Here is a 230686-nt window from a genome sequence, read left to right as displayed (position 1 = left end):
AGTTACAACTTATATAATGTAATCATTATAGTTACAACTAACTGCGAATGTCAAGTTATTTATTCAAAAAATCTACTTCTAATAACTTTTCCGTTACTCACAAACTTTATAAAAACAACAAAAAAACCAACCAGAATTTTCTGATTGGCCCCCATTTAACTTCCCCTAACCCTGCAGTACGCTTTATTCCAAAGATTCAGACTCTTCGTGTCCAATACTCATTTTAATTCAATCCCGACTGCGCCTTCGTCAACAGCTTCCCACCTTGAAAAGCAATAACCGCATTGGCACCATTGCCGGCTGTACCTTTATAGTTGTAAACCACCATATTCTCCGCTTCACTCAGCGCTTCACCTTCGCCGCCAAGGATCTCGATGACATCTTCTACCGACATGCCAACCTCAAGCTTCTCATACTGGGCAAATGTAATCAGCACCCCGTCGCCTTTCCCAGCCGATCCGTTGTTTCCCGATGTTACAGGCGTTTGACCACCAGCTTCACCCACCGCAATCACATTTGTACTCAGCTCATTCAACTTGGTCTCAAGTGCTGCGATCTTTTGCTCCTGCTCAACGCTCTTGGCTCCCTGCTCCACCAGTTTCTTCTCAAGCCCTGCAATCTTCTCTTGCAGAGCACTTGTATCTACAGAGGCTCCTGTCGTAGCTACCTCAGATCCACAGGCGGACAACATAAACAGGGACAGAGCCAAACTCGTTCCCCCAAGCATCTTTTTCTTCAATTGTTTCATCAAAAATACCCCTTCCATCCTGAAATAAAATTAGATCGACAAACAGATGTTATTGCATCAGCGACCGTCTCCAACATATTGACAACAGTTTACCACAGCCCTAGTCTTATGTATCTGCTCCTTTGGCTCCGGGTCTAACTGATCATGGGAAGATATAAATGGTTAAACTACTCATTTACTGTCGAACGAACACGCCCACCCATAGCATAATGCTCATCCAACAACTAAAAAAGAGTGGTCAGTTGATCTGATCACTCTTCTAGCATTCCCTATTTCAATCCACGCAACAGTATAGGCTCGCTCGCTGAACTTCCCTTACTCCGGTTTATCAGTCAGCTTCACCGATACTTTCTCAGCTTTGCCATCCCGGTAGAAGGTCACTTCAATCGTATCCCCAATCTTCTTCTGATCGTACAGATACTTCCGCAGATCCAGCGTGGAGGTAATTTTTTGCCCATCAAATTCCGTAATGACATCATTCAGCTTCATGCCCGCATCAGATGCCGGACCGGATGCTTCCAGCACAACCACACCGCTGTCCACGTGAGATGGCAGCTTAAGATCCTTGCGCTGCTCGTCATCCAGTGGTGCATAAGGGTTGCTCAGATCGACCGTGTACACGCCCAGGTATGGACGAGATACTTTGCCGTTCAGTAGCAGGGAATCTACCGTTTTCATCACTTCGTTCATCGGAATCGCGAAACCAAGACCTTCAACGCCCGTATCCGAGATCTTCATCGTGTTGATGCCGACCACTTTGCCGTTCAGATCGACCAAAGCACCCCCGCTATTACCTTCATTAATCGCCGCATCCGTCTGGATCACGTTTTGCTCCCAGTCGTACACCCCGTCCTGATTAATCGATACAGGTAGAATACGATCCGTGTAACTGACAATACCGGATGTCAGCGTACCGCCCAGACCGAGCGGGTTCCCGATCGCCAGCACCGTTTGACCGCGCTGAAGTTTGCTGGAATCACCGATCTCCGCGACTGCACCCAGCCCTTTATCTTCTGCGGATAGTACAGCAATATCGCTCACACGGTCCTTACCGACCAGCTTCGCTTTGTGTGTCTCCCCGTCTACGGTCACAATCTCCAGATCACTCGCACCCTCCACGACGTGGTGGTTGGTCATGATATAGGCCTTGCCATCTTCCTTCTTGAAAATGACCCCTGAGCCCAGCGCCGAATCTTCCATCGACAGACTGCTACCCGTTTTATGGTTCACAATGCTCACCACGGAAGGACGAACGTGTGCTGCTGCCTGAATAATCCGATCGTATGGATCAGCTGCCTGCGCTGTCTGTGCACCGCCTCCACCACCGTTACCCGTAGCATTAGCCAGCGGTAACGAAGCGGGCTGGGTGATGAAGCTAAACAGCATGACGGTCACGATGGAGCTGATCACCGAGCTAATCACAGCTACCTTCACTGTGGAACTTATTCCCGTACGCGATCTGCGCGGATTGCTCCAGCGGTCACGTCCACGTGCTCTGCCTCCAGGGCGGATGATCTGAAGTTTGCCTTTCTGTTCAGGTTCGGCGCGTCTTGATACTTTGGTTGAATAAAAATCGTCTCCAAACAATCCCATCGTGATCCTCTCCCCTTCGTTGTCACGCATCAAGACCCTGACTGCCGCCTAAGTTGTCGCATGGTTCAACGATGGAGTTCTCACTTACACCACTCCGCCAACAGACGAACCTTCCGATCGCTGTTACTCACAAATTTTTTTGATCCCCTCTTCCAAGGTGAAAATTTGTTCCTAAAGGCGAACACTCTGTTTCTTCAGGTTTCTTCTGTCGTCTTCGTTACGTGAAGACTCCACCGGTTTCCCATGCTTTTTTGCATTTTTATAAAATGGTCTTGCATATCGCCGCATCCCGGCATCAAATCAAGATACAGCGTCTATGTACAACAGAACGGACACGCCATTCTGTCAGTGACTCTATCAATCATGCTCTCGCATTCTATGACATGCCATTTCACACGCAAAACAGCCAAAATCACAATGCTCCTCATATACTAAACACGTCAAATCACAAAAAGTTGCATATTTACGAAAATTAAAGCAAATTTCCGCTATAACGCGCTTAACAATAAAGGTCCATAGTATCTATCACCACAAAATCCGGTCCGCTAAGCGCCATTTTGGCAAATTTGAAGAACTTTTTCACCCCTGCATAGTCACAGGTTCAGCATACACGTCTCATCACACAAATGTTAGCGGCAAAAAGAGGAATGTTTTCCATCAAGCCTGACTACAATAATAGTAAAAGACAATTCGAAGCTTCATAGAGGAGGATATATATGGATCGCACGCGTACACTCACAGCCATGGATGAAGTTCATATGGCGGCCAAGCTGGCCGATCTCAAGGAAGAACACTATCGCAATACCCTTGCACTCAGCACCATCATTGAACTGCTTATTGATAAAGGCATCCTAACCCGCGAGGAAGTCGAGCGCAAAGCCGCCGAACTGGACAGCTTTATGGCTCACCCACCCTATCCCATGGCGTAGGACGGTCGTAATACGTATCACAGAGTTTGAACTCATGATCCCGATAAAAACATCCACGGCTCTCCATCGCGTCGCGCACCGACATTTTTGCCAAGTCCATCATATTATGATCTCGGCTAAGATGTGCCAGATACGTGCGCTTGATGCGTCCGTTCATCAGTTCACTAAGCGCTGCCCCTGCCGCTTCATTCGACAAATGCCCAATGTCACTCAGAATCCGGCGCTTGGTGTTCCATGGATAACGCCCCATACGCAGCAATTCGACATCATGATTCGCCTCCAGCACCAGCACGTCAGAATCGGAGATTGCATCGCGAACCTTGTCGCTCATGTACCCGAGATCCGTTGCAACAGATAGCTTCTCCGTACCATCATCAAATGTGTACCCTACCGGCTCAGCTGCATCATGCGAGATCCCGAAGGATTCCACGCGCAGTGACCCAAAATCATGTTTTTCACCTGTCTCAAATACCCTCCGGTTTTCCTCTGGAATCGCCCCAACCGACTTCTCCAGTGCCGCCCACGTATTCAGATTCGCGTAGATTGGTAAATTATATTTCCGAGACATCGCGCCTAGTCCTTTAATGTGATCGGAATGTTCATGTGTAACCAGAATCCCGTCCAGTTCTGCCCCAGAAATCTCCCTTTCCTGAAACAGTGCATCCAATCGCTTCGCACTAAGACCCGCGTCAATCATGAGAGAGGTCCCCCCATGCTGTATGACTGTGGCATTACCTGTCGAACCGCTGGATAACACGGTAAAATATATCCCCATAACGCATTACTCCCCTGGTTTGTCTGTCTTGGGACTGAAAACATCCCCACTGATGCCCTGCACGTACAACACTTCGCCACTTTCCAGCACGAACCGCCATGCCGGCATCGCTACCTGTATATCTGAATTGAACAACTGGCCGTAATAGCCCAGCTGAATATCTTTGACAATTGCATCATTTGGCAAAAAGTTCTCGATCAGCGTTCCCAGCGCCTTCGACGCCGGAAGTACCTGCTGATCGCTCTCCTCTGCGGTCGTAATCCGCACTGGAGTTTGACGGTAACCCGTTATTTTCTGGTCGCTGTAGAATAGCTCCAGACTCACATTAAAGAGCGGCCATTTGCCATCCACCAGTGGGTGAAGCACAAAAGCCCCATCCTCGGCCATCAGCTGATCCAGCCGGTATGTCCCGATCTGTGGAATCTCACGCTCTAATGCATCTTCCAGCTCACTCTGCGAGAAGATCAACTTGCTATCTACAGGCTGTTCCAGTTCCATATCCACGCCAGCCTTGTCCTCTTCAATGAACTCATAGGACAACTTCGGCAGCTTTGGCGTTTCATTTGGAATCGGAGCCAGCACCTGAATGCCCTTCTCTTCCATCGCCTGCTGTGTATTATCTGCCAGTGAGGTGAAGTCCAGATTGGCTCCGGCCGTCTCTCGCGCATCCATCCAGATCTGGTATCCCAGCACCAGATTGAGCAGCAGAAAGGCATAGATCAACACATTTTTCGCCCGTCCCCAATCCAAAACATTCCCCCCCTAACTTAGCTGCTTGCAATACTTTCTCAAGTTGCCTACACCTTCCACCGTAACTGGCCGTTTATAGCCTTTGAACTTAAAGCTATACGATAACGGAGAGGGCAGAAATAACCTGAAGAAGCGGAGCGTTCGCCTTTACCACCAGATTTCTCCCGTGTTAAAAGGGAATTCAAGAAATCTGGGGGTAACAGCGATCGGAAGGTTATTCTGCACGCGTAGTGATAAAGTACAGCTACTCTTTGGTTCAAAGACTATAACCTATCAAGATACGGTAGTTTCCTCACCATTTCCGAATCGAATCACCCAGACCGGGATCAGCTTCAGTCCATCCTCGATCGAAGAAGGACGATAAGCCGGATATACATCCACGACCTGACGATTCTCACCTGCGACCTTTTTAATAAGAGCCTTCAGCTTGTCTCCGCCAGGCAACTTGACCGATTTCTTCGTCTCTGCACCTTCGTTCAGGTATTCCAGCGATCGTTCATAGCTGGATACCGTCTCTTGCTGCATCTCCATGCTGATTGTGCCAAAGCGGAACTGCATGGAATCCATAATCGGGTAGCTGCCGTAATACTGCTGGAATTCAAGCCGTGTCTTGCTGTCGGCGGTCCCCAGCATCATGCGTGACCGGCCTTTCCAGCCACCATGCTGATTCACAAAATCAACCGCAGACAACGCATCCTTCGCGGGATCAATCTGCCCCGCAGGCGGTGCGGCCGGGTCGGTGTAGCTGATCCAGCGTTGTTCCTGTTTCACCTGCAGACTACGTTTACTGTCCGTGTAGATCTCCGATCCATCTTTTTCCCGGATGTTCCGGGTCATGCTTGGATCAAAGAACAGACTACGCTGCATCTGCTCAACCGTGAACTGACCTGTCGGCACATCGGCTTCAATCGTCTCCAGAGCTTCCGCCGGGATATAATACCCGCCGTCCATCAACGTATATGGCGTCCAGTTCGTACCGAAGTCAACATGCTGTTGCACGTCTTGTACTGTCAGGTCCGCCTGCGTTGCTTCGTACACCACGTCTCCCTTGGCGCTGAAGAACAGCGCATGGGCCTTCGTTTCATTTTTGGACGTATAGATCGAAATGCGGTTAATCGTCTCCCCTTGGAATAAGGAATCCGTCCCAAGCCTCATCACCCGCTGTAATAAAGCTACGGGAATACCTTCTTTGAACGATAACTCAAACCCGGGGTTCTCCTTGCGAATCTGATCCCAGTTCACCGATTGCACACTGCGGCGCTGAAAATCATCGAACGCCCGCCCCTGTAACCTTGAATAGATCAACTGATAGAACGTATTGCCAGGGTAAAACACCGTATGTTTATCCTCACCCAGATGAATAATCATCTGATCGGGGAAGATCAATTCTTCAATATTGCGTTCCTGACCCATATTTTCCGTCTTCACATAATTCGTCTCTGACGTCACGATGGAATCCCCGCCTCCGGGCAAACGGTAGATCAGGAAATAACTCTGAACCAGACTGGCTACAACAAGGGCAGCAAGCACCAAGGATTTAATCCGTTCCTTCACGGTGCTCACCCCCTTTCTCACGCATCGGCAGTGTGAACGTTACTGTCGTGCCCACGTCTACCTCAGACTCCAGAGAGATGCTACCATCATGCGCCTTCACAATTTCCCGGGCAATGGACAGTCCTAATCCTGTGCCTCCCATACTGCGGGAACGAGCCTTGTCCACCCGATAAAATCGCTCAAAAATGCGATCCAGATCGCGCTGTGGGATACCCATTCCGGTATCCGATACCGAGATGGCAAGTGCATGTTCATCACTGCGTCTAGCTGCAATCGTAATGGTGCCGCCTTCCAATGTATATTTCAGCGCATTAGACACGACATTATCCAGCACCTGATCAATCTGATCGCGATCCAGCGGAACAGCCGGAATATCATTCTCTACAGACAGCACAGGCTGAATATCCTTCTGATGCATCTGGAACGAGAATCGATCCGTCACTTCCTCCAGCATTTCCAGGATGTCTGTTGGCTGTTTACGTAGCAAAGCCTCTTTGGAATCAAGCCGCGATAAATGCAGCAGATCCGTAACAAGTCGTATCATTCGCTCCGTCTCGTTCTGAATAACACCCACGAAACGACCGGCAAGCTGCGGATCTTCCAGTGCACCGTCATCCAGTGCTTCCGCGTAACTCTTGATCGTAGTCAGTGGTGTGCGCAGTTCATGGGATACATTGGCCACGAATTCACGCCGGGATGCCTCAAGCTCTTCCTGCTCGGTAACATCCTGAAGTACGGCAATCGTTCCCGTGATTCCCCGTTCACGCCGATGAACCGGTGTGAACGTCATTCGAATGACCACAGGCTCTTCTTGTCCTGCGGGTGCAATCTGCAGCAACGTTGAACCTGTGAAACCACTCGCGAGAGCTTCCGCATCCTCCGGATCAATGCCGAGTAATATGGCAAAGTGTCTTCCTTCAATATCCGCAGGATGCATACCCAGAATGCTGCTGGCACGACGGTTTACGAGAATGACTTTACCATACTCATCCGTAGCTACCACACCATCACTCATATTCGTCAGAATGGAAGTCAACTTCTCCTTCTCCTCTTCATTCAGTGAAAGTGCATCCCGAAGCCTGCTGGTCATATAGTTAAAAGCCCGACTGAGCTGACCAATCTCATCCGTGCCAAATACAGGTGTCTGCTGATCAAAGTTACCTTCTGCGACCGCTGTCGCTCTCCGAGTCACTTCCTTAATCGGCTGCGTTATCGTATGGGACAAGATCACGCCAAGTACCGCCGTTAACACCAAGGCAATCAAAATGCCGGAGATAAAGATTTTGTTGATTCCCTCCATCGTGGAATACAGCTCGTTCATGGACGCCGCGATGTAGACCGCGCCAATGATCTTGCCGCCGGATAGCACCGGCTTGGCGACGACCTTTTTGCGAACATTATCCTCGTCCACGATATATTCCTCATTGTCACGAATGCCTTGCAGCGCACGGCTGACCACGGTTTGGGTGTTTTTGCGCCCCACATAATCCGAATGTGAACTTAGCGAGGTCGTGAGTACCTTGCCGCTGGCATCCAACACCTGAATCTCGGCACCGTTAATGTTGAACAGGTTGTTCACCAGTACACGCAGATTTTCCGTTTTGTCCTCGCCGGCCTCTGCTTCTCCACCCGCCATCGTCTCCCCCACGAGAACCGACAGCATTTCCGCACGCGCCTGCAAGTCTTCCGTAAAGTTGCTCGTTAGTGAGTTCTTCATCGCGCTCACAAAATAAACCCCGATCAATTGCATCGCAATCAGAATCAGCAGTACATAGATAATGATCAATTTCGCCTGAATCGTTCGGAAGAACGAGAATCGCGCGAATCGGCCCATTATATCCCCACGCTTTTGGCACTGCGCACGAGATAACCGAGCCCGCGGCGTGTCAGAATCGTTTCCGGTTTGCTCGGATTCTCCTCAATCTTCTCACGCAGACGACGAATCGTAACATCCACGGTACGTACATCGCCGAAATATTCATATCCCCACACCGCTTGCAGCAGATGTTCCCGTGTCATAACCTTGCCGGAATGCTTCGCCATATAATAGAGAAGTTCGTACTCACGGTGGGTCAGATCGAGCGGTTCCCCGCCTTTGTAAGCCGTATACATGTCCATATCAAAAGCCAGATCAAACAGCCGCATGACCTGCTTCTCTTCGTCTTCGTGCGCTTCTGCCGTAATCGCAAGTTTTTGCCGTCTGCGCATCTGTGCCTTCACCCGTGCAAGCAGCTCACGCGTACTAAATGGCTTCGTCACGTAATCATCCGCACCCAATTCGAGCCCGAGCACCTTGTCGATCTCGCCATCTTTGGCGGTAAGCATGATGATCGGCATCTCCAGATGAGCGCGCACCTCACGACATACATCCATACCATCCTTGCCCGGGAGCATCAGATCCAGCAGCATCAGATCCGGTTTCTCGGATAACGCCAGTTCAACCGCACGAATGCCATCAAATGCACAGATGACCTCGTACCCCTCTTTTTCCAAATTAAACTTCAGAATGTCCGCGATGGGCTGTTCATCGTCCACCACCAAAATCTTCCCCTGCATCGGCTAAGTTCACCCCTATATCCTGCTTAATCCGCGTTAGCGTTTATATCTCTCTTCTATGTTTAGCTTGTACCAAGCCTGCTTGATTGGTTTCTCTAATATAAGTTGAACTAAAGAATATTTACTCTCATACTACGATGACAGAACAACCTTCCAATCGCTGTTATCCCCAGATTTTTTCGATTCCCTTTTCTCAAGGGAAAATCCGGGGATAAAGGCGAACGCTTCGCTTTTTCAGGTTTTTTCTGTCCTCTCCGTTATCGTAAAAATAATTAGTTCAACTTATATAGCTTGTTGTTTATATTCTCTAGTTTAACATACCTGAAGCACCGTCACATCCCGATCAGGGGCTTGGAAGGTCTTTCATCTGAAAATTTTTTACAGCAGCAAAAAACAAGGCCAGCATTATAGCCAACCTTGCTCTATTTAAGCTCTATATTAGTTCAGATACGTTAACGGATTTTCTACCGTTCCATTCTTAATAATCTCAAAATGCAGATGTGTTCCAGTCGAACGACCCGTGTTGCCCATAACGCCGATACTCTCGCCTTTTTCAACCACTTGTCCAACCTTAACGCCAATGCTGTTCAAATGCCCATACAGTGTTTCGTATCCGTTACGGTGGTTAATAATGATGACATTACCATAACCGCTTTTCTGTCCTGCAAAAGTAATTACACCCTCATCAGACGCTTTCACATCGCGGTTACCTACCAGATCGACACCTTTGTGTTGACGACCCCAGCGTTGTCCAAAGCTGCTGCTCATCGTTGCATTTGATACCGGCCAAGCAAATTCACCTGTGCCCTCACCAACCACTTTTGTTCCGCTAAGGACTACTTCAGTTACAGCTGCTTTAATCACTTCCTGACCAAGCCACTCTTCCTGAACCACTTCACCATTTTCTTTCGTTATACGGTACTGCATGCTTTTTAAGCCACTTTGTCCTGGGCGCACGACTTTAGTTGTACCAGCTTTCAACTCGGCACTTTTGCGCACTTCCACTTGTGGTTTGATCTCAATCTGTTCAACAACCTGCTCAACCGATTTAACGGTTACCGCCGGTTTCGGAACGGTCAAGGTCAGTTCGTCTCCGATTTGAAGCGACGTTTCCTTGATGCCCGGATTATGCTGGCGAATCTCGCTTTGTGTAATTTCATACTTGGCAGCGATCGAAGAGATCGTATCTCCTTCACGAACCACATAAGTTACAGGCGCGTCTTTACCAACGGTTAAAGCTTTAACCGCCTCGGACACATCCCATATTTTGTTTGGATCAGCCTTCACCACATCTGTCGCTACATCTTCCTTGATGCCTACCGACTTCAGGGTTGTGCTAGGTCCCTCATCTTTCTTCGAGGAGTTAGCCGATACCGACTTCGTCTTAAGCGAACTTCGCACAGCCGATGCCGATATGTATTTGCTCTGCACTTGTTCCAGGATTGCATCCGCTGTTGCCTGATCCTTCACAATACCAATGACTTCACCGTCTACCTTGAGCTCCACACCTTTGGCGTAGGCTGTCAGCATGTCACCCAGTTTGTCCAGCGTTTCGTCACTGTTCACTTCAGGTTTGTACGCTCTTACCGTTTCGGTTGTGATACCATCCGTGTTCAGCACCATCTCTGCATCCGGATATTTATGTTGATATTCCTCAGTTTTGTCTGTAAATAGTTGTTGTAATTGTGCCTCATCTGCAATGGTACCAATCTCGCTACCTTTAACCATGACTTTATAGTACGGTACGGTGTTTGCAGTAACGTATTGTTTGCCTGCGAACCCAAGCGATGCTGCGATGAATACACCACATGCTGCTGTAATGATCCATTTGCGCGAGGCCAGAACGCGCTTCTTATTCACACTGAAGGTGGACATGCTCATGTTGTTTTTGTCTTCGGCCGTCCGGTGTTCCCCGGATTGTTCGTGTACCCGGTCTTTGCCCGGTTGGCGTATGCCTCTGAAACCTTTCATGATTCTCTCCTTTTCAGCACTTCTCAGTTCGCATTTCTGTCAAGACATCACCCATCGTGTCTGTCCCATGCTCGTTGATACTTGTATTGGGTGTCCGCAAAATCAGGACTTTAGCTGCGCTCGTAAAAGTGTCAAAATTTTAACCTTTTATCACACCCGTATACTTTAACACAGGTTTTACACTCATTTCAACTCTATACGTCACACCGCAAAGCCACGCCCCGCTTGGTTTCCCTGAATTATCCATAAGATAGCACGGCTGGTCCATCACCCATTATGCCTCAACATCCGCTGTACTATGTACTTTTGTTCGCAAATTAAGACTAGGTTCTAAGACCCAGTGAAATATGCTTTATTTTTCATAAAAATACAAATAAAATCCCTCATCAGATCAACTCTGATAAGGGATTACGTAAACAACCTGATTGTGGTTTATCTTAAACTGGATTTCATCCCATGCCACAATAGAAATTAACTTTTATGTCTCTATTCTTTGACTGCAAGAATTACAAATCGCTTCTGCTGTACTTCCCAGAATCCATTGTGCTCCATCTCCGTATGAATATACATTAATGGCTCACGGAACTGTTCTACCTTGAAATCAGGTACTTGCCACGGGATGGTCTTTAGATAATAGACCAGTGCCCCTATATCATAGAAACGCTGCGCGGGAGTTGCTTCCCGTTGCTCCAGAATACGGAATCCACACTGTTCCAGCTGAAGAACAGCACGATCCAGCTCCCATCCAGCGTAATCCACGGGCATAGGAATGCCGAGCCGATCATTGATCTCCCTGCAATCTGACCAACCTACCTGTTGAGTCAGAAACAGTCCACCTACCGATAGAATCCGCCTAACTTCCTGCTCATCATACGACTCATGCCGATTAAGAATCAGATCGAATTCCCCGTCTACAAAAGGAAGTTGCGAATCATCAGTCACCGGAAGCACCTTCACACCGAGCGGCTGTAATCGTTCCTCTGCAATCGGTATATTCGGAAGATAACCTTCGGTCGCACATGTGTATGGAGGAAGCGGAAAGAGTCTGGACAGCATTTCTCCTCCACCCGTCCCCATGTCGAGCATTCGCTCTGTCTGATTCATCAATCGGCGCGCCATCGTTCCATAGGACCAAGGCAACATTCCGCTCTGAAGTCGCTCACTCCCTGTTACATAGCTAAAATCCCAGCCACTAAACGGCTGATCCGCCTCTTGCAACCCTTGCTCGTATCGCTCATTCGTCGCCTCGGTAAACTTTTTTACTGATGGTTCTGAATTAGAATGATATAAGTTCATGTCCAATACAACCTCCAATTCGTGTATTCATAAACAAAATCCATCGGATCTCTTGAATGCACCTATGAAAGGAGGTCCACGAATTGGATTGGAGGTTTCTGCAATGTTGCCTGAACGTTTTTATATGTTGTGCTCTTTACCTTTATATTTCATACACTGTTCCCTCCTACAGGCATTTCCAGTATTTATTTAAATAAATTATATTCAATCACCATCGACAAGTCCATTACATTATGAATCAGGCGATACCCGTCTATGAGTACGCCTGCTTTACCTACCAATCTTATTCTGTTTGCAGTACTTCCATCAGGTTGTCGTACTCTTCACTGGTCAGGTACTTCGAGATCACCTGTTCAATCTCACGCAGTTCCTGTTCCGTTAGGCCACCTTCCATGGCGCCTGAGATCTGTTGCATTTCTTTCTGTGGCAGCTTGTTCATGAGCAGGCTGAAGATTTTTTCTTTCTCCTCTGCTGGCAGCTTGTCCTTCGCTCCTGTGATGTCATCCGGCGATACTACAATGGCGTCACTGCCTGAAGAAGCACCGCCGCTGGTCGATCCGGTTCCGTTCCCCGAAGCTGAACCACTACCCTGATCTGTTCCTGATTCATTACCCGTGCCCGTATCCGTCCCATTGCCTGCACTTGTGCCTGAGTTTGATCCTACGGTCGTATCTGTACCTGAACCTTCCCCTGTGCCCTCGTTTGAACCACTCCCTTGGGACGCATTGTTGCCTGCATCTACGTCAGATTGACCGCTCTCTGTCCCGTTCCCCATAACTGAAACAGCATCTTCCGGAACCTGCTCTTCGTCCGCTCCTGTCGGCTGATCTGTCTTCCCATTTCCCGATTTATTCCCCTCGCTGGTTTTACCGCCCAAGGCACCTTGGAACATGGCGGTTAACCCCATGGGTTGACCTTCCCACTGAATATTGAAACTCGCGAGTAGCGACTTCGCATATGACTGTACAATTAATCCGGTCGTGAGCAGTGTTAATGAACTGACCAGCACCACGGTTAGCAAGATTTTAACAAACCACACAAGCAACTTCATTCCGTTCTCTCCCTCCGATTATCCCACCCGTCTAACATGCGCATGTCGGGGTCTGTGACTCTACTGTTAACCAGTATTGACGGAAATCTCGGGATTATATCCGATAAACATACAAAAAACCTCCAGTCATCGCTATAAAAGCAACAACTGGAGGCTTAACATGCCTAAGTCAGCAGAGGATTCTATTTTATAATTCTAGAAACAATCTCTCTATTTCTTCGATTACTCGTAGATTGGAAGTACTTGATTCGTTTGCTCACGGTTACGACCAACGGAGAAGATGGCAATTGGAATGCCTGTCAGTTCGGAAACACGTTTTACATAATTCTGTGTGTTCACTGGCAGGTCTTCAAGTTTCTTCGCTCCAGTGATATCTTCGCTCCAACCTGGCATCTCTTCGTATACCGCTTCACATTCTGCCAGCATTTTGAGGCTTGCCGGATAGTGTGTGATAACCTCGCCGCGGAATTTGTATCCTGTGCAGATTTTTACCGTTTCCAGACCTGTCATTACGTCCAGAGAGTTCAGGGATAGACCTGTGATTCCACTGACACGACGCGCGTGGCGAACAACAACACTATCGAACCAACCTACACGACGTGGACGTCCAGTTACCGTACCGTACTCATGTCCAGTCTCACGGATTTGGTCACCGATTGCATCATGCAATTCCGTAGGGAATGGGCCATCTCCTACACGGGTTGTGTAAGCTTTCGCTACCCCAATGACTTGCTGAATACGAGCCGGGCCTACGCCAGAACCGATACATACGCCACCTGCGGACGGATTGGATGATGTAACAAATGGATAAGTTCCTTGATCAAGGTCCAACATAACGCCTTGTGCGCCTTCAAACAATACCTTTTTGTCCTCATCAATATATTCGTTCAGAACAACGGATGTATCACGTACGTAAGGACGCAGAATTTCAGCATATCCGAGGTAATCTTGCAGAATCTCTTCAACATCAACAGGCTGGCCGCCGTAGACTTGCTCGATGACGCGGTTCTTTTCTTTAACCAGATGACGCAGTTTCAGTTCGAAATCTTCAGCATCCAGCAGGTCAACCATCCGAATACCAATACGGGCTGATTTGTCCATGTAACATGGGCCAATTCCTTTGCCAGTCGTACCGATTTTGTTCGGACCTTTGCTCTCTTCTTCGAGTGCATCCAGTACCATGTGATATGGCAGGATGATATGTGCACGCTCACTGATGGACAGGTTCTTCGTTGTGAAATCATTGTCATGAATATAGTTAATTTCTTCGATGAGTGCCTTCGGGTTGATAACCATTCCGTTACCAATAACACACGCTTTATCCGTGTAGAAAATCCCTGATGGAATCATCGTCAGTTTATATTTTTTGTTATCAATCAGAATTGTATGACCCGCATTGTTACCACCTTGATAACGAGCCACCACATCAGCGCTCTCCGCCAAATAATCCGTGATTTTGCCTTTTCCTTCGTCTCCCCATTGCGTTCCCACTACAACTACCGTTGACATAGTTAACATTCCTCCGTGGGTGCCTTGCGCACCTTTGTATTGGTCTGTCCGTCCTCTATCCCGGCAGGCATGTTACGCAATAAACCGACTGAGAAGCGTGCTAACGGACAGTAAAAATGTCCTTCCGTTACATTCAAGGGAAGGTTTGCGCTGCTTTAACGCAGCAGTATTAGTGTACCAGTACCCTTTTTCAAAGTCAAATCAAATGGCGAACAATTAGATATAGTACAACTGTAATGTTCGGGATTTACCCACTATTTCGACACAAAAAACCGGAGACATCAGTCCAAGCTTGCTTGACTGCTATCACCGGTTCAAGGATACCCATTTCAATGTGAATCTATATCTGGTATTTATAAGAGATGTTTGAGTTTAGTGGCTCTAATGGTTGATCTTCGGGACAGACGATTTTGCTTCATGACCAAAGCCGTCAGCACCTGCCCGTTACATCGCGAAGGCGTCATTGTGCGCCCTCTCGTAATTGACGAATTTATTAAAGTTTTTCAGGAAGACCAGTTCCACCGTACCTACCGGACCGTTACGCTGTTTAGCGATAATGATCTCGATAATATTTTTCTTCTCGGTCTCTTGGTTGTAGTAGTCATCCCGGTACAGGAACGCTACGATGTCGGCATCTTGCTCGATCGAACCCGATTCCCGCAAGTCACTCATCATCGGACGTTTGTCCTGACGTTGCTCTACACCCCGGCTCAGCTGGGACAAGGCAATAACCGGAACTTCCAGTTCCCGGCCAATCTGTTTCAGTGTACGTGAAATCTCGGATACCTCTTGTTGACGGTTCTCCCCTGCTTTACCACGTCCACTAATCAGTTGAAGATAGTCGATCAGGATCATGCCAAGGCCTTTCTCTTTCTTCAGGCGACGGCATTTGGCACGAATATCCGCTACGGTAATCCCTGGCGTATCATCTATGAAGATGTTGGCTTCTGACAAAGCTGCAATACCCATCGTCAGCTTCTGCCAGTCTTCATCACCCTTGAAATCACCCATACGCATCACGCTGGCATCCAGGTTGGCTTCCGCACAGATCATACGTTGCACCAGCTGGGCGGCTGACATCTCCAGACTGAAGATGGCTACCGTCTCCTGTGCCCGAATGGCAACGTTCTGAGCGATATTCAGGGCAAAGGCCGTCTTACCTACGGAAGGACGGGCCGCTACAATGATCAAGTCACTGCGCTGGAATCCGGCAGTCATTTTGTCCAGATCGATGAACCCGGACGGAATACCTGTCGTTGTACCCTTATTCTGATGAAGTGTTTCCACACGATCAAATACTTCCATCAGTACATCCTGAATGGCTATAAAACCACTACTGGAGCGACGGTTGGAGATCTCCAGAATGCGACGTTCAGCTTCTCCAAGCATCGCTGCAACATCTTCGCCGCCTGTATATCCTTCACTCACGATCTGTGTTGCCGTACGAATCAGGCGACGCAGCATCGATTTCTCTTCGATAATCTGAGCGTAATAGTCTACGTTCGCGGCTGTAGGTACACCATGGGCTAGCTTAGCCAGATAACTAACGCCCCCGATGTCCTCCAGCTCACCTTTATCCTTCAGAAGCGAAGTCAGTGTCACGAGGTCAATCGGTTGATTTCCCTCACCAAGCTGGATCATCGCTTCAAAGATTAATTGATGGGGCTTATCATAGAAATCCTCGGTTTGCACCCGTTCCATCGCTGTAATCAGGGCCTCGCCCTGCAACAGGATTGCACCCAGCACGGCCTGTTCGGCTTCCAGGTTCTGCGGGGGAATCCGGTCGAATAACATTTCTCCGCCCATCTTACTCTTCCGTTACCTGTACCTTCAAGGTTGCCTTCACTTCAGGGTGAACCTTGACAGTTACTTGTGTTACGCCGAGTGTACGAATAGGCTCGTCCAGCTCAATTTTGCGTTTGTCTACTTTCAGACCCTTTTTAGACAAAGCTTCTGCGATCTGTTTGCTGGTAATGGCGCCGAACAGACGACCACCTTCGCCGGACTTGGCTTTCAGTTCAGTCACTTCTGCTTCCAGCTTTTTCGCAAGTGCTTCCGCTTCCGTTTTCTCTTCCTGCTTGATTCTTTCTTCAGCTGCCTTCTGGTTATCCAGTGTCTTCATGTTGCCGTCCGTTGCCAGACGTGCGATTCCCCGTGGCAATAGGAAGTTCTGTGCGTAACCCTCAGATACTTCTTTCACTTGCCCTTTCTTGCCTTGACCCTTCATATCTTTTATAAAAATGACTTTCATTCGAACAGCCCCTCTTCCTTTTCGATTTCAGCCAGTACGTTCGTCAGCCGTTTTTCTGCCTCTCCAAGCGTTCCTTCAAGCTGCACGGCAGCATTCGTCAAATGTCCGCCACCGCCCAGTCGTTCCATGACAACCTGAACATTCATGCGCCCCAGCGATCTCGCGCTGATGCCAATCAGTCCATCCGGACGCTCACTAATCACAAATGAAGCGACCACGTCAGTCATGTTCAGCAATGTGTCCGCCACCTGGGCGATCATCATCTGTGAAATCTTGCTGCCAGGGTCTGTGACCGCCAGCGCAATGTTCCCGTATACCATTTTAGCATGCTTTATGATTTCTGCCTTAGCAATATATTCTGACAGATCCTCTTTCATCAACCGCTGGATCATAATGGTGTCCGCACCGCTACGGCGCAAGAAGCCTGCCGCTTCGAACGTTCTGGACCCCGTGTGCAGTGCAAAATGCTTCGTATCCACCGTAATCCCGGCAAGTAGAGCCGTAGCTTCTAGCGGAGTGAATTGTACCTTGTCATGAATGTATTGCAAGAGTTCGGTTACCAATTCGGCAGCAGAAGACGCATAAGGTTCCAGATAGATCAACACTGCGTCATTGATGAACTCTTCGCCCCGGCGATGGTGATCCACAACTACGACACGGGTAGCAGACTGTACCAGTTTCGGTTCCATGGTCATGGAGGCCTTATGGGTATCCACTACCACCAGCAACGTGTGCTCGGTCATCATCTGGGTTGCCTGTTCCGGTGATACAAATGCTTTGGACAACTTCTCATCCTTGTTCACTTGCTCCATCATGCGTTCAATCGATGGATTAATTCCATCCAAAACAATCCGTGCTTCCACATTGTACAGACTGGCCGCTTTCCACACTCCGATGGATGCGCCGATCGCGTCCATATCCGGAATTTTGTGCCCCATGATGAGCACCCGATCGCTCTCCTGCATGAGATCACGCAGCGCGTGCGCAATAACGCGGGCTCTTACCCGTGTCCGTTTCTCCACTGCGTTAGACTTACCGCCATAGAAAGACAGGCGTTGTCCGGACTTCACGGCAGCCTGATCACCACCACGTCCAAGCGCCATGTCCAGACTGGACTGTGCCAGTTCTCCCATCTCGCTGATGCTATCCGATCCAAACGCCAGTCCGACACTGAGTGTCATTGGCACTTTGAGGTCAGCAGTCATCTCCCTAACTTCATCCAAAATGACAAATCGGCTCTGCTCCAGTTCCTGCAAAGACTTATGATTCAGCATCAACAGATAACGATCAGAAGACAGACGGCGCAGGTACACTTCGTACCGCTTGGCCCATGACGTAATCTCGCTAGTCACACGGGCAATCAGCGCTGTACGCTGTTGATCGTCCATGCCTTGGGCAGCCTCGTCCAGATTATCAAGAACGAGAATTCCCAATGCAAGGCGTTCATTTTCATATTTATCACGAAGAATGGCTAGCTCTGTAATCTCGTATACATATACATACCGCTCCTGCGGGTTATGAATAACTCCATAATGCCGATCATCCAACTGGAATTCGTCATGCAACTCCTTGGATGAATGTTCCTTCGTCCCATCCTTCTTCTCTTTAGGCTGAGGAAGTTTGGGAAACAAATTAAGTAGCGGATTACCCACCATTGTCTTCTCCTGGAACATCTCCGCGACAAAGCGGTTATGCCACTCTACCGTACGATCTTCGCTGTACAGCACAATTCCGAATGGAAGCATGCTGACCGCTTCCCCCTCCATCCGTTTGATCCGAATAGATAGGCCATTAATGTAGTCGTTAAGCTCACGGCGGAACGCGAGCTCCGCCTTAATCATGACGATTCCCAGCGCCGAAGCCAGTATCAGACTAATCAAACCAAGCGTCCAGTTATAAATGGTAACGAACATAACGAGCAACAGCAGCAGTATGAACGCCCATACGGTATAGTAGCCGTGCCAGCGTTTCTTCAGAAATTTAGGCATGACTCATCACCCTATCGTTTTGATTTCGATATTGCCTCACGAAGCGGGAATGCCAGATCGATAATTCCGATAATCCGAAGCGGACCAATGAAGAAGACCGCAGCCGCCAGGAAATATGGTATAACCGGATTCCATTTCTTTGTATGTGAGAGAAAGAAGAAGAAACCGATCGCTTGAATCATGAAGCCCAGATTAATTAACGGGGACAGATTCATGGCAATCATGGTCCAGTATGTTCCATCACTTTGTCTGGAGATCACTTCAATCAACAGTGCGAGGAAATAATACCAGATCAACGCACGCGGCATACGCCATTCTCTCGCTGGTGGAAGTTTCGATACCACCACACCCATCACGTTCAGAATCGGACGAGCAATGGCGTGTGTAATGAAGGCCATTACCATCGATGTAACAACGAGAGCAAACGGAATCATAAGCTGTGTTTGTTTGGCAACATCCTCGGTCATCTCAGGTGTCCATGCAAACCCGTTGATCATCTGATTCGATGTATTGGTTAACGGTTCAATGGTCAATTTGACCACATCTTCAATATAACTGGACAGGTCGAATTGGAAAATGACACTGCCGACCAAGAGCAACAACAAGTATTCTGCCAACATCATTCCACTTCCCGCCATCAGGGCGAACAGGGCCGATTTGCGTGTTTTATACGCGTGACCCATAACGATCGCAGGCAGGGTAAAGATGAGTAATAGTAACAGATAGATGGGGTGGAATACGACCAAAATAACGGCTACGGGCACGAGATGCCATATAAATGATTTTAAAGATAATGAAGCATACAAAATAACTCCCGGAATCATCATAAAAAATATGGCAAGTACCGATAAAGGAGTTAACAGCGAAAGTAGCAAGAGCAGATAAACTGCGCTCCAAACAGCTGATTTAAAGCTAAATTTCAACAAATTCACCTCTTACGCATATGATCTTCTAGCGAGGAAATATCCTGGTACCAGTCTTCAAGCTGGTGACCTTCCTGTTTATGCTTTTTCAACTTCTCAACTAGCAGTGCATCCAGATCCTTGAAAGGAATACCGAGCCTGCGGCCCAATATGTAACTACTCATAATCAAACTGGCAAGACTGTCCCCGATTCGAGTTGTACTGCCTTCCCATAACGCCTTGAATAATCGGGATACCTGATCAAGCACTTCGGTTTTCAGCCATTCAATCACTTTAGCGCGTTTGGCTACATCCAGTTCTTTAGGCATTTGGCGAAAGTCACTCTCCCCCGAAAAAGCTTTATTCTCGATTATAGCATAAAAAGAGGGCCCGCAAAATTACCCCAAAAAGCGGAGAAGTTCTCCGAAACTGATGTCAGGTACTTATGCGGAGTCCTCCGTACATCCTATCGACCTATATAAATGTAAAAAACTTCGAATGCGCCCTTGGTTCAGGACTTCTTAAGTTTAACATGATACCGGACGGCTGTGATTATCCCTAATGACACAATAATGTTTAAATTCGTAACATCCTTACTTAGCCTTGATCGATTCTTTGGCTACAATGCCCTCGCAGTACTCAATAATCTGACTCCGTCTGACAATACCAATGAACCGATCCATATCATCGACCACAGGAACAAAGTTCTGAACTTTAGCCAGATTAATCAGGTCCTCCATGTTGGCATCAATGGATACGGGTTTAATATCCAAGCGAAGGGGAACGTCCTTGAGCAAGAACTTTGAAGCGTTTTCAAATGAAATCTTTCCCTCGGCATTCTTCATATACCACAGTAAGTCGCCTTCGGTAACCGTACCAATATATTTGCCCTCTTTATTCAAAATGGGTACCGCTGTAAAACGATGATATTCCATCCGTTCCAACGTTTGCCGCAGCGTAGAATCCGACGTCACGCACGTAACCTCTTGTTTGGGTAGCAAAAAAAATGCGATGTTCATACCCTTGTGTATCCTCCTTGTGAATTTCTTCGTTCAACTTATCTCGCTCAACTTATATTATACGGATCAGAACGCAGGATGTTCCAAAAGGATAATAGTTCTCACTACAAAGAAAAAAAACAGCAGCCCGCGAATAAACGTACTGCTGATTGTGGTCTACAACACATCATTGGTATGGAATTGGTTATTCAATCTTTTGCCGGTCAGGGATCATTACTTCACCGGCTGGGGTCGATTGATCCATCCAGTTGTTAATCAGCTCTTTGGCATATTGGACATCTTTCTCGTCAGCCTGACCATAATAGATACCGTCTTTTTTCATCCCCTCACCCAGAATGGTGAAGCTTGAAATCTGCGGTTTCTCCTGAGTAAGCACTTGTTTAGCCAGATCAATAATGAAAGAAGCTCGCATATCCGTCTGGAAGCTGTCTCCCATGATCTGAATCAATTCCGGGATTTTGGCGATTTGATTCAAATTCAGCATCTCATTCGCCATCGCGTTCAAGAAAATCTGCTGCCGCTTGGTACGATTAAAATCACTATCCTCACGGTATCTTACATAATACAATGCTTCCTGCCCGTCATAGATCGGCTTACCGCCTTCAATTGTGAATTGTACATGATCCGGATTCTTGTTCACAATGTCCTCATCGATTGGCAGTTTTACACCACCAAGCGCATCAACCACTTTTTTGATTCCGTCAAAGTTGATCGTTGCATAGTAACCCACATCAGCATCAAGAAATTTCTCCACGGTATTGATGGACATATTCTCCCCACCAAAAGCATAGGCATGCGCCAGCTTATCATAATCATCTTCGCCGTCCTTGTTAGCATCCCGTCCCACAATCTGCACATACGTATCACGTGGAATGGATACCAGAAGCACGCGGGATTCCTTGGGACGTACTACAGCATAGATAACCGTATCCGAACGTCCGCGCGTCTTCTCATAGGCTCGTTTGTCCGAACCCAGCAGTAACACGGAGAAAGGTTCCTTACGATATACCGTTGGATCAGGCGTATTGTTGCCTTCTTGCGGTACATAAGAACGGGATAACTGATCTTCTACCGAACCGGCGAGAAACAGATCAAATGCCGCTACAGCCAGTTGCTGACGGAACAAATAACCTCCGATTAACAAAACAACAAGTGAAACGAGCGTTATATATAGGCCTTTTCTTCTTTTCTTCTTCTTATCTTTAGTTCTGCTTTTCATCCATTGATTCCTTCTTCACTGTCAAAATGATAATCCATAATACCAATTAAACGTCTGGGATGCCTTGTGACTCGGTGTTCTCTGAAGTTTTCTCTCTCTGGAATCAAGACACCGCTTACGCTCGTTCTATTGTAATCATTGCAGGAGCAAGAAAAGTTACAATCCGGTTAAATTGAAAAGAACAGCGACTCCTTTTTAGTTTCAAAAGGTACACTGTTCTCTTCATTTTCACATGCGATCCTATCCGTTCGTGGACACACTTTCCACATGATGGCTCTTCTCTTTTTGACGCAGACGTCCCGTTATAAGCGCAGCTACCAGCGTAAGCACACTGAATACCACCGCAGACCAGAAAAGGCCATTGTAACCCTGTCCTGTCGTTTGATGCACTGCCTGGAGCAACACATCACGGATACCTTCATCAGGAATCTGGGACAGGCCCTCTGTCAGACTGGATACATCACTCCCTGAAGCTCCACCTGACGCATATTGCTCCAGCATCTCGGGCGGCACCTGAATTCCTTTGTCAGCGAATCCTGCCTGAATGTTGGACCCCAGATTAATGAAAGACCGTGCCAGGAATCCGGCAAAAATGGTAGGTGCAATAGCCATCGCCATCTGGCGGAATAACGAGCTGGTCGCTACCGCGATGCCTTTGTTGTTCTCCCCCGCCTGTTCTGTGACAAGTACGTTAACTGGCGCACCAAGCATCATACCGAATCCAATACCTACGAGCGTACTCGCGATGACAAATTGCCAGATATGCTCCACCCATAGCGGGAACAGCAGGAATCCAATCGCAGATAGCAGCCCCGCAACCGATAACGTCCAGATCGGCCCTTTGCGGTCAACCAGGTATCCACCTCCACCTGCCCCGATGCCGGATGCCAGCGCGAGTGGAGTAAACCAGTACCCGGAAGCTGTATTGGATACGCCGAGATATTGCTCAACAAATCCGGGAATAAAGATCACCGAGGCCAGAATGGCTCCGGAGAAAAAGGCAATTAACAGCGTCCAGCGAAAGGACGCAATGCCCAGAAGCTGTGTCGATACAACAGGTTCACGTTCAGATCCTTCCAGCCTTTTTTCCATGAAGTAAAAGAGCACCAGAATGATCACACCTGCCAAGAAAAAGCCGTAGAACATCGGTGACCCCAGGCTTTGAAGCATGTTCACACCGTCCAGATTGCTGAAGCTATACATTAAACTGAGTACACCCAACGTTAGGACAGCAATGCCGCTCCAGTCCACTGCTGCACGATTCAGTTCCTGCTCTTCCTGAATAAATCGAATACCTGCAAGGAATAGCAGAATGGCGATAGGTACATTGATCAGGAATAACCAATGCCAGTTGCCAGTCAGATCCAGTATAAAAGCACCAACATTGGGCCCCAAAATAGCGGCAACACCATTCATCCCTCCGAGCAGACCCAAGGCTGTACCTTGTCGCTCCGCCGGGAACTTGCTTAATACGTATGAGCTGGCAATGATAAATATCCCCCCGCCGCCCAAAGCTTGAATGACACGAGCAATCAGGAAAAAGGTAAACGATGTGCTCAGCGCGACGAGCAGGGACCCGATCCCAAACAACGCCACTTCAATCAGAAATAGTTTCTTGCGACCATAACGGTCCGACAGTTTGCCCGCAATAGGTACACTCACCGCAAGCCCAAGCGTGTAAAGCGTAATCGTCCAAGCTCCCCATGTTGGCGACACACCAAATGATGCATTTAAGGTGGTCAGTGAAGAGGTGATGATCCCGTTATCCAGCGCAGCCATAAATACCCCTATGGCAAACAGGATTAGCGGCCATTTCATTTGTTTTTGCATCACATATTACCTCCCGATCAGATCGTAAATTCAGTATCGTACAGTTGGTTTGGTACATATATATTAAACCGAGTTGAATAATAATGACTCACTGGTCATTTTAAAACAAAAGAAAACCATATGTCAATTTAATAATATGGTTATATGGATCAATTTACCTCTGATTCGATAAAATAGAGCTGCCACATGTTCAGTCGCACCTGCGGACAGCCCTCATATCTTATCTAATGTACTAACGCTTGCGTAATACTTCAATAATCTGGTCTGACTCGGTTTGTTTGACAGGTGGATCATTGGCGTCCTGAAGGTCTCTTTGATGATGCCTATGTACGCCCTCTCATTTTGAGCCCGAAAACCCATAGTTGAACAACTTCCGAGTCTCCACAAAACGCCCTTCACGAGTATCTGTTCCAAATACAACTGATATCAGTCTTTTGCCATCACGTTCAGCTGTCCCCACAAAATGATATCCGGAATCTTCATCATACCCGGTCTTCAATCCGTCATTCCCATCGTAAGCATACGGCCCACCAATGGAGGACAACATCCAGTTCGTGTTGCTCATGTACATCCCTTTTTGGTGCATTGATACTTGCATTTGACTGGAAATTCTTAAAATCTCGGGATGGTTATTCAGCAGATATCGCGCAAGCTTGCATGCATCTATAGCCGTCATTAAGGTTTGCCCTTGTATATCCATCGGACGGTTAGGACCAAGCAGCTTTTCACTGAGGCCCGTTGAATTCGTGAATTGTGTATCCTCAGACAGCCCAATCTGAGTTGCTTTCTGATTCATCTGTTGCACAAACTTCTGCTCTGTACCACTGATATGTTCAGCCAGAGCAACTGTTGCATCATTGGCTGAATAGACAGCTACGATCTCGAACAACTCCTGAACTGTGAATTGCTCTCCCTGTTTCAGGGTCAATTGACTGCCCCCAACGGAGCTAGCATATAGACTCACATTCACAAGATCATTCCAGCTTATATCACCATTGATCACGGCCTCCATCACTAACAGTTCTGTCATCAACTTACTGACGCCTGCCGGAGCAATTTCTTCGGAGCCGTTAAAATCCATTAAGATCTGTTCAGAGTTCATATCCATTAATACTGCAGATTCAGCTTTAATTCCCGGTTTGCCTACCAGCATGTCCGGTTTCACACCCAAATATATAATGAGCAGCAGAGCCAGCAGCATACCTGCCCGTTTCCACCATTTTTTCATAAAATGATCACCTCTTACCTATATAGACGAAGTGAAGAGGCATTTTGTCTGCACTTTTTTGAAAAAAAGTTAAATTTTTTTTATTTTTTGGTTACAAAAAAAACATGAACTCCGTACACCCATGCCAGAGTGTACAGAATCCATGTTTTGAAAGACACATTAGTTCAATCTCCCAGGAGAAATCTTCATTATAATCTAGCAACCGACTTCTTAAAGGACCCCAATCCTTACAGCTGCTAATTTAAGAATGTGTTACTCAGCTACAACCGCTTTGTCTGCATTAACTTGCAGGTCGCTCAGGTAAACGCCTGTTCCATCACCAATCGCGTAGTTCATTACACGTTTGTTAACTGGTGCTACAACTGCACGATACAGTGTAGGGAATACAGGAACTTCATCTACCATGTATTGCTGCCATTGATTGTAGATTTCTTTACGCTTGTCTACATCAAATGCTTCAGCAGAGATACCTTGTGCCAGCAATTTGTCATTCTCTTCGCTGGAGAATCTGGAGAAGTTGTAGAGTGCATCGCGGCCATACAGACCAGATGGATCTACGTCAATACCAACGCCCCATGCGGCTTGATACACATCAATGTTCGGATCATCTTTACCTGTGTTACCTACACGGTCATAGAAGTTGTTGAATTCAACCATTTCCAGGTTTACTTTCAAACCAATAGCTGCCCATGATTGAACGTAATAACGTGCCAATGGTTCAGCTGTGTCGCCACCAGTCATGGATACAAAGTTGATTTCGAGTGGTGTTCCATCCGGATTGGTACGGAATTCACCATCCAGTTTGTAACCAGCTTCGTCGAGCAATGCTTTCGCTGCTTCTGGATCATACGTTACACCCGGATTGCTGGCATCATGGAATTCTGGATGAGACGGTGGAATCAGGGTTGTTGCGTTCCAACGCAGACCATTATAGAAACGTTTACCCACTTGATCGTTATCTACAGCCATCCACATTGCTTTACGCAAGTTTTTATCTCCCATTTTTGCTTCAGCATTGCTTTTAACTTTTCCGTTCTCTTCATCCCACGTACCCAGTTTGAAACCGATGTACGTATAAGCACGATCGATTGCACCCAGGAATTCTACGTTAGACAGGTTAGCATTGTCTTTATATTGATCTGTCGGGAATGCATCCACGAGATCTACCCCGCCAGATTTCAGTTCTTGAACAACCGTTGTCGGGTTGATAACTTTCAGAGTTACACCATCCAGTTTTGGAGCCCCACGCCAGTAGTCATCGTTTTTAACAAAAGTTACAGACTCACCTGGAGTGATAACATCCACTTTAAATGGACCAAAACCAATTGGTTTTTCACGTACTTCTTTGGAAGAAGACATTTTTGCTACATCCATATCTCCGAAGATATGTTTAGCCAGTGGATACGTCCATACGCCACCTGTCAGCAGGGACGGAGTAGATTCTTTATACGTAATGCTGATTTGTTTGTCGCTCAGCACTTTAATACCAGAGATTGTTTTTGCTTTTCCAGCATGATACTCGTCCATACCTACTACACTAGTGAAGTTGGAGTCGTAACGTGGACCATCATACGCTTTGTTACCAATAACTTCATAAGCAAACTGCAGATCTTCAGCCGTTACCGGCTTGCCATCATGCCAGTTTACATTGTCACGAATGGTCAGTGTGAACGTTTTGCCATCTTCGGAAGTCTCATATGTTGCAGCACCATCATTGGTGTATACATAGTCTTTATCCCAAGTCAGCAAGCCTTCATCGAACCATTGAAGAACCTGAGCATCCGGGTTACCGGAATAGAAGTTAAAGTTCAGTGTACCTTCAAAAGCAGTATCCGATACAAGTCCGAATGTAATCGATCCACCCTCGATCGCAGTACCCTCATTCGTTTTGACATTGTTGAAGTCTTCAATGGAGTAAACGCCCTCTTCATTAGCAGGTTTTTCCTCCGTTTTTCCCTCTTCTGTGTTGGAAGCTGGAGCTGGAGTAGCTGCTTCTTTCTCAGAGCACGCTGCGAGCACCAATACAAAGACCAACATCATCGTGAAAAATAGTCCCCGTGAAAATAATCCCTTTTTCATGAACCTTTCCTCCCTTTTTTTAACCTCTTCTTTGTCTTGCATCAGTCGCACGCTTTAGGGCTTGACCGACATTATTTATACTCAACATCAATACCAGAATCAGTACCGATGCGGGTAGCCATATCCACCATCTGGACTCCAGGGTTTGCGGATTACGTGCATAACTTACGAGTGTTCCAAGACTGGGTGTACTTTCCGGAAAACCAAATCCCAGAAAAGACAACCCGGATTCAAGGCCGATATTGGAAGCGAGATTCAATGTCATCGTTACGATAATGATTGAACTCAAGTTCGGAAGAACCTGCGAGACAACAATTTTAAAGTGGGAAGAACCGAGTGTTTTGGACGCTTTGACATACTCGAGTTCACTCTCTTGCAATGCCTTTGAGCGAATCAATCTGGCTATTCCCATCCATAAGAAGGCTGTCATGATCAATGAAAATGAAACAATGTTGTACTTAGGTACGGCTGTGACAAATGCGATAACCATCATCAGGAACGGAAGAATCATGAAAAAGTCTACGATCCGCATAAACAGGTTATCAATCATTCCACCGAAATAACCAGACAGAACCCCAACAAGGATACCGATAATTCCCGTCATAACAGTTACTAGGATACCAATGCTTAACGAGTTACGTGTCCCAATGACTAGTTGGCCAAATACATCCCGGCCTCCGTAATCCGTGCCTAGCCAGTATTGTGCAGAAGGTGGTTCATATAAGGCAAACAAGTCTACCTTAACGATTTCATCCTGATCTAAGATTATGGAAGTCCCATATACAAGGAGGATAACAAGCCCCAAGAATATGAGGGAAACCAAGGCAACCTTATCTCTAACCAGCTCTCTCCACAATATATTCAAGCTAGAGGGGCTTTTATCAACCTTCTGTGAAGTTACAACAACATCATTGGTCTTGCTCATCTTGTTTTCACCCCGAAATCTTCAAGTTCTTACTTAATGCGAATACGCGGATCGACTAATCCTAGAATGATATCAGACAGCAATGATCCCAGAATGGTAGCTATCCCGTATAAGAGTACAAGTGCGGTAACCACACTGAAATCCCTTAAAGAGATGGAATTCAGGAACAACTGTCCCATACCCGGATAGCTGAATATACTCTCAATAAATATAGTACCGCCGATCAATCCGGTAATCTCATATCCGAAAAATGCAGCAATTGGCAACAAGGAGTTCCTAAGGATATGTCTGTTGTATATGCGGGACTCCGAAGCGCCTTTGGCTCTCGCGGTAAGAACGAATTCTTTATGCTTGATGTCGATAATCTCGCTACGCAGGTACTGTACCGTCGAAACGGTGGAAATCAACGCCATTGATAGTGCTGGCAGTAGCAAATGGTGTATCTTGCTTACGACATAATCGAATGTTCCAGGAGTAAGACCCGGTGCCACGCTTCCTCCTGTTGGGAACCATCCAAAATGGAATCCGAAGACCCAAACCATCACCAGTGCGAATATGAACAGCGGTGCTGCAAATCCCAAGTACGTGTATCCTGTAATCAGTCGGTCAGACCAAGTGTCGTTGTAACGACCACTGATAATTCCGAGTGGGATAGCAATGAGATACGTTAAGACGAGTGTGGCCAAAGCGAGCCAGAATGTATTGGCAATCCGCTGGCCAATCAGATCCGTAACCGGCATTTTGAAGCGGAAGGATTGTCCAAAATCTCCGACAGCTGCATTCCTAATCCAGTCCCAATATTGCACATACCATGGATTGTTTAGTCCGAGTCGCTCACGTTGTTCATCCAGTGCTTTCGGATCGATACTTGGATCAAGCAGTCCGGTAAGTGCATCCCCCGGCATAGCCTTGGCCATCAGAAAGACCAAGAGACTGAGCAAAAAAACCTGAGGAATCATTATGATAATTCTGCGTACTATTGTTTTCCACATATGACCTTCAACCTTTCTGAGGTAGAGCTACTCGGTGAGTATTGGAAATGGATTGGAGCGAGTAAGCAAGTCCTTCCTCATCAAAGAAATTACGGTATGAATGTTCATACTCGGACTTAATCTGCTGACGGAAAGCTATCATTTCCTCACGCTTGGTTGGGTCCATATCCGGTATGGCTGCAATAAGACGTTTGGTATAGATGTGTTGTGGATTTTCAAAAATATCATTCGTCGTGCCCTGTTCCACATATCTACCTTTATACATAATTCCAATCTCATCACACATATGGCGGATGATGCCCAGATCGTGACTGATGAACAGATACGTCAGATTCAGTTCTTTTTGAATTTCCTGCATGAAGTTGAGTACCTGAGCCTGTACGGATACATCCAGTGCAGATACAGGTTCATCAGCGATAATTAGCTTCGGCTTCAGTGCAATAGCCCGTGCAATGCCAATCCGTTGACGCTGCCCGCCTGAGAATTCATGCGGATATTTGTAGATTGATTCCGGACTCAGGCCAACCTTTTCAAGTAATTCTCTTACTTGTCTTTTCTCCTCGGTGGCTGTCAGACGCTCATAGTTACGAAACGGCTCAGCGATAATATCGATAACCCGCTTCTTTGGATTCAGTGATGAATATGGGTCTTGAAAAATCATTTGTACATCCCGCTGGAGCTGCCTGTTCTTACGTCGCTCCGTAGCCAGATTTTTGCCGTTAAACAGAATCTTTCCGTCAGTGACATGGTTTAGCCCAATAATGGCTCTGCCTGTTGTTGTTTTACCTGAACCTGATTCGCCAACCAGACCATAGGTCTGTCCTTGTTCAATGGAGAAGCTAACATCATCAACAGCCTTTACACTGCCAATTTCCCGTTTAAGCAATCCACCGCGAATCGGAAAGTGTATCTTAAGCCCTTCTACTTCGAGTAATGCCATTATGTTATTCCTCCTCAGCTTTGGTCAGGGAAATGAAAGTGCTGGTAACAGGTACACCGTACAAAGTGACCTGGTGCAATTTCATGCATCTGTGGGTTCTCTTCATGAGCCGATTCACTAATCCATGGAATTCGGGCTTTGAATCTGCACCCTTTGCGAGGAAGATTTTTGAGTGATGGTACGATACCTTGTATGACATGTAATTTGGATCTTTCTTCAGACAGGGTGGGAATAGAATTCAACAGTGAGCGGGTATATGGATGCTTCGCATCGTTCATCAATGTGAAGATATCTGCGATCTCAACAATTTCGCCTGCATACATAACTGCAACGCGATCAGCCATCTCAGCTACGACACCCAGATCATGTGTAATCAGAATAATGCCTGCGTTAATTTCATTCTTCAGATCACGGATTAGCTCCAGAATCTGTAGTTGAATCGTAACGTCAAGCGCCGTCGTTGGTTCATCGGCTATGAGTAGTTCCGGTTTGTTGGCAATCGCAATGGCAATAACAATTCTCTGTCTCATACCACCAGATAGTTCGTGGGGATACTGCTTGTATATTTGTTCGGGACGTGGAATCCCTACCTGATTCAATAAGTGAATGACCTTTTCTCTCTTCTCTCTGGAAGACAGCTTGGACTGATGAAGTGTGAGAATCTCTTCAATCTGTTCACCAATAATCATTAGAGGATTTAGTGCGGACAATGGGTCCTGAAAAATCATACCCATTTCTTTGCCGCGTAGCTTGTTCAACTTGCTTGGGGAGATGTTGGCAATATCTTGTCCTTTATAGAGAATCTGGCCTTCGATTTTTGCTTTGTTATGCAAACCCATAAGAGAGAATGCAAAAGCACTTTTACCTGACCCGGATTCACCTACAATCGCCAACACTTCATTTTTCTTCACCGTAAGGTTAACGTGATCCACTGCTGCATAATAGTCATCTTCAATTCTGAATGATGTTGTTAGATTTCTGACTTCCAATAGCTCTGTATTCAAATCAATCACCCTAACCCCATAATTTCCGTAGATTGTATTCGTGTGTAGAGGAATGCATCCACTGTATATTTCCAAGTTCTTGAAGATAACGAACAATAGCTTATACAAAATACCAAATTGTTAGGAGAAACAAGTTTAAGAGACTTATATTTAGACCATTGGTCAATTAATGTTGATAATTCCTAGCGGAATTATATATCAAAATAATTAATGTAATCATACGTGTAATTTTAGCTAACGTCAATGCTTATTTTGAGATTTTTGGTATAAATGTTTTTTATACTACAGATTTGGATATTAGTAATACTATAAAGGCATATAGTAGGAATTTTGAGAGGTATTATCTTGTTTTTGGCTGGGAGGTGGACATAGGCAATTGGTCAAAATAACATATACATAACATAATGGTTACATCTAGTGTATGTGTATGTTTTAATTTAAGTAGACATTCTTAATTTTGCGTGAGGTAAATGTTACATATATGAGTAGTGATTATATCTCGATCTATAGCTGAATTTTATTTAATGGAAACCGTTATGCTTACAAATGAAAGAATCTGTGCGATCAAAGTAAAAAATCTAGTTAATCTAGTATAGTTTTATTTATTTGCTAATGTAAAGACCAAATTGTCATCTTTTATCATTTATTTTACAAAAGAAAGAAAAAAGCCCTGCAAAATGCAGAGCTTATCTAATAATTATTCATTTAAATGTATATAAAATACTCTTTACTGAGAATCAGGAGGTCTTTTACCACGTTTTAACTCATTGATACTCAAGCCAAAATCCATCTGCAAGTGAGGATAGTCCGGAAAGTTGGCCCAGTCTCCACCCCAAGTGAAACCTAACTCTTTGGCGAGATCCACAACTTCCATCCAATCTGCCTTGCCATTCCCGTTATCATCACGTTCCATATCCCACACCACATCACCGTCAGGCGTCCTCAGTGCAAAATCAATTGCTAATCCGTAGTTATGATATGACTCACCACCACGTGCATTAGTAACGATATTGCCTGCGCTTGAGCGTCCTTGGTTGAATAGTGCGTCTTGTTCCTCGGAACTTCGGTAGCCGTGGGTGATGATAATCTCTATTCCACGTCTGGCTGCCTTACGTACCAATAAACTCTCATTCTCTGCTACCACTGGATGTAGGCCGGTAATTGGCAGAGCTTCTTGGATTGTTGTCCCAGGCCATATATTATCTATATCACCTTTTTGCTGTAACCATACATATATAATGGAAAGTAAAAGAGTAGCTATAATCCAGGTTTTCAGACTGCTCTTTTTTCTCTGTTTGCCTTTACGTTTTGATGTATTCATATCCACTCCTGGTGTTTATTCTGAAATAAACAGCTATTCCTGCTGCCTGAACCTTTTCAGTAGATTAGACTCTATTATAATTCATTTGAGCCTTGAATGCTTCTATCACCATAGTATTGAATTCTTCCATTTGTTAGAGTGGATCTATTATTTCTATTACTTCTATTGATATATACAAAAAAGCAGCCGGCTATAAGCCGACTGCTTCGTATGCAAGCTGAGTAAAAACTACTCAGTTGTGTATGGCAATAATGCGATTTGACGGGAGCGTTTGATTGCAATCGTCAGCATGCGTTGATATTTAGCGCTAGTACCTGTTACACGGCGTGGCAAAATTTTTCCACGTTCGCTGATAAATTTACGAAGCAAGTCCGTATCTTTATAATCGATGTGAGTAATTTTGTTAGCTGTGAAGAAGCACACTTTACGACGTTTATTACGGCCGCCACGACGTGCCGGTCTTTTATCGTTGTCTCCGCCTTCTCTTTGCTTGAAGCCCATGCTTTTCAGTCCTTTCCTATCATGTAACCCATATCTCCTAAGAGTATCAGTTCATGTTAAAATGGCAAATCATCATCCGATATATCAATCGGTTTTCCGTCATCAGAAAAAGGATCCTGATTGTTGCTACGCGAATTATTGTTATTGTTCGCGCGTCCGCCGCCTCCATAAGAAGGCTCTTCACGCATTGGTTGCCCACCGCCGCCACCGCTATTATCACGGTTAGCTGACTCCAAGAAACGGACATTATCGGCAATGACTTCGGTCACGTATACACGTTTTCCTTCGTTATTCTCGTAGTTCCGTACTTGAATGCGTCCTTCGACTGCAGCCAGGCGTCCTTTGCGCAAGTAGTTCGCACAGGTCTCGGCAAGCTGTCTCCAGGTTACGACCGGAATGAAATCGGCTTCCTTTTCTCCCCCTTGGCTTGTAAACGGTCTGTCCACTGCCAAAGTAAATTGCGTAACTGCCACTCCTGCTGGAGTGTAACGCAACTCAGGATCCCGGGTTAACCGGCCGATCAGAATGACACGGTTCAACAATGTAATCCCCTCCTTCAGAGCGTATTGGTGCGTTAATCACGAGTAGTCTTAAGCAGACTTAACGTCGTTGGTAATGAGATAACGAATTACTTCGTCAGAAATCTTCATGAGACGCTCAAGTTCAGTTACAACTGCTGGTTCAGCAGTGAAATGTACCAGAACATAAAAACCATCACGGAATTTCTTGATCTCATACGCAAGACGGCGTTTACCCATAACGTCGTGAGCTGTAACTTCACCACCGCCGTTGGAGATGATGCCTTGGAATTTATCGACTGTAGCTTGAACAACTTCTTGCTCAATGTCAGGACGAATAATGTACATCACTTCATATTTGCGCATAATTTTCACCTCCTTATGGACTCTGGCCCTCAATCTAGGTTGAGAGCAAGGAACGAGCACAAACTCGAACTATATTAATATAACAAATACCGAGTCAAAGTGCAAGCAAACGTTCCCTGTACATATTGGCACATGATCAGCCCGGCTATGGAGCACACTACAGAAGCAACAAAGTAACATAATCTGCAGAGGAGGTTTTATCATGGGTGAAAAAACCGAGTTTGAACCAGGAGACAAAGCCCCAAACGATGGAGAGTACACGGAAGTTGGGGAAAAAAGCTTTGTCACGGAAATTCAGAATCCTAAGCGGGTAACGCTGCAAAAAGGTGAAGCATTTCCCGAAACAAGCAATCATAATCGCAAGTGGAAGAAGCTGACCAAAGCCCGCGTCCATTAATCGCAATACTTTTTTACGATCCATGTATATAAAACGGAATAAAGCACATAATACAATCAGGCGGTGCACGAGAGAGGTGTGGTTCCGTTGGACAACGAAGCCGATCATTCGCTGTTGGAGATTCATCACGTAATCTAAGAAGCAAGTGGTTATGTGTTGTAAGGCCCTTCGTCTGAAGCACGCGTATTGCTACGTGCAGTACACCAAGTTTCTGATTGTTACGACCGATTGTTTCCTAACAAACAAATGCACCGCCGGATAAAGAGCCCTTCGGGGCTCTTTATTTTTTGTTTTGGTCATTAACGATGCCTTTGATATGGCTACATGTTCAATACATGTTCAATAAAACGTTATACAAAAAAAGAGACTTTCCTAATGGAAAGTCTTCTTATCGATCTTTTTATTAAACTCAATGTGTATTGAGTAAGTTACAATTGAAGTGGCGGAAAGGGTGGGATTCGAACCCACGCACGCTGTGACACGCCTAACTGATTTCGAGTCAGCCCCCTTGGGCCTCTTGGGTACCTTTCCGCAGCAATATTGATTATAGCATGATCATTTACAGAACGCAATACTCGTACGGAGCCTGCATGTAAACGTTATTACGCGTACTGCATACCGAATTATTGCAAGATCAGGATTCAGTGGAATCTTCGGCTGAACGCAATACCTTCTTCATGTTTTTCTCAAATTTCGCTCTTGGAATCAACACGCTATGTTTACATCCGACACACTTGATCCGAATATCCATACCCATACGAATGATCTCCATCTCATTGCTGCCACAGGGATGCTGCTTCTTCATCTGCACGATATCCCCAAGCTGGAAACTTTTACGCTCCACCTGTGCCATCCCCCTCATCTTTCTCCAAAGCTACTGCCTGTTCCAATGCTGCTTGATGACTCATCTCATGATACTCCAGCGTTTTCTTCACATCGCCCTGAATCTGACGTTCCACAGACGCACGAGAGTTAGGCATACATTCGGCTACAATTCGAACCACATACTCTGACGTAGACATCGACTGTATACCGAGTACATCCGGTACCTTCACAATATTTAGATCACGCTCTTCAATCCCAACCAAAGACTTCTTCACCAGGTGTACAGACTCATCGAGACTCAAGTCCGCCTTCATCGGAATATCCACTACAGCTAGCGAATTTGACATGGAGTAGTTCGTTACACTTGCAATCGCCCCGTTCGGGATAATGTGCACCTCGCCTTGCCAGCTGACCAGTTTGGTAGTTCTAAGTCCGATCACCTCAACCGTTCCCTTGTAGGTTCCCGTCTGAATAACATCCCCCACAGCGAATTGATCCTCCAATATAATGAAGAAACCCGTAATAACATCCTTGACCAAACCCTGTGCACCGAAACCAATGGCAAGCCCGAGCACACCGGCACTCGCGAGTAGCGGCCCAACTTGGATATTGATCTCAGATAACAGTAGCAGAATCATAATAAAATTACATGTTATGGAGGTCGCATTTTTCAACAGTTCCCCTACGGTTACGAATCTGCGCGGATTCACGCGAATCTTGCCTTCCTGCTTGCGTTCCATGGAACGATCTATAATTCGATATACGACCTTAATGACAATACGGGTGATGATAAAAATAATGATGATCCGGATTGAGCTGAACATAATGTTAAGCCACATATCAGGATCTGCAATTTTGTTCCAGACTTTATCCGTCCAACGAAGGGCTTCATTTACAGCACCAGCAGCACCGGTCTCATCCCCTTGAGCAAACTGAAATGACAACATTCATCATGCCTCCTCTACATCGGTATGTTATCATAGCTGTCTTCTGTTTTGAAATAGAGGCCTCGGATCTCTACGAACTCGTTACGAATGATCTTCTGCACTCGCTCCAGATCCTCTTTTGGAAACTGGATACATAACGCACAACCTGCTGTAATTTCTTTTGGCGTAGGGAACAAATCAATTTCTATCTCGGCAAACTCCAGCAGCATTTCAGCACGCAGTGCCTGCTGGGTTGAATCAAATGCAATCAGCATCCAATCGTTAATCCATTCGTCCATGTTCGGCTCCTTTCGCCATACGTCCAACCCTGGAGAAAAAGCTTGTCCTCGTGAAGTATAAAACGCTCTACCTTTCCATATACTGTTACTACTATTCCAAGGGAAAGGATAGATCCTATGAATCCTACTTCGCGTTCCTTTTCATCACAAGACATGACCAGTTTGAAAATCCCCCATACCGATCCAGGTATTCACTCGGCCATTACCCATCGTTTAATGTTCCATCTCTATAAAGCCCATTCTCTGCAAAATGTAGTGATTGTGTGCATCGGCACAGATCGCTCAACAGGCGACTGCCTTGGTCCTCTGGTCGGATCAGCCCTTTCCAAGTGGGACAGCCCTTTATTCCATCTATATGGTACCTTGGATGAACCAGTCCATGCGATGAACCTGCAAGATACACTCCACAACATACAGAAAACACACCATAACCCTTATGTGATTGGCATTGACGCCTGTCTCGGACAATCATCCAGTGTGGGATGCATTCAAGTTGTCAATGGTCCACTCAAGCCGGGTGCGGGGGTAAATAAAGAATTACCGCCGGTCGGCGATATCCATCTGACAGGTATCGTTAACGTCGGCGGCTTTATGGAATACTTTGTTCTACAGAACACACGGCTCAGTCTTGTTATGCGCATGTCCGAGATTATATCCAGCAGTCTGTACTCGGCCATTCGGGAATGGCATACACGTTCTACTCTGCTTGCTGTGCCAGAGTAATAGCTTCCTTTTCCTCTGGGGACAGAGTATACGTGGACTCTCCCCCTTTAAGAGGTTTGGCATATACGTAAGAACCGTCACGGTTATATATCCCCGTAAGGATCATGCCATCCTGGCTATCATTAATCATGGCCATTGAGAAGCTCAGATCACTGCCACGCTCTCCATAAGCATTGTATCTTTTCACGCCAACTTTACCTTGAATGCGGGTCAGCTTTTGCATGACAACTTGCAGCTGATTCGTTTGCAGTTTGTGTTCATCCTCAATGCTGTCCATCTGAATTTTCAGATTAATCAGCAACGATTCCAGGTCCTCTACTCCACTGCCAGCCATCATGGCTTCATATTTACGTTTAAACTTTCGTAACTTTGCCCCTTGAACAATACTCACAATCAGCAAGATCACCGTAAGTAATGCCATTCCGCCAATAATCCATAACAGCTGTTCCAGAATCAGCTCGTTTAATTCAGCCATGTAATTGCAACTACCCCTCTATATTTTTGATCAGATTAACGTCTGTCCTGTAATATTATCATTCATTATAAATCAACCCGATATCCATAAGCTTAATCAAGCAACCCAGTATCAAATGAGTTCATCATTTCAACTCTAATCTAGTCTGCCCCAGTCAATTCCAACACTGCCTTAACGAGTGCTTCCACATGTTCTCTAGTTGAATTGTATCCCACACTGGCCCTTACTGCTCCGGTAGCAGTTGTACCAGCAGATTCGTGTGCAAGCGGTGTGCAATGAAAACCGGAGCGAACCGCAATCCCATAATTCCGATCCAATCGGAAGGCGAGTTGTGCCGAATCATACCCATCCACAGTAAAAGATACTAATCCGGTGCGTGGCTGTCCAATCTCTGGACCAAGCATTCGAATGCCTTTAACGGAGGACAGCCCATCCATTATATGTTGGGTCAGTTCCCACTCATGTTGGTAGATGACCGCTGGTGTCATCTCAAGTACATGTTTCACACCCGCATTCAGCCCTGCGATCCCGACAGTATTCGGCGTCCCCGCTTCATACCGATCAGGACGGACCTTTGGCTGCTCCAAAGCTTCTGACTGACTTCCTGTTCCTCCATGAAGTAAAGGCTCTATATCGAGCTCTGGAGCAATGTACAAGCCCCCTGTACCCTGAGGACCAAGCAGTCCTTTATGCCCTGGAAAAGCCAACATATCAATGCCCAATTGTTGTACATTCACAGGCATAACCCCAGCACTCTGAGCCGCATCTACCAATAAGATCGCCCGATGTTTACGACACAGGAGCGAAATTTCTCCAATAGGAAGAATACTGCCAAGCAGATTGGAACTATGTGTACATACCACCAATCTGGTATTCGAACGAAACATACGTTCCATTTGCATCAGATCAATGGCTCCCGCAGCATTAACAGGTACATAATCAATCTCTACATTTCGGAGTCTTCGCATGTACTCCAGTGGTCGTCTGACTGAGTTATGTTCAGCCATGGTGGCAATCACATGGTCGCCCTCTCTAAGCGAGCCTTGAATAGCTAGATTTAGCGCTTCTGTCGTATTTGATCCGAATGCAATATCATTCGCATTTTTGATTCCAAAGATATTGGATATGGATTTTCTCGCCTCGAACAATACACGACTTGCCTGAACAGCCATGCGGTGACTTCCTCTGCCAGGATTGGCTCCGGCAATCTCCAATGCACTCAACATCGCATCACCGACAGCAGGTGGTTTGGGCCAAGATGTTGCTGCATGATCTAGATAGATAACTCCCTCCACCTCACAACCACCTCTGTCCCATAAATTAATAATTCGCCTGCACATATTGCACATATAACCCTATAAACAAAGAATGACATATCGTTTCTCCATGGTACAGAGGCGATATGTCATGACATGAGTAAGCCCCGCATGTTGTTAATGAATCATAGACCCGACTGTTATTGTAACAATTCCAATAGCCGTTCCAGATCCTGTTGACTGTAGTAGTTGAGCTCAATTTTACCTTTATCTTTATTGTGCTTGATTTTCACTGTTGTTTTGAAACGTTCACGAAGAGATTCTTCCAATGTATCAATGAATGGATCTTTCTTTTTTAACTTCGATTTGGCTTTAGCCTCACCTGTTTTGGATCGATCCAATTGTTGAACAGCTTCCTCCAACTCACGTACACTCCATTGCTGATCAATGGTTTGTTTGGCAAGTTGCTTCACCATAACCTCGTCCTTCACACCCACGATCGCACGTGCATGTCCCATAGATAATGTTCCACGTGAAACATGGTCTTTTACTTCTTCGGGTAATGATAACAGACGCAAGAAGTTAGCAATGTGAGAACGTGATTTACCTACTTTTACAGACAACTCTTCCTGAGTCAACGCGAATTGATCCATTAACCCCTGATAAGCAACTGCAACTTCCATGGCGTTCAGATTCTCCCGTTGCAGGTTCTCGATCAACGCAATCTCCATTACCTGCTGATCACTGAAGTTACGGACTACAGCCGGTACCGTGGCATTACCACAATATTGCGAAGCTCTGAACCTTCGTTCTCCAGCGATAATCTCATAACCTCGTAATACAGGACGAACAATAATGGGTTGTATGACACCATGCTGACGAATGGACTCAGCCAGTTCATGTATTGCGCCCTCATCAAATACTTTACGTGGTTGATAGGGGTTAGCCCGCAGTTGACTAATCGGGATTTCTACGACTTTATCATCGTCATTAATTGAAAGCGAAGGAATGAGGGCATCAAGACCTTTTCCAAGCCGCTTACTCATAAGAAATCACTTCCTTTGCGAGCTCTAAATACACTTCCGCCCCTCTTGAACGAGGGTCATACGTAATAATGGATTGACCATGAGATGGTGCTTCACTAAGCCGTACATTACGCGGAATAATTGTTTGATATACTTTTTGTTGAAAATACTTTTTCACTTCTTCAATAACCTGAATTCCCAGATTGGTCCGCGCATCAAACATCGTCAGCAATACCCCTTCAATCTGCAGGGATGTATTCAGATGTTTCTGTACCAGACGAACCGTATTAAGCAACTGGCTTAATCCTTCAAGTGCATAATACTCACACTGAATCGGAATGATCACCGAATCGGAAGCAGTCAACGAATTGATCGTTAACATACCAAGGGATGGTGGACAATCGATCAGTATGTAATCATAGTTTTTTTTCACCATGGCGAGTGATTTTTTCAGGCGAACTTCCCGTGATATCGTGGACACCAATTCGATCTCGGCTCCGGCAAGCTGAATCGTTGCAGGTATGATATGAAGGCCTTCAATCTGAGTCTCCACAATCGCTTCTTGAGGAGGAACCTCATTGATAATGACATCATATATACAATTAGCCACATCTGCTTTATTGATTCCAACTCCGCTGGTTGTATTCCCCTGAGGGTCAATATCGACAAGCAATACTCTTTTCCCGAGTGAAGCCAGTCCTGCACCCAAGTTAACAGATGTCGTCGTTTTCCCCACACCGCCCTTTTGATTTGCTACGGCCATAATCTTAGACAATTACTTCACCTCAAATAAAATAGGAGTCTTTTCTTGTAGGTTGTGAGATATTGTTAACAAAAAGCAGGCGGCTATCGTCCACACAAACAACAACTACCGTTCCATCAATATACCGACCGTTCTTTAAAAATGTCAGACCTAGCTTGCTTTATAGACATAAAAAGCGGCCCATTGCCGCCATAAGCTTCAATTATTTGCGTTTTGGAATATGGATAACGATCTCATAATGATCCTCATGGTCTGCTTCTTTGGTTTTAATGTCCAGACCTGAGCCAGTTACCATATCAATGGATTGGCGAATCGTATTAAGTGCAAGTCTTACATCCTTGGTAAAGGAAACACGTCTAGATTTTTTAATCTTGGAAGATTCCTTGTAGAAGGCAACACGTGCCTCTGTCTGTTTCACATTCAATTCTTTTTCGATAATCTCACCGAGCAACTTCATCTGCAGTTCTTCCGTATCGAGAGAAAGTAATGCTCTTGCATGCCGTTCAGAAATTTTGCGTTCCATCAATGCGGCCTTAATGCCTTCTGGGAGCTGCAACAACCGAATCTTGTTAGCGATGGTTGACTGGCTTTTGCCGAGTCGTTGTGCCAGACTTTCCTGTGTCAGTTGATGCAAGTCGATCAGCTTCTGATAAGCGACAGCTTCTTCAATTGAAGTCAATCCTTCACGTTGCAAGTTCTCAATCAGTGCAATGGATGCGGCCTGAGAATCGTTGAACTCACGTACAATAGCCGGAATCGTATCCAAACCCAGTTTTCGAACTGCACGCCAGCGACGTTCCCCGGCAATAATCTCATATGATCCATTTCGCACGCGAACGACAATAGGCTGAATTACGCCATGTGTTTTGATCGTCTGCAACAACTCATCAATTTTATCATCATCAAAAATAGTACGGGGTTGATATGGGCTGCTCACAATTTCATTGACCGGAATCTGTTTGATCTCATCTCCGTTATTGCGCTCCGCCAAACCAAACAACTTCGAAAATTGTTCTTTCATTCCGCAGATTACCACCTAGTTTCGTAATAGCTCCCACAGTCTTTGCAGGTGCTTCTTATTCAATAAGCGACCTTTCACATGCATCGTTCTTGGAATAAGTTTTGCCTTTCATAACGCTTTCTGTCATGCAACATCGAACGCATATCCATCTATCTATACATATAATCTATGATCGCTGTGACCCAGGATCGGATACTTCTATTCTATCATCTTTTCTATCATAATCCTATGCTTACCTATTCTTTAAACTCTGCTAATTTTCCTGCTTTTTCTTTGTGAATATTGGAAATATGACGACTTGTACACATTCAATTAATGAATTTGTTCATGAGCTACTGTGCATGAAATTCATCATTACAGGTTCTTTAAGAGATATGTAATACGGAGTATCCGCAATGTTGATCGAGTCCTCCATTTCAGAAAACAAAAAAAAGAGAATGTTTCACGTGAAACATCCTCTTTATCTATGTCTAAAATTCTATTTTGTTTTGACTGAATTCAAAACCATCACGTAACTATATCAGCGGAGTCTTCATTGGAGTACCTGGTTTGCGCGGATACTTATATGGTGTTTTATCAAATTTCTGAATCAGAATGATATGACGCTCTGATTCTTCAACCGGCAGCTGGAATGGATGAACGGCCTTAACCCGTCCTTTCAGCTGATTGAAGCTGAACTCCGCTTCCTTCATTTCTTCACGCGGGTCTCCGCCCTTCATCGCAGCGAATATTCCACTTTTACGAACAAACGGAAGACAGAATTCATTCAGCACAGCCAGCTTGGCTACTGCACGCGCCGTAACGAGATCGTAGCTGTCTCGATACCCTTCTTTGCGTCCAATCTCTTCAGCACGACCATGAACCAACTCGACATCTGTCAGCCCAAGAATATCTACCACATGCTGTAAAAAGCCAATCCGTTTATTCAATGAATCAATGATCGTAAGCTTAATATGCGGGAAACAGATCTTCAGTGGCAATCCCGGAAAACCGGCTCCTGATCCAATGTCAGCAAGCTTATTCACTTTGGTCATGTCAGTATAAAAAGCTAGTGATACCGAATCATAGAAATGTTTTGTATACACTTGCTCCCGATCCGTTATGCCCGTCAGATTCATCTTTTCATTCCAGGATACCAGCTCCTGATAATACAGTTCGAATTGCTCCAACTGGAGTTCGCCCAGTTCTAATCCATGTTTCTTTAAGCGCCGCTGCAGTTGCTGTTGAATATCGTCCATTATTGTCCCCTTGCTGCGGTTACACGGTTATAATGCTCCAGGTAGACCAGCAGAATGGAGATGTCGGCAGGAGTAACTCCAGCAATACGAGAGGCCTGACCAATCGAGATTGGACGAATCGTAGCGAGCTTCTGTTTGGCTTCCATAGCAAGACCATGAATCTCATCATATACGATGGTGTCCGGAATTTTCTTTTTCTCCATCTTTTGCAAACGTTCCACGTGGATCAATTGTTTCTCAATATAACCCGCATATTTAATTTGTATTTCCACTTGTTCTTTCATATCTGCTGTCAGTTCTACCTCAGATGGTGAGAGCTGTTCAATCAGTTCATACCCCAGCTCCGGGCGACGCAGCAAGGTAAGCAACGTACTGCCATCCTGAATAGGTGTAGATCCGTACTCTTCCAGCTTGGCATTCACTTCAACCGGGCGAGCTTTAGCCACTTTCAGACGTGCAACTTCCTGCTCGACTTTCGCCTTTTTATCCAGGAATTTCGCATAACGCTCTTCAGGGATCAGACCAATGTCATGTCCGATTTCCGTCAAACGCATATCTGCATTATCATGGCGAAGCAACAGACGATATTCAGCGCGTGAAGTCAACAGACGATATGGTTCATTTGTACCCTTCGTTACCAGATCATCAATCAGCACGCCAATATAACCTTGGGAGCGATCAAGCACAATCGGCTCTTTACCTTGTACTTTGCGTGCTGCATTAATGCCGGCCATAACGCCTTGTCCAGCCGCTTCTTCATAACCGGAAGTACCATTAATCTGACCTGCTGTGAACAGACCTGGCAGACGTTTGGTTTCAAGTGATGGCCACAATTGTGTAGGTACCATCGCATCGTATTCAATCGCATAACCGTTACGCATCATTTCCACTTTTTCCATACCCGGAATGGAGCGCAGAACCGCAAGTTGAACATCTTCTGGCAGACTTGTAGATAATCCCTGCACATAATACTCCGATGTATTTTTACCTTCCGGCTCGAGGAAAATCTGATGTTTAGGTTTGTCGCTAAACCGGACAATTTTATCTTCAATGGATGGACAATAACGTGGCCCAGTCCCTTCAATTACACCCGAAAACATCGGTGCACGATGCAGATTATCATTAATAATCTGATGTGTTTCCACAGATGTATACGTCAACCAGCAAGGCAGCTGCTCATTATCAGAAGATTCTGTTTCATAGGAAAAGAACTTCGGCTCATCATCACCAGGCTGAATTTCGGTTTTGCTAAAATCAATCGTATCCTTGTGCACACGTGGTGGTGTACCTGTTTTGAAACGTACCAGATCAAAGCCCAGTTCACGCAGATGCTCTGACAATTTAAGAGATGGTTGTTGATTGTTCGGTCCACTCTCATACATCAACTCACCCATGATCACTTTGCCGCGCAAGTATGTGCCTGTTGTCAGAACGACCGCTTTAGCCCGATACTCTGTTCCGGTCTGAGTCACAACGCCTACACATTTTCCGTCTTCAACGATCAGTCGATCAACCATACCCTGACGCATCGTCAGATTACGTTCATTCTCCATCGTTTCCTTCATTTTATGCTGGTAGGAGAATTTATCTGCCTGAGCACGAAGCGCGTGAACAGCAGGCCCTTTACCCGTGTTAAGCATCCGCATCTGAATAAAGGTTTTATCGATATTCCGTCCCATTTCTCCACCAAGTGCATCAATCTCGCGCACAACATGTCCTTTGGCCGGTCCCCCAATAGATGGGTTACAAGGCATAAAGGCCACCATATCCAGATTGATCGTAATCATTAGTGTTTTGGACCCCATACGAGCTGCGGCCAGCGCGGATTCCACACCAGCATGTCCTGCACCAACGACGATTACATCATAACTGCCGCCATCAAAAGCCATTCCCGTTTACCTCCTTATTCCGCTGCATTTGGTGTAAATCACACAGACGGATCATGTTCTACAATAATGAAACTACTTCTAACCGTTCATCGGAACTTGCATTCCTATCTATATGAAACCAACACGTAATGGCTACAACATCATTCCATCCTTTGACAACAGGCAGAAATTGTACCTTTCCATCATACACTACGATTCAAGTCAATCCGCAGTATATTTTTTTTACTTTCCTAGACAGAACTGGGAGAAAATCTGATCAATTAATGCATCATGTGCCGTATCTCCAACAATCTCGCCCAAATGCTCCCACGCCAAACGAACATCAATCTGAATCATATCGATCGGAATGAACTGCTCTGCTGCTTCATAGGCATCTACGAGGGACTGCTTCGCTTTTTTGAGCAAAGCAATATGACGCACATTGCTGACATAGGTCAGATCTGCGGACTCCAGTTTACCACTGAAGAATAGCGTAGAGATGGCATCTTCCAGTCGATCCACACCCAGATCATCTTTCACCGACATCGGTACAAGCCGTTCTTCCGGAATGTAACGAAGCAGCACGTCACGTTCTACCTGTGGTGTTAAGTCCATTTTATTCATAATGATTATCGATTGTCTACCGCGGATTTGTTCCAATAATTCAATCTCATCGGGATGAAGTGGCTCCGCAGCATTCACAACCATTAAGATCAGATCGGCTTCACTTACCGCAGAACGAGAGCGTTCTACCCCAATCTTCTCTACAACGTCCATCGTTTCCCGGATTCCTGCCGTATCCAGCAATTTCAGCGGGATATTATTGATCGTAATGAACTCTTCAATTACATCACGAGTTGTTCCTGGAATGTCCGTGACGATAGCTCGATTGTCTTGCGCAAGTGTATTCATCAATGAGGATTTACCCACGTTAGGTCGTCCAACGATTGCCGTCGTGATACCTTCTCGCAGGATCTTTCCTTGTTCTGCTGTAGTCAGCAATTTATCAATTTCAGTCATAACCTGACTGGACTTTTCTTTGATAAAATCAGACGTTAACGACTCCACATCATGCTCTGGATAATCGATATTTACTTCAATATGAGCCAGTGTTTCCACCAGTGTATATCGTAGATCACGCAGTTTGGAGGACAGCTTGCCTTCAACCTGTTTTAATGCAACCGAGAAAGCTCGGTCCGATTTGGAACGAATAAGATCCATGACACCTTCCGCCTGAGACAGGTCAATCCGCCCATTAAGGAAAGCACGTTTCGTGAACTCACCGGGTTCAGCCAGACGAATATCAAGCTGCAACAACAGGTCCATGACCCGTTTTACAGACACTACACCACCATGCGCACTGATCTCCACCACATCTTCTGTTGTGAACGACCGAGGTGCTCGCATGACTGTTACCAGCACTTCCTCGATCTTCTCGCCGCTCGCCGGATCTATGATATGACCATAATGAACCGTATGGGATGCTGCCTGAGTTAAAGGGGTTTTGCTGCGAAAAATCTTTTCCGTCTCCGACACTGCATCCGGGCCGCTGACCCGGATCACGGCGATACCCGCCTCTCCAACAGCCGTTGATATCGCTGTGATCGTATCACTGATCATGGTTATCTCTCCTTGCTCTATTTTAAAATTGCCGCCCCTCAGGGGACGCCATATCCATTTTCAAATCTATTAATGATATAACATATGACATGCCAGTTATCGTATTAAGTTCACTCTTTACTTGTTCTACGCACCTTATCAAATTACTTCTGTACGAAAAAAGCAATGGCTTCTGCACCGGGCAGGAAGCCATTGCGTCTTCAATTTCGTGTTATTTCGTCGTAATAACCACACGCCGATTAGGCTCCTCGCCCTTACTTAACGTCTTAATCTGCGGATGATTTTGCAGTTTTGCATGGATGACTTTCCGTTCGAGCGGAGGCATTGGTTCCAGTACAACTTCCTTACCAGTACGAATTGCTTGTCCAGCCAACCGTTCAGCCAGATCCTCCAGTGTCTTCCGCCGACGTTGACGGAAATTCTCCGCGTCGAGCACAATTCGAACGAAGCTTTCCGAATATCGGTTCGCTACAATGTTCGTTAGATACTGAAGCGCATCCAGCGTCTGTCCACGTCTGCCAATAATCATGCCCAGATCTTCGCCGGCAATATTGAAGATATGTCCATCCCGCTGTTTTTTGATATGCACTTCAACATCCAGTCCCATACCTGCTGCGACCTCTTTCAAGAAAGCAGCCGCTTCTTCATAGGGATTTTTAGCTGCAACATCCTCAAGTAATGCATCTACTTCAGGTTTGTATGCAGCTGGCTTGATCGGCTGTGGAACAACTTCCGGCACAGGCAATAATTTCACTTCAACTTTGGCCGCCCTCACCCCGAACAAACCCAGGAATCCTTTTGACGGCTGCTCTAACACTTGTATCTCGACCTTGTCCCGACTTACGCCAAGCTCGGTCAATCCTTGGTTTACAGCATCTTCAACGGTTTTTCCTGACGTAATGACTTTGGTCATTTCGATTTTTTGGCCCCTTTCGACCCTTTTCCAGAGACGGTCGCTTTGCCACCGTTTTTGCGTTTAGCTCCATTTTTGGAAGAGCTATTCTGCTTCACGTTGACCTCAGCCACGATTTTATCATTATTCCGGTAAAGGAAATAGTTTTGCACGATCGTGTAGATGTTACTGTAGAACCAGTACAGCGGAAGTGCTGACGGGAACTGGTAGGACATCACGAAGATCAAAATTGGATATACCCAAAGCATAAACTGCATCGGACCAACTTGCTGTGCAGGGTTCATACGCATCATCATCCATGTTTGAATGAATGTTGTAATGGCAGCCAGCACTGGCAAAATAAACAGGTGATCCGGTTCCCCGAGCTGAAGCCACAAGAAATCATGTGTTCTCAGACTGGAGTTTCCGTAAATTGAGTTATAAAGTGCGATGTAAATCGGCATCTGAATGATAAGCGGCAGACAACCCGCCATCGGATTAACTTTATTCTCCTGAAACAACTTCATTGTTTCTTGCTGAACTTTCTCAGGTGTATCTTTAAACTTGGCTTGAATCTCCTTCAGCTGCGGCTGAATCGCCTGCATAGCTTTGGAGCTACGGACTTGTTTCATTGTTAATGGTAAAATCAATGTCCGCACAATAAGCACCATCACGAGGACGGCCAGTCCATATTCACCGTTAAACCAGTTGGCGAATGTATCCAGCGCCAGTGAGAACCAGTACACAACATTGCTTTGCCAGAATGAGCCACTATTCTTCAGATCTTCCGTAGTAACCCCGGCTCCTTGTGGAGTACATCCGGCGAGTACAGTGACCATTGCAATGACTGCAATGAGGAGAATCCACTTCCCCTTTGATGTCTTCAATCGCGACACTTCATAACCCCTCTCTTAACCATTCCATTCCACCGTAAATCATACCATAATTAGGAGGACAAATAAACCGAAGCTTACCGCTTGCTCGACTTCAAAAGAGAGCCCTTTCGCATCGCATGTAGCAGGCTTTTTTCCATTTCCTTATAGGGCATGTCCAGTGCACCTTTTCTGACGATAAAAATCAGATCCATCTGCGTGACGATCTCATGCTCATGATGACGAACAATTTCCTTGATCATGCGTCTCATCCGGTTGCGTACGACAGCGTTTCCGATTTTCTTGCTGCATGATACGCCGACCCGAAATTGTTCCGTATCTTTACGGCGACAGCCATACACCACGAATTGATGATTGGCAAACGATTTCCCATACCGGTATACGCGGCTAAAGTCCGCCCGGTTTCGTAGACGCAGTCTTTTATACACGGCGCTTCTCCTTGCTGTTCTCCACCATTGTTATTGACGGAGGCCTCATTACTGATTTAGTATAGGCTTTCTTGAATGACGGTAAACCGTCTTGGCGACAACTTCATTTGGGATGACTGTTTATCAGCTACTTGAACTGATCAGCATTCATCCGGGATGATTGTTGATTGGCCATTTAACCAAGCAAACATTCATCATTATATAAGGTAAGTTTTCGAAAAATGGAAAACTCACTCAACATACTTCATATGTGTTCAGCACTTTTTAGCAGACCATTCAGACCTGATCTGTAGCAGCATCCAGTCTGATTTGAGCTAATTAAGAAAAAAAAGACCACCTCGGTGGTCTTCAATGCATTAAGCACTCAGGTTTTTACGGCCTTTAAGGCGACGTGCGGCCAAAATTTTACGGCCGTTGCTCGTGCTCATTCTTTTCCGGAAACCATGAACTTTTTTACGTTTGCTAACGTTCGGTTTGAATGTAGGTCTCAATGTATTGCACCTCCTCACAAGGAAATACTTATGTGATGAATCACTTTCATCTTCACAGAAAACACCTTTATATATTTAACCATGACCACCTGGAAAAGTCAACTGCAAGGCGTAAGGCTTCTCCCTCTTTTATATACACTCTTCATCCCACCCAAAGTAATGGCCACAATCCGTTCACTTCCATTCCATGACCAAGCCCCGAAGAGAGTCCTGAAAGTTATCCCCAGACCCCGATCAGATCACCCTATTTCAGCATTTATAGTTATCCACACCCTCCAATACCCGCTATCTCCTTCATTACATCCTGTTTAAAGTTATTCACATGTGGATAATGATTATAGGCTATAAATATCGTCGAATTCTAATCAGGTTGTATCCGCTTCAATTAAGGTTTACAAGCTTTTGAGAAAGGTGTAGGATAAAAATCACATCTTGTATACAAGTATATGGATGAAGCTGATTTACTTATCCGCCTTTAGTAGTCCTTTGAAAAAAACATTAGCCGTTAGCTTGTAGCTACAGACTATGGATTGAACTGAACTGTCCAGTCCGCAAAATAGTTATGCTATGATCAGTAATGAACTGATTACTTATTAATAGGAGCGTTAGCCATATGTTATTTCCTTCTTCCTGGCTTCAAGGGGCATCCCGTGGTGAAGCCATTGCCTGCGAATTAAGGCTGCGGATCATCAGTGGTACCCTTCGACCTGGAGAGATTTTGTCGGAAAATCGTATTGCGGCTGATTTTGACAGCAGTCGCTCACCTGTCCGTGAAGCCTTACGTACATTGTCCAATGAAGGACTTATTCGACTTGAACGTATGGGTGTCGTTGTCATTGGACTACGAATCAAGGATGTCGAAGAATTGTATGATGTACGTTTCCTGATTGAAAGTTTTGTGCAGCAGCGACTCGCAGGTGATATTCCAGACTCATTAATCACCCAGTTGCGTAACGTGATCGACAAAATGCAACTTGCTGGACGGCATCAGGACGCTGTCGAATTCGCCTACCAGGATCTCGTTTTCCATGAAACGATTATTGAAGCCGCCCAGCATTCCCGTATCTCACATCTATGGAAGAGTATTCGATATGTTGTGATGACCGTTATGCTGCTCACGACGCGCAGAGTATTCGTTCAAGGCGAACAGAAAGTAAGCGCTGTAATTGAGAAACACCGTTTGCTCGTTGAAGCACTGGAGTCTGGTGACAAAGTGCTCATTCAGGCTGGAGTCCGCACGTATTTCCAAGATTCCGGTAAAACCCTGCACGAAAGCTTTGATTCCTAAAAGGAGCAAGGCGTTTGCAATCATATCCGCTGTGAGTGATTGCGGTTCAACTTGTCGACAAGTATACAAAACGCGATTTTGTTTTCATTTTGGGCATGATAAAACTACATTTCTCGCCAACACCTCTTCTAATTAGTACCGGCACGAAAAAATTGTTGACGATAATCTCACTTGTAAGCGTTCTATATCAGAAATAAAGGAGCACATAACATCATGAGCACTCTTTTTGGACTATCCCACAACGCAACATTATTGGTTTGGACGTTAATTGCGATCATTTTTCTGATCGTCTTGATTTCCAAGTATAAATGGAATCCCTTTATCACCCTGCTGTTGTCCGCATTAATGCTCGGTTTGCTTACAGGCATGAAACCTGCCGATGTGATCTCTTCCATTACCGGGGGACTTGGCGGCACACTTGGAACCATTGCAATTGTTATTGCTCTCGGTACGATGCTTGGTAAGATGATGGCCGAATCTGGCGGTGCCGAGCGCATTGCAACTACATTGGTTGATCGGTTCGGTGTGAAACGTGTGCACTGGGCCATGATGATTGTTGGATTTATCGTTGGTATTCCCGTTTTCTTCGAAGTCGGCGTGATTTTGATGATTCCCATCATTTTCACCGTTGCACGTAAAACCAATATGTCTCTGCTGCAGATTGGTATTCCCATTTTGGCCGGTTTATCGACTGTACACGGTTTGGTCCCACCCCACCCAGCGCCAATGATAGCGATTGAAGCCTACAGCGCGGATCTGGGTAAAACCATTTTGTACTCCCTTATTGTTGGTATTCCTACAGCGATTATTGCAGGTCCTTTGTTTGGTAAATTTATTGGCAAAAGAATACACACCGAACCGCCAGCTGAACTGGCTGAACAATTCGCAACCAAAACAAACAGCAACATGCCTGGGTTTGGTATCACCCTGTTTACCATATTGCTGCCGGTTATTTTGATGCTGATTGGTTCCATAGCCAGCATCATTGACCCAAATGCCACAAGCGGCTTCACCGTTTTCAGTGAATTTATCGGTCATGAGATCATTGCTCTGCTGATTTCAGTTGTATTTGCCCTCTTTTCACTCGGCTTTGCACGTGGATTCACCAAACACGATATTTCTCGCTTCACCAGTGAATGTCTGGCGCCTACGGCAACCATCATTCTCATTATTGGCGGAGGCGGTGCCTTCAAACAGGTATTGATCAATAGTGGTGTGGGCAACGCCATTGCGGATGTCGCTACCCATGCCAACATCAACGTGATCCTGTTTGCCTGGCTTGTCGCTGCGCTCATTCGTGTAGCTACCGGTTCAGCAACCGTAGCTATGACAACTGCTGCCGGCATTGTCGCTCCAGTGCTTGCACTCACACCAGGTACCAATATTGAGCTGGTTGTACTCGCCACAGGTGCAGGGTCACTCATCTTGTCCCATGTGAACGATGCGGGATTCTGGATGATCAAAGAATTCTTTAATATGAGCGTCTCCCAGACATTGAAAACGTGGACCGTTATGGAAACACTATTATCCGTGGTCGGACTGATCTTTATATTGCTGCTAAGTACAGTGGTATAAATGGAGTCTCTATAGTAGAAAAAAATTAAATCTCATCGCTTTCTGAAGAAAGAAGGATTAAATATATGAACAACTACATGATTGGGATCGATATTGGTACAACCAGTACCAAATCCGTGTTATTTACCGAGCAAGGGTCCGTCATCAGTACCTCAACACAGGAATACCCTTTGTATACCCCTGCACCCGATGTAGCCGAGCAGGACCCTGAAGAGATTGTACAAGCGGCCCTCCGCTCTGTCCGAGGAGTTATGGATCAGAGCGGCGTTGCTGCCGAGCAGATCCTGTTTGTATCCTGCAGCTCAGCTATGCATAGTGTCATTGCCATGGGACAGGACAACACCCCCTTAACCCGTTGCATCACCTGGGCGGATAATCGAAGTGCAGCTTGGTCTGCCCAGCTGCAAGAGAATGGTCTGGGCCATCGCATCTATCTGCGCACGGGTACACCGATCCATCCCATGTCACCGCTGACCAAATTAATGTGGCTGCGCCACGATGAACCTGAACTTTTTGAGCGCACAGCCAAATTCATTTCGATTAAAGAATATCTATTCTTCCGTCTATTCGGACAATATGTCGTCGACCATTCCATCGCTTCCTGCACGGGCTTGCTCAATCTGGAACAACTGGACTGGGACGCAGAAGCCCTTGAGATTGCAGGCATTACACCCGACCATCTCTCGAAGCTCGTACCTACAACACATATATTAGAAGGAATGAATCACGAATCGGCTGAAAAAATGGCTCTCTCCCCCTCTACGCCCTTTGTTATTGGCGCAAGTGACGGGGTTTTGTCCAATCTCGGCGTGAACGCTATTGAACCTGGTGTTGTCGCAGCAACCATCGGAACCAGTGGTGCTATTCGCACTGTCGTGGACCGTCCGGTTACCGACCCCAAAGGTCGGACCTTCTGTTACGCCCTCACAGAGAATCTTTGGGTCATTGGCGGACCTGTGAATAACGGTGGCATGTTATTTCGCTGGGTGCGGGATGAATTTGCAGCGTCTGAAGTGGAGACAGCGAAGCGACTTGGCATCAATTCCTATGATGTTCTAACCAAAATTGCCGAACGTGTCCGGCCAGGATCGGAAGGGCTTCTGTTCCATCCGTACCTATCGGGCGAACGTGCACCATTGTGGAATCCGGATGCCCGTGGTTCCTTTTTTGGCTTAACACTCCATCATCAGAAAGAGCATATGATCCGTGCTGTCCTGGAAGGCGTTATTTTCAACCTATACACAGTACTGCTTGCCATGGAAGAACAGATTGGGCATCCTACCTCCATTCAAGCCACCGGTGGGTTTGCTCGTTCCCCTCTCTGGCGCCAAATGATGTCCGATATCTTCAATCAGGAGGTCGTTGTACCCGAGAGCTTTGAAAGTTCCTGTCTGGGTGCCGTCGTGCTTGGTTTGTACGCTACTGGGCGGATCAAGTCGCTTCATGCCGTTTCTTCCATGGTGGGTACAACGCATCGACATACCCCTGTCAAAGAGAATGCTGTACTTTACCAGGAGCTGCTGCCCATCTTTATTCGGATCTCTCGCAAACTGGAGGAGGAATACGCAGATATCGCTGAATTCCAGCGTAAGATGTCCCTTCCCCGTCTCTAAATCATCAATCCATACCTCGTTTCTGCACCAAAAAAAGAGGGTGTGCCCTAAAACCAAAAATCGGTTTTAGGGCACACCCTCTTTTGCTATAAATTCATAAAATATCGTTTGGATTCATATCATACATTCATACACTTCTACCTCAATATTTGAGTTTCGGCTTAGCTCTTCATTCAGGATAATTCATATACTACTTGTCTTAAAATGAATTCCTCTTTGTTCATTATCCATCTATATCGATGATCACAGATCGCCATCTCCTCAGAAATCAAATAACATTTCTTGTTTAACGATACGCCAATTTGGGTCTTTTCCGCCTTCCAGCCTTACGCTAAATGCATGGATTTTATCCTCTACCCTTTGGCCAAAAAACACGAGGGTGAGAGGTAACTCATTTCCGATCTCGATTACGCTCCATTTTCACTTCACGGTTATCCACAGACAGGTTATTCACAAACGAAGAATACTTTTACACACAATTTGGCATCATTTGACGGATAACCTGTGTATAAAACATTTTTGGTTTTTGGGTCTTTCTGTCGAAAATTAAACAGTTTATAAACAATATATTGTGTTGTGACTAAAAATTATACACAAGTTATTGAATTTGTGGATAAAATCACGCGATACGTTGAAATGCGGGGTTTCTTTTGCTATGATTGTATTACTTTTGGATGTGAATATGTGATCTGACCCATAATATTATCAACAGCCTGTGGATAAAGTTGTGAACAATTTTCCGTTGTTCATACTTTTTTTGTTTTCGACCTGCGGGGGTTTGGGGATAAATTCAACAATATATCTCGTATTTCGACACTGCATCATGGCTTAAGCCACACTTGGAACATGTAAAAGGAGTGACAGTCTGTGGACAGCCATACTTCTGATTTATGGCAGCAAATTTTATCAATCATACAAAACAAACTCAGCAAACCCAGCTTTGACACCTGGTTCAAAGCAACCAAAGCCACCAAGCTAAATGACCGTTCAATCGTCATTTCCGCACCAACCACGTTTGCCGTCGAATGGCTGGAGAGCCGTTACACCAAATTGGTTGGCTCGACGGTATACGAGCTGCTTGGCAAGCAAGTCGATGTGAAATTTGTCATTGAAGAGAACAAGCCTGCTGAACCGGACCCGCAATTGCCGGCGCCAACGCCTACAGTTGTACAGGAAGAAGCGGTACTCAGCATGCTGAATCCGAAATATACGTTCGATACATTTGTCATCGGGCCGGGCAACCGTTTTGCCCATGCCGCATCGCTGGCGGTCGCTGAAGCGCCCGCCAAAGCTTACAATCCTCTCTTCCTGTATGGAGGAGTAGGACTCGGTAAAACACACTTGATGCATGCGATCGGACATTATGTTCTGGAGCATGATCCGGGCAGCAAAGTCGTTTATTTGTCGTCTGAGAAATTCACGAACGAATTCATTAACTCGATCCGTGACAACCGCGGGGAGAGCTTCCGTAACAAATACCGGAGCGTCGACATTTTGCTCATTGATGATATTCAGTTCTTGGCGGGAAAAGAATCAACACAAGAGGAATTTTTCCATACGTTTAATGCGCTGCATGAGGAACGGAAGCAGATCATCATCTCCAGCGACAGACCACCGAAGGAAATTCCGACACTGGAAGAACGACTTCGTTCTCGCTTTGAATGGGGGTTAATCACGGATATCCAGCCTCCAGATTTGGAGACAAGGATCGCAATTTTGCGTAAAAAGGCACGTGCGGAAAACTTGGATATTCCGAATGAAGCGATGATGTACATTGCCAACCAGATTGACACCAACATCCGTGAACTGGAAGGCGCCCTGATTCGGGTCGTTGCTTATTCTTCACTGACTAATCAAGATGTAACCACTCATCTGGCAGCTGAAGCACTGAAGGATATTATTCCTTCCAGTCGTCCCAAAATGATCACTATTCATGACATCCAACAAAAGGTCGGCGAGTATTATAGCCTTAAGCTTGAAGATTTCAAAGCACGGAAACGGACCAAGGCAGTTGCTTTCCCAAGACAGATTGCCATGTATCTCTCTCGTGAACTGACAGACTTTTCTCTGCCCAAAATTGGGGAAGCATTCGGAGGACGAGATCATACCACTGTCATACATGCTCACGAAAAAATCTCCCAAGCGATTAAAAACGATCAGGATCTCTATAAAGTTATCAACAACTTAACCGAAAAAATTAAGAATCCAACCTGAACAAGTCCCAAGCCTATGCACAACGTATACACATGTGGATAGGCTTGGGTGTACGGGTTTATACCCACTTATCCACATATTCAGTGCCCCTATTACTATTATTACTAAAAAGATCTTAAAGATATCATCTCCAAAATAGCCATTTCGGAGCTTAGCCTTCGGCCTTTGAAAAACACCTTTCAACACCCCAACACCCAAAAAATCAGCTAGGAGTGAAACCATGAAAATCAGCATAATGAAAAACTACTTAAACGATTCCATACAGCAAGTATCCAAAGCGATCTCGAGCCGTACGACGATTCCGATTCTGAGCGGTATCAAATTCGACGTGAATCATCAAGGTGTAACGTTGACAGCAAGTGACACCGATATATCCATTCAATCCTTCATTCCGCTTGAAGATGGAGATAAAAGCGTAGTTCAGGTAGATCAACCCGGCAGTGTAGTTTTACCAGCCAAATTTTTCGTGGAGATCATCAAGAAGCTGCCATCACAGGAAGTACACATGGAAGTCAAAGAGAACTTCAACACCTTTATCTCCGCAGGTGCTACCGAGATTCAACTGGTAGGTCTTGATCCGGAAGAATTCCCGGTACTGCCAAGCATCGAAGAAAACCAAACGGTCTCCATTCCAGGAGATTTGCTGAAAAATATGATTAAACAAACGGTCTTCTCCATTTCCACACATGAGACTACTCCAATCCTGACAGGTGTACTCTGGAGTTTGGGTGACAACGAATTGAAATTTGTGGCAACAGACCGTCACCGTCTTGCTACTCGATCAGCAATGCTGGATAATGCAGAAGGTATCCGCTTCAACAACGTAGTCATTTCCGGTAAAACGCTGAACGAGCTCAGTAAAATTGTTCCGGATCAAAATACGCTTGTGGATATCGTTGTTGCAGATAACCAGGTCCTGTTCAAAATCGACCGTGTATTGTTCTACTCCCGTATTCTGGACGGAACATATCCCGATACTTCTAGAATTATTCCAACGTCATACAAAACAGAACTTGTTTTAGATACAAAAAAATTAAGTGAATCCATTGACCGGGCTTATTTGCTGTCGCGTGAAGAGAAAACAAACATCGTGCGTATGCAAACGATGGATTCGGGATCCGTTGAAATTTCTTCAAGCTCTTCCGAGCTAGGTAAAGTAAGAGAAGAAATCGAACCTGCCGAGTTTACAGGAGATCCGTTAAAAATCTCGTTCAACTCCAAATACATGCTGGATGTGCTGAAAGTTGTTGAAAGTGAGCAGCTGATGATCGCTTTTACAGGAGTCATGAGTCCAATTATCTTGAAACCGCTGGATGACAGTCACAGCCTTTACGTGATATTGCCATATCGGACGACCAACTAACGAAAGGAAGATCACAGTGAACCAAGTTACGATTCGAACGGAATATATCAAGCTTGATCAATTTTTGAAACTGGCTGATTGCATCCCAACTGGAGGTATGGCCAAAGCTTTGCTTCAGGAAGGTCTTGTACGTGTGAATAAAGAGCCTGAGGAACGCCGGGGACGTAAGTTATACCCTGGGGATATCGTTGAAGTGGACGGAGAAGGCACATTCGAAGTTGCTGCAGAATAAGAAGACCAGTTCGATCCTGCTGCCTCCTGACGGACGGGATAAAAGGGAGGTTACCGCGTGTTTGTGAACAGCATTGATCTGCAGAATTTCCGCAATTATGAACATCTCAGACTGGACTCTTTTGGTCCCGTAAACTTGTTGATCGGGCAAAATGCCCAAGGCAAGACCAATCTTGCAGAGGCGATTTTTGTACTCGCACTCACCAAGAGCCATCGTACATCCCGTGACAAGGAGTTAATCCGTTTCGGTGAGGAACGTGCCAGACTTGCAGCAGAGGTCGACAAAAAGTACGGATCGGTCAAGCTTGAACTATCTTTGTCGCAACAAGGCAAAAAAGCAAAAATTAACGGCTTGGAGCAGCGCAAGTTAAGTGATTTTGTCGGAGCGCTCAATGTTGTGATGTTTGCACCGGAGGATCTGGAGATTGTAAAAGGCACACCGGGGGTCCGCCGCCGGTTTCTTGACATGGAGATCGGGCAGGTAGCACCTGGCTACCTGTATCACCTACAGCAATACCAAAAAGTGCTCGTCCAACGAAACAATTTGCTTAAGCAGTTATGGGGACAAGGGGCATCAGCCCAGACCATGCTTGAGGTGTGGAACGAACAACTGGTTGAGCATGGTGTTAAAATCGTCAAAAAAAGGAAACAATTCATAAAGAAACTGCAAAAGTGGGCAGAAACGATTCATCAGGGGATCACCGGAGGCGGAGAAGTCTTGCGGCTGGCCTACCTTCCTTCCTTCAGCGAAGCCGCTGAGGAAGATGAAGCTGTCTTAATGGACCAATTTATGATAAAATTATCACAAATGAAAGAGCAGGAGATTCGCCGAGGCACAACCCTTAGTGGGCCGCATCGGGATGACCTGTCCTTTTTCATTAACGATCGGGAAGTACAAACATATGGCTCGCAGGGGCAGCAGCGCACAACAGCGTTGTCCCTTAAACTTGCGGAAATTGAACTGATTCATGAAGAAATCGGAGAATATCCAGTTCTGTTGCTGGATGATGTTCTGTCCGAGCTGGATCCTTTTCGCCAGACGCAGCTGATCGAAACGTTCCAGAGCAAGGTGCAAACCTTTATTACGGCTACGGGGATCGAGAGCCTGAACGTTGACAAGCTCAAAGATGCCAGTATTTATCACGTTCATGCCGGACAGGTTGAACGCTAAGGAGTGAGGGGCTTATGTACATTCATCTGGGCGGTGAGAAGATCATCCGTTCTTCCGAATTGGTCGCTATTTTTGATATATCGATTGAAAAATCCTCAAAGATCTCCAAGCAGTATGTCACGCATGCCGAGCAGGAAAAGACAGTGGAACACATCGGTGAAGAGGAAGCGAAGTCCATTGTGGTGACCAAAAACATTGTGTACTACTCGCCTATTTCCTCAGCCACGCTGAAGAAGCGGGCTCACATTTTTCCTGATCTCTAGCGTTTGTGTCGCATAAGGTATGTCTTTTTCTGCTTGTTTTTATGTGGACATCTGGCTGAAATGAAGGACGTTGCCTATTTCAGCAAACATTATTAGTTAACGCATATTTACGATATTGAATCTATAGAAGTAGGTGAAAGGCATGTCTATGAATCAACCGTCATATGATGCGAATGAAATTCAGGTCCTTGAAGGATTGGAAGCCGTACGGAAGCGTCCGGGGATGTATATCGGTTCCACCAGTTCCAAGGGCCTGCATCATCTGGTCTGGGAAGTAGTGGACAACAGTATTGACGAAGCGCTTGCAGGTTACTGTGACCACATTGAGGTCAGTATCCATGAAGACAATAGCGTGACTGTAGTCGATAACGGACGGGGTATTCCTGTCGGCGAACATACCAAAATGAAACGTCCTGCACTTGAGGTAGTTATGACTGTCCTCCATGCAGGGGGGAAATTTGGCGGCGGCGGATATAAAGTATCCGGTGGTTTGCATGGTGTTGGTGTGTCCGTTGTGAATGCACTCTCTGAAAAAGTGGTTGTAACGGTTAAACGTGAGGGACATATCTATCAACAGGAATATCGCCGTGGAGCTCCACAGTACGACCTGAAAGTGATCGGTACAACCGACGAAACAGGAACAACGGTTAGATTCCATCCGGACCCTGAAATTTTCACGGAAACAAGAGTTTATGAATATGACATCTTGCTGGCCCGTATTCGTGAGCTGGCGTTCCTGAACAAGGGTATTGGTCTTACACTGACGGATGAGCGTACAGGTGCAACCAACTCATTCCTGTATGAAGGCGGCATTATCGAATACGTCTCCTTCCTCAACCAGAAGCGCGAAGTACTGCATGAGAATCCAATTTACGTTGAAGGTTCCAGAGATAACATCCAGGTGGAAGTTGCCCTGCAATACAATGACAACTACACCGAGAATATCTATTCCTTCGCGAACAATATCAACACGCATGAGGGCGGAACGCATGAATCAGGTTTCAAGAGTGCCCTTACGCGGATTATCAATGACTACGCCCGTAAGGCGGGGGTAATCAAGGACAGCACGGGGAACCTTTCCGGGGATGACGTGCGTGAAGGCTTGACAGCTATTATTTCGGTCAAGATTCCGGAGCCGCAATTTGAAGGACAGACCAAGACCAAGCTGGGCAACAGCGAAGTGCGTGGGATTGTAGAATCCTTGTTTGCCGAGAAGCTGCAGGAGTTCCTGGAAGAGAACCCTTCCGTATCCCGTCGCATTTTGGAAAAAGGACTGCAAGCAGCACGTGCGCGTGAAGCTGCCCGTAAAGCCCGTGAACTGACACGTCGTAAAGGTGCACTCGAAGTAAGCTCACTTCCAGGTAAACTGGCAGACTGTTCATCCAAGGATGCTTCAATCAGCGAATTGTACATCGTCGAAGGTGACTCTGCAGGCGGATCAGCGAAGCAAGGTCGGGATCGTCATTTCCAAGCGATTTTGCCGCTGCGTGGTAAGATTCTAAACGTGGAAAAAGCTCGTCTCGACCGCATCTTGGGTAATGCGGAGATTAGAGCAATTATTACGGCAATGGGTACAGGTATTGGTGATGACTTCGATATTGCCAAAGCCCGCTATCACAAAATTATTTTGATGACCGATGCCGACGTCGATGGTGCTCATATTCGGACACTATTGCTGACATTCCTGTATCGGTACATGCGTAAAATCATTGAGGCAGGTTATGTGTATATTGCACAACCGCCATTGTTCAAGATTGAGCGTAACAAAGTAATTCGTTATGCCGGTTCCGAGAAAGAGCGCGATGAAATTATTGCAACGCTCGGGGAAAATGCGAAATTCAACGTTCAGCGTTACAAAGGTCTTGGCGAGATGAATGCCGGACAATTGTGGGAAACGACGATGGATCCGGAGAGCCGGACCATGATGCAAGTATCGATTAATGATGCCATCCTTGCTGATACCATGTTTGACACCCTGATGGGGGATAATGTTGAACCGCGTCGTGACTTTATCCAGGAAAATGCGAAATACGTGAAAAACCTCGACATTTAACACATTCGAAGAGGCGCCTGAGAGGGCGCCTTTTTTTATATTAGAGAAGGTATGGAACAGGGAAGGCGTAACTTAGACTTCCGTACCCTTTGTTATCTACGTACACGTTTTTTGGCAGACGAGGCCTGTGCTTTGGGGGATGGACGGGAGCTCTTACTCTTTTTGGAGGGCAAACGACCGTACGCAATCGCATAACGTTTGATCTTCCGGTAAGCCTCCTTGTCCGGTAATAAGCCAAAGGCATAAATGCCTGGCAGTGTGTTGACTTCAAGAATCCAGGGACGCCCTGCTTCGTCTAGCGCAATATCAATACCAATCTCTTTGAGTCTTGGAAATGATGTTTGCAATTGTACAGCGGTATGAATACCTAAGCGGTACAGCTCAGTACGGAGTTTCTTGAAGCCATCCTGTTGAAGATTGGGGAGTACGAGTTCTTCAAACGTGGCCAATCGCCCACCACCATGAATGTTGGTGATGATTTTGCCCGGCGCAGCAACACGTCCCAGAATACCTGTTGTTTCCCAGTTGTGTTGCAGATTTTTCTGAGTTAACACACGCAAGTCAAAAGGCAAATCTTCATGCTTCATCAGCGATATTCCCTGTTGAATGATATATTCACGTTCCTGAATGCGATCATTCAGTGCTCGTTCGAGTTCGTCCAAGGAATGAAATGATCTCTCCTCTGTACCGTATTGGAGTTGATATGTTGTTGTGAGATAGGTAGCTCTGGAGGTAACAGCACTTGCTTCGGGTTCATCAGGCAGGTTCCGATCATTGGTTTCTTCCGAAACCTCTGTATCTGTGGTGGAATCTTCGGAACTAACGACAGGTTCGTATAAACGGGTTGTTTTCACCCGCATAACGCCATTACCGTAAGTACCACGGTCCGGTTTGATATAGTTGGACTCAAATAATTCAGTCATTCGTTCCAGAGTTTGACGGCTATATTTTCGGGTCACTGGGATATATTCATTCACAATGCGACTGCGTTGTAATACAGCTGTTTTGGCCCATTTGCTGGAGACGCGTTGGATACCCAAGATTCATCAGTCCTTTCATGTTTTGCTCAGTTCTAAAGAGGGACAGACACGGAGAAATCAAAGGACAAGAGACGATTTCAGTGGTATAATAGAGAAATATGGCGTTTTGTGCGATGAGCTGCACAATTTGCAGTTTGATCGTAGGACGGGAATGGCTTTAGCCTCGGTAGGCACAGTACATATGCCGTTTTTCTAGCATTGTATGTGCAATTGGGGAGGAAGGCAGGGCGTATCCCTAGACACGCAGAAGTTCCCGGAAGAAAGGCTATTGCCCAGCGGACGTTTAATTGTGTAACTTTTGTGAAAGTAATATAATAAAGAGTAGCGTTCTTGCGCGGTTTTAGCCTTGTTAGGCTTTTCACATATAATCAACTTTTTTTGCATGACGGAATGGAACGTTTGTTGAAGGACAAGAAGGAGGTCCAGCATGGCGGAAGAAATGAACTCTCAGATTACAGATCGGGATATAGGCGTCGAGATGCGTGAATCGTTTATGGATTATGCGATGAGCATCATCGTTAGCCGTGCCTTACCTGACGTGCGTGATGGATTGAAGCCGGTTCACCGGCGTATTCTGTACGCGATGTCAGAGCTCGGCATGACACCCGATAAACCACATAAAAAATCAGCCAGAATCGTCGGCGAAGTTATCGGTAAGTATCACCCACACGGTGACTCTGCTGTTTACGAGACGATGGTACGGATGGCACAGGATTTCTCCCTGCGTTATATGCATGTAGATGGACATGGTAACTTTGGATCGGTCGATGGTGATATGGCAGCAGCCATGCGTTATACCGAAGCACGTTTGTCCAAGATTGCTATGGAAATGCTCAGAGATATCAACAAGGATACGATTGATTTCCAGCCGAACTATGACGGTGAAGAACATGAGCCAATCGTTCTGCCTGCTCGTTTTCCTAACTTGCTTGTCAATGGGGTCGGCGGGATCGCGGTAGGTATGGCTACCAATATTCCTCCTCATAACCTGGGCGAGGTCATTGATGGTGTACAAGCCATGATTCAAAATCCGGACATTACATCCATGGAACTCATGGATTACATTCAAGGACCAGACTTCCCTACGTCCGGCTACATTTTGGGCCGCTCAGGCATTCGCCAGGCGTATCAGACCGGACGTGGTTCAGTAACGATGCGGGCCAAAACCAACATCGAAGAGAACAACAACAAGGCGCGAATTATCGTTACGGAGCTGCCTTATCAGGTAAACAAGGCGAGACTCGTTGAGAAAATCGCCGAGTTGGTACGTGATAAAAAGATTGATGGTATTACTGACCTTCGTGATGAGTCTGACCGTAATGGTATGCGGGTTGTCATTGAGCTTCGCAGAGACGTGAATCCGGGGGTTGTCCTGAACAACCTGTACAAACATACATCGATGCAATCCACTTTCGGGATTAACATGCTTGCGATTGTTAATAAAGAACCTAAAATTCTGAACTTGCGTGAAGTGTTGTATCACTACCTGCAGCATCAGATTGAGGTTATTCGCAGACGTACGCAGTTTGAACTGAAAAAGGCTGAAGCTCGTGCACACATTCTAGAAGGTTTACGTATTGCGCTGGATCATATCGACGAGATTATTACGTTGATTCGTTCATCCAGTAATGCGGATGCAGCAAGAGAAGGTTTGATTGAGCGCTTCTCACTCAGTCATGATCAGGCTCAAGCTATTCTCGATATGCGTTTGCAACGACTCACAGGTCTGGAACGCGAACGTATTGAAAATGAATATAACGAACTGATGGTCAAAATCAGAGAGTATCGCGAAATTCTGGCCAATGAGCATCTGGTACTTGAGATTATCAGTACGGAGCTGCAAGAGATCCGCGACCGCTTCAGCGATGATCGTCGTACAGAGATTACTGTAGGTGAAGAGAGTATTCTGGATGAGGACCTGATTCCACGTGAAGAGGTTATCATTACGATTACTCATACAGGCTACGTGAAACGTCTGCCGGTATCCACTTACCGCAGCCAGAAACGTGGTGGACGTGGGGTCGTGGGTATGGATACGAAAGATACCGACTTTGTCGAGCATCTGTTCGTGACCAACTCTCACAATTACCTCATGTTCTTCACTGACAAAGGTAAAGTGTACCGTCTCAAAGCGTACGAGATTCCAGAGCTTGGACGTACCGCACGGGGAACGCCGATTATCAACCTGATCCAGATTGAGCAGGGTGAATCAGTTAATGCCGTGATTCCGGTTCAGGAATTCGAAAGTGACAGATACCTGTTCTTTGCTACCCGCCAAGGGGTTGTGAAGAAAACACCACTTGAGGATTACACCAATATCCGCAAAGGCGGCTTGATCGGTATTTCCTTGCGTGATGATGACATTCTGATCGATGTTAAGCTGACCGATGGACAGCAAGAGATCATCATGGGTACAGCTCACGGAATGTCTATTCGATTCTCCGAAGGTAATGTACGTTCCATGGGACGTAGTGCCACCGGGGTTAAAGGGATCACATTGGATGAACAGGATGCCGTTATCGGCATGGATGTAGTTGATAAAGACCTTGATGTTCTAATCGTTACAGCCAAAGGTTACGGTAAACGTACACCTGTGAGTGACTATCGGATGCAGACTCGTGGCGGTAAAGGGATCAAGACTATTAATGTCACAGAGAAGAACGGCTCAGTAGTCAGCCTCAAAATGGTTAAAACCGAAGAGGATCTGATGATTATTACGTCTAGTGGTACGTTGATCCGGATGAGCATGGAAGGCATATCCACTATGGGTCGATACACGCAGGGTGTGAAACTGATTCATATTCGTGACGAGGACTCAGTAGCTACAGTCAGCCGAATTGATAAGAATGAAGAAGAACCAGACGATGAGTCGCTTGAAGGCTTGGAAGGCGAGGAGTCCCAAGCTCCGGTAGTAAGCTTGGAAGAAGGCACCGTTTCTGAAGCTGAGGTTAATGAAGTTGAGGGCGACGACGATTCCGGTTCGGAAGCATAAAAATAGAATGTTATAAAAACCGATCTCTTGGAGATTGGAAGAAGATTGCGAGGGCTCCCACGGGGAGCCCTTTTGTTGTATAAAGGAATCTCTTCGTGTATTCTTCCGAATCTGGGATGTACAGCCTGATTTCTGAGTAATATAATGGGAAATATCATGAAAAACCGGGACTATGGTCTTGTTTGTTATTAACATAGAAGAACGATGAGTGAGGGGAATACACATGGGATTAATCACCCTGTCAGAAGTCAAACCAGGACTCAAACTTGGGAGTGATGTGCAAACACTTCGCGGCAACGTTCTGCTCCAGAAGGGAAAAGTTATTTTACCCAAGGATATGGAAGTGCTCAGAGCCTTTATGATTCAACAGGTAGATATTGAACAAGAAAGAATGGCGTCGAGTAGTACAGCAACCAAAGGTGCCTCTGTGTCTGCAGGAAGTTCTGCCAATGACAAGAGTGGTGAACGGGCAGGGAAGACAGGGAACGTCACCACAGCTCCTGTAGTAACGTCTTTGCAGGATGAGTATGAGAAGATGGTCGGACTAACGAAAAATGCTTTCCTGTCCTCTCTGGCGGCTGAATTGCCGGTCTATGAGTTACGTACACAGTTGGAGGCTGTGTTTGCACATCTCAAACAATATAATGTGCTTACCTTCAGTCCACGAGTAATGCAAGAACATGATTATGTATATCACCATGCCGTACTGAGTGCGATCACATCGTATCAACTGGCTCAATGGATCGATCTGCCCTCCAAGGATTGGATGCAAGTTGCTTTTGCAGGCTTGTTCCATGATATTGGTAACAACAAGGTAGATCCGCAGATTCTCCATAAACCATCCACGTTGACGGCTACAGAGCAGGAAGAGATTCGCCAGCATACGAAATATGGTTATCAGATCCTTAAACAGGCAAAGGCCATTAACGAGGGAGCCAGACTTGCAGCTTTGCAGCATCATGAAAAAGTTGATGGATCAGGCTACCCGTTGCAGCTTAGTGGGACGCAGATTCATATTTATGCCAAGATTGTAGCTATTGCTGATATTTTCCACGCCATGACGCTGGAGAAGATCTACCGCAAGGCACAATCACCATACCTAGTCCTAGAACAGATTCAAAGTGAGGCATTTGGGAAATTGGATCCTGCAATTGTAAGAGTATTTGTTCAACGTTCGACCCAGATCCATAATGGCATCCGAGTAAAACTCAGCAATAACCAAATTGGAGAGATCGTATTCTCTGATCGAGATCATCCTACACGGCCTATGGTGTCAGTAGAAGGAACCATCATTAACCTGATGCAGCAACGGCAGCTTCACATCCAAGAGGTTATCGGATAACAATAGATATTAAAGTAACTTGAAGAGAGGGCCTTTCTTTTATAGAGAGGCTTTTTACGTGAGATAAATGTGGGAATGTAGAAAAACCAGAAATATTATAGAAAGATATATAATTACTCAAAAAAAGACTTGCATTCAGTATCTGTACATGGTATATTCTAATTCCGGCCAAGAAAACACGGTTTACACGGTGCGGCAAGCAAATGAAATAAGCTTCGAAAGAAACTTAAAAAAAGAGCTTGCAAAGTTGGTTCGGATGTGGTAAGATATAAAAGTTGCTGAAGAGAACGACATTCGGTAACGAAACAAGTTTGATCTTTGAAAACTGAACAACGAGTGAGTAAACATTCTGCTTGCAGAATGAACGTGAAAGTTGAGACAAGCCTTGGCTTGAATCGACTGGAGCACAAATGAGATTTTTAATCTCGTCAGATTCAAAATGAGCTTATCGCTCTTTTCAATACTTTATTGGAGAGTTTGATCCTGGCTCAGGACGAACGCTGGCGGCATGCCTAATACATGCAAGTCGAGCGGACTTGATGAGAAGCTTGCTTCTCTGATGGTTAGCGGCGGACGGGTGAGTAACACGTAGGCAACCTGCCCTCAAGTTTGGGACAACTACCGGAAACGGTAGCTAATACCGAATAGTTGTTTTCTTCGCCTGAAGAAAACTGGAAAGACGGAGCAATCTGTCACTTGGGGATGGGCCTGCGGCGCATTAGCTAGTTGGTGGGGTAACGGCTCACCAAGGCGACGATGCGTAGCCGACCTGAGAGGGTGATCGGCCACACTGGGACTGAGACACGGCCCAGACTCCTACGGGAGGCAGCAGTAGGGAATCTTCCGCAATGGGCGAAAGCCTGACGGAGCAATGCCGCGTGAGTGATGAAGGTTTTCGGATCGTAAAGCTCTGTTGCCAGGGAAGAACGCTTGGGAGAGTAACTGCTCTCAAGGTGACGGTACCTGAGAAGAAAGCCCCGGCTAACTACGTGCCAGCAGCCGCGGTAATACGTAGGGGGCAAGCGTTGTCCGGAATTATTGGGCGTAAAGCGCGCGCAGGCGGTCATTTAAGTCTGGTGTTTAATCCCGGGGCTCAACCCCGGATCGCACTGGAAACTGGGTGACTTGAGTGCAGAAGAGGAGAGTGGAATTCCACGTGTAGCGGTGAAATGCGTAGATATGTGGAGGAACACCAGTGGCGAAGGCGACTCTCTGGGCTGTAACTGACGCTGAGGCGCGAAAGCGTGGGGAGCAAACAGGATTAGATACCCTGGTAGTCCACGCCGTAAACGATGAGTGCTAGGTGTTAGGGGTTTCGATACCCTTGGTGCCGAAGTTAACACATTAAGCACTCCGCCTGGGGAGTACGGTCGCAAGACTGAAACTCAAAGGAATTGACGGGGACCCGCACAAGCAGTGGAGTATGTGGTTTAATTCGAAGCAACGCGAAGAACCTTACCAGGTCTTGACATCTGAATGACCGGTGCAGAGATGTACCTTTTCTTCGGAACATTCAAGACAGGTGGTGCATGGTTGTCGTCAGCTCGTGTCGTGAGATGTTGGGTTAAGTCCCGCAACGAGCGCAACCCTTATATTTAGTTGCCAGCATTTCGGATGGGCACTCTAGATAGACTGCCGGTGACAAACCGGAGGAAGGTGGGGATGACGTCAAATCATCATGCCCCTTATGACCTGGGCTACACACGTACTACAATGGCCGGTACAACGGGCTGCGAAATCGCGAGATGGAGCCAATCCCAACAAAGCCGGTCTCAGTTCGGATTGCAGGCTGCAACTCGCCTGCATGAAGTCGGAATTGCTAGTAATCGCGGATCAGCATGCCGCGGTGAATACGTTCCCGGGTCTTGTACACACCGCCCGTCACACCACGAGAGTTTATAACACCCGAAGTCGGTGGGGTAACCGCAAGGAGCCAGCCGCCGAAGGTGGGATAGATGATTGGGGTGAAGTCGTAACAAGGTAGCCGTATCGGAAGGTGCGGCTGGATCACCTCCTTTCTATGGAGAATCGTTTCCTGCAACGGAAACATTCAAATATGCAGCTTAGCTGCAAAACACTCACTCGTTGCTCAGTTTTGAGAGCTCAAACTCTCAAACAGCTTGCTTTTGCATGGAGCTTGTTCTTTGAAAACTAGATATCGAAACGAAACAAACGCGAATTAGAACATTCCTTTTTAGCTGAACTTGTGTAAACAAGTTTCAATAAAAACGGTAGTCAAATTGCTTTTGTGATGGTCTCGGGTGAGAGTGACTTTTGGCTTTGCGTAAGCAAAACAAGGGAAGCGAGCGACCGAAACCGGAACAAAATGGTTAAGCTACTAAGAGCACACGGAGGATGCCTAGGCGCTAGGAGCCGATGAAGGACGTGGCGAACAACGAAACTGCCTCGGGGAGCTGTAAGCAAGCTTTGATCCGGGGGTGTCCGAATGGGGAAACCCAGCTGGGGTAATTTCCAGTTACACCTAACTGAATACATAGGTTAGTGTGAGGCATACCAGGGGAACTGAAACATCTAAGTACCCTGAGGAAGAGAAAACAATAGTGATTCCGTCAGTAGCGGCGAGCGAACGCGGAGAAGCCCAAACCAGAGAGCTTGCTCTTTGGGGTTGTGGGACGTCTCACATGGAGTTACAAAGGAACCGGTTAAGCGAAGAGGTCTGGAAAGGCCCGCCAAAGAAGGTAAAAGCCCTGTAGTTGAAAGTCTGTTCCCTCCGAGACGGATCCCGAGTAGTGCGGGGCACGTGAAACCCCGTATGAATCCGGCAGGACCATCTGCCAAGGCTAAATACTTCCTAGCGACCGATAGTGAAGCAGTACCGTGAGGGAAAGGTGAAAAGCACCCCGGAAGGGGAGTGAAATAGAACCTGAAACCGTGTGCTTACAAAAAGTCAGAGCCCGTTTTAGGGGTGATGGCGTGCCTTTTGTAGAATGAACCGGCGAGTTACGTTCCCGTGCAAGGTTAAGGTGAAGAGCCGGAGCCGCAGCGAAAGCGAGTCTGAATAGGGCGACTTAGTACGTGGACGTAGACCCGAAACCGGGTGATCTACCCCTGTCCAGGGTGAAGGTGCGGTAACACGCACTGGAGGCCCGAACCCACGCATGTTGAAAAATGCGGGGATGAGGTGGGGGTAGCGGAGAAATTCCAATCGAACTCGGAGATAGCTGGTTCTCCCCGAAATAGCTTTAGGGCTAGCCTCGGAAAACAGAGTCGTGGAGGTAGAGCACTGATTGGGTGCGGGGCCCGCAAGGGTTACCAAGCTCAGTCAAACTCCGAATGCCATAGACTTACTTCCGGGAGTCAGACAGTGAGTGCTAAGATCCATTGTCAAAAGGGAAACAGCCCAGACCATCAGCTAAGGTCCCCAAGTGTGTGTTAAGTGGGAAAGGATGTGGAGTTGCACAGACAACCAGGATGTTGGCTTAGAAGCAGCCACCATTGAAAGAGTGCGTAATAGCTCACTGGTCGAGTGACTCTGCGCCGAAAATGTAACGGGGCTAAACACACCACCGAAGCTATGGCTTGATGCTTTGCATCAGGGGTAGGGGAGCGTTGTATAAGGGTTGAAGGTGTACCGTAAGGAGCGCTGGACATTATACAAGTGAGAATGCCGGTATGAGTAACGAAAAGATCAGTGAGAATCTGATCCGCCGAAAGCCTAAGGGTTCCTGAGGAAGGCTCGTCCGCTCAGGGTAAGTCGGGACCTAAGGCGAGGCCGAAAGGCGTAGTCGAAGGACAACAGGTCGAAATTCCTGTACCACCGTAAGCCGTTATGAGCAATGGGGGGACGCAGTAGGGTAGTGACGCGGACTGATGGATGTCCGTCTAAGCAGTAAGGCTGATGTGTAGGCAAATCCGCACATTGTAAGGCTGAGCTGTGATGGGGAGCGAAAATTATAGTAGCGAAGGTCATGATCTCACACTGCCAAGAAAAGCCTCTAGCCAGGTGAAGGTGCCCGTACCGCAAACCGACACAGGTAGGCGAGAAGAGTATTCTAAGGCGCGCGGAAGAACTCTCGTTAAGGAACTCGGCAAAATGACCCCGTAACTTCGGGAGAAGGGGTGCCCCGGTAGTGTGAATAGCACGAGGGGGCCGCAGTGAAAAGGCCCAAGCGACTGTTTAGCAAAAACACAGGTCTGTGCGAAGCCGTAAGGCGAAGTATACGGGCTGACGCCTGCCCGGTGCTGGAAGGTTAAGGGGAGTGGTTAGGGAGTAATCCCGAAGCTGTGAACCGAAGCCCCAGTAAACGGCGGCCGTAACTATAACGGTCCTAAGGTAGCGAAATTCCTTGTCAGGTAAATTCTGACCCGCACGAATGGCGTAACGACTTGGGCGCTGTCTCAACGAGAGATCCGGTGAAATTTTAATACCTGTGAAGATGCAGGTTACCCGCGACAAGACGGAAAGACCCCATGGAGCTTTACTGCAGCTTGATATTGAATTTGGGTACGATCTGTACAGGATAGGTGGGAGCCTTTGAAACGTGAGCGCCAGCTTACGTGGAGGCAACGTTGGGATACCACCCTGATCGTATCTAGGTTCTAACCTGGTACCGTAATCCGGTGCGGGGACAGTGTCAGGTGGGCAGTTTGACTGGGGCGGTCGCCTCCTAAAGAGTAACGGAGGCGCCCAAAGGTTCCCTCAGAATGGTTGGAAATCATTCGAAGAGTGCAAAGGCATAAGGGAGCTTGACTGCGAGACCTACAAGTCGAGCAGGGACGAAAGTCGGGCTTAGTGATCCGGTGGTACCGCATGGAAGGGCCATCGCTCAACGGATAAAAGCTACCCTGGGGATAACAGGCTTATCTCCCCCAAGAGTCCACATCGACGGGGAGGTTTGGCACCTCGATGTCGGCTCATCGCATCCTGGGGCTGAAGTAGGTCCCAAGGGTTGGGCTGTTCGCCCATTAAAGCGGTACGCGAGCTGGGTTCAGAACGTCGTGAGACAGTTCGGTCCCTATCTGTCGTGGGCGTAGGAAATTTGAGAGGAGCTGTCCTTAGTACGAGAGGACCGGGATGGACGTACCGCTGGTGTACCAGTTGTTCCGCCAGGAGCACCGCTGGGTAGCTATGTACGGACGGGATAAACGCTGAAAGCATCTAAGCGTGAAGCCCCCCTCAAGATGAGATTTCCCAGTATGTAAGACCCCTTGAAGACGACGAGGTAGATAGGCTGGGGGTGGAAGTGCAGCAATGCATGGAGCTGACCAGTACTAATCGGTCGAGGGCTTATCCAATTAGCAAGTTGTAATTCGCGTGTTTCGTTTCGAATCTAGTTTTCAGAGAACAACACTCTGAAATGTAAGCTACGCGTTTGGTGGCGATGGCGGAGGGGTTCCACACGTACCCATCCCGAACACGACCGTTAAGCCCTCTAGCGCCGATGGTACTTGGACCGCAGGGTCCTGGGAGAGTAGGACGCCGCCAAGCAATTAACCACTGCCGATGTTATTCGGTGGTGGTTTTTATTTTTTTGTAAGGATTAGATACGATGAGCGGAAGCTCTGACATGATCGATATTGGAAGGTAACATTTTTGTTACGGATAACAGCGGCAAAACCAGTATAATAGGACTATGTTAAATATGCTAAAAGTACCTGACCACAGAGCTGGAATGTGCAGCTGTGAAAAGGAGGGTGTGTGTGTTAAGTTGGCGGAGACTTGGACTACAATCATTTCTGTTGCTTTGTTTGACCGTTGTTCTGGCAGGATGCGGTGAAGTTTCAGGATCTGTATGGACTTCATATGAAGGTGCGGTGAACGAGAAAAGTTTTCCGGTGCCTAAAGTAGCGAATAAATCTGACCAGTCTGAAAATAATTCGGATATGGATTATGTTCGATATACGCTGTCTGGTATTAGTGAGAGTACTAGCTTACCTGACGTATATCTAGACGAGATAAAAAGCTGGGGTTGGACAGAGAGGCAAGCCAAGGGTACATCCAATGAATCCAGTACCTTGCGCGTATTTGCAAAGGAAGGACATACTGTGCATTTAGCGGTACATGATGGTTCCTTTACACTAATGGTTCCTAGAAATGATGCTACTCAAACGACAGTTAAATCATTGGCTGAAGATGATTGAGCTGGTTCAGCTATGGTTCGGTATGATTAATTAACGCTGTGATGTTCCTTATAATATAGTAAGCTCCCGTGTACATGATCGGGGGCTTTTTGTTATTTAGCGAAGTAGGTTTTAGTAATGGTGGGAGAACTTATCACGTATGGTGGATCAGAGTCATACAGGTACAGAAGGAAAGGAGTAGTTTCTTTTGTACACGTGGTGGTATGTGTGCTTGAAGTGTAGGGGAGTGTGGAGCGCTAAAAATAGAGGCGGAGGATATAAGTTGTATTAAGTTGTATAAAGCTATTGAGGTAATAAGTGGCTGATGGGAAGCAATTAGAAGGCATATAGAGCTGAGACCGAGCAAGAGATTGCTCAAAGGTGCAAGATCTACGAGATATCTGGGGTTATGAGGATTTGGAACGCCGGAGGAAAAGAGGAGAAGAATGGAGCCTCAAGTGGGGATAACTCATTTTACTATACCCATACTGTGGATAAGGGATAAGAAGGGGACGATAAATAAAGGTTATCCACAGTGGATAACCTTTATTTGAGCATGTGAGGCTGAGTCAACTAAACGATGCACGATCATGTTTTTGCACCAGATTATTCGAAGGGCTCAGCGATTATGTATTACAGGTAATTGAGGTACATTCAGTATTGCATAAACGAGGGAGTGTTATTGCAGATAGTATGAGACATCTTGTTCATTCAATTTGATGAGTCCATCTTTGCGCTCACGGGAGAGTACCATTACAACATACAAGCGAGGACCCAGCAACCACAAATGCCAGAAGATCAGCGAGAGGGTGAAGGACAATGGGGACCATATCAAACATACTGTAATGATACATAATCCAATCCAGCTCATGTTAAGGTGTACCCGGACAAACATACGGAAGCTGAAATGCTGATCAGGGATATAACCTAACCAGGGCATACGCATATTCCAGCGCCAGCGTTTGGCGTAAGAGGTACGGACCAGCAGTAATATCGTTCTGGCGATGACATAATGAATCCAGATGGTGATTGGACCTGCCAGTACAAAAAAGAAGAGGCCAGTCCAGGAGAATGCGAGTAGATTGAATAAGAGCATGATGACCGGCAGACACAGATAGCTGTAAATGACACTGCGGGCGATAGCCTTTTTTTTCAGAAGCCGGTATTGATAAAATGTTGCTTTATTCTCCGGTTCGGCGATCATACGATTATATATCCTCCTTCGGATTCACGTTTGTGTGGGAGTAGGTGTTCTTTTTTCTTACACGAGTAAAAGGGATTGAATCATGCATGTATGTATATATGAACCTTGTATCTCACGACATGACGATTGTACAAGATATTGAGATTCGACGGAGCTTATCTCAGTATACTCCCGAATACACGGACTGTCAGGCTTTGATATCGTTATCATGTATTATATATCGGCTGGGATTCCATGTTTTTTTAAGGAAATTGAATATAAGTTTGAGTCAGGCCAAGGGATACGTGATGTAGAGGTAAATGCGATGGAATGCAGGATAACTGTATATACATAAGCAGGTGAATGTTCTTGTAGGGAGAATGAATGTATTTTTCGGTACAGACACCCAAGAGGGGGTGGGCGAATATATATATTTTATAGAAAGAAAGCACTATGAAAATGTTTAAAATAATAGAAACTGTGCAATACTGATAGTAAACGTAAAACAAGGTGGGATGGTTCATGGAAGAACATGCCGAACACACATGTATTATCTGCGAGCAAAGAAAAAAAGAAGGCATTTTTATTGTATCTGAATTCATATGTGACACTTGTGAAGCGGAAATGGTTCATACCGACGCGCAGGATGCCAAGTACAATTATTTTATTCATCAAATGAAGCAAATTTGGGTACAAAAAAACGCATAATGAATGTTGCTAATAGAAGTAGAAGCGAAACATCACATTGTAACGATGCTGATGTGTATAGAGGCCCAATGGGCCTTTTTCTGTTTTTAAGAGGAGAGATTGTCTTGTATGCCATCTTGGGAAGGCGTATGCTGATATAATGATATAGAGATTTTTGCAGTAGCGCGTGTGGAGATGGGGAAGAAGGGTGTCCCTTAGATTAGGAAGCGTACTGGAGCGTATCGGGCGCATATTATATATGTACAGGATGGTTATTTCATGGATCATAAAAATAAATCAACTAGAGCCCCTTTATATGAAGCGTTGCTTGCGTATCGTGATTCTAAGCAGCGTTCTTTTCATGTGCCTGGGCATAAGAATGGACAAGCTTATCGACATTTGGTAGAACAAGCAGAAGCAGGGCAACCTCCAGTTAAGGATATCGTTAATGAGGAACACCAGCACAACGGAGAGATTCAGACCGATGCAGGAGGGAATGTTAACGGAGGGATAGAGCGATCCAGTTCAGTGGAGAAACATGGGGCAGACATGAGGAGTGGGGAACGTCTTAGCGCTGAAGGAACTCGTTCGGAAATAGGATTGGTACCGGATCGTTCATTCCTGGAGATGATGGAGATGGATGTTACGGAGATTACGGGCACCGACGATTTGCATCATCCGGAAGGTGTGATCCAGGAAGCACAGGAGCTGGCGGCAGATTGTTTTGGTGCTGAGGAGAGTTTCTTCCTTGTGGGAGGCAGTACGGCAGGTAATTTGTCTCTATTGCTAACTGTGTGTGATGAGCCAAACAGTATTGTACTGGTGCAACGGAATGTGCACAAATCCGTTATTCACGGTTTGATGCTGGCGGGCGCAAGAGCTGTATTTCTGGAGCCATGGGTCGATCCTGCGTCTGGACTTGCGGTCATGCCGTCGGTGGAGACGGTGCAGGCTGCTGTCCAGTCCTATCCTGAGGCAAAGGGCGTACTTGTCACTTTGCCCAATTATTACGGCATGGGCGCTGATCTGACGCCTATAGCCGAGGTATGCCACGCTGCTGGCATGCCATTGCTCGTGGATGAAGCGCATGGCGCGCATTATGGGCAGCATCCGGAGCTGCCTGTCTCTGCACTGTCATGCGGAGCAGACGGTGTTGTGCAGTCGACGCATAAGATGCTGACGGCCTTCACCATGGGTGCCATGCTGCACATTCAGGGACCACGGTTAAACCGGTCCCTGTTAAGGCAGCGCCTGGCCATGGTGCAAAGCTCAAGCCCATCATACCCGGTGATGGCTTCGCTTGATCTGGCGCGCCGGCTGCTGCACGTGCAGGGCGCGAACACCTTCACGGCGGGGCTCGCCGCCGTGAATGCTTTTAAGCGCGGCCTCGCGGAGCTGTCGCGCTTTCAGTTGCTGCAGCAAGAACCGCCAGCCGGAACAGCGATGCCGGCTGGCATGTCCGTGTCCGCTGCGCAGCAGACACGGGAGGGCCTGACCGCGGCGGCGAAGCCATCTGCCGCGGGGTATACCGCTCAGGACCCATTCAAGGCCGTCATCTATGACGGCGCAGGGGTGCTGAGCGGTTATGGGCTACAGCAGCAGCTGGAAGCATGCGGCTGTGTGCCCGAGATGAGCGACGAACGGTACGTCGTCTTGCTCTTCAGCCTGGGCTCAACGGTGCAAGATGCCCAGCACCTGTTGCAGGCTTTACACCATATCAGCTCTGCCAATGGGCATGAGCAGGTCCAATCTAATACAGAGTCATCTCATCAGCTTGCGAAAGGTTCGGCGCATTATATTTCCACGTGGAACAATTTACAAGAAAACACTCGCTACTCGGAACCGATCTCCTTCACGCTGCAACCGATTGTGGATACGGATACGGTCAATGTTCCGATAGAAGAAAGCGTGGGTTGTCGATCAGCTGAGATGGTAGTCCCGTATCCTCCAGGGATTCCGCTTGTGTATCCGGGTGAACGCCTAAGTCCATCGATGGTGACACGTATACAACTCCTGCGGGATGAAGGAGCAAAGTTTCACGGGGTATCCGATGCATCTCTACAGGTATTGAAGGTCATGAAGAATTGACGATACACATGAAATCTTTGAAAGCACTCACCAATAGGTAGTCTATATGACCAATACGGATAGCGATACTGGACCCTACACATGTGAGGGTCTCTTGGTCATTAATCTAGTTGCTAGGGTTGTCTTCAAACTCAGGCATGCAATACGTTAAAGGATGTCAGGTCCAACATCTGGAAGTCAAGTGGTTGCTGATCTGGCGAATTGTCCAGACGATTTTCTAAGGAACCGAGGACGTCTTATTTAGCCTTCGAGTCCTCCTTTTATTTTGTAAGGAATCTGAGACGCGTTATTAACCAAAATCACCCAACAAACACGCTGTAAACGGCTGGTTATTCCAATATAACGTGTTTCAGATTTCTTAGATTGCTGCGGGCGTTTCAAATTGCTAAATAAGATGTCACAGGGTCGTTAGGGCTCCCGCTCCATGCTCTGCTCCAGACGCGTTCAGTTACGTTCCTGCTTTCGGCAGGTATGAAGACACGCTCTAGTTCAACTTATAGAGATAGACAGAAGAAAGAAGGGAACACTTTGGGTATTCCGCTAAAAAAATATACAGGAATAGTCCTGCAAGTTTTGTTGATGTACGGTTTTTATTGGATTGGAAACTTGATTCAAGCTGTATTACATCTGCCGTTAACAGGTAGTATTGTGGGCATGTTGGTATTGTTTGTCACCATTCAACTGGGATGGATCAAAATGAGCTGGGGAGAAGAAGGGTCAACGTGGCTTCAATCTCATCTGCAATTGTTGTTTATTCCGCCAACTGTGGGCATCATTAATCATTTTGATTTTTTTAGAGCCAACACATTGTTATTAGTTCTTGGTTTAATCGTGAGCACCTTAATCACATGTCTGATATCTGCCAAATTAAGTGAGTGGCTCATGACATGGAGATCGTCTCATTCAGGCAAAAAGGAGGCGATCACTTGTCAGCATTCATCCTCGGAATTGGAATGATCGCGCTAACCATCGCTGTATATATTCCAGCCACTCGTCTATATAAAAGGCTGAAATGGCCAATACTTATGCCTGTACTCACAACAACTGCCATACTGATCCTGATCTTGGTGATCTCCGGTATACAGCTGGAAACGTATATGCTGGGTGGCAAATGGATACAGGAGCTCTTGGGCCCAGCAGTTGTATCTCTCGCTTTTCCCTTGTCCAGACATCTGCATGTGCTGAAGCAAAATATCATTCCAATTGTGGGTGGAACGATCGGAGGCAGTATTACAGGTGTCTCCACAGGTGCTTTAATCGCCATTCTGCTTGGCTATCCTCAAGAGATGGTCATCGCTTTATTGCCAAAATCAGTGACAACTCCTGTGGCTATTCAACTCGCTAATCAGGTTGGAGGGAATGCCTCATTCACATCGCTGTTTGTGATGATTGCAGGTTTCTCAGGGATATTACTAGGGCCGATGCTGTTGAAATGGGCCAAAGTCCGTAGTAAACATGCCTATGGAATTGGACTGGGCTCAGCATCTCATGCTCTCGGCATGGCAAGGTCTTTTGAATATGGAGAGAATGCGGTAGCCCTCAGTTCAGTTTCCATGATTGTCAGTGCTATTGCCGGATCAATTATGCTTCCATTATGGGTATGGATTATCTACGGTTGAACGCTTTACTTTGTTGTTCATGTTGGAGTAACCGCTGACCTATAGTATGATAGAAAGAAACAAGCTTGTATGATCTTGGTGTTATTAATACGTACCGATATAGCTGTAGCTATACACCTCTGGGCGGGGGATATCATATCTTGTAGCAAGAGGGTCTAAGCATATTCAATTACAGCAGCAATAGATGCAATTATCGACATAGAAAGCAGGGAAGCATATGCAGGGCAGAGGTAAATTCATTACGCTGGAAGGGGGAGAGGGTTCCGGTAAAACAACGATGATCGGTAGAGTAGGTTCTTATTTTGAAGAACGGGGTATACCTTACGTAGTTACGCGAGAGCCTGGCGGAATTGAGATTGCGGAGAAAATACGTTCCATTATTCTGGACCCTCTTCATACGGCAATGGATGCTCGAACCGAAGCACTATTGTATGCAGCTGCACGCAGCCAGCATCTGGCGGAGAAAGTAGAGCCTGCTCTGAGAGCTGGAAAAGCAGTCATTTGTGACCGATTTGTCGATAGCAGTCTGGTCTATCAAGGATACGCTCGTGGACTCGGGATAGAGAATGTATGGGCCATTAATCGCTTTGCGATTGGTGATCTCATGCCGGATGTAACCTTATATCTGGACATTGAGCCTGAAGTGGGGCTTGCCCGGATCGATGCTCATGATGGCCGCGAAGTGAACCGTCTGGATCTGGAAAATCTGGAGTTTCACCGTAAAGTACGAGAGGGTTACTTCCTATTAAAAGAGCAGTTCCCGGAACGAATCAGAGTTATCGATGCTTCCATGAAGCAGGAGGATGTTTTGGCAGCGATGATTTTGTCGCTGGAGACAGGGATTTTGAAGGATTTTGACGAGTAATTGTCTAATATATAGACAGGGCATTTGATAAAGGTGCTTATTCTAAAGGAGGTTATGCAGGATGAAACTGATTGTTGCGATTATACAGGATAAAGACAGCAACCGATTATCCAGCGCATTGGTCAAAGCAAACTTTCGGGCAACAAAGCTTGCCAGTACGGGCGGATTTTTGAAGGCAGGCAACACGACGTTTATGATCGGTGTCGATGATGGTCAAGTCGAATCCGTAATGAACGTCATTCGCAGCAGCTGTAAGGTTCGTGAACAGCTCGTGACTCCGGTCACACCGATGAGTGGAACAACCGACTCTTACCTGCCGCTACCTGTTGAAGTTCAAGTAGGCGGAGCTACTGTATTTGTTCTCCCGGTAGATCGCTTCGAACATTTCTAATTAAACCTATTGCATGGATCTCATGAGGATCCTTCATGATCGATAGCATGTTGGAAACGATGGATGCAAGAAGAGTTAACAGAGTTCGTGCGTGCCACTTACGGAACGCCTTTCTTGACGAGAAGAATCAGCATACTCTTTCCGGATGAGCGTTTCCCAGCTGGGGAATGGTTCATCTCGGAAAGAGGTTGACTACAAAGAACAAGTCCTTGATGGTGATGTGTATCTACCATTATATATAGAGTGTGATCAGCATATATAAAAGCCTCATTCTCACGCACAGGCGCAACGCGCACTGTGCTGATGGGCGATTGGCTATCTATGATAGAAAGCGGGCGTATCCATGAAAATCAATCCTGGATTCAGACCGATTCAGAGCGGGATCAGTTCTACTGATTCAGGTTCCAAACCGGTTCAATCCAAAAATTTCTCTGATATGATGAATCACCAGGGGGAACGGGCCTCACAAGCTGAACTGAATCGCCGGTTTAGTGAAATCCAGCTTCAGGGCGATCGCTTGGCACGTTCCATGACGATTCGTGAACTGAAGGCGTATAAGCAACTTGTTAAAAGGTTCCTGGAAGAGACCGTTCGTCGCGGTGTTTCCATGAAAGAGACAAGGGGTTGGGATCGTCGTGGCAGAGGCAAGCGGTATAAGCTGATTGATGAAATTGACTCCGCTCTGTTATCCATGGCTGATGAACTGCTGGATACAGAAGAAGGAAAAATCTCTCTATTACAACAAGTAGGCGAAATTCGGGGGATGCTTATTAATTTAAGCTTCTGAGGAGGAAGTATGTCCTTTCAACAGATTATGGGTCAACAAGCGGCCAAGCAAATGTTACAGAGCAGTTTGAGACGTCATGCAATAAGCCATGCGTATTTGTTTAGTGGTCCAGCTGGTAGCGGGCAACGGAAGACGGCAATTACCTTTGCCAAGGCAATATTCTGTACAGAGCTTGAAGATGACGCTTGTGGGCAGTGTCTTGAATGTCGTAAGGTGGATCATGGTAACCATCCGGATCTAACCATGCTTGCACCAGATGGAAACAACATTAAAATAGATCAAATCCGGGATCTGCAGCGTATCTTTTCATACCGATCAGAGGCAGGCCATCCCAAAGTATATATTATAGAACAAGCCGAGAAAATGACGGTGCAGGCAGCAAACAGTTTGCTCAAATTTCTGGAGGAACCGCAGGTACCAGCAGTCGGCATCCTGATTACAGATAATGGACAGGCCATGTTGCCAACGATCCGCTCACGCTCTCAATTGGTGCCGTTCAGCGCACTGAATCCGGAAGAGATGCTTCAATCACTAATTGAGGAAGGGCACCCTGCCAATCTGGCTCGCTCTGCCGTCCATTTAGCGTCAGGATTGGAAGCATGTAGAGAAATTCTCCAGCAGAATTGGTTTGCAGAAATTAGAAACGTAATGTTACAATTAGGGAAGGAGTCCCTGGGTAGAGGAAGTACATCATTGATCTCTGCACAGCAGAAGCTTTTTAAAACCGGACTCTCTGAACACCTGGACATGTTACTTAGTTTGTTCCATCTATGGTTTAGGGACATGCTGTATGTTCAGTACGATAGGCATGAACATATCGTTTTTATAGATCAGTTAGACATGTTATCTCAGTTGGCACATACCCGCAGCACAGAGCAGTGGGTCTCCTATATGGATATGGCCGCAGCATGCAGAAAAAAATTGCGTTTCAACGTCAATGGCCAGCTTTGTCTGGAGCAATTTTTGATCGGTTTGGCATAAGACTGGGAGAGGGCAGAGTTAGCTCCAATCATATGCAAACGGTTATAACTTCATCCGGTTCCCTAAGAAGACGGGGCTTCAGACGAAGTGGGGTTGGCTTACAAGGGGGTTAATTTTTTGTATAGTGTAGTGGGTGTCCGTTTCAAAAAAGCGGGCAAAATTTATTACTTCGATCCCCTGGACCTTCCCATTGAGAAAGAAAACTGCGTTATCGTGGAGACAGCGCGGGGGGTTGAGTACGGTAAGGTTGTCGTAGGTAAGAAGGAAGTGGGCGAGTCCGATGTGGTGTTGCCGCTGAAGAAAGTCATCCGCGTTGCGGGCGAGACAGATGCCCGTGTGGTTGATGAGAACAAGCGTGCAGCGAAAGAAGCATTCGGTACTTGTTTAAATAAAATCAAAGACCATGGCCTCAAAATGAAGCTGGTCGATGTGGAATTTACGTTTGATCGCAATAAAATTATATTTTATTTTACAGCTGAAGGAAGAGTTGATTTCCGGGAGCTGGTCAAGGATCTGGCAAGCATATTCCGGACACGAATCGAGCTGAGACAGATTGGTGTACGTGATGAAGCGAAGATGCTTGGCGGAATCGGACCTTGCGGCCGTGTGTTGTGTTGTTCTTCCTGGCTGGGAGACTTTGAGCCGGTATCAATCAAGATGGCTAAAGATCAGAGCCTGTCACTGAATCCGACGAAAATTTCAGGGTTGTGCGGAAGACTCATGTGCTGTCTGAAATTTGAGCATGATAACTATGAAAGTGTGAGAGAAGAACTGCCAGCTGTAGGCAAATTGGTCGTCACCTCATTGGGTGAAGGAAAAGTTGTCGGAATTAATGCCGGTAGCCGCACAGTCCATGTTCAACTGTTCGACATCAGTAAAGTCAAAGAACTTCCGCTGGATGACGTCGTTATCAAGTAAACCATAAAGGTTGCTTCGGGGTGGAAACTTGGAAAAGAAAAATCTGTTTACGCACATTCATGAAATGGAAACCCAACTGGGTCAGTTGCACGGTGATTTAGGAGAGTTAAAAATGATTGTGAAGGAGCTGCTTGAGGATAATCAGCGGCTTACCATCGAGAATGAGCAGTTACGCAAACTGCTCAAACGTGAGGCTCCGACAGATCTGCCGATCTCCTCAGCACTCGCTCCTGTAGCAAGACCAGCAGGTCCGGCTACAGGCGAGGACGTTGTCGGTGAAGGGTATGATAATCTGGCCCGGTTGTATCACGAAGGCTTCCATATCTGCAACGTCTATTATGGACATTTGCGGACGGAAGGCGATTGTCTGTTCTGCCTGTCTTTTTTGAATAAATGAAGTGACCGTAGGGATCCCCTACGGTTTTTTTTCAAGGTTATAAACCTAAACTCAACAAACATGAGATATAGAGTACCGGAGGATGAGCGTAACATATGAAAGCAAATGAAGTTGTGTTACATGAGTCAGAGCGGATTGATGATCTGCTCTCTCATGATCTGAGAATCATTCAAAGTGATGAAGTGTTTAGTTTTTCGATGGATGCCGTATTATTAGCCCGGTTTGCTTCCGTACCTAAACGGGGTCGTGTACTTGATTTGTGTACGGGTAACGGGGTGGTTCCCATTCTGCTTACAACGCGTACGCAGGCTAGTCTGGAAGGGATCGAGATCCAGCCACGTTTGGCTGATATGGCACGTCGCAGTGTGCAATTAAATACACTGGACGAGTCGATTATGATTCGTGAAGGTGATTTGCGAGAATTGGTGAAAGAAACAGGACACGCTGTATACGATGCAATTACGGTTAATCCTCCATATATGCCTTTGAATGGCAGTGACCTTAAGATGAACACACATCAGGCAATGGCACGTCATGAAATCGGATGTACCCTGGAAGAAGTGATTCAGGCTTGCAGTCGACTTGTACGTAATGGTGGCAAAGTATCGATGGTTCATCGTCCACAGCGCCTTGCAGAGATTATCTCGCTCATGCGCGAATATAAGCTGGAGCCAAAACGGATTCGAATGGTACATCCCCGTGCTCATCTGGAAGCCAACATGGTATTAATTGAAGGCATGAAAGATGGTAAACCCGAAGTAAGGATGCTTCCTCCACTCATTGTCTACAATGAAGAGGGAAAATACTGCGAAGAAATTATGGATATTTACTATGGTCAGCAACATGCTGAGCGTACTACGAAAGGAGGGAATTAGATGACTTTGCATATTCAGAAAAGCTATGCGGAGCAGCCTGAAGGATCAGGCAAGCTTTATCTGGTTGGAACACCTATTGGTAATCTGGAGGATATGACCTTCCGGGCCATCAAGACATTGCAGAGTTGTGACATCATTGCAGCAGAAGATACACGCCAGACCCGAAAGCTGCTTACCCATTTTGAAATTACACCTTCGATGCTGTTTAGTTATCATGAGCATAATAAGGGGGCAAGTGGACCTGAACTGATACGCTATATAATAGAAGGAAAAAATTTGGCACTCGTCAGCGATGCCGGTTTGCCAGCCATTTCGGATCCTGGTTCCGACCTTGTACAGCTTGCATTGGAAGCCGGAATAACGGTCATTCCCATCCCTGGACCCAACGCTGCGTTGTCTGCTCTGATCGTGTCCGGATTACCGACGGAGCGTTTTACATTCGGCGGTTTTTTGCCGAGGGAGAAAAAGGACATGCGAAAAGTGCTGGAGGCTTTTGACGAATCGAACGGGACTTTGATATTTTATGAATCGCCTCACCGTATTCGGAAAACATTAGTCCACCTCGAAGAAATCCTGGGTGATCGCTCGATTGTCCTGGCTCGTGAACTAACCAAGCGTCATGAGGAATTCGCAAGGGGCACTGTGAAGGAATGTATAGACTGGCTTGAAGAACATCCGCCTCTTGGCGAGTACTGTTTGCTGGTAGAAGGCATTAAGGAAGAGGAGCGTAAGGCTGAGCGCGAAGCCTGGTGGCAGCTCATGTCACTCGCGGATCATGTCAGCCATTATGAGGGTGAAGGACATAATCGCAAAGATGCAATGAAAAAAACGGCTACCGATCGCGGCCTGACGAAGCGTGATGTATATAATGCATTAATCGAGCAGTAATCTAACCAAATATCTTCTGTTGTGGAGAACATAACCTGAAAAGAAGCTTATATCCAACCTTAGTGGAATATTAAAAAGAGCAGAGTAGCTCAAAAAATTCCAAACAAAATTTATCGTTCTCTTCCGGTTCGCGTGTGACAGAATCTTTTTGGGTAATGGAACCCATAACAGGGCAAAAAAATACCTTCCGCGGTGGGGTTCACACCGGGAAGGTCATTAAGGAATATTAAAAAGGTTAGAAATAACAATTTAGATAAGTCCAGTATACCTGGTTTTTCTTATTTTGTCACAGGTGCAGGGATTTCGGAAATACATTCATTACAAACAATTTTACCTTTGAAGTAAGTAACGTTCTCTGCATTACCACAGAAGATACAAGCAGGCTCGTATTTTTTCAACATGATGCGCTCGCCGTCAACGTAGATTTCCAGAGCATCTTTTTCACCAATACCGAGCGTACGGCGCAATTCAATTGGAATAACTACCCGTCCCAGTTCGTCCACTTTTCTTACAATACCTGTTGATTTCATCATTATAATCAGTGCTCCTCTCAGCTAACTATCTTTGTCATTATTCGACATTATTTTATGTTTTATGATACTCATCATACCAACGATTCCCAAATCAGTCAACCTTAAAATTAGCTTAAAATTAAGGCTGTTTTTCACAAGGTTACTGGTGGTAAGGGATTGGAAGCCGTTTTTCGCATTTAAACCTCAATGTCAGCTTTGTCGATTTGGAAAACGACAAAACTACTTCATTCGACAAAGTTCGTCATACGGTGTCGAATCTTAGGTGAATCGCAGAGCTCAAAGCGTTAATATAAAAGAAATTAAAGGAGTGAGTCGACATGGAACAACGTTTAACGGAAGAGAAAGTATTCAAAGATCCGGTACATAATTATATCCACGTGCAAGATCCGGTTATATGGCAGTTAATTAACACCCCGGAATTTCAGCGTTTACGCCGGATTCGTCAGCTGGGTACTTCTTACCTTACCTTTCACGGAGCAGAGCATAGTCGGTTCTCACATTCACTAGGTGTTTATGAGATCACCCGCAAGATCATCTCTCAATTTGAAAGAAGTCATTATTCGGATTGGCCAAAGGAAGAAAAGATTGTAGCTCTGTGTGCAGCTCTACTTCATGATCTCGGACATGGGCCATTCTCTCACTCCATCGAGGAAGCTTTTGACATGAATCACGAAGATTGGACTTGCCGCATTATTACAGGTGATACCGAAGTAGGGGCGATCTTAAGACGGTATGCTCCTGATTTTCCTGAGAAAGTAGCGTCTGTCATTCAAAAAACGTATGAAAAGCCGATTGTGGTGAACTTGGTGACCAGTCCGCTTGATGCAGACCGAATGGATTATTTGCTCAGGGATGCCTATTTTACAGGTGTAAATTACGGCACGATTGACCTTGATCGTATCCTTCGGATGCTGCGTCCTTATCATGGGCGGATTGTAGTCAAGGAGTCAGGCATGCATGCTGTGGAGGATTATCTAATGTCTCGGTATCAGATGTATTGGCAGATTTACTTCCATCCGGTAACTCGTAGTTCTGAAATTATATTGCGGCAAATATTCAAGCGAGCGAAAACACTCATACAGCAAGGTTTTCAATTCCGCTTCATGATTGATCCACTCCCTCAATTATTTGATGGAGAATTATCCGTAGATGAATATTTGCAGTTGGATGAAGCATTAATTCAGACGGCATTTATGCAGTGGCGCAAGGAGGACGATACTGTTCTGAGTGAGTTATGCGAACGTTTTATGGATCGCAAGTTATATAAGTATGTAGAGCTTGAACAGGTCGACTTGACAATGATGGAAGAGATTCGGGAAGCTTTTGTACAGGCAGGCCTCGATCCCGAATATGATCTTGAAATTGATTTTCCTTCGGATAATCCGTATGATGTGTTTCGTCCGGATGAATCCACAGATAAGCAGATTCTTCTTCTGGATCGACAGGACAATTTACGTGAGTTGTCAGAAGTATCTGACATTGTCCGTTCCATCAGTGGGCTTCACCGAGGGAAACATCATTTGTATTACCCGCAAAACAAGGTGGATGCGATTATTCACGAATTACCGTCACATATACGCCCCTATTTCTTGTAATCATGTGGGTATAATCCGATGAAGAATTTTGATATCAAAACACTTTCTAAAAGAGCTATTTTTCATGATACAGTAATCTGCTTTAATGGGGAGTATATGTAGATCGACATAATTTTGTAAATGCAAGCAGGTAGAATGGGCACAATCAGCAATATATAGATCAGAATATCCGTTTATCTTCTATATATTGTAGTTGTGAAGAAACAAACGTAATGATGTAATACACAGATACCCAAAATGTTTTATGTATGAGTCATTGAATTATTGAATTTTACAAATTGAATTTTGATAAAGAAGATAGTCGTTATTTCGACATGAAGGGAGATACAAACATGATGCTGTTCGACACACATACACATCTGGATGCACCACAATTCGACGAGGACCGCGAGGACATGATTCAGCGTGCTGTGGATGCAGGAGTTGGTCGCATGATCAACATTGGCTTTAACCGGGAGACGATTCCAACCACAATGAAACTCGCTGAAACATATGACTTTATCTATGCAGCTGTAGGGTGGCATCCAGTAGATGCGATCACTATGCAGGAGGGTGATTTGGAGTGGATTGCATCTTTATGCAAGCATGAAAAAGTGGTTGCGATCGGTGAGATTGGATTGGATTATCACTGGGATACTTCACCGAAGGAAATACAGCATCGCGTATTACGACAACAAATTGCTTTGGCGCGTGAAGTGAACATGCCGATTGTCATCCATAATCGGGATGCACATGAGGATATCATAAGAATTTTGCGTGAAGAGAAGGCGGGTGAGGTTGGTGGTGTAATGCACTCGTTCTCGGGCAGCTGGGAAACAGCGAAAAGTTGTCTCGATATGGGCTTCCATCTCTCTTTCGGAGGACCGATCACATTCAAAAATGCAAAGCAGCCCAAAGAGGTGCTGGCGAAGGTTCCTATGGACCGGTTTTTCATTGAAACAGATGCTCCATATTTGACACCTCACCCTTATCGTGGGAAGCGAAATGAGACAGCGCATGTACGTCTGGTTGCAGAGGCAGCAGCGGAAATTAAAGGCATTTCGGTGGAGGAAATTGCTGCAATAACAACCAAAAATGCCATGGAACGATTTGGAATTCGTTAAAAAAACGAGCAAATGAGGTGAAAAAGGCAGGTAAGCGGAGGTAATTTGCCCTTTGCTCCAAATAAATCAAGAATATTACAATATTTTAACCAAATATTCAGAAAAACGTACTTGATCAACGCTTTACAACATGCATCAAAACAGGATATCATCTTTTCAGTGAATTGTTGTGCGGAAAATTGGACAGATGTTCGGGGGATGAACAAAGGGACACTTTCCGATGAAACAACATTACTTTCATGAATCAGTCTCGCTGAGTCTCCGTTAACGGAGAGCGGGGGAACCAATAGGGCTTAAACATCGGTGTATTTGGCCGATGCGCAACGTTCGCTGACCCAAAAGCAGCGAAGGGAACTGCGAAGCCGTATTTGATTTCTTCTTTGGGTCTCGGGGTGAATTCAAGGGCGTCCGCCATGAGCGGGTGACCTAAGATAGGGCGGCTCTCTTTCGCCCGAACCCGACAGCTAACCTCGCAAGCGGAAAAAGAGAGGCAACCTCGTGCATGAATTTCCGATATTCAGAATCATTCGGAAGCCACGAAAGAGTTCCTCTTACACTCTTTCTTTGGCTTTTTTGTTTTTGAATAAAAGAAATATTGTCATCATACGGTAGGTATTCAGGAGGATGACATCATGTTGCGAAGATTGATTCATGGTGCAGAACCGGATTATGTTGGTCCAATCTGTGTTCTGTAGAAAATTTGGTATAGTCACGTCAAAGACATCATGCATTACTTTAGACGGCGAGGCTATGAAGGAGGACGGAGAAGTGGGCACATTCCAACCAGAAGAGACCCATGAGTCACGATCATCCAGTAAGTCTTTCGCGTTGCGGTGGAAGCATGAGAACATGCGTCAAATGGCATTGATCGCGATTTTCTCAATTGCGCTTACAATCATGATCTTGTTAGTCGTTTACGGTCAGGCCGGGAAACAAATTTCACTGGTTATTGATGGCAAAGCTCAGGTGGTAGAGACTCGTACAGGAATGCTTCAGGAAATGCTGGAGGAGCAGTCGATCACAGTCAGCCCTCACGATAAGGTATCCATGTCCATGAATGGGGCGATTACAGATGGAGACCGAATCGTTATTGAGCGGGCCGTTCCAGTCAACATTACGGCAGACGGAGACACCAAGACTCTGTATACAACGGATTCATCGGTAGAAGATGCAATTCAAAAATCAGGTATTCAAGTTGAGAGTAATGATAAAGTGTATCCGGCGCTTGGAACTGCCATCAAAGCGGATATGAAGATCCGTGTAGTGCGCGTAACAAAGCGTACAGTGGAGGTAGAGCAGCCAATCGCTTACAAAGTCATTAAAACGGCTGACCCTAGCTTGTACAAAGGGGATAACCGTGTCGTTGTAAACGGCAAAGAAGGCACACTTGTACAGCATATCGAAAAGGTATTTCAGGATGGAGAATTGGTCTCCAAAAAAATGGTCGGCAAATCTGTCGCGAATAATCGTGTAGATAAAGTGATCGCTGTCGGCACCAAAGCAAAACCGGTCGTGAAAGAACCTGTGATTCAGACCGTATCGGCTCAAACTTCAACAACCAAAAAGGCTACAACAACGAACTCGAAGAAAACATCTGCCTCGGGCAGCAAAGTCATTACCGTATCCGGGACTTCTTTTAAATACTCAAAAGTACTTAAAAATGTATCCATGACTGCCTACTCTTCCGAAGAGCCTGGCATTGGAACTAAAACAGCTTCCGGTACTCGTGTAACGGAAGGGCGCACCATTGCGGTTGATCCCAAAGTCATTCCAATTGGCTGGTGGGTATATATCGAAGGTCTGGGATTCCGTCGTGCGGAAGATACAGGCGGTGCCATTAAAGGCAACAAAATTGATGTATATTATGACAGTGTGAAGCATGCCCTGAATTTTGGACGTAAGAAAGGCAAGACGGTCTACGTGATCGGTCCGGTGAAGCCGGAAGCGAACTAAAATCGTTTTACTTTGAAATGGGAATGCTATAAAATAGTTGCATGAATGATTCATGCGGAATATGCGGCGGAGGAGTCTGAATTCAGTCTCCCCCGCCGTTTGGCAGAGAAGAGGATATTCCTCTTCTTTTTGCGTTAGAAAGGAAGAAATGGAACATGATAAAAGAAGTCATTGTGGTGGAAGGCCGTGACGATACGGTAGCCATCCGTCGGGCCGTTGAAGCCGATACAATTGAAACAGGTGGCTCAGCAATCAACCAACGCATTCTGAAGCGGATTGCGCTTGCTCAGGAGAGACGGGGAGTCATTGTACTGACAGATCCGGATCATGCTGGCGAACGCATTCGTAAAATTATTGCGAACAAGGTGCCTGGCTGCAAACATGCCTTCATTCCGGAAGCCGATGCAACGCGCAAAGGGGACATTGGGGTGGAGAATGCCTCACCGGAGGCGATCCGTCATGCTCTGGCGCGCGTACATACTTCATACGAAGGTGCTCCGAGCCTGATTGATTGGGAGGACCTGATCGCGGCAGGACTTATCGTGCATCCGCAGGCTGCTGCACGTCGCATGGAGATGGGCAATCTGCTGGGCATCGGTTATTGTAACGGGAAGCAGTTCCACAAACGTCTCAGTGTATTTCAGATTACACGGGAAGAGTTCTCTACAGCATTAGCGCAAATTGAACGTGAAGGATTGTGAGCATATGAAGGACATGGAAGAGACGATAGAAATTGCAACGCCCAAGCGAACGAAAGAGATTATTCAAAGACACGGATTCTCATTCAAGAAAAGTCTGGGTCAGAACTTTCTGATCGATCAAAATATACTGAACAAAATTGTGAATGCAGCCGATTTGGACGAGTCCAAGGGCGCGTTAGAGATCGGGCCGGGTATTGGGGCCCTTACGGAGCGACTGGCTCGGGTAGCCGGTCCTGTCACAGCCGTAGAGATTGACCAGCGCTTGATCCCAATCCTGGGAGAAGTGATGCAGCCTTATTCGAATGTACGTGTTCATCATGGGGATGTGCTGAAGCTTGATCTGGCTGAATTATTTAATACGGATTTTGCATCCGTGGACAAAGTCAGTGTTGTGGCTAACCTGCCTTATTATGTAACGACGCCAATCATGATGAAACTGTTGGAAGAGAAGCTGCCGGTAGACAGTATTGTTGTCATGATCCAAAAAGAAGTGGCTGAACGCATGGCGGCTGCACCAGGATCAAAAGACTACGGCAGTCTGAGCATCGCAGTTCAGTACTACAGTATGCCGGAGCTTGTGTGCATTGTGCCTCCTACAGTCTTCATTCCGCAACCTAATGTGGAATCAGCTGTCATTAAGCTGAAAGTGCGTGAGCAACCGCCAGTGGAGATTCCGGATGAAGCACACTACTTCGAAGTGGTACAGGCTTCTTTTGCCCAGCGGAGAAAAACAATCTCAAACAACTTGAAGGCACGCTTCTTCACGAAGGAGAACCGGGAACAGGCAGACATTCTGCTGGAGCAGGCAGGTATTCAACCGTCCCGACGTGGAGAGACGTTGAGTCTGCAGGAGTATGCTACACTCAGCACCGTAATGTGGGAAGCAGGGGTACGTGCAGCGCTGTAAAATTTGAATGAACCAAACCGGGTCTTTGCCCATACGATGGGGTAGAGGTGATTACGTTGATGAATATCGGAGACTTGGTCGTTCGGAAGTCATACGGCGGCGATGTGACTTTTCGGGTGGAAGGCCTCCAGTTGGATGCTGCGGTCATTAAAGGGACTGAGTTCCGGCTGATTGCCGATTCCCCGGTGGACGATTTGATACAGGTTCCCTACGAACCACAAAGCGCCAAGACCAGACAGGCGCATATTAAAGCACATCAGACCCTGTCCCGTCTGCAGCAGAATCGTATGGAACAGGCTGAGCGGAATCGTGAAGGTCTGGTACAGGATTGGTCTGCTCAGCAGGAACCAGCTTATTTTGAAATGCCTGGAAAGGTGCTTCATCTGGATGGAGATCCGAACTATTTGAAAAAAAGTATGGATCTCTATGAGCAACTTCGTGTGCCCGCAGAGGGACAATATGTCCATGAATCGGCAATGGCAGATACCTTATACCGTTTATTACCCAAAGTACGTCCGGATATCGTAGTTATTACGGGTCATGATGGGGTGTTAAAGACACGTCAGCCCTATGACTTATATAGTCTTGGTAGCTACAAAAACTCGCAAAATTTTGTGTCGGCCATTCAGGTGGCCAGACAATATGAACGCCATCTGGACGCACTCACTATTGTGGCAGGGGCCTGTCAGTCCCATTTTGAGGCACTACTGCGCGCTGGAGCGAACTTTGCCAGTTCTCCAGGCAGAATTCTCATTCATGCACTTGATCCGGTCTATGTGGCAGCCAAGGCCTCCTTCACCTCTGTGCGGGATACGGTTAACATGAGTGATGTTCTGCACAATACCATCAGTGGTAGCCAGGGTGTGGGTGGTGTCGAGACACGGGGCAGTTACCGGGTAGGTCTGCCGGGGCTGAATGATTTATCCACGCTAAAAGTGAACCCGTCGGCAGTCTGATGTAGGCCATTTAAAGTCCCAATTTGGGGCTTTTTTTGTTTGCAAAAAAATTCATTGACAACAACTTTTTGATGCTGATATAATAATTAGTTTTGATTTGACAATGACTGTAAAATCCGGTATAATGGACAAGAAAAGAGGTGGTCGTCGACAATGGCTAAAAACACGCTGTTGGATATCAAACGCAATCTCGATGCACATATTGGTCAGAAAATTATGCTGCGGGCTAATGGTGGCCGCCGTAAGACCATTGAGCGTACGGGTGTATTGGAAGAAACGTACCCTTCTGTTTTTATTGTTAAGCTTGATGAGGAACAAGAAACCTTCAAGCGAGTATCTTATAGTTATGCGGATATACTTACGGAATCGGTGGAAGTCATGGTTTTTGACCCGGGCAGCCAGACGCATAGCTCCTATATGGAGACGTAAGTATCGATTTACAGGCGATTCGCCCCACAAGGCGGATCGCTTTTTTATATTTTCTTTTTCTATAAAATCACCCGTCCATCTTCTAAACTAACCCATACATACTCAGGAATGAGCGAGGAACGGTCGCGGCATACTATATGGACAGGTGAAGGGAAAGTTTCTTAAGCAATGCAGGAAACTGAATTTGGCCTGATGGCAAGATGTCCAAAACGTGAACGAACTCATCACATTATGAAGGATACATTGGAGGAGGATGGTTCATGAGTCGCAGAAGAAGAAGTGTCATGTCAGAGGATCTGAAGAATGAGCTTGCGAAAGACCTGGGCTTCTATGATACGGTCCAACAGGAAGGTTGGGGCGGAATCAAAGCCAAGGATGCAGGAAACATGGTGAAAAGAGCCATTCAACTTGCTGAGCAGGCTGCCCGCAAATCTTAATCCGGTTCAAGCAGACTGAAAAGCGGGGAAATCCGTCAGGAACAACCCCGCTTTTTCCCCTTAGATGCGGAATAGAAATGACTTGACAGCCCCATTTTGATATAATATGTTAAGTTGTCTTAGGGAAAAGGTGAGGACGGGTGAACGCCTTGAAAATTTACGAAAAAGCGCCTGCTAAAATTAATTTGATGCTGGACGTTTTACATAAAAGAAGCGATGGATTCCATGAAGTTGAAATGATCATGACCATGGTCGATCTGGCTGATCGACTGGAAATGTCGGAGCTGCCGCGAGATACTATTTTCATCTCCAGTCAGGCGGGTTATATTCCGCTGGACGAGAAGAATCTGGCTTTCCAGGCAGCCAGACTCATTAAGGAGCGCTATAACGTGCGTACGGGCGTCCATATTCATCTGGATAAAAAGATTCCAGTTGCAGCCGGACTTGCCGGGGGCAGCAGTGATGCAGCAGCAGCGCTGCGTGGATTGAACCGTCTGTGGCGGTTGAATATACCGGATCACGAACTGCAGGAGCTTGGAGCTGAACTCGGGTCGGATGTTCCATTCTGTATCACAGGAGGGACTGCACTCGCTACGGGCCGTGGTGAGAAGTTAACTCCCATTCCTAATCCGCCGCAATGCTGGGTGATTCTGGCCAAGCCTCCGATCAATGTGTCTACAGCCGATGTGTACGGACGTTTCCGCAGTGACAAGATTGTTCGTCATCCGAGTGCGGCTAAAATGGAGCAGGCTATTCGCAACCAATCATTTACGGAAGTCTGTAACCAGATGGGCAATGTGCTTGAAGATGTAACGTTGAAGCTGTATCCGGAAGTTCAGCATCTAAAGGATGCCATGATTCGATTGGGTGCAGACGGCGTGTTAATGTCCGGTAGTGGTCCAACGGTATTTGGGCTGGTTTCCAAAGAATCAAAGGTTGCCCGGATATACAATGGTCTGCGTGGTTTCTGTAAAGAAGTGTACGCTGTACGTATGTTGACGTAAAAGTTCGCTTTTATAATGTACAAACACGTATAAAGGTGGTATATTTTTAAATAATTATTCGGATTTGGATGTTTCCGTGATCGTGAGGATGGATCTCTGTGAAGAAGTTAAAACGAAGCGCAAGGCTGGTTGAAATGACGCAATACTTATTGTCCAGACCGCATACGGTTATTCCGTTGACCACATTTGCCGAACGTTATGGAGCCGCAAAGTCTTCAATTAGTGAAGATTTGGCGATTATCAAGGAAGTGTTCGAAGAAGGTGGGTCAGGAGAACTGCATACACTGGCTGGAGCAGCCGGGGGAGTAAGATGGATTCCGAAGGTATCCCGAGAACTGGCACTGGCATTTGCGGAGCGGCTCTCGACCCAGCTCGCGCAACCTGATCGGATCTTGCCTGGAGAATACCTGTACATGTCCGACTTGCTTGGTCAGCCCGCATTGATGAATGAAGCCGGCAAGATTTTTGCAACGGCCTTTGGCAATATGAATATTGATGTGGTAATGACGGTAGAAACCAAAGGAATTCCACTGGCTTATGCGACCGGAGCCCAGCTCAACCTGCCTGTCGTGCTCGTACGCAGGGACCATCAGGCTACAGAAGGATCGGCCGTAAGTATCAATTATGTATCCGGGTCCCATAAAAGTCTGCATACCATGTCCCTCTCTCGTAGGGCGATGCGTGAGCATTCCAGAGTACTTATTGTGGATGACTTCATGAAGGCCGGGGGTACGGTGCAAGGAATGATCGATCTTTTGGCCGAGTTTAATGCTACAGTTGCCGGGGTAGGGGTACTGGTGGAATCTGGTTCTGTAGATTCAGAAGAACGCCTGCTAACAGATTATGTATCTCTGGCGAAATTGACAGCGGTCGATGCCAAGAGCAGACAGATTTCCGTCAAGCCTGGCAACTATTTTGACCTGTAGAAAGATGACGAATGTTATGTCGTTAAAAGGTCTTTTCCATCGACCTGGCATGAACGTTGTCGAATTGTGTATTAAATAAAAAAATTCCTGAAATTAGGAAATTTTTGTGGTTATAAAAAGAAGGAGTTCGTATATGCTGTGTGGAATTATACACCAAGTTCTGATGGAAAAAGGTGGTGAACACACACATGCAAATTACGGATGTCAGACTCCGCCGTGTTAACTCGGAGGGGAGAATGAAGGCTATCGCATCCATTACCATCGATAACGAATTCGTCGTTCATGACATTCGTGTCATTGATGGTAACAACGGAATGTTTGTTGCTATGCCGAGCAAGCGTACTCCTGATGGAGAGTTCCGTGATATCGCCCACCCGATCTCTTCCGGTACGCGTGAGAAGATTCAGGCAGCAGTTTTGACTGAATACGATCGTGCGGCAACTGAGGAAGAAGTCATTGAAGAAGGTGCCTGAGAACATTATTGGGGTTCGAAGGAAAAGAGAGCCATGTCTTATGGCTCTCTTTTCTTTTTGACCGGAATAAGATATATTCAGTATTGAGTTTATTAGCAGAGAACAAAAAGCGCATCGTGCGCTTGGTGGCAGGGCGGCATCTTAGGAATCATTGGGATTCGGTTAAGCTCGCAGGTACACGGCGTATACATATAGGTCACGATTCGTAGGTGTCCGCGTTGTTACGTGTGATTACAGAGACAGCAGGCGATGAACAGGACCGGCTTGAAGCCGGCTGAACGATACTCATTGGATATAGATCAGCAGTGCATTTCAATGGGATTTTCAGAACAGGAGGTCGTTAATTTTGAAACGAATGGCAATCGTTCTTGCCGCAGGGCAAGGAAAACGAATGAAATCAAAATTGTACAAAGTACTGCATCCCGTATGTGGTAAACCTATGGTTGGACATGTGCTGGATGCAGCACTCAGCGCAGGCGTTGAACGCAGTGTGGTTGTAGTCGGTCATGGTGCCGAAGCGGTGCAGTCATTTTTGGGTTCCAGAGCGGAGTATGCACTTCAGGCGGAACAATTGGGTACAGGTCATGCAGTGAAGCAGGTTAAATCCTTGCTTGGCGGAGAGACAGGTTCTACAATTGTGGTCTGTGGAGATACACCGCTTGTGACCAGTGAGACGTTGGAAGGTCTGATGAAGCTCCATGAGAGTAGCGGAGCAGCAGCGACAGTTCTTACGGCTCAGTTGGACAATCCCAAAGGTTATGGCCGCGTTATTCGCGGAGAAGATGGATCTGTACAACGGATTGTGGAACAGAAGGATTGCACGGAGCAGGAAGATGCTGTGAATGAGATTAACACGGGCACATACTGTTTCGATAATGCAAAATTGTTCGCAGCCCTGGAAAAAGTGACGAACCAGAACGCTCAGGGAGAGTATTATCTCACAGACGTAGTTGGCATTTTCCGCAATGATGGAGAAGTGGTTGAAGCTTACATGTCGGATGACATCGCAGAATCCATCGGGGTTAACGACCGACTTGCACTTTCGCAAGCCGAAGCCTTCATGCGTGAACGTCTTGCCGTACGCCATATGTTGAACGGTGTGACAATCATTGATCCGTCATCGACATATATCGGAGCGGATGTTACGATTGGATCAGATACAGTTTTGTATCCGGGGACAATCCTCAAAGGCACAACTTCCATCGGTGAAGCGTGTCATATTGGTCCTCAGGCAGATGTGGAAGACAGCGTTATTCAGGACGGAGTTACAATTAAACATTCGGTAGTATCCAATGCCGAGGTTGGTTCTGATGCAACGGTTGGTCCATATGCTAATTTGCGTCCAGGCACTAAACTGGGCCGCAACGTAAAAATTGGTGACTTTGTTGAAGTGAAAAATGCTACAATTGATGAAGGTTCCAAAGTATCTCATCTCAGCTATATTGGAGATGCCAAAGTAGGGAAAAACGTAAATGTTGGATGCGGGGCAATAACTGTCAATTATGATGGTTATAATAAAGCTGTGACAACGATTGAAGATGATGCTTTTGTAGGCAGCAACGTCAATCTGATTGCACCGATTACTGTAGGAAAAGGCGCTTATGTGGTTGCTGGCTCTACCGTTACCCACTCCGTTCCCGAGAATGATCTGGCCATTGCTCGTCCACGTCAGGAGAATAAACCTGGTTATGCGGATAAGATTCGCGGACGTGCCAAAGCCAAGAAACAGAATGCCAAACCCCAATAAGGGGTTTTGATAACAAGATTGCCTCCCGAAGATCGGGGAGGTGCCGACATGTCGCAGACGCTTATTGATTCCAATGAACCAGCACGGAGGGTTTTTATTTTATGACTTATTTTGATTCGAAATTAAAAATATTTACTTGCAATTCTAACCCCAAGCTTGCCCATCAAATTGCTGATTATATCGGGATCCCTATGGGTGAATCTCATACAACCAGCTTTAGTGATGGCGAGATTCAAGTGAAACTCTCCGAGAGTGTTCGGGGTTGTCACGTTTACATCGTGCAGTCCACTTGCTTGCCGGTTAATGATAACCTGATGGAAATGCTCGTTATGATTGATGCACTCAAACGGGCATCTGCCAAGACGATTAACGTCGTTATTCCTTACTATGGCTATGCAAGACAGGATCGCAAGGCACGTTCGCGTGACCCGATTACAGCGAAACTGGTTGCTAACCTTATTGAAAAAGCGGGTGCAACCCGTGTCATCGCGATGGACTTGCATGCAATGCAGATCCAGGGATTCTTCGACATTCCGGTCGACCATTTGCTTGGCGTACCAATTCTGGCTCAATATTTCCGGTCGAAACAGATCGAAAATCCGGTTGTTGTGTCGCCTGACCACGGTGGCGTAGTGCGCGCACGTAAACTGGCTGATTTCCTGAATGCACCCCTGGCGATTATCGATAAACGTCGTCCTGAGCCAAATGTGAGCGAAGTGATGAACATTATCGGTAACATCGAGGGTAAAACAGCCATCCTGATCGATGACATTATTGACACGGCGGGAACGATTGTACTGGGAGCGAATGCTCTGATGGAAGGCGGCGTAAAAGAAGTATACGCGTGCTGTACTCACCCGGTATTGTCCGGACCTGCGATGGAACGTTTGGAGAATGCACCATTGAAGGAAGTCATCGTAACGGATACCATTCCAATTACGCATGCTAATCCGACAAGCAAACTCAAAGTGTTGTCTGTAGCGCCTTTGCTCGGAGAAGCGATTATCCGGGTTCATGAGGAATTGTCAATCAGCAAGCTGTTTGAAATTGAATAAGGATGTCTGCATAAAGTAGTAGAGGGGTTACGTTTTCCGGTTCAATGGAAAATGTAACCCCTGTCGGCGTGCCGTTTTTATTAATAGTGAAACAGACGCTGGTCAGTCCATATAAATTGAACTACTACTTTACACAATAACAGAGAGGGCAGAAAAGATCTGAAGAAGTGAAGCGTTCGCCTTTATCACCGGATTTTCCCTTTGAAAAGGGAATCAAAAAAATCTGGGGATAACAGCGATCGGAAGATGTTTCTGCACGCGCAGTGATCCAGTGTAAAATGGTTCGTTCATCTTATATGGTTAATACCCGGGGCGGGAGATAAATCGGAAACGACGCCGATGAAAAAGCGTGTCGGCAATTTCGACGAATTGATTATCGAAACGTGTGATTAGACCAATCTCAATATGGGTGTCGCGGTCGTATACCTGTACAGGTACGTGATATTCGAGATGATAGATAAAATCGCTATGTTGAGTCAGTTGTCCATTGTCTTCGCGCAAAACCCGCTCACCTTCCTGGGTCGATAAAATATGAACTGTAAATACTACAGTAAATCGATCTTTACTTTCCTGATATTATATGAAATATAACATTCGAAGTCTATGCCTCACCTCAGTCTAATCCGAAGGAGGGAACAAGATGAAGTGGATTGTCGGACTTGGAAATCCAGGCTCGAACTATGCCAAAACCCGTCATAATATCGGTTTTATGGCACTGGATCGGTTGGCTGATCGTCATAATATCTCCATTACACAGAATAAATGTAAAGCGCTGATTGGAGAAGGCAATATTGGCGGTGTGAAAACCGTACTGATCAAACCAATGACCTATATGAACTTGTCTGGTGAATCGGTTCGAGCATATATGGATTTTTATAAAGTTAGTCTTGAAGATCTGATTGTTGTGTACGACGACATGGATACAGAGATTGGCAAAGTCAGATTGCGTTACCAAGGTAGTGCAGGCGGACATAATGGAATCAAGTCCATTATTCAGCATACCGGTACACAGCAGTTTAACCGGGTGCGCATGGGAATATCCCGGCCTGAACCAGGACATGCCATTGTTGATTATGTACTGTCGACATTCATGAAGAAAGAAAAGGAAGCCCTTGATCAGACCATTGAGCAAACGTGTGATGCCCTGGAGCATAGCTTGACTCATACGTTTGAACAAACAATGGCGAAGTTTAACGGTTAATTTTGTAAAACATACTGGTAAAATGATCATACAAGACGGGTTCGATTCAGCCATACTGGACATACTGGATGTATAAACCATGTTCAGGAGGCATAAACATGTCAGTGAATTACGTATGTAGGCATTGCCGTACCTTTATTGGACGAATCGATTCTGCCCGGATAACGGAAGTAGAGCTTGGCTTTCATTTCTTGACCCCCGACGAGCGGAGGGATATAATAGCGTATAATTCCGGTGGTGACATTACCGTTCGGATTACATGTGATTACTGTAAGGAAGCCCTGGAGCACAATCCGGAGCTTAGCCTGCTCGCGAGTCCGCTTCAGTAGACATCGCCCGTACAGGATCGAATGACAGTTGAGGGCGGTTGCGTAATAACGCTCCACCTTTTATAGCCTTGGCAGCCTGCTGAGGCTTCTTTTCAGTTGGCATGAAAGCCATCGCTAGCTCGAAATTAGGCTCAGCCGCATCAACAGATGTGGCAATGTTGCGAGTAATCCGATATGATGAAACAGGACAAAAAGGAATTTGTATCCATTTTAATAGTGATGCTACGCGTATGCGTGAGATAATCAAGTAAGTTATAAGAGAGGTGCCCCTTTTGTTACAAGCACTTATACAGGCTTTTTCCAAAGATCCGGACTTCGGGTCCATTACAGCCGGAATCAAGTCCGGCATGAAGGAACAATTGGTTTCGGGTCTATCCGGCTCGGCGCGTCAGATTATGCTGGCTGCTCTGCATCAGGAAATGAACCGACCATTGCTCGTAGTAACGCACAATATGTTTTCAGCTCAAAAAATTGCAGAAGATTTACAGGAAGCGCTTTCACCTGATCAGGTGTTGATCTATCCTGCCAACGAACTTGTCGCTGCTGAAGCTGCTGTTTCCAGCCCGGAAACATTGGGTCAGCGTATTGATGTGTTGGTCCGCTGCGCCCAGGGATTCAGGGGCGTTGTTGTTATTCCATTTTCCGGGGTAAGACGTTATGTTCCACTTCCGGAAGTGATGGCCAATGCTCGAATTTTGATTAAACAGGGTAACACACTTCAACTGGACTCCTTCCTGCTGGAGATGGTAAAACTCGGATATGAGCGTGTGGAGCGCGTAGAATCTCGTGGTGAGATGAGTGTACGCGGAGGTATCATCGATTTCTATCCGGTTACTTCATCGATCGCATATCGGGTGGAGTTATTTGATGACGAAATCGATTCCATTCGGACATTTGACCCGGCCGATCAGCGTTCAATTGAACGGATTGAAGAGATTACGGTTTTGCCATGCAAGGAATTAATTGCAGATCGTGAACGTATGGAAAAGGCTGCCGATGCGGCTGCTATTTTGCTGGAGCAACAGCTGGAGAAAATGACGGATCGACAGGCGAAGCTGCGTCTTCGTGAAGAAATTCACCGGGAGATCGAGCTTTTGCGGGAGCATGTGTATTTCTCTGAAATGTATAAATATATCTCTCCGCTCTATCCGGAGAATAAAACGATTTACGACTATATGCCAGAAGATACCCTGCTGGTTCTTGATGAACCTGCGAGACTATCGGAGACATCCAAACAGCTGGACCGTGATGAATCGGAGTGGAATCTGCATCTGATGCAAAACGGAAAAACGCTTCCGGATCTTCCATTATCCGCAGACGGTGATGAACTGTTGTATGAGCGTCCATTCCAGACGCTGTTTATGTCGATCTTTTTGCGTCAGGTTCCACATACCCAACCACAGAACATTCTGAACTTTATCAGTCGTGGCATGCAGGATTTCCATGGACAGATGAACGTATTGAAGGCAGAGATGGAGCGCTGGCAGAAGGCTGGAGTTCAAGTGCTCATGCTGGCGAACGGTGAGGAGAGACTCGAGCGGATGCGCCGGGTACTGATGGACTATGATATTCCAGAGCCAGAGATGATGATTGGTAACTTGCAAACGGGATTTGAAATGCCGTCCATTCATTTGGCTGTCGTGACCGAGGGCGAGATGTTCTCGCAAAAACAGCGTAAAGTACGCAAACCAATTCGGAATGTAGACAATGCTGAACGGATCAAATCCTATAGTGAGCTAAAAGTGGGCGATTATGTCGTTCACCAGAACCACGGGATTGGTAAGTACCTTGGTATCGGCACCCTCGAGGTTGGCGGTATTCATAAGGACTACATGCATATTCTCTATGCGGGTGGAGACAAACTGTCTGTACCGATTGAGCAGATCGATCTGATTCAGAAATATGTTGGTTCCGAAGAGAAAGAACCGAAAATATACAAGCTGGGCGGCAATGAGTGGACACGGGTTAAAAATAAAGTCCGCACATCCGTACAGGATATTGCTGATGATCTGATCAAGCTGTATGCCGAGCGTCAGACCTCCAAAGGGTTTGGATTCGACAAGGATTCTGCGGAGCAGCAGGAGTTTGAGGACATGTTCCCTTACGATGAGACACGTGATCAGGTGCGTGCGATCGAAGAAATCAAAAAGGACATGGAACAAAACCGTCCAATGGACCGTTTATTGTGTGGGGATGTTGGTTACGGCAAAACCGAGGTGGCTATTCGGGCTGCATTTAAAGCAGCGATTGAAGGCAAACAGGTGGCGGTACTCGTGCCAACAACGATTTTGGCACAGCAGCATTTTGAGACGTTCCGTGAGCGCTTCTCCGGTTATCCGTTCAACATTCATGTGCTTAGCCGGTTCCGCTCCCGTAAAGAGCAGAATGAAACAGCCAAAGGCATCAAGGCAGGCACAGTGGATATTGTCATCGGGACGCATCGATTGCTGTCGCAGGATCTGGTGTTCAAGGACCTGGGACTGCTCATTGTCGACGAAGAACAGCGCTTCGGAGTAACCCATAAGGAGAAACTGAAAAAGCTGAAAACCAATGTGGATGTGCTGACGCTGACGGCAACGCCGATTCCGCGTACGCTTCATATGTCCATGCTGGGTGTGCGTGATCTGTCCGTTATCGAGACTCCACCAGAGAATCGTTTCCCGGTGCAGACCTATGTGGTTGAACACAGCCAGGCGCTTGTTCGTGAAGCCATTGAGCGTGAGCTTGCCCGTGGTGGGCAAGTGTATTACCTCTACAACCGTGTTCAGGGAATTCAGGAGATGGCTGCCGAAATTTCTGAACTTGTGCCTGAAGCCAAAGTTGGTGTGGGACATGGTCAGATGTCGGAAACAGAGTTGGAGAAAACGATTCTGGACTTCCTGGATGGTGAATATGACGTGCTTGTGAGCACAAGTATCATCGAGACCGGGGTAGATATTCCGAACGTAAATACACTGATCGTACATGATGCGGATAAAATGGGACTCTCCCAGCTGTATCAGCTGCGCGGACGTGTGGGTCGTTCCAACCGTATTGCGTATGCCTATTTTACGTACCAACGGGATAAAGTGCTTACTGAAGTTGCTGAGAAACGTCTGCAATCAATTAAAGAATTCACTGAACTGGGTTCAGGATTCAAAATTGCCATGCGTGACTTGTCGATTCGTGGTGCGGGAAACCTGCTAGGAGCGGAGCAACATGGTTTCATCGCTTCCGTTGGGTTTGATCTGTATTCCCAGATGCTCGCAGAGGAGATCAACAAACGCAAAGTTACGATGCTTGGCGAAGAGCCGGTACCTTCAGACCAGTGGAACACAACCCTGGATCTCAGTATCGATGCCTACTTGCCGTCCGATTATATCTATGACAGTATTCAGAAGATTGAGATCTACAAAAAAGTGGCGGTTATTGCATCCTTCGACGATGCGATGGAGTTGGAAGACGAATTGGTTGACCGATTCGGTGATCTTCCGGAAGCCGTCATCAACCTGCTGGCTGTTGCGCGGATGAAAGTATACGGCAAAATCTACGGTATTGAGTCCATTTCCCAACGTGGTGAGGACATTACCGTGAAGTTTTATGAAGGGCGTGAACATGCCTTTGAACTCTCGAAAATCGCGCACATTGGAAATCAGTTCGAAAGACGTGTACAATTTGAACAAGGACCCCATATGCTGATTCACGCTAAAGGCAAGGGGCTTGGGGATAAGCAACTGATGGAGCTGGTAGAGAAAATTCTGGAGTCCATGAAAACTGCTTTTAAATCAAAGGGGGAACTAAAGGATGTTACCAAAGTATAAAAAAGTAGGAAAAGTACTGTCTGTGAGCATGGTCGCAGTACTATCCTTATCACTGCTTGCTGCATGTGGCAAGAAGGAAGAAGCAAAAACACCGGAATCGACGGATACAAGTGCTGTAGTCGCTACGTATGATGGTGGTACCATTACAGCCAATGAATTCGACATGGAGCAACGTGTTATGAAATTCCTCTATCCGGAGTATGCACAAATGATGGATATGGATGATTTCAAAGAGTATCTGGTAAAACAGGAAGTTGCTTATGAGTATCTGAGTGGCAAAGCAACCGAAGAAGCTAAAACAGCAGGTGCCAAAGCGGCAACTGAGCAATTCGATAAAATGAAAGCTTCTGTTCAGGCAGATCAATGGACAGAAATGCTCAAAGCTCAAAACCTGACAGACGATAACATCAAAGACTACATGACTCGGATCATGACAGTTATCAAAGACAAAGAAACAGGCGTTACGGACGATGCCATCAAGGCTGAGTTTGAGAAAAACAAAGATCAGTTCACAACAGCATCCGTTCGCCACGTGCTGATTAACTTCACAGATCCAAAAACGCAAAAAGAGCGTAAAAAAGAAGATGCACTTAAAATTGCAAAAGAAGTAAAAACCAAGTTGGACGGCGGAGCTGATTTTGCTGAAATTGCAAAAAAATATTCAGAAGATCCAGGTTCTGCTGAAAAGGGTGGACTGTATGAAAATACACCGGTATCCACTTGGGTAGATGCATTTAAGGAAGCTGCAAAAACATTGCCACTGAACAAAATCAGTGATCCGGTTGAGACGGAGTACGGTTACCACATCATGAAAGTGGAAGCTCGTACTGAAGCGGACTTCACCAAATTGACGGCTGAGCAAAAAGAAAGCCTGAAGAGTCAATTGGCAGCTGCTGAGATCGATACGTTCATGCAAAATGAGTTGGACAAAATCGTAAAAGAAGTGAAGTTGCCAAAAACAGAAAAAGCTGAAGAAGGCACAACTGAAGGTACGACTGAAGGAACAACGGGTACAGGAACTGAAGGAGAGAAAACAACCGAACCAAAAACGGATGACTCCACAGGTACGGATACCAAGACTGACCAAGGTACGACTGGAACAGACAAAGATGCAACTACAGATGAAGGTACAAGCAGCAAGTAAGCTGGTAAAATTGCTGTGTTAGCATACGTTAGGGTTAAATTCGCCCGAATGAATGCCTTGTACTACGGTAAATATGGACAACCATACAGAGAAGCAAGGGGAGGACTTAGGACCTCCTTCTTGCTTCTTCTTGTATATATTCAAGCCGTATGGGTACATGGTCGCCTTCTTCGAAAGTTACACAACTATATTCTCCGAAGCATGTATAAGGAAATGGGAACAGATGAATACTATGGTCAAGATATCACACTAAACGTTCTGGGACTTTCCTCTACCCATTAAGGAACAGTAGTTGAAAAATCTTCTCGAGAAAGTGGGGCAACATGTGAAATGAAAGCTACTGGTATTGTCCGCCGTATAGATGACCTTGGTCGTGTGGTCATTCCAAAAGAAATCCGTCGTACGTTACGTATTCGTGAAGGTGATCCACTGGAAATTTTCGTGGATCGTGATGGAGAAGTTATCCTTAAAAAATATTCGCCAATTGGCGAACTTGGTGATTTTGCCAAAGAATATGCAGAATCCCTGTATGAGAGTACAGGACATGTAACGATGATTTCTGACCGGGATACCATTATCACGGTGGCAGGTGGTTCGAAAAAAGAGTATTTGGACAAGCAGGTAGGTCAACTGTTAGAGGGATGTATGGAAAACAGGAAGACCATTCTGGAAACAAACAACGGTTCTTATGAACTTAGCAAAGATCATGACGAGACGTTATCCTCTTTTGTTATTGCGCCGATTATTTCAGGTGGTGACCCCATCGGAACGGTTATCCTGTTCAATAAGGATGAATCGGTGAAGATGTCTCAGATGGAAGTGAAGATGTCCGAGACAGCTGCTGGTTTCCTTGGCAAGCAAATGGAACAATAGACCGCAGATCAACTCCTGGTGCCCTGTCTTGGGCATACGGGAGTTTTTGCATTTTAAGGGACAACCGAAGTTAATCCGGATGATTGTGATGGGGGAGGGTTAGTCTGTGTGCCTTCAGGCAGTTATAATAACAAGGTATGCTTAAAAGGATTACGCGGGAGGGACTTATGAAACAGCCGTCTACAGGCTCAAGGCTGCTACAGGGTGCATTTATACTTGGGCTTGCTGCCATTATCTCTAAAATTATTGGTGCTTTTCAGAAGATTCCGCTGCAGAATCTGGGGGGAGACGGTGTATTTGGCATCTACAATACGGTATATCCGTTATATATGCTCATTATTACACTTGCTGCTGCAGGACTGCCTCTGGCCGTATCCAAATTCGTAGCAGAGCAGAATGCACTTGGAAGACCAGACGAGAGCAGAAGAATTATTCGACTATCTTCCTTACTGCTCGGGGGAATTGGAATTATAATGGCGCTCTTGATGTATGCAGGTGCGCCACTGATCGCTGACATGATTGGCAACCGCCATGTGGTTCCATCGATTCGTGCAGCTTCATGGGCGTTATTGTTCGTCCCGGTGATGACAGGGCTGCGTGGATATTTTCAGGGATTACAGCAGATGGTCCCAACAGCGGTATCACAAGTGGTGGAGCAGACGATACGTGTCACCGTCATGATTATTCTGCTTCTGTGGTTGATGAGACGGGACGCTTCGCTTGAGACTATTGCCGCTGGTGCCATGATGGGCTCCGTTGCCGGCGGAATGGTTGGGCTGCTTACCATGTTAGGGTATATGGCCCGTCATCGGCGGAAAGGCAAGGAAGTGCGAACCGGGCAACTGGTTTCGGAATGGAGCAGTAACGGCGGAGAGGTTAGAGCGGACAGGCATGAGTGTCAGGAGCATAGGCTGGTTACGCTGCAAAAGAAAACGGTGAGTGCTATTAATCCCGCTCTGGGAGAACGGCCACGATCCAACGGGGAATGGATCAGGACGCTGCTCATGTATGCTATTCCTGTCTGCCTGGGGTCGCTCGCCGTGCCGTTGATGAATCTGGTGGATACCTTCACCGTACCACGGCTTCTAAGGGGAGAAGGACTGGATGAGCTCCAGTCGATGGTTTCCTTCGGCATCTACAACCGTGGATTGCCGCTGGTTCAACTGGTGACGATGCTTGCCACGTCACTATCTGTGTTGTTTATTCCGGCGATGGCGGAAGCCCGGTTAAAGGGCGGGCCAGAAGCCGTCCGGCAGCAAGCAGGCCTCGCGCTGCGCTGGTTCTGGTTAATCGGCCTGGCGGCATCCGCGGGTCTCGCGGTGCTGGCGGAGCCGATTAACCGCATGCTGTACGGAGATGCCGCAGGCACCGAAGCACTGCGGTACATGGCGCTGACGGCTGCGGGCAGCACCGTCAGCATTATTGCGGCGGCGCTGCTGCAAGGCCTCGGCGCCGTGCGCGCACCCGCGTTCAGCATGCTGGCCGCCGCAGGCGTCAAGGCGCTGCTGAACGTCATGCTTGTGCCGGCGCTGGGCATCAGCGGCGCGGCCCTGGCAGGCGCAGTCGCCTACATGCTGGCGGCTGGCCTGAATGTGGCGCTGCTGGCGCGACTTGTCGCCCTGCGCCCTGCCCCTGGCGCCGTCCTGGCGAAGCCGGCGCTGGTGATCGCCGCCATGAGTCTGGCGGCGGTAGGCACGGCCTGGGCCGCCGAAGCGGTACTCGGCGGCATGGGTATCGCGGCCGACCGCCGGCTGGCCGCGATGGGCGTGAGCCTGCTGGGCATTGCCGCAGGCTCGGCCGTGTTCTTGCTGGCTGCGGCCCGGACAGGGCTACTGACCGCCGCGGAGCTGGCGGCTGTGCCCAAGTTGGGGCTTCGCCTGGCCAAGCTGCTGCGCAGACTGCGTGTGCTGCGCTAGCTCCATGCTCACGGTGCTTCTACACCCAGCACAGCGAATATGCAATTATAGGATATCGAATGATTCTGGTATAATACGTGTAATTAGTCCTGTTCAGGCATGATGAATCAGTGAGCCTGAACAGGATAGTCCGGATGGAGGTTTACGTAATGAGTGCAGCTTTAACCGTAGTGGGTCTTGGATCTGGAGATGCAGACCAACTGACCGTAGGTATTATCAAAAAAATGAAACATGCAGCTACGCTGTATGTACGTACCCTGGATCATCCCGTATTGAATGATCTGAAGCAAGAGGGACTGGAGATGACATCATTTGATGCTATCTATGAGGCGAAGTCCTCCTTCCCCGAAGTATATGATGAGATCGCGAACCAACTGATAGAGGCTGCTCGCAAGGGTGAGGCCGGAACCGAGATTGTGTATGCCGTACCCGGTCATCCGATGGTGGCAGAAGCAAGTGTGCGCCTACTCAAAGAGCGTTGTCCGCAGATGGGTATTTCACTGCGTGTCATGGGCGGAGAGAGCTTCCTGGACGAGGCTTTTATACGACTTGGATTCGACCCAATTGAAGGGTTTCAACTTCTGGATGCCAGCAGCCTGAACACGGAACTGGTACAACCTCAGCTACATACGTTGATTGGACAAGTCTACGATGTCTTCACTGCTTCGGATGTGAAGCTATGCTTGATGGAGGTTTACCCGGATGATTATCCAGTATTTGTGGGTCACGCGTTGGGTGTACAGGGCCAGGAGGTCATTCACAAGATTCCATTGCACGAACTGGACCGGATCGAAGGGTACGGCAATCTGTCACTGATCTATGTACCGAAGAACACTGATGATGCCTTGCGTCGCCGTTCCTTTGCGCGTTTGCATGAGATCGTCAATATTCTTCGCAGTCCGGGTGGCTGTCCGTGGGATCAGGAGCAGACGCATCAATCCATTCGCAAAAACCTGATTGAAGAGACCTATGAGGTCATTGAGACGATCGATGAGGATGACCCCGACCATATGAAAGAAGAGCTGGGTGATCTGCTGCTGCAGATTTTATTGCACTCCCAGATGGAAGAAGAAGTGGGCACATTTAATGTGTATGATGTCATCGAAGGTTTGAATGATAAGCTGATCTTCCGCCATCCACATGTGTTTGGCGATAATCAAGCAGAAGATGCGAATGAAGCTCTTCAGAACTGGGAACAGATGAAAGCAGAGGAGAAGAAGCGCAAAGGCCAGGATCAGCAGAAAGTTTCCGTGCTGGATGGTATACCGCGTGACTTGCCTGCATTGATGAAGGGATACAAGCTACAGAAGAAAGCAGCCAAAGTTGGCTTTGACTGGGATGATGTTGAAGGTGTGTTTGCCAAGATCGAGGAAGAACTGGCGGAGTTGAAAGAAGCGGTGCAACAAGGCCAGTCTGCGGAAGAACGGAAGCTTGAACTGGGGGATTTATTATTCGCAGCCGCGAACGTTGCAAGATTTATCGATACGGACCCGGAAGAGGCACTTGCTGCGACCAACCGCAAGTTCGTTGGGCGGTTCCAGTATATCGAGGAGCGTTTGCGTGAACAGGGAAGAACACCAGCAGATAGCAATGTAGAAGAGATGGAGCAATTCTGGCAGGATGCGAAGAAGGCAGGATTATAACGGGTTCAATTTTCTGGAAAATACCGATAAACCTTATTCCATCATGTTATGCAGTGTGTTATGATATACGAACATGTGTTCATCTGTGTAAACTGGAGTTGGTGTTTAGCGCCGGATAGTTTCGGGTACTGGTCTTAGACTGTTCCCTGCGGACCATCGACAAAAAGCTAAAAAAAGTCGCGGACCAAGGCAGGATTTCAGATGCCAAGCCAGAATACATGTGTAGTGACCTAACGCGAATCAGCGGCAATCCATGTATTGTCAGGAATCGCAGATACTTTTTTTTCAATTTGGGAGGCTTTTAAAAATGAACAAAACAGATCTGATTAACAACATTTCAACCAAAAGTGGTTTGACTAAAAAAGACGTTGAGTCCGTATTGAACGGCTTTTTGGGAGAAATTACAGATGCACTTGCCAGCGGAGACAAAGTACAATTGATCGGCTTTGGCACTTTTGAGACCCGCAAACGTTCCGGTCGTACCGGACGTAACCCACAAACAGGGAATGAAATCGTGATTCCTGAGTCTACTGTTCCTGCATTCAAAGCAGGCAACAAACTTAAAGAAGCCGTAAAATAATGCGTCTTGATAAATTCCTGAAGGTCTCCCGGCTAATCAAACGCCGCACTGTGGCCAAGGACGTCTCTGAACAGGGACGTGTTCTGGTGAACGGACGTGAAGCAAAGCCTAGCGCCGCTGTCAAAGTGGGCGATGAGCTGACGGTTCAGTTCGGTCAGAAACTGGTCACCGTGAGGGTGGAACGAATTGCCGAGAGTACTAAGAAGGATGAGGCGAGCAGCCTCTACACCTTGGTGAAGGAAGAGCCGATCGCCAAGGATAACGGAATGAACTGGTAACAGTACATCTGGTATTAAATATTCATTCAATGCAAGTTGAATCGAAACGTCCTCCTGTAAAAGGGAAGGGCGTTTTTGTTTTTACTGGATGCCCAGTTATTTGTTCAACAACGCTGGTTCTATTCGAACCTCCACACCCATAAGCTAGGTGTAAGAAGGAGGGGTACATGCCATGGTTGAGCACGGTAAGGCCAAACAGCATCATCTGAGCATGCAGAATCGGAAACTGCTGGATCTGACGGGTGTCTCCAACGTGGAGAGCTTCGACAGTGAGGAATTTTTGCTGCAGACTGAACTTGGGCATCTGACCATCCGGGGGCACAATTTACATATCAAAAACCTGAGCCTGGAGGAAGGTCTGTTATCCATTGAAGGCACAGTCAGTTCGCTCCAATATCTGGACCCCGGTTCCCAGTCCAAAAATGGTAAAGGCCTGTTTGGCAAGATGTTCCGATGAGTCCGGACACTCAATGGATCACATTGATGTGGATGCTTACTTCGGGGGTCGTGATGGGAATGGCCTACGACAGTTACCGGGTACTGTCCGGACAGCTGCGGTTTCCGAGATGGAGTATTCACACGCTCGATCTGTTGTACTGGGTTGCTTCCGCGCTGTTCGTTTTTCGGATGCTATACGCCGGAAACCACGGACAGTTGCGGTTTTATGTCTTTTTGGGGCTGATTATAGGGGTTTGCTTCTATTTTTGGCTTTTAAGTGTTACAACCCAGCGTTTTGTGGTAATGTTAATTAAACTCGCAAGAACGCTGATTCATTGGTGTGGACATATCCTTAACATCCTGATCGTTATGCCGGTTAAAGGAATTTATAAGTTAGTTCGCGTATTATTCGGTTTTGTAATTGCGATACTATTATTCCTGGGCAGGCTGGTGCTGCAGTGTTTGGTACCTTTCGGCAAGTTGTTCCGCTGGATGTTTAGGCCGCTCCTGAAACATTGGGTAACGCCACGCTTCATGATCCGTGTGGGTACAAGAATTGCAGCGATGTGGAAACGCTGGTTTTAAGGAGGTCCGTAATGGGTAAAACACCTGTGGGCAGAGCAAAGGCTCCAACTAACCAAGGAAAATCTGCCGGTGCAAAAAGGCGCCTCATGCTTTGGATGACGTTTATGATTGTATTTGTAATATGGGCAGGATATACATTCCTTGTGCAGACTGCACAAATTTCGGACAAGAGTTCTCATCTGGCCACTCAGCAAGCTTCAAAGGAAGATACGTTGAAGAAGCTGGAACAGTTGAAGTACGAAGTCAGCCGGTTGAATGACCCTGAATACATAGGACAGCTGGCACGGAAAAAAGGATATTATCTTCCTGAGGAAACGCCGATCCAGGTTGAAGAGTCAGGGAACTGATGGAATTCGGTCTATTACCGAGCTAGGTTTGTTATCCGTGTGTCTGAAGCCGTTAAACCGGAAAAAATAGGCTCTCTGATGGGGTAGTGTTCAGTTGACCTTGGTTTACGGCATAAGGTATAATTACATTAGCGCAGCATTGATTTTGGCATTCAAAAAATCGGGTTGTATATTTTTAAGGGAGGATCATTTTATTCTATGGCAATTGAAGTGGGCACCAAGTTAGAGGGCAAGGTGACAGGAATCACGCATTTTGGAGCATTTGTGGATCTGTCAGGAGGTGTCACGGGTCTCGTTCACATCTCGGAAATCGCCGACAATTACGTCAAAGATGTCAACGACCACCTGAAGCTGAATGACCTCGTTACAGTGAAGGTTATCAACGTTGACAAGGATGGCAAGATCGGACTTTCCATTAAGCAAGCTGTTGACAAACCGGTTGAGCAACAAACCCAATCTAGACCCCCGAGAGCTCCTAGACCGGAACGCAGTGGAGGAGATCGCGAACGATTCAGCGGCGGAGGCCCAAGTGGTGGCCAAGGTCGTGGTGGTGGCGGCGGTGGATTTAACCGTGGTGACCGCGGAGGCCGTTCTTTCAAGCCCGCAGCAGGCAAACCTTCATTTGAGGATAAAATGTCACGCTTCCTGAAAGATAGTGAAGAGCGGATCTCTTCGCTTAAGAAGAACACAGAAGGCAAACGCGGAGGCCGTGGAGCCAAGCGTGTGTAATCTGTCACAACCTGATCTAAACATATAAGTAAAACCGTTAGCCCATGGGCTAACGGTTTTTTTGCGTTTCTTTCACAGATAAGTAGTTGAATAGCTTTTTTTGTAAGGTGAAGCTCCATATCCCCAGTTTTTCTGCACGGCAAAATGGAACCATAAGAACATTTGTCGTCTACCATTTTTTACCGACAGGTTTCCGTGGCATTCCACAGTTATCCTGCTCAAATGATGGCGAGACCCAATCATCGCCGGTTCAAAATCAGACATTCCGATTGTCGGAATCAAGTAGGAGAATGAATGAAACCACAATAAGGCCGGGGGTTTCGCTCCACCGCGCCAGGCTTGTTTCTTTTGTCGTAAACTTTTTGGACCCTGCCCACCTATTCTGACAAACTACGTCTTCTAATCTATCTATAATCAGAACCATCGAGAACGAAACACGAAAATTCAAATTAATCGAATGGGGTGCCTTGAGGATGATGGAAAAGTGGAATGTCATTCAATTTCCGGGAATGAAAGCAGGTAAAGGAGGTACGGAAGCTCGGGAGGAGCTGTCTGTACGTCTGAAACAATGGCTTGGCTCCCGCAAGGCTGTCCAGATGGTTGCTTCCCGCAAATGGGTACTGCTGCTAACGTTTATGGGATTCCTGCTCGGAAAGGCGATGATCCTGAATGAGTTATCTCCCTTTGCTATTGCTTACTTCGCCGTAATTGCTTTCATGCGCAGGGATTACATCATTCCGGTAGGCGCCGCTCTACTCGCAGGTAGTCTCTTTGCACCGTTTCCAGTACCACTCATTGTTGCATCGGAGATCGCTATCTTTTATCTGCTCTTTCGTGGGCTGGAGTCATATGATCGTGCTGAATTATCTTATGCACCAACGATGGTGTTTACGACTACATTTATGGTCAAATTATTCGCGGTTGTGATCGGGCCATCCTTCAGCTGGTACGCGATGCTGATGCTCACGATGGATTCGGTATTAAGCTTTGTGCTCACCCTAGTTTTTATACAAGCCATACCGATTTTTACTTACCGCAAAAAAAAGTTCAGCCTAAAGAACGAGGAGATCCTCTGCCTGATTATATTGCTCGCTTCCGTTATGACGGGAGCCGTAGGGTGGACCATTCAATCCTTATCCGTCGAGCATATGCTCTCCCGTTATCTCATATTAATCTTTGCGCTGGTGGGCGGAGCCCCCCTCGGAGCCTCGGTTGGGGTCATTACCGGCTTGATTCTGAGTCTGGCTGACATGTCAGCGGTGTATCAGATGAGCCTGCTTGCTTTTGCCGGGATGCTTGCAGGTATGCTTCGAGAGGGTAAACGTGCGGCGGTTGCACTGGGCATGCTGCTTGGTTCGTCCATTCTATCCATATACTTGGGTGGTCCAGGTGATGTGATGAATTCATTATGGGAGACGTGTGCAGCTATTGTTCTGTTTATGTTGACACCTAAGAGCCTGATGACGGCGATATCCAAATATGTACCGGGTACGCAGGATCATACGAAATCCCAGCATGAGTATGCCAAACGGATACGGGATATCACGGCAGAACGGGTAACCCGGTTCTCGCAGGTATTCCGTCAATTGTCACGCAGCTTCGATCAGATGTCTGGTGCAGGCGAAACGGTACAGAAAGAAGGTGGAATGGATCATTTCATGAATGCGGTTGCCGAGGGCACATGTGCAAGCTGCTTCAAGCGTACGCAATGCTGGGATGCAAAGTTTATTCAAACCTACAAATATATGACGGACGTGATGAGTACCATTGAAGGAAACCCGGAGATCTCAGGCAAGCAGATTCCAGTGGACTGGAACAGGGTATGTGCGAAACCGGAAGAAGTTCTTGAAGTCATGCGTGCCCAGTATGGGTTGCATCAACATAACATGCAGTGGAAACGCCAGATTATCGATAGCCGGCAGCTGGTTGCAGAGCAATTGTCCGGTGTATCTCAGGTCATGGAGGACCTGGCCAAAGAAATTCAGCGGGAAAGTGAGGAGATGGTACAGCAGGAGGAGCAGATTCGGGACGCACTGGAGTCACTGGGCCTGTCCATTCACTCTATCGAGATCATCAATCTGGAAGCGGGCAATGTTGAAATTGAGATTGTGCATGCATATACACGTGGATTTGATGAGTGCCGGAAAATGATTGCTCCGCTGATCTCGGATGTATTGGACGAACATATTGCCGTCTTGCATGAGACCATGACCGATCCTCGTCAGGGACTGGCGACTGTTACGTTTGGTTCAGCCAAAACGTTCGAGGTAACTACCGGTGTTGCTGCTGCTGCCAAAGGGGGAGATGTGATGTCAGGCGACAGCTTCAGTACGGTTGAGTTAGGCAACGGTACATTCGCGGTGGCGCTCAGTGATGGAATGGGCAATGGAGAACGGGCACGTATGGAGAGCAGCGCAGCGCTGAATATACTGGAACAGTTGCTACAGTCCGGCATGGACGAGAAACTGGCGATCAAATCCGTGAACTCCGTTCTGATGCTGCGCTCCCCTGAAGAGATGTATGCCACAGTAGATATGGCGCTGATTGATGAATATACGGCAGAGACCACGTTTATGAAAATCGGATCGACGCCAAGTTTTATCAAACGAGGACAGGAGGTTATTCAGGTTTCGGCCAGCAATTTGCCAATCGGTATTATTAAAGATATTGAAGTCGATCTGGTGACGGTACAGCTTCAGCCGGGGGATATCCTCATTATGATGACAGATGGCATCTATGATGCACCGGGGTATGCGGTGAACAAAGAGTTATGGATGAAACGGCTCATTCAAGAGATTGATACAGATGATCCGCAAGATTTGGCCGATTGCCTGCTTGAAAGTGTCATAAGATACCAGCAGCATGAGATTTTGGATGATATGACCGTCGTTGTTGGAAAAGTAGAGCATTTCCGCCCTGAATGGGCCACACTGCGTGTGCCTGGCATCAACCGGATGGAGCGGCCACGGACCGTCAGCTAATTGCATATTCTTCTGTTTGAAGTCTCTTCATTCTGGCAATGCTAGTCATAGAGTTGGAGAGTAACGAATAACGGAGGGATATCGGATGAAGCAAATCTTATTGATCACCGACGGTTGTTCCAATGTAGGACCAAGTCCGGTGCTGGCAGCGGCCGAAGCACAGGAAGAGGGGATTACGGTTAATGTGGTTGGCGTGATTGATTATGGAACCATTGGTGAGTTGGGCAGTCGGGAGATTGAGGATATTGCCAGAGCCGGAGGTGGAATCAGCCAAATTGTAGGTACACGGCAGCTTGCCCATACCATGCAGATGATGACAAGGAAAACGGTGGTTCAGACCATTCAGCAGGCGGTTAATAGAGAGTTAACACAAATTTTGGGAGAGAAGGAGCCCAAAACGGTAACCGATCTGGAGCCTGCACAACGCGCCCGGGTCGTGGAAGTGATGGATGATATGGCTGAAACTACAGCCTTACAGGTTATATTGCTAATAGACGTCAGTGCCAGCATGAAGCCCAAACTGGCTGCGGTAGAAGAAGGCATCCGTGATTTAATGTTGAGTTTGCAGGCGCGTATAGGTCAGAGCAAGCTTTCCGTATTTCATTTTCCGGGACGACACAGTGGAGAAGATGCAGTAATGGATATTGACTGGACAACGGATCTGGGCCGTGTCCGGTCCTTGTTTGGAAGGTTGCAGATGAAGGGTGCAACGCCGACAGGTCCTGCAATTCAGAAGGTGATTGATTTTTACCGTTATGGTACACTGGAGAAACAGCAGGAAATAGAAGGGAACTATCGCATTGAAAGAGAAGGGATGCTCGGTGACAACGTTGTCTGACGCCTCTTTCCCGCCAGGAACAGTGGTTACAGGGAAATGGAATCGCAGTCGTTACACGATTCGGAAGCTACTGGGCAAAGGAGCTAATGGCATCGTTTTTCTTGTCCAACGGGGTGAAAATGGCAAACACTACGCGCTAAAAATGGGATTTGATCCGGTTGATCTGCAATCGGAAGTCAATGTGCTCAAATCTTTTCAACTACAGCGTAATCATGAGGCCCTTCGGCAGAGCGGCATTCCTTCCTATCTTAAAGATGTGGATGATTATGCCGTTCGTGGCCGGGATATTCCCTTTTATGTGATGCGTTACGTTAGAGGTGAGGCACTTCATCACTTCATTCGGCGTCAGGGGACAGACTGGACACTTCTGGTGGGACTTAGACTCTTGCAGAAGCTGGCACAATTGCATCAGGCGGGATGGGTGTTTGGTGATCTCAAACCTCAGAATGTGTTGGTATCCGACTATGGGCAGGTGGAATTGATCGACTACGGCGGAGTTACGTCGATTGGTCGAAGCGTCAAACAGTTCACCGAATGGTATGATCGGGGCTTCTGGAATGCAGGCAGCCGTACGGCAGATGGTACCTATGATGTATTTGCATTCGCATTATTGTTGATTCATGTACTTGAAGCAGACGCGCTTAAGGCACTGGCAGCCGAAGGATTACCGCAACTGCGAAGTGTGAACCAGCTCGTAGCGCTGGTGGAGCGCAGTGAACGACTGGGTCCTTTTCGCAATTGGACGATTCAGGCCTTACGAGGTCAGTTTCGTGATGCAGGTCATGCGGCACAAGGGTGGAAGGAAATGATGGCACGCCCCACGCCTCTTCGTCGTCGTTCCAAAAGTACAACACCGCGCTGGCTTAAGAACGCATTTGTTGCATCTGTGATATTACTTATTGGAGTGCTCATCTATGCACTACGTTTCTGATTCTGTGAGAGTGCATATACATAACGCAAGGAATGAGGAACAGGTATGGAGGCTTTACGCTGGAACATGCTGGTGAAGAACGTGCTGGATGCAGCGGAAGAGCATCAGTTATGGGTTCCCGGGGATCGGATTGTCGTCGCAGTATCGGGCGGGCCGGACTCGGTAGCTTTTTTGCATATCATGCACGAGATCAGCAAGCGACATGTCCCGCTTGAATTGATCTGTGCCCATGTGCATCATGGTTTCCGGACCGAATCTGATGAAGAAGCGGAGAAAATGATGGAACTGGCACAGCAGCTTGGTATTACATTTGAATGGACCAAGGCCGATGTACCTTCATATATGGAGTTGACGGGTCAAGGACCACAGGAAGCAGCCCGCAACAAGCGATATGCTTTTCTGTACGAAGTGGCTTCCAAATATAATGCGACAAGCATCGCTTTGGCACATCATGCGGATGATCAGGCGGAGACGGTCATGCTTCATTTGCTTCGTGGAACCGGCTTGTCGGGACTCTCAGGAATGAAGTTTAAAAGACGAGAAAAAAATGTGGAACTTATTCGTCCATGCCTTCGTATAAACAAGACAGACCTTGTAGAAGCTTGTAATACCCAGGGTTTTATGTATTTCAATGATGAGAGCAACGCCTTGCGTAAATATCGGCGTAATGCCATTCGCTTGGATGTGCTTCCTTTTTTGGGGCAGTATAATGGACAACTCACGCCGTCATTGAATCGGCTTGCCGAAATTGTGGGTGATGAAGACGATTTCATGGAGCAGAGTGCATATGACACATACAGGTGTCTAGTGCAGGTGAACGGCGGAAGGCAAACCTTTGAGGTGCCTTCCTTCTTGAAGTTACATGTCGCTTTACAACGAAGGTTGATTAAACTAATATTGAATTATCTGCCTTTGGACAGTGATTTTGTCGACTTTACCCGTATAGAAACCATTCGACGCAAGGTCATGGAGACCCATGTGACGACCTGGAGCCTGGATATAGGACAGACACTCGCCTGCACTCGGGAGTATAATCTGATTTCTTTTGGCATACGGACAGACGTACAGGATCAATCTTACGAGTATCGTCTTGCGCAATGGAGTGGAACTTCTGAGCTTTCACTCACCCCAATTAACCGGTATATTCGGTTGATGACGGTGAGTCCCGAGGACTATCATGTACCGGAATCGGCGGATCAAGCCGCGTTTGATGCGGATCAACTGCTTTTGCCGCTGGTTGTGCGTTCACGGTTACCTGGAGATACCATGAAAGTGATGGGATTAAACGGAAGCAAAAAGGTGAAAAATATTTTCATCGATGAGAAAATCCCCCCATCTGTCCGTCCACGAATTCCTGTGGTATGTGATGGAGCAGGTCATATCATCTGGTTACCGGGTGTTCGACGGTCCAATGTGGCCCCTGTCAGGGAGGGCACTTCCGCAATCCTGTACATGACTGTAGGCGATTCAGCGATTCAGGGGTAGTGGTTATGGTTCAGGTAAGGCTTTCATAGTATAACTTAGGAGGTTCGCACAGTTGCAGAACGACATTCAGGAAGTATTGATCAGTGAAGAAGAAATTCAGAGTAAAGTCAAGGAATTAGGCGCAACACTAAGTGCCGAATATGCAAATCGCAATCCTTTGGTCATTTGTGTGCTCAAGGGTGCGTTTATATTTATGGCTGATTTGGTTAAAAACATAACGGTACCTGTTGAAATGGATTTTATGGCGGTATCCAGTTATGGCGCTTCCACCAAGTCATCAGGTGTTGTTAAAATCATTAAGGATCTGGATGTATCCGTTGAAGGACGGGAAGTTCTGATTGTCGAAGATATTATCGACAGCGGACTTACACTCAGCTATCTGATTGAACTGCTGGAAAACCGCGGTGCCGAGTCGGTGCGTGTGGTTACGCTCTTCGACAAGCCTTCAGGCCGTAAAGTTGAGTTGGAAGCTCATTACACAGGCTTTGACATTCCTGACGCGTTCATCGTTGGTTACGGTTTGGATTTTGCGGAGAAGTACCGGAACCTGCCCTATATCGGGATTTTGAAGCCGGAAGTCTATAGTAGCTAATATCCTGCCCGACCCAAGCCTTGAGCTGTTCTTGGCTTCTGTTGAGAAGCCATGTCGGGCTATGTTAAAATAATTAAAGTGTCTCGAGAGGAGGTAGGGGATGAATCGGTTCATCCGGAATTCTGGTTTTTATTTGATTCTTTTTTTAGTTGTGGTGGGGATAGTCCAGTTCGTCAGCAATGGCGGCGAAGCCACCGATAATCCTAGATATGATCAGTTGCGTGCAGCGATCAAAGCCAACAATGTCTCTGAATTGACGGTTCAATTCAACGGTCAAACGTATCTCGTGACCGGTCAATACAAGAAGGCACCTGATGGCGCCAAATCAGAAAATTTCTCAACGTATATTCCTCCTACGGATGAGGCAATTAGTGAACTTGTAGCTGCAAGTGAAACTAACAATTTCCAATATCATCAGGAGCCAATGAAAGGTGACAGCATCTGGTTGACGTTGCTGACTTCCTTTATTCCTTTGATCATTATGTTCCTGCTGTTCTTCTTCCTGTTTAATCAGGCTCAAGGCGGCGGCGGTAAAGTAATGAACTTTGGTAAAAGCCGTGCTCGTCTCTATAACGAAGAGAAGAAGCGGGTTACATTCGAAGATGTTGCGGGTGCTGACGAAGAGAAACAGGAACTTGTTGAGGTTGTAGACTTCCTCAAGGATCCTCGTAAATTCGCAGCAGTAGGTGCACGGATTCCTAAGGGCGTATTGCTCGTAGGTCCTCCAGGTACCGGTAAAACGTTGCTCGCTCGTGCCGTAGCCGGTGAAGCGGGTGTACCATTCTTCAGTATTTCAGGTTCCGACTTCGTTGAGATGTTTGTCGGTGTCGGTGCATCACGTGTACGTGATTTGTTTGAAAATGCGAAGAAAAATGCGCCATGTATCATCTTTATCGATGAGATTGATGCTGTTGGACGTCAGCGTGGTGCTGGTCTTGGTGGTGGTCACGATGAGCGTGAGCAAACACTCAACCAGTTGCTCGTTGAAATGGACGGTTTCGGAGCTAACGAAGGTATTATCATCGTAGCTGCAACGAACCGTGCAGATATTTTGGACCCTGCCTTGCTGCGTCCAGGACGTTTTGACCGTCAAATTACGGTTGACCGCCCTGATGTAAGAGGTCGTGAAGCTGTCCTGAAAGTACATTCCCGTAATAAACCACTGACCAAAGATGTGAAGATGGATATTATCGCGAAGCGTACAACAGGTTTCTCTGGTGCGGATTTGGAGAATCTCTTGAACGAAGCGGCATTGCTTGCAGCGCGTCGTAATCGTAAAGATATTTCCATGAAGGAAGTTGACGAAGCGATTGACCGTGTCATCGTTGGTACGGAGAAGAAAAGCCGTGTCATCAGTGATCGCGAGAAACGAATCGTTGCTTATCATGAAGCAGGTCATACCATTGTAGGATACTTCCTCGAACATGCTGATATGGTACATAAAGTGACCATTATTCCGCGCGGACGTGCGGGTGGATATGTAATCATGTTGCCAAAAGAAGACCGTATGCTGGTTACCAAGCAGGAATTGCTGGATAAAGTAACCGGACTTCTCGGGGGTCGTGTAGCTGAAGAATTGTTCATCGGAGAAATTGGTACTGGTGCATACAGTGACTTCCAGCAAGCGACAGGTATTGTTCGCAGCATGGTTATGGAATACGGTATGAGTGAGAAATTGGGACCTATGCAATTCGGAAGTTCACAAGGACAGGTATTCCTTGGTCGGGATATCGGTCATGAACAGAATTACTCGGATTCCATTGCTTACGAGATTGATCAGGAAATGCAACGCTTTATCAATGATTGTTATGAGAAGTGTAAAGACTTGCTTGTTAAACATTCAAAAGAGATGCACCTGATCGCTCAAACTTTGCTTGAGGTAGAGACTTTGGAAATGGATCAGATCAAGCAATTGATCGAAACAGGTTCTTTGACTCCAAAAGCAGAGAATGACAATGATGGTGAAGGCACACCAACTGAAGGCGGAGAGCCAATCATCGACAACATCGGAGATGTGCGTGTTCGTATTCAAGGTAAAGATGAAACGCCTGAGCCACCAGCCGGAGATATTCCAAACGAAGCTCCGAATCTGGAAAAGGGTAATAACAATAACCCGGATGATGGCGGAACAAAGCCAACGTCTTAATGCATAATACATCTGGCTATGATAGCAGGTGAAATCAAGAGAGCCCTGGGGCTCTCTTTTTTTATCCATTATTTTAAAAGAGGATAGATAAAGATAAACGGGAGTTAGATGGCGAACCAGTTAGCAAACAGGTGGTTACAGCGCTGTTCCGGGCCTTTTTCATTTATTGACAGAGTCGTGAACGTTGTGTAAATTAGTTGTTAAACCGCTTGTGATTCGTTTCTCAAGCGAAGATAACGACTTAGGTTAGCCCACGAAACAGCGCATGACGCTGTCCCGATAAAGGAGAGGATCACAGGTGGAAGCTCTGGCTTTAGAGCGCAAGGCTGAGATGAACCGCGAGCTGCGTGCGCGGCTTATGGAGTTGAAGAAGGAACGTAATGCCATTATTCTTGCCCATTATTATCAACGTGACGAAGTACAGGAGGTTGCCGACTTCCGTGGAGATTCGTTTCTGTTAGCCCAGAAGGCAGCACAAACAGATGCGGATGTGATCGTTTTCTGTGGTGTTCATTTTATGGGTGAAAGCGCTAAAATTCTTGCGCCCAATAAAACAGTTATTATCCCGGACGAACGTGCGGGCTGCCCAATGGCAGATATGGTGAATGTGGATGGACTACGCAAATTGAAAGCACAACATCCTAATGCCAAGGTGGTTACGTATATCAATTCCTCGGCTGAGATCAAAGCAGAGACTGACATCTGTTGTACATCGGCGAATGCAGTCCGGGTTATTCAATCGGTGGATTCCGACGAAATTATCTGGGTACCGGATAAAAACTTGGGACATTATGTGCAGCAGCATACCGACAAGAAAATGATTATCTGGGAAGGCTACTGCAACACTCACGATATGCTTACAGTCAAAGATGTGGTGGAGATGAGAGCCAAGCATCCAAATGCAGAGTTTGTTGTCCATCCAGAGTGTCGCCCTGAGGTTGTAGAAATGGGTGATTTTGTAGGCAGCACAACAGCTATTCTGGAGTATTGCAAAAATTCATCAGCCAAGGAATTTATCGTAGGTACCGAAGATGGTACAGGATATCAGCTTCGTCTGGATAGTCCGGATAAACAGTTCCACTTTGCTACCAAGTTCCTCGTATGTCCCAACATGAAGGTGAACAACTTGAAGAAACTGGTGAAATGCCTGGAAACGATGAAGCCGCAAATCTACGTGCCACCGGCCGTTGCCGACAAAGCCAGAGAATCACTAGAGCGCATGTTGTTGGTAAAGTAGGATGCGCTACTCTTGCTCCAAGACAGGTGAATAACATGATACCGCAATATTTAGTTGATTTTGATCTGTCTGCGCTACCCATGGTAGAGACGGATGTACTGGTTATAGGCTCAGGGATTGCTGGTTTGTTTACTGCCATTAAGGCAAGTGAACAACAACGTGTATTAATGATCACGAAGAAGTCATTACTTGAAAGTAACACCAGATATGCGCAGGGGGGCATCGCTGCGGTTATTGCTGAGGATGATTCACCTGCTTACCACTTGCAGGATACACTTGTAGCAGGAGCGGGCTTATGCCGCTCCGAAGCGGTAGAGGTATTGGTGAATGAGGGTCCGGACGGAGTGAAGGAACTGATTCGTTTGGGTACTTTATTTGATCTGGAGAACGGCGAGTTGGCGTTGACGCAGGAAGGTGCGCATAGCCACCGCCGTATTTTGCATGCCAACGGAGATGCAACAGGATATGAAATTGTACGTGCGCTTGCGGTCGAAGTGAATGAACATCCCGGAATTGAAGTATGGGATGAGCACTTTGTTGTTGACCTGATTACAGATCGAGGGGAATGCATTGGCGCTCTGGTTCAGAAGGATGACGGATCGCAAGTGTTCGTGAAGGCACAGGCCACCGTTCTTTGCTCTGGTGGGGCAGGGCAACTGTACCGATACACGACGAATCCGGATGTAGCTACTGCCGATGGTGTAGCCATGGCCTACCGGGCTGGGGCTATCGTGCGTGATATGGAGTTTATCCAATTCCACCCCACCTCTCTTTGTTACCCGGGGGCCCCGCGCTTCCTTGTGTCAGAAGCAGTACGCGGCGAAGGAGCATATTTGCGCAATGTGAAGGGCGAACGATTCATGGATCGTTATCATGCCCAGCTTGAACTGGCCCCACGCGATATCGTGGCACGAGCGATTGTTAGTGAGATGGAGTCCACCAACAGTACCTTTGTGTATTTGGACATTACACATGAACAGCCAGAGATGATCAAGCATCGGTTCCCTACCATATATGAGACTTGTATGCGTTATGGATTGGACATGACAACGGACTGGATTCCGATTGCACCTGCTGCCCATTACATGATGGGTGGTGTGAAAACGGATCTAAGTGGAGAGAGCAGCATCTCACGGTTATTTGCTTGTGGTGAGGTGTCTTCTACAGGAGTACACGGAGCTAATCGTCTGGCAAGCAACTCCTTGTCTGAAGCGATTGTATTTGGTCGGAGAATTGTTGATCGTATTCAATCTCTTCCACCGCTTGGTTCATTACAAGTAAGAGGGACTGCGCCTTCATCTGTGGACATGAATAGCAAGATCAGCAAGATCATGGAAGAGCAAAAGCCGGTATCCGAGAGACGCTTACGATTACAGAAAATGATGGTTCGTCAGGTAGGCTTGCGCCGAAATGGTGAGGACCTGCAGAAGGCCATGGACAAGCTACAACAGGAATTGCAATTTTTTGATCAGACACTCACTCATAAGGAAGAGCTGGAGTATGCCAACCTTCTGACCTGTGCCTGGTTAGTTACCAGCGGAGCATTACACCGCGAGGAGAGTCGGGGGGCTCACTATCGTGAGGATTTCCCGGCACGTGATGATATCGTGTGGCAGAAGCATAGTCTGCAGCAGCGAGAACAAGCGATTGTGGAGGAATTGATGTCATGATACTGAACGGATATAATGAAGGGCTTATCGAATCAATCAAAAACTGGCTTCGTGAAGATGTTGGTGCAGGTGACGTTACAACAAGTGTGACGATTCCGGCAGGCAACCAATCCAAGGCCATTATACACGCCAAAGACAATGGTATTATTGCAGGCATGACCGTGGCTGAACTTGTATTTCAGGTCGTTGATCCTGATCTTGTATTTACACCGAAAGTAACAGACGGAGACAAGGTTACCCATGGCACGATTTTGGCAGAGGTAGAGGGAAGTACACATTCACTGCTTACGGGGGAACGACTGGCACTTAACTTGCTGCAACGTATGTCCGGAATTGCTACGCGTACGCGTGCCTACGTGGATGTGCTGGATGGTCTTGAGACCAGACTCGTGGATACACGTAAGACAACGCCAGGCCACCGATTACTTGAGAAATACGCAGTGCGCGTGGGTGGCGGAGCGAATCATCGATTTGGACTGTACGATGCCGTTATGATTAAGGATAACCACATCAAGGGTGCAGGCGGAATCACCGAGGCGGTACAGCGTGCGCGAACCGTTATCCCACATACGATGACAATTGAAGTGGAGACTGAAAATCTGGAGCAGGTGAGAGAAGCCTTGCAAGCCGGGGCAGATATCATTATGCTGGATAACATGCATCCAGAGCGGATGCGTGAAGCAGTTGAGCTTATTCGTGAACAGGCTCCTCACGTGAAGGTTGAAGCATCCGGTAACGTGTCCCTCCAGACCATTCGTGGTATTGCTGAGAGTGGTGTGGATGTAATTTCGGTTGGCAGGTTAACCTATTCCTTTGAGAGCCTGGATATCAGCCTGGATTTAAATGAAAAGAAAGAGGGGTGAACCTCTTTGATTCTAGTTGTAGACGTGGGGAACAGCAATATGGTGCTCGGCGTATATCAAGGCCGGGAATTGCTGCACCACTTTCGTCTGAGTACATCACGTCAGTCAACAGTGGATGAATACGGCGTATTGATTTATAATTTATTTCATATGTCCGGCATCAGGGCAAGTGACATCGAAGGTGTCATCATCTCATCTGTGGTTCCGCCACTGGTGAATGTAATCGAAGCGATGTGTGAGAAGTATGTAGGCAAAAAAGCTTTGCTCGTCGGGCCTGGTATCAAAACTGGCTTGAACCTGCGATACGAGAACCCTCGTGAAGTGGGTGCAGATCGTATTGTTAATGCAGTGGCAGCCGTTGAGAAGTATGGCGGCCCTCTCGTCGTGGTCGATTTCGGAACCGCAACGACTTTTGACTGTATTGACGAGAAAGGTCACTATCTGGGGGGAGCTATTGTACCTGGCATTCAGATTGCCACTGAAGCGCTCTATGAGCGGGCATCGAAGCTGCCTCGTATAGAGTTGGAGAAACCTAAAAAGGTCATTGGCCGTAATACTATTCATGCCATGCAAGCGGGTATTATATATGGCTATGCAGGTCAGGTAGATGGTATTGTAGAACGTATTCGCGAGGAGATGGGAGCGAAGCCCCGAGTTATCGCGACGGGTGGTCTCGCTACACTTATCGCAGAAGAAACCCGTAGTATAGAGGAAGTTGATCCGCTGCTTACGCTTGAAGGGCTGCGTATTATATATGAGCGGAACCGGGAAAGGTGAGCATAGAGACGGCATACAGCGGGCTGAGATTACAGCTTAAGTGTTGTGCCGTTTTTTCTGTGTTACAACTATAATGGCGATACGCCAAAGGAGGCTGAATGACTTGGAAAACAACAACAAGCATGACCGGTTAATTCGTGGTACAGCAATGAATGGAAAGGTAAGAGCCTTTGCTATCCAGACTACGGAACTGGTTGAGGAACTACGCAGAAGACACGATACGTTTCCCACGGCTACAGCTGCCATGGGGCGTACGGTTACAACAGCAGCCATTATGGGTGCAATGCTCAAAGGTGAAGAGAAGTTAACGGTACAAGTCAACGGTGATGGCCCTATTGGACAGATTGTAGCTGATGCCAATGCCAAAGGCGAAGTACGAGGATATGTTTCTAATCCGCATGTACATTTGCCAAGTAATAGTGTGGGAAAACTGGACGTTGCAGGCGCGGTTGGAACGGAAGGTTTCATCAATATAACGAAGGATCTGGGACTGAAAGAACCATATCGTGGCAGTGTGCCTATTATTTCAGGAGAACTGGGCGAAGACTTCACGTACTACTTTGCTCAATCGGAGCAAACACCTTCTGCTGTAGGCGTTGGTGTGCTCGTTGATACAGATAATTCCGTTATTGTCGCAGGTGGATTCATTATGCAGCTGTTGCCGGGATTGACAGATCCAGAGATCACGGCGATCGAAAACGCCATTAGTACGTTGCCGCCAGTGACGACGTTGCTGGAGCAGGGGCTTGAATTGGAAGAGTTGCTTCGCCGATTGTTGCCAGATGTACAAGTGATGGAAGGATTGGATATTCATTTTAGCTGTGAGTGTTCACGTGAGCGGGTAGAGAAGACACTAATCAGCCTGGGCCAAACGGAGATGGAGCAATTAATTGAAGAAGAGGGCCGAGCTGAAGTGGTCTGCCAATTCTGTAATGAAGCCTATGACTTTAACAAAGAACAACTTGAGACCATCCTAGAGCAAGCCAAGAACTGATCTATGCGGGGACGGGATGCGGAATGACCAGACAGGAAAAAGGGTTGTGGACGGCTGTAATTGTCTTGACGCTAGGCATGCTGGTCATGGGTACGGTGATGGCTATGCATGGTCTCAGACAGGGCAAAGACGAGGCAGATGCATCCCATGATGCCAATACGGAAGAAGGAAGCACCGTAGCGACGATCAACGGAGAAGTTATCACGGACAAAGAGTGGACCGATGCGCTGAAAAGACGTTATGGCAGTGAGTTATTACTCCAGATGTTAAACCGCAAAGCGGTATATGCCGAAGCAATTGAACGCAAGCTGATCGTCACTCCCCAAGAGATTGCAAGAGAACTAGCGGCCGCGATGGATGGGTACGATTCAGAGAAATCATATTTTGACGAAATGAAGTCCCAGTTGGGTCTGTCCAAACAGGAACTTGAATTGGAAGCCGGCTACAGGCTGCTGCTTGAGAAAATCGCAACGATTGGCATACAGATCAAGGATGCAGATATTGAGCATTACTGGACTGAACACCGTGAGGATTACGTCTCCCCCGAGAAATATGACTTGTCCATCATCGTAGTGGAGGAAGAAGAGGAAGCCGATTCCTTACTGGATGCGTTGGAGAAGGGGGAAGATTTTGAAGAAGCTGCTCGCAAACAATCAACAGACAGCTTCTCTCGTGATGCTGGTGGGAGGCTGGGATGGATTGAGCGGAATGATCCATTCCAGTCAGAAGAAGTCCTTCAACTTGCTGCCGGGCTGGATGTAGGCGATATTGCCGGACCGGTTCGAGTGGAAGAAGGCTATGTTATTATCAGACTTAATGATAAAGAAGAACGCCAGGTGCAGTCGGCCGAAGAGGTCCGTGAGGAGATTCGTATGCAACTGGCTCTGAGTCAGGCTGATCCGTTGCCGCAGGTAGAGCAAATGCTGCGTAACAAGTATGAAGCCGTAATCCTGTCCGAGATTCCTGCCTCCTGAATTCAATGGAGAAGATTGTCTCGTACTGCTGCATCTTGATAAAAATACTCTGTCTGCGGTCTTAGGGCCAAAGGCAGAGTATTTTTTTTGAGTACTCATATTGACAATAAGGGTTAACGTTGATAAGATGAAAATAATAAATACCTACTCGTTTACTCGGATATAAATGATTAACTTATGAACAAAGAAACTTCGGAAACCTCCGCCCTGTCTAGAAATCTTAGCAGTAAGGGATAGGATCAACAGGATTTCCGCAGTTCTTCTATAACAGCTAGAGGCTACCGGCCGCACAGTATAGGTTAACAGGACTCAAGTTTTATTCATCCACTAAGGAGGGCATTCATATGGCTAAAGTAGTTAATAACGTAACAGAACTCATCGGAGGTACTCCGCTTGTTCGTCTGAACCGTATCGTACCAGAAGGCAGTGCTGAAGTATTCGTGAAGCTGGAGTACCAGAATCCAGGTTCAAGCGTGAAAGACCGTATCGCAATTAGCATTGTGGAAGAAGCGGAAAAAGAAGGCAAGCTGAAACCGGGTGATACCATTATCGAAGCAACAAGTGGTAACACGGGAATTGGACTCGCGATGGTGGCTGCAGCCAAAGGCTACAAGTCCGTTATTGTAATGCCTGAGACGATGAGCTTGGAGCGTCGTAACTTGCTTCGTGCGTATGGTGCCGAGCTTGTGCTTACACCTGGAGCTGAAGGTATGAATGGTGCTGTTAAAAAAGCCGAAGAACTGCTGAAAGAAAACCCATCCTATTTCATGGCTGAGCAATTTAAAAATAAAGCCAACGTGAAGATCCACCGTGAAACGACTGGCCCTGAGATTGTGGACGCGATTCAATCTGTGGGTGGTACGTTGGATGCTTTCGTTGCGGGAATTGGTACAGGCGGAACAATTACAGGTACAGGCGAAGTGCTGAAAGAAGCTTTCGCTGGTATTAAAATTGTTGCAGTTGAGCCAGCAGCTTCGCCAATTCTGGCGGGCGGCAAACCAGGACCACATAAGATCCAGGGGATTGGTGCCAACTTTATCCCTGAGATTCTGGATCAGGAAATCTATGATGAGATCATTCACATTGAGAATGATGATGCATTCGAGACGGCGCGTCAGGTAGCGAAGGAAGAGGGCATTCTGTCCGGTATTTCTTCCGGTGCTGCGATCCGTGCAGGTCTTCAGGTTGCGAAACAGTTGGGTGAAGGCAAGCGTGTTGTCGTAATCGTGCCAAGTAACGGCGAACGTTACCTCAGCACACCTCTTTATAACTTCGAAGGCTAAGTCTACAAATGACAAAACCAATCCTCCTTGCCCGTATGACGGGTATGGAGGATTTTTGGCGTAATGCTTTTAAAAGGGGCGGCGCTTTAGTATACTATCAGACAATAGAACTAGCGACAGATGGAGGGCGGCACACCGCAATGACACACCTGATGACAACATACGCCGACTGGATGGAGTGGGCTGAACAAGGCTGGACCATGATGCCCTATATCACCAAGTCGGATGAGGGGCCGTATCATGGCGGTTTACCGTTATCGTGGGAGGCAGCCTGGGAGCAGGCGTCACCATACGCAATTGTGCTGGAGAATGGCAAAGGCGGGAGATATACATTTCTGGGGTTAGACCCGGTATCCGTAATTTCCGGTAAAGGTCAAGAAGCAGTTATTCATGATGTGACGCAAGGAACCACCTCGACGGACAACGGCAAGCCGCTTGATGTATTGAAGAGATGGACTGCCCCGTATAGCGCACCCAAGGTTAATGGGGCTCCAGACTTTGGGGGTGGATACGCAGGTTATCTCAGCTACGATGTAGCAAGATCATTGGAGAAGCTTCCAGTGTTGGCTGAAGATAAACCGTCCCTGCCGGATTATTGGTGGATGCGCTTTGAAGAAATATGGGCGTATGACCATGAGCAGCAAGCCCTTTTCTGTATGGTTCATCTGGCTATACAACCTGATCAGAACGAAACCGATATCCGTGGTCTATATGCAGTGGCCAAAGCACGAACGACAGCGATGCAGCAACGATGGCTTCATATTATGGGGGCTGCACAGGCCGAGGAACAACAGCAGGTACTGGAACGCCGCAACAAGCAGGTCAATCGTACACCGCAGCCTGAAGATGCGGAAAGGGAATCCGAAGGGTGGGAGACCTCCTTTCCCCAAGAGGACTTTGAACAGGCTGTACGCACAGTACAGGAATATATCAGGCAGGGCGATGTGTTCCAGGTGAATCTGTCCTTGAGACAGGAGAAGCGGCTTCATTCGAGCGCTGAGCATATTTATGAATGGCTGCGCCTTGTGAATCCATCGCCGTATATGGGTATGCTGCGTAGTCCAGACTTTCAACTGGTAAGCGGATCTCCCGAACTTCTGGTCAAAGTGGAGAATGGCAAAGTCAGTGCACGTCCCATCGCAGGGACCCGAAGAAGGGGCCGTGATGAAACAGAGGATAAAGCTATGGCGGATGAACTGCTCAGCAGTGAGAAGGAACGGGCAGAGCATATTATGCTCGTTGATCTAGAACGTAATGATATCGGACGGATTGCAGCCTACGGTTCGGTTCATGTGCCCGAATTGATGACCATCGAGAAGTATTCCCATGTTATGCATCTCGTTTCCCAAGTGGAAGGCAGGCTGGCAGAAGGGTTATCCGTATTTGATGTGATCGCTGCGACATTCCCGGGTGGAACGATTACCGGAGCGCCGAAAGTCCGCACCATGGAGATTATCGAGGAACTTGAGCCTGTGCGGCGTGGGCCTTATACGGGTTCCATCGGGTGGATGGATTACAGTGGAAATATGGAATTGAACATCGTCATTCGTACGCTTGCCATTAAGGACGGTATTGGTTATGTACAGGCCGGGGCAGGGATTGTCATTGATTCCGATCCATATCGGGAATATAAAGAATGCCGCAACAAAGCAAGAGCGATGATGAGAGCTGTGAATTACAGCGAAGAGGCGGAAGCAAGCAGAGCTGTTGAACAAGAACAAGCGGAGCGAACTGAAGCTATTTAAATTAAACTAAACTAAAATAAAACGAAGCAACCGTCACTTGCGTTGACGGAAGATGAGGAGGAGCAGGCATATGATACTGGTTATCGATAATTACGATTCCTTCACGTACAACCTGGTTCAATATCTGGGTGAACTGGGTGAGACGGTGGAAGTTCGCCGCAACGATGAGATTGATTTGGCAGGCATAGAAGCACTGGCACCTGATCATATTTTGATCTCTCCAGGGCCGTGTACACCCAATGAAGCGGGTATCAGCCTGGCAGTCATTGATCATTTCAAGGGAAGCATTCCGATCTTTGGTGTATGTCTGGGGCATCAGTCCATTGGACAAGCGTTTGGTGGCAATGTCATTCGTGCAGAGCGCATGATGCACGGCAAAACATCCGAGATGCACCACAATGGGACATCGGTATTTGCCGGATTGCCATCCCCATTTACAGCTACCCGTTATCACTCCCTGATTGTCGAGCGCAGCAGCTTGCCTGACTGTCTTGAGATTACAGCGGAGACAGCTGAAGGTGAGATTATGGGTCTGCGCCACAAAGAATATGCGATTGAAGGCGTTCAGTTCCACCCGGAATCCATTATTACAGACCACGGACATCAGATGCTTCGTAACTTTTTGTCCCAACAAGTGAAGGTTTAACATGCAATATGCCGCGATAAACGGAGAGTTGGTCAATATGGCGGCGGCCGTGGTTCCTGTAACGGATCACGGCTTTTTGTACGGACTGGGACTGTTTGAGACGTTCCGGACGTATCAAGGTGTCCCATATCTTTTGGAACGGCATTTGGAGCGAATGTCTTCGGGGTGTAAGGAACTTGGCATTCCTTTTACAACGACCGTGGCAGAGGTGACAGATTGGATTCAACGTTTGATGGATGCGAACGGACTTCAGGATGCGTATGTGCGTTATACGGTATCAGCCGGTGAAGCACCGCTAGGCTTACCTTCTGGTGATTATTCAAAGCCAAATCATATTTTACTGGCAAAAGCATTACCTGAACCTTCTCCCTCTTTATATGAGTGCGGCAAAATGCTCCAACGGTTGTCTACACCTCGCAACACGCCTGAAGGAGAAGTGCGTCTCAAGTCGCTACATTACATGAACAGCATTTTGGCGAAACGAGAGATGAACCGCTACGGGCAGCATGTGCAGGGTGCGGAAGGGTTACAATTAAACCGGGATGGTCATGTAGCGGAAGGGATCGTCAGCAATGTATTTTGGGTACGGGAAAATGTGCTCTACACGCCAGCAATCTCAACCGGCATTCTGCCGGGTATCACTAGAGCTGTGGTACTTGAGATCGCCACGCAGCAAGGAATCTCCTGCATAGAAACGTTAGCGGCTTGGGAGGATCTCCTGCAAGCCGATGAAATATTTCTAACAGGCTCGGTTGCCGAACTGGTTCCGGTTACGACTCTGCGGGATCAGGAGGGAGCCGAAACGATAATCAGCAACGGACATATAGGCCCAGTTACAGCAGTCCTTCTGGGTATGTACCGGCAGAAAGCGGGGTATACTTCATGACACTTACACCTGTCATCTATGAACGGAACTATGTATGGGGGCCAGCTGAGTTGAAGCTGGGTACAAGAACACAGATTATGGGCATTCTTAACGTCACGCCTGACTCGTTCTCTGATGGTGGACGTTATACCAACGTGGAGCGGGCGGTTGCGCATGCCAAGCAGATGATGGAGGACGGGGCGGACCTGATTGATATCGGCGGGGAGTCCACCCGTCCGGGTTCAGATGTCGTGGGCGCCGATGAAGAGCTGAGCCGAATCATTCCGGTTATTGAAGCATTGCATCAGCAAGCGCCGCACATTCCGATATCGGTAGACACGTATAAGGCCGATGTTGCACGTCAGGCTATTCTGGCAGGTGCCCATATCATTAATGATGTGTGGGGTGCCAAGGCAGATCCAGATATGGCCCACACGGCAGCAGAGCTGGGGTGTCCCATCATTCTGATGCATAATCGGCAGGAGCGAAACTATACCGATTATCTGAGTGATGTCATCAGCGATTTGCAGGAGAGCATTCAAATTGCACTGGCAGCCGGTGTGAAAGCAGATCAGATTATCCTGGACCCGGGTATTGGTTTTGTGAAGGACTTGAAGGAAAATCTGAAGCTTATGTCATCGCTCGGTTTGCTCAATGAAATGGGATATCCGGTCCTGCTAGCCACTTCACGCAAAAGATTCATCCAGAACACCCTGGATGTCACTGCGGATGATGCGCTGGAAGGAACGGCTGCGACCGTTGCATTTGGCATTGCCCAAGGCTGCCAGATGGTTCGGGTTCATGATGTGAAGCCGATTCGGCGGACGGCAGACATGTGTGATGCCATGTTATATGCGTCTCCGGGTCTACGGAAGAAATAATGCTGGCGGGTCCGAGTGACCCGTCTAGTGATAGCGCAGCGTTTTTTCAAAGGCAAAGCAAAAGATATCTTCAAAATAGAGAACTATTTCAATATATATAGAGGGCAGGCGGATCGTATGGATAGAATGGTATTGCATCGTATGGAGTATTACGGATATCATGGCGTTTTTGCAGAAGAACGGAAGCTTGGGCAGCGGTACTATATTGATCTGGAGATTGATATGGATCTGAGTGAAGCTGGACGTAACGATGATCTAACCAAAACAATCAATTATGCAGAGATCCATGAGTTGGTAAAGCAGATTGTTGAAAATAAATCATTCCAGTTAATTGAAGCCTTGGGCGAACATATTGCATCTTCTTTACTAGACACTTATACTATTATCAATGCATTGACAGTCAAGGTGACGAAGCCACATCCGCCATTCGATATTCATTTTGAGGGCGTAACGGTAGAGCTTCGCCGCACAAGAAAGTGAGAACCGATCATGATTGCACATTCGACCTCTGAATCTTCAGAGGCTTATATTGCTTTAGGGGCCAATTTGGGTGACCGGGAACAGACGCTGTTTGAAGCATTGTCTTTGCTGGATGAACACCCTCATATATCCGTTCTGCGTTGTTCTGCACTATATGAGACGGAGCCTGTAGGATATGTAGATCAGCCTGCGTTTCTGAATATGGCAGTCGCCGTACAGGTGATGCTGACACCGGAGCAGTTGCTCACGGAATTACTGGATATCGAGAACCGGCTTGGACGTGTTCGTGATATTCGCTGGGGACCGCGCACCGTTGATCTGGATCTGCTCTGGATGCACGGTGAGACACGAGATACCGAATTACTTCAATTGCCTCATCCCCGTATGGGAGAACGGGCTTTTGTACTGGTGCCACTGTCGGATATCGTACCGGAGGGCGAGATTTCAGGTTTGTATACCTTTGTACACTCATCGTTGTCTGTACTGGATGGAAAGGATGGAATACAGCTTTGGAAAACATGCAATTGGCCAATCGAATCCGGGCATTCCGGAAGCTGAAAGGTTTAACACAACATGAACTTGCGGCCGAGACCGGCATCTCGCTGGCCATTCTGGGAACCATTGAACGGGGAAACCGTAAGGTATCACAGCAAGAGCTCGATCGAATTGCTGGTGTGCTGGCAATCAGTATTGAGGAGTTGCAGGGCAACTAGGACCGTTTCGGTTTCGTCATGTTACAACAACCAACACAAAGATCGAACTTTATATCGTTGATTTATACAGAATTAAAAAAGGAGTGGAACGACTACCGTGCTTAACATTGGTGGCATTGAAATGAAAAACCAGGTCGTACTTGCGCCGATGGCTGGCGTATGTAATCCGGCTTTTCGTTTGATCGCAAAAGAATTCGGAACAGGCCTCGTATGCGCGGAGATGGTGAGTGGCAAAGCCATTGTCCATGGTAATCAGCGTACACGTGAGATGTTATTTGTAGATGAGCGTGAGAAACCGCTGAGCCTTCAGATTTTTGGGGGAGATCGTGATTCCCTCGTAGAAGCAGCCAAAATCGTGGACAAAGAAACGAATGCAGACATCATCGACATTAACATGGGATGCCCTGTGCCAAAAGTGACGAAATGTGATGCAGGTGCACGTTGGTTGCTTGATCCGAACAAAATCTATGAGATGGTATCCGCTGTCGTGGACGCGGTTGAGAAGCCAGTGACCGTCAAGATGCGTATCGGCTGGGATAACGAGCATATCTTCGCGGTGGAGAATGCGCTCGCGGTTGAACGTGCTGGTGGACAGGCGGTAAGTGTGCACGGCCGTACGCGTGAGCAACTCTATACAGGCACAGCTGACTGGTCACACATCAAAGATGTAAAAGAAGCTGTCTCTATTCCCGTGATCGGCAATGGTGATGTCCATACTCCAGAGGATGCACGCCGTATGCTGGATGAAACGGGTTGTGACGGAGTTATGATCGGTCGTGCTGCCCTGGGTAACCCATGGATGCTGTATCGTACCATTCAATACTTAAGCACGGGGGAATTGCTTCCTGACCCGAATGGCGAAGAGAAGATCCGTGTTGCGATCCTGCATATGGATCGCCTGATCGCACTGAAGAATGAGACGGTTGCCGTACGCGAGATGCGTAAACATCTGGCTTGGTATTTGAAAGGCTTGAAAGGGTCTGCCCGCATTAAGGACGTTATTATGGAAGGTACCAAGCGTGATGAGATGGTACAGATTCTGGAGAACTTTGTGAGTCAGCTGAAAAGCGAAGGCAATTTGGAGTCAGAACCGGTAATTGCCGGAAGTGCATCGTAATTAAGACTGTAAAACGTTTACAGCTATAGAGGACGTAACATTGACTTTTCGAGATCGTTCCCCTATACTTTCACAGTATAAATTCGCCATGTGCGTTAATTAAAGGCTAGTCATCAGGAGGAATATTCTATTTCTCTGGAGAACTTCATATAGTTTTGAAGATGTATGCGGGCGGAGCTATGTAATTGGCACTGATTCCGTTGCCGTACAATCAAATTATTCCCATGACAGGAGAATCGGTTGAGATGAGCGACAAGGAAGTTATCCTTACACCAGAGGGACTTAAGAAGCTGGAAGAAGAACTGGAAACATTGAAATCAGTGAAGCGCCGCGAAGTGGCTGAACGGATTAAGGTAGCCATCGGGTATGGAGATATCAGTGAGAACTCTGAATACGAAGATGCCAAGAACGAACAGGCTTTCATTGAAGGTCGTATTATTACTTTGGAGAAAATGCTTCGGAACGCACGCATTATTAACAGTGATGAGATTGACACCGATGTTGTGAGTGTAGGTGCAACAGTTACTGTGGAAGATTTGGAATTCGGTGATATCACAGAATATACAATTGTAGGTTCTGCTGAATCTAACCCGCTTCAGAACAAGATCTCAAACGAAAGCCCTGTCGGTAAAGCGATCCTAGGCAAGAAAAATGGTACAGTGGTTGATGTAAGTGTGCCTGCTGGCGTAATTCAATATAAAATTGTAGATATTAAAAAGCTATAGTAACGAAGCAGTTGGGCACGGTAAACAAAAGCTTCCCTAGGGAAGCTTTTTCAACATTTGAGGAAGAGTGTCCTCACGGGATGCCTGCAATGTAAATAAGGAGATGAATACAGATCATGACGGATGAAGTCTTGAATCAGGAAACCGAACTTAGCGAGCTTTTACAAATTCGCCGTGACAAATTGGACGAGCTCCGCAAATTGGGAATCGACCCTTTTGGCCAAAAATACGTACGTACCGAAGAAGCCGGCTCCATTCTGAAGAAGTATGAAGAACTGACCAAGGAAGAGCTGGAAGAGAAGCACATCGAAGTCAGTATTGCCGGACGGATTATGGCAAAGCGGGGAATGGGTAAAGCAAGCTTCGCACATATTCAGGACCTGAGCGGCAGAATCCAGATCTATGTTCGTCAGGATAGCGTGCCTGAAGACAAGTATGCGGCATTTAGCCTGCTGGACCTTGGCGATATCGTTGGGGTAACAGGCGTGATCTTTAAGACCAAAACAGGTGAAACTTCTGTCAAAGTGAAAGATCTTGAAGTGTTGTCCAAATCGCTCTATCCGCTTCCGGATAAATTCCATGGTCTCACCGACGTAGAGCTGCGTTACCGCCAGCGTTATGTTGACCTGATTATGAGCCCGGATGTACAACAAACCTTTATCGCACGTTCCAAAATCATTCAATCGATGCGCCGTTACCTGGATTCCCTTGGATATCTGGAAGTGGAAACACCTACGTTGCATACAATCGCAGGAGGAGCTGCAGCACGTCCGTTTATTACGCATCACAATGCGCTGGATATGGAACTGTACATGCGAATCGCGATTGAACTTCACCTGAAACGTCTGATTGTTGGCGGACTGGAGAAGGTATATGAGATCGGCCGTGTATATCGGAATGAAGGTATGTCCACACGTCACAATCCGGAGTTCACAATGATTGAATTGTATGAGGCATATGCCGACTACAAAGATATTATGCAATTGACAGAGAACCTGGTTGCTCATATTGCACAGGAAGTACTGGGTACGCAAGTGATCCAGTATGGAGATTATGAAGTAGATCTTACACCGCAGTGGCGCCGTGTTACGATGGTGGATGCAGTTAAGGAAGTTGTGGGCGTAGACTTCTCCGTACACATGACGGATGAGGAAGCACACAACTTGGCGAAGGAACATAAGGTTCCGGTTGAAAAACATATGACATTTGGTCATATTCTGAACGCGTTCTTTGAAGAGTTTGTGGAAGAGACGTTGATTCAGCCGACATTCATTATGGGACATCCTCTTGAAATCTCACCACTGGCGAAGAAAAATGATGTAGATCCGCGCTTCACGGATCGCTTCGAATTGTTTATCGTTGGACGCGAGCATGCCAATGCCTTCACAGAGCTGAATGATCCAATCGATCAGCGTCAGCGCTTTGAAGCACAGATGCTGGAGAAAGAACATGGGAACGACGAAGCTCATGAGATGGATGACGACTTCATCCGTGCGCTCGAATATGGTATGCCACCAACAGGCGGATTGGGAATCGGGGTTGATCGTCTGATCATGCTGCTTACCAACTCCCCGTCGATTCGTGACGTACTGCTCTTCCCGCACATGCGTCCTCGTACGCAAGATTAAATAAGGAACGTAGGATACGTTCATAATAGAAGAGGAACCTGCCGTTCAGTATGATGCTGGGGCAAGTTCCTCTTTAGGTTTACATAGACGCGAAAAATAAAGTTTGTCAGAACGCCCTGTTCACAGCAAGCCATTATGGTGGAACTGCGTCTTGGATTTCGGTTAGAATAACCTGTTCGTATTTTGTTAAAAGAGGTGCCCTTCATGAAGTTCAGGCTTCACTTTGCCAAATTCTTATCTCCCCCGTTAATTCTGGTCGGTGGTTTTCTACTTATCATTGCGATTGGAACGGTGCTTCTCATGTTGCCAATCTCCAACCAAAGTGGTATGCATTTGGCGTTTATTGACGCGCTCTTTACATCAACCTCTGCCGCATGTGTGACTGGATTGGTTGTTGTGGATGTAGGGACGACGTTTAATTTGTTTGGTCAGATCGTCATTATGGTATTGATGCAGCTTGGTGGGCTCGGCTTCATGACCATGGCTACCCTCTTTGCGCTTGTATTGGGCAAGCGAATCTCGCTCAAGGACAGGTTATTACTCAAAGAAGCCATTAATGCAGACAGTATGGAAGGGATTGTACGCATTATCCGCAAGGTGTTGATTTTCTCCTTTACGATTGAAGGGGTGGCTGCTGTCATACTGGCACTGCGTTGGGCAACGGAGATGCCATTGGGGCAGGCGGTATACTATGGAGTATTTCATTCCGTTTCATTGTTTAATAATGGCGGATTTGATCTGTTCGGCAATAGCTTTCAATACTACACCGGAGACTGGATATTCAACCTGACTGCTTCCGTGCTCGTTATCTCTGGTGGACTAGGTTTTGTTGTGTTAAATGATCTGTTTGAGTATCGCAAACGCCGCCGTCTATCTCTTCAGTCCAAACTAGTGCTGTCTGTATCCGGAGCACTGATCGGTATAGGAGCGATTGTGTTGTTTGTTTTCGAATTCACCAATGGACATACACTGGCTTCACTCACCTGGAGCGAGAAAATCTATGCGTCCTTCTTCCAGTCTGTCTCTACACGCTCGTCGGGAACAAGTACAATCGATATCACGGAGATGAGGCAGGCTACCCAATTTTTCTTCATTCTGCTGATGTTCATCGGGGCTTCCCCGGGATCGACCGGGGGCGGGATCAAGACGACTACATTCCTGATTATGATTGGTGCAGTGTATGCCATGATTCGGGGAAATAAGGATATTGTGTTTTTCCGCCAGCGTGTTCCGAAAGAACTGCTGATGAGGGCGCTGACCATTATTATGGTTTCTCTGATCATATTCATGATCGTGGTGATGCTTCTGCTTACGACAGAGGATGCGCCATTCCTTTCACTAATGTTTGAAGCTGCATCCGCAATCGGTACCGTGGGTCTTTCTGTGGGAGTGACTGATGAGTTGACCAATTGGGGAAAAATCATTATTACCTTTACCATGTTTGTAGGTCGGATTGGGCCATTAACCATCGCGTATGCCCTTCGTCCGCGCAAAGAGAAGAAACTGTATCGTCATCCGGAAGGCCGGATCATTATCGGATAAAAAGAAAAACCGTCAGACATTCAGAACTAACTCCTGTTATTGTAACAGGCCTTAGTCACAACGAATGTGCTGCGGTTTTTTTGGTTTAACGACACAAGGAAGCAAGATGCAAAGTGAGAACATCGTCCATGAGCTTGGCATTCATCTGATCCGGTCTAAGCACGGTATGTATGCCTAAGCCATCCACCAGTGCATACAATCTCTCAATCTCCAGTTCTTTGTCCAGATCAGGTCTGGAGAGGTCGAGCTTCATCAGGTAGGTGATAACAGAACCTACAGCGTGTCTGAGTTCATCATATACGGTATTAGCAAGTTCTTTGAGTGTAGGATCGGTATTCGATCTGGCTGTAAAAGCGTACCACACCTCCATTTCGGCCAGTTTTTCTTCCGTGTTTGGTAAGAATTCGAGCAATAGGAGTTTCATATTGTCCATGGGAGAGCCGGTAAAGGTCATTTTTTGGACTCGATGGGATACCCGTTCGGATACCAGATTCATGGCATATCGTAGTAGTTCCGACTGTGTAGAAAAGTAGTGACGCATCGAACCGACCGAAACTCCAGCTTCTTCAGCAATATTCCGAACAGAGGCCTGTTCCATGCCATCTCTTCGTATAATACGCCAAGCTGCCTCGGCTACGAGCACACGTTGTTTATCATGATCAACAATTTTAGGCATAGATGTATTATATCATTGTTGATTATTATAATACATACGTGCTAAATTATATTTAATACATTTGTATCAAAAAAGGAGAGACTGAAATGATTGGTTATTTCATTATAGGTTGTGAGATTGCCTTTTGGGTATTTGTGTTTGCGGGTCTGAGCGTCAGGTATCTCCTTGGCATGAAGCGGTTAGGCATCGGTTTGTTAACGGTCACGCCGGTTATTGATCTGTTATTGCTGGTAGCTACAGTTATGGATCTACAGCGAGGAGCTACAGCAAGTATGATTCATGGTATAGCTGCGGTGTATATAGGAGTAAGCATTGCTTATGGTCATCAGATGATCGCTTGGGCGGATCGATATTTCCTATATTGGTTCAAGGGTGGAGAAAACCCTCGCAGCAGCAAGTTATATGGTAGAGAACATGCGAGTCGTGAGCGTAGTGGATGGTTTAGACATCTATTGGCTTGGGCTATAGGAAGTGCTTTTCTATTCGCCATGATATGGTGGATTGGAGATGCTGAACGTACAGCTGTCTTCAATAATCTGATCAAAGTGTGGGCAATGATACTCGGTATCGATTTTCTGATAAGCTTTAGCTACAGTTTATGGCCAAGAAAGGTTCCTGCGAGAAATGTTAAACATTAAAATGATAATGGGCGTGCGTATGAACTTGCTATGTTGGGAGATACCATATGTACGTCCGTATTAGATCAAACCGATTGTATATATAGTTTCAAAAAAAGACTTGCAATCAATATCTGTACATGGTATATTCTAATTCCGGCCAAGAAAACACGGGTTACACGGTGCGGCAAGCAAATGAAATAAGCTTCGAAAGAAACTTAAAAAAAGAGCTTGCAAAGTTGGTTCGGATGTGGTAAGATATAAAAGTTGCTGAAGAGAACGACATTCGGTAACGAAACAAGTTTGATCTTTGAAAACTGAACAACGAGTGAGTAAACATTCTGCTTGCAGAATGAACGTGAAAGTTGAGACAAGCCTTGGCTTGAATCGACTGGAGCACAAATGAGATTTTTAATCTCGTCAGATTCAAAATGAGCTTATCGCTCTTTTCAATACTTTATTGGAGAGTTTGATCCTGGCTCAGGACGAACGCTGGCGGCATGCCTAATACATGCAAGTCGAGCGGACTTGAAGAGAAGCTTGCTTCTCGGATGGTTAGCGGCGGACGGGTGAGTAACACGTAGGCAACCTGCCCTCAAGTTTGGGACAACTACCGGAAACGGTAGCTAATACCGAATAATTGTTTTCTTCGCCTGAAGGAAACTGGAAAGACGGAGTAATCTGTCACTTGGGGATGGGCCTGCGGCGCATTAGCTAGTTGGTGGGGTAACGGCTCACCAAGGCGACGATGCGTAGCCGACCTGAGAGGGTGATCGGCCACACTGGGACTGAGACACGGCCCAGACTCCTACGGGAGGCAGCAGTAGGGAATCTTCCGCAATGGGCGAAAGCCTGACGGAGCAATGCCGCGTGAGTGATGAAGGTTTTCGGATCGTAAAGCTCTGTTGCCAGGGAAGAACGCTTGGGAGAGTAACTGCTCTCAAGGTGACGGTACCTGAGAAGAAAGCCCCGGCTAACTACGTGCCAGCAGCCGCGGTAATACGTAGGGGGCAAGCGTTGTCCGGAATTATTGGGCGTAAAGCGCGCGCAGGCGGTCATTTAAGTCTGGTGTTTAATCCCGGGGCTCAACCCCGGATCGCACTGGAAACTGGGTGACTTGAGTGCAGAAGAGGAGAGTGGAATTCCACGTGTAGCGGTGAAATGCGTAGATATGTGGAGGAACACCAGTGGCGAAGGCGACTCTCTGGGCTGTAACTGACGCTGAGGCGCGAAAGCGTGGGGAGCAAACAGGATTAGATACCCTGGTAGTCCACGCCGTAAACGATGAGTGCTAGGTGTTAGGGGTTTCGATACCCTTGGTGCCGAAGTTAACACATTAAGCACTCCGCCTGGGGAGTACGGTCGCAAGACTGAAACTCAAAGGAATTGACGGGGACCCGCACAAGCAGTGGAGTATGTGGTTTAATTCGAAGCAACGCGAAGAACCTTACCAGGTCTTGACATCTGAATGACCGGTGCAGAGATGTACCTTTTCTTCGGAACATTCAAGACAGGTGGTGCATGGTTGTCGTCAGCTCGTGTCGTGAGATGTTGGGTTAAGTCCCGCAACGAGCGCAACCCTTATATTTAGTTGCCAGCATTTCGGATGGGCACTCTAGATAGACTGCCGGTGACAAACCGGAGGAAGGTGGGGATGACGTCAAATCATCATGCCCCTTATGACCTGGGCTACACACGTACTACAATGGCCGGTACAACGGGCTGCGAAATCGCGAGATGGAGCCAATCCCAACAAAGCCGGTCTCAGTTCGGATTGCAGGCTGCAACTCGCCTGCATGAAGTCGGAATTGCTAGTAATCGCGGATCAGCATGCCGCGGTGAATACGTTCCCGGGTCTTGTACACACCGCCCGTCACACCACGAGAGTTTATAACACCCGAAGTCGGTGGGGTAACCGCAAGGAGCCAGCCGCCGAAGGTGGGATAGATGATTGGGGTGAAGTCGTAACAAGGTAGCCGTATCGGAAGGTGCGGCTGGATCACCTCCTTTCTATGGAGAATCGTTTCCTGCAACGGAAACATTCAAATATGCAGCTTAGCTGCAAAACACTCACTCGTTGCTCAGTTTTGAGAGCTCAAACTCTCAAACAGCTTGCTTTTGCATGGAGCTTGTTCTTTGAAAACTAGATATCGAAACGAAACAAACGCGAATTAGAACATTCCTTTTTAGCTGAACTTGTGTTAAACAAGTTTCAATAAAAACGGTAGATTGCTATTGCTCATATTGAGCAATTGGTTAAGCTACTAAGAGCACACGGAGGATGCCTAGGCGCTAGGAGCCGATGAAGGACGTGGCGAACAACGAAACTGCCTCGGGGAGCTGTAAGCAAGCTTTGATCCGGGGGTGTCCGAATGGGGAAACCCAGCTGGGGTAATTTCCAGTTACTCATAACTGAATACATAGGTTGTGTAGAGGCATACCAGGGGAACTGAAACATCTAAGTACCCTGAGGAAGAGAAAACAATAGTGATTCCGTCAGTAGCGGCGAGCGAACGCGGAGAAGCCCAAACCAGAGAGCTTGCTCTTTGGGGTTGTGGGACGTCTCACATGGAGTTACAAAGGAACCGGTTAAGCGAAGAGGTCTGGAAAGGCCCGCCAAAGAAGGTAAAAGCCCTGTAGTTGAAAGTCTGTTCCCTCCGAGACGGATCCCGAGTAGTGCGGGGCACGTGAAACCCCGTATGAATCCGGCAGGACCATCTGCCAAGGCTAAATACTTCCTAGCGACCGATAGTGAAGCAGTACCGTGAGGGAAAGGTGAAAAGCACCCCGGAAGGGGAGTGAAATAGAACCTGAAACCGTGTGCTTACAAAAAGTCAGAGCCCGTTTTAGGGGTGATGGCGTGCCTTTTGTAGAATGAACCGGCGAGTTACGTTCCCGTGCAAGGTTAAGGTGAAGAGCCGGAGCCGCAGCGAAAGCGAGTCTGAATAGGGCGACATAGTACGTGGACGTAGACCCGAAACCGGGTGATCTACCCCTGTCCAGGGTGAAGGTGCGGTAACACGCACTGGAGGCCCGAACCCACGCATGTTGAAAAATGCGGGGATGAGGTGGGGGTAGCGGAGAAATTCCAATCGAACTCGGAGATAGCTGGTTCTCCCCGAAATAGCTTTAGGGCTAGCCTCGGAAAACAGAGTCGTGGAGGTAGAGCACTGATTGGGTGCGGGGCCCGCAAGGGTTACCAAGCTCAGTCAAACTCCGAATGCCATAGACTTACTTCCGGGAGTCAGACAGTGAGTGCTAAGATCCATTGTCAAAAGGGAAACAGCCCAGACCATCAGCTAAGGTCCCCAAGTGTGTGTTAAGTGGGAAAGGATGTGGAGTTGCACAGACAACCAGGATGTTGGCTTAGAAGCAGCCACCATTGAAAGAGTGCGTAATAGCTCACTGGTCGAGTGACTCTGCGCCGAAAATGTAACGGGGCTAAACACACCACCGAAGCTATGGCTTGATGCTTTGCATCAGGGGTAGGGGAGCGTTGTATAAGGGTTGAAGGTGTACCGTAAGGAGCGCTGGACATTATACAAGTGAGAATGCCGGTATGAGTAACGAAAAGATCAGTGAGAATCTGATCCGCCGAAAGCCTAAGGGTTCCTGAGGAAGGCTCGTCCGCTCAGGGTAAGTCGGGACCTAAGGCGAGGCCGAAAGGCGTAGTCGAAGGACAACAGGTCGAAATTCCTGTACCACCGTAAGCCGTTATGAGCAATGGGGGGACGCAGTAGGGTAGTGACGCGGACTGATGGATGTCCGTCTAAGCAGTAAGGCTGATGTGTAGGCAAATCCGCACATTGTAAGGCTGAGCTGTGATGGGGAGCGAAAATTATAGTAGCGAAGGTCATGATCTCACACTGCCAAGAAAAGCCTCTAGCCAGGTGATGGTGCCCGTACCGCAAACCGACACAGGTAGGCGAGAAGAGTATTCTAAGGCGCGCGGAAGAACTCTCGTTAAGGAACTCGGCAAAATGACCCCGTAACTTCGGGAGAAGGGGTGCCCCGGTAGTGTGAATAGCACGAGGGGGCCGCAGTGAAAAGGCCCAAGCGACTGTTTAGCAAAAACACAGGTCTGTGCGAAGCCGTAAGGCGAAGTATACGGGCTGACGCCTGCCCGGTGCTGGAAGGTTAAGGGGAGTGGTTAGGAGCAATCCGAAGCTGTGAACCGAAGCCCCAGTAAACGGCGGCCGTAACTATAACGGTCCTAAGGTAGCGAAATTCCTTGTCAGGTAAATTCTGACCCGCACGAATGGCGTAACGACTTGGGCGCTGTCTCAACGAGAGATCCGGTGAAATTTTAATACCTGTGAAGATGCAGGTTACCCGCGACAAGACGGAAAGACCCCATGGAGCTTTACTGCAGCTTGATATTGAATTTGGGTACGATCTGTACAGGATAGGTGGGAGCCTTTGAAACGTGAGCGCCAGCTTGCGTGGAGGCAACGTTGGGATACCACCCTGATCGTATCTAGGTTCTAACCTGGTACCGTAATCCGGTGCGGGGACAGTGTCAGGTGGGCAGTTTGACTGGGGCGGTCGCCTCCTAAAGAGTAACGGAGGCGCCCAAAGGTTCCCTCAGAATGGTTGGAAATCATTCGAAGAGTGCAAAGGCATAAGGGAGCTTGACTGCGAGACCTACAAGTCGAGCAGGGACGAAAGTCGGGCTTAGTGATCCGGTGGTACCGCATGGAAGGGCCATCGCTCAACGGATAAAAGCTACCCTGGGGATAACAGGCTTATCTCCCCCAAGAGTCCACATCGACGGGGAGGTTTGGCACCTCGATGTCGGCTCATCGCATCCTGGGGCTGAAGTAGGTCCCAAGGGTTGGGCTGTTCGCCCATTAAAGCGGTACGCGAGCTGGGTTCAGAACGTCGTGAGACAGTTCGGTCCCTATCTGTCGTGGGCGTAGGAAATTTGAGAGGAGCTGTCCTTAGTACGAGAGGACCGGGATGGACGTACCGCTGGTGTACCAGTTGTTCCGCCAGGAGCACCGCTGGGTAGCTATGTACGGACGGGATAAACGCTGAAAGCATCTAAGCGTGAAGCCCCCCTCAAGATGAGATTTCCCAGTATGTAAGACCCCTTGAAGACGACGAGGTAGATAGGCTGGGGGTGGAAGTGCAGCAATGCATGGAGCTGACCAGTACTAATCGGTCGAGGGCTTATCCAATAGCAAGTTCTAAATCGCATGTTTCGTTTCGAATCTAGTTTTCAGAGAACGATCTCTGAAATGTAAGCTACGCGTTTGGTGGCGATGGCGGAGGGGTTCCACACGTACCCATCCCGAACACGACCGTTAAGCCCTCTAGCGCCGATGGTACTTGGACCGCAGGGTCCTGGGAGAGTAGGACGCCGCCAAGCAAAGAACCACTGCCGATGTTATTCGGTGGTGGTTTTTATTATATAGTTTTATTATGCAGTATGGGATTAAAATACAGATTGAATTTGGTAATTTATCAGCACAATAGGTTGTATAAATGTAACGTTATTCGATACGAATTGACGTTTTTTTGTGTAATAACTAGACTTGTCCGCTCTGGGAAAACAGTTGTGTTCATCAGGCAATACACCTGATATAACCAAGTACTTTTCCTTGACAGTCTAAATATCGCTTTGCTAAGATGGCAATAATAAATTTTTCAGAAAACGTATTTTCGGCGTAAAATACAGCCTGGAATCTTCGGGTTTTGGACGTAAAGCTGAGCAAACATAAGGAGGAACACTTGCGTGTGGGAAGATAAATTTGGTAAGGAAGGCCTCACCTTTGATGATGTATTGCTAGTGCCACGGAAATCCGAGACACTGCCTAAAGAAGTAGATGTATCTATTCGTTTGAGCGATAATGTAAAGCTAAATATTCCTTTGATTAGTGCGGGTATGGATACGGTAACTGAAGCGACATTGGCTATTGCCATTGCACGTGAAGGCGGTATCGGTATCATCCATAAAAATATGTCGGTTGAACAACAGGCAGAAGAAGTAGATCGTGTTAAGCGTTCGGAGAGTGGCGTAATTACGAATCCATTCTCACTGACGGCAGATCATCTGGTATCTGATGCGGAAGCAGTAATGGCGAAATATCGGATCTCCGGTGTACCTATTATTGAAGGAGATCAGAAGCTGGTTGGTATTTTGACTAACCGCGATTTGCGTTTTATCCATGATTACGGCATCAAAATTAGCGAGGTCATGACTCGTGAGAATCTGGTTACCGCTCCTGTAGGCACTACACTGCAAGAAGCTGAGGGTATCCTTCAGAAGCACAAGATTGAAAAACTTCCATTAGTTGATGAGACAAACACATTGAAAGGTCTTATCACGATTAAAGATATTGAGAAAGCCATTCAATTCCCTCATGCAGCCAAAGACGCTCAAGGACGTCTGTTGGTTGGTGCAGCGATTGGTATTTCCAAAGATACATTTGAACGTGCTGATGCTTTGGTACAAGCTGGTGTTGACCTGATTACGGTAGACTCGGCTCACGGACACCATATCAATATCATTGAAGCTGTACGTCAGCTTCGTGAACGTTTCCCTAGCCTGACCATCGTTGCAGGTAACGTCGCTACTGGCGCAGCCACTCGTGACCTGATCGAAGCAGGGGCTTCGGTAGTTAAAGTGGGTATTGGTCCAGGTTCGATTTGTACAACACGTGTTATCGCTGGTATTGGTGTACCTCAAGTAACTGCAGTGTACGATTGTGCAACAGTGGCACGCGAATATGGAGTTCCGATTATCGCGGACGGCGGAATTAAATATTCCGGTGAAATTACGAAGGCACTGGCTGCAGGCGCACACGCGGTGATGCTGGGAAGTTTGTTTGCCGGCACAGCGGAAAGCCCGGGGGAAACTGAAATCTTCCAAGGACGTAGCTACAAAGTATACCGCGGTATGGGCTCAATGGCTGCAATGAAACAAGGTAGTAAAGATCGTTACTTCCAAGATGATGACAAGAAACTGGTTCCGGAAGGAATCGAAGGTCGTGTCGCTTACAAAGGACCATTGTCTGATACGATCCATCAACTGATTGGTGGTCTGCGTTCGGGTATGGGATACTGTGGTACAAGTAACTTGGAGCAACTTCGTAACGATACAGGCTTTATCCGAATTACAGGTGCGGGACTGCGCGAAAGTCATCCCCATGATGTACAGATTACCAAAGAAGCACCTAACTACTCGTTGTAATCTGAAGAGAGTTAATCATTTCCAGGACAGGCTCGGTGATTTTCACCGGGTCTGTCTTTTTTTGCAGATACCCCTGTGATAGAATAGAACAAGCGGTGACGATCCATGGGTGGATTAAGGCGTTGCGGCGGCTATTTGACGTGAATCTATGAATATGGTTTTGAAAAGCAAATGCAGTGCCAGAAAAAGCTGCCAGTTAAACAGAAGCGCGGACGTCCTTTTACATAAGCATTTGGATAATGCGGACTAAGTGACAATCGATAACGAACTTTGGGAGCAATAATATTGCTCGTTCGATACAGCGCATATAGCACACATCTCATACATCAACCACGTAGGTTAGGGAACAAGAAAATCGCAGTATAAGCTGCACTGAAGCAGTTCACAATGCTTTGGATCGAAGGGAGTATTCATCAATTGAAAGCCAAACACATGAATAAAAAGAAACGCCAAATGCTCAAAAAGAGCGTAGCCTCGGTAATGCTAATTAACATGCTTTGTATGTCTGCAGTAATGCCGGTCATGGCTGCTGCGGATAACTCTGGTCAGGTTCTGACTGCTGCGGCAACAACAACGAAGACGGAGAAAGCCGTACAGGTGCCTGGGGTAGACTCACTTGGGCTTGAAGTTAGATCTGCAGTGCTTATGGAAGCCTCAACGGGACAGATTCTACTAAATGTTGATGCGGATAAAGCGATGCCACCTGCAAGTATGACCAAAATGATGACAGAGTACATTGTCGCCGAACAAGTCAAACAAGGTAAATTCGGTTGGGACGATATTGTAACTGTTAAAAAGAATGCTGCACAAAGTATCGGGTCGCGAATTTTCCTCGCGGAAGGTGACCAGCACACAGTTAAGGATCTCTATATTGCTATGGCTGTTGGCTCTGCCAATGATGCTACGGTTGCTTTGGCTGAACATGTTGCCGGTTCGGAAGAAGCTTTCGTGAAAATGATGAATGATGAAGCGAAGCGTATGGGCATGAAGGATACGTTCTTCATCAACTCTTCCGGTCTCGATCGAGCAGATATGCCTGCCGACTTCCGCCCGACGGAAGATAAAGAAACAGTAATGTCCGCAATGGATGCTGCGATTCTTTGCAGATATATCATCATGGATCACCCAGACTACAAAGATTTTACAACCATTCAATCCTATAAGTTCCGTCCAAATGATAAAGCTCCAATTATCAACTACAACTGGATGCTGGAAGCGAATAAAAATATAACCAACTTCAAAAGCTATGCCTATGAAGGTCTGGACGGAATGAAAACAGGCCATACCACGAACGCAGGTAATAACTTTACAGGTACAGCTGAACGTAACGGTATGCGTCTCATCAGTGTTGTTATGGGCACAGATTCGGAATCTGCACGTTTCAGAGAAACCAAAAAGGTACTGGACTTTGGATTTAACAACTTTGAAGTAAAACAGGCTGTCGCAGGCAAGACCAAAGTGACGGGCTGGGAAGCGGTACCTTTGAAAAAAGGTAAAGAAACAACTGTTCCTGTCGTAACAGATAATGCCGTAAGTTTTGTTGTTCCTAAAGGTACTCAGAACCTGGATGTGACGTTCAAAGCAAACGTAACTGAGGCTGACAAGCTGGTAGCACCAATCAAGGCAGGTACAAAGGTTGGTACAGTAACGTACACGTATAAAGCAGATGGAATTGAGCCACAGGAAAAAACAGTGAACTTGATCACTGCGGAAGAGGCGGAAAAAGGCGGATGGTTCCGTTTGTTCTTCCGTGCCGTGAAGGATTTCTTCGTGGATCTCTTTGACGGGATCAAAAACCTGTTCTAACCCTTAGCAAACTTCATGAAAAGAGTATGATCATGATTTTGATGTATATGTGATCATATCATTGACAAAATACAAGTTATTCCGACCGGATGGATTGTATATTTACAATTTTTCCGGTAAAATATCAAGTTAGAATTCACGTATGATGAAGTAAAAAAGTACAATGTTCGTTTACCAATATGCAAGATCGTGGCTGGTAAGAGAAGGGGAATGAGCGTATGAAGATCGGCGTTTTAGCACTTCAAGGAGCTGTCACAGAGCATATTCGAAGTATTGAACGTGCTGGAGCAGAAGGTGTGGCTATCAAACAGGTTCAGCAATTGGAGGACTTGGATGGTCTTATCCTTCCTGGCGGGGAAAGCACAACGATCGGTAAACTGATGCGCAAGTATGGGTTTATGGATGCCATTCGCGCGTTTGCTGCTGAAGGCAAACCTGTGTTTGGTACCTGTGCTGGCTTGATCGTTATGGCTAAACACATTGCAGGGCAAGAGGAAGCTCATTTGGAGCTAATGGATATGACTGTATCCCGAAATGCATTTGGACGGCAGAGAGAAAGTTTTGAGACGGATTTGCCAGTCAAAGGCATTGAGGAAACGGTAAGGGCTGTGTTTATACGGGCGCCCTTGATCGAGAGTGTCGGAGACCAGGTCGAAGTTCTCTCCACATACAAGGATGAGATTGTTACCGCTCGTCAGGGGCATTTGCTGGCTTGCTCCTACCATCCGGAGTTGACGGATGACTATCGTCTGCATACTTATTTTGTAGACATGGCCAGATCCTACAAACACACGGTAGACTCTAAATAATGCATGATGTACAACCTATGATCTCCCGGTCATCGGATCACTTCCCCAGAAGCCGTGTAAGGCCGCTGGATGGCAGTTGCATCTGAACGGATGCCTGATGTTGCCTGTATCTGCTTCATAGCGGGAATCGCAGCGGAGGGTAACACCGGGGATATAGGTTTTTTTTTGGGTTACAGGTTCCGATAAGTATATAGTAAGGTATATACAGTAGAGTTTTGAGAATGGATTTTAACATAAGGCTTCACGTTGTGAGGTTATTTAGGAGGGGTATATCGTGCTTGATGTGAAAATATTGCGGAATGAGTATGCGCGTGTAGAAGAAGCATTGAATAAACGTGGCAAATCGCTGGATCTTATCGCTGGATTTACCGAGATGGATGCCAAGCGTCGGGAATTGCTTCAAGAGAGTGAAACACTGAAGAGCCGTCGGAATACGGTCTCTGCGGAAGTTGCTAGACTGAAGAAGAATCGTGAGAATGCTGATGATCTGATTGTGGAGATGCGCGAAGTCTCTGATCGAATCAAAGCCATGGACGAAGAAGTTCGGGAACTGGAAGTGAAGATCAATGATCTCACAATGGCGATTCCGAACATTCCTAACGAAAGTGTACCGATTGGAGCTTCTGAAGACGACAATGTTGAGATTCGTCGTTGGGAAGAGCCGAAGTCATTTACTTTTGCACCAAAAGCACACTGGGAAATTGCGCAGGATCTCGATATTCTTGATTTTGAAGCGGCTGCCAAAGTAACAGGTTCCCGTTTTACCTTTTATAAAGGTCTGGGTGCGCGTCTGGAACGTGCATTGATCAACTTCATGATGGATCTGCACAGCGATCAACATGGATATGAAGAGATTCTGCCTCCATACATCGTGAATCGGGACAGCTTGTTTGGAACAGGTCAACTGCCTAAGTTCGAAGAAGATCTGTTTAAGTTGAAAGATACTGAATATTATCTAATCCCTACTGCTGAAGTCCCGGTAACGAACTACCATCGCGAAGAGATTCTGAATGTAGATCAATTGCCTAAGCACTTTGTGGCATACAGCTCTTGTTTCCGCTCTGAAGCCGGTTCGGCTGGACGGGATACACGCGGCTTGATTCGTCAGCATCAATTCAACAAAGTAGAGCTGCTCAAGCTCTCTACTCCAGAGACTTCGTATGAAGAGTTGGAGCAAATGACTCAAAATGCGGAGCGTGTGCTTCAATTGTTGGGCTTACCGTATCGCGTTCTGACATTGTGCACGGCAGATATGGGCTTCACTTCAGCTAAAACGTATGATATTGAAGTATGGTTGCCTGAGAGTAATACCTATCGTGAAATTTCTTCTTGCTCCAACTGTGAGGACTTCCAGGCACGTCGTGCCAATATCCGTTTCCGCAGAGAGCCAAAAGCTAAACCGGAATTTGTGCACACATTGAACGGGTCAGGATTGGCCGTTGGACGGACGGTAGCCGCTATCCTGGAGAACTATCAACAGGAAGATGGTACGGTTGTTATTCCTGAAGCATTGCGTCCTTATATGGGCGGCGCCAGTGTGATTGCACATCGCTCTTAAGAGTTAGTTAACCATCCTCATCAAGAGGAATACAAATTCAATCCGTCATTTTGGAATGGCGGATTGGAGTGTTTTGTAAAGCCGAGGCAGTTGTCTGACACGGGATTATCAATTTTGATATAAAAAAGGTTGCATTATAATGTCGAGATGTGGTATGATACTTTTCGTGGCAAGTTTATAAAACTTAATTCCCTGGAGAGGTACCGAAGCGGTCATAACGGGGCGGTCTTGAAAACCGTTAGGGGGCAACTCCACGTGGGTTCGAATCCCACCCTCTCCGCCATACTACACTTATAACAAGGACTCGAGCGATCTCGCTCGGGTCCTTTTTTGCATTGTGAGTTTGTTAAACGTAATGAGCATACAGGTTGGTGACCGATGTATACGTTGCACAGTACAACGTTATATTTTGATTAAGGTTAATATGTATAAAAACATCTTCATCGCCGCACTTTATATAGGAGTGGAGGTGGTAAGATGAACCGCGAGTTAAACATCGATCAGACAGAGCTTGTAGGGGCTTGGCAAGAACGTTTGCCTCAAGTCCTGAATGTTGGAGACCAGGCTCAGGTAATGGCCGATGAAGCCGATCAGCAGGCGATTCGGATACACATTGCTACAGCAGGGCACGAGATGTACTCTTTTGATTTCAAATGTGCATATGTCGATTCGCGTGAAGTCAGCGTACAGCTGATTGATGTGGAACGGGATGGACGAACGACAGATGAGCGTACAGAACCGATTCAGGAACTGGCTCACGATTATACACGGCACATTCATGAATGCGCCCAGTCGTTACAATCCCAAACGAGACAATAGCCTGATTCTGAAGGAGTGAACTCAATTGACTAAAGCCAAAGCGGGAGTAGACAAAAACCTGCAAAATGTAGTCGATGATCTGGAGCAGCCTGGCGTAAACAGTCATCATGCCCAGCAAATTCAGCAAGATATTAATGATCGCCGTCATCAGGATGCACTGAATCATGACAAAACGGAAGACAGGGACCCATCCCATTCCTAACAATGATGAGGGGGCAATAATATGAGCAAACCAAAAACAATTCCCGTACCGGAAGCGCAAGCATCCGAACAGCATCGTCATTCATCCAAACGCTCTTCCATGCAGGAGCCATTATCCGGTTCCAAAAAAGTAAAAAATCAAAATCATGTGGATCATTTGAACCCCCAAGGTTAATAGAAGAAACAGATTCACGCAAAAGTCCCTTGTTACCTAACAGGGGGCTTTTGCGTATTCATACATATATAAAGACAGGCACACGCATATTCCCAAAGCTGACATAGGTCTTTGTAGCCATTTTAAAGAGGAAAGATCACATTTTTCCCAAATTAGGTTTCGGTATCTGGTGATATGGTATATCATTGATATTGAATTACTTTTTTTGGGGTTATCACGAGAGGAGAGAAACAAATGACTAAACGTATGGGGGCGCTTCTTCTTACGTTGCTGTTGACCGTATCTATGGCATTGACAGCATGTAGCAGCAAGCAGGAGCCAAAAGAGGCATTGAAGACGGCTGCGGCCAATGCTTCCAAATTGACTTCGTATGAAATGAGTTCCAACTTTACAATTAATGAATTGAGCTATAAACCTGGGGATGCTTCACAAACTGATCCTACTATGACTCAGTTTATGAGCATGCTGAAGGATGCTCAGTTGAATGTAACAGGTGTATACCAAAGTGAGCCAATGCAGACAGAGATGACTCTTGGCATCGAGCTTAAAGGCGATATGGGTATGACCTTTACCATTCCAATGGTGATGACAGCTGAGAAACTCTATGTGAAAGTGCCGAATATTCCGTTCTTCCCAATTCCGGAGAACGTTGTTGGCAAATTCCTGGAACTTGATCTGAAAGAACTGGCTGAGCAAGAGGGTACAGAATGGAACCCGGATGCTATGGACGCAGCCAAAACGCAAAAGCTGAGCAACGAAGTCATGGACGCAGTGCTGAGCGAGTACGATCAAGCTAAATTCTTCAAAAATCTAGACACCAAAGATGCACAACTTCCTGAAGGTGTAGATGCGAAGCAGGTTGTACAATTCTCGGTGAATAATGACAATGTTAAAGAAGCAGTTACTGTACTGGTAACAAAAGCTATGCCTAAAGTATTGGATATTCTGTCCAAAGAGGAATATCGTGAAATGCTGCAAATGGATCAGGCTGATATCGACAAAGCTAAAGAAGATCTGAAGATCACTGAAGCAGATCAGGCTGAAATGGCTAAAGACTTGGATAAATTGAAAGATGTTCTGACAATCAACCAATTCAACATTGATTTCGCATTGGACAAAAACGACTTCCCTGTATATCAAAAGATGGTCGCTGATGTGCTAATCAAGCCGGAAGATACAAAAGACGAAGTGAAATTGGCATTTACTGGTTCCAATACGTACACCAAGATTAATGAAAAAGCAGCATTCAAAATCAACATCCCTACTGGCGATGACGTAATTACTATGCAAGAGTTCGAAGAATTGATGAACGCTTCATACGGATACTAATCTCGCTGAGTTCAAACCGTCTGTGATTCAAGTGAAGGATAATCTCCTTCCGCTTGGATACAGGCGGTTTTTTTGTTACACAGCGTATGAGGGGATATCCGCAAAATGATTGATCTTTGATTTTAAATCGTGGCTGGTGATCTATACACTTTCCTACATAACTAGGATAGTGCGGTTTTATCTGTATATTGTTAAATTGGAAATACAGACAGTTTTGTGTGGGAACTTCTAAATTAATTAATTCGCAAGTTCGCCCAAGTCTTCAGCAAGTACAGCATAGATCTGATGATCCTGATATTTGCCGTTGATCTTGAGGTATCTGCGAGCAGTACCTTCAAACTGGAATCCGTTCTTCTCCAGTACGCGCTGTGAACCTTTGTTGGAGGGCAATACTGCAGCCTGAACCCGATTTAACTTCAGCGCACGGAAGCCATAAGCTACGGCCAGTTTAACCGCTGCTGTCATTCGTCCGCCGCCCTGATAATCTGGATGGATAAAGTAACCCATATCTGCATAATTGGCAACGCCTAATACGACATTGTTGATACTTACTTGTCCAATCAACAGGCTGTCTTTAATGGTATAGATTCCAAATTGATATCCTGTACCTTCTTCTGCTGCCTTGACCCGATCCTCAATCCGCCGAGTCTGAGCATCCAGTGTATAGAATTCATCGTCTCGCACGGGTTCTACAGACTGGTAGGGGACGCGTGTGACCTGAATCAGGTCCAGATAGGACTGTGTATCCTGGGGTGTGAGCAACCGAAGGCTTATGCCATTGGCTGTATCATAGAGTGTTAGTGCCATTACAGCACACTTCCTTTCTAATTGGGATGTTTGTAGTGCTATATGAATTGAACTAAAGAATATTACACTTGCCACTCCGATGACAGAACAACCTTCCGATCGCTGTTATCCCCCGATTTTTCGATTCTATATTATAGAGGTGGAAATCTGGGGATAAAGGCGAACGCGTTGCTTCTTCAGGTCATTTCTGTCCTCTACGTTCTCGTGTAAATGTTTAGTTTCAATTTATATAGTTTATTTTTTACGCAGACTTCTGAAAAATTGAGTTAGCATCGTAGAGCATTCGGGCTGAAGGATATCCGGAATCACCTCGGTGCGATGGTTAAAACGAGGCTCCTGTAGCAGGTTCATCAGTGTACCTGCACAGCCTGCCTTGGGATCAGCCGTACCATAGATTACGCGGGGGACCCTGGATTGTACAATTGCACCTGCACACATCGGACAAGGTTCCAGTGTGACGTACAGAGAACAATCCAACAAACGCCAAGCTCCAATGGTCTCGCTGGCCTGACGAATAGCTACCATCTCTGCATGGGCGGTAGAATCCAGCGTAGTTTCACGCAGATTGTATCCTCGACCAATGATTTGGTTATTTTGTACGATTACAGCTCCAATCGGAACTTCCCCAAGAGCTTCGGCTTTGTAAGCCTCAGCAATGGCCTCTCGCATCCAGTGCTCATGCTGAGCTTCCTCAGATAAATGCGCAAGATCGGTCTGGAGAAAATGTTCAGTCATTACTATATAACTCCTTCCAAAATCGTTTATTCAGCGAACAAGTATTCGGGTTGTTAACATGTTGTGTATAGAATTGTGGATAACCGTGTAGTTGCTCACATAGTTATAAACAAACTATCCACAAGCCTGTGGGTATGTGGATAAATATAGTGATTAATTTCATTGTAGAGTTCGAAAATGCAAAAAACAACGAATTTCGAGCTTTTCATTCATTCGGTAACTTTTGGACACAGGTCAATTATCCTTTTCAAAAAGTCATACAAGCGTTATGATGGAGATAGGTTTTGCCATATATCGCCAGAGGGTACAAGCCGAGAGGTGAACAAAAAAACTTGTCTATTAAAACGAAATTATCCATGATTATGTCGTGCTCAGTGCTCGTTATTTTAGTGTTGAATATCGCACTGAGTTATTATACTACAGAAGAGAATCTGAGGCAGGACAGTGAAACCAAGATGGTGCTCACTGCAAAGCAGATTGCAATTGCTGTCGAACAGAATCAATACAGTTCGGATTATGTAAAACGGCAGATTGGAAACAATCTGTGGCTTGCTGCTGTTATGGCGGCTGAAGAATTGGACCCGGATATTAATAATATCACAAATGAAGAACTTGTACGCTTGAGCCAAAAGGTCGGCGTTTCGCATATCTCGTTAATGGAGCAGACGGATGATGATATTGTGGTTAGCCGCTCCTCGGATCCGAGAGAACTCGGGCTGTCCACCAAATCCATGACCTACTGGTATCAGGCCTTTAAGCAGTTGTTTGAAAAACAACAGGTAACGATTCCCCAAGGGCAGAAGTTGGAGCATTTCTGGTCAGATGGATTTGAATATTCGACATCCAGTCCTTCGGATATTGATATCTGGGGTTACTACCACGATGGAAAGAGAAACTACATAATCAATCCCTTCTATAATAATACGGAAGTTGATGACTATGTGAAAATCTCTAGTCCGGATGAGATTTTGAATAAAATCCGTGAGGTCAATCCCTCCATTCTGGAGATTACAGGCATCAATCCGTTGACTTTCGGCAGCCCCAACATGGGTGATGACGGAAGAGATTCGAACTTTAGCAAGTTGAATAACAGACCGATTCGTTTTGGTACATACCAGTATGGTTCTACGGATGAGGATCATCGTGCTGTGGTGCGCGCCATTCGAACAGGGCAAAATGTATCTTTTGTCAGTGAAACGCATGAACAGAAGGTACTGAAGAGCTTTATTCCCATTTTCACACCCAATCAGTCTTCCTATGTGATCAGTATTGTCATGGACTATAAGCAAATCTCCTCCATGGTATCTGAGCAGTTGGTTAGCCATGCCTCCATATCATTGGTTTTGCTGGAGATTGTGATCTTTGGCAGCTATCTGCTCGCAGGCTATATAACACGTCCGATCCAATCCATATTGGGCAAAGTGAATGATGTAGCGGATGGACACTTTGATTTCCGGCTGAAAGTACGGAGGAAGGATGAACTTGGCCAACTGGCCAATCGTATTAATGCCATGATTCGTAATCTGGGCCATTATACGAGCCGTCTGAAACAGATGTATGAAGAGAATCGGGCGGTGAAAGAGCATCTGGAATCCATCATCAATCAGACAGCGGATGCTATTCACATTACGGATCTTGAAGGAAAAGTACTGCGGGTTAACCGCGCATTTGAACAATTATATGGCTTTCGAAGTCGTGAGGTGGAAGGTCGTCATCTGAAGATTATCCCGCCAGAGGCAGAAGAAGAAATGAAACGTCAGCATGCCCAACTCGTTGAGGGCATGTCCATTACGTCCAACGAAACCACATGGATGAAGAAAGACGGGACCCGAGTAGAGGTCAGTGTCAGTACGGCTCCGGTACGAGACGAGGCTGGAGAGATTACCGCACTTATTAGTGTCTCCAGGGACATTACAAGTCGTAATCGGATGGAAGAGCTGCTCAGACGTTCTGAGAAGCTAACAACCGTGGGCCAGCTTGCAGCAGGTGTAGCACATGAGATTCGTAATCCATTGACCACACTGCGCGGATTCCTGCAGTTACAGCAAGAGAGCAACAAGCTGAATCATCGTCATCTGGATCTGATGTTATCGGAGCTGGATCGCATCAACCTTATTGTTGGTGAATTTCTGATTTTAGCGAAACCGCAGGCGGTTCATTTTCAGAATCGGGACATTCGTTTTATTCTTGGCGATGTCATCTCGTTACTGGATAGTCAGGCGCATCTGCATGGTGTAGAATTTGTACTGCGTGCCTCATCCGATTCGGCTATGGTACACTGTGAAGAGAACCAGTTGAAGCAGGTATTCATCAATTTGCTGAAAAACGGTATGGAGGCCATGCCAAATGGAGGAAGTATCCATATCAAGCTCAAGCATGACGAGCAGTCGAAACGCGTCAGAATTGAGATCAGGGATGAAGGCATCGGTATCCCGGAAGAGATGATGCCCAAGCTTGGGGAGCCTTTCTTTACGAATAAAGAGTCTGGGACAGGGCTTGGTCTGATGGTCAGTCAGCGCATTATTCAATCACATAAGGGCATGATGGATATTAAAAGCGTCATGAACAAGGGAACAACGGTTATCATTGAACTGCCTGCATCCGAGCAACAACCGGAGGTTATTGAGGCAGATCAGGTAACGGATGAACCACTTACAGATGAAGAGAAATAGATGAGGTGAGATTACCTTTTGCGTATTAATAAATTTATTAGTGAAACAGGTTATTGCTCCCGGCGTGAAGCCGACAAGTTGGTGGATAGTGGTCAGGTAACCATTAATGGAGTTAAGGCTGAACTGGGCAGTCAGGCAGAAGAAGGCGACGATGTACGAATCAATGGCAAGCCGATCAAGGAAAAGAGAAAACACGTATATATTGCCCTGAATAAACCGATTGGAATCACAAGTACAACTGAGCAGCATATTCAGGGCAATATCGTTGATTTTGTCGGACACGATGAACGTATCTTTCCTATTGGACGCTTGGATAAGGACTCGGAAGGTTTGATCCTGATGACCAATGATGGAGATATCGTTAACCGGATACTTAGAGCAGAAGGACGCCATGAGAAAGAGTATATCGTTACTGTTGATCGATCTGTAACCCCGAGTTTCCTTAGAGGTATGAGCACTGGGGTGAAGATATTGGGTGAAATGACCCTGCCTTGTACCGTGACCCGGATGACGGATCGAGTATTCCGTATCATCCTGACTGAAGGAAAGAACCGTCAGATTCGGCGGATGTGTAGTGCCTTTGGCTACGAGGTTCGTAAGTTGAAGCGTATTCGGATCATGAACATTCATCTTGGAGAAATGGCGACAGGTTCATGGAGAGAGCTTACCCCTGCTGAAAAAGCGGAGCTGGGCGGTCTGTTGGACTATTCACTGGAATAGTTGATTCGACTTTGACTAATTAACTGATTGAAGCCCTGCTTTCCGAAAAGGAGCGCAGGGCTTTTTGGTATAAGGTCAATGACGACAGGTGAATCTTCGCAAATAGTGTGAAAAAATGTAGAGATAAACCAAGCATAAGCTTTATATAAACCCAAAAGACCGTTCTCCTTGTACCTGGAGAACGGTCTTTGGTTAATGAATCGCTGCAGGCCTCTAGTTTCCTCCGCCAACGGCTTTTACATTTGTATTGTTACTTTGATACTTCCGAATGATAGATACCTCTACACGGCGATTCTGTGCCCGTCCGGTATTGGTGTCATTACTGGCAATCGGATGATACTCTCCATAACCACTTGGTGTGAATTTGGAAGGGTCCAATTGTGTGTTCAGCAACAGGATTTTCAGGAAGTTGAGCGCACGATCTGCACTCAGATCCCAGTTATCCTTATATTGGTTGTTCGAAATGGGAATATTATCGGTATGACCGGATACCACCACTTCATATTCAGGGAACTCCTGCAGCATGCTTGAGATTGCTTTGGCCAGGGATCGTGATTCAGGCTTCACATCTGCTCGGCCTGAGGAGAACAGGGCGTTATCACTGATGGTGATCTTCAATTCAGACTGATTCAGCTTGGTATTCAGCTGGTCCGAAAGTCCGTTCTTCGAGATATACTGGTCAAGCCTTTTCTTAAGCTTCTCCAGATCTTCCTGTTCTTTTTGAGCCATCTGTGCATCCGTTATCTGAGCTGGTGTTTTCTTGGTGATTTCTGTAGGTTCCTGTTTGTTCTTACCCAGATCGGCACCTGGCGTATCCGGATTCATGGACGTATGATCCAGAACACCGGAGCCTCCATTCAATGCACTGCTTAGTGCGGATGCCATCTGCTCGAACTTGGCTGCATCGAGTGAACTCATGGAGAACAACGTGATAAACAGGGCAAGCAACAAGGTCATCAAGTCAGAATAGGGAAGCAACCAGCTCTCGTCTATATGTTCTTCATGTGGTTCGTGCTTTTTAGCCTTTTTCACCTGATGATCCCTCCTTCTCTTCCAGTTGTTTACGTTCGGAAGGTGTCAGGAATACGGATAACTTTTGGTTGATGGCAATGGTGGATACACCAGACTGTATGGATAACAATCCTTCAACCATCATCAGCTTGATCTCCATTTCTTGCTTGGACATCCGCTTCAGCTTGTTAGACATCGGGTGCCATAACACGTAACCACTAAATATACCAAGGAGTGTTGCGATAAATGCTGCCGCAATCGCATGGGAGAGTTTCTCCATGTCACTGAGATCGGCAAGTGCTGCGATGAGACCTACAACGGCCCCGAGAACCCCGAGCGTTGGCGCGTACATCCCCGCCTGAGCGAAGATCAAGGCACCGCCACGGTGGCGCTCCTCTGTAGCATGAATATCTTCCATCAGTACATCACTTACAAATTCCTGATCGTTGCCGTCGATAATCATACGCATACCGCCACGAAGGAACTGATCGTCAATCTCTTCTACTTTTGATTCCAGTGCAAGCAAACCTTCACGACGGGTAGTGGAAGCCCAATCCATAAACGTGCCGATCAGAGACACTCGATCAATAAGTACTTGATTTTTGAAAATAATCCCGAAAAGCTTAGGGATTTTCTTAACTTCAGACATTGGAAATGCGATAAAGATAGTTCCTGCCGTACCAACAAAGATAATAACGTAGGCTGCCGGATTGTTAACCAGGTTGATTAAGGGCGCACCCTTCAGGAACATACCGAGTACAAGGGAGACCAGTCCAAAAACTAGTCCAATAATCGTTGAAATGTTCATCATACACCTCATCCATGAGATAAAATTGAATCCTTTCAAGCGGCTGTATTCGGGCTTCCGGACGAATTTTTGGCCGCAATCCGTTCAATGTTAGGCATTCCTTACGGTTGCTAAAACAGTTAAAACGGTCATATATGTATTTATCGACCAGAAGGCCTTTTTTTTTAAGGGCTATTTTCAGGTATAATAAGATCAAATCCGCTCCTTAGGGGCCGAATAGGAGTGAAAAGCCAATGGGCGTAAAGCATGGACGGGATTATGAAGGAATTTTGACAGATCTGACAACGGCAATCGGACGCATACCGGATCGGTATGTTTTCTTTGAAATGGACGCGGAAGAGTGGGAGAGACTGGCTGCATCTGACCAACTTGAAGTGGATGAGGCGTTGGCGGAGGATTTGTTCTATGCGCTGGGCGAGGAGTCTGTTATTCCAGTTGGAAGTGGTGTGGTCATCCATGATAAGGAACAGCACCGTATTCATATTTTGATCGGGGAAGAAGAGTTGACATTTGTACCTTTAATTTAGTGTGTTTACATGCATTTTCAGGGGTATAAATGGAATTGGAATTGCCCTCAAAGCCTTATGGTTAGTGGTTCTATGCCATGTAGTTGATTGGATTTTGAAGCTTGTCCGTGGTAAGATGTTAGTCGTGAAATGGGCCAACCGCATGGCGGTGAGCCTGGCCTTTGAGGTTGCTGTTGATAGCGCCGAAGGTGTCGGTGGTTATACGGACTCACGTCTGTAATGTACCATCCTATGGGGAGGAAGATAACGCATGGTTTTTTCGCAAGAGGAAGTCGAAGCTCATCTGGGAAGGCTGGAAGGCTGGGAACTGGAAGAGGGACGGTGGATTGTACGTAAATTCGTGTTCTCCAACTACATGAAAGGGATTGCATTTGTGGATGAGGTCGCTGCGATCTCGGAAGCATTCAATCATCATCCTTTTATTACGATTGATTATACAACGGTTACGCTGCGTCTCACGTCATGGGATGCGGGTGGTATCACATCTGTAGATATCAAGGAAGCAGGGCAATATAACGAAGCTTATGACAAAATGAGGTCGGAATAACAAGGTCGGTTATTATCGCGCGGCCGGAAGTGAGTGAACCATACATGTCAGACTATAATCAGAAACAACCTCTTATTGCTGTCGTAGGCAGTCTCAATATGGATCTCGTGGTGAAGACAGACACGATTCCGGAAGAGGGAGAGACGGTGAGCGGTGAGGAGCTGCATTATCTCGCTGGTGGCAAAGGGGCGAACCAGGCTGTTGCCGCTGCGCGTCTGGGTGGACAGACGACGATGATTGGTGCGGTGGGATCGGACGGTTTTGGCGAACGTCTGCTGCACAGTCTGACGGAAAGTGGTGCAGATGCCTCGCAGGTTCGCATATTGGAAGAAACGGTTACAGGGACGGCTTCCATTTGGCTCTCTCGGGGAGACAACCGGATTATCGTTATTCCTGGTGCGAATGGACAAGTGGTGCCTGAGATGCTGGAAGAGGCGGATACGGTAAAAAGCCTGACTGCAGCCGCAGCGGTGCTGCTGCAGCTGGAGATCCCGCTGCCAGCGGTTACCCGCGCCGCCCAACTGGCGGCTGAAGGCAGCGCACTGGTGGTGCTCAACCCGGCTCCCGCAGTGCCGGGTCTGCCCCAGGAGCTCCTGCGGTGCGTCGACGTTGTCACGCCGAACCGCAGTGAGCTTGCCGTGCTTACCGGCCGGGCTCATCTCCGGCCGGAAGACCTGGATGCGGCGGTCGCAGAGCTCGCCGCATCCCTCGGGGCCGCTGTCGTCACGACGCTCGGCCCCGAGGGGGCTGTGTACGCGGCGGCGCCTGGCGGCCGCGTACAAGCAGGGCGTGCCGGCGCGTGCCGTGCGCCCGGCTACGCCGTAAGCGCCGTCGATACGACCGGCGCTGGCGATTGCTTCAACGGCGCGTTGGCGGTAGCCCTCGCGCGCGGTGAGACTTTGGACGCGGCCGTAGGCTACGCCATGGGTGCGGCCGCGTTATCCGTGACGAAGCTCGGCGCCCAGTCCGGGATGCCGTCCGCACGTGAAGTTGAGGCCTTTCTGGCTGAGCATGCCACAGAGGCCTAATAATTGGTATAACGAAGAGGCTCTTATTCTCCCAAAAGGGGATTAAGCGCCTCTTCGTTATGTGCGTGCACAGATTATTTTTTCTCTGACAGCCACATGGCGATATTTGCAATTTCTTCATCCTGCAGCTTGCCCTTGAAGGAAGGCATACCACCTTTACCTTTGACAATCGTAGAATAGATCTTCTCCAGATCATCCTGGCTACCGATGTTAGCCAGAGCAGGTCCTACGCCACCCTGAAGCTGATCCCCGTGACAGGAGATACAATTGGCTTTGACCAGTGCTTCAGCCTGTCCGGCATCCAATGTTACTTCCGGCATGGTTGGTTTGGCTTCTTCAGCCACTTCTTCTTTCCCTGGAAGCGTAAACATTAAAACAATAGCTAAAGCGCATGCTGCAAAAAATACTCCGCTCATGATCCATTTGTGCATCCCTTATGTCCCCTCCAGAATGAAAGATCATCTAACCTGAAACTATCCATATCATTATAACGGAACCTGTACTGACATCATAGCATTTTGTGGGAATTTTTTGAACTAATCACATAACAAGGGGCAAATTTGGTTGTTTTGCAATGGATTCTAACCGCGAGGCCCTTCATAAACCATACAGTGAAAGGGCTTCAAGCCGGTTGGGGTCTGTCGTTCGTATGTATCCTGGGTGACAAATCCACTCTTCAGATAGACTTGAATGGCACGAGCATTCCAAGTGAGTACTTCCAGATCAATCTCATTCGTGGGATTTCGTCGAATGGCTTCCTGTACAATGGCAGTGACAAAAGCTGTCCCTTGACCCTGACCACACAGCTCTGGATGCATGCCAAGGCCAATCCGGGTTACCCCTTGAAGTGGGAAGTATTGAGCAAACCCACATATACGATCGTTCTGATCCAGGACGATTGCATATTGCTCCTGCCGCAGCTGTGCATCTCCGAATTCCACTTCCAGAGCTTTCATCTGCTCCCAGGGGAGCCAGCTGTAGATATTGTAAGGCGGATCATACTGCCAACTGCAGATAAGCTCCGCATGTTCTTCTCGCATGGGTACAACGTGAAACGTCACAGGGGTTTCCTTCATACACCTGCATGCTCCTTTCCTTGAAACAGAACTCTTTGTCCACTCTACAAAAGTGATGTTCATTTAGCAAGTCTTCCTTCCCAAGAAAAAAAATGAAACAAAAGTTCCGGTAATTTCGTTTATATTATAACGGGATGGGTAAAAACATCATAAGGGCACGGACGAACGAACGCAAAATGAACCTGTTGATGTCGCAGGATATGCCCCGAGTATAACTTGCAACATGAATAAGGATTGAAGCACAAAAAAACCGCCGGATACATTCCTGCGGAGAATGTACCGGGCGGTTCTGTTATGCTTCTTGCTTCGTTCCAGTATGGTTAATGGTTACAGCATCATGTTGCTCAGCTTGTCCCTAGTCAAGGGCCAGTGATTCATATGCGTCCGTGCTCATAATCCGTTTCGCGCCAACATAACGGTTGGCCCAATAGCTTTCACTCAATGCACTGATCGTAACGCCTTTGGAAGAAGAGGAGTGTGCGAACTTTCCATCCCCTACAAAGATTCCTACATGAGATACGCCTTTACCTGTTGTATTGAAGAATACCAGATCGCCAGCTCTCATTTCCATGCGGGATACGGAATCGCCCATGTCGAATTGGGAACTGGATTGGCGTGCCAAATCAATACCCAATTTGTCGAATACATACCGTGTAAATCCGGAGCAGTCAAAGCCGTTAAGCGTTGTTCCCCCACTTTTGTATGTAGTTCCCATTGCTGAATCAATTACTGTGTCCATCTTTGAATCTGCGAATGCGCTACCTGCACCAAGCGATAATGCAAATGTGATGCTAAGTACAGCTGCGGTTAATTTCTTCTTGAACAAGAGATATTCCCCTTCCAACGCCTGCGAGGTTAGCTTAAGGATTCGGTTGAAGGTCCCCTATGATCCCTCTGTAGCAAGATCAATTCACCCATAACTGGTTCCCCCGCTTCCCAGGTGCCAGGAATTTGGCTATGCTAGTTATGCACCTGCGAAATCAAGAAATGACGATTTAATTTTAAGTAGTTACAAATATGAATGTAAAGATTACAAAGTTGTTACTAAAAACTCACTGCGATTATTGTAACAGAGGAGTACGGCTTTGGCAACGTTTAGCAACAAATTTAGCAAAAAAAACCTCGACCTTTGACGGGGAAAGGTTGAGGTTTGCCTATTTATAAGTACATATTAGGCCATAAGTTTAACATGTGATGGTAACAATTTTTAAACTATCTGCTCTCACCTTTGGACATTTTGGACTGCCATAATCGGAAATGGCTGCATATTTTCCACAGATTCAATAGACATCTCGCAAGTGGATACGTCTGTTGTAGTATAAGTCCGGTAAGTCCCGTTAATAACCATGAGGCTGAAGTGAATGCCCCGAAGATAAGCAGGTGAACTCCGCCCAGCAGGAGTGCAATACCGATTACGGCGATGAGATGACGCAGTGCAATCCAGAGTGCTTTGAGGGTACCGTGAGCCCCGCCTTCTCCTTCTGGTGCCGAAACACCGAACTGCATGTAGAGCACGGCATGGTGGATGATCCAACCATATACAATCCAGGCAGCAACATAAGGTATACCAGGCAAAAGTAATTGAAGGGAATGAAATCCGTCCATGAGAATCGAGTAGAGCTTCGGTATGAGCCAGTAGGCGGGCAGAAGTATCAATAATGTACGTATGGTGTGGAGCAGCAGCATCGGTTTCCACAGATTTTTGATTCCGCGGACGAAGGGGATGCGCTCTTCTGTAGAGTTAAAGTGCTGAAGTGAGTAGAGTAGTCCTGCCTGAATGAGGGGGCTGATCAACATGCGAACCAGCAGCATGCCCCCTAGAATCCATAGATAACGATGAACCTCCGGATGGGTAGACAGGTTAAGTTGGCTTTCCATTTTGAACAAAAGTGTACTCAGCTCCCCTGCATCAGCATCTGGATAGCGCAGGAGCAGTGGGATGACGGCCGATTGTACCATTCGATAGAAGAAATATCCCCAAATGAGTTGATAGAGAAATAAGAGTGCGGCAATGAACATATGCTGACGGACGAGAAACCAGCCTTCACGTATTTTTGCTTTCACCGTTTCCACCTCACCATGACAGACCTCCGAATATGGCTTCTATTAGTTTGGTTACACTCATGCTCCAGCGGGATTTTGCTTGCTCATCCAGTCCGGATTTCAGGAAATTGTTCATATGGCGGTTCTCCAGCACGATCGTGTACAGGGGATCGGTCATGGCCCAGGATACGGGGGATGTGTGAGTTAATTTATAGGTGATGCGATCTTCTTTGCCATTCCATTGTTTGGTGAGGATATGCCCGTCTTCAAAAGCAAAGTGAACAGGAACGGCGTTGTAATCACTTCCTTTTTTTGCGATCGTCACGGATGACTCGTACCATGTTTGACCGTCTTTCTGTACCGGCGTAACACGAATCTGCTCTACAGCAAAGTCAGCCATCCCGTTACCATAGACGTATTGGTCAAAATAATCAGACCAGGAAGTGCGGGTCACTTGTTCCACTACGTTCTGAAAATCAGCCGAAGTGGGATGTTTGAAGCGGTACTTCTTCACATAGGTAGAGAGAATGCGTTCCATCTTTTTGGTACCGACTTGATGTTCAATACCAAGCAATACAAGCTTGCCACGTGTGTAGACATTGGCTGCATACTCATTCTGTGAATCGAACTTCCAGGATTCTTGTGTTAAAGATGAAGGAGACGTAATCAGGCCCGATTGTACCGGCAGATTCGGAATCAATCCATATTCCTGCTCCATCAGTTTGTCTTCTGCATAAGAGGTGAACCCCTCATCCAGCCAGGCTTCCTCGAATTCGTTGCTGGCAACCATGCCGTAAAAGTACTGGTGTCCGATCTCGTGGACTACGGTACGTTCCAGGTCATAACCTGGAGTCGTATCATCGGCTCCAAAGGCCGTAACTAGCGTAGGGTATTCCATACCTCCAGCACCGTTCCCCGCTTTGGGTGGAACAACGATGGATAAGGTAGCGTAAGGATATGGACCAAACCATTTGCTATAATTGGCTAGTGCGGCCTTCGCGGCGTAGAAATAACGTTCTTTCAGATCCTGATGAGCAGGGTCCAGATATAACTTGATTCGTACACCAGGCACATTGGGTGCAGAGAAGGGTTCCTCGGCGTAGACAAAATCCGGTGAAGCTGCCCAGGCAAAATCATGTACATCATCGGCATAGAATTGATAGACCTTTTCTCCATTCTTCACCACGGCTTGTTGCGTCGGAAATCCGGTAGCAGCAACTTTGTATGTTTCAGGCACCCGAATACGCACACTATATATACCGAAGTCGGCGTAAAACTCTGAATTGCCATGGTATTGGTGCAGATTCCAGCCTTCCGTTGTTCGTCCACGCCTGCCCACAGGTTCATAGGCACTTAATTTGGGAAACCATTGACCTGCCATGACAAAATTATCAGCAGTTCCCATTCGGGCAAAAATCTTCGGCAGATTCACTTCGAATCGGGTGTGGAGTGTGATGCTTTCCCCGCCTTTAACGGGTTTGGGCAAGCGTACTTTAATGAGGGTGGTGTCCTTGATATTTCCGTCATCTGGTTGCACATATTGCATTCGGTGCAGCAGAGAGAGCCCGTCCTCCGTTTTCATTTCGGTAATGTTCATGGAGCCATAACCATTGGTAGGCATGACATCACCACGAAGCTTTCCACCGGATTCCTTCATAAAGGTGGTGTCAGCAGAAGAGAAGGCATTGGGGTACATATGAAAATAAAGCTCGCTGACGGTTTTTTTACCTGGATGTGTCCAGGTAATCGTCTGAGTCCCTTCCAGTACATTCCCTTCGACCAGTTTTACATCCATGTGATATTCCACAACACGGTTGCTGTACACTTCGGCAGTAGGGGTTTGTACACTTTCTGGAGGTGCTGGCGTTGGGGCTATTGCCTTGGGCTTGCCCAATTCCGGGGCAAGTGTTGGCAATTCGGAATGAGTTGAGTGAGTATAACCCAGAGTGATCCATATCCCTCCGGCCAGCACACACAGGGCCAGGGATGCGGTGAGCCAGCTCTTGGCGCGTCGTGGAATCATCGTTAAATACCTCCCGTTGACAAGCATCTACAGCATGTATATGTTTGCAATGGGCCAATTATTAGTTAAAATATTTGTATCAACCCTTGGAGGCTATAAACATGGACCAAAACGAGCAAAACGGCAAAAAACAGATTGCCTTGAATATCGTTAGTGCAAAAAGCAAGCATAAAGGCTTCGGTGCAGGCTCCATTGATCTGAATAACCTTTCCCCGGTCATTATTGATAATGGCGAAGCCAAAATCGATATCGGTGCGATGCATGCGAAGAGCAAAGTGGAACGCAATATCAAGTTCTCTACCAATCGTGAAGATGTGCCCAACGGACGCCAAGTATGGCTGGTGTGGGTAGCTGTCGATCGCACGGAGGAAGGTCAACTGTATGGTGGAGCAACGGCATGTGAGATGTGGATTGATACGGAAGCAAGACGTGGGTGGAAACTGCTGGCGGAACATGTGAATCGCATGGATTATGCCTTGAAGCGTCGCTTCATGCTGGATGAGCTTGGACCTGAAGCTCGAGCTGCACTTAAGACACTGCTGATCTCACACAACGAAGAATGGTGGAATGCTTCTCCAGATGTATTGAAGGAAGCACTCGCCTAAGGCAGATCATTTTCAACAAAGTATAAAAGCAAAAAAAAGCAAAAGGCCCCTTGACCGGAAAGTTCGGCTGGGGGTCTTTTGCTTGTGCATTAATCGTATTCATTGATCTGAATAATTATGAGTTTTCATCCGAAGTGAATTTCCAATTGTTCAATATAACCAGAGGTTATAGGTGACGCAATTAAGTCATCGCGCATTTGCGTCATTCTACCCACCAACGTTTGAAATCTCCCCACCAGGAATGTTTCTCTTCCTGTATGCCTTGTTGATTCTGTACCTGACGGGTCTTCTCATCTTCTCCAGAATCCGAATCATCCGTCGTGCCATGACATACCTCTGTCGGTTCAGTACCATCAATAAAAACTTCCAGCCGTTTCTCTTCACAACCGTTGCCTGCCAGCTTGCCGGATTCCGGGTCAATATAGACACTTACGACATGATCAGGCACGGTGAAGATTTTGGGTGGTACGCTCGCAAGTGCCTGCTCTGTGAACTGGGCAAAGATCGGAGCCGCCCGGCGGCCATCCGAAGTTGAGATGGCTTTGCCTTGGTCGTACCCAACCCATACCGCGGTGGAGAGCTCCGGTGTGAATCCAACGAGCCAGGCATCCGTGTTGGTTGTTCCCGTTTTTCCCGCTACCGGACGTTTGATCGCCTTAGACACCCGGTTGCCCGTTCCTCCATTTTCGAAGACACTTTCCATTAAACGTGTCAGTACATAAGCTGCCGCAGGTTCCACAACGGTCTCAGCCTTCGTCTGAGGCGATTCATAGAGTACACGTCCTGCGGCATCCGTCACTTGCAGAATGGCTACAGGTGGCGTCCGTTGTCCACCAGCAGCAATGACGGAAAAGGCCGACGCCATCTCCAGCGGGCTGACAGGTGACGTTCCCAGTGCAAGAGAAGGTACGGCGCTCAGGTTGCTTGTAATGCCAAGGTTTTTTGCCATACTCACAACCTGCTCAGGACCGATCTGCATAATGGTGTTCACCGCATAGATATTGTCTGAAGCGGCGATCGCCTGTCTTAGATCAATCTCACCCAGATACTTGTCTCCAAAGTTGCCGGGTTTATAGGTTTTGCGGTCATTGTCATAGTGAAAAAGGGTAGGTTCACTGTTAAATATGGATGCACTGGTGAGCTGCTTGGATTCCAGGGCTGCCAGATACATAATGGGTTTAAACGCCGAACCTGGCTGGCGCGTTGTCGCCAGTACATGGTTAATCTGATTGGTGCGATAATTCTTGCCGCCTACCATGGCTTTGATGTAGCCCGTACGAGGGTCGATGGACACGAGGGCCGTCTCCAGCTCACTTTTGGCATCCATACCCTTCGCTATGGCGTCTTCAGCTGCTTTTTGTACACGCAGATCCAGGGTGGTGTAGATATTCAATCCTCCGTGATCCAGCATCGCTTCACTGATTCCCAGCTCTTTGATGGCCAGATTCCGGATATAGTCACGAAAATACGGGGCACTTTCCACCGTTTTACGCTCACTTTCCGGTTTGAACGAAAGCATTTTCTCATAGGCCTTATCCGCTTCGGCTTGGGTGATCTTACCAATATCAGCCATGGCATTCAGCACAATCTTCTGTCGGTCTTTGGCATTCTTCATATGGTTATAGGGTGAATAGTAGGTAGGTCCTTTCGGGATTCCTGCCAGCATGGCACTCTCTGCAAGATCCAGCTGTTTGACTGATTTGCCAAAATACATTCGCGAAGCCGCTTCGATTCCGTACGCACCATGCCCATAATAGATTTCGTTCAGATACATCTGCAAAATTTCATCCTTGCTGTATTTCATCTCCAATTGCGCCGTGTACATGGCTTCCTTGGCTTTGCGAGTCCATGTTTTCTCATGAGATAGATATAGGTTACGCGCCAGCTGTTGAGTCAATGTACTCGCACCCTGCGACATCTGCATATGTTCGAGGTTAACGAGCACAGCCCGTCCCATCCCTTGCACGTCGAACCCGTAGTGATTATAGAATTTGCGGTCCTCTACAGCGAGAGTGGCATTGACCAGATCTGGAGCGATATCCTCCAGTTGAACGGGTACAGAGTCTTTGCCACCTGCGGAGAAGGTAGCGATGACTTCACCCTGACTGTCCAGTAATCTGGAATTCCGGTCAGAGTCTGCGAGAGGCAGGCTGGTTGCGTATAGGTACACCAATCCTGCAGCGGTAGCAAGTATAGCGAGCACGGCGAGCAGAGACAGGTTTTTAATGAATTTTCGTAAACGGAACCCGCGTTTGCGGGTCTTTTGATTTGGCTTGGTCATGGAACGGGCTCCTCTCTTTTCTTCCAGTATGGGACTTGATTGGCAGGGATATTCAATCGGGTGCATAAGCAAACAAAATGTAGCATTTCCGCCTTGAAAACCGTTTTGCAGTATAAACGTCAATCGCGTATAATGCAAAAGGGTAATGAAAAGGTAAGATTCGGCACAAGATACTAAAGCGCGTAAGGACGAACAGACGAATGGTCATTGATTCATTGATTAGTCAGACGCTCTGCACGCTCTGGTCAATTTAATCTATATAATGAAGTGAACCGCGGACCTTTCCCGCAGGCCAGCAATGATAACGCGATATGGCGCCGAACGCTGGACGTGCTTGGGCGAACCGATTATAGTGCACAGCACTTGTTCGGGTATGGCTGATCATTAACTTTACGGAAAGAAGGTAGAGATTATGGAATTGTGGTTTACGGAGAAACAGACCCCGGTATTCGGGATCACCGCGAAGATTAAGCAGACCTATGTTACAGAGAAAACGGATTTTCAAGATTTGGCCATGGTAGAGACCGAAGAATTCGGTAACATGTTGCTTCTTGATGGCATGGTGATGACGACTGTAAAAGACGAATTCGTATATCACGAAATGGCGGCACACCCTGCGCTGAACACTCACCCGAATCCGAAAAAAGTTCTGGTTGTCGGTGGCGGCGATGGCGGAGTCATTCGTGAAGTCATTAAGCATGCTGCTGTAGAAAAAGCAGTTCTCGTCGAAATCGACGGTAAAGTTATTGAATACTCTAAAAAATATTTGCCTGAAATCGCCGGCAAGTTGGACGAGCCTAATGTTGAAGTGCTCGTAAACGACGGCTACATGCATATTATTGAACATAAAAATGAATACGATGTGATCATCGTAGACTCCACCGAGCCTGTAGGCCCTGCTGCTCCATTGTTTGAGCGTGGGTTCTACCAAGGCATCTACGAAGCATTGAAAGAAGACGGAATCTTCGTTGCCCAAACGGATAACCCTTGGTTCAAGGCGGATCTGATCCAGAAGGTGAACAAAGACGTCAAAGAAATCTTCCCGATCGTACATGTGTACGGCTGTAATATTCCAACCTATCCAAGTGGTTTGTGGACATTCACCATGGGTAGCAAGAAACATGACCCGCTCGAAGTGGATGAGACTCAAATCCCGGAGATGGATACCAAGTATTACTCTCCGCGTCTGCACAAAGCAGCATTTGTACTTCCTAAATTCGTGGAAGATTTAACGAAATAAAAGGGGAAATCATTAATGAAACTGGATCAAGCTTATTCAGGAAACGTATTTATTTGCAGCTCTGAGGATTATGAGAACTCCAAAGCGGTTATCTATGGCATGCCGATGGATTACACCGTCAGCTTCCGTCCGGGTTCCCGTTTCGGCCCATCTCATATCCGTCAGGCATCGGTTGGACTTGAAGAGTACAGCCCATATCTCGACAAAAGCATTGTAGACATGACATACTTTGACGCTGGAGACTTGCTCTTGCCTTTCGGTAACGCGGGACGCAGCCTTGAGGTAATTCATGAATACATCGGCAGTCTGCTCGCTGACGACAAATTCCCAGTTGGTCTCGGTGGCGAGCATCTGGTTACTTGGCCAGTCATCCAACAGATGTACAAGAAATACCCGGATCTTATCCTGATTCATATTGATGCACACGCTGACCTTCGTGAAAACTATGAAGGCGAGCCATTGTCCCACTCCACACCAGTACGTAAAGCGGCTGAGTTGATGGGTGGCCAAAACATCTATCAGTTCGGTATCCGTTCCGGCTCCCGTGAGGAGTTCCAGTACGGTCGCGAGAACATCAACTTCTATCCATTTGAAGTGGCAGCTCCGATGAAAGAAGCTCTTCCCAAGATGGGCAACCGTCCGGTGTATGTGACCATCGACATCGATGTGCTTGATCCGTCAGCAGCACCAGGAACAGGTACAGCAGAAGCGGGTGGCATTACGTCCAAGGAACTGCTGGAAGCCATCCATATGATCGCAGGATCTGATGTAAATGTAGTTGGTTGTGACTTGGTTGAAGTTGCACCAATCTATGATCCAACACAACAGACACAGATTGTAGCTGCGAAGCTGATCCGTGAAATGCTGCTTGGATTCGTGAAATAATCACAGAATAATCGATAAGTATAACGCTCTCTGTCTGCGCGGGTTCAACTTTGCGCAGGGGAGGGCGTTTTGTATTGTTAACTTTTGGACAGAGCTGTGCTATACTGACTACATAGTATTCAGTAGTATATTAATTGATATATTACAATCGTGAAGTATATGGTGATCGGGTTCGGTCATATACTAAAAAAGAGTCTTCACCGCGTCAACGGTAAAGACTCTTAGGACCCGAAAGGCTGTGGATTGCCACGGCGTGCATGAACTAAATAATGCTATTCAAGCGAAACCCACCGTCAGGCGTCCAACCTTATGAGGTGGGTTTTCGCTTGTTACGAAACTTTTTGCGCAACCAACGGTAAAGCTTTCGCCCACTCAGTACAATACTGAGGATCGCAGCAATCCATCGGATTACATCAAGCAACGCCACAAGTTTGACCATCGACGTCACCCCCTTTCGGGAAGCTACGCCGTGGTCTGGAAAACATCCACCGATATTCAAAAGTCCATAACATGAATTATAGCACGTATGTTCCCTTGTCTCTACCATTTATTTCATGTGTTCGTATGGACTCTCCTCTTACGCAGATATCGTGCCTCGGTATGACTCTATCTTAATATTTGTGTATAATATGGAAATAGAGGAAGGGAAAGGTGGATGTGAATGCGTGTGATTCGGACTCAATTGAGTATGTATCCCAGGTGGCTAACTGCAGTTTTTATAGTGTTTGTCATCAATTTTGTATTAGCAGTGACGATATTTCTCAACTTCACGTTGATGGTGGCTGATCTGGCCATGCTTTTTGCTGCATATAGTATTCGGGAATATAAATACAACAAAATATATTTTAGTTTATGCCTTTTCTTAAGTATCAGTTTTGTTATCCTTGCTGTGGTGACGTATCCCATTTAACTTAGAGTACACAATGTTTGGTGATGAACCACCCTTTCCTACATGATCCAATCATGGGTAAAGGTGGTTTTTTTCTTGCGGAATTGTCATCAGGGTTAATCAGATTGTTACGTTAGAACCATCATATTTGGGTAAAACCATAGAAGGAGGTGTTACGATGACAACCAAGAGTACAATGACATGGAAACGGATTGGTGCACTCGCATTATCGTTAACGCTGGCTTGGGGGATGGGACCGGTACATACGCTATCAGGTGCTAACGCTGCATCCTCGCAGGCATGTGGAAAGGGAGATCATGGACTATCTGCTACATTGAAAAAGGGCAGCGGTGTGGAAGAGCAACATCTGCAATTTACTGACATTGATTTTCTTAATGATACAACTGGACGAGCTGGGGGTGAAGGCTTCCTGATCGGTACTTCGAATGCAGGATGTTCGTGGCAGTCCATTTATACCGGACAATGGCAATTCACACAGCTTGATTTTCCGAATAATGTGAACGGATATGCGCTGGCGCGAGTGAAGGATTCACCTGCAACCTATCTGATCCGTACCAAAGATGGGGGATCTCACTGGACGCGGCTCGATACGCCGGGCATTCAATTCAAGCGAATCGATTTTCGCAATAAAGATGTAGGTTTTGGTTACACCTATAATGGTGCATATCAGACGAAGGATGGCGGGGTAACCTGGAGTAAAATGAATACACCTGCCAACACGCGTGCAGCTGCCTTTGCAACAGAGAAACAAGGGTATGCCGTCGTGGTTGTACCTGGATCGGGATATCATCTGAAGCAAACGAGTGATGGCGGCAAAAACTGGACCACCTCTCTTCGAGTTGTCTCAGACACATGGAGCGGAGCAGATCTGTATGCACATGGCCAGCAAGTATGGGCCCTTCTGTATGGTGATGCAGGCATGTCCCAACAATCCTACTCCCTCTATGCGAGCGGTAATCAAGGCAAGAACTGGACCCAAGTATTTGCGCAATCTACAGCAGGGGGAGGTCCTGCACCAGGTACAAATAGTACAGGCAAAGGAAACGGACCAGCCAACCCGGGTGGCCATCCCGGCAACATGGCGTTGATTGGTAATCAGACGGCTTATCTGTCTGCAGGTTCACCCGCAGCTGGCAAAGTGGGTATTGGACGTTCTTATGATACAGGTTCCACGTGGAAAAATATTGACCTGAAAGATCCGGGATACAGTTCCCGTATCTCGTTCCCATCGGCCAAGACGGGTTGGCTCGTAGTCACAAGTGATAACTCTCCTGCGATCTATCAGACTACAGATGGTGGAACGACGTGGACACAAAAAATGTTGTTGCCTTCAGAGCAGGATTAAATAGCCTGTTATTCTGAAATAACAATGGAGCAAATCCAAATTAGAAATGAATAAAAATCAATTTGGTATACCTCTGCATGAATTTCTATAACAAACAGGCCTTTTCCTAATCATTTACACAGGAAGAGGCTTGTTTGTCTAGAAATAAAAACGGTTGAAACCTACTCTAAAACGAGTTATTGTAAGCGATAACAATACATTATATGGAGGTTGAAATCATGGTTGATGTTATTTTAAAGGCGGATTCAGATCAAGGATTAATAAATCGCAATATATATGGTCACTTTTCCGAACACTTGGGACGTTGTATTTATGAGGGGTTGTGGGTAGGAGAAGATTCACCCATTCCGAATACGGATGGGATTCGAAATGATGTATTGACGGCCTTGCAGAAGCTTAATATTCCAGTACTTCGCTGGCCAGGCGGTTGTTTTGCCGATGAATATCACTGGAAAGATGGCGTGGGTCCAAAGAGTGAGCGTGCCCGTATGATCAATACACACTGGGGTGGTGTGGAAGAGAACAATCACTTTGGTACGCATGAATTCATGAGATTATGTGAGTTGCTCGGCACGGAGCCATATATTAGTGGCAACCTGGGTAGCGGTACAGTGCAGGAGATGCAGGAATGGGTGGAGTACATCACGTTTGACGGCGAATCCCCGATGGCGAACTGGCGTAAGAGTAACGGTAGGGAAGAACCGTGGAAAATGAAGTATTTTGGCGTGGGAAATGAGAACTGGGGATGCGGCGGCAATATGCGTCCTGAATATTATGCGGATGAATACCGTCGGTATGCTACATATGTACGTAACTATTCCGGGAACGAGATTTATAAAATCGCTTGTGGACCCAACGAAGGCAACTATGAATGGATGGAAGTCCTGATGCGGGAGGCTGCTCGCTTTATGGATGGAATCAGTCTTCATTATTACACCATCCCTACAGGAGAGTGGAATGATAAAGGCGCAGCTACAGGATTTGGCGAGTCTGAATGGTTCACCACCTTGAATAAGACGCTCCATATGGATGAATTACTGGTGAAGCACTCCGAGATTATGGACAAATATGATCCAGAGGGCAGAGTCGGCATTATTGTGGATGAATGGGGTACGTGGTATAACGTTGAGCCGGGAACCAATCCAGGATTCCTTTATCAACAAAATACGATGCGGGACGCTGTGCTTGCAGGTGTTAACCTGAATATTTTCAACCAACATAATAAACGGGTACACATGGCAAATCTTGCGCAGATCGTCAATGTGCTTCAATCGCTTGTGCTCACGGAAGGTGACAAAATGCTCCTGACCCCTACGTACCATGTATTTGATATGTATCAGGTTCATATGGATGCACAGCGACTGGATTTGAATTATGAAAGCCCTGGGTATACCTTCGGAGAAGAAACCATTCCGCAGCTCAGCTTGTCAGCGTCCCGCAACAAGGATGGGGTCATTCATGTGACAGCTTGTAATCTGAGTCATACCGATGAGTTGGAAGTTGTGTGTCAGCTGGACGCAGCTCAAGCGGCTAAAGTAACCGGGCAGATTCTGCACCATACTGATTTTGGTGCATTCAATACCTTTGAACAGCCGAATCATGTTCAGCCTGCGGCGTGGGAGGGACTCACACTGGAGAATAACACTTTGCGTTTTGTTCTTCCTCCAGCATCGGTTGGGGTCATCGCTGTTGAGGGTTAATGATGAAAAGGCAGGAACCTTGCAAGGGCTGTGATGATCAGTACGATGTGAAGATTAGCGATGCAAAAATGGCCAGACTTGTGGAGATTGCCTCACGCTCGCGTGAGACGGTACAGGATGAGGAATATGAACGTCGGCTATCCATCTGCTCTGCTTGTCCGGGATTGCAATATGGCACAACTTGTCGGCATTGTGGTTGTCTCGTACAGGTGCGAGCGAAGCTGAGTGAGTCGACATGTCCTTTTCCTTATGAATCGCAATGGGCCTGATCGGATGAACGAATCTTATTATAATGAAGCAAAAGGGAGTTGCACTTTACAGGTGCGGCTCTTCTTTTTTGGCTTGATGAGGAAAAAACTCTGAATTTGGATTTGAATTGAGCGAGGGAACTGGATATAGTTATACAGTAGAGTGTAGGATAGCGAGCTATCCGGGAATATGAGCGCGTATAGCGACACAACAATACGGGAAGGGCTGTTCTCACCAGCCGTGCCTGATTTTGCGTCGCCTCGAATATAATGGAGGTTAACATTCATGTCGAACATGCGACCGGTACACATCCGGCTGCACAGCCGTTATGAAGGTGAAGATGTGCTGCAGGAAATGCAGGGTGAAGCCGTGTTAAAAGGGTCCGTTCTTTATGTTCGTTATGAAGAACCGCAGGTTGGACCTGAGGGAGGTACAACCCGTACAACATTGAAGCTGGGCGGACAATCCATCAAGATTATACGTCATGGTGAGGTGGAATCGGAGCAGACTTTTGAATTGAATCGGAAGCTTCCTGGTTTCTACCGATCGCCATACATGTCGTTTGCCCTGTCCACGCATACACAGAAGCTGGAACTTTCCATTCAGGGATTGAGCGCACGCGCAGCGTGGAGCTACGACTTTTACCGCTTTGATGAAGAATCCGGACATTTCGCGATTAGTTTGCATATACAGGAGGAACCAATTTCATGACACGTAATCCACTAGATACGATTAACGAACGGGTAAGCACGGCCATCGGCAACGCCATTGTGGCGGCCGGAATTGTTACGCAGGACGAATTGCCAGCCATCACATTGGAAGTGCCGCGTGAGAAGACACACGGGGACTTGGCGACCAATGCTGCCATGCAGCTGACCAAGATTGCCAAGCGCAATCCGCGTCAGATTGCTGAAGAGATCATTGCCAATCTGAATCTGGCTGAAGCCGGAATCGAGAAGGCTGAGATTGCTGGCCCAGGATTCATTAATTTCAAATTGGACAAGAGTTACCTTTATCCAGTACTTGCGCTTGTGCAGGAGCAGGGTAAAGATTACGGAAGAATTAACATCGGAGAAGGACGCAAAGTCGAGATGGAGTTTGTCAGTGCCAACCCGACAGGCAGCCTGCATCTGGGCCATGCCCGTGGAGCAGCTGTAGGGGATGCACTATGTAACATCCTTGACTACGCAGGATATGATGTAACCCGTGAATACTACATTAATGATGCAGGTAATCAGGTGTTTAATCTGGCTCGTTCCATTGAAGCTCGTTATCTGCAAGAGCTGGGTCAGGATGCTGAGATGCCTGAAGATGGTTATCATGGTGAAGATATTAAAGGATTTGCCAAGCAGCTTGTTGCTGAAAAGGGTGACGAATTGCTGTCCATGCATCCGGGTGACCGTGCGGCTTATTTCCGTGATTTCGGCCTGGAGAAGGAACTGGACAAGATCAAACGTGACTTGAATCGCTTCCGTGTTAACTTTGACATCTGGTTCAGCGAAACTTCCCTGTATGACAATGGAGAAGTGCTGCGAGTACTTGATGAATTGCGTGACCGCAATGAAATCTATGAGCAAGATGGAGCAACTTGGTTGAAAACGATGCAGTACGGTGACGACAAAGAACGTGTATTGATCAAGAACGATGGCACGTATACTTACCTGACACCAGATATTGCTTATCACCGCGACAAATATGCTCGTGGATACGACACGATGATCAACATCTGGGGTGCGGATCACCACGGATATATTCCACGGATGAAAGCCGCAATGCAAGCGCTGGGTAATGACCCCGAGAAACTGGTGGTCTTGATTGCACAGATGGTGAGCTTGTTCCAGAACGGTGAAAAAGTGAAGATGTCCAAGCGTACAGGTAAAGCTGTAACGATGGAAGACCTGATGGATGAAGTCGGCATTGATGCCATCCGTTACTTCTTCACAATGCGCAGCATGGACTCCCATCTGGACTTTGACATGGACCTTGCGATTTCGACATCCAATGAGAATCCTGTATTCTACGTACAATACGCTCATGCACGTGTATGCAGCGTATACCGTCAGGCTGAAGAACAAGGTATTGAACTGCTGCCACTGGCACAGATTGACCTGTCCAAGCTGACAACAGAGCACGAGTATGATCTTCTCCGCAAAATGGGAGAGCTGCCTGAGGAAATCTCGGCAGCAGCAACAGGATATGCGCCTCATCGTATCATCCGTTATGTATACGAGCTGGCATCCCTGTTCCACAGCTACTACCGTGCAGAACGTGTTATTACGGAAGACGCGCAGCAAACTCAAGCACGTCTGGCACTGATCGGTGCTGTGCGTACTGTTATCGCAACGGCGCTTCGTCTGGTAGGCGTAACCGCTCCTGACAAAATGTAAATTCCATGCGAGCGGCACATCGCCGCTCTGCCTAAGGCAAAAAGTCTCCCTGTCCACGTTGATTGCCTTCAACGTGGTACATGGAGACTTTTTTTGTTGTGTACCCTAGCTGAAGAAAAAGAAATGCCTGGTCCAAGGTACACTAGCCTACCTTTACATCACAGCGGGCGTAACCTAGAGCCTCAGCCGCTAGGTATACTCCCTCGTGCGTACTGCCTGGGCCGGGCTACTGGGTTTCGCCACGAGTCTCAATTAAGTTCTGCTGTCCTCTTGCAGAGCTGGCTCACTCCCCGCCCTCCTGCATTAGCTTCAGGGCATCAATCTCACCACCACGCACCTTACTTTTTGCGGTGGTGGTCTTGCGGGCGCGCAGCGGGATCGTAGCACGTTTGACGAGTGTCTTGATTTCACTCGGGGACAACCCCGGATGTTTGGAGAGCAGCAAGGCGATAGCGCCACTCACATGGGACGTCGCCATGGATGTGCCGCTCATCTCGTGGTGCTTGCCTTGTACCCAAGAGGAGACGATCTTATCACCAGGTGCATAGACATCCACATATGCGCCACGATTGCTGAAGGACGCAATACGTCTGTTTTTGTCGGTTGCCCCAACGGATATGGTCTGCGGATACCTTGCCGGATAATCAATACTGCGGCGTTTGCCGTCATTTCCTGACGAAGCAACAATAACGATTCCAGCATGGTATGCACGATTGACAACGTCAAGAAGCGCCTTGCTGCGTGTTTTCATGCCAAAGCTCATATTGATGATATCGACCTTGTTACGTACACACCAGTCGATGCCAAGTACAATGTCGGACACATAAGCCGATCCGTTGTGGTCAAATGCTTTCACCGGATAGATCAGGGAGCGTGGAGCAACACCAATCATGCCTGCGGTGCTGTTGGCTGCGGCAATGGTCCCTGCAATATGGGTACCGTGTCCGTTATCATCATGAGGAAGCAGGCTGCGGTTTAACAGATTGATTCCGCGTGCCAGGGAATAACGAAGATCAGGATGGTGATAATCAGCACCTGTATCAATCACACCGATTTTAATTCGGTGTCCGGTAGACACAGACCATACTTTGGGCGCCCGAATCTGCTTCACTCCCCATGGTATGCCTTGGGCATTACTTGGTTTGTTGTGGAGTGCGGTGGCATGAAGGGAGATGGGGACGTCTGCTTCAATCGTAATCTCATCCGCATAGCGGTATAGGTCCTCCGGGCGTTGGACTGGAGCGATAATGGAACGAGCCAGTCGCGAGGAACGGACAGCCCCAAGGTCGGTGAATTCATTCCGCATTCGGGACAATTCTACGAGACAGGCCTCGTACTGCTGCGGTTTGGCAAATCGGATCAAATATCGCCCTCCAAGTTCTGGTTCAGGGCGTCGCATTCCGTCAATCAATTGATGCAATAAACCAGTATAGTCCATAATGGGCAGCCCCCTTCGGGATGAACATGCTGAGGTATTCTATGAATGCGCTCATCCCGCCGCATGGGGAACTTGCCCTTTTTTTACAAAAACACATTCTCTTCGTGTCAAAACGGGCGCAGGGACATATGATGGATGGAGAGCTAGAGGGCTCTTGCGGGGAACCTGGTGAGGAGTAATCCTCCAAGGGTATACAGTCAGAAGGCGGAGGGGACTCCGTCTTTTTTATTATGGAGTTGTCTCTTTGGCAAAAGAGGATATTCTTGTGGGTTCGATGTCACTTCACGTTGAATATATGGACATATTGTTGCTGCTCTCCGCATTTGCGTCACATCCGTACATAAAAACTTGCTTTTTAACGCTAAATAGGTTTTACTTAGGTTTGTTAATGGATATGTTATACGTAACAGTCCAGTTCGTAGGGGTTAAAAAGTGAATTTTGTGTGAGAGGAAGTGTCTGCAGTGAGTACCTCGCTCAATTTGAAAATTGATAAAGAAAAGGTAAAAGAGATCCCTTTGGTGGACCTTGCCTTTATGGTGCTGAAAGCGGCTAATACGCCGTATTACTATCGTGACTTGATGAATGAGGTAGCGAAGCAGCGCGGAATGACTGATGAAGAAATCAACGAGTTTATCGCCCAGCTATATACCGAGATTAATATCGATGGCCGTTTTGCTTGCGTCGGTACAAGTCTGTGGGGCTTGAAACGCTGGTATCCGGTAGCTGGAACAGAAGATTCCATGACGGGTGCGAAGCGTCCGCGTATCATCAACGATGAAGACGATGATCTGGAAGATGAAGACTTCGGTGAAGAAGAAGACAGCTATAACAGCGATGAAGACTTCGACAGCCCGGATAAAGACGAAGATGAAGACGAAGAAGATGAAGACGAAGACGACATCTTTGACGAAGAAGACAGCGAAGAAGAAGTGCTGGTTGAAGATGACGATCTGGAAGATGAAGACCTCGAAGAAGACGAAGAAGAGTCCGAAAACGAGGATGAATTTGACGACGATTCTGATAATCGGTAGTCATTTTTGACGTCTATAATTTACCCGTTTCCCCGGAATAGTCAGCCTTGACAGCGGACGGGGTAACGGGTAAACTATTGCATGGGCTTATGAATGAGCGACAATATATTTATGTTTTTTATAGAAGGTGCCCCGTCCTACGGGAGTACTTTTTTTTGTATTTTTAGAGGCATAATTTTGCAAAATGATTTCTTTTCCGTATGCTCCCGGCCAACATTTCGTGGCCCGTTTTTGTATATCAAAAACACCAAATGGAATGAAGGCTACCGGAATATTTGCACCATTTTTTGCTGTAGAACAACGTGTATTTAAACCGTCTTCGCAGAAAGAGCAGTTCGCAGATGCAGGGAATTTCTGCCATTGCTCTTTTTAACGATGATTACCTGGGAAACAGGTTACGATAACACCATATATCGCCTGAATTTCTGTACTTATATTAGGAGGGTAATAACAGTGACAAAGTATATTTTCGTGACGGGCGGAGTTGTGTCCTCCCTGGGCAAAGGGATTACGGCTGCTTCTCTGGGCAGATTGCTGAAAAACAGAGGGCTTAAGGTAACAATCCAGAAATTTGATCCATATATTAACATCGACCCGGGAACAATGAGTCCTTATCAGCACGGCGAGGTTTTTGTAACGGATGATGGCGCGGAAACGGATCTGGACCTTGGCCACTATGAACGTTTTATTGATATCAATCTCTCCAAAAACAGCAACGTCACGACTGGTAAAGTATACTCTTCCGTCATCAGCAAAGAGCGGCGCGGGGAATATCTGGGCGGAACGGTACAAGTTATTCCACACATTACGAACGAGATCAAAGAGCGTGTATTCCGCGCTGGACGTGAAGCAGGTTCGGATGTGGTTATTACGGAAATTGGCGGAACAGTGGGCGACATTGAGAGTTTGCCTTTCTTGGAAGCTATCCGTCAGATCAAGAGTGATGTAGGTCGCGACAATGTGATGTACATTCACGTAACACTTATTCCTTATATCAAAGCAGCTGGTGAAGTGAAAACAAAACCAACGCAACATAGTGTTAAGGAATTACGCAGCATTGGTATTCAACCGAATGTGATTGTATGCCGTACGGAGTATGAACTGTCTAAAGACATGAAAGCCAAGATCGCTCTCTTCTGCGACATTGATGAGAATGCCGTGGTTGAATGTCGTGATGCAGACACGTTGTATCAAGTACCTCTGAACCTGCGTGAAGAAGGCTTGGATGAGATCGTGGTAAATCACCTGAAACTGACTACTCCTGCACCGGATATGAGCGAGTGGGAAGGGCTGGTTGACCGGATCAACAAATTGGAGCATACAGTTGAGATCGCTATTGTTGGTAAATATGTAGCGTTGCATGATGCATACCTGAGTGTTGTTGAGTCGTTGTCTCATGCAGGATTTGCATCCAATGCCGATGTGAAAATCCGCTGGGTTCCTTCTGAAGATATTACGGATGAGAATGTAGGCGACCTGTTACATGGTATTGGTGGTATCCTTGTTCCTGGCGGATTCGGAGATCGTGGTATTGAAGGTAAAGTATCGGCAATCCGTTATGCTCGTGAGAAACAAATTCCGTTCTTCGGTATTTGCCTGGGTATGCAGGTTTCCGTTATTGAATATGCACGTTCCATCGTTGGTTTGAATGGTGCGAACAGCTCCGAGATTAATCCGGCTACGGAATTCCCTGTGATCGATCTGTTGCCTGAGCAAAAAGATATCGAGAATCTGGGTGGCACGATGCGTCTGGGGCTGTATCCTTGTAAGCTTCAGGAAGGTTCTTTGGCGATGGCTTGTTATGATGACGAGCTGGTGTATGAGAGACACCGTCACCGGTATGAGTTCAACAATGAATACCGTGAAACGATTGAAAAAGCAGGACTGGTTATCTCGGGTACATCCCCGGATGGACGTCTGGTTGAGATCGTGGAACTTCCAGGACACCCATGGTTCCTGGCGGTACAATTCCATCCGGAATTCACTTCCCGTCCGAACCGTCCGCAACCATTGTTCCGTGAGTTTGTAAAAGCTTCTCTGGAGAATGCACAGAAGTAATACATGGTTTTAGTGTTAACGTAATAGATATTGGGGATGTTCCTGGCAACCATAGCGGCTGCCTGAACATCCCTTTTTTTTTGTGTAAAGAGCAGGTGGAAATGCTTTTTGTCATTTTGTGAAGGTAGCAGGATTTTAATGGAAGAGGTAGAATACTTATCATGACGACTATGGGATAGTTATCCAGATTCGAAGATGTACATGCTTTCCTAATTCTAGGAGGTTACAGAGTGGAAGATAAAAAAGTTTTGATTGTTGATGACCAGAATGGTATCCGAATCCTGTTAATGGAAGTGTTCAGCAGTGAGGGGTATAACACGTTTCAAGCACCCAACGGCAAGGTTGCTCTGGAGATTGTGAATAATGACAAGCCTGACCTGGTATTGCTCGATATGAAGATTCCTGGGATGGACGGTCTGGAAATCCTGAAGCATATTAAAGAAATTGATCCGGGTATCAAGGTGATCATGATGACCGCTTATGGTGAACTGGACATGATTAAGGAAGCCACAGATCTCGGGGCGCTCATGCACTTTACGAAACCGTTTGATATCGACGAGATGCGAGTGGCTGTGAATATGCAACTTCGCAATGGTACTGCCAATAAATGCAGCTGAATCCTGTTGATACAGGATTTTTTTGCGTGTGGAGAACATAGAAGGTACTTGGTGGGAAAATGGGGTATTTCACTCCTTCATCCGGGGAATATTGGAAATGGGGAAGTTATAAAGCGGTGTCTATGAAAACTGTGCTGCAAAGCACAGCATTTTTGCAAATGCTTGTTTAGTATTTGACATGGGATGTGGTATAATAAGCCCGTATGTGATTTCGGCTAAAAACCATAGACACAACCCAAACCCCTAGGAGGATTGAAACCATGCCATTAGTATCTATGACAGACATGTTGAACAAAGCACTTGAAGGAAAATATGCAGTTGGTCAATACAACATCAATAACCTTGAGTGGACTCAAGCGATTCTTGGTGCTGCTGAAGAAGAGAAATCCCCAGTAATCCTGGGTGTATCCGAAGGCGCAGCACGTCACATCGGTGGCTTCTACACTGTAGTTAAAATGGTAGAAGGACTTATCCACGACATGAAAATTACCGTTCCAGTTGCAATCCACCTGGACCACGGTTCAAGCTTCGACAAGTGTAAAGAAGCGATCGATGCTGGATTCACATCCGTTATGATCGACGGTTCCCACCACTCTATCGATGAGAACATCGAAATGACTAAAAAAGTTGTTGAATATGCACACGCTAAAGGCGTTTCTGTAGAAGCTGAAGTAGGTACTGTAGGCGGACAAGAAGACGACGTTATCGGCGGTATCATGTACGCTGACCTGAACGAGTGTATCCGTATCGTTAAAGAAACAGGTATCGACACATTGGCACCAGCTCTTGGTTCCGTACACGGTCCTTACCATGGCGAGCCTAACCTGGGCTTCAAAGAAATGGAAGAAGTTCGTGACGCGGTACAAGTTCCACTCGTATTGCACGGTGGTACAGGTATTCCTAAACACGACATCGACAAAGCCATTTCCCTGGGTACGTCCAAAATCAACGTAAACACAGAGAACCAAATTGCTTTTGCAAAAGTGGTTCGTGAAGTGCTTGCAGCTAAACCAGATGCTTACGATCCACGTACATTCATCGTACCAGGCCGTGAAGCAATCAAAGAAACCGTTAAAGGTAAAATCCGCGAGTTTGGTTCTAACAACAAAGCGTAATTTAACTTTACCAGTTCCATACTGTGAAATGGAAAAACACCGCCTAGCCGGTGTCTTTCCATTTTCACACCTTATTTCTACATCGGAAGCCAACAGCACGTATTGCCGTTCATCGGCTGCAAAACACGTAGGGGGACATTAAGCTTTATGGAAAAATTGATGATTAGTGGCGGACGTCCGTTACAGGGAACTGTAACTATAAGCGGCGCCAAGAACAGCGCCATTGCGCTTATTCCTGCAGCATTGCTTGCCGAGTCAGAAGTCGTGTTGGACAACCTGCCGCTTTTGAGTGACGTGGCGGTTTATGCAGAAATTTTGGAGGAACTCGGAGCACGTGTGACTTGGGAAGGCAGTCAGATGAAGATTGACCCTTCTGACATCAAATCCATTCCTATGCCGAATGGTCCCGTGAAGAAGCTTCGCGCTTCGTATTATATGATGGGTGCATTGCTAGGGCGTTTCAAAGAAGCGACCATAGGTTTACCAGGGGGCTGTAATTTTGAGCCTCGTCCAATTGATCAACATATCAAAGGGTTTGAAGCGCTTGGCGCAACCGTAACAAACGAACATGGCTCCATTCATTTGCATGCCAAAGAGCTGCGCGGAGCAAAAATCTATCTTGATGTAAGCAGTGTCGGCGCAACCATTAATATCATGCTGGCGGCTACTCGTGCCAAAGGCTCTACAATTATCGAAAACGCGGCTAAAGAGCCTGAGATTATAGATGTAGCAACACTTCTGAATTCCATGGGTGCCAGCATTAAGGGTGCAGGTACCGAAACGATCCGTATTGAAGGGGTCTCGGAGCTTAAAGGCTGCCGTCATTCCATTATTCCGGACCGTATCCAAGCAGGTACGTATATGATCGCTGCAGCGGCGACGCGCGGAGATGTTCTGATTGACAATGTGATTCCCAAACATCTGGAAGCTTTAACGGCAAAGCTGCTGGAGATGGGTGTTGGCATTGAAGAGTTAGATGAAAGTATACGTGTCATTGGTAAACCAAGTTATAACCACGTTGACGTGAAGGCACTTGTATATCCTGGTTTCCCAACGGATCTACAGTCACCCATGACCAGTGTTTTAACACAGGCAACCGGTGTGAGTGTCCTGAGCGACTTTGTATACAGTAATCGGTTCAAGCATGTGCCTGAGTTGGTGCGGATGGGCGCAAAGATTCGAGTAGAAGGACGGTCAGCGATTATTGAAGGCAGTGCATTAAACGCAGCCAAAGTAAAAGCATCCGATCTTCGCGCTGGAGCAGCGCTGGTGATTGCAGGTCTCACCGTCAGTGAAGGTGTGACTGAAGTAACTGGAGTCGAATATATCGACCGTGGTTATGATCACTTGGTGACTAATCTGCGCCTGCTCGGTGCAGATGTATGGCGGGAAACTGATTAATAGGAAGCATTATGCATGATTCAGTCATATACATGTTTATTTTAACTGAACTGCATATCTTTTCGATGATTAGGTAAACCTGTTTTAATAGAGTTCTCAGTCTCTCCGGCATAAGACGAAATGTTACTGTTTCCTTTACCGGAGGGTCTTTTTTTGAATTAAACTTCATATGGCTGTAAGAACATCATTTCTCATCCCCAACCCCCGGTTTTGTTTGAACTGCGCTCCATAGCCGGTCTATCCGGATTGATCGCCTCATTGCATCGTTCACTCAATAGCGGATCTTGCCGAATGTTGGCCATCCCACCCGGAAACTTACACTCAAAGACAAGTATTTGCATTATAACGGTTACATTCCGTACAATGGACAGGAGAGATTGTGGCAGATGCTGCGCTCTATAGCCGGAACATCTAGCGAAACTATCCATTTCACACGGACTTATTAATTGAATAGGTGGTTATTATATGGATCTACAAATTTCCGATTTGGAAGAAATGAAACTAACGGACCTTTACAAACTGGCCAAAAAATATCAGATACCTTACTATGGTACGTTAAAAAAGAAAGAATTAATCTTTGCTATACTACGTGCACAAGCTGAACAAAGCGGCCTGATGTTCATGCAAGGTGTACTCGAGATTTTACCTGAAGGTTACGGATTCTTAAGACCAATTAACTACTTGCCAAGTACGGAAGACATTTATATCTCAGCTTCTCAGATTCGCAAGTTTGACCTAAGAACAGGTGACCTCGTATCAGGTAAGTGTAGAACGCCTAAGGAAAACGAGAGATACTTCGGTTTGTTGCAAGTAAACGCTGTAAATGGTGAGAATCCATCGGCGGCTGCAGAGCGACTTCACTTCCCGGCACTAACCCCACTGTATCCGCAGAAAAAACTGGTTCTCGAAACATCCCCCAACCATTTGTCCACACGAATTATGGATGTGCTCGCCCCGGTAGGATTGGGACAGCGCGGATTGATCGTAGCACCTCCCAAAGCGGGTAAAACGCTTCTCCTCAAAGAAATTGCCAACAGCATCTCAACTAACAATCCTGAAATTGAACTGTTTGTCCTGTTGATTGATGAACGTCCAGAGGAAGTAACGGATATGTCGCGTTCGGTAAAAGGGGAAGTTGTGGCTTCAACATTTGATGAACTGCCTGAGAATCATATCAAGGTGGCAGAATTGGTACTTGAACGTGCGCTTCGTTTGGTTGAGGCTAAAAAGGATGTCGTTATCCTGCTGGATAGCATTACGCGTCTTGCCCGTGCATATAACCTGGTTATTCCACCATCCGGTCGTACACTTAGTGGTGGTATTGATCCAGCTGCGTTCCATCGTCCGAAACGTTTCTTCGGTTCTGCCCGGAATGTGGAAGAAGGCGGAAGCTTGACGATTCTGGCAACTGCATTAATTGATACCGGTTCACGTATGGATGACGTCATTTATGAAGAGTTTAAGGGTACGGGTAATATGGAACTGCATCTGGACCGTCGTCTGGCTGAACGTCGTATATTCCCGGCAATCGACATTCGTCGTTCCGGTACCCGTCGTGAAGAAGTGTTGCTCAGCAAGGAAGAGTTGGATACAATCTGGGCAATTCGTAAAAACATGAATGATTCCCATGACTTTGTCGAAGGATTCCTGAAAAAACTTCGTAACAGCAAGACAAATGCAGAGTTTTTGGCGGCATTTGATTCGGCTGGTAATAGCCCGACAAGCAATTCCGGTACAACAACAACCCGTCGTTCACCTAGACAGACAGCTACGTCAGGTACATCGACGTAAGCGTCATTTAATTAATCACTTTCTTTTTGCAGCATTGCTGTAAATGTTACAATACACTCGTCGTTAGGTTTAACCCATTAGATGTGAGGAGAACATCATGTATTTAGTATACGCAGATGAAAAAGGTAATGTATTTGATCACCCTTCCCTGTACGGGCTTGCCCGCAGTGGAGATATGATCGTTGAGATTATGGAAGATGAACTTATCCCTTTGCCAGAGGGTGCAACGTTGGTAGGACTCCCGAGTACCCGGCCCATTGGTATGGACCCGGATACCGGTGAGATGCTGCCAATGCCAACGGACACACAGGCTGTAGGTGCGTTGCTTCCACAGGGATTCACTCGTTTGTGTCTCCCTGGTTATGTGAAGACGGATAAAGAGTATAAGTTGCCGTTGTTCGGTTATTCCGCAGTAGTCTGGAAAGATGGTGGTTTCTATGTCACCGCTTCGAAGTCGGATAGTCCTGAAAAATGGAATCCGCTCAACTGTGATCGTGACGATGTACGTTCAGGGGTTAAACGATTGACAGAGCAATACCCCGAGAACCGTCTCTACACCCATCTATCCAACTGTGCGCTTGGATATGAATGTCTAACTTCATCGAACACGTTCCTGAATCGTTGGGAAGGTGGAGTGCCGGTATCCTATTCTTGCAATGCAGGCTGTTTCGGGTGTATCTCCGAGCAACCGGATGATAGCGGCTTTGTTTCCCCGCAGACACGTATGAACTTCCGACCACGTGTGGATGAGATTGTGGAAGTTATGCTGGAACACCTGAAGACGCCGGAGTCCATCATTAGCTTTGGACAAGGTTGTGAAGGGGAGCCTTCCACACAGGCCAAGCTGATCATAGAAGCGATTCGCGAAGTTCGTTCCGTAACGGACATGGGGTATATCAACATTAATACCAATGCCGGTCTGAACGATCACATTAGAGGTATTGTAGATGCTGGATTGGATCTGATGCGCGTAAGTACAATTAGTGCACTGGATGACCACTATAACGCCTACTATAAACCGCGTGGTTATACCTTAGCCAATGTTGAGAAATCGATGAAATACGCAGCGCAGCAGGGTGTATACACCTCCATTAACTATCTGATTTTCCCAGGTGTAACAGATCGTGAAGAAGAGATTGAGGCGATGATTGAGTTTGCAAGAAGAACCGATCTACGCTTGATTCAGATGCGTAATCTCAATATTGATCCGGAGAGTTATCTGGAATTAATCCCTCCAGCTCAAGGTGATATCTTGGGCATGAAGCAGATGATTGAGATTTTTGAAGACGAGTTGCCTGATGTTGTGATCGGATCGTATACCCATGTTCCACCTGCTGGAATGGCACGTCCAAAACGGTTGATTACCTCATAACAATAATGGATTGCAACAGGCACAAGGCCGTGTTATAATCTCAGAGTTGTGCCATTTACTCTGGGTCCGCTTGAGGCTCAGGGCGGAAAGAGGTGAAAGGTAATGAAAGAAGCAATTCATCCTAATTACACGATTGGTCAAGTATCTTGCGCTTGCGGGAATACTTTTGAGACAGGTTCGGTTAAAGACGGACTTCGTGTAGAGATTTGCTCCGCGTGCCACCCGTTCTTCACAGGTAAACAGAAGTTTATCGATGCTGGCGGCCGTGTTGATCGTTTCAAAAAGAAATACGGAATCTAATTGGACAATTCTTGGAGTTGTCTGCTAATTGCATCCAACACACCCCTGCTGATCTGGCAGGGGTTTTTATATGTTATATGTAAGCATAGTCGCTTCCGAGTTCCTCTGGTTGCAATTTGGATAACCTTACGTTATACTATTTCTTACCGTGCTAGATGGGGAGGTAGCGGTGCCCTGTAACTCGCAATCCGCTATAGCGAGGTTGAATTCCTGCTAGAGGTTTTGCCGATGTGAGGTTTGGTCCCTAAACGTGGTGTTGACGGTTGGGTCCTCCGCAATGAGTACTCATGAACCTGGTCAGGTCCGGAAGGAAGCAGCCATAAGTGAGATCACTCTTGTGCCGGAGGGTTGCCTAGCCCGAGCTATTGTTCAGGGGTGCCACTTGGATCGCAAATATCGATAGCAGGTGCACGGCTTACCATTTAAATGTAGAGACCTTTGCAGTTGTATGTATGCAGAGGTCTTTTTGATATGTCTTAATAAACCACGCATGAATGAGTCAGATAAAGTTTGGATTCACCCTGGAATATAGTATAATAGGGGAACGACAAAGGACTCGAATGCGAAGTGGAAGGAAGGTAACGCATCATGGAGCATATCGCGTTATACCGGGCTTGGCGTCCCCAGTCGTTTCAAGATATGGTGGGGCAACAGCATATTATTCAGACCTTGCAGAACGCGATTCGTGAACAGCGGACTTCCCATGCCTACTTATTTAGCGGGCCCAGAGGAACGGGAAAGACAAGTGCCGCCAAGATTTTGGCCAAAGCTGTGAACTGCGAACGTGGGCCTGCGCCTGAACCTTGTAACGAGTGTGAAGCTTGCCGCAGAATTACGACTGGCGCTGTGATGGATGTGCAGGAGATTGATGCTGCATCCAATCGGGGCGTTGAAGAAATTCGTGATCTTCGGGAAAAGGTTAAATATGCACCAACCGAAGTCCGGCAGAAAGTCTATATTATTGATGAAGTGCACATGCTGACAACGGAGGCATTCAATGCTTTGCTCAAAACATTGGAAGAGCCACCGCCACATGTGATGTTTATTTTGGCAACAACGGAACCACACCGCCTTCCGGCTACCATTATATCGCGCTGTCAGCGATTTGATTTTCGCCGGGTATCCCTGGAAGAGCAGACAGCAAGACTTACACTGATCTGTGAACAGGAAGGCATGGAAGCTGACCAGGATGCGCTCCAATACATTGCCCGTTTATCGGACGGTGGAATGAGGGATGCACTTAGTGTGCTGGATCAGATCTCTTCATTTACGGATGGACGAGTAACGTACCAGCAGGTTATGGACATGACGGGTGGAATTGCTTCAGAGCAATTTGCCAAACTCGCTGCTTCGCTGCTTAAGGGTGATGTTGGTCATATTTTGCAGATGATTGAAGGTTTCATGCATGAAGGAAAGAGTGCAGACAAGTGCATGGAGAATTTACTGTATTATTTCCGTGATTTGCTTATGATTAAGATGGTACCTGATGCAGATAAACTGACGGACCGGGTACTTAATCCGGAGTCTTTCCGTGATATGGCGGAGTCATTCACCAGGGAACAACTGTTCCACATGATTGACACCCTTAATCGGTACCAGAGTGAAATGAAATATGCAGTACAACCACAGACATTATTCGAAGTTGCATTGCTTAAACTGTGTAGTATTCCAGCTCAAGGTGAGGCTTCTGTTCAGGTGGGAGCTTCAGCTCATGCAGCACCTGTTGATGGGGGAGAGATCAACCGCTTGAAGCAGCAGCTTGCTGAGTTGGAGAAGAAGTTGGATCGTGCACTGAAAAGTGGTTTGTCTGGTGGAGAAGGTGCATCGAGTGCTCCATCTCGTCCGGCAACAAGGGCCCCTGTATCAAGAGGAAACTCGCCTGCGAAGCTTCCTGCACAGTTGGATCAGTATGTTGCGCGCAAGGGAGCCCCTGAGTTCGCGGAGATCAGCAAAAAATGGAGTCAGATCCTGCAACGAGTGAAGGAAGAGCGGGTTACCGTTCACGCCTGGTTTGTGGATGGTGAGCCGGTATCATTGCTTGAGGACAATGTGTTGGTTGCTTTTAAAAACAACATTCACCGTGAAACAACGGAAAAGCAGGCCAACCGTGAAGTCATTGAGCGGGTGTTGTCCGAACAGCTTGGGCGTCCTGCACGATTGGTGACGATGATGCTCAAAGATTGGACCGGAGCAATGGAGGGAGCTTCTGAAGCGCCAAAGGAGGACTTTAAGCTTGAACCTGAGCATGAAGACGGCGGTTCAGGCAACAAACAGCCTTGGATTGATGAAGCCATCCAGCTCTTTGGTGAGGACCTTGTAGTGATCAAAGAATAATGCGCATAGCGCGATAACCATAACAAAGGAGATGAACAATTATGAACAACATGAACCAAATGATGAAACAAGTGAAGAAAATGCAGGAGCAAATGCTGAAAGCACAAGAGGAACTGGCGGACAAAACAGTCCAAGGTACTTCTGGTGGCGGTGTAGTGACGGCTGAAGTTAACGGACACAAGAAATTGCTTGCTATCACGATCAAACCTGAGGCGGTAGATCCGGAAGATGTTGAAATGTTGCAGGATCTCGTTATGACAGCTGTTAATGATGCAATGGCAAAAGCCGATGAGATTGCCAACAAGGATATGGGCAAGTTCACAGGCGGCATGAATATTCCGGGATTATTTTAATTAAAAATTGATCCTGTCAAAGGAGACACAATCGATTGTATTATCCCGAACCAATAGCCAAGCTGATTGATGCCTTCACCCGGTTGCCGGGTGTAGGTCCCAAGACGGCAGCGCGTTTAGCTTTTCATGTGCTTAACATGAAGGAAGATGACGTTATCGATTTTGCCAAAGCGCTCGTAAGTGTGAAGCGTAATCTTCATTACTGTTCTGTATGTTGTAATATCACTGATACGGACCCGTGTCGCATCTGTCAGGATAAGTCCAGGGATGTCTCTGTAATCTGTGTAGTTCAGGATTCGAAAGATCTGGTGGCCATGGAGCGCACCAAGGAATTTGATGGATACTATCATGTGTTACAGGGCGCGATTTCACCTATGGAGGGAATTGGCCCAGACGATATTCGGTTGAAGGAACTCCTGGTTCGACTAAGTGATGAACGTATAAAAGAGATCATCTTAGCGACAAACCCCAATATTGAGGGTGAGGCTACAGCGATGTACATCTCCCGGTTGGTGCGTCCGTTTGAGATCAGTGTGACCCGGATTGCGCATGGATTGCCTGTAGGTGGCGATCTTGAGTATGCGGATGAAGTGACCCTTTCCAAAGCATTGGAAGGGCGCAGGGAGATGCGTTAGTGTGATCAATTTGTATTACGCAGTGCACTTCCTTGGAAACTTCGGATGCTAAATAAGTTTCGATGTGTAAAGAGAGCCTTAGGGCTCTCTTTTTTTTGTGAAGAAAATGAATGCCCAAGTTCTAAGTTTGTCCTTTCCCTGATAAGTATGAGAATAGCTGTGTTGATCAGGAGGGGGAGAGTTTATGTTTTTGTGGCGAAATACACGGAACTCGGTAGAGAAACACAACAGAATGTTGAAGGAACTTGAGGCGGATCAGATCTATGCAGATATTCAGTTGGCTAAGCAGGAATGGGAACGGGCTATGAGACAGTTTGAAGATGCACAGGGGCAGGATGAGATTGATTATGCCATTTATGTATTGGAGGCAGCTGAGCGGAAGTACCAGATCCACTTGAGAAGAGCGAAGCGAGCCAGAGCGAATGATGATGTTACATCACAGCGAGGGATTAGTATGTAGTCGCGTTTACATTAAAGACGGAGGTGTAACATATGAAGAGTATCATACTGGGAAGTGTATTGGTTATATCATTACTGGGGCTTATCGTTGTTTTATTCAGAAAGCGGATAGGATTATCGTTTTTTACGTCATTCGGAATTCATCTGGTGCTAGCTGCAGTAGGGATATATATCGTGAATTATTCCGGCTGGATTACAGGAACCTACATCCCGCTGAACCCTGCAACGATAGGAACTGTAACTGTTTTGGGATTGCCAGGTGTGGGGTTGTTATTAGGGTTGAAAATTTCTTTGTTCGGATAGTTGACTCGCGGGATATTTATATGGTACATTATATCTCGTTGCTTTGCTTGCTTGGTTGGATGCTTTAGATGAAATGAAGGAGTTCATTACGAACTTCGAAAAAGAATTTCAAAAAAACACTTGACCAAAACAAACGAAGTATGATATATTATAAAAGTCGCCGCTGAGAGAAAATGGTGACGAAAAAACAAGTTTGATCTTTGAAAACTGAACAACGAGTGAGTAAACATTCTGCTTGCAGAATGAACGTGAAAGTTGAGACAAGCCTTGGCTTGAATCGACTGGAGCACAAATGAGATTTTTAATCTCGTCAGATTCAAAATGAGCTTATCGCTCTTTTCAATACTTTATTGGAGAGTTTGATCCTGGCTCAGGACGAACGCTGGCGGCATGCCTAATACATGCAAGTCGAGCGGACTTGAAGAGAAGCTTGCTTCTCGGATGGTTAGCGGCGGACGGGTGAGTAACACGTAGGCAACCTGCCCTCAAGTTTGGGACAACTACCGGAAACGGTAGCTAATACCGAATAATTGTTTTCTTCGCCTGAAGGAAACTGGAAAGACGGAGTAATCTGTCACTTGGGGATGGGCCTGCGGCGCATTAGCTAGTTGGTGGGGTAACGGCTCACCAAGGCGACGATGCGTAGCCGACCTGAGAGGGTGATCGGCCACACTGGGACTGAGACACGGCCCAGACTCCTACGGGAGGCAGCAGTAGGGAATCTTCCGCAATGGGCGAAAGCCTGACGGAGCAATGCCGCGTGAGTGATGAAGGTTTTCGGATCGTAAAGCTCTGTTGCCAGGGAAGAACGCTTGGGAGAGTAACTGCTCTCAAGGTGACGGTACCTGAGAAGAAAGCCCCGGCTAACTACGTGCCAGCAGCCGCGGTAATACGTAGGGGGCAAGCGTTGTCCGGAATTATTGGGCGTAAAGCGCGCGCAGGCGGTCATTTAAGTCTGGTGTTTAATCCCGGGGCTCAACCCCGGATCGCACTGGAAACTGGGTGACTTGAGTGCAGAAGAGGAGAGTGGAATTCCACGTGTAGCGGTGAAATGCGTAGATATGTGGAGGAACACCAGTGGCGAAGGCGACTCTCTGGGCTGTAACTGACGCTGAGGCGCGAAAGCGTGGGGAGCAAACAGGATTAGATACCCTGGTAGTCCACGCCGTAAACGATGAGTGCTAGGTGTTAGGGGTTTCGATACCCTTGGTGCCGAAGTTAACACATTAAGCACTCCGCCTGGGGAGTACGGTCGCAAGACTGAAACTCAAAGGAATTGACGGGGACCCGCACAAGCAGTGGAGTATGTGGTTTAATTCGAAGCAACGCGAAGAACCTTACCAGGTCTTGACATCTGAATGACCGGTGCAGAGATGTACCTTTTCTTCGGAACATTCAAGACAGGTGGTGCATGGTTGTCGTCAGCTCGTGTCGTGAGATGTTGGGTTAAGTCCCGCAACGAGCGCAACCCTTATATTTAGTTGCCAGCATTTCGGATGGGCACTCTAGATAGACTGCCGGTGACAAACCGGAGGAAGGTGGGGATGACGTCAAATCATCATGCCCCTTATGACCTGGGCTACACACGTACTACAATGGCCGGTACAACGGGCTGCGAAATCGCGAGATGGAGCCAATCCCAACAAAGCCGGTCTCAGTTCGGATTGCAGGCTGCAACTCGCCTGCATGAAGTCGGAATTGCTAGTAATCGCGGATCAGCATGCCGCGGTGAATACGTTCCCGGGTCTTGTACACACCGCCCGTCACACCACGAGAGTTTATAACACCCGAAGTCGGTGGGGTAACCGCAAGGAGCCAGCCGCCGAAGGTGGGATAGATGATTGGGGTGAAGTCGTAACAAGGTAGCCGTATCGGAAGGTGCGGCTGGATCACCTCCTTTCTATGGAGAATCGTTTCCTGCAACGGAAACATTCAAATAAGCAGCTAAGCTGCAAAACACTCACTCGTTGCTCAGTTTTGAGAGCTCAAACTCTCAAACGTTTGGTGGCGATAGCGAAGGGGTTCCACACGTTCCCATCCCGAACACGACCGTTAAGCCCTTCAGCGTCAATGGTACTTGGACCGCAGGGTCCTGGGAGAGTAGAACGCCGCCAAGCGTAACCCATTTTGGGTTCAAATAGTATATGTAATGTGGGCCCTTAGCTCAGTTGGTTAGAGCGCACCTCTGATAAGGGTGAGGCCGGTGGTTCGAGTCCACCAGGGCCCACCATCTATACCTTTAAATTTTATATGGGGCCATAGCTCAGCTGGGAGAGCGCCTGCCTTGCAAGCAGGAGGTCAGCGGTTCGATCCCGCTTGGCTCCACCAAAAATGTTTTACAAGTTTGTTCTTTGAAAACTAGATATCGAAACGAAACAAACGCGAATTAGAACATTCCTTTTTAGCTGAACTTGTGTTAAACAAGTTTCAATAAAAACGGTAGATTGCACGTACGATGGTATCGAATGGGAGCGACTTTTGGCTTTGCGTAAGCAAAACAAGGGAAGCAAGCAGTCGAAACCGGAGCACGAGGTTAAGCTACTAAGAGCACACGGAGGATGCCTAGGCGCTAGGAGCCGATGAAGGACGTGGCGAACAACGAAACTGCCTCGGGGAGCTGTAAGCAAGCTTTGATCCGGGGGTGTCCGAATGGGGAAACCCAGCTGGGGTAATTTCCAGTTACTCACAACTGAATACATAGGTTGTGTAGAGGCATACCAGGGGAACTGAAACATCTAAGTACCCTGAGGAAGAGAAAACAATAGTGATTCCGTCAGTAGCGGCGAGCGAACGCGGAGAAGCCCAAACCAGAGAGCTTGCTCTTTGGGGTTGTGGGACGTCTCACATGGAGTTACAAAGGAACCGGTTAAGCGAAGAGGTCTGGAAAGGCCCGCCAAAGAAGGTAAAAGCCCTGTAGTTGAAAGTCTGTTCCCTCCGAGACGGATCCCGAGTAGTGCGGGGCACGTGAAACCCCGTATGAATCCGGCAGGACCATCTGCCAAGGCTAAATACTTCCTAGCGACCGATAGTGAAGCAGTACCGTGAGGGAAAGGTGAAAAGCACCCCGGAAGGGGAGTGAAATAGAACCTGAAACCGTGTGCTTACAAAAAGTCAGAGCCCGTTTTAGGGGTGATGGCGTGCCTTTTGTAGAATGAACCGGCGAGTTACGTTCCCGTGCAAGGTTAAGGTGAAGAGCCGGAGCCGCAGCGAAAGCGAGTCTGAATAGGGCGACTTAGTACGTGGACGTAGACCCGAAACCGGGTGATCTACCCCTGTCCAGGGTGAAGGTGCGGTAACACGCACTGGAGGCCCGAACCCACGCATGTTGAAAAATGCGGGGATGAGGTGGGGGTAGCGGAGAAATTCCAATCGAACTCGGAGATAGCTGGTTCTCCCCGAAATAGCTTTAGGGCTAGCCTCGGAAAACAGAGTCGTGGAGGTAGAGCACTGATTGGGTGCGGGGCCCGCAAGGGTTACCAAGCTCAGTCAAACTCCGAATGCCATAGACTTACTTCCGGGAGTCAGACAGTGAGTGCTAAGATCCATTGTCAAAAGGGAAACAGCCCAGACCATCAGCTAAGGTCCCCAAGTGTGTGTTAAGTGGGAAAGGATGTGGAGTTGCACAGACAACCAGGATGTTGGCTTAGAAGCAGCCACCATTGAAAGAGTGCGTAATAGCTCACTGGTCGAGTGACTCTGCGCCGAAAATGTAACGGGGCTAAACACACCACCGAAGCTATGGCTTGATGCTTTGCATCAGGGGTAGGGGAGCGTTGTATAAGGGTTGAAGGTGTACCGTAAGGAGCGCTGGACATTATACAAGTGAGAATGCCGGTATGAGTAACGAAAAGATCAGTGAGAATCTGATCCGCCGAAAGCCTAAGGGTTCCTGAGGAAGGCTCGTCCGCTCAGGGTAAGTCGGGACCTAAGGCGAGGCCGAAAGGCGTAGTCGAAGGACAACAGGTCGAAATTCCTGTACCACCGTAAGCCGTTATGAGCAATGGGGGGACGCAGTAGGGTAGTGACGCGGACTGATGGATGTCCGTCTAAGCAGTAAGGCTGATGTGTAGGCAAATCCGCACATTGTAAGGCTGAGCTGTGATGGGGAGCGAAAATTATAGTAGCGAAGGTCATGATCTCACACTGCCAAGAAAAGCCTCTAGCCAGGTGAAGGTGCCCGTACCGCAAACCGACACAGGTAGGCGAGAAGAGTATTCTAAGGCGCGCGGAAGAACTCTCGTTAAGGAACTCGGCAAAATGACCCCGTAACTTCGGGAGAAGGGGTGCCCCGGTAGTGTGAATAGCACGAGGGGGCCGCAGTGAAAAGGCCCAAGCGACTGTTTAGCAAAAACACAGGTCTGTGCGAAGCCGTAAGGCGAAGTATACGGGCTGACGCCTGCCCGGTGCTGGAAGGTTAAGGGGAGTGGTTAGGGAGTAATCCCGAAGCTGTGAACCGAAGCCCCAGTAAACGGCGGCCGTAACTATAACGGTCCTAAGGTAGCGAAATTCCTTGTCAGGTAAATTCTGACCCGCACGAATGGCGTAACGACTTGGGCGCTGTCTCAACGAGAGATCCGGTGAAATTTTAATACCTGTGAAGATGCAGGTTACCCGCGACAAGACGGAAAGACCCCATGGAGCTTTACTGCAGCTTGATATTGAATTTGGGTACGATCTGTACAGGATAGGTGGGAGCCTTTGAAACGTGAGCGCCAGCTTACGTGGAGGCAACGTTGGGATACCACCCTGATCGTATCTAGGTTCTAACCTGGTACCGTAATCCGGTGCGGGGACAGTGTCAGGTGGGCAGTTTGACTGGGGCGGTCGCCTCCTAAAGAGTAACGGAGGCGCCCAAAGGTTCCCTCAGAATGGTTGGAAATCATTCGAAGAGTGCAAAGGCATAAGGGAGCTTGACTGCGAGACCTACAAGTCGAGCAGGGACGAAAGTCGGGCTTAGTGATCCGGTGGTACCGCATGGAAGGGCCATCGCTCAACGGATAAAAGCTACCCTGGGGATAACAGGCTTATCTCCCCCAAGAGTCCACATCGACGGGGAGGTTTGGCACCTCGATGTCGGCTCATCGCATCCTGGGGCTGAAGTAGGTCCCAAGGGTTGGGCTGTTCGCCCATTAAAGCGGTACGCGAGCTGGGTTCAGAACGTCGTGAGACAGTTCGGTCCCTATCTGTCGTGGGCGTAGGAAATTTGAGAGGAGCTGTCCTTAGTACGAGAGGACCGGGATGGACGTACCGCTGGTGTACCAGTTGTTCCGCCAGGAGCACCGCTGGGTAGCTATGTACGGACGGGATAAACGCTGAAAGCATCTAAGCGTGAAGCCCCCCTCAAGATGAGATTTCCCAGTATGTAAGACCCCTTGAAGACGACGAGGTAGATAGGCTGGGGGTGGAAGTGCAGCAATGCATGGAGCTGACCAGTACTAATCGGTCGAGGGCTTATCCAATTAGCAAGTGATAATTCGCGTGTTTCGTTTCGAATCTAGTTTTCAGGGAGCAATCCTTGAATGATGTTGATGATTGTTATTTGGAGAGATACCCAAGTGGCTATAAGGGGACCCTCTGCTAAGGGGTTAGACTGCGTAAGCGGTGCGAGGGTTCGAATCCCTCTCTCTCCGCCATCTTTACCTAAAGATGGACAAGCAATCAAGACACAATTAATATGGCGGTGTAGCTCAGCTGGCTAGAGCGTACGGTTCATACCCGTAAGGTCGGGGGTTCGATCCCCTCCGCCGCTACCATATTACCCAGGAGGCTTAGCTCAGCTGGGAGAGCATCTGCCTTACAAGCAGAGGGTCGGGGGTTCGATCCCCTCAGCCTCCACCATATACGCCGGTGTAGCTCAACTGGTAGAGCAACTGACTTGTAATCAGTAGGTTGGGGGTTCAAGTCCTCTCGCCGGCACCATTAATGCCTGGAACCGTGGTGTAGTTGGCCTAACATGCCTGCCTGTCACGCAGGAGATCGCGGGTTCGAATCCCGTCGGTTCCGCCATTAATCCTAAAAATTAAATATGGCTCGGTAGCTCAGTCGGTAGAGCAGAGGACTGAAAATCCTCGTGTCGGCGGTTCGATTCCGTCCCGAGCCACCTTTAATCCCTGGAGGATTAGCGAAGTGGCCAAACGCATCAGACTGTAAATCTGCTCCCGTACGGGTTCGGTGGTTCGAATCCATCATCCTCCACCAGTTTTATGAGTCATTAGCTCAGTTGGTAGAGCACCTGACTTTTAATCAGGGTGTCGAAGGTTCGAGCCCTTCATGACTCATCTTTAAGAAAAGAGTGATTAATCATTAATTTGATTAGTCGCTCTTTTTTGTTATGTGATTTTAGCTCAATATGGATATTTATTAATGCTGGGCAAGATATGATAAACTAATAGAAAACATGCAGAGTGGTGACGTTCATTATATGAAGCTCATACCTGATCTAAAACAGCAAATTGAAGTCATTATAGGCACAACTTTGGACGAATATGAAATTACAATAGAAGAATGGATGCAATCCGTTGCTAATTTGGTTGGTCGACATGAAAATTCAGAGACCTTTGGTGATGAAGGTGAGCGTCAGGAGTTATCTAATCAATCTACATCTCCAAGTTCATCCGATGTGATCAGTTTGAATACGGGAAAGCGTATATTTTTTAAAGTTCGGATGCATGAGCAAGAAGAGACCGTCGTGTGTTGGGGATGCCCTGCAAAATCTATTACCGTGGAAACACGACAATTGATTGAGCTTTTGATCCGTACTAACACGGTTCTACCTGATGAGGTACAACCTGTTGTATATGAGAATGATAGGGAGCAGTATTTGACTGAATTGGGTCTCTGGCTTAAAGAGCAGATCGAAGAACCAACCAAACAGGAATCTGAAGCGGTTCCTGATCGCTTTGTGGTGCCCGCAGGATTGAATGCTGAGAAGATTCTCTTCTTGCTGCAAGGGGATACACCGGATGCACATCGTTTACGGTCCAAGGAACTCAACAAGTTGCTTGAGAGTTACTTTGGCGAGGAGATTGTCTTGATCCCTTTGGGGGAGCAAGAGTGGATTTTCATGGGTGATAAAGAAATTGTTACAGAAGAAGCCGAGGAAGATACAACGGAAGCCAAAAAGGATTCACTGAACGCTTTTTGTCTGGGGTTACATGAATTGGTTGCCAGTGAGTGGGCTGGGGTGTTCCATCTGTCTGCATCTCTGCCATGCATTCCTGCACAACAACTTGTATCGGTTACAGTTCTTCTTAAAGAAAGTGTTCACTTGGGGAGAGCATTCCATGTTACGCAGCATATTCATCTCCCATGGGATCTGCATCTGGAGCGGTTGGTAGCGAGCATCCCAGATGAACAACGTACACGTTTTATACAGGAAACAGGCAAAGACACGTTAATCTTCAATGATAGTGAGACCCTCGCTACGCTGGAGACCTTTTTTAGCCTGGACTGTAATGTCAGCGAGACAGCGAAACGACTTTTCATTCATCGTAATACGTTGGTATACCGTCTGGATAAGATCAAACAGGAGATTGGTTATGATGTGAGGCACTTTGAAAGTGCTGTTCTAGTGCAGTTTTTACTACTAATGTACAAAGTGACGAAAAAGCATTGATATTTTTGTGCAGTTTGCGAATAGTCAAACCTCACGTAGATAGGGTATTATAAAAATACAAATTGTATTCGATTACAAAATGATCTCTGAGGAGGCAACAATCATGGCTGGAGTACGTTTAGAGCATATTTTCAAAAAATACCCGGGTTCTGATAAAGCAACTGTAGTTGACATTAACCTGGACATTAAAGATAAAGAATTTCTGGTACTGGTTGGTCCGTCCGGTTGTGGTAAATCAACAACACTTCGTATGATCGCAGGCCTTGAGGAAATTTCTGAAGGTAAACTCTATATCGGTGACCGTGTCGTTAATGATGTTGCACCTAAAGACCGCGATATCGCGATGGTATTCCAATCCTATGCCTTGTATCCGCATATGAGCGTATATCAAAACATGGCGTTTGGTTTGAAATTGCGTAAGGTTAAAAAAGATGAGATCGACAAACGTGTACGTGAAGCAGCTAAAATCCTGGATATCGAGCATTTGCTTGAGCGTAAACCTAAGGCATTGTCCGGTGGTCAACGTCAACGTGTCGCTTTGGGACGTGCGATTGTCCGTGATCCACAAGTGTTCTTGATGGATGAGCCTCTCTCCAACTTGGATGCCAAACTGCGTGGTCAAATGCGTGCTGAGATCACTAAACTTGCGAAACGTTTGGAAACAACTGTTATCTACGTAACGCATGACCAGATCGAAGCTATGACGATGGGTGATCGGATCGTTGTTATGAAGGATGGTATCATCCAACAAGCAGCTTCTCCGGAAGAGTTGTATAACCTGCCGGCTAACCTGTTCGTAGCTGGTTTCATCGGTTCCCCGACAATGAACTTTATCTCGGGTAAACTCGCTGAGCAAGGTACTAGCATGCATTTCATAGCTCCTGGTGTGGATGTTGAAATCCCACAAGGTAAAGCACAAGTGTTGAAATCTAGAGGATACATTGGCAAAGAAGTGATTCTGGGTGTTCGTCCAGAAGACATTCACGAAGAGCCAGTATTCCTGGAAGCATCCCCGAACTCTGTATTCTCTACACACGTAGATGTTACAGAGAACCTGGGTCACGAAATGCTCCTCTACTTGAGCGGTGTTGGTAATGATACAACGATCGCACGTGTAGACGGACGTTCTAACACTCGTGATGGTTCCACAGTTAAAATGGCCATCGACATGAACAAAGTTCATATCTTTGACAAAGAGACTGAAGTGAACGTACTTCTTCAAGACAAATAATACTGGGATTCCTCGGTGACGATGGAACCTGACAGTTAACGCAATTATACATTGTAATGAGAGCCCCTTCCGTTATTGCTGGAAGGGGCTTTTTTAAGATTAATGAATTTATAAGTTTCGGCGGAGTTGAAGGATTAATAACCGTAAGAAAAACAGCCGCTAAACTACGAATGTAATATCCTAGAAGGTGCTTCGATCAGAGGACTTTTCTTACTAATGGTTGTCGGAGGCTGCGATTGCATTCATCCCGGAATTCATTTAAGATTATTTGAAGGTCTGTCTTCATATATTTGAGAGAATCGACTGTTGGAAGGGTATGCAGTCTGTACCCCATGTTGTGAATGCGCTAATAATGGAAATAACTGATACACGATCTGATGTACATAGAGGGACAGCTAATGCTGAAAGGAAGAGACAAATGGCGAAAAAAGTGAAAGTATCTGAACTGGTGCAGCAATTTCAGTTGGAGGTTGTTTCTGGATCTCACGGATTGAAAAGAGTCATTACGGTAGATGACCTGAACCGTCCTGGTCTGGAAATGGCCGGTTATTTTGAATACCATCCACAAGAACGGGTACAGCTACTTGGAAGAACGGAGTTAGCTTTCTTTGCAATGTTACCTGAGCAAGAGCGGCGCGATCGTATGCAACGTCTTTGTACGGAAGAGACGCCTTGTATCGTTGTCACGCGTGGACTGGAAGTTCCGCAAGAGCTGATTGATATTAGTGAAGAACAGAATTTGGCTGTACTTCGCAGCAACATGGCTACAACGATATTATCCAGCCGGATCACGGGATTCCTGGAAAAGAAATTGGCACCAACAGCAACCATTCACGGTGTACTTTGTGATGTCTATGGCGTAGGTATGCTGATCACAGGTAGTAGCGGTATTGGTAAGAGTGAAACAGCACTTGAACTGGTGAAACGTGGACACCGACTGATTGCCGATGATGCGGTAGAGATCCGCCAAACGTCAGATTTTCAGCTGCACGGTACTGCACCTGAATTGATCCGTCACTTGCTCGAGATTCGAGGTGTCGGTATTATCAACGTCATGACATTGTTCGGAGCCGGTGCGGTTCGGAATAACAAACGGATTACCTTGGTTGTACGTCTGGAAGCATGGCAACAAGATAAACAATATGATCGTCTGGGTCTGGATGAAGAGACTACACGTATCATTGATACGGATGTACCTCTTGTTACGATTCCTGTTCGTCCGGGACGGAACTTGGCGGTTATTATTGAAGTGGCAGGTATGAACTATCGCCTGAAACAGATGGGTCTGAATGCTGCGCTGCAATTCACGAACAAGCTGACAGCAACCATCTCGGAAGATATGGAAGACATGGATTAAGAAATATTTTATACAAGGGAATGAAGATAAATGGTTGACATGCACTGCTTCTCTTAAGGCGCAGTGTATGCCAACCATTCGTCATGCGTGCGATTGATTGAATAAATAGGAGTGTGAATGAATGGATACATTATTACTGTTGAACCCGATTGCGTTCTCTATTGGAGCGTTAAAGGTTCACTGGTACGGGCTTATTCTTGGTGCCGCGGCACTTATAGGACTCCTGCTCGTGATCCGGGAGGGCAAACGCTACAATATTCCACAGGAAGTGTTCATGGACATGGTCCTGCTGGGTGTGCCTTCTGCCATCATTGGTGCCCGCATCTACTACGTAGCATTTAAATGGGAAGATTATAAGGATAATTTCTGGGATGTCTTTAAAATATGGAATGGCGGTATCGCCATCTATGGTGCACTTATTGGTGCTATTATCTGTGCAGTTATTTTCTTCCGTCGTAAAGGGTATAACTTCTGGCGTATGGCCGATATCTGTGCGCCTGGACTGCTCGTTGGACAGTTGATCGGACGCTGGGGGAACTTTGTGAATCAGGAAGCCTACGGCGGTCCTGTGGAAGAATCATTTTTGAGAGACAAGCTTCATCTGCCGGACTTTATTGTGAATCAAATGAACGTAGAGGGCGTATTCCACCATCCTGCGTTTTTGTATGAATCGATGTGGAGTCTCGTTGGCCTGGTCTTGCTGTTGGTTCTGCGTCGTCAGAAGTTTCTACGTTCAGGTGAATTGTTCATGTCTTATTTCATCTGGTACTCTATTGGTCGTTTCTTCATTGAAGCTCTACGTACGGACAGTCTTGGCTTCCAGGCTCCGCAATGGGTTGCTTCATTAGTGAACGGGCTGTGGTCTCCAATGACTGCAATGGGCTTTGAACAAGGATATCTTGATCCTGCTTATGGTAATGTAAGAATCTCGCAACTGCTCGCTATTGGCATTATTATTGTTGCTGTTGTATTCATTGTGGTGAGAAGAGTGACAGGTAAAGCAGTTGTTCGTTATAGTGATCCGATTGTATCGTCCAAAGTTACCTCAGATGATATGGAGCATACAGGAACAGTTGCTGGTAAAGAGAGTAAAGTAACACCTCCAGCCAAAGATGATCCAAAGCAAGTTGATGATAAAAAGGAGTAATGCAACATGATTGACACGGTATTGTTTGATCTGGACGGAACGATTATTGATACCAATGAGTTGATTATCAGCTCATTCCAGCATGTCATGGGGGGATGGGATCATTCAGCGCCATGGACACGTGAACAGATTATTCCACATATGGGTGGAACACTGGAGCAGCAGATGCGCACCTTCTCTGGCCAGGAGGAAGTCTCCGAGTACGTGAAAGGTTACCGTGCTTATAATGATATCCATCATGAAGCAATGGTTAGACCTTTTCCGCATGTTATTGAGGTAGTAGAGGCGCTGCATCAGGCTGGCATTGTGATGGGTGTAGTCACAACCAAAATTCGTCCATCTACACTAAAGGTACTAGAACGTTTTGACCTACTGAAATATATGAAGACGATTGTAACAGTGACCGATGTAACGAATCCGAAGCCACATGCTGAACCGGTACTGAAAGCCATGACGGAACTGGGTGCAGATCCTGCCAAAACGTTAATGGTGGGTGATAGTCCGGTGGATATCCAATCGGCACAGAATGCGGGCGCTCTATCGGCGGGGGTTGCATGGTCTCTTAAAGGAGAAACGATCCTGAACGGATATGGACCCGACCATATGTTGCATGACATGAGAGACTTGTTGAAACTCATCCGTATTGAAACGGGACGTTCATGAGAAAAGTAACCCGCTATCCGGTAGAGGACCAGAATGCACTTTGGCATATCTACAAGACAGTGAGTCCGTGGAAGGGCGTTCGTAATTTTATCTGGATCCAGTTGTCACGCTACTGTCCGATTCTATCGGTGAAGAACTGGATTTACCGCCGAATGCTCGGCATGAAGGTGGGAAAACACACGGCTTTTGGCCTGATGGTGATGGTGGATGTGTTTTTTCCGGAGAAAATAACTGTCGGCGAAAACTCGGTCATCGGTTACAACACAACGATTCTCGCTCATGAGTATCTCATTAAGGAGTACAGGCTCGGTGAGGTGATTATCGGGGAAAATGTGCTGATTGGTGCCAATACAACGATTCTGCCCGGGGTAACCATAGGAGATGGAGCCGTTGTGGCTGCTGGAGCTGTCGTACATAAGGATGTTGCCCCAGGAGCTTTTGTTGGAGGTAATCCACTGCGTGATTTATCCCGTGCGGCAGCTTCTACGGAAGAGACTGTCTTTAACACGGATGATTCTTCTCAGGGTAGTGTGCATTAAGGCAATAAAGTAATGAATGAAGATGGTTGAAGTAAAAAGCTGCTTATGGCAGCTTTTTTCGTATATAAATACCGATTGGTGAGCGTAACGGTGTGTATATAAAACGATATGTCGATCCAAGGGCAATCAAGCTTGGGTATTGTTGACGGTAGTGCGGATTTCATGTTATCATATCCCATATCCTTTAGTTTGTTAGCACTTTACCATGTGAAAGCATTCTTGGAGAAATGAAGCATGATAAAGATTGAACTAAACCAATAGTTTGAAGGCTTATGCGATAATACTGTGATTCAAGTTTATAAGATAGAATGGGGATTTACACTACATAAATCCTGTTGAAATAGAACGAGTGCAACTCCTAAATTACTGACTCGGGGTGAATATTACCAATGTCCAAACCAAAAGGTTTTGAAAAACCGACCGGATTCCGCGACTACACACCACATGTAGTATCCAAGCTGCGGACGATTGAACGCAATGTACTGGAATGTATGGAACGCTGGGGTTACCGCCAGATCATCACACCAACGATTGAATATTACGACACGGTAGGTGTGGCAAGTTCTACATCAGATCGCAAATTATTTAAATTATTGAACAGCCGGGGAACCACTCTGGTGCTCAGATCGGATCTAACGGCTCCAATTGCACGCGTAGTTTCATCGATGCTAAAAGATGAGCAGTTGCCGCTGCGTCTGTCCTATCATGCGAACGTATTTCGTTCCATTGAAGAGGAAGCTGGGCGTGAGGCAGAATTTTTCCAGACGGGCGTGGAGCTGGTTGGAGACGACTCACCTGAGGCGGATGCAGAAGTTGTTGCGCTTGCGATTGCCTCTTTGCAGGCAGCGGGTGTGTCTTCTTTTAAAATAGCGATGGGTCATATGGGATTCCTGAATGGATTACTGGAGGAAGTGATTCCAGGCCAGACCTCTGAGCAGGAGCAATTGAAGGAAGGACTGCTCGGACGTGATTATGTCGGCTATCGCCAATCGATTGAAGCATTGAATCTGGAGCCTAAGTTGAAAGAACAACTTGAAGCAATTCTGCGTCTGCGTGGTGGTAAGGAAGTGTGCACACATGCGGTAGAGTTAAGTTCAAGTGCTGAAGCAGCACAGTCGATTGCACATCTATGTGCCGTATTCGAAGTTTTGGAAGCGTACGGTGTATCCGAGCATGTGCTGATTGATCTGACGATGATCGGTGATTTCTCCTATTATACGGGCATGACCTTTGAAGGGTATGCAGCAGAACTGGGATCTCCGGTATGTAGCGGTGGACGGTATGATAATCTGTTACAACAATTCGGGCGTTCGTTACCAGCTACAGGATTTGCTTTGAAAACGAACCGTATTATTGATGGCGTTCACGGCATTACCATTGAGGAGAAAAAACCGTTACTTATCCAATATAGCCCAAAACGTCGGGCCGAGGCACTAACAGAAGCGGCAAGATTACGCAGTCTGGGACAAAATGTAGTGACACTCCTTCTTACTGAAGACGGGGCTGGGGCAAGTGCTGTATCTGCTGGAGCAACAACGGTTCAGGCTGAGCAGGTTATTACTTACGGATCTGAAGAAGGAGGACGCTGAGATGTCGGATATTCTGAAGGTGGCCATGCCGAAGGGCCGAATCTATAAAAAAGCCTCCAAATTGTTCCGTGAAGCGGGGCTGGATATTCCAGAAGACGTGGACGATACACGCAGACTGGTCATCGAAGTACCGGAAGCCGGAATGGAATTCATTATGGCGAAGCCCGTGGATGTTCCAACGTATGTGGAGTACGGTGTTGCTGATATCGGAATTGTTGGTAAAGACGTGCTGCTGGAGGAAAATCGGGACGTGTACGAACTGTTGAATCTGGGAATCGCTCAGTGCCGTATGTCTGTCATTGGACTTCCCGACTGGAAGCCAGGCATCCAGCAACGTGTCGCAACGAAGTATCCTAGGATTGCTTCGCAGTATTTCCGGGAGCAGGGACAGCAGGTCGAGGTCATCAAGCTGAATGGTTCCATTGAGCTCGCACCCCTGATTGGTCTGGCAGATCGAATCGTCGATCTGGTGGAGACAGGTCAGACGCTGCGCGAGAACGGACTCGTGGAGATGACAGGCATTCTGGATATCACGAGCCGTCTTATCGCCAATCGGGTAAGTTATCGGATGAAAAATGCACGAATCCAGGCTTTGTGTGATGCACTTCAGCAGGTCATTCCGGCATCGAATGAGATATCGGCGGGAAGCCTTCGGGGATAAATTAATGCTTCGGAAACATAGATGAGAAACATGTAAAGCAAAAGCAAAGTAAGAGTAAGAGTAAGAGACACACAATGAAACGAATCGGCCATGAGTAGGTAGGCATTACAGGGGATAAGGAGGTTGTACGCATGAAAATAGTACCTGCACGGGAGTTTGATCTGAAGCGGGAAGTAGAGTATGGCACACCGGAGCAAAATGAAACGGTACGGCGTATTGTCAGCGACATTCGCCGTGAGGGGGATGCGGCCCTGCTGCGTTACACAGAGCAGCTGGACCGCACGAAGCTGACGGCAGCGGAATTACGCGTGCCGCAGGAAGAGCTGCAGGCGGCTTATGCAGCCGTGGAGCCATCCTTTGTGACGGCGATTCGGCAAGCCGCCGCCAACATTCGTGCGTTTCATGAGAAACAGAAACGCAACTCGTGGATGGATTGGCAGCCTGACGGCAGCCTGCTGGGCCAGGTCATCCGACCGCTGAAGCGGGTCGGGGTCTATGTACCTGGCGGCAAAGCAGCGTATCCATCGTCAGTGCTGATGAATGTAATTCCGGCACAGGTGGCAGGCGTGCCGGAGATTGTTCTCGTGACACCGCCGTCTACGAACGGTGGCGAAGGTATTAACCCGTACATCCTCGTTGCTGCTGCGGAAGCAGGCGTGAGCGAGATGTACCGGGTTGGCGGCGCTCAAGCTATCGCCGCCCTGGCTTACGGCACGGAGAGTATTGCACCGGTCGACAAGATCTGTGGACCGGGCAATATTTACGTGGCGCTCGCGAAGCGCGAGGTGTACGGTGCGGTCGATATCGATAGTATCGCCGGGCCGAGTGAGATTGTGGTGCTCGCCGATGATACGGCGAATCCGGTGTATGTCGCCGCCGACCTGTTGTCGCAGGCGGAACATGACGAGATGGCATCGGCCATTCTCGTCACGAATTCGACCGCGCTGGCGGAAGCCGTGCAGGGCGAAGTGCAGCGGCAGCTTGAAGTGCTGCCGCGGCGGGATATCGCTGCTGCTTCCGTGGAGCAATATGGCGCTATTATTGTGGTTGATTCCATCGATGAGGGAATCGATGTGGTGAACCGGCTCGCACCGGAGCATCTGGAGATCATGGTGCAGGAGCCAATGGCTTACGCTGGCCGGATCGAAAATGCCGGTGCGATCTTCCTCGGCCCGTACAGCTCGGAGCCGGTAGGGGATTATTTTGCCGGACCAAATCACATTATTCCGACCAATGGTACTGCGCGATTCAGTTCGCCAGTTGATGTGGATGATTTTATCAAGAAATCGAGTCTGATCTATTATAGTAAAGAAGCGCTGCTGAAGAACGGAGCGGCTATTATAGAGTTGGCCCGCCATGAGGGTCTTGAAGGGCATGCCCGTGCAATTGCTGTACGGTTAGAACAGGAAGGAAAGGCGGAATCGGACAATGGATAAGCAAAATAATGGTGTGGAACTTGAAAACAAAGGTGCAGTGCGCCAAGCAGAGGTTGACCGCAAAACAAACGAGACCAATATCCAATTGGCCTTTAATGTAGATGGAACAGGACAATCCACGATTGAAACAGATGTACCTTTCCTGAACCATATGCTGGATCTGTTCACAAAGCACGGACAATTCGACCTGAACGTGCAGGCCCGTGGAGATATTGATATCGACGATCATCACACGGTTGAAGACATCGGAATCTGTCTGGGACAGACGTTGAGAGAAGCGTTGGGTGACAAACGCGGTATTAAGCGCTACGCCAGTGTTTTTGTACCGATGGACGAGGCACTCGCTCAGGTTATTATTGATGTGAGTAACCGACCTCACTTTGAATACCGTGCTGAATACCCTTCCCAACAGGTAGGCAGTTTCTCCACGGAGCTGGTACATGAATTCCTGTGGAAATTGGCGCTGGAAGCTCGGATTACGTTACATGTCATTGTGCACTATGGTCAGAACACCCACCACATGATTGAAGCGATCTTTAAGGCATTAGGACGTGCACTGGATGAAGCAACGATGATTGATCCACGTGTAACGGGTGTGCCTTCCACGAAGGGAGTGCTGTAGACGATGGCGATTGCAATTGTCGATTACGGTATGGGTAACCTGCACAGCGTCGGCAAAGCGGTCGAACGTCTTGGCTACGAAGCGCTGGTCACGGGTGACCGGAAAGAGATTCTTGGCGCAGATGGTGTCATTCTGCCAGGCGTAGGTGCTTTTGGTGATGCGATGGTTCATCTGCGGGAGAGTGGACTGGATACGGTGGTGAAAGAAGCCGCTGCCGGGTCCAAGCCACTGCTCGGGATCTGTCTGGGAATGCAGTTGTTGTTCAGCTCAAGTGAAGAGCATGGCGAACATGAGGGACTGGATATTTTGCCAGGTAAAGTGGTGCGATTCGCACCAGGAGAACTGAAGGTTCCTCATATGGGATGGAACCGTTTGGAGTTCCTGCACGCGGAAAACCCGCTATTTACCGGGCTTGAGGCAGGTCACGTCTATTTTGTCCATTCCTATCATGCGCTTACTGAAAACAGGGACGATCTGCTGGCGGTAACGGATTACGGACATCCGGTGACAGCCATTGTAGGCAGAGGATCCAACTTCGGCATGCAATTCCACCCGGAGAAAAGTGGAGAGCTTGGCATGAAGCTGCTCGGCAACTTTCTGGCTCTGACAGGAGCACCTGTACAAAGGTAAAGCATCATCTCTTCTTAACTATAGAAAGCGTACAAATCTAATTCATATTCAGGAGGCCTTGTATGTCATCTTTTATCCTATATCCGGCGATTGATATCCGGGACGGCAAATGTGTAAGACTGGTGCAGGGAGATTATAATCAGGAGACCGTGTATAACGATGACCCGGTTCAAGTGGCTTTATCCTGGGAGAAACAAGGCGGTACATATGTCCATCTGGTGGATCTGGATGGTGCCAAAGCAGGTCATCCTGTTAACGATGAACTGATCGGGCGGATTGCCTCGGCTGTGAACGTACCTGTTCAGGTGGGCGGCGGACTTCGTACAGTAGCGGATGTAGAACGTTTGCTGGGTCTGGGTGTTAGCCGGCTGATCATTGGAACAGCAGCAATTGAGGATCGTGCTTTTACAGAGGAAGTACTGGGACGTTACGGCGACAAAGTGGCAATTGGTATCGATGCACGTAACGGTTACGTGGCAACCCGCGGATGGCTTGAAACATCGGAAGTACAGGCAGAGGTACTCGCGAAGGAATTGGCGGCGTATGGGGCAGAAACGTTTATCTTTACGGATATTTCCCGTGATGGCATGATGCAGGGTCCTAATGTGGAAGCGATTGTGTCTCTAGCCAAGGCAAGCGGACGGACGGTTATTGCTTCCGGCGGTGTGAGTGTAATGGATGATCTGCTTCGTCTGAGTCGCCACGCGGATGATGGTGTCGGTGGAGCAATCGTGGGTAAAGCATTGTATACGGGAAGCATCGATCTGTCTGAAGCAGTACGTGCGGTCAATAAGTAAGGGATATTCGGATAGAGAGGAAGAGGTAGCATGCTGGCAAAAAGAATCATCCCCTGTCTGGACGTGAAGGACGGCCGGGTCGTCAAAGGCGTCAACTTCGTTAATCTCCGCGATGCGGGTGATCCGGTAGAGCTGGCGGCGCTATATGACCGCGAGGGCGCGGACGAATTGGTATTTCTCGATATATCCGCTTCGGTAGAAGGTCGCGAAACGATGGAAGAAGTTGTGCGGCAGACGGCTGGCGAGATTGCTATTCCCTTTACGGTAGGTGGTGGCATCTCCAAGGTGGAGGACATGAAGCGGATTCTCCGTGCAGGTGCGGATAAAATTGCAGTGAATACAGCCGCGGTACTTAATCCGCAGTTGATCGCAGATGGTGCACGTCGCTTTGGCTCGCAGTGCATCGTGGTAGCGATTGATGCCAAGTATAACGAAGCTTGGGGCGAGTGGGAAGTCTATACCCATGGTGGACGGAAACCCTCCGGGATCAAGGCGCTGGAATGGGTTAAACAGGCTGAGAGCTTGGGCGCGGGAGAGATTCTTCTCACAAGTATGGACGCGGACGGAACAAAAGACGGCTTTGATCTGAAGCTGACGGCAGCAGTATCCGAATCTGTGCGTATTCCAGTCATCGCATCGGGCGGTGCGGGCAAGGAGTCTCATTTCTATGATGTATTCACCACAGGCAAAGCGGACGCAGGGTTGGCCGCAACGATTTTCCATTACAAAGAAATCGCCGTACCGGCGTTAAAACAACATTTGAGAGAACAAGGGGTGGAGATCCGTGACTAAAGTGAGCGATGAAATCAAGGAACAGTTGTCCTTGGAACAGGTTGTGGAACACATTCGTTGGAGTGACGGATTGGTTCCTGCCATTGTGCAGGATGTGAATACTCGGGAAGTCTTAATGATGGCTTATATGAATCGCGAATCTCTGAAGTTGTCGCTGGAATCCGGTGAGACGTGGTTCTGGTCACGCTCGCGTCAGGAGTTGTGGCATAAAGGGGCAACATCTGGCAACGTGCAGACGATTACTTCCCTAAAATATGATTGTGACGGCGATACCTTGTTGGTTGAGGTGAAACCGAACGGTCCAGCTTGCCATACAGGGGCGGTAACTTGTTTCCATAATGAGATTATTGGTTTGCCAGAGAAATCGGCAGATAAGGTTTCGGATGAAGCGGGTGCGGCATCTGCTTCGGCAAATTCCGGTTCCGAAAGTCGCTTCGAGGTATTGGCTGAACTGGAATCCGTTATTGCAGAGCGTGAACGTGAACGCCCTGAGGGTGCATATACAACATATCTGTTTGATAAAGGTGTAGACAAAATACTGAAAAAAATCGGTGAAGAAGCGTCCGAGACGATCATCGCCGCCAAAAATAAAGATAATGACGAGCTTCGTCTGGAAGTCAGTGACCTGATGTATCACCTGCTCGTCCTGTTACAAGAGCGCAAGCTACCGCTGGACGACATTATGTCAGAGCTGAGCCGCCGTCATGAACGGCCTCGCCGCGATTAGGAGGCGAGTTTCGTGCGTATAGACTATCATACACACCATGAGCGGTGTGGACATGCCGTGGGCAAACTGGAAGAGTACGTGCAGCGTGGTGTGGAGATCGGACTATCCCAGATTGGATTGTCCGATCACATGCCCTTGTTGCATGTCGATCCGGCTCAATATTATCCGGAAATGGCGATGCCTATGGATGAACTGCCGCGTTACGTAGAGGAGTGTTTCTCCCTGAAAGAACGTTACCGTGGGCAGATTGACGTACGTGTTGGTCTGGAAGGTGACTATATCGAAGGCTGGGAAACAGAGATTCGTGCGATCATTGAGCGTTATCCATGGGATTATGTGATTGGCTCTGTGCATTTTCTTGGGGAATGGGACATTACGGATTTCCGCCAGACCCATCACTGGGAGGGCAAAGACATCCTTGAAGTATATCGTCAGTACTACGATGCCGTAAGCAAGGCAGCCGCCACGGGCATGTACGATATTATGGGCCATACGGATGTCATTAAACGCTTCGGTTTTGCTCCTTCAGCGGAGCAGACAAATGAACGTATCTCACTGGAGAACGCAGCGTTGCAGGCTATTGCCAAAAGTGGCTGCGCCATGGAACTGAATGCTTCCGGGTTATCGAAGCCTTGTGCCGAGATGTTCCCTAGTCGCAGAATGCTGACGGAAGCCATTCGATTGGGCATTCCATTAACCATGGGCTCTGATGCACATGACCCACTGAAGCTGGGGGATTATTTGCCTGAAGCTGAAGCACTTTTACATGAGTTGGGCTGTACGGAAGTGGCTGTTTTTGAAGGCCGTCATCGCTCGTTCATTCCTTTAAATGTATAAGCCAGTGGAGTATAATGAGGGTAGGAAATAACCTTTTAGAGGTAGTTCAAAAAGTCCGCCTTTGATTACGAAGGATGCCTAATGGCATCTTCAGCATCGAAGCTGGAATTCAGCCGAAATGTCCGTTGCTCACGTAGTTTTGCCTACGCTCCGCTACTCCATTTCTAGCTTTATCCCATCTTCTCGGTACTGAAAACCGGACTTTTTGAACACTCGCTTTTAGATAAGGGATTATATAGGGATTTCAACCCTCGGGAGGGCATTATGCAGCATTCGTTACGTATTTTTTCCGGTTCATCGAACCCTAAGCTGGCAGAACAGGTATGTGACAAGCTGGGAGTACAACTGGGCAAGATCAAGCTGTCCAGGTTCAAGAGCGGAGAAATATACGTTCATTATGAAGAAACGATCCGTAATTGTGATGTGTTTCTGGTACAGTCATTGTCTCATCCGATCAATGAGCTGTTTGTCGAGCTGTTGGTGATGATTGATGCCGCCAAGAGGGCTTCAGCGCGCACTGTGAACATCATTGTTCCGTATTATGGCTATGCTCGACAAGAGCGTAAATCCGCTCCACGGGAGCCGATCTCGGCCAAGATGGTAGCAGATGTATTAACTACGGCTGGCGCCAATAGAGTGGTAACGATCGACCTGCACGCAGCGGCTATTCAGGGATTCTTCAACATTCCGGTTGACCATATGACATCACTGGATCTAATTAGTGATTATCTGTTAAGCAAAGGAATCGAGAACCCTGTTGTAGTCTCCCCGGATGCAGGACGAGCATCGATGGCAGAGAAGCTGGCGAACCGTCTGGATTCTCCATTTGCCATTATGATCAAGAAACGTCCAAGCCATAATGAATCGGTGATTACCCATGTCATTGGTGATGTAGAAGGACGGACACCTATTATTATTGAGGATCTGATCGACACCGGAACAACCATTCTGAATGTTGTGGAAGGGTTGAAGGAGCGTGGCTCCAAAAATGTATATGTATGTGCAACACACGGATTGTTCTCGGATGGGGCAGTAAGTAAATTGAATCACCCGTCAATTGAAGAGGTGGTCGTTACGGACTCGATCGCACTGCCAGATGACCACCCTGAATGCTTCAAAGTGTTACCTGTTGCGCCAATGTTGGCCCGCGCCATACGCATTATTGTGGATGGTGGCTCCATGGCCACATTGTTTAAGGATTCTGGCATTTAGAGCATCGAGGATATAACGGTGTGCTGCCAGATGAACTGTTCCGTGTCTGAGTTGTTGTCTGCTCAGCACGGTTTTTTTGTTTTGGCTCTTTGAATTCAATTCTTGCTTTGCTGCTCAGAGGCTTGTGCTATAATAACATAAAATCAGTTATGATAGCGTTATCATATAGTGTTCAGCCCCTAAGGTGAGATGGATGCTGAACAGTAGAACCACGGCTGAGAACATTGGCATCGTGGAGTGAGGAGTGGGGTCTATTGTCTCGTAATTGGTACTACCGGTTATTGTTCTCGTACTTCCCAATTTTTTTTCTTACGGTCACCATACTCATTTTCATCGCGTTTGTTTTCATCAATGACATCTCTAAAGAGGAAACCAAAAAAGCAGACCGGATCTCCTCCAGTTATATGATAGACACGGTGGATCGTACAATCAGGGATCTTGAACTATCCATCCTGGAAACGGTACAGAGTCAGCAGGCATATAAACTCTATTTTAATAACACAAACCTGACCAGTTCGGACACGGTGTATGCGATAGCGCAGAATTTACGTGAGCTATCCAATTCGTCCTCATGGATTCAATCCATCTATCTATATGACAAGCGAAATAAACATGTTCTGACCGTAAGTGGTTCCAGAGAAGCGGACAGTTTCTCAGATAAGGCTTGGATTAATCAGATGGTTTCCGGGTCTATCGGTTCAGGCTGGCAGCCGGTCCGGGAATTCGATGCGGACTCTGCTCAACGTACCCCTATTCGCGTATTAACGGTGAACAAGGACATGCCTTTGCCTTTTGGCTCTCAGGGTACATTGGTCATTAATATCAAGATGAGCAGCATTGAACAGAGTGTAGATAGTATGGTTAATGGTCAGCTCTCATTCCTGACGATTACGGATCGGGACGGTAAGGTTGTGTATAATGCACACTCGGACCAAGAGGGCTCGATAGACGGTCAGGAACTAAATAGGCTATCGCTAGAAAGACTGGGCTGGACAATATCCAGTGGAATTAAGGCCGGCAACTTATTTGGCTGGGTATCTGTCATATCTTATGTATGGGTAATCATTGCTATTGTGACTGTCATCTGTGCGATTGTATATATCGTGTATATTACTCGCCGTAACTATAAGCCCATTCAGATCATCATGAACCGGATTGAGTCTCATCAGATTCGGGTGTTCGAACACTCAGGTGCTCGCACGGATGAGATGAAGATGATTGATGGTGTGCTTGAGAATCTGATTAATCATATGATGGATTATGACAAGAAAAGCAGGGAAAATGTACTCATGCAGCGCAGCAAGTTGTTCAATGCCCTGTTGCATGGTGAACACATGGAAAATGCAGCAGAGCAATTAAAAGAGCTCTCTCCACTGAATGACGTGCAAGACTCGTCGCGTTTTGTCGTTGTTGTTGGAGAGATTAACCGTTATGAGAAGGGATTTCAGGAGAGGTACACGAGAGGTGAACAAAATACGCTGAAGTTTGCCTTGATGAACGTTTTGCAAGAGCTGTCACGTAATACGGGAGTCCAATGCTGGACGGAATGGATTAGTGTAGATCGAATTGCAATCCTTTTTGTGTTCAAAGAACAGAATGATAACAACTTGGATATGTCTGGGCAGATTCGTGTAGTAGCTGAGGAATGTAAATCCTGGGTAGAACAAAATCTACGCATTTCCTTAAGCTTTGGCATTGGTCCTATTGCTCAGGGAATCGGTACAATACGGGATTCCTATGCGGCCGCAGAAGCGGTAATGCAACGCAAACTGTTGATGAATGGAGATGTCGGCCAAGCCGACTGCGGCGAAACACAGCATCCTTTGCTGGATACCTATACCTATCTGCAGATGATTGCGGACTTTGTTAAGCGGTTCCGGATGTCGAGTGGACAGTGGCGGGAACAGTTGGAGGAGATCTTTACAGCATTTGAACAGAACAAACTGCCGGATGATGAGATTCGTTCTCTGATTCAAGCCATGTTACAGATGCTCAGCCGAGAGGTAGCCATGATGTCGGAAGGGCTCCAGGAAGAGCTGTCCGAAGAAAACATCAACAGATGGTTGAGTGCTGTGGAAGAGGCAGAGACGCTTACGGATGTGAAAAGTCTTTTGTTCGATGGACTGACGGACTTGTTCAGAACGTATGTAGCGGTAACGGAAACCAAGAGTTACAAAGCCATGGTTAATGAAATGAAAAATTATATCGAAGAACAGTTTGCGAATCCGGATCTTTCATTGAAACATTTGAGCGATCGATTCCAGATTACGGGCAAACATGCGAGTTATTTGTTCAAGACAGAATTCAATATGAAGTTTGTTGATTTTGTTACAGAGCTTCGCATGAAGGAGACCGAGCAGCTTCTGCTCAATACGGATTACTCTTTGCAGGATATTGCCCTGAAGGTTGGGTATGCAAACGGAATTACGTTGGGACGTGTATTTAAACGGGTAACGGGCATTACACCAGGAGATTATCGTCGTTTGAAACGTGAACATCGAGAACCCGAAGAGTAACACAATTATGATCATATTCTGAGATCTGTACATCAGGATAACACAGGGTGAATTTCATGCAGTCACTTTCCACTTAGGAGAGAGGCTTGCAGAGGTTCGCCCTGTTTTCGTTGAACAGTTCTCTGCTGCCCGAGATCGATGCAACTGTTTTCGCAGGATAGCAAGTTAATATTCCTGTTTTATCCCCGTTTACGAATATAGGCAGTGTGTGAAAATGGTTTATCCGTATTGGGACAGGCAGTTTCGAGTCATGAGGCATTGAGAGCCATCAAAGCCTAGGGCAGCGTAGCTTTGGGAAAATAATCAGTCTGCGAAAATGGGCTTAACACATAAACTAAATTCCGTTTGTAAGCGCTTCCGAAACTGGTTTATTGCTAGAGTTCCGAAAGATGTGGAATACTCGGAGCAAGCCTTAACATTCACGCAAAGTAAAAGGGGATGACTAAATGACAAGAACAACAACCACAGGGAAAACGAAGAAATGGGTAGGTTTGGCGCTTACGATGATAATGGGAGTTTCGTTGCTGGCAGGATGTTCTTCACCATCCAATCAAGAGTCGGCTGAAGGTGGGGCAACAACTAATGGTGAGCGTGTTACTTTGAAAGTGGAGGTTTTTGATCGTGGTAACAGTCCTTCTCCACATACGATCACGAACAACTACTTAACTAAATTTGTTCAAGAGAAATTCGGCGATCCGAATAACATTGATGTGCAATTCGTACCTGTTCAACGTTCAGAAGAAACAACCAAGCTCAACGTTTTAATGGCCAGCCCTAGCGACGTTCCAGATATTGTGTTTGTATACGACTCCAGTGTGTTCTACCGTTATGCTCAGCAAGGTGGGCTAACTGAGGTGGGTGAACTCCTTAATGAACATGCACCTAACTTAAAAGAATATCTCGGCGAAGACCTGTTGAAATTCGGTCAGCTGGAAGGTCAGCAATTCGCTATTCCGGGTAAACGTGCCATTACGGCTCGTTACAACTCATATATCCGCCAGGATTGGCTCGATAAAGTCGGCATGAATGCTCCAACAACAACGGATGAGCTGTACGAAACGTTGAAAGCATTCAAAGAGAAAGATCCGGGCAATCTGGGCAGCAAAAACATCCCAATGGGTATGGCACTTGCCCCAGCGCAGTACGAAACATTGATCTACTCCTTTATTAAACCCGTACAAGATGGGCTTACGTACAGTCAGCGTTACGAGCTACCATTGCATGATGGCTTCAAAGATGCGATGCAGTTCCTTAACAAGCTTTACAATGAAGGTCTGATCAGCAAAGACTTCAGTCTTGACGAAGAAAAAACGCAATTGGTCAAAGACTTCCAGAACGGTAATATTGGGTACATGTCTGAGGACGTAGGTCAGATTCTGTATGCAGATGGTATGCTTGATAATTTGTCCAAAAATGTACCGGATAGCAAAGTTGTAGCAGTTGACGCTTACACTAATGCGAATGTGGACAACAAACACATCAAATCACGTTATGGTAGCAACGGTATGTACATCATGATTCCAAAAAGCAGCAAACGTTCGGTTGAAGCTGTGAAATACCTAGACTGGATGGCTTCTGGAACGAACTTGCTGGAGATGAACACCGGTGTCGAAGGTGAAAATTACGATAAGGTTGATGGTGTTCCAGTTGTTAAAGATGATGCACCACAGGATGTCAAAGATCGTGTCTACAACGGTGGTGACATGGCCATCATTGCCAACGGTAAAGTAGTTGGAGATCAGGCAGCCAATGAAGCCGCATGGATTGCAGGCTTCCCAGAACGTAACCAAGAGCTGATGAGACAGTCCATTGATATCGCTAATACGGATACGATCGGACCGGTTATCTTCAGCAAACCAATCGAAGCAGAATCTAAATATGGTACAGCGCTAAATGATAAGTTGAAAGTGCTTATTGTGAAAACTGCGATGGCCAAACCGGCAGACTTCGAAGCGGTATATGAAAAAGAAATGAATGATTTCATGTCACTGGGTGGTACAGAACTGAAGAAAGAGCTTGAAGCAGCACTTCAGTAAGCGTTATCTAATAACCAGGTTCATCTTGTGATTACTAAATCAATATGTAATTTACCGTATAACTTTGGAAGAAACGTGTGCCGCCGGTATGGGCGGCACAGCCGTTTCTCTGTTGATAGGAGGAAACCGACTTGACCATCACATACTTGAAAAGGTATTGGCAATTATATGCGCTCATCTCACTGCCTCTGATCTACTTCTTGATCTTTCGTTACGGCCCAATGTACGGGGTTCAGATCGCTTTTAAGGATTTCAACTTGTTTCAGGGCATCAACGGGAGTGAGTGGATCGGTTTCGATGCTTTCCGTGAAGTATTTGGAATGCGGGACTTCTACACCACATTACGAAATACCTTCATGCTAAATTTCCTAGACCTGCTTGTTTCGTTCCCTGCTCCAATTATATTGGCCATCATGCTCTATGAAGTTCGATTTAAATGGTTTAAAAAAATATCGCAAACGATTCTGTATATTCCTCACTTTATCTCCTGGGTTATTATCGGGGGAATTGTATACCAATTGTTCGGCAATCAATCCGGTATGGTTAACGGTGTGCTGGAGAGTATGGGCTTAAATTCAATACCATTTTTGACAGAGAAAAACCCATGGCTTGTGACGTACCTGTTCACAGGTGTCTGGCAGAGTGCAGGATGGGGTACCATTCTTTATTTGGCGGCATTAACCGGGGTGAATAAGGAATTGTTTGAGGCTGCCGAGATTGACGGAGCTTCAAGACTGAAGAGAATCTGGCATATTACGTTGCCAAGTATTAAACCAACCATTGTGACCTTGCTCATTCTTAATCTCGGACATATGGTCAGCATCGGTTTTGATCGGCCTTATATTATCGGTAACACAGCCGTGCGTGAATATTCCGATGTACTCAGTACCTTTGTATACAGAGTTGGTCTTGAATCAGGACAATACACGCTTGCAACTGTTGTAGGACTATTCCAAGCTGTTGTAGGGCTAATCTTTGTACTCGGCTCTAACTATATTTCAAAAAAGGCAACCGGCGAAGGCATTTTATAAGTTATCAAAGCATGAAAGATACGCCAATCGGCTTGTATGTATAGACCATCAGTAAAGGAGCTGTGCGCATATGAGTGAACGCACCTCAAATCGGATTTTTGATATCGTTAATATCTCCTTTATCAGTTTATTTGTTATATTCTGTCTGGCTCCATTTTTGCACACCATTGCGATATCTCTAAGTTCTAACCGGGCTATTACTTCGGGAGAAGTGACCATTTTTCCTAAAGAATTTAACTGGGATTCGTATATTCAAGTATTCTCTGATCAATCCATGCTATATTCACTGGGCTTTACGACTGTTCTGACAGTGGTAACCACAGTGCTGTGCATGTTATTCACACTTGCTGCTGCATACCCGTTAACCAAGAAAAAATTGAAAGGGCGCAAGCTTTTCATGTATGTCATCATCATTACGATGTTCTTCAGTGGCGGGATGATTCCCGAGTATTTGCTCATACGTGATCTCAACATGCTTAATTCAGTCTGGGCACTGATCTTACCGGGACTGGTAAGTCCGTTTAACCTGATTATCCTGATCTCATTCTTCAGAGGCATTCCTGAAAGTCTGGAAGAATCAGCAGAAATTGACGGCAGCTCACATGTACACACGCTATTCAAAATCATACTGCCATTATCCATGCCTGTACTTGCCACATTAGCGTTATTCTATGCGGTTGGTCGCTGGAATGGATTCCAGGATTCACTGTTGTATATTAATGATCCCAAGTTGTATCCACTACAACTTAAGCTCTTCCAAATGGTTCAAAACAACATGGTGAGTGAGCTTACATTGATGGAAGGTGCTAACCGCACACAACTGACTCCGGAAAGTCTCAAGGCAGCCACAGTTGTATTCGCAACTGTACCTATTCTGCTTGTCTATCCATGGCTGCAAAAGTATTTTGTCAGCGGTGCCATGCTGGGAGCGGTTAAAGGATAACTTCGTAGTTCCCATACACGCTAAACATCACAATTGGGGAAGGAGAAGGAACGTAATATGCAGGGAAGAGATAAGGGAGAATACTCGTTCTCCACATGCTGGAATATTCGAAAACATGATGTCGGGGAAGATATGATACGGGAGATTGCGGATCTCGGCTTTCGTCGGGTGGAGCTCAATTATAATGTGACGAAGGAGATGCTCACGACGATTGAGCCCATGATTGAGCGTAGAGAGATCGGAATTTCTAGTGTCCACAACACTTTTCCACATGACCCTGATCCAGACTACGGTACGGATTCCATCTTGCTCGGCTTCGAAGATGAAGTGAAACGTAAGCGGGCGATCGAATTGCTGGTAGAGTCGGCTGAATATGCCCAGCGTTATGGGGGAGAAGCTGTTGTTGTGCACCCCGGAGAAGTACCTTTTCCTGAGGATATCAGCAAAGACCTTGGAAAGATCTATAACGAGGAAGGTCCGGATTCACCGAAGTATCGCAGCAAATGGGCTGAATTGGTGGAGCGGCGGGAAGCCCTCAGTTCAGGGTATGTGGAGAAAATTATCGCCAGTCTGGATGAGGTATGCAATCGGGCGGCAGCTAAAGGTCTGGATGTTCGTTTTGGCATCGAGACAAGATCGCGACCACAACAGATTCCTACCCTTGCCGAAGCCAAGACCATCATCAAGGCCCTCAAAGGGGCTCCGGTTGGTATCTGGTACGATACCGGTCATGCCATCATGATGGATCGAATGGGCCTTTATGACAGTGTGGGAGAAATGCAGGGCCTGATGGATGATATCGTAGGGGTCCATATCCATGAGACACTTGGTCTCTCTGATCACTGGTGCCCGTATGTACACAGTAAGGATATGAACTTCTACGATGCCTATCTGCCGATGATTCGCCGGGCACAGGTGAAGGTGTATGAGTTGAAGTCTGCCTGTAAGGCAGAAGAAATCCACGAGAGTCATGACTTGCTTATGAAGAAGCTTGGAGTGACAGAGTAGGCACGGTGATGTGGGAAACAGTTGGCGTCTTCACAGCGTGTGTTCAACGACTGTTTCCTCAGTGACGAGGACCCCTAAATATGTAGTAAAACAAGCAAGTATTTTCTAGCGACTTTTGGCGGTATATGGTATATACTGACGAGAAAAAAATGAACTCACCTACGGGCGGTATGGGTAGGCTTCAGGTCTAAATTGAAGGCGCTGAAGCAACATACTTCGCACATCGGGAGAATGCATTGGTATGGAGGGAACTGCACATGTACAAACAACTGGTGGACAGTAATGACAGAGCGGTAGAAAGAGGCATATCCCGGCAGATGCTTGACCCGGAAAGCCGTTACTATGGAGGGACAATTGATCCCTACACAGGTGTTGCCTGGGTCAACCACACGACTGGAACGCCCACGGATATGTGTTACTGGGGGGCTGCGATCTCCAATCCGGACTCCATCTATTACCGGGATGAGGCGTTGTTAAATCGACTGCTGTTAGCTACGGAATTTGTACTTCGCTTCCAACATGAAGATGGTTCAATATCGCCAGGCTGGACCAATTACCATTCCCCTCCCGATACCGCATTTGTTGTTGTGGGGTACTCACAGTTGTATCAGCTTCTTCTGCAGCAGCAATGGAAGCCACTGCAACCTGTACTAAACAATATGAGGCTCTTTCTGGAACGCACGATTCCGACCATGCTTACGGGAGGTTGTCATACGCCCAATCATCGCTGGGTGCTATGCGCGGCGCTCGGTTTCCTGCATGAACTATTTGACCTGGAGGAAGCTGTGCAGCGCGCAGAGCAGTGGATGAATGAAGGCATGGATATTACACCCGATGGGGAGTGGACAGAACGGAGCAATGGGATATACAGCGCAGTTAGCGACATCATGTTAATTCATGCTGCACGCCTGCTCAATCGTCCTGAACTGCTGGAACCGGTGAGGCTTAATCTCCGCATGATGGTGTATCTGGTCCATCCTACGGGTGAAATTGTTACAGATTATTCTGGGCGACAGGATCTGGGCAGTGTTCATGATCTGTCACCTTACTACCTGCCTTATGCCATTTTGGCACGGCTGGATGGTGATCCACTCTTTGCTGGTATGGCAGCTTGGGCGGGAGATACACTGACAGATCCGGGTGTATGCTCGGTGAATACGCTCATTCGATTAATGCTTGAGCCGGAGCTTCAGCAGACAAATGACGCACGTGATTCATTACCGGAACAGTATGAGGTCATGCTGAATGAACATTTTGTACGGGGAGAATATCTGGAGCAGATGGACGCAGTAGGGCATCACGGACGTATCTCTCACAGTCGGATGCATACGGACTTTGGTGCTCCCGTAGCCCGAATTCGGGATGGAGCTACTAGCGTGACAGTGATGACAGAAGTTCCTTCCTTCTTCGCTCTTCGTCATGGCAATGTGCGTCTGCTGGCTGTGCAACTGGCCTCTTACTTTAATCCAGGGTATGTACCTATGCAGCAAATGACGAGGCTGTCCGAAGGGTATCGTCTGACTGGTGAGCAGAAAAAAGGCTACTATGGTCCAGTTCCTGCAAACCTGTTACCGGAATCAGCAGCATCAGCCATCAGTCCATGGTATTTGCTACCTCATCAGAGTCGTCAGCTTACTCATGAGCAGACCTTCCGTGTAGGAGCAGAATTACAGCCAACGGAAAACGGATGGAACATGCATATATCTGGACAGGAACCGGAGGATATCATGATGCAGTTGTCCTTTGTATTCGGAAGCGAAGGTGAACTGACCTGTGAGGACGCAATTGAAACGAGTGAGGGTCACTATTTGTGGAAAGGCGGTACATTACGCTATACCTGCGGAGAAGACTGGCTGGAGATTACCGGGGGCGAGCTGGGGCATCTGGCTGCAACAGTGCGGGAGGCAAAATTACCGGACAAGTGCAAGGTTGTGCTGGTCAATTTCATGACACCGTTTGATAAAACCATTCAAATTTCACTTTCTCCTTCGATGGCGTCGAAGATCTAGATTTATTAGATATTTAAGCCATAACAGTTAGAAGACCGAGCCCAAATGCTCGGTCTTCTTTTTTTAGGAATGACTGCAATTAACGTTCTAAAAAGATATTCCCACTGTTAAGCTCAGTCCGTAATATATGGACTATCATCATTTCAGTTGCTCTAACGCAGTTTCTATTGGTTTAGTGAACAGAGGATTATCTTTGGTTTGGCTCCAGTAAACGATAAGAACATTTCTTTTCTCATATAGAAAAGGGAACGTTGTAAAATGGGCACTTTCCATGTGTTTGTTGAATTCTTTTGTTCCGTTGATGCGATCCTTATCAGAATCGAAAATATAAAAATGTATAAATTCAGGGTTGTACGGATCTTCTTGCCCTGGCGTTTCAACGGAGTACACCTCAGGTACAACATCATTTAATTTCAAAGGATATCCGGTGATACCAAAGGACACTAAATCCAGTTCTTGAGACTCGAGCGCTTTCAGTACATTATCTAATGTGAACTTATTTTCTATGTTTTCTATATCTTTTGAACATCCATTCAAAGCAAACAAGCATATAAAGATGAGTACAAGTGGTTTTATTTTCGAGATCATCAATATAACACCCTCCTAAATAGTAATGATGCCGCCTTTATTTTTATAATTAGATACGCAAATCATAAGGTTGAGGGTCAGAGCCAATACAGGTTGTTTGATTTAATTTAATGGAGATAAACTACTAAAAAGGACAATAAGGATAATAATACCATAAACTACACTCATCTCATCATAACCGATCCGATCCGATCCGATCCGAATCCAGTTAGACGTCGCGTATCCGACAGGGATGGACTAATGCAATACTGCAAAGAAATCCTGTGACAAGCGAGTGCAGGAGCCTCTAGGAAAAGACGGGTTTCCTTAGAATAAACAACGCTCCAAGGTGATAGGTTTCCGCAAAATGGAATATCACCTTCTTTTGCATTTTTTTCATAAACGACATGAAACTACATATTGAGAAGTGGGCCTTAAGATGTGGTATACTGAAGAGTATGAATGAAATGCAAAGAGGAGGTGCCTTGGAAGATGAAGGGCAAGCTAGTGCGGGCTGAGGGACACCTTGCCAATATTATACCGATTCACTTGGATGCTTCTTTCTTTTTTGAAAGAGCTGTCCGCTCGCTGGACCGTAATCATGTTGACAAGGCATTAAAATATTTTCGCAAAGCTGTTGAGTACGAACCGGAAAATCCGGTAAATCATTGTAATATGGCGGGTATATTATCGGAGAAGGGGGATTACGAAGCCTCCAATGCCATTCTGGCTAACGTGCTGGAAGTGGTAGATCCGTCGATGACGGAATGTTATTTCTATATGGCGAACAATTATGCAAATATGGATCGGTTTGAGGAAGCCGAGCAAGCACTTGTTACCTATCTGGAGGAGGACACCCAAGGTCAGTTCATGACGGAAGCCGAAGAGATGATGGAGCTTCTGTATTATGAGCTGGATCGTCCGACCAAACTGAATCGAATCAAATCACGCAAAGGTGTAGTGGAGCACGATCAGGCACGGGAACTGTTGGAAGAAGGGAAATTTGCACAGGCTGCTGAATTGCTCGAAGGCATGTCTTCTGATTACCCTGATTACTTGGCTGCCCGTAACAATCTGGCACTCGCCTACTATTATATGGGTCTTTTTTCCAAAGCAAAAGAGACCATTGCCGAAGTACTTGAACAGGAACCAGGTAATCTGCATGCACTCTGTAATCTGGCCATTTTCCATCAAAATGAGAACCGGGCTGATCAGGTTTTGCTTCTGATCAAAAAATTGCGTGTCATCGTGCCATTCCAGCACGAACAAGTCTACAAACTGGCGACAACGATGGGAATTCTGGGCCAACACGATACGGCTTATGTTCACTTCAGGCGTTTGCTCAAGGACGAAGAGACAGCTGCTGATCCGGCACTTGCTCATTATGCAGCGGTGGCGGCTTATAATACAGAACGTTATGATGCTGCTGAGCGTTTATGGCATCATGTGTCCAAGCTTGATCCGGGTTCCGAAGTATCCCGGTATTATCTGTCAGGTCTTGAGGCTGTAAAACAAGGCGAGCAAGAGCCAGAGAAGCTGAGCTATCACTATCATCTGCCATTTGATGAGCAGTTCAGACAGTGGGAGAACTATGGTAGTGGCATACCTGAAGAAATGAAGAATGATCCACTGATTCGTTCATCGTTCTTCTGGGCATTGCGTCATGGTGATCGGGCAACCAAGCTACAGGTTATTCATGCGCTTGGGATGATCGGTGACTATGAGGTGCAGCAGGCTTTGCAATCCTTTATTGAAGAGCCTGGAGAAGAACAGGATCTGCTTGAGGCAGCACAAACTGTACTGAACGAATTGAAATCGGCTGAACATGAGGATCGGAATTCTCAGGTTGTTCGACCCTTTTCTCCTGTAGCCTTGAAGTCTATTGGGAAGGTTCCATCCACATCAGAGCAATCGGACAGTGGCTCAACCTCCCATTGGCAGGCTGTTGTTGATCGTGCGTTACAGATGTCTGAAGCAAAGGCTGAGTTGCAGCAAGAGATGGAACGGCTCTGGACGGATTATGTATCCCGGGTACATCCGGAGGTTCCGGGTACGAAACAGATTGAGGGTTGGGCTGCAGGACTTGAGTATTTGGCAGCGAAGAATCACAGTCGGCCCGTTACCTATCAAAGCATTGCTGAGCGGTATGGGATATCGGCATCAACGGTTAGCAAGTATGCTAAACAGATTCATTCGGTTTGTAACAGCAAGCCACCACTAGTATAGAAAGTTCGCTTCAACTCGTTTTCAGAAAGACATCATCAGGTGAAGGATACAACAACCGGGAAAACGGGTAAACTTAACGAATGGGCCTCGTAAACGCCTGTAGGATATCATCTTGGCAAGTTCATCGCTAGTACAACACATTCTTACCTTAATTAAGGAGGCTGTATCTATATGTCTAAATACAGAACGATTGTGATCGGAACGGGACCTGCGGGTCTGACAGCAGCGATATATCTGGCTCGTGCTAATCTGAAACCACTGGTTATCGAAGGTCTTCAGCCGGGTGGTCAATTGACGACGACAACGGAAGTTGAGAATTTCCCCGGTTTCCCGCAAGGTATCATGGGTCCGGAACTGATGGACAACATGCGTAAGCAAGCTGAACGTTTTGGAGCGGAATTTAAAAACGGTTGGGTGGAAGAGGTTGATTTCAGTAAACCGCCCTTCAAGGTCAAAGTTGGAGGAATCGGTGAACTGGAAGCTGAGTCGATCATTATCTCCACAGGTGCTTCCGCTCGTTATCTTGGTATTCCGGGCGAGCAGGAAAATGTGGGACGTGGTGTAAGTACATGCGCGACATGTGACGGCTTCTTCTTCCGAGGCAAAAAAATCGTGGTCGTGGGCGGTGGAGACTCCGCGATGGAGGAGGCGAGTTTCCTGACTCGTTTTGCAACAGACGTGACATTGGTTCACCGCCGGGATGAATTACGTGCATCCAAGATTATGCAGGATCGGGCTCGTAGCAATGAAAAGGTGAAGTGGGCGCTGAACCGTACTCCACTCGAGGTCGTACCTGAAGCGCTGGGTGTCAAAGGGCTGAAGGTGCGCAACAACGAGACGGGGCAGGAAGAGTTGCTCGAAGCAGATGGCGTATTCGTTGCCATTGGTCACACACCGAATACCGGATTCCTGGGTAATGCGATCGCACTGGACGAACATGGCTATGTTGTCGTTAAACCGGGAACAACGGAGACCAATATTCCGGGTGTATTCGCCTGTGGTGATGTTCAGGATACGAAGTATCGTCAAGCCATTACAGCTGCAGGATCCGGATGTATGGCCGCCATGGATTGTGAGAAGTTCCTTGAAGGAAGCATTGTCCATGATTGGAGCGAAACGTTGGATAAATAAGCATTACATGCGTGAGGTTAGGCATATGTTAGGAATAAGAGACAACGGGAAGTCTCATGAAATGAGAGAAGCCGGAAGGCTTCTCTTTTTTTGAAACTACAGTGGGCATGAGTTCGTATACATATGGGGCATATTAGCTGTGAGGTGAAGATTTTGGGGGAAATGATAAAAGATTGGTTACAGAATGCGACAGTGAGACGGTTTTTGATCCTGCTCTTGTTCTGTTTAGTTTTGTTCAGTATGGGGAGTATGCTGCACATGATTCTGCTGTTGTTCCTGGTGACGTATGTCATGAACAGGTTACAGCATTTCATTACAGGTGGTTTGAATCGGTTGTTTCCAATCAACTATAAAGTTGTAGTCATCCTGCTCTATATGATTGTGATCGCAGTCATTGTGCTTGGCATTTCCAGATATTCACCGCGGATCGTGGATCAGGTCGTTCAGTTAACGAACGAGATTATGAAATTTCTGGATAGTGCAGACGGTGATAATTTTGCATCCAAAATTGCGGGTTATCTTCAATCCTTCGATATTAAAAATTACACCAATGATGCATTGAAATATATTTTCGCTTTGAGCAAATGGCTGGAGTTTATTCTGCTCGTTATCATTCTGAGTCTGTTCTTCTTGTTGCAGAAGCAGGAGATATCCAAGTTTACGTCCAAGTTCAAAACAAGTAAAATTGGATGGTTCTATAATGAAGTAGCTTATCTT

Annotated in this window: 200 protein-coding genes, 12 tRNA genes, 9 rRNA genes, 1 other RNA gene and 2 riboswitches (1 of these 224 running past the window's edge); of the genes, 159 read left to right on the top strand and 63 right to left on the bottom strand. The window is 46.9% G+C overall.

From position 1 onward, the window contains the following. Positions 1-223: 223 nt before the first annotated feature. Both NSQ38_RS05400 and NSQ38_RS05395 read right to left on the bottom strand, forming a co-directional pair. Positions 224-748 carry a hypothetical protein gene (locus tag NSQ38_RS05400; RefSeq protein WP_339787507.1) on the bottom strand — a complete coding sequence of 175 codons (525 nt, stop codon included), beginning with the start codon at positions 746-748 and terminating at the stop codon, positions 224-226. Positions 749-1063: 315 nt separating this feature from the next. Further along, positions 1064-2341 carry a trypsin-like peptidase domain-containing protein gene (locus NSQ38_RS05395; protein ID WP_338589613.1) on the bottom strand — a complete coding sequence of 426 codons (1278 nt, stop codon included), beginning with the start codon at positions 2339-2341 and terminating at the stop codon, positions 1064-1066. Between the two features lie 716 nt (positions 2342-3057). On the opposite strand from NSQ38_RS05395, the gene NSQ38_RS05390 reads away from it, so the two are divergent. Beyond that, on the top strand, positions 3058-3270 hold the full coding sequence (locus NSQ38_RS05390; RefSeq protein ID WP_036611899.1) for a hypothetical protein: 213 nt from the start codon (positions 3058-3060) through the stop codon (positions 3268-3270). On the opposite strand, the gene NSQ38_RS05385 is transcribed toward NSQ38_RS05390, so the two are convergent. The 27 genes from NSQ38_RS05385 to rpsF form a co-directional block, all read right to left on the bottom strand. Further along, complete coding sequence (locus NSQ38_RS05385) at positions 3239-4045, bottom strand: MBL fold metallo-hydrolase (protein WP_036671861.1); 807 nt, start codon at positions 4043-4045, stop codon at positions 3239-3241. The two genes, NSQ38_RS05390 and NSQ38_RS05385, sit on opposite strands and share 32 nt — an antisense overlap. A gap of 6 nt (positions 4046-4051) precedes the next feature. Then, positions 4052-4795: a two-component system regulatory protein YycI gene (yycI, locus tag NSQ38_RS05380; RefSeq protein ID WP_036612041.1), complete on the bottom strand. Its 744-nt coding sequence runs from the start codon at positions 4793-4795 to the stop codon at positions 4052-4054. 273 nt (positions 4796-5068) lie between these two features. Then, positions 5069-6349 carry a two-component system activity regulator YycH gene (gene yycH, locus NSQ38_RS05375; protein WP_338589617.1) on the bottom strand — a complete coding sequence of 427 codons (1281 nt, stop codon included), beginning with the start codon at positions 6347-6349 and terminating at the stop codon, positions 5069-5071. Next, entirely contained in the window at positions 6333-8183 is a 1851-nt protein-coding gene (gene walK / locus NSQ38_RS05370; protein WP_036671863.1) for a cell wall metabolism sensor histidine kinase WalK, read from the bottom strand. Before walK ends, yycH begins: the two co-directional genes overlap by 17 nt. Continuing rightward, positions 8183-8905: a response regulator YycF gene (yycF, locus tag NSQ38_RS05365; protein ID WP_017691453.1), complete on the bottom strand. Its 723-nt coding sequence runs from the start codon at positions 8903-8905 to the stop codon at positions 8183-8185. The genes walK and yycF overlap by 1 nt, the downstream gene beginning before the upstream one ends. A gap of 438 nt (positions 8906-9343) precedes the next feature. Next, the gene (locus tag NSQ38_RS05360; RefSeq protein ID WP_091035266.1) at positions 9344-10876 is read right to left on the bottom strand and encodes a peptidoglycan DD-metalloendopeptidase family protein; all 1533 of its coding nucleotides are present in this window, start codon (positions 10874-10876) and stop codon (positions 9344-9346) included. Positions 10877-11362: 486 nt separating this feature from the next. Continuing rightward, positions 11363-12172 carry an SAM-dependent methyltransferase gene (locus NSQ38_RS05355; RefSeq protein ID WP_339787505.1) on the bottom strand — a complete coding sequence of 270 codons (810 nt, stop codon included), beginning with the start codon at positions 12170-12172 and terminating at the stop codon, positions 11363-11365. A gap of 283 nt (positions 12173-12455) precedes the next feature. Further along, positions 12456-13223 carry a hypothetical protein gene (locus NSQ38_RS05350; RefSeq protein ID WP_249913155.1) on the bottom strand — a complete coding sequence of 256 codons (768 nt, stop codon included), beginning with the start codon at positions 13221-13223 and terminating at the stop codon, positions 12456-12458. 222 nt (positions 13224-13445) lie between these two features. Then, positions 13446-14732: an adenylosuccinate synthase gene (locus NSQ38_RS05345; protein ID WP_036671866.1), complete on the bottom strand. Its 1287-nt coding sequence runs from the start codon at positions 14730-14732 to the stop codon at positions 13446-13448. A gap of 444 nt (positions 14733-15176) precedes the next feature. Then, entirely contained in the window at positions 15177-16538 is a 1362-nt protein-coding gene (gene dnaB / locus NSQ38_RS05340) for a replicative DNA helicase (RefSeq protein ID WP_036611922.1), read from the bottom strand. Between the two features lies 1 nt (position 16539). Then, a complete protein-coding gene (gene rplI, locus NSQ38_RS05335) occupies positions 16540-16983 on the bottom strand; it encodes a 50S ribosomal protein L9 (RefSeq protein WP_133386402.1) in 444 nt (147 codons plus the stop codon). Further along, positions 16980-18971: a DHH family phosphoesterase gene (locus NSQ38_RS05330; RefSeq protein WP_076252179.1), complete on the bottom strand. Its 1992-nt coding sequence runs from the start codon at positions 18969-18971 to the stop codon at positions 16980-16982. The genes rplI and NSQ38_RS05330 overlap by 4 nt, the downstream gene beginning before the upstream one ends. Before the next feature lie 11 nt (positions 18972-18982). Further along, on the bottom strand, positions 18983-19903 hold the full coding sequence (locus tag NSQ38_RS05325) for a DUF2232 domain-containing protein (protein ID WP_243391271.1): 921 nt from the start codon (positions 19901-19903) through the stop codon (positions 18983-18985). Beyond that, a complete protein-coding gene (locus NSQ38_RS05320) occupies positions 19900-20202 on the bottom strand; it encodes a MazG-like family protein (protein WP_036611930.1) in 303 nt (100 codons plus the stop codon). The genes NSQ38_RS05325 and NSQ38_RS05320 overlap by 4 nt, the downstream gene beginning before the upstream one ends. 264 nt (positions 20203-20466) lie before the next feature. Continuing rightward, positions 20467-20892 carry a CBS domain-containing protein gene (locus NSQ38_RS05315; protein ID WP_091035263.1) on the bottom strand — a complete coding sequence of 142 codons (426 nt, stop codon included), beginning with the start codon at positions 20890-20892 and terminating at the stop codon, positions 20467-20469. Positions 20893-21076: 184 nt separating this feature from the next. Beyond that, entirely contained in the window at positions 21077-22111 is a 1035-nt protein-coding gene (locus tag NSQ38_RS05310; RefSeq protein ID WP_036671869.1) for an LCP family protein, read from the bottom strand. A 240-nt stretch (positions 22112-22351) separates the two neighbouring features. Further along, positions 22352-23941, bottom strand: coding sequence for an MFS transporter (locus tag NSQ38_RS05305; protein WP_339787503.1), 1590 nt, complete (start codon positions 23939-23941; stop codon positions 22352-22354). A gap of 337 nt (positions 23942-24278) precedes the next feature. Then, entirely contained in the window at positions 24279-25169 is an 891-nt protein-coding gene (locus tag NSQ38_RS05300) for a D-alanyl-D-alanine carboxypeptidase family protein (protein WP_091035257.1), read from the bottom strand. A gap of 252 nt (positions 25170-25421) precedes the next feature. After that, the gene (locus NSQ38_RS05295) at positions 25422-27248 is read right to left on the bottom strand and encodes an oligopeptide ABC transporter substrate-binding protein (RefSeq protein WP_091035255.1); all 1827 of its coding nucleotides are present in this window, start codon (positions 27246-27248) and stop codon (positions 25422-25424) included. Between the two features lie 19 nt (positions 27249-27267). Then, positions 27268-28173, bottom strand: a complete 906-nt coding sequence (locus NSQ38_RS05290) for an ABC transporter permease (protein ID WP_091035253.1) — start codon at positions 28171-28173, stop codon at positions 27268-27270. Positions 28174-28202: 29 nt separating this feature from the next. Then, positions 28203-29165, bottom strand: a complete 963-nt coding sequence (opp4B, locus tag NSQ38_RS05285) for an oligopeptide ABC transporter permease (RefSeq protein WP_091035248.1) — start codon at positions 29163-29165, stop codon at positions 28203-28205. A 7-nt stretch (positions 29166-29172) separates the two neighbouring features. Next, positions 29173-30105, bottom strand: a complete 933-nt coding sequence (locus tag NSQ38_RS05280; protein ID WP_091035246.1) for an ATP-binding cassette domain-containing protein — start codon at positions 30103-30105, stop codon at positions 29173-29175. 14 nt (positions 30106-30119) lie between these two features. Further along, positions 30120-31109 (bottom strand): ABC transporter ATP-binding protein, encoded by a 990-nt coding sequence (locus NSQ38_RS05275; RefSeq protein ID WP_036671916.1) that lies wholly within the window; start codon positions 31107-31109, stop codon positions 30120-30122. A gap of 727 nt (positions 31110-31836) precedes the next feature. Continuing rightward, the gene (locus tag NSQ38_RS05270; protein WP_339787501.1) at positions 31837-32430 is read right to left on the bottom strand and encodes a M15 family metallopeptidase; all 594 of its coding nucleotides are present in this window, start codon (positions 32428-32430) and stop codon (positions 31837-31839) included. 228 nt (positions 32431-32658) lie between these two features. Beyond that, a complete protein-coding gene (gene rpsR / locus NSQ38_RS05265) occupies positions 32659-32931 on the bottom strand; it encodes a 30S ribosomal protein S18 (protein ID WP_017691433.1) in 273 nt (90 codons plus the stop codon). A gap of 56 nt (positions 32932-32987) precedes the next feature. After that, the gene (gene ssb / locus NSQ38_RS05260) at positions 32988-33473 is read right to left on the bottom strand and encodes a single-stranded DNA-binding protein (protein WP_017691432.1); all 486 of its coding nucleotides are present in this window, start codon (positions 33471-33473) and stop codon (positions 32988-32990) included. 48 nt (positions 33474-33521) lie between these two features. Beyond that, positions 33522-33815: a 30S ribosomal protein S6 gene (gene rpsF / locus NSQ38_RS05255; RefSeq protein ID WP_036611944.1), complete on the bottom strand. Its 294-nt coding sequence runs from the start codon at positions 33813-33815 to the stop codon at positions 33522-33524. 202 nt (positions 33816-34017) lie between these two features. Between rpsF and NSQ38_RS05250 the strand changes: the two genes are divergently transcribed. Next, positions 34018-34212 carry a YjzC family protein gene (locus tag NSQ38_RS05250; protein ID WP_036671877.1) on the top strand — a complete coding sequence of 65 codons (195 nt, stop codon included), beginning with the start codon at positions 34018-34020 and terminating at the stop codon, positions 34210-34212. A 440-nt stretch (positions 34213-34652) separates the two neighbouring features. On the opposite strand, the gene NSQ38_RS05245 is transcribed toward NSQ38_RS05250, so the two are convergent. From NSQ38_RS05245 to NSQ38_RS05230, 4 genes are all read right to left on the bottom strand, one after another. Then, a tRNA-Ser gene (locus NSQ38_RS05245) sits at positions 34653-34743 on the bottom strand. Between the two features lie 103 nt (positions 34744-34846). After that, positions 34847-35056, bottom strand: coding sequence for a DUF951 domain-containing protein (locus NSQ38_RS05240; protein ID WP_036611950.1), 210 nt, complete (start codon positions 35054-35056; stop codon positions 34847-34849). After that, positions 35046-35984 (bottom strand): mechanosensitive ion channel family protein, encoded by a 939-nt coding sequence (locus NSQ38_RS05235; protein WP_289390792.1) that lies wholly within the window; start codon positions 35982-35984, stop codon positions 35046-35048. Before NSQ38_RS05235 ends, NSQ38_RS05240 begins: the two co-directional genes overlap by 11 nt. Positions 35985-35998: 14 nt before the next feature. Further along, positions 35999-36262 carry a DUF3343 domain-containing protein gene (locus NSQ38_RS05230; RefSeq protein WP_017691427.1) on the bottom strand — a complete coding sequence of 88 codons (264 nt, stop codon included), beginning with the start codon at positions 36260-36262 and terminating at the stop codon, positions 35999-36001. Between the two features lie 117 nt (positions 36263-36379). On the opposite strand from NSQ38_RS05230, the gene yyaC reads away from it, so the two are divergent. Continuing rightward, positions 36380-36985 (top strand): spore protease YyaC, encoded by a 606-nt coding sequence (gene yyaC / locus NSQ38_RS05225; protein WP_036611957.1) that lies wholly within the window; start codon positions 36380-36382, stop codon positions 36983-36985. Here yyaC and NSQ38_RS05220 read toward each other — a convergent pair. From NSQ38_RS05220 to rpmH, 12 genes are all read right to left on the bottom strand, one after another. Continuing rightward, positions 36960-37460: a DUF4446 family protein gene (locus NSQ38_RS05220; protein WP_036671879.1), complete on the bottom strand. Its 501-nt coding sequence runs from the start codon at positions 37458-37460 to the stop codon at positions 36960-36962. The genes yyaC and NSQ38_RS05220 overlap by 26 nt on opposite strands. A 140-nt stretch (positions 37461-37600) precedes the next feature. Then, positions 37601-38755, bottom strand: coding sequence for an aminotransferase class V-fold PLP-dependent enzyme (locus NSQ38_RS05215; protein ID WP_339787498.1), 1155 nt, complete (start codon positions 38753-38755; stop codon positions 37601-37603). 161 nt (positions 38756-38916) lie between these two features. Next, complete coding sequence (locus NSQ38_RS05210) at positions 38917-39762, bottom strand: ParB/RepB/Spo0J family partition protein (RefSeq protein ID WP_062836525.1); 846 nt, start codon at positions 39760-39762, stop codon at positions 38917-38919. Then, complete coding sequence (locus tag NSQ38_RS05205; RefSeq protein ID WP_024629525.1) at positions 39755-40516, bottom strand: AAA family ATPase; 762 nt, start codon at positions 40514-40516, stop codon at positions 39755-39757. The genes NSQ38_RS05210 and NSQ38_RS05205 overlap by 8 nt, the downstream gene beginning before the upstream one ends. 190 nt (positions 40517-40706) lie before the next feature. Beyond that, positions 40707-41525, bottom strand: coding sequence for a nucleoid occlusion protein (gene noc, locus NSQ38_RS05200; RefSeq protein WP_091012196.1), 819 nt, complete (start codon positions 41523-41525; stop codon positions 40707-40709). Positions 41526-42040: 515 nt separating this feature from the next. Beyond that, positions 42041-42763, bottom strand: coding sequence for a 16S rRNA (guanine(527)-N(7))-methyltransferase RsmG (rsmG, locus tag NSQ38_RS05195; RefSeq protein WP_036611970.1), 723 nt, complete (start codon positions 42761-42763; stop codon positions 42041-42043). Continuing rightward, entirely contained in the window at positions 42763-44652 is a 1890-nt protein-coding gene (mnmG, locus tag NSQ38_RS05190) for a tRNA uridine-5-carboxymethylaminomethyl(34) synthesis enzyme MnmG (RefSeq protein ID WP_339787496.1), read from the bottom strand. Before mnmG ends, rsmG begins: the two co-directional genes overlap by 1 nt. Positions 44653-44874: 222 nt before the next feature. Then, positions 44875-46251, bottom strand: a complete 1377-nt coding sequence (gene mnmE, locus NSQ38_RS05185) for a tRNA uridine-5-carboxymethylaminomethyl(34) synthesis GTPase MnmE (RefSeq protein ID WP_315938907.1) — start codon at positions 46249-46251, stop codon at positions 44875-44877. Between the two features lie 211 nt (positions 46252-46462). Then, positions 46463-47164: an RNA-binding cell elongation regulator Jag/EloR gene (gene jag, locus NSQ38_RS05180; protein ID WP_017691417.1), complete on the bottom strand. Its 702-nt coding sequence runs from the start codon at positions 47162-47164 to the stop codon at positions 46463-46465. Continuing rightward, positions 47161-48039, bottom strand: coding sequence for a YidC/Oxa1 family membrane protein insertase (locus NSQ38_RS05175; RefSeq protein WP_338589664.1), 879 nt, complete (start codon positions 48037-48039; stop codon positions 47161-47163). The genes jag and NSQ38_RS05175 overlap by 4 nt, the downstream gene beginning before the upstream one ends. Positions 48040-48113: 74 nt before the next feature. Then, positions 48114-48464 carry a ribonuclease P protein component gene (rnpA, locus tag NSQ38_RS05170; protein WP_036611981.1) on the bottom strand — a complete coding sequence of 117 codons (351 nt, stop codon included), beginning with the start codon at positions 48462-48464 and terminating at the stop codon, positions 48114-48116. Positions 48465-48820: 356 nt separating this feature from the next. Next, on the bottom strand, positions 48821-48955 hold the full coding sequence (gene rpmH, locus NSQ38_RS05165) for a 50S ribosomal protein L34 (protein ID WP_017691413.1): 135 nt from the start codon (positions 48953-48955) through the stop codon (positions 48821-48823). Positions 48956-49568: 613 nt separating this feature from the next. Between rpmH and NSQ38_RS05160 the strand changes: the two genes are divergently transcribed. The 9 genes from NSQ38_RS05160 (at position 49569) to gyrB (ending at position 60726) form a co-directional block, all read left to right on the top strand. Next, on the top strand, positions 49569-50243 hold the full coding sequence (locus tag NSQ38_RS05160; protein ID WP_339787494.1) for a GntR family transcriptional regulator: 675 nt from the start codon (positions 49569-49571) through the stop codon (positions 50241-50243). A gap of 213 nt (positions 50244-50456) precedes the next feature. Beyond that, positions 50457-51818 carry a gluconate:H+ symporter gene (locus tag NSQ38_RS05155; RefSeq protein WP_339787492.1) on the top strand — a complete coding sequence of 454 codons (1362 nt, stop codon included), beginning with the start codon at positions 50457-50459 and terminating at the stop codon, positions 51816-51818. Positions 51819-51883: 65 nt separating this feature from the next. Beyond that, positions 51884-53431 (top strand): gluconokinase, encoded by a 1548-nt coding sequence (gntK, locus tag NSQ38_RS05150; RefSeq protein ID WP_339787489.1) that lies wholly within the window; start codon positions 51884-51886, stop codon positions 53429-53431. An 867-nt stretch (positions 53432-54298) separates the two neighbouring features. Then, positions 54299-55645 (top strand): chromosomal replication initiator protein DnaA, encoded by a 1347-nt coding sequence (dnaA, locus tag NSQ38_RS05145; protein WP_036611990.1) that lies wholly within the window; start codon positions 54299-54301, stop codon positions 55643-55645. Positions 55646-55865: 220 nt separating this feature from the next. Next, positions 55866-57008: a DNA polymerase III subunit beta gene (gene dnaN / locus NSQ38_RS05140; protein ID WP_017691408.1), complete on the top strand. Its 1143-nt coding sequence runs from the start codon at positions 55866-55868 to the stop codon at positions 57006-57008. A gap of 16 nt (positions 57009-57024) precedes the next feature. Continuing rightward, on the top strand, positions 57025-57240 hold the full coding sequence (yaaA, locus tag NSQ38_RS05135) for a S4 domain-containing protein YaaA (RefSeq protein WP_036611994.1): 216 nt from the start codon (positions 57025-57027) through the stop codon (positions 57238-57240). Positions 57241-57297: 57 nt separating this feature from the next. Further along, a complete protein-coding gene (recF, locus tag NSQ38_RS05130; protein ID WP_076216624.1) occupies positions 57298-58410 on the top strand; it encodes a DNA replication/repair protein RecF in 1113 nt (370 codons plus the stop codon). A gap of 14 nt (positions 58411-58424) precedes the next feature. After that, on the top strand, positions 58425-58673 hold the full coding sequence (locus tag NSQ38_RS05125) for an extracellular matrix/biofilm biosynthesis regulator RemA family protein (protein ID WP_017691405.1): 249 nt from the start codon (positions 58425-58427) through the stop codon (positions 58671-58673). 142 nt (positions 58674-58815) lie between these two features. Then, positions 58816-60726: a DNA topoisomerase (ATP-hydrolyzing) subunit B gene (gene gyrB, locus NSQ38_RS05120; RefSeq protein WP_076216622.1), complete on the top strand. Its 1911-nt coding sequence runs from the start codon at positions 58816-58818 to the stop codon at positions 60724-60726. A gap of 92 nt (positions 60727-60818) precedes the next feature. On the opposite strand, the gene NSQ38_RS05115 is transcribed toward gyrB, so the two are convergent. Then, positions 60819-61766, bottom strand: a complete 948-nt coding sequence (locus NSQ38_RS05115; protein ID WP_339787486.1) for a YheC/YheD family protein — start codon at positions 61764-61766, stop codon at positions 60819-60821. 427 nt (positions 61767-62193) lie between these two features. Here NSQ38_RS05115 and gyrA point away from each other — a divergent pair, with 427 nt between their 5' ends. The 6 genes from gyrA to NSQ38_RS05085 all read left to right on the top strand — a co-directional run bounded on the left by gyrA (position 62194) and on the right by NSQ38_RS05085 (position 72202). Continuing rightward, positions 62194-64758 carry a DNA gyrase subunit A gene (gene gyrA / locus NSQ38_RS05110; protein ID WP_339787484.1) on the top strand — a complete coding sequence of 855 codons (2565 nt, stop codon included), beginning with the start codon at positions 62194-62196 and terminating at the stop codon, positions 64756-64758. Between the two features lie 223 nt (positions 64759-64981). Then, positions 64982-66100 carry an HD-GYP domain-containing protein gene (locus NSQ38_RS05105; protein WP_133386411.1) on the top strand — a complete coding sequence of 373 codons (1119 nt, stop codon included), beginning with the start codon at positions 64982-64984 and terminating at the stop codon, positions 66098-66100. 465 nt (positions 66101-66565) lie between these two features. Then, positions 66566-68118 (top strand): 16S ribosomal RNA (locus NSQ38_RS05100). 310 nt (positions 68119-68428) lie between these two features. After that, positions 68429-71356: ribosomal RNA gene (locus tag NSQ38_RS05095) — 23S ribosomal RNA — on the top strand. 76 nt (positions 71357-71432) lie between these two features. After that, positions 71433-71549, top strand: a 5S ribosomal RNA gene (gene rrf, locus NSQ38_RS05090). The 16S, 23S and 5S rRNA genes sit together here, the layout of an rRNA operon. Positions 71550-71761: 212 nt before the next feature. Further along, entirely contained in the window at positions 71762-72202 is a 441-nt protein-coding gene (locus NSQ38_RS05085; RefSeq protein WP_339787481.1) for a hypothetical protein, read from the top strand. Positions 72203-72860: 658 nt separating this feature from the next. On the opposite strand, the gene NSQ38_RS05080 is transcribed toward NSQ38_RS05085, so the two are convergent. Continuing rightward, positions 72861-73385 carry a hypothetical protein gene (locus NSQ38_RS05080; protein ID WP_036606136.1) on the bottom strand — a complete coding sequence of 175 codons (525 nt, stop codon included), beginning with the start codon at positions 73383-73385 and terminating at the stop codon, positions 72861-72863. A 501-nt stretch (positions 73386-73886) separates the two neighbouring features. On the opposite strand from NSQ38_RS05080, the gene NSQ38_RS05075 reads away from it, so the two are divergent. The 12 genes from NSQ38_RS05075 to rsmI all read left to right on the top strand — a co-directional run bounded on the left by NSQ38_RS05075 (position 73887) and on the right by rsmI (position 83860). Then, a complete protein-coding gene (locus tag NSQ38_RS05075) occupies positions 73887-74072 on the top strand; it encodes a sigma factor G inhibitor Gin (RefSeq protein ID WP_315939719.1) in 186 nt (61 codons plus the stop codon). 258 nt (positions 74073-74330) lie between these two features. Then, positions 74331-76139: an aminotransferase class I/II-fold pyridoxal phosphate-dependent enzyme gene (locus tag NSQ38_RS05070; RefSeq protein WP_339787480.1), complete on the top strand. Its 1809-nt coding sequence runs from the start codon at positions 74331-74333 to the stop codon at positions 76137-76139. Positions 76140-76745: 606 nt separating this feature from the next. Further along, on the top strand, positions 76746-77096 hold the full coding sequence (locus NSQ38_RS05065; protein ID WP_164783413.1) for a CidA/LrgA family protein: 351 nt from the start codon (positions 76746-76748) through the stop codon (positions 77094-77096). Continuing rightward, positions 77066-77758, top strand: a complete 693-nt coding sequence (locus NSQ38_RS05060) for an LrgB family protein (protein ID WP_339787477.1) — start codon at positions 77066-77068, stop codon at positions 77756-77758. Before NSQ38_RS05065 ends, NSQ38_RS05060 begins: the two co-directional genes overlap by 31 nt. Positions 77759-77975: 217 nt before the next feature. Next, positions 77976-78623 (top strand): dTMP kinase, encoded by a 648-nt coding sequence (gene tmk / locus NSQ38_RS05055; protein ID WP_074092910.1) that lies wholly within the window; start codon positions 77976-77978, stop codon positions 78621-78623. A gap of 61 nt (positions 78624-78684) precedes the next feature. After that, positions 78685-79014, top strand: a complete 330-nt coding sequence (locus tag NSQ38_RS05050) for a cyclic-di-AMP receptor (RefSeq protein ID WP_017691391.1) — start codon at positions 78685-78687, stop codon at positions 79012-79014. Positions 79015-79357: 343 nt separating this feature from the next. Further along, entirely contained in the window at positions 79358-79801 is a 444-nt protein-coding gene (locus NSQ38_RS05045; RefSeq protein WP_017691389.1) for a YaaR family protein, read from the top strand. Between the two features lie 9 nt (positions 79802-79810). Next, entirely contained in the window at positions 79811-80782 is a 972-nt protein-coding gene (holB, locus tag NSQ38_RS05040; RefSeq protein WP_076216771.1) for a DNA polymerase III subunit delta', read from the top strand. 117 nt (positions 80783-80899) lie between these two features. Then, positions 80900-81700: a stage 0 sporulation family protein gene (locus NSQ38_RS05035; protein ID WP_053778939.1), complete on the top strand. Its 801-nt coding sequence runs from the start codon at positions 80900-80902 to the stop codon at positions 81698-81700. A gap of 28 nt (positions 81701-81728) precedes the next feature. Continuing rightward, on the top strand, positions 81729-82097 hold the full coding sequence (yabA, locus tag NSQ38_RS05030) for a DNA replication initiation control protein YabA (protein ID WP_315939725.1): 369 nt from the start codon (positions 81729-81731) through the stop codon (positions 82095-82097). A gap of 95 nt (positions 82098-82192) precedes the next feature. After that, positions 82193-82972, top strand: coding sequence for a tRNA1(Val) (adenine(37)-N6)-methyltransferase (locus NSQ38_RS05025; protein ID WP_339787474.1), 780 nt, complete (start codon positions 82193-82195; stop codon positions 82970-82972). Further along, complete coding sequence (gene rsmI, locus NSQ38_RS05020) at positions 82973-83860, top strand: 16S rRNA (cytidine(1402)-2'-O)-methyltransferase (protein ID WP_339787471.1); 888 nt, start codon at positions 82973-82975, stop codon at positions 83858-83860. A 278-nt stretch (positions 83861-84138) separates the two neighbouring features. On the opposite strand, the gene NSQ38_RS05015 is transcribed toward rsmI, so the two are convergent. Next, a complete protein-coding gene (locus NSQ38_RS05015; RefSeq protein WP_024633700.1) occupies positions 84139-84393 on the bottom strand; it encodes an AbrB/MazE/SpoVT family DNA-binding domain-containing protein in 255 nt (84 codons plus the stop codon). Between the two features lie 317 nt (positions 84394-84710). Here NSQ38_RS05015 and NSQ38_RS05010 point away from each other — a divergent pair, with 317 nt between their 5' ends. From NSQ38_RS05010 to NSQ38_RS04950, 13 genes are all read left to right on the top strand, one after another. Next, positions 84711-85988 carry an HD domain-containing protein gene (locus NSQ38_RS05010; RefSeq protein WP_339787468.1) on the top strand — a complete coding sequence of 426 codons (1278 nt, stop codon included), beginning with the start codon at positions 84711-84713 and terminating at the stop codon, positions 85986-85988. A 332-nt stretch (positions 85989-86320) separates the two neighbouring features. Further along, on the top strand, positions 86321-87091 hold the full coding sequence (locus NSQ38_RS05005) for a TatD family hydrolase (protein ID WP_190945000.1): 771 nt from the start codon (positions 86321-86323) through the stop codon (positions 87089-87091). Between the two features lie 241 nt (positions 87092-87332). Beyond that, positions 87333-87586: riboswitch (cyclic di-AMP (ydaO/yuaA leader) on the top strand. A 273-nt stretch (positions 87587-87859) separates the two neighbouring features. Beyond that, a complete protein-coding gene (locus NSQ38_RS05000; RefSeq protein WP_338589713.1) occupies positions 87860-89044 on the top strand; it encodes a ubiquitin-like domain-containing protein in 1185 nt (394 codons plus the stop codon). Between the two features lie 155 nt (positions 89045-89199). After that, on the top strand, positions 89200-89745 hold the full coding sequence (gene rnmV / locus NSQ38_RS04995) for a ribonuclease M5 (RefSeq protein WP_017691379.1): 546 nt from the start codon (positions 89200-89202) through the stop codon (positions 89743-89745). Between the two features lie 4 nt (positions 89746-89749). Next, positions 89750-90652 carry a 16S rRNA (adenine(1518)-N(6)/adenine(1519)-N(6))-dimethyltransferase RsmA gene (gene rsmA, locus NSQ38_RS04990; protein WP_272907837.1) on the top strand — a complete coding sequence of 301 codons (903 nt, stop codon included), beginning with the start codon at positions 89750-89752 and terminating at the stop codon, positions 90650-90652. Between the two features lie 59 nt (positions 90653-90711). Continuing rightward, on the top strand, positions 90712-91608 hold the full coding sequence (gene yabG, locus NSQ38_RS04985) for a sporulation peptidase YabG (protein WP_017691377.1): 897 nt from the start codon (positions 90712-90714) through the stop codon (positions 91606-91608). A 153-nt stretch (positions 91609-91761) separates the two neighbouring features. After that, the gene (locus tag NSQ38_RS04980) at positions 91762-92037 is read left to right on the top strand and encodes a Veg family protein (protein ID WP_053778931.1); all 276 of its coding nucleotides are present in this window, start codon (positions 91762-91764) and stop codon (positions 92035-92037) included. 260 nt (positions 92038-92297) lie between these two features. Continuing rightward, positions 92298-92474, top strand: coding sequence for a small, acid-soluble spore protein, alpha/beta type (locus tag NSQ38_RS04975; protein ID WP_017691375.1), 177 nt, complete (start codon positions 92298-92300; stop codon positions 92472-92474). A 149-nt stretch (positions 92475-92623) separates the two neighbouring features. After that, entirely contained in the window at positions 92624-93478 is an 855-nt protein-coding gene (ispE, locus tag NSQ38_RS04970; RefSeq protein WP_036606140.1) for a 4-(cytidine 5'-diphospho)-2-C-methyl-D-erythritol kinase, read from the top strand. 98 nt (positions 93479-93576) lie between these two features. Next, entirely contained in the window at positions 93577-94404 is an 828-nt protein-coding gene (gene purR, locus NSQ38_RS04965) for a pur operon repressor (RefSeq protein ID WP_017691373.1), read from the top strand. A gap of 188 nt (positions 94405-94592) precedes the next feature. Next, a complete protein-coding gene (gene spoVG / locus NSQ38_RS04960) occupies positions 94593-94877 on the top strand; it encodes a septation regulator SpoVG (protein WP_017691372.1) in 285 nt (94 codons plus the stop codon). Positions 94878-95223: 346 nt separating this feature from the next. Beyond that, on the top strand, positions 95224-96624 hold the full coding sequence (glmU, locus tag NSQ38_RS04955) for a bifunctional UDP-N-acetylglucosamine diphosphorylase/glucosamine-1-phosphate N-acetyltransferase GlmU (protein ID WP_339787465.1): 1401 nt from the start codon (positions 95224-95226) through the stop codon (positions 96622-96624). A gap of 101 nt (positions 96625-96725) precedes the next feature. Further along, the gene (locus NSQ38_RS04950; RefSeq protein ID WP_017691370.1) at positions 96726-97679 is read left to right on the top strand and encodes a ribose-phosphate diphosphokinase; all 954 of its coding nucleotides are present in this window, start codon (positions 96726-96728) and stop codon (positions 97677-97679) included. Positions 97680-97979: 300 nt separating this feature from the next. On the opposite strand, the gene NSQ38_RS04945 is transcribed toward NSQ38_RS04950, so the two are convergent. Next, positions 97980-98180, bottom strand: coding sequence for a hypothetical protein (locus NSQ38_RS04945; protein ID WP_024633712.1), 201 nt, complete (start codon positions 98178-98180; stop codon positions 97980-97982). Positions 98181-98319: 139 nt separating this feature from the next. Between NSQ38_RS04945 and pth the strand changes: the two genes are divergently transcribed. The 37 genes from pth (at position 98320) to NSQ38_RS04760 (ending at position 138655) form a co-directional block, all read left to right on the top strand. Continuing rightward, positions 98320-98880, top strand: a complete 561-nt coding sequence (gene pth, locus NSQ38_RS04940) for an aminoacyl-tRNA hydrolase (RefSeq protein ID WP_036606126.1) — start codon at positions 98320-98322, stop codon at positions 98878-98880. A 98-nt stretch (positions 98881-98978) separates the two neighbouring features. Beyond that, a complete protein-coding gene (locus NSQ38_RS04935) occupies positions 98979-99209 on the top strand; it encodes an anti-sigma-F factor Fin family protein (protein WP_017691368.1) in 231 nt (76 codons plus the stop codon). Between the two features lie 272 nt (positions 99210-99481). Next, the gene (mfd, locus tag NSQ38_RS04930; protein WP_338589727.1) at positions 99482-103009 is read left to right on the top strand and encodes a transcription-repair coupling factor; all 3528 of its coding nucleotides are present in this window, start codon (positions 99482-99484) and stop codon (positions 103007-103009) included. Beyond that, positions 102993-104153: a peptidylprolyl isomerase gene (locus NSQ38_RS04925; protein ID WP_339787462.1), complete on the top strand. Its 1161-nt coding sequence runs from the start codon at positions 102993-102995 to the stop codon at positions 104151-104153. Before mfd ends, NSQ38_RS04925 begins: the two co-directional genes overlap by 17 nt. A gap of 330 nt (positions 104154-104483) precedes the next feature. Further along, the gene (gene spoVT, locus NSQ38_RS04920) at positions 104484-105026 is read left to right on the top strand and encodes a stage V sporulation protein T (protein ID WP_036606123.1); all 543 of its coding nucleotides are present in this window, start codon (positions 104484-104486) and stop codon (positions 105024-105026) included. 167 nt (positions 105027-105193) lie between these two features. After that, positions 105194-106942, top strand: coding sequence for a polysaccharide biosynthesis protein (locus tag NSQ38_RS04915; protein ID WP_339787460.1), 1749 nt, complete (start codon positions 105194-105196; stop codon positions 106940-106942). 149 nt (positions 106943-107091) lie between these two features. Continuing rightward, on the top strand, positions 107092-108585 hold the full coding sequence (gene mazG, locus NSQ38_RS04910) for a nucleoside triphosphate pyrophosphohydrolase (protein WP_339787457.1): 1494 nt from the start codon (positions 107092-107094) through the stop codon (positions 108583-108585). Between the two features lie 307 nt (positions 108586-108892). Continuing rightward, positions 108893-109165 carry an HU family DNA-binding protein gene (locus NSQ38_RS04905; protein WP_017691362.1) on the top strand — a complete coding sequence of 91 codons (273 nt, stop codon included), beginning with the start codon at positions 108893-108895 and terminating at the stop codon, positions 109163-109165. Continuing rightward, positions 109165-109443, top strand: coding sequence for an RNA-binding S4 domain-containing protein (locus tag NSQ38_RS04900; RefSeq protein ID WP_017691361.1), 279 nt, complete (start codon positions 109165-109167; stop codon positions 109441-109443). The genes NSQ38_RS04905 and NSQ38_RS04900 overlap by 1 nt, the downstream gene beginning before the upstream one ends. 172 nt (positions 109444-109615) lie before the next feature. Next, positions 109616-109900, top strand: coding sequence for a sporulation protein YabP (gene yabP / locus NSQ38_RS04895; protein WP_036606119.1), 285 nt, complete (start codon positions 109616-109618; stop codon positions 109898-109900). Then, the gene (gene yabQ / locus NSQ38_RS04890; protein ID WP_339787455.1) at positions 109897-110466 is read left to right on the top strand and encodes a spore cortex biosynthesis protein YabQ; all 570 of its coding nucleotides are present in this window, start codon (positions 109897-109899) and stop codon (positions 110464-110466) included. Before yabP ends, yabQ begins: the two co-directional genes overlap by 4 nt. 11 nt (positions 110467-110477) lie before the next feature. Next, a complete protein-coding gene (locus tag NSQ38_RS04885; RefSeq protein WP_278297461.1) occupies positions 110478-110813 on the top strand; it encodes a septum formation initiator family protein in 336 nt (111 codons plus the stop codon). Between the two features lie 198 nt (positions 110814-111011). Beyond that, entirely contained in the window at positions 111012-111542 is a 531-nt protein-coding gene (locus NSQ38_RS04880) for a S1 domain-containing RNA-binding protein (protein ID WP_017691357.1), read from the top strand. 473 nt (positions 111543-112015) lie between these two features. Then, positions 112016-114523, top strand: coding sequence for a stage II sporulation protein E (gene spoIIE, locus NSQ38_RS04875; RefSeq protein ID WP_338589742.1), 2508 nt, complete (start codon positions 112016-112018; stop codon positions 114521-114523). Between the two features lie 85 nt (positions 114524-114608). Further along, positions 114609-115361 carry a VWA domain-containing protein gene (locus NSQ38_RS04870; RefSeq protein ID WP_091039116.1) on the top strand — a complete coding sequence of 251 codons (753 nt, stop codon included), beginning with the start codon at positions 114609-114611 and terminating at the stop codon, positions 115359-115361. After that, positions 115345-116292, top strand: coding sequence for a serine/threonine protein kinase (locus NSQ38_RS04865; RefSeq protein WP_338589745.1), 948 nt, complete (start codon positions 115345-115347; stop codon positions 116290-116292). Before NSQ38_RS04870 ends, NSQ38_RS04865 begins: the two co-directional genes overlap by 17 nt. Before the next feature lie 45 nt (positions 116293-116337). Further along, positions 116338-117777, top strand: coding sequence for a tRNA lysidine(34) synthetase TilS (gene tilS, locus NSQ38_RS04860; RefSeq protein WP_338589747.1), 1440 nt, complete (start codon positions 116338-116340; stop codon positions 117775-117777). A 52-nt stretch (positions 117778-117829) separates the two neighbouring features. Beyond that, entirely contained in the window at positions 117830-118369 is a 540-nt protein-coding gene (gene hpt, locus NSQ38_RS04855; RefSeq protein WP_017691352.1) for a hypoxanthine phosphoribosyltransferase, read from the top strand. Between the two features lie 100 nt (positions 118370-118469). Further along, positions 118470-120515, top strand: coding sequence for an ATP-dependent zinc metalloprotease FtsH (gene ftsH, locus NSQ38_RS04850; RefSeq protein WP_091039119.1), 2046 nt, complete (start codon positions 118470-118472; stop codon positions 120513-120515). A gap of 298 nt (positions 120516-120813) precedes the next feature. Beyond that, on the top strand, positions 120814-121752 hold the full coding sequence (gene nadA / locus NSQ38_RS04845) for a quinolinate synthase NadA (protein ID WP_091039121.1): 939 nt from the start codon (positions 120814-120816) through the stop codon (positions 121750-121752). Between the two features lie 35 nt (positions 121753-121787). Then, positions 121788-123422 (top strand): L-aspartate oxidase, encoded by a 1635-nt coding sequence (nadB, locus tag NSQ38_RS04840; protein WP_339790401.1) that lies wholly within the window; start codon positions 121788-121790, stop codon positions 123420-123422. Then, positions 123419-124285, top strand: coding sequence for a carboxylating nicotinate-nucleotide diphosphorylase (gene nadC / locus NSQ38_RS04835; protein ID WP_253428914.1), 867 nt, complete (start codon positions 123419-123421; stop codon positions 124283-124285). The genes nadB and nadC overlap by 4 nt, the downstream gene beginning before the upstream one ends. A 6-nt stretch (positions 124286-124291) precedes the next feature. After that, complete coding sequence (locus NSQ38_RS04830; RefSeq protein ID WP_036606111.1) at positions 124292-125062, top strand: type III pantothenate kinase; 771 nt, start codon at positions 124292-124294, stop codon at positions 125060-125062. 103 nt (positions 125063-125165) lie between these two features. Continuing rightward, complete coding sequence (gene hslO / locus NSQ38_RS04825) at positions 125166-126056, top strand: Hsp33 family molecular chaperone HslO (RefSeq protein WP_276324013.1); 891 nt, start codon at positions 125166-125168, stop codon at positions 126054-126056. Positions 126057-126079: 23 nt separating this feature from the next. Beyond that, the gene (locus NSQ38_RS04820; protein ID WP_091039127.1) at positions 126080-127030 is read left to right on the top strand and encodes a peptidyl-prolyl cis-trans isomerase; all 951 of its coding nucleotides are present in this window, start codon (positions 126080-126082) and stop codon (positions 127028-127030) included. Positions 127031-127374: 344 nt separating this feature from the next. Beyond that, entirely contained in the window at positions 127375-128313 is a 939-nt protein-coding gene (gene cysK, locus NSQ38_RS04815) for a cysteine synthase A (protein ID WP_169483011.1), read from the top strand. Between the two features lie 140 nt (positions 128314-128453). Further along, positions 128454-130058, top strand: a complete 1605-nt coding sequence (locus NSQ38_RS04810; protein WP_339787453.1) for an anthranilate synthase component I family protein — start codon at positions 128454-128456, stop codon at positions 130056-130058. A 70-nt stretch (positions 130059-130128) separates the two neighbouring features. Beyond that, on the top strand, positions 130129-130704 hold the full coding sequence (gene pabA / locus NSQ38_RS04805) for an aminodeoxychorismate/anthranilate synthase component II (protein WP_036606106.1): 576 nt from the start codon (positions 130129-130131) through the stop codon (positions 130702-130704). Between the two features lies 1 nt (position 130705). Next, the gene (locus NSQ38_RS04800) at positions 130706-131590 is read left to right on the top strand and encodes an aminotransferase class IV (protein ID WP_339787450.1); all 885 of its coding nucleotides are present in this window, start codon (positions 130706-130708) and stop codon (positions 131588-131590) included. Next, positions 131587-132450 carry a dihydropteroate synthase gene (gene folP / locus NSQ38_RS04795; protein ID WP_339787447.1) on the top strand — a complete coding sequence of 288 codons (864 nt, stop codon included), beginning with the start codon at positions 131587-131589 and terminating at the stop codon, positions 132448-132450. Before NSQ38_RS04800 ends, folP begins: the two co-directional genes overlap by 4 nt. A 117-nt stretch (positions 132451-132567) precedes the next feature. Further along, a complete protein-coding gene (folB, locus tag NSQ38_RS04790) occupies positions 132568-132930 on the top strand; it encodes a dihydroneopterin aldolase (protein ID WP_062838071.1) in 363 nt (120 codons plus the stop codon). A gap of 9 nt (positions 132931-132939) precedes the next feature. Further along, positions 132940-133488 (top strand): 2-amino-4-hydroxy-6-hydroxymethyldihydropteridine diphosphokinase, encoded by a 549-nt coding sequence (gene folK / locus NSQ38_RS04785; RefSeq protein ID WP_091039135.1) that lies wholly within the window; start codon positions 132940-132942, stop codon positions 133486-133488. Then, positions 133440-133643, top strand: a complete 204-nt coding sequence (locus tag NSQ38_RS04780) for a helix-turn-helix transcriptional regulator (protein ID WP_026081371.1) — start codon at positions 133440-133442, stop codon at positions 133641-133643. Before folK ends, NSQ38_RS04780 begins: the two co-directional genes overlap by 49 nt. A gap of 97 nt (positions 133644-133740) precedes the next feature. Further along, complete coding sequence (gene dusB / locus NSQ38_RS04775) at positions 133741-134760, top strand: tRNA dihydrouridine synthase DusB (protein WP_339787444.1); 1020 nt, start codon at positions 133741-133743, stop codon at positions 134758-134760. 245 nt (positions 134761-135005) lie between these two features. After that, positions 135006-135485 carry a transcription elongation factor GreA gene (gene greA / locus NSQ38_RS04770; RefSeq protein WP_076216743.1) on the top strand — a complete coding sequence of 160 codons (480 nt, stop codon included), beginning with the start codon at positions 135006-135008 and terminating at the stop codon, positions 135483-135485. 116 nt (positions 135486-135601) lie between these two features. Beyond that, positions 135602-137113, top strand: coding sequence for a lysine--tRNA ligase (gene lysS, locus NSQ38_RS04765; protein WP_047844500.1), 1512 nt, complete (start codon positions 135602-135604; stop codon positions 137111-137113). 204 nt (positions 137114-137317) lie between these two features. Further along, positions 137318-138655 (top strand): TrkH family potassium uptake protein, encoded by a 1338-nt coding sequence (locus NSQ38_RS04760; RefSeq protein WP_338589780.1) that lies wholly within the window; start codon positions 137318-137320, stop codon positions 138653-138655. Between the two features lie 85 nt (positions 138656-138740). Here NSQ38_RS04760 and NSQ38_RS04755 read toward each other — a convergent pair whose 3' ends face one another. Then, complete coding sequence (locus tag NSQ38_RS04755; protein WP_339787441.1) at positions 138741-139331, bottom strand: TetR/AcrR family transcriptional regulator; 591 nt, start codon at positions 139329-139331, stop codon at positions 138741-138743. A gap of 86 nt (positions 139332-139417) precedes the next feature. Here NSQ38_RS04755 and NSQ38_RS04750 point away from each other — a divergent pair, with 86 nt between their 5' ends. From NSQ38_RS04750 to NSQ38_RS04690, 13 genes are all read left to right on the top strand, one after another. Further along, positions 139418-139969 carry a hypothetical protein gene (locus tag NSQ38_RS04750; RefSeq protein WP_339787439.1) on the top strand — a complete coding sequence of 184 codons (552 nt, stop codon included), beginning with the start codon at positions 139418-139420 and terminating at the stop codon, positions 139967-139969. A 436-nt stretch (positions 139970-140405) separates the two neighbouring features. Further along, positions 140406-141958 (top strand): 16S ribosomal RNA (locus tag NSQ38_RS04745). Between the two features lie 244 nt (positions 141959-142202). After that, positions 142203-145128: ribosomal RNA gene (locus NSQ38_RS04740) — 23S ribosomal RNA — on the top strand. A 74-nt stretch (positions 145129-145202) separates the two neighbouring features. Then, positions 145203-145319, top strand: a 5S ribosomal RNA gene (rrf, locus tag NSQ38_RS04735). A 366-nt stretch (positions 145320-145685) separates the two neighbouring features. After that, on the top strand, positions 145686-147143 hold the full coding sequence (guaB, locus tag NSQ38_RS04730) for an IMP dehydrogenase (protein WP_289390816.1): 1458 nt from the start codon (positions 145686-145688) through the stop codon (positions 147141-147143). Between the two features lie 417 nt (positions 147144-147560). Then, complete coding sequence (locus NSQ38_RS04725) at positions 147561-148949, top strand: D-alanyl-D-alanine carboxypeptidase family protein (protein WP_339787437.1); 1389 nt, start codon at positions 147561-147563, stop codon at positions 148947-148949. Positions 148950-149167: 218 nt separating this feature from the next. After that, positions 149168-149758, top strand: coding sequence for a pyridoxal 5'-phosphate synthase glutaminase subunit PdxT (gene pdxT / locus NSQ38_RS04720; protein WP_091039250.1), 591 nt, complete (start codon positions 149168-149170; stop codon positions 149756-149758). Positions 149759-150032: 274 nt separating this feature from the next. Then, entirely contained in the window at positions 150033-151316 is a 1284-nt protein-coding gene (gene serS / locus NSQ38_RS04715) for a serine--tRNA ligase (protein WP_091039248.1), read from the top strand. 194 nt (positions 151317-151510) lie between these two features. Continuing rightward, positions 151511-151599, top strand: a tRNA-Ser gene (locus tag NSQ38_RS04710). A gap of 194 nt (positions 151600-151793) precedes the next feature. Then, positions 151794-152135 (top strand): hypothetical protein, encoded by a 342-nt coding sequence (locus NSQ38_RS04705; protein ID WP_124118848.1) that lies wholly within the window; start codon positions 151794-151796, stop codon positions 152133-152135. A gap of 25 nt (positions 152136-152160) precedes the next feature. Then, the gene (locus NSQ38_RS04700) at positions 152161-152337 is read left to right on the top strand and encodes a hypothetical protein (protein WP_339787434.1); all 177 of its coding nucleotides are present in this window, start codon (positions 152161-152163) and stop codon (positions 152335-152337) included. A gap of 21 nt (positions 152338-152358) precedes the next feature. Continuing rightward, positions 152359-152511: a small acid-soluble spore protein P gene (locus NSQ38_RS04695; protein WP_036607296.1), complete on the top strand. Its 153-nt coding sequence runs from the start codon at positions 152359-152361 to the stop codon at positions 152509-152511. Between the two features lie 234 nt (positions 152512-152745). Next, positions 152746-153840 (top strand): hypothetical protein, encoded by a 1095-nt coding sequence (locus NSQ38_RS04690; protein WP_315939820.1) that lies wholly within the window; start codon positions 152746-152748, stop codon positions 153838-153840. A gap of 237 nt (positions 153841-154077) precedes the next feature. On the opposite strand, the gene NSQ38_RS04685 is transcribed toward NSQ38_RS04690, so the two are convergent. Next, positions 154078-154647: a GNAT family protein gene (locus tag NSQ38_RS04685; RefSeq protein ID WP_249913816.1), complete on the bottom strand. Its 570-nt coding sequence runs from the start codon at positions 154645-154647 to the stop codon at positions 154078-154080. A gap of 234 nt (positions 154648-154881) precedes the next feature. Continuing rightward, a complete protein-coding gene (gene tadA / locus NSQ38_RS04680) occupies positions 154882-155382 on the bottom strand; it encodes a tRNA adenosine(34) deaminase TadA (RefSeq protein ID WP_339787431.1) in 501 nt (166 codons plus the stop codon). A gap of 332 nt (positions 155383-155714) precedes the next feature. Between tadA and NSQ38_RS04675 the strand changes: the two genes are divergently transcribed. Further along, the gene (locus tag NSQ38_RS04675; RefSeq protein WP_339787429.1) at positions 155715-158054 is read left to right on the top strand and encodes an ATP-binding protein; all 2340 of its coding nucleotides are present in this window, start codon (positions 155715-155717) and stop codon (positions 158052-158054) included. Between the two features lie 18 nt (positions 158055-158072). Further along, the gene (rluF, locus tag NSQ38_RS04670; protein ID WP_338589806.1) at positions 158073-158774 is read left to right on the top strand and encodes a 23S rRNA pseudouridine(2604) synthase RluF; all 702 of its coding nucleotides are present in this window, start codon (positions 158073-158075) and stop codon (positions 158772-158774) included. Positions 158775-158987: 213 nt separating this feature from the next. Here rluF and motB read toward each other — a convergent pair whose 3' ends face one another. After that, the gene (gene motB, locus NSQ38_RS04665; protein ID WP_338589808.1) at positions 158988-159806 is read right to left on the bottom strand and encodes a flagellar motor protein MotB; all 819 of its coding nucleotides are present in this window, start codon (positions 159804-159806) and stop codon (positions 158988-158990) included. Further along, positions 159793-160593, bottom strand: a complete 801-nt coding sequence (motA, locus tag NSQ38_RS04660; protein WP_017691317.1) for a flagellar motor stator protein MotA — start codon at positions 160591-160593, stop codon at positions 159793-159795. Before motA ends, motB begins: the two co-directional genes overlap by 14 nt. Before the next feature lie 233 nt (positions 160594-160826). Here motA and NSQ38_RS04655 point away from each other — a divergent pair, with 233 nt between their 5' ends. From NSQ38_RS04655 to rbsK, 4 genes are all read left to right on the top strand, one after another. Beyond that, the gene (locus NSQ38_RS04655) at positions 160827-161120 is read left to right on the top strand and encodes a hypothetical protein (RefSeq protein ID WP_074092938.1); all 294 of its coding nucleotides are present in this window, start codon (positions 160827-160829) and stop codon (positions 161118-161120) included. Positions 161121-161184: 64 nt separating this feature from the next. After that, on the top strand, positions 161185-161340 hold the full coding sequence (locus NSQ38_RS04650) for a hypothetical protein (protein WP_167483873.1): 156 nt from the start codon (positions 161185-161187) through the stop codon (positions 161338-161340). 30 nt (positions 161341-161370) lie between these two features. Continuing rightward, complete coding sequence (locus tag NSQ38_RS04645) at positions 161371-161667, top strand: 4a-hydroxytetrahydrobiopterin dehydratase (protein ID WP_062838136.1); 297 nt, start codon at positions 161371-161373, stop codon at positions 161665-161667. 44 nt (positions 161668-161711) lie between these two features. Next, positions 161712-162695, top strand: coding sequence for a ribokinase (gene rbsK, locus NSQ38_RS04640; protein WP_339787427.1), 984 nt, complete (start codon positions 161712-161714; stop codon positions 162693-162695). 74 nt (positions 162696-162769) lie between these two features. On the opposite strand, the gene NSQ38_RS04635 is transcribed toward rbsK, so the two are convergent. From NSQ38_RS04635 to NSQ38_RS04615, 5 genes are all read right to left on the bottom strand, one after another. Then, positions 162770-163126, bottom strand: coding sequence for a cytochrome c (locus NSQ38_RS04635; RefSeq protein ID WP_036607288.1), 357 nt, complete (start codon positions 163124-163126; stop codon positions 162770-162772). Positions 163127-163276: 150 nt separating this feature from the next. Then, complete coding sequence (locus tag NSQ38_RS04630) at positions 163277-163771, bottom strand: GNAT family protein (protein ID WP_339787424.1); 495 nt, start codon at positions 163769-163771, stop codon at positions 163277-163279. A gap of 355 nt (positions 163772-164126) precedes the next feature. Continuing rightward, the gene (locus NSQ38_RS04625; protein ID WP_240768339.1) at positions 164127-164561 is read right to left on the bottom strand and encodes a C40 family peptidase; all 435 of its coding nucleotides are present in this window, start codon (positions 164559-164561) and stop codon (positions 164127-164129) included. A gap of 39 nt (positions 164562-164600) precedes the next feature. After that, a riboswitch (cyclic di-AMP (ydaO/yuaA leader) is annotated at positions 164601-164738 on the bottom strand. Between the two features lie 245 nt (positions 164739-164983). Beyond that, positions 164984-165835, bottom strand: a complete 852-nt coding sequence (locus NSQ38_RS04620; RefSeq protein ID WP_338589817.1) for a hypothetical protein — start codon at positions 165833-165835, stop codon at positions 164984-164986. Between the two features lie 10 nt (positions 165836-165845). After that, positions 165846-167837 carry a M1 family metallopeptidase gene (locus NSQ38_RS04615; protein WP_339787422.1) on the bottom strand — a complete coding sequence of 664 codons (1992 nt, stop codon included), beginning with the start codon at positions 167835-167837 and terminating at the stop codon, positions 165846-165848. Positions 167838-167938: 101 nt separating this feature from the next. On the opposite strand from NSQ38_RS04615, the gene NSQ38_RS04610 reads away from it, so the two are divergent. Continuing rightward, on the top strand, positions 167939-168442 hold the full coding sequence (locus tag NSQ38_RS04610; RefSeq protein ID WP_076217003.1) for a YwhD family protein: 504 nt from the start codon (positions 167939-167941) through the stop codon (positions 168440-168442). Positions 168443-168644: 202 nt separating this feature from the next. On the opposite strand, the gene NSQ38_RS04605 is transcribed toward NSQ38_RS04610, so the two are convergent. Beyond that, positions 168645-170723, bottom strand: a complete 2079-nt coding sequence (locus NSQ38_RS04605) for a PBP1A family penicillin-binding protein (RefSeq protein ID WP_339787419.1) — start codon at positions 170721-170723, stop codon at positions 168645-168647. A 412-nt stretch (positions 170724-171135) separates the two neighbouring features. On the opposite strand from NSQ38_RS04605, the gene speE reads away from it, so the two are divergent. Further along, the gene (gene speE, locus NSQ38_RS04600) at positions 171136-171963 is read left to right on the top strand and encodes a polyamine aminopropyltransferase (RefSeq protein ID WP_017691306.1); all 828 of its coding nucleotides are present in this window, start codon (positions 171136-171138) and stop codon (positions 171961-171963) included. A gap of 15 nt (positions 171964-171978) precedes the next feature. After that, positions 171979-172848 carry an agmatinase gene (gene speB, locus NSQ38_RS04595; RefSeq protein WP_017691305.1) on the top strand — a complete coding sequence of 290 codons (870 nt, stop codon included), beginning with the start codon at positions 171979-171981 and terminating at the stop codon, positions 172846-172848. Positions 172849-173155: 307 nt separating this feature from the next. On the opposite strand, the gene NSQ38_RS04590 is transcribed toward speB, so the two are convergent. Then, on the bottom strand, positions 173156-173287 hold the full coding sequence (locus tag NSQ38_RS04590; protein ID WP_260986711.1) for a hypothetical protein: 132 nt from the start codon (positions 173285-173287) through the stop codon (positions 173156-173158). 628 nt (positions 173288-173915) lie between these two features. Between NSQ38_RS04590 and NSQ38_RS04585 the strand changes: the two genes are divergently transcribed. From NSQ38_RS04585 to argS, 5 genes are all read left to right on the top strand, one after another. Then, entirely contained in the window at positions 173916-175103 is a 1188-nt protein-coding gene (locus tag NSQ38_RS04585; protein ID WP_338589827.1) for a hypothetical protein, read from the top strand. A 218-nt stretch (positions 175104-175321) separates the two neighbouring features. Next, positions 175322-176803: an alpha-N-arabinofuranosidase gene (locus NSQ38_RS04580; protein WP_339787417.1), complete on the top strand. Its 1482-nt coding sequence runs from the start codon at positions 175322-175324 to the stop codon at positions 176801-176803. Continuing rightward, entirely contained in the window at positions 176803-177072 is a 270-nt protein-coding gene (locus NSQ38_RS04575) for a DUF6171 family protein (protein ID WP_338589831.1), read from the top strand. Before NSQ38_RS04580 ends, NSQ38_RS04575 begins: the two co-directional genes overlap by 1 nt. A 265-nt stretch (positions 177073-177337) precedes the next feature. Then, a complete protein-coding gene (locus NSQ38_RS04570) occupies positions 177338-177763 on the top strand; it encodes a DUF1934 domain-containing protein (protein WP_017691299.1) in 426 nt (141 codons plus the stop codon). Further along, the gene (gene argS, locus NSQ38_RS04565; RefSeq protein WP_091020191.1) at positions 177760-179439 is read left to right on the top strand and encodes an arginine--tRNA ligase; all 1680 of its coding nucleotides are present in this window, start codon (positions 177760-177762) and stop codon (positions 179437-179439) included. Before NSQ38_RS04570 ends, argS begins: the two co-directional genes overlap by 4 nt. Before the next feature lie 283 nt (positions 179440-179722). Here argS and NSQ38_RS04560 read toward each other — a convergent pair whose 3' ends face one another. Continuing rightward, complete coding sequence (locus NSQ38_RS04560; protein ID WP_339787415.1) at positions 179723-180877, bottom strand: S8 family peptidase; 1155 nt, start codon at positions 180875-180877, stop codon at positions 179723-179725. Positions 180878-181339: 462 nt separating this feature from the next. Between NSQ38_RS04560 and rpoE the strand changes: the two genes are divergently transcribed. From rpoE to NSQ38_RS04315, 49 genes are all read left to right on the top strand, one after another. Continuing rightward, positions 181340-181909 carry a DNA-directed RNA polymerase subunit delta gene (rpoE, locus tag NSQ38_RS04555; RefSeq protein WP_091039194.1) on the top strand — a complete coding sequence of 190 codons (570 nt, stop codon included), beginning with the start codon at positions 181340-181342 and terminating at the stop codon, positions 181907-181909. Between the two features lie 453 nt (positions 181910-182362). Next, positions 182363-183967, top strand: coding sequence for a CTP synthase (locus NSQ38_RS04550; protein WP_076217010.1), 1605 nt, complete (start codon positions 182363-182365; stop codon positions 183965-183967). A 230-nt stretch (positions 183968-184197) separates the two neighbouring features. Further along, positions 184198-184584: a response regulator gene (locus NSQ38_RS04545; RefSeq protein WP_017691292.1), complete on the top strand. Its 387-nt coding sequence runs from the start codon at positions 184198-184200 to the stop codon at positions 184582-184584. Between the two features lie 260 nt (positions 184585-184844). Further along, the gene (fba, locus tag NSQ38_RS04540; protein WP_307540789.1) at positions 184845-185699 is read left to right on the top strand and encodes a class II fructose-1,6-bisphosphate aldolase; all 855 of its coding nucleotides are present in this window, start codon (positions 184845-184847) and stop codon (positions 185697-185699) included. 147 nt (positions 185700-185846) lie between these two features. Continuing rightward, positions 185847-187100: a UDP-N-acetylglucosamine 1-carboxyvinyltransferase gene (locus tag NSQ38_RS04535; RefSeq protein ID WP_017691290.1), complete on the top strand. Its 1254-nt coding sequence runs from the start codon at positions 185847-185849 to the stop codon at positions 187098-187100. 465 nt (positions 187101-187565) lie between these two features. Beyond that, a complete protein-coding gene (gene rho / locus NSQ38_RS04530) occupies positions 187566-188891 on the top strand; it encodes a transcription termination factor Rho (RefSeq protein ID WP_036607258.1) in 1326 nt (441 codons plus the stop codon). 97 nt (positions 188892-188988) lie between these two features. Beyond that, positions 188989-190263: a radical SAM protein gene (locus NSQ38_RS04525; RefSeq protein ID WP_074092949.1), complete on the top strand. Its 1275-nt coding sequence runs from the start codon at positions 188989-188991 to the stop codon at positions 190261-190263. Positions 190264-190365: 102 nt separating this feature from the next. Further along, the gene (rpmE, locus tag NSQ38_RS04520; protein ID WP_036607255.1) at positions 190366-190563 is read left to right on the top strand and encodes a 50S ribosomal protein L31; all 198 of its coding nucleotides are present in this window, start codon (positions 190366-190368) and stop codon (positions 190561-190563) included. Positions 190564-190709: 146 nt separating this feature from the next. Beyond that, positions 190710-190977, top strand: an RNA gene (gene ffs, locus NSQ38_RS04515) — signal recognition particle sRNA large type. Between the two features lie 174 nt (positions 190978-191151). Then, positions 191152-192897 carry a DNA polymerase III subunit gamma/tau gene (gene dnaX, locus NSQ38_RS04510; RefSeq protein ID WP_339787412.1) on the top strand — a complete coding sequence of 582 codons (1746 nt, stop codon included), beginning with the start codon at positions 191152-191154 and terminating at the stop codon, positions 192895-192897. A gap of 41 nt (positions 192898-192938) precedes the next feature. After that, entirely contained in the window at positions 192939-193250 is a 312-nt protein-coding gene (locus tag NSQ38_RS04505) for a YbaB/EbfC family nucleoid-associated protein (protein WP_036607248.1), read from the top strand. Between the two features lie 35 nt (positions 193251-193285). Then, positions 193286-193885 (top strand): recombination mediator RecR, encoded by a 600-nt coding sequence (recR, locus tag NSQ38_RS04500; protein ID WP_036607246.1) that lies wholly within the window; start codon positions 193286-193288, stop codon positions 193883-193885. A gap of 184 nt (positions 193886-194069) precedes the next feature. Next, positions 194070-194345 carry a DUF2508 family protein gene (locus NSQ38_RS04495; protein ID WP_240768338.1) on the top strand — a complete coding sequence of 92 codons (276 nt, stop codon included), beginning with the start codon at positions 194070-194072 and terminating at the stop codon, positions 194343-194345. A gap of 32 nt (positions 194346-194377) precedes the next feature. Next, on the top strand, positions 194378-194647 hold the full coding sequence (locus NSQ38_RS04490) for a pro-sigmaK processing inhibitor BofA family protein (protein ID WP_074092952.1): 270 nt from the start codon (positions 194378-194380) through the stop codon (positions 194645-194647). Between the two features lie 347 nt (positions 194648-194994). Continuing rightward, a 16S ribosomal RNA gene (locus tag NSQ38_RS04485) occupies positions 194995-196547 on the top strand. Positions 196548-196647: 100 nt separating this feature from the next. After that, positions 196648-196764: ribosomal RNA gene (gene rrf / locus NSQ38_RS04480) — 5S ribosomal RNA — on the top strand. A gap of 36 nt (positions 196765-196800) precedes the next feature. Continuing rightward, a tRNA-Ile gene (locus NSQ38_RS04475) sits at positions 196801-196877 on the top strand. A gap of 22 nt (positions 196878-196899) precedes the next feature. Next, positions 196900-196975: transfer RNA gene (locus tag NSQ38_RS04470), tRNA-Ala, on the top strand. 203 nt (positions 196976-197178) lie between these two features. Further along, positions 197179-200106 (top strand): 23S ribosomal RNA (locus NSQ38_RS04465). A gap of 82 nt (positions 200107-200188) precedes the next feature. Beyond that, positions 200189-200280 (top strand) — tRNA-Ser (locus tag NSQ38_RS04460). Positions 200281-200323: 43 nt separating this feature from the next. After that, positions 200324-200400 (top strand) — tRNA-Met (locus tag NSQ38_RS04455). 9 nt (positions 200401-200409) lie between these two features. Further along, a tRNA-Val gene (locus NSQ38_RS04450) sits at positions 200410-200485 on the top strand. Positions 200486-200490: 5 nt separating this feature from the next. After that, positions 200491-200566: transfer RNA gene (locus NSQ38_RS04445), tRNA-Thr, on the top strand. A gap of 9 nt (positions 200567-200575) precedes the next feature. Further along, positions 200576-200653: transfer RNA gene (locus NSQ38_RS04440), tRNA-Asp, on the top strand. Between the two features lie 21 nt (positions 200654-200674). Continuing rightward, positions 200675-200747, top strand: a tRNA-Phe gene (locus NSQ38_RS04435). 12 nt (positions 200748-200759) lie between these two features. Then, a tRNA-Tyr gene (locus NSQ38_RS04430) sits at positions 200760-200845 on the top strand. A 7-nt stretch (positions 200846-200852) separates the two neighbouring features. Further along, positions 200853-200925 (top strand) — tRNA-Lys (locus NSQ38_RS04425). 119 nt (positions 200926-201044) lie between these two features. Continuing rightward, positions 201045-202262 (top strand): helix-turn-helix domain-containing protein, encoded by a 1218-nt coding sequence (locus NSQ38_RS04420; RefSeq protein ID WP_339787410.1) that lies wholly within the window; start codon positions 201045-201047, stop codon positions 202260-202262. 103 nt (positions 202263-202365) lie between these two features. Beyond that, the gene (ugpC, locus tag NSQ38_RS04415; RefSeq protein ID WP_017691279.1) at positions 202366-203493 is read left to right on the top strand and encodes a sn-glycerol-3-phosphate ABC transporter ATP-binding protein UgpC; all 1128 of its coding nucleotides are present in this window, start codon (positions 202366-202368) and stop codon (positions 203491-203493) included. Between the two features lie 418 nt (positions 203494-203911). Next, positions 203912-204850, top strand: a complete 939-nt coding sequence (hprK, locus tag NSQ38_RS04410; RefSeq protein ID WP_017691278.1) for an HPr(Ser) kinase/phosphatase — start codon at positions 203912-203914, stop codon at positions 204848-204850. A gap of 121 nt (positions 204851-204971) precedes the next feature. Continuing rightward, positions 204972-205997 (top strand): prolipoprotein diacylglyceryl transferase, encoded by a 1026-nt coding sequence (gene lgt, locus NSQ38_RS04405; protein ID WP_339787408.1) that lies wholly within the window; start codon positions 204972-204974, stop codon positions 205995-205997. 6 nt (positions 205998-206003) lie between these two features. Further along, a complete protein-coding gene (gene ppaX / locus NSQ38_RS04400) occupies positions 206004-206660 on the top strand; it encodes a pyrophosphatase PpaX (RefSeq protein ID WP_091038612.1) in 657 nt (218 codons plus the stop codon). Beyond that, a complete protein-coding gene (locus tag NSQ38_RS04395) occupies positions 206657-207199 on the top strand; it encodes a DapH/DapD/GlmU-related protein (protein ID WP_036616162.1) in 543 nt (180 codons plus the stop codon). Before ppaX ends, NSQ38_RS04395 begins: the two co-directional genes overlap by 4 nt. A gap of 389 nt (positions 207200-207588) precedes the next feature. Continuing rightward, a complete protein-coding gene (locus NSQ38_RS04390; protein ID WP_339787405.1) occupies positions 207589-208788 on the top strand; it encodes an ATP phosphoribosyltransferase regulatory subunit in 1200 nt (399 codons plus the stop codon). Between the two features lies 1 nt (position 208789). Beyond that, positions 208790-209449 (top strand): ATP phosphoribosyltransferase, encoded by a 660-nt coding sequence (hisG, locus tag NSQ38_RS04385; RefSeq protein ID WP_062837770.1) that lies wholly within the window; start codon positions 208790-208792, stop codon positions 209447-209449. Positions 209450-209580: 131 nt separating this feature from the next. Beyond that, the gene (gene hisD / locus NSQ38_RS04380; protein WP_339787400.1) at positions 209581-210885 is read left to right on the top strand and encodes a histidinol dehydrogenase; all 1305 of its coding nucleotides are present in this window, start codon (positions 209581-209583) and stop codon (positions 210883-210885) included. Next, the gene (hisB, locus tag NSQ38_RS04375) at positions 210878-211507 is read left to right on the top strand and encodes an imidazoleglycerol-phosphate dehydratase HisB (RefSeq protein ID WP_036674766.1); all 630 of its coding nucleotides are present in this window, start codon (positions 210878-210880) and stop codon (positions 211505-211507) included. Before hisD ends, hisB begins: the two co-directional genes overlap by 8 nt. Positions 211508-211510: 3 nt before the next feature. Next, positions 211511-212137 (top strand): imidazole glycerol phosphate synthase subunit HisH, encoded by a 627-nt coding sequence (gene hisH / locus NSQ38_RS04370; protein WP_339787397.1) that lies wholly within the window; start codon positions 211511-211513, stop codon positions 212135-212137. Between the two features lie 62 nt (positions 212138-212199). After that, positions 212200-212934: a 1-(5-phosphoribosyl)-5-[(5-phosphoribosylamino)methylideneamino]imidazole-4-carboxamide isomerase gene (gene hisA / locus NSQ38_RS04365; protein ID WP_047841450.1), complete on the top strand. Its 735-nt coding sequence runs from the start codon at positions 212200-212202 to the stop codon at positions 212932-212934. Positions 212935-212964: 30 nt separating this feature from the next. Then, a complete protein-coding gene (hisF, locus tag NSQ38_RS04360; protein WP_017691268.1) occupies positions 212965-213726 on the top strand; it encodes an imidazole glycerol phosphate synthase subunit HisF in 762 nt (253 codons plus the stop codon). Between the two features lies 1 nt (position 213727). Next, the gene (hisIE, locus tag NSQ38_RS04355; protein ID WP_091038626.1) at positions 213728-214453 is read left to right on the top strand and encodes a bifunctional phosphoribosyl-AMP cyclohydrolase/phosphoribosyl-ATP diphosphatase HisIE; all 726 of its coding nucleotides are present in this window, start codon (positions 213728-213730) and stop codon (positions 214451-214453) included. A gap of 12 nt (positions 214454-214465) precedes the next feature. Continuing rightward, positions 214466-215290, top strand: coding sequence for a histidinol-phosphatase HisJ (hisJ, locus tag NSQ38_RS04350; protein WP_339787394.1), 825 nt, complete (start codon positions 214466-214468; stop codon positions 215288-215290). Positions 215291-215554: 264 nt separating this feature from the next. Next, the gene (locus tag NSQ38_RS04345) at positions 215555-216502 is read left to right on the top strand and encodes a ribose-phosphate pyrophosphokinase (protein WP_338589873.1); all 948 of its coding nucleotides are present in this window, start codon (positions 215555-215557) and stop codon (positions 216500-216502) included. A 254-nt stretch (positions 216503-216756) separates the two neighbouring features. After that, the gene (locus NSQ38_RS04340) at positions 216757-219018 is read left to right on the top strand and encodes a helix-turn-helix domain-containing protein (RefSeq protein WP_339787391.1); all 2262 of its coding nucleotides are present in this window, start codon (positions 216757-216759) and stop codon (positions 219016-219018) included. A gap of 446 nt (positions 219019-219464) precedes the next feature. Continuing rightward, positions 219465-221054, top strand: coding sequence for an extracellular solute-binding protein (locus tag NSQ38_RS04335; RefSeq protein WP_339787388.1), 1590 nt, complete (start codon positions 219465-219467; stop codon positions 221052-221054). Positions 221055-221185: 131 nt separating this feature from the next. Further along, a complete protein-coding gene (locus tag NSQ38_RS04330; protein WP_062837760.1) occupies positions 221186-222085 on the top strand; it encodes an ABC transporter permease subunit in 900 nt (299 codons plus the stop codon). Between the two features lie 70 nt (positions 222086-222155). After that, positions 222156-223028, top strand: coding sequence for a carbohydrate ABC transporter permease (locus NSQ38_RS04325; protein ID WP_338589882.1), 873 nt, complete (start codon positions 222156-222158; stop codon positions 223026-223028). A 57-nt stretch (positions 223029-223085) separates the two neighbouring features. Further along, positions 223086-224036 (top strand): TIM barrel protein, encoded by a 951-nt coding sequence (locus NSQ38_RS04320; protein WP_339787384.1) that lies wholly within the window; start codon positions 223086-223088, stop codon positions 224034-224036. A 257-nt stretch (positions 224037-224293) separates the two neighbouring features. Continuing rightward, a complete protein-coding gene (locus NSQ38_RS04315) occupies positions 224294-226045 on the top strand; it encodes a hypothetical protein (RefSeq protein ID WP_339787382.1) in 1752 nt (583 codons plus the stop codon). Positions 226046-226183: 138 nt separating this feature from the next. On the opposite strand, the gene NSQ38_RS04310 is transcribed toward NSQ38_RS04315, so the two are convergent. After that, on the bottom strand, positions 226184-226636 hold the full coding sequence (locus NSQ38_RS04310) for a hypothetical protein (protein ID WP_339787379.1): 453 nt from the start codon (positions 226634-226636) through the stop codon (positions 226184-226186). 468 nt (positions 226637-227104) lie between these two features. Between NSQ38_RS04310 and NSQ38_RS04305 the strand changes: the two genes are divergently transcribed. From NSQ38_RS04305 to NSQ38_RS04295, 3 genes are all read left to right on the top strand, one after another. Further along, complete coding sequence (locus NSQ38_RS04305) at positions 227105-228838, top strand: tetratricopeptide repeat protein (protein ID WP_338589890.1); 1734 nt, start codon at positions 227105-227107, stop codon at positions 228836-228838. A 171-nt stretch (positions 228839-229009) separates the two neighbouring features. Beyond that, positions 229010-229969 carry a thioredoxin-disulfide reductase gene (gene trxB, locus NSQ38_RS04300; protein WP_036674745.1) on the top strand — a complete coding sequence of 320 codons (960 nt, stop codon included), beginning with the start codon at positions 229010-229012 and terminating at the stop codon, positions 229967-229969. A gap of 123 nt (positions 229970-230092) precedes the next feature. Continuing rightward, on the top strand, positions 230093-230686 hold the 5' portion of the coding sequence (locus tag NSQ38_RS04295) for an AI-2E family transporter (RefSeq protein ID WP_339787376.1). The gene runs 477 nt beyond the window's last position; only the first 594 of its 1071 coding nucleotides appear in the window; its start codon is at positions 230093-230095; its stop codon lies off the right edge, out of view.

Source organism: Paenibacillus sp. FSL R7-0313, assembly GCF_037969885.1.
In the GTDB taxonomy this organism is placed as follows: Bacteria; Bacillota; Bacilli; order Paenibacillales; family Paenibacillaceae; genus Paenibacillus.
This window is presented reverse-complemented; position numbering and strand designations above follow the sequence as displayed.

Bases quoted from the DNA above. Each gene is read 5' to 3' on its own strand.
- rsmA (WP_272907837.1), top strand. From the start codon at position 89,750: ATGAAGGACATGGAAGAGACGATAGAAATTGCAACGCCCAAGCGAACG.
- NSQ38_RS04395 (WP_036616162.1), top strand. From the start codon at position 206,657: ATGAGAAAAGTAACCCGCTATCCGGTAGAGGACCAGAATGCACTTTGG.
- NSQ38_RS04610 (WP_076217003.1), top strand. From the start codon at position 167,939: ATGGACCAAAACGAGCAAAACGGCAAAAAACAGATTGCCTTGAATATC.
- NSQ38_RS04490 (WP_074092952.1), top strand. From the start codon at position 194,378: ATGAAGAGTATCATACTGGGAAGTGTATTGGTTATATCATTACTGGGG.
- NSQ38_RS05385 (WP_036671861.1), bottom strand. From the start codon at position 4,045: ATGGGGATATATTTTACCGTGTTATCCAGCGGTTCGACAGGTAATGCC.
- NSQ38_RS04575 (WP_338589831.1), top strand. From the start codon at position 176,803: ATGATGAAAAGGCAGGAACCTTGCAAGGGCTGTGATGATCAGTACGAT.
- holB (WP_076216771.1), top strand. From the start codon at position 79,811: ATGTCCTTTCAACAGATTATGGGTCAACAAGCGGCCAAGCAAATGTTA.
- NSQ38_RS04915 (WP_339787460.1), top strand. From the start codon at position 105,194: ATGAAACAGCCGTCTACAGGCTCAAGGCTGCTACAGGGTGCATTTATA.
- NSQ38_RS04585 (WP_338589827.1), top strand. From the start codon at position 173,916: ATGACAACCAAGAGTACAATGACATGGAAACGGATTGGTGCACTCGCA.
- NSQ38_RS05250 (WP_036671877.1), top strand. From the start codon at position 34,018: ATGGGTGAAAAAACCGAGTTTGAACCAGGAGACAAAGCCCCAAACGAT.
- NSQ38_RS05315 (WP_091035263.1), bottom strand. From the start codon at position 20,892: ATGAACATCGCATTTTTTTTGCTACCCAAACAAGAGGTTACGTGCGTG.
- NSQ38_RS04950 (WP_017691370.1), top strand. From the start codon at position 96,726: ATGACTTATTTTGATTCGAAATTAAAAATATTTACTTGCAATTCTAAC.
- NSQ38_RS04655 (WP_074092938.1), top strand. From the start codon at position 160,827: ATGGGCGTAAAGCATGGACGGGATTATGAAGGAATTTTGACAGATCTG.
- NSQ38_RS05045 (WP_017691389.1), top strand. From the start codon at position 79,358: ATGAAAATCAATCCTGGATTCAGACCGATTCAGAGCGGGATCAGTTCT.
- rsmI (WP_339787471.1), top strand. From the start codon at position 82,973: ATGACTTTGCATATTCAGAAAAGCTATGCGGAGCAGCCTGAAGGATCA.
- yycF (WP_017691453.1), bottom strand. From the start codon at position 8,905: ATGCAGGGGAAGATTTTGGTGGTGGACGATGAACAGCCCATCGCGGAC.
- NSQ38_RS04685 (WP_249913816.1), bottom strand. From the start codon at position 154,647: ATGGCACTAACACTCTATGATACAGCCAATGGCATAAGCCTTCGGTTG.
- gntK (WP_339787489.1), top strand. From the start codon at position 51,884: ATGAACAACTACATGATTGGGATCGATATTGGTACAACCAGTACCAAA.
- NSQ38_RS04705 (WP_124118848.1), top strand. From the start codon at position 151,794: ATGAACCGCGAGTTAAACATCGATCAGACAGAGCTTGTAGGGGCTTGG.
- NSQ38_RS05075 (WP_315939719.1), top strand. From the start codon at position 73,887: ATGGAAGAACATGCCGAACACACATGTATTATCTGCGAGCAAAGAAAA.
- NSQ38_RS04535 (WP_017691290.1), top strand. From the start codon at position 185,847: ATGGAAAAATTGATGATTAGTGGCGGACGTCCGTTACAGGGAACTGTA.
- spoIIE (WP_338589742.1), top strand. From the start codon at position 112,016: ATGATGGAAAAGTGGAATGTCATTCAATTTCCGGGAATGAAAGCAGGT.
- mnmG (WP_339787496.1), bottom strand. From the start codon at position 44,652: ATGGCTTTTGATGGCGGCAGTTATGATGTAATCGTCGTTGGTGCAGGA.
- NSQ38_RS04900 (WP_017691361.1), top strand. From the start codon at position 109,165: ATGCGTCTTGATAAATTCCTGAAGGTCTCCCGGCTAATCAAACGCCGC.
- noc (WP_091012196.1), bottom strand. From the start codon at position 41,525: ATGAAAGAACAATTTTCGAAGTTGTTTGGTTTGGCGGAGCGCAATAAC.
- folK (WP_091039135.1), top strand. From the start codon at position 132,940: ATGATTGCACATTCGACCTCTGAATCTTCAGAGGCTTATATTGCTTTA.
- NSQ38_RS05105 (WP_133386411.1), top strand. From the start codon at position 64,982: ATGGGATTAATCACCCTGTCAGAAGTCAAACCAGGACTCAAACTTGGG.
- NSQ38_RS04690 (WP_315939820.1), top strand. From the start codon at position 152,746: ATGACTAAACGTATGGGGGCGCTTCTTCTTACGTTGCTGTTGACCGTA.
- NSQ38_RS04630 (WP_339787424.1), bottom strand. From the start codon at position 163,771: ATGAAGGAAACCCCTGTGACGTTTCACGTTGTACCCATGCGAGAAGAA.
- NSQ38_RS04870 (WP_091039116.1), top strand. From the start codon at position 114,609: ATGAAGCAAATCTTATTGATCACCGACGGTTGTTCCAATGTAGGACCA.
- yabP (WP_036606119.1), top strand. From the start codon at position 109,616: ATGGTTGAGCACGGTAAGGCCAAACAGCATCATCTGAGCATGCAGAAT.
- NSQ38_RS04525 (WP_074092949.1), top strand. From the start codon at position 188,989: ATGTATTTAGTATACGCAGATGAAAAAGGTAATGTATTTGATCACCCT.
- NSQ38_RS05330 (WP_076252179.1), bottom strand. From the start codon at position 18,971: ATGCCTAAATTTCTGAAGAAACGCTGGCACGGCTACTATACCGTATGG.
- motA (WP_017691317.1), bottom strand. From the start codon at position 160,593: ATGAACATTTCAACGATTATTGGACTAGTTTTTGGACTGGTCTCCCTT.
- NSQ38_RS05080 (WP_036606136.1), bottom strand. From the start codon at position 73,385: ATGATCGCCGAACCGGAGAATAAAGCAACATTTTATCAATACCGGCTT.
- folP (WP_339787447.1), top strand. From the start codon at position 131,587: ATGACACTTACACCTGTCATCTATGAACGGAACTATGTATGGGGGCCA.
- dnaX (WP_339787412.1), top strand. From the start codon at position 191,152: ATGGAGCATATCGCGTTATACCGGGCTTGGCGTCCCCAGTCGTTTCAA.
- NSQ38_RS04505 (WP_036607248.1), top strand. From the start codon at position 192,939: ATGAACAACATGAACCAAATGATGAAACAAGTGAAGAAAATGCAGGAG.
- NSQ38_RS04495 (WP_240768338.1), top strand. From the start codon at position 194,070: ATGTTTTTGTGGCGAAATACACGGAACTCGGTAGAGAAACACAACAGA.
- NSQ38_RS04345 (WP_338589873.1), top strand. From the start codon at position 215,555: ATGCAGCATTCGTTACGTATTTTTTCCGGTTCATCGAACCCTAAGCTG.
- NSQ38_RS05220 (WP_036671879.1), bottom strand. From the start codon at position 37,460: ATGGCTGAATTAAACGAGCTGATTCTGGAACAGCTGTTATGGATTATT.
- NSQ38_RS05290 (WP_091035253.1), bottom strand. From the start codon at position 28,173: ATGAGCAAGACCAATGATGTTGTTGTAACTTCACAGAAGGTTGATAAA.
- hisD (WP_339787400.1), top strand. From the start codon at position 209,581: ATGAAAATAGTACCTGCACGGGAGTTTGATCTGAAGCGGGAAGTAGAG.
- cysK (WP_169483011.1), top strand. From the start codon at position 127,375: ATGGCTAAAGTAGTTAATAACGTAACAGAACTCATCGGAGGTACTCCG.
- greA (WP_076216743.1), top strand. From the start codon at position 135,006: ATGAGCGACAAGGAAGTTATCCTTACACCAGAGGGACTTAAGAAGCTG.
- NSQ38_RS04420 (WP_339787410.1), top strand. From the start codon at position 201,045: ATGCAGAGTGGTGACGTTCATTATATGAAGCTCATACCTGATCTAAAA.
- hisB (WP_036674766.1), top strand. From the start codon at position 210,878: ATGGATAAGCAAAATAATGGTGTGGAACTTGAAAACAAAGGTGCAGTG.
- gyrB (WP_076216622.1), top strand. From the start codon at position 58,816: ATGTCTATGAATCAACCGTCATATGATGCGAATGAAATTCAGGTCCTT.
- NSQ38_RS04580 (WP_339787417.1), top strand. From the start codon at position 175,322: ATGGTTGATGTTATTTTAAAGGCGGATTCAGATCAAGGATTAATAAAT.
- NSQ38_RS04755 (WP_339787441.1), bottom strand. From the start codon at position 139,331: ATGCCTAAAATTGTTGATCATGATAAACAACGTGTGCTCGTAGCCGAG.
- fba (WP_307540789.1), top strand. From the start codon at position 184,845: ATGCCATTAGTATCTATGACAGACATGTTGAACAAAGCACTTGAAGGA.
- spoVT (WP_036606123.1), top strand. From the start codon at position 104,484: ATGAAAGCTACTGGTATTGTCCGCCGTATAGATGACCTTGGTCGTGTG.
- tmk (WP_074092910.1), top strand. From the start codon at position 77,976: ATGCAGGGCAGAGGTAAATTCATTACGCTGGAAGGGGGAGAGGGTTCC.
- NSQ38_RS04615 (WP_339787422.1), bottom strand. From the start codon at position 167,837: ATGATTCCACGACGCGCCAAGAGCTGGCTCACCGCATCCCTGGCCCTG.
- NSQ38_RS05125 (WP_017691405.1), top strand. From the start codon at position 58,425: ATGTACATTCATCTGGGCGGTGAGAAGATCATCCGTTCTTCCGAATTG.
- hisA (WP_047841450.1), top strand. From the start codon at position 212,200: ATGTCATCTTTTATCCTATATCCGGCGATTGATATCCGGGACGGCAAA.
- NSQ38_RS04315 (WP_339787382.1), top strand. From the start codon at position 224,294: ATGTACAAACAACTGGTGGACAGTAATGACAGAGCGGTAGAAAGAGGC.
- NSQ38_RS05270 (WP_339787501.1), bottom strand. From the start codon at position 32,430: ATGAATACATCAAAACGTAAAGGCAAACAGAGAAAAAAGAGCAGTCTG.
- jag (WP_017691417.1), bottom strand. From the start codon at position 47,164: ATGACCAAAGTCATTACGTCAGGAAAAACCGTTGAAGATGCTGTAAAC.
- NSQ38_RS05070 (WP_339787480.1), top strand. From the start codon at position 74,331: ATGGATCATAAAAATAAATCAACTAGAGCCCCTTTATATGAAGCGTTG.
- NSQ38_RS05395 (WP_338589613.1), bottom strand. From the start codon at position 2,341: ATGGGATTGTTTGGAGACGATTTTTATTCAACCAAAGTATCAAGACGC.
- speE (WP_017691306.1), top strand. From the start codon at position 171,136: ATGGAATTGTGGTTTACGGAGAAACAGACCCCGGTATTCGGGATCACC.
- hisH (WP_339787397.1), top strand. From the start codon at position 211,511: ATGGCGATTGCAATTGTCGATTACGGTATGGGTAACCTGCACAGCGTC.
- rbsK (WP_339787427.1), top strand. From the start codon at position 161,712: ATGTCAGACTATAATCAGAAACAACCTCTTATTGCTGTCGTAGGCAGT.
- NSQ38_RS05295 (WP_091035255.1), bottom strand. From the start codon at position 27,248: ATGAAAAAGGGATTATTTTCACGGGGACTATTTTTCACGATGATGTTG.
- NSQ38_RS04305 (WP_338589890.1), top strand. From the start codon at position 227,105: ATGAAGGGCAAGCTAGTGCGGGCTGAGGGACACCTTGCCAATATTATA.
- NSQ38_RS04760 (WP_338589780.1), top strand. From the start codon at position 137,318: ATGAAGTTCAGGCTTCACTTTGCCAAATTCTTATCTCCCCCGTTAATT.
- tadA (WP_339787431.1), bottom strand. From the start codon at position 155,382: ATGACTGAACATTTTCTCCAGACCGATCTTGCGCATTTATCTGAGGAA.
- NSQ38_RS05015 (WP_024633700.1), bottom strand. From the start codon at position 84,393: ATGATGAAATCAACAGGTATTGTAAGAAAAGTGGACGAACTGGGACGG.
- NSQ38_RS05320 (WP_036611930.1), bottom strand. From the start codon at position 20,202: ATGCCTAAAGAACTGGATGTAGCCAAACGCGCTAAAGTGATTGAATGG.
- gyrA (WP_339787484.1), top strand. From the start codon at position 62,194: ATGGCGGAAGAAATGAACTCTCAGATTACAGATCGGGATATAGGCGTC.
- hprK (WP_017691278.1), top strand. From the start codon at position 203,912: ATGGCGAAAAAAGTGAAAGTATCTGAACTGGTGCAGCAATTTCAGTTG.
- NSQ38_RS04980 (WP_053778931.1), top strand. From the start codon at position 91,762: ATGGCTAAAAACACGCTGTTGGATATCAAACGCAATCTCGATGCACAT.
- NSQ38_RS05350 (WP_249913155.1), bottom strand. From the start codon at position 13,223: ATGAAGTTGCTTGTGTGGTTTGTTAAAATCTTGCTAACCGTGGTGCTG.
- mnmE (WP_315938907.1), bottom strand. From the start codon at position 46,251: ATGATCAGTGATACGATCACAGCGATATCAACGGCTGTTGGAGAGGCG.
- NSQ38_RS04885 (WP_278297461.1), top strand. From the start codon at position 110,478: ATGGGTAAAACACCTGTGGGCAGAGCAAAGGCTCCAACTAACCAAGGA.
- trxB (WP_036674745.1), top strand. From the start codon at position 229,010: ATGTCTAAATACAGAACGATTGTGATCGGAACGGGACCTGCGGGTCTG.
- yabG (WP_017691377.1), top strand. From the start codon at position 90,712: ATGAATATCGGAGACTTGGTCGTTCGGAAGTCATACGGCGGCGATGTG.
- pabA (WP_036606106.1), top strand. From the start codon at position 130,129: ATGATACTGGTTATCGATAATTACGATTCCTTCACGTACAACCTGGTT.
- dnaB (WP_036611922.1), bottom strand. From the start codon at position 16,538: ATGGGCGGAGAAATGTTATTCGACCGGATTCCCCCGCAGAACCTGGAA.
- NSQ38_RS04810 (WP_339787453.1), top strand. From the start codon at position 128,454: ATGACACACCTGATGACAACATACGCCGACTGGATGGAGTGGGCTGAA.
- NSQ38_RS05235 (WP_289390792.1), bottom strand. From the start codon at position 35,984: ATGTTGTCATTTCAGTTTGCTCAAGGGGATGAGACCGGTGCTGCTGGT.
- speB (WP_017691305.1), top strand. From the start codon at position 171,979: ATGAAACTGGATCAAGCTTATTCAGGAAACGTATTTATTTGCAGCTCT.
- NSQ38_RS04325 (WP_338589882.1), top strand. From the start codon at position 222,156: ATGAGTGAACGCACCTCAAATCGGATTTTTGATATCGTTAATATCTCC.
- NSQ38_RS05345 (WP_036671866.1), bottom strand. From the start codon at position 14,732: ATGTCAACGGTAGTTGTAGTGGGAACGCAATGGGGAGACGAAGGAAAA.
- NSQ38_RS05360 (WP_091035266.1), bottom strand. From the start codon at position 10,876: ATGAAAGGTTTCAGAGGCATACGCCAACCGGGCAAAGACCGGGTACAC.
- NSQ38_RS05010 (WP_339787468.1), top strand. From the start codon at position 84,711: ATGGAACAACGTTTAACGGAAGAGAAAGTATTCAAAGATCCGGTACAT.
- NSQ38_RS05005 (WP_190945000.1), top strand. From the start codon at position 86,321: ATGATGCTGTTCGACACACATACACATCTGGATGCACCACAATTCGAC.
- rnmV (WP_017691379.1), top strand. From the start codon at position 89,200: ATGATAAAAGAAGTCATTGTGGTGGAAGGCCGTGACGATACGGTAGCC.
- NSQ38_RS04905 (WP_017691362.1), top strand. From the start codon at position 108,893: ATGAACAAAACAGATCTGATTAACAACATTTCAACCAAAAGTGGTTTG.
- NSQ38_RS04750 (WP_339787439.1), top strand. From the start codon at position 139,418: ATGATTGGTTATTTCATTATAGGTTGTGAGATTGCCTTTTGGGTATTT.
- NSQ38_RS04635 (WP_036607288.1), bottom strand. From the start codon at position 163,126: ATGCACAAATGGATCATGAGCGGAGTATTTTTTGCAGCATGCGCTTTA.
- NSQ38_RS05305 (WP_339787503.1), bottom strand. From the start codon at position 23,941: ATGCAAAAACAAATGAAATGGCCGCTAATCCTGTTTGCCATAGGGGTA.
- NSQ38_RS05390 (WP_036611899.1), top strand. From the start codon at position 3,058: ATGGATCGCACGCGTACACTCACAGCCATGGATGAAGTTCATATGGCG.
- NSQ38_RS04335 (WP_339787388.1), top strand. From the start codon at position 219,465: ATGACAAGAACAACAACCACAGGGAAAACGAAGAAATGGGTAGGTTTG.
- lysS (WP_047844500.1), top strand. From the start codon at position 135,602: ATGACGGATGAAGTCTTGAATCAGGAAACCGAACTTAGCGAGCTTTTA.
- tilS (WP_338589747.1), top strand. From the start codon at position 116,338: ATGGAGGCTTTACGCTGGAACATGCTGGTGAAGAACGTGCTGGATGCA.
- NSQ38_RS04590 (WP_260986711.1), bottom strand. From the start codon at position 173,287: ATGGTCAAACTTGTGGCGTTGCTTGATGTAATCCGATGGATTGCTGCG.
- NSQ38_RS05230 (WP_017691427.1), bottom strand. From the start codon at position 36,262: ATGGACGAATGGATTAACGATTGGATGCTGATTGCATTTGATTCAACC.
- rho (WP_036607258.1), top strand. From the start codon at position 187,566: ATGGATCTACAAATTTCCGATTTGGAAGAAATGAAACTAACGGACCTT.
- walK (WP_036671863.1), bottom strand. From the start codon at position 8,183: ATGGGCCGATTCGCGCGATTCTCGTTCTTCCGAACGATTCAGGCGAAA.
- yyaC (WP_036611957.1), top strand. From the start codon at position 36,380: ATGAATCCTACTTCGCGTTCCTTTTCATCACAAGACATGACCAGTTTG.
- rpsR (WP_017691433.1), bottom strand. From the start codon at position 32,931: ATGGGCTTCAAGCAAAGAGAAGGCGGAGACAACGATAAAAGACCGGCA.
- opp4B (WP_091035248.1), bottom strand. From the start codon at position 29,165: ATGTGGAAAACAATAGTACGCAGAATTATCATAATGATTCCTCAGGTT.
- NSQ38_RS04925 (WP_339787462.1), top strand. From the start codon at position 102,993: ATGTTACCAAAGTATAAAAAAGTAGGAAAAGTACTGTCTGTGAGCATG.
- NSQ38_RS04800 (WP_339787450.1), top strand. From the start codon at position 130,706: ATGCAATATGCCGCGATAAACGGAGAGTTGGTCAATATGGCGGCGGCC.
- mazG (WP_339787457.1), top strand. From the start codon at position 107,092: ATGAGTGCAGCTTTAACCGTAGTGGGTCTTGGATCTGGAGATGCAGAC.
- NSQ38_RS04820 (WP_091039127.1), top strand. From the start codon at position 126,080: ATGACCAGACAGGAAAAAGGGTTGTGGACGGCTGTAATTGTCTTGACG.
- dnaN (WP_017691408.1), top strand. From the start codon at position 55,866: ATGAAAATCAGCATAATGAAAAACTACTTAAACGATTCCATACAGCAA.
- NSQ38_RS04935 (WP_017691368.1), top strand. From the start codon at position 98,979: ATGTCAGTGAATTACGTATGTAGGCATTGCCGTACCTTTATTGGACGA.
- NSQ38_RS05400 (WP_339787507.1), bottom strand. From the start codon at position 748: ATGAAACAATTGAAGAAAAAGATGCTTGGGGGAACGAGTTTGGCTCTG.
- NSQ38_RS04390 (WP_339787405.1), top strand. From the start codon at position 207,589: ATGTCCAAACCAAAAGGTTTTGAAAAACCGACCGGATTCCGCGACTAC.
- rsmG (WP_036611970.1), bottom strand. From the start codon at position 42,763: ATGGACGATATTCAACAGCAACTGCAGCGGCGCTTAAAGAAACATGGA.
- spoVG (WP_017691372.1), top strand. From the start codon at position 94,593: ATGCAAATTACGGATGTCAGACTCCGCCGTGTTAACTCGGAGGGGAGA.
- hisF (WP_017691268.1), top strand. From the start codon at position 212,965: ATGCTGGCAAAAAGAATCATCCCCTGTCTGGACGTGAAGGACGGCCGG.
- NSQ38_RS05160 (WP_339787494.1), top strand. From the start codon at position 49,569: ATGTTATTTCCTTCTTCCTGGCTTCAAGGGGCATCCCGTGGTGAAGCC.
- folB (WP_062838071.1), top strand. From the start codon at position 132,568: ATGGATAGAATGGTATTGCATCGTATGGAGTATTACGGATATCATGGC.
- ppaX (WP_091038612.1), top strand. From the start codon at position 206,004: ATGATTGACACGGTATTGTTTGATCTGGACGGAACGATTATTGATACC.
- rplI (WP_133386402.1), bottom strand. From the start codon at position 16,983: ATGAAAGTCATTTTTATAAAAGATATGAAGGGTCAAGGCAAGAAAGGG.
- NSQ38_RS04560 (WP_339787415.1), bottom strand. From the start codon at position 180,877: ATGGACTATACTGGTTTATTGCATCAATTGATTGACGGAATGCGACGC.
- NSQ38_RS05210 (WP_062836525.1), bottom strand. From the start codon at position 39,762: ATGAGTAAGCGGCTTGGAAAAGGTCTTGATGCCCTCATTCCTTCGCTT.
- NSQ38_RS04605 (WP_339787419.1), bottom strand. From the start codon at position 170,723: ATGACCAAGCCAAATCAAAAGACCCGCAAACGCGGGTTCCGTTTACGA.
- lgt (WP_339787408.1), top strand. From the start codon at position 204,972: ATGGATACATTATTACTGTTGAACCCGATTGCGTTCTCTATTGGAGCG.
- NSQ38_RS05050 (WP_017691391.1), top strand. From the start codon at position 78,685: ATGAAACTGATTGTTGCGATTATACAGGATAAAGACAGCAACCGATTA.
- NSQ38_RS05310 (WP_036671869.1), bottom strand. From the start codon at position 22,111: ATGAAAAGCAGAACTAAAGATAAGAAGAAGAAAAGAAGAAAAGGCCTA.
- pdxT (WP_091039250.1), top strand. From the start codon at position 149,168: ATGAAGATCGGCGTTTTAGCACTTCAAGGAGCTGTCACAGAGCATATT.
- NSQ38_RS05155 (WP_339787492.1), top strand. From the start codon at position 50,457: ATGAGCACTCTTTTTGGACTATCCCACAACGCAACATTATTGGTTTGG.
- NSQ38_RS04570 (WP_017691299.1), top strand. From the start codon at position 177,338: ATGTCGAACATGCGACCGGTACACATCCGGCTGCACAGCCGTTATGAA.
- rpsF (WP_036611944.1), bottom strand. From the start codon at position 33,815: ATGCGCAAATATGAAGTGATGTACATTATTCGTCCTGACATTGAGCAA.
- NSQ38_RS04695 (WP_036607296.1), top strand. From the start codon at position 152,359: ATGAGCAAACCAAAAACAATTCCCGTACCGGAAGCGCAAGCATCCGAA.
- pth (WP_036606126.1), top strand. From the start codon at position 98,320: ATGAAGTGGATTGTCGGACTTGGAAATCCAGGCTCGAACTATGCCAAA.
- NSQ38_RS05280 (WP_091035246.1), bottom strand. From the start codon at position 30,105: ATGGCATTACTCGAAGTAGAAGGGCTTAAGATACACTTTCCGATTCGC.
- NSQ38_RS05355 (WP_339787505.1), bottom strand. From the start codon at position 12,172: ATGAACTTATATCATTCTAATTCAGAACCATCAGTAAAAAAGTTTACC.
- nadB (WP_339790401.1), top strand. From the start codon at position 121,788: ATGATACCGCAATATTTAGTTGATTTTGATCTGTCTGCGCTACCCATG.
- ugpC (WP_017691279.1), top strand. From the start codon at position 202,366: ATGGCTGGAGTACGTTTAGAGCATATTTTCAAAAAATACCCGGGTTCT.
- hisG (WP_062837770.1), top strand. From the start codon at position 208,790: ATGTCGGATATTCTGAAGGTGGCCATGCCGAAGGGCCGAATCTATAAA.
- NSQ38_RS05300 (WP_091035257.1), bottom strand. From the start codon at position 25,169: ATGAAAAAATGGTGGAAACGGGCAGGTATGCTGCTGGCTCTGCTGCTC.
- NSQ38_RS04320 (WP_339787384.1), top strand. From the start codon at position 223,086: ATGCAGGGAAGAGATAAGGGAGAATACTCGTTCTCCACATGCTGGAAT.
- NSQ38_RS04880 (WP_017691357.1), top strand. From the start codon at position 111,012: ATGGCAATTGAAGTGGGCACCAAGTTAGAGGGCAAGGTGACAGGAATC.
- NSQ38_RS04975 (WP_017691375.1), top strand. From the start codon at position 92,298: ATGAGTCGCAGAAGAAGAAGTGTCATGTCAGAGGATCTGAAGAATGAG.
- NSQ38_RS04645 (WP_062838136.1), top strand. From the start codon at position 161,371: ATGGTTTTTTCGCAAGAGGAAGTCGAAGCTCATCTGGGAAGGCTGGAA.
- yabQ (WP_339787455.1), top strand. From the start codon at position 109,897: ATGAGTCCGGACACTCAATGGATCACATTGATGTGGATGCTTACTTCG.
- rpmE (WP_036607255.1), top strand. From the start codon at position 190,366: ATGAAAGAAGCAATTCATCCTAATTACACGATTGGTCAAGTATCTTGC.
- nadC (WP_253428914.1), top strand. From the start codon at position 123,419: ATGATACTGAACGGATATAATGAAGGGCTTATCGAATCAATCAAAAAC.
- NSQ38_RS05025 (WP_339787474.1), top strand. From the start codon at position 82,193: ATGAAAGCAAATGAAGTTGTGTTACATGAGTCAGAGCGGATTGATGAT.
- ftsH (WP_091039119.1), top strand. From the start codon at position 118,470: ATGAATCGGTTCATCCGGAATTCTGGTTTTTATTTGATTCTTTTTTTA.
- argS (WP_091020191.1), top strand. From the start codon at position 177,760: ATGACACGTAATCCACTAGATACGATTAACGAACGGGTAAGCACGGCC.